The organism is Paragemmobacter straminiformis (genome assembly GCF_014243445.1).
Taxonomy (GTDB): domain Bacteria; phylum Pseudomonadota; class Alphaproteobacteria; order Rhodobacterales; family Rhodobacteraceae; genus Paragemmobacter; species Paragemmobacter straminiformis.
Genome location: NZ_JACLQD010000002.1, coordinates 1 through 229,918, shown reverse-complemented (window position 1 = coordinate 229,918; position 229,918 = coordinate 1). Strand labels below are relative to the sequence as shown.

The 229,918-nt window shown below is 62.7% G+C and carries 209 protein-coding genes, 2 tRNA genes and 2 pseudogenes (1 of these 213 cut by a window edge); 85 read left to right on the top strand and 128 right to left on the bottom strand.

From position 1 onward, the window contains the following. Positions 1-1,059, bottom strand: the 5' portion of a protein-coding gene (locus tag H7F16_RS06930) for a glycosyltransferase (protein ID WP_185796857.1). The gene continues 588 nt to the left of window position 1, outside the view; 1,059 of the gene's 1,647 nt are visible here — the first part of the coding sequence; its start codon is at positions 1,057-1,059; its stop codon lies beyond the left edge, outside the window. Further along, positions 1,056-1,847, bottom strand: a complete 792-nt coding sequence (locus H7F16_RS06925; RefSeq protein ID WP_185796856.1) for a hypothetical protein — start codon at positions 1,845-1,847, stop codon at positions 1,056-1,058. Before H7F16_RS06925 ends, H7F16_RS06930 begins: the two co-directional genes overlap by 4 nt. 126 nt (positions 1,848-1,973) lie before the next feature. Between H7F16_RS06925 and H7F16_RS06920 the strand changes: the two genes are divergently transcribed. The 3 genes from H7F16_RS06920 (at position 1,974) to H7F16_RS06910 (ending at position 5,536) form a co-directional block, all read left to right on the top strand. Beyond that, positions 1,974-3,899 carry a glycosyltransferase family 2 protein gene (locus H7F16_RS06920; protein ID WP_338401974.1) on the top strand — a complete coding sequence of 642 codons (1,926 nt, stop codon included), beginning with the start codon at positions 1,974-1,976 and terminating at the stop codon, positions 3,897-3,899. A gap of 108 nt (positions 3,900-4,007) precedes the next feature. Further along, positions 4,008-4,823, top strand: a complete 816-nt coding sequence (locus H7F16_RS06915) for a hypothetical protein (protein ID WP_185796855.1) — start codon at positions 4,008-4,010, stop codon at positions 4,821-4,823. 2 nt (positions 4,824-4,825) lie between these two features. After that, positions 4,826-5,536, top strand: a complete 711-nt coding sequence (locus tag H7F16_RS06910) for an FkbM family methyltransferase (RefSeq protein ID WP_338401973.1) — start codon at positions 4,826-4,828, stop codon at positions 5,534-5,536. Positions 5,537-5,551: 15 nt separating this feature from the next. On the opposite strand, the gene H7F16_RS06905 is transcribed toward H7F16_RS06910, so the two are convergent. From H7F16_RS06905 to H7F16_RS06875, 7 genes are all read right to left on the bottom strand, one after another. Next, on the bottom strand, positions 5,552-6,442 hold the full coding sequence (locus H7F16_RS06905) for a hypothetical protein (protein WP_185796854.1): 891 nt from the start codon (positions 6,440-6,442) through the stop codon (positions 5,552-5,554). After that, a complete protein-coding gene (locus H7F16_RS06900) occupies positions 6,439-8,520 on the bottom strand; it encodes a glycosyltransferase family 61 protein (RefSeq protein WP_185796853.1) in 2,082 nt (693 codons plus the stop codon). The genes H7F16_RS06905 and H7F16_RS06900 overlap by 4 nt, the downstream gene beginning before the upstream one ends. A gap of 165 nt (positions 8,521-8,685) precedes the next feature. Further along, positions 8,686-9,435: an ABC transporter ATP-binding protein gene (locus H7F16_RS06895; protein ID WP_185796852.1), complete on the bottom strand. Its 750-nt coding sequence runs from the start codon at positions 9,433-9,435 to the stop codon at positions 8,686-8,688. Further along, complete coding sequence (locus tag H7F16_RS06890; RefSeq protein ID WP_185796851.1) at positions 9,432-10,265, bottom strand: ABC transporter ATP-binding protein; 834 nt, start codon at positions 10,263-10,265, stop codon at positions 9,432-9,434. Before H7F16_RS06890 ends, H7F16_RS06895 begins: the two co-directional genes overlap by 4 nt. Then, positions 10,262-11,182 (bottom strand): nickel transporter permease, encoded by a 921-nt coding sequence (nikC, locus tag H7F16_RS06885; protein WP_185796850.1) that lies wholly within the window; start codon positions 11,180-11,182, stop codon positions 10,262-10,264. The genes H7F16_RS06890 and nikC overlap by 4 nt, the downstream gene beginning before the upstream one ends. After that, positions 11,182-12,222, bottom strand: coding sequence for an ABC transporter permease (locus H7F16_RS06880; RefSeq protein ID WP_241741334.1), 1,041 nt, complete (start codon positions 12,220-12,222; stop codon positions 11,182-11,184). Before H7F16_RS06880 ends, nikC begins: the two co-directional genes overlap by 1 nt. Before the next feature lie 54 nt (positions 12,223-12,276). After that, positions 12,277-13,875 (bottom strand): ABC transporter substrate-binding protein, encoded by a 1,599-nt coding sequence (locus H7F16_RS06875; protein WP_185796848.1) that lies wholly within the window; start codon positions 13,873-13,875, stop codon positions 12,277-12,279. Between the two features lie 493 nt (positions 13,876-14,368). Between H7F16_RS06875 and H7F16_RS06870 the strand changes: the two genes are divergently transcribed. The 3 genes from H7F16_RS06870 to H7F16_RS06860 all read left to right on the top strand — a co-directional run bounded on the left by H7F16_RS06870 (position 14,369) and on the right by H7F16_RS06860 (position 16,008). After that, positions 14,369-15,067: a sugar transferase gene (locus H7F16_RS06870; RefSeq protein ID WP_185796847.1), complete on the top strand. Its 699-nt coding sequence runs from the start codon at positions 14,369-14,371 to the stop codon at positions 15,065-15,067. Continuing rightward, entirely contained in the window at positions 15,064-15,867 is an 804-nt protein-coding gene (locus H7F16_RS06865; RefSeq protein WP_185796846.1) for a hypothetical protein, read from the top strand. The genes H7F16_RS06870 and H7F16_RS06865 overlap by 4 nt, the downstream gene beginning before the upstream one ends. A gap of 65 nt (positions 15,868-15,932) precedes the next feature. After that, positions 15,933-16,008, top strand: a tRNA-Thr gene (locus H7F16_RS06860). Positions 16,009-16,033: 25 nt separating this feature from the next. On the opposite strand, the gene H7F16_RS06855 is transcribed toward H7F16_RS06860, so the two are convergent. Continuing rightward, complete coding sequence (locus H7F16_RS06855) at positions 16,034-17,689, bottom strand: ABC transporter permease (protein WP_185796845.1); 1,656 nt, start codon at positions 17,687-17,689, stop codon at positions 16,034-16,036. Between the two features lie 93 nt (positions 17,690-17,782). Between H7F16_RS06855 and H7F16_RS06850 the strand changes: the two genes are divergently transcribed. Beyond that, complete coding sequence (locus H7F16_RS06850; RefSeq protein WP_185796844.1) at positions 17,783-18,658, top strand: hypothetical protein; 876 nt, start codon at positions 17,783-17,785, stop codon at positions 18,656-18,658. Between the two features lie 3 nt (positions 18,659-18,661). Here the strand turns inward: H7F16_RS06850 and H7F16_RS19980 are convergent, their stop codons facing one another. From H7F16_RS19980 to H7F16_RS06835, 3 genes are read right to left on the bottom strand one after another with little or no spacing between them, the layout of a single operon-like run. Beyond that, entirely contained in the window at positions 18,662-20,095 is a 1,434-nt protein-coding gene (locus tag H7F16_RS19980) for an O-antigen ligase family protein (protein ID WP_185796843.1), read from the bottom strand. Continuing rightward, positions 20,092-21,417, bottom strand: coding sequence for a GumC domain-containing protein (locus H7F16_RS06840; RefSeq protein WP_185796842.1), 1,326 nt, complete (start codon positions 21,415-21,417; stop codon positions 20,092-20,094). Before H7F16_RS06840 ends, H7F16_RS19980 begins: the two co-directional genes overlap by 4 nt. Continuing rightward, the gene (locus H7F16_RS06835) at positions 21,398-22,186 is read right to left on the bottom strand and encodes a right-handed parallel beta-helix repeat-containing protein (RefSeq protein ID WP_185796841.1); all 789 of its coding nucleotides are present in this window, start codon (positions 22,184-22,186) and stop codon (positions 21,398-21,400) included. Before H7F16_RS06835 ends, H7F16_RS06840 begins: the two co-directional genes overlap by 20 nt. Before the next feature lie 320 nt (positions 22,187-22,506). Between H7F16_RS06835 and H7F16_RS06830 the strand changes: the two genes are divergently transcribed. The 5 genes from H7F16_RS06830 to H7F16_RS06810 all read left to right on the top strand — a co-directional run bounded on the left by H7F16_RS06830 (position 22,507) and on the right by H7F16_RS06810 (position 28,854). Then, on the top strand, positions 22,507-24,033 hold the full coding sequence (locus H7F16_RS06830; protein WP_185796840.1) for an oligosaccharide flippase family protein: 1,527 nt from the start codon (positions 22,507-22,509) through the stop codon (positions 24,031-24,033). Positions 24,034-24,171: 138 nt separating this feature from the next. Next, entirely contained in the window at positions 24,172-25,332 is a 1,161-nt protein-coding gene (locus H7F16_RS06825) for a glycosyltransferase (protein WP_185796839.1), read from the top strand. After that, the gene (locus tag H7F16_RS06820; protein ID WP_185796838.1) at positions 25,329-26,534 is read left to right on the top strand and encodes a glycosyltransferase family 4 protein; all 1,206 of its coding nucleotides are present in this window, start codon (positions 25,329-25,331) and stop codon (positions 26,532-26,534) included. Before H7F16_RS06825 ends, H7F16_RS06820 begins: the two co-directional genes overlap by 4 nt. Then, entirely contained in the window at positions 26,531-27,676 is a 1,146-nt protein-coding gene (locus H7F16_RS06815) for a glycosyltransferase (protein ID WP_185796837.1), read from the top strand. The genes H7F16_RS06820 and H7F16_RS06815 overlap by 4 nt, the downstream gene beginning before the upstream one ends. A gap of 5 nt (positions 27,677-27,681) precedes the next feature. Then, complete coding sequence (locus tag H7F16_RS06810) at positions 27,682-28,854, top strand: glycosyltransferase family 4 protein (RefSeq protein ID WP_185796836.1); 1,173 nt, start codon at positions 27,682-27,684, stop codon at positions 28,852-28,854. A 62-nt stretch (positions 28,855-28,916) separates the two neighbouring features. Here the strand turns inward: H7F16_RS06810 and H7F16_RS06805 are convergent, their stop codons facing one another. Further along, on the bottom strand, positions 28,917-29,171 hold the full coding sequence (locus tag H7F16_RS06805; protein WP_185796835.1) for a DUF2312 domain-containing protein: 255 nt from the start codon (positions 29,169-29,171) through the stop codon (positions 28,917-28,919). A gap of 142 nt (positions 29,172-29,313) precedes the next feature. Here H7F16_RS06805 and H7F16_RS06800 point away from each other — a divergent pair, with 142 nt between their 5' ends. Then, positions 29,314-29,529 carry a hypothetical protein gene (locus H7F16_RS06800; protein WP_185796834.1) on the top strand — a complete coding sequence of 72 codons (216 nt, stop codon included), beginning with the start codon at positions 29,314-29,316 and terminating at the stop codon, positions 29,527-29,529. Here the strand turns inward: H7F16_RS06800 and H7F16_RS06795 are convergent. The 3 genes from H7F16_RS06795 to H7F16_RS06785 form a co-directional block, all read right to left on the bottom strand. Further along, positions 29,522-31,156, bottom strand: a complete 1,635-nt coding sequence (locus H7F16_RS06795; protein WP_185796833.1) for an enoyl-CoA hydratase-related protein — start codon at positions 31,154-31,156, stop codon at positions 29,522-29,524. The genes H7F16_RS06800 and H7F16_RS06795 overlap by 8 nt on opposite strands. A 167-nt stretch (positions 31,157-31,323) precedes the next feature. Beyond that, positions 31,324-31,524 carry a hypothetical protein gene (locus H7F16_RS06790; RefSeq protein WP_185796832.1) on the bottom strand — a complete coding sequence of 67 codons (201 nt, stop codon included), beginning with the start codon at positions 31,522-31,524 and terminating at the stop codon, positions 31,324-31,326. Further along, a complete protein-coding gene (locus H7F16_RS06785) occupies positions 31,521-31,838 on the bottom strand; it encodes a TraR/DksA family transcriptional regulator (protein ID WP_185796831.1) in 318 nt (105 codons plus the stop codon). Before H7F16_RS06785 ends, H7F16_RS06790 begins: the two co-directional genes overlap by 4 nt. Positions 31,839-32,021: 183 nt before the next feature. On the opposite strand from H7F16_RS06785, the gene H7F16_RS06780 reads away from it, so the two are divergent. From H7F16_RS06780 to H7F16_RS19970, 4 genes and pseudogenes are all read left to right on the top strand, one after another. Further along, positions 32,022-32,900, top strand: a complete 879-nt coding sequence (locus H7F16_RS06780) for an MBL fold metallo-hydrolase (RefSeq protein ID WP_185796830.1) — start codon at positions 32,022-32,024, stop codon at positions 32,898-32,900. Positions 32,901-32,954: 54 nt separating this feature from the next. After that, on the top strand, positions 32,955-33,380 hold the full coding sequence (locus H7F16_RS06775; RefSeq protein ID WP_185796829.1) for a YeeE/YedE family protein: 426 nt from the start codon (positions 32,955-32,957) through the stop codon (positions 33,378-33,380). Beyond that, positions 33,380-33,805: pseudogene (locus H7F16_RS19975) on the top strand (DUF6691 family protein); the annotation flags it as partial. The gene H7F16_RS06775 and the pseudogene H7F16_RS19975, both read left to right, overlap by 1 nt. Before the next feature lie 15 nt (positions 33,806-33,820). Next, positions 33,821-34,246 (top strand): TIGR01244 family sulfur transferase, encoded by a 426-nt coding sequence (locus H7F16_RS19970; RefSeq protein WP_185797518.1) that lies wholly within the window; start codon positions 33,821-33,823, stop codon positions 34,244-34,246. Between the two features lie 325 nt (positions 34,247-34,571). On the opposite strand, the gene H7F16_RS06760 is transcribed toward H7F16_RS19970, so the two are convergent. From H7F16_RS06760 to H7F16_RS06700, 13 genes are all read right to left on the bottom strand, one after another. After that, positions 34,572-35,450, bottom strand: a complete 879-nt coding sequence (locus tag H7F16_RS06760; protein ID WP_185796828.1) for a flagellar motor switch protein FliM — start codon at positions 35,448-35,450, stop codon at positions 34,572-34,574. Positions 35,451-35,498: 48 nt separating this feature from the next. Next, positions 35,499-38,186, bottom strand: a complete 2,688-nt coding sequence (locus H7F16_RS06755) for an ATP-binding protein (RefSeq protein ID WP_185796827.1) — start codon at positions 38,184-38,186, stop codon at positions 35,499-35,501. Further along, positions 38,186-38,482, bottom strand: a complete 297-nt coding sequence (locus H7F16_RS06750; RefSeq protein ID WP_185796826.1) for a hypothetical protein — start codon at positions 38,480-38,482, stop codon at positions 38,186-38,188. Before H7F16_RS06750 ends, H7F16_RS06755 begins: the two co-directional genes overlap by 1 nt. After that, the gene (locus tag H7F16_RS06745; RefSeq protein ID WP_185796825.1) at positions 38,482-38,904 is read right to left on the bottom strand and encodes a response regulator transcription factor; all 423 of its coding nucleotides are present in this window, start codon (positions 38,902-38,904) and stop codon (positions 38,482-38,484) included. Before H7F16_RS06745 ends, H7F16_RS06750 begins: the two co-directional genes overlap by 1 nt. A gap of 92 nt (positions 38,905-38,996) precedes the next feature. After that, complete coding sequence (locus H7F16_RS06740) at positions 38,997-40,304, bottom strand: helix-turn-helix transcriptional regulator (RefSeq protein ID WP_185796824.1); 1,308 nt, start codon at positions 40,302-40,304, stop codon at positions 38,997-38,999. Positions 40,305-40,630: 326 nt separating this feature from the next. Then, positions 40,631-41,602 (bottom strand): ABC transporter substrate-binding protein, encoded by a 972-nt coding sequence (locus tag H7F16_RS06735; protein WP_206682583.1) that lies wholly within the window; start codon positions 41,600-41,602, stop codon positions 40,631-40,633. Between the two features lie 49 nt (positions 41,603-41,651). Beyond that, complete coding sequence (locus H7F16_RS06730) at positions 41,652-42,497, bottom strand: ABC transporter permease (RefSeq protein ID WP_185796822.1); 846 nt, start codon at positions 42,495-42,497, stop codon at positions 41,652-41,654. Then, complete coding sequence (locus H7F16_RS06725) at positions 42,494-43,357, bottom strand: ABC transporter permease (RefSeq protein ID WP_185796821.1); 864 nt, start codon at positions 43,355-43,357, stop codon at positions 42,494-42,496. Before H7F16_RS06725 ends, H7F16_RS06730 begins: the two co-directional genes overlap by 4 nt. Beyond that, entirely contained in the window at positions 43,354-43,689 is a 336-nt protein-coding gene (locus tag H7F16_RS06720; protein WP_185796820.1) for a hypothetical protein, read from the bottom strand. Before H7F16_RS06720 ends, H7F16_RS06725 begins: the two co-directional genes overlap by 4 nt. Positions 43,690-43,917: 228 nt before the next feature. Then, positions 43,918-44,718 carry an ABC transporter ATP-binding protein gene (locus H7F16_RS06715; RefSeq protein WP_185796819.1) on the bottom strand — a complete coding sequence of 267 codons (801 nt, stop codon included), beginning with the start codon at positions 44,716-44,718 and terminating at the stop codon, positions 43,918-43,920. Between the two features lie 7 nt (positions 44,719-44,725). Beyond that, positions 44,726-45,070 (bottom strand): hypothetical protein, encoded by a 345-nt coding sequence (locus H7F16_RS06710; protein WP_185796818.1) that lies wholly within the window; start codon positions 45,068-45,070, stop codon positions 44,726-44,728. 8 nt (positions 45,071-45,078) lie between these two features. Beyond that, on the bottom strand, positions 45,079-46,533 hold the full coding sequence (gene hydA, locus H7F16_RS06705; protein WP_185796817.1) for a dihydropyrimidinase: 1,455 nt from the start codon (positions 46,531-46,533) through the stop codon (positions 45,079-45,081). A 93-nt stretch (positions 46,534-46,626) separates the two neighbouring features. Then, a complete protein-coding gene (locus H7F16_RS06700; protein WP_185796816.1) occupies positions 46,627-47,877 on the bottom strand; it encodes a Zn-dependent hydrolase in 1,251 nt (416 codons plus the stop codon). 150 nt (positions 47,878-48,027) lie between these two features. Here H7F16_RS06700 and H7F16_RS06695 point away from each other — a divergent pair, with 150 nt between their 5' ends. The 5 genes from H7F16_RS06695 (at position 48,028) to H7F16_RS19855 (ending at position 51,860) form a co-directional block, all read left to right on the top strand. Continuing rightward, positions 48,028-48,675 (top strand): TetR/AcrR family transcriptional regulator, encoded by a 648-nt coding sequence (locus H7F16_RS06695; protein ID WP_185796815.1) that lies wholly within the window; start codon positions 48,028-48,030, stop codon positions 48,673-48,675. A 14-nt stretch (positions 48,676-48,689) separates the two neighbouring features. Then, positions 48,690-49,142, top strand: coding sequence for a heme-degrading domain-containing protein (locus tag H7F16_RS06690; RefSeq protein ID WP_185796814.1), 453 nt, complete (start codon positions 48,690-48,692; stop codon positions 49,140-49,142). 411 nt (positions 49,143-49,553) lie between these two features. Beyond that, positions 49,554-50,873, top strand: coding sequence for an aspartate aminotransferase family protein (locus tag H7F16_RS06685; protein ID WP_185796813.1), 1,320 nt, complete (start codon positions 49,554-49,556; stop codon positions 50,871-50,873). A gap of 57 nt (positions 50,874-50,930) precedes the next feature. Then, the gene (locus H7F16_RS06680; protein WP_185796812.1) at positions 50,931-51,686 is read left to right on the top strand and encodes a pyrroline-5-carboxylate reductase dimerization domain-containing protein; all 756 of its coding nucleotides are present in this window, start codon (positions 50,931-50,933) and stop codon (positions 51,684-51,686) included. A 51-nt stretch (positions 51,687-51,737) separates the two neighbouring features. After that, a complete protein-coding gene (locus H7F16_RS19855; protein WP_277818362.1) occupies positions 51,738-51,860 on the top strand; it encodes a hypothetical protein in 123 nt (40 codons plus the stop codon). Position 51,861: 1 nt separating this feature from the next. Here the strand turns inward: H7F16_RS19855 and H7F16_RS06675 are convergent, their stop codons facing one another. Then, positions 51,862-52,245, bottom strand: a complete 384-nt coding sequence (locus H7F16_RS06675; RefSeq protein ID WP_185796811.1) for an ACT domain-containing protein — start codon at positions 52,243-52,245, stop codon at positions 51,862-51,864. A 109-nt stretch (positions 52,246-52,354) separates the two neighbouring features. Here H7F16_RS06675 and H7F16_RS06670 point away from each other — a divergent pair, with 109 nt between their 5' ends. Next, entirely contained in the window at positions 52,355-52,975 is a 621-nt protein-coding gene (locus tag H7F16_RS06670; RefSeq protein WP_185796810.1) for a TetR family transcriptional regulator C-terminal domain-containing protein, read from the top strand. A gap of 134 nt (positions 52,976-53,109) precedes the next feature. Here H7F16_RS06670 and H7F16_RS06665 read toward each other — a convergent pair whose 3' ends face one another. Beyond that, positions 53,110-54,114: an LLM class flavin-dependent oxidoreductase gene (locus H7F16_RS06665; RefSeq protein WP_185796809.1), complete on the bottom strand. Its 1,005-nt coding sequence runs from the start codon at positions 54,112-54,114 to the stop codon at positions 53,110-53,112. Between the two features lie 89 nt (positions 54,115-54,203). Here H7F16_RS06665 and H7F16_RS06660 point away from each other — a divergent pair, with 89 nt between their 5' ends. Beyond that, positions 54,204-54,437, top strand: a complete 234-nt coding sequence (locus H7F16_RS06660) for an N-(5'-phosphoribosyl)anthranilate isomerase (RefSeq protein WP_185796808.1) — start codon at positions 54,204-54,206, stop codon at positions 54,435-54,437. Positions 54,438-54,534: 97 nt separating this feature from the next. Here H7F16_RS06660 and preA read toward each other — a convergent pair whose 3' ends face one another. The 3 genes from preA to H7F16_RS06645 form a co-directional block, all read right to left on the bottom strand. Then, entirely contained in the window at positions 54,535-55,833 is a 1,299-nt protein-coding gene (preA, locus tag H7F16_RS06655; protein WP_185796807.1) for an NAD-dependent dihydropyrimidine dehydrogenase subunit PreA, read from the bottom strand. Positions 55,834-55,917: 84 nt separating this feature from the next. Continuing rightward, positions 55,918-56,451 carry a DedA family protein gene (locus H7F16_RS06650; RefSeq protein ID WP_194308440.1) on the bottom strand — a complete coding sequence of 178 codons (534 nt, stop codon included), beginning with the start codon at positions 56,449-56,451 and terminating at the stop codon, positions 55,918-55,920. A 70-nt stretch (positions 56,452-56,521) separates the two neighbouring features. Then, the gene (locus H7F16_RS06645) at positions 56,522-57,862 is read right to left on the bottom strand and encodes an NAD(P)-dependent oxidoreductase (RefSeq protein ID WP_185796805.1); all 1,341 of its coding nucleotides are present in this window, start codon (positions 57,860-57,862) and stop codon (positions 56,522-56,524) included. Between the two features lie 272 nt (positions 57,863-58,134). On the opposite strand from H7F16_RS06645, the gene accB reads away from it, so the two are divergent. Further along, a complete protein-coding gene (accB, locus tag H7F16_RS06640; protein ID WP_185796804.1) occupies positions 58,135-58,626 on the top strand; it encodes an acetyl-CoA carboxylase biotin carboxyl carrier protein in 492 nt (163 codons plus the stop codon). A 12-nt stretch (positions 58,627-58,638) separates the two neighbouring features. Then, positions 58,639-59,988, top strand: coding sequence for an acetyl-CoA carboxylase biotin carboxylase subunit (gene accC / locus H7F16_RS06635; protein ID WP_185796803.1), 1,350 nt, complete (start codon positions 58,639-58,641; stop codon positions 59,986-59,988). Positions 59,989-60,235: 247 nt separating this feature from the next. Here the strand turns inward: accC and H7F16_RS06630 are convergent, their stop codons facing one another. Next, positions 60,236-60,859: a DUF1345 domain-containing protein gene (locus tag H7F16_RS06630; RefSeq protein WP_185796802.1), complete on the bottom strand. Its 624-nt coding sequence runs from the start codon at positions 60,857-60,859 to the stop codon at positions 60,236-60,238. Between the two features lie 201 nt (positions 60,860-61,060). Here H7F16_RS06630 and H7F16_RS06625 point away from each other — a divergent pair, with 201 nt between their 5' ends. From H7F16_RS06625 to H7F16_RS06615, 3 genes are read left to right on the top strand one after another with little or no spacing between them, the layout of a single operon-like run. Then, the gene (locus H7F16_RS06625) at positions 61,061-61,435 is read left to right on the top strand and encodes an NADH:ubiquinone oxidoreductase subunit NDUFA12 (protein WP_185796801.1); all 375 of its coding nucleotides are present in this window, start codon (positions 61,061-61,063) and stop codon (positions 61,433-61,435) included. A 10-nt stretch (positions 61,436-61,445) separates the two neighbouring features. Then, complete coding sequence (gene mlaD / locus H7F16_RS06620; protein WP_185796800.1) at positions 61,446-61,949, top strand: outer membrane lipid asymmetry maintenance protein MlaD; 504 nt, start codon at positions 61,446-61,448, stop codon at positions 61,947-61,949. Further along, positions 61,946-62,374: a DUF2155 domain-containing protein gene (locus H7F16_RS06615; RefSeq protein WP_185796799.1), complete on the top strand. Its 429-nt coding sequence runs from the start codon at positions 61,946-61,948 to the stop codon at positions 62,372-62,374. Before mlaD ends, H7F16_RS06615 begins: the two co-directional genes overlap by 4 nt. Here the strand turns inward: H7F16_RS06615 and aat are convergent. The 4 genes from aat to H7F16_RS06595 form a co-directional block, all read right to left on the bottom strand. Continuing rightward, positions 62,329-62,967 (bottom strand): leucyl/phenylalanyl-tRNA--protein transferase, encoded by a 639-nt coding sequence (gene aat / locus H7F16_RS06610; protein WP_185796798.1) that lies wholly within the window; start codon positions 62,965-62,967, stop codon positions 62,329-62,331. The genes H7F16_RS06615 and aat overlap by 46 nt on opposite strands. A gap of 186 nt (positions 62,968-63,153) precedes the next feature. Further along, positions 63,154-64,422, bottom strand: coding sequence for an ATP-dependent Clp protease ATP-binding subunit ClpX (gene clpX / locus H7F16_RS06605; protein WP_185796797.1), 1,269 nt, complete (start codon positions 64,420-64,422; stop codon positions 63,154-63,156). 129 nt (positions 64,423-64,551) lie between these two features. Then, the gene (locus tag H7F16_RS06600; RefSeq protein ID WP_185796796.1) at positions 64,552-65,184 is read right to left on the bottom strand and encodes an ATP-dependent Clp protease proteolytic subunit; all 633 of its coding nucleotides are present in this window, start codon (positions 65,182-65,184) and stop codon (positions 64,552-64,554) included. 277 nt (positions 65,185-65,461) lie between these two features. Then, positions 65,462-66,112 (bottom strand): CDP-alcohol phosphatidyltransferase family protein, encoded by a 651-nt coding sequence (locus H7F16_RS06595; RefSeq protein WP_185796795.1) that lies wholly within the window; start codon positions 66,110-66,112, stop codon positions 65,462-65,464. Between the two features lie 98 nt (positions 66,113-66,210). On the opposite strand from H7F16_RS06595, the gene H7F16_RS06590 reads away from it, so the two are divergent. The 4 genes from H7F16_RS06590 to H7F16_RS06575 are packed head-to-tail and all read left to right on the top strand — an operon-like array spanning position 66,211 to position 70,199. Then, positions 66,211-67,422 carry an ABC transporter substrate-binding protein gene (locus H7F16_RS06590; protein WP_185796794.1) on the top strand — a complete coding sequence of 404 codons (1,212 nt, stop codon included), beginning with the start codon at positions 66,211-66,213 and terminating at the stop codon, positions 67,420-67,422. Continuing rightward, on the top strand, positions 67,419-69,074 hold the full coding sequence (locus tag H7F16_RS06585; RefSeq protein WP_185796793.1) for an ABC transporter permease: 1,656 nt from the start codon (positions 67,419-67,421) through the stop codon (positions 69,072-69,074). Before H7F16_RS06590 ends, H7F16_RS06585 begins: the two co-directional genes overlap by 4 nt. Further along, entirely contained in the window at positions 69,071-69,718 is a 648-nt protein-coding gene (locus tag H7F16_RS06580) for an ATP-binding cassette domain-containing protein (protein ID WP_185796792.1), read from the top strand. Before H7F16_RS06585 ends, H7F16_RS06580 begins: the two co-directional genes overlap by 4 nt. A 10-nt stretch (positions 69,719-69,728) precedes the next feature. Continuing rightward, on the top strand, positions 69,729-70,199 hold the full coding sequence (locus H7F16_RS06575) for a CAP domain-containing protein (protein ID WP_185796791.1): 471 nt from the start codon (positions 69,729-69,731) through the stop codon (positions 70,197-70,199). On the opposite strand, the gene H7F16_RS06570 is transcribed toward H7F16_RS06575, so the two are convergent. Then, entirely contained in the window at positions 70,196-71,509 is a 1,314-nt protein-coding gene (locus tag H7F16_RS06570; RefSeq protein WP_185796790.1) for an ATP-binding protein, read from the bottom strand. The two genes, H7F16_RS06575 and H7F16_RS06570, sit on opposite strands and share 4 nt — an antisense overlap. A 48-nt stretch (positions 71,510-71,557) precedes the next feature. Between H7F16_RS06570 and H7F16_RS06565 the strand changes: the two genes are divergently transcribed. The 5 genes from H7F16_RS06565 (at position 71,558) to H7F16_RS06545 (ending at position 83,644) form a co-directional block, all read left to right on the top strand. Continuing rightward, positions 71,558-72,418, top strand: coding sequence for an MBL fold metallo-hydrolase (locus tag H7F16_RS06565; RefSeq protein WP_241741332.1), 861 nt, complete (start codon positions 71,558-71,560; stop codon positions 72,416-72,418). Positions 72,419-72,486: 68 nt separating this feature from the next. Continuing rightward, a tRNA-Asn gene (locus H7F16_RS06560) sits at positions 72,487-72,561 on the top strand. A 152-nt stretch (positions 72,562-72,713) separates the two neighbouring features. Continuing rightward, entirely contained in the window at positions 72,714-75,086 is a 2,373-nt protein-coding gene (locus H7F16_RS06555) for a tyrosine-type recombinase/integrase (RefSeq protein WP_185796788.1), read from the top strand. A 388-nt stretch (positions 75,087-75,474) separates the two neighbouring features. Continuing rightward, positions 75,475-82,068: a P-loop NTPase family protein gene (locus H7F16_RS06550; RefSeq protein ID WP_206682582.1), complete on the top strand. Its 6,594-nt coding sequence runs from the start codon at positions 75,475-75,477 to the stop codon at positions 82,066-82,068. Between the two features lie 473 nt (positions 82,069-82,541). Beyond that, positions 82,542-83,644 (top strand): IS3 family transposase gene (locus H7F16_RS06545; RefSeq protein ID WP_185796787.1). Its coding sequence is split into 2 segments (ribosomal slippage): positions 82,542-82,803 and positions 82,803-83,644, totalling 1,104 coding nucleotides; the frame shifts between segments, so codons are not numbered across the junction. Between the two features lie 251 nt (positions 83,645-83,895). Here H7F16_RS06545 and H7F16_RS06540 read toward each other — a convergent pair. The 6 genes from H7F16_RS06540 to H7F16_RS06515 form a co-directional block, all read right to left on the bottom strand. Further along, entirely contained in the window at positions 83,896-84,306 is a 411-nt protein-coding gene (locus H7F16_RS06540; RefSeq protein ID WP_185796786.1) for a hypothetical protein, read from the bottom strand. A gap of 2 nt (positions 84,307-84,308) precedes the next feature. Beyond that, the gene (locus H7F16_RS06535) at positions 84,309-84,722 is read right to left on the bottom strand and encodes a hypothetical protein (protein WP_185796785.1); all 414 of its coding nucleotides are present in this window, start codon (positions 84,720-84,722) and stop codon (positions 84,309-84,311) included. 176 nt (positions 84,723-84,898) lie between these two features. Continuing rightward, a complete protein-coding gene (locus tag H7F16_RS06530; protein WP_185796784.1) occupies positions 84,899-86,284 on the bottom strand; it encodes a hypothetical protein in 1,386 nt (461 codons plus the stop codon). After that, on the bottom strand, positions 86,274-88,106 hold the full coding sequence (locus tag H7F16_RS06525; protein ID WP_185796783.1) for a site-specific integrase: 1,833 nt from the start codon (positions 88,104-88,106) through the stop codon (positions 86,274-86,276). Before H7F16_RS06525 ends, H7F16_RS06530 begins: the two co-directional genes overlap by 11 nt. A 42-nt stretch (positions 88,107-88,148) precedes the next feature. Then, positions 88,149-88,673, bottom strand: coding sequence for a helix-turn-helix transcriptional regulator (locus H7F16_RS06520; RefSeq protein WP_185796782.1), 525 nt, complete (start codon positions 88,671-88,673; stop codon positions 88,149-88,151). A gap of 88 nt (positions 88,674-88,761) precedes the next feature. Further along, on the bottom strand, positions 88,762-89,550 hold the full coding sequence (locus H7F16_RS06515; protein WP_185796781.1) for a hypothetical protein: 789 nt from the start codon (positions 89,548-89,550) through the stop codon (positions 88,762-88,764). Between the two features lie 476 nt (positions 89,551-90,026). Between H7F16_RS06515 and H7F16_RS06510 the strand changes: the two genes are divergently transcribed. From H7F16_RS06510 to H7F16_RS06500, 3 genes are all read left to right on the top strand, one after another. Then, entirely contained in the window at positions 90,027-91,580 is a 1,554-nt protein-coding gene (locus H7F16_RS06510) for a type I restriction-modification system subunit M (protein ID WP_185796780.1), read from the top strand. A gap of 107 nt (positions 91,581-91,687) precedes the next feature. Then, the gene (locus H7F16_RS06505; RefSeq protein ID WP_185796779.1) at positions 91,688-92,791 is read left to right on the top strand and encodes a restriction endonuclease subunit S; all 1,104 of its coding nucleotides are present in this window, start codon (positions 91,688-91,690) and stop codon (positions 92,789-92,791) included. A 9-nt stretch (positions 92,792-92,800) separates the two neighbouring features. Beyond that, complete coding sequence (locus tag H7F16_RS06500; protein WP_185796778.1) at positions 92,801-95,695, top strand: type I restriction endonuclease subunit R; 2,895 nt, start codon at positions 92,801-92,803, stop codon at positions 95,693-95,695. A gap of 173 nt (positions 95,696-95,868) precedes the next feature. Here H7F16_RS06500 and H7F16_RS06495 read toward each other — a convergent pair whose 3' ends face one another. From H7F16_RS06495 to H7F16_RS06475, 5 genes are all read right to left on the bottom strand, one after another. Next, positions 95,869-96,348: a hypothetical protein gene (locus H7F16_RS06495; protein WP_185796777.1), complete on the bottom strand. Its 480-nt coding sequence runs from the start codon at positions 96,346-96,348 to the stop codon at positions 95,869-95,871. A gap of 41 nt (positions 96,349-96,389) precedes the next feature. Next, the gene (locus tag H7F16_RS19965; protein ID WP_185796776.1) at positions 96,390-98,213 is read right to left on the bottom strand and encodes a GmrSD restriction endonuclease domain-containing protein; all 1,824 of its coding nucleotides are present in this window, start codon (positions 98,211-98,213) and stop codon (positions 96,390-96,392) included. A gap of 132 nt (positions 98,214-98,345) precedes the next feature. Beyond that, positions 98,346-101,795, bottom strand: a complete 3,450-nt coding sequence (locus tag H7F16_RS06485) for a hypothetical protein (RefSeq protein ID WP_185796775.1) — start codon at positions 101,793-101,795, stop codon at positions 98,346-98,348. 698 nt (positions 101,796-102,493) lie between these two features. Beyond that, on the bottom strand, positions 102,494-103,315 hold the full coding sequence (locus H7F16_RS06480) for a hypothetical protein (protein WP_185796774.1): 822 nt from the start codon (positions 103,313-103,315) through the stop codon (positions 102,494-102,496). Next, a complete protein-coding gene (locus tag H7F16_RS06475; protein ID WP_185796773.1) occupies positions 103,312-103,752 on the bottom strand; it encodes a hypothetical protein in 441 nt (146 codons plus the stop codon). The genes H7F16_RS06480 and H7F16_RS06475 overlap by 4 nt, the downstream gene beginning before the upstream one ends. Positions 103,753-104,089: 337 nt before the next feature. On the opposite strand from H7F16_RS06475, the gene H7F16_RS20035 reads away from it, so the two are divergent. The 3 genes from H7F16_RS20035 to H7F16_RS06460 all read left to right on the top strand — a co-directional run bounded on the left by H7F16_RS20035 (position 104,090) and on the right by H7F16_RS06460 (position 105,604). Beyond that, positions 104,090-104,287 (top strand): IS3 family transposase, encoded by a 198-nt coding sequence (locus H7F16_RS20035; protein WP_185796772.1) that lies wholly within the window; start codon positions 104,090-104,092, stop codon positions 104,285-104,287. Positions 104,288-104,305: 18 nt separating this feature from the next. Beyond that, positions 104,306-104,695, top strand: coding sequence for a DDE-type integrase/transposase/recombinase (locus tag H7F16_RS20030; RefSeq protein ID WP_185796771.1), 390 nt, complete (start codon positions 104,306-104,308; stop codon positions 104,693-104,695). A gap of 672 nt (positions 104,696-105,367) precedes the next feature. Then, positions 105,368-105,604 carry a hypothetical protein gene (locus H7F16_RS06460; RefSeq protein WP_185796770.1) on the top strand — a complete coding sequence of 79 codons (237 nt, stop codon included), beginning with the start codon at positions 105,368-105,370 and terminating at the stop codon, positions 105,602-105,604. Positions 105,605-106,064: 460 nt separating this feature from the next. On the opposite strand, the gene H7F16_RS06455 is transcribed toward H7F16_RS06460, so the two are convergent. The 7 genes from H7F16_RS06455 to H7F16_RS06425 all read right to left on the bottom strand — a co-directional run bounded on the left by H7F16_RS06455 (position 106,065) and on the right by H7F16_RS06425 (position 112,241). Beyond that, entirely contained in the window at positions 106,065-106,838 is a 774-nt protein-coding gene (locus tag H7F16_RS06455) for an ABC transporter ATP-binding protein (RefSeq protein WP_185796769.1), read from the bottom strand. Positions 106,839-106,850: 12 nt separating this feature from the next. After that, positions 106,851-107,828 carry an ABC transporter substrate-binding protein gene (locus H7F16_RS06450; RefSeq protein ID WP_185796768.1) on the bottom strand — a complete coding sequence of 326 codons (978 nt, stop codon included), beginning with the start codon at positions 107,826-107,828 and terminating at the stop codon, positions 106,851-106,853. 54 nt (positions 107,829-107,882) lie between these two features. Next, complete coding sequence (locus H7F16_RS06445) at positions 107,883-108,710, bottom strand: ABC transporter permease (protein ID WP_185796767.1); 828 nt, start codon at positions 108,708-108,710, stop codon at positions 107,883-107,885. A gap of 5 nt (positions 108,711-108,715) precedes the next feature. Beyond that, complete coding sequence (locus tag H7F16_RS06440; protein ID WP_185796766.1) at positions 108,716-110,068, bottom strand: LLM class flavin-dependent oxidoreductase; 1,353 nt, start codon at positions 110,066-110,068, stop codon at positions 108,716-108,718. Positions 110,069-110,766: 698 nt separating this feature from the next. Further along, complete coding sequence (locus tag H7F16_RS06435; protein WP_185796765.1) at positions 110,767-111,318, bottom strand: terminase small subunit; 552 nt, start codon at positions 111,316-111,318, stop codon at positions 110,767-110,769. After that, positions 111,315-111,701 carry a hypothetical protein gene (locus H7F16_RS06430; RefSeq protein ID WP_185796764.1) on the bottom strand — a complete coding sequence of 129 codons (387 nt, stop codon included), beginning with the start codon at positions 111,699-111,701 and terminating at the stop codon, positions 111,315-111,317. Before H7F16_RS06430 ends, H7F16_RS06435 begins: the two co-directional genes overlap by 4 nt. Continuing rightward, entirely contained in the window at positions 111,702-112,241 is a 540-nt protein-coding gene (locus tag H7F16_RS06425) for a hypothetical protein (RefSeq protein ID WP_185796763.1), read from the bottom strand. A 475-nt stretch (positions 112,242-112,716) separates the two neighbouring features. Between H7F16_RS06425 and H7F16_RS06420 the strand changes: the two genes are divergently transcribed. Then, entirely contained in the window at positions 112,717-113,637 is a 921-nt protein-coding gene (locus H7F16_RS06420; protein WP_185796762.1) for a tyrosine-type recombinase/integrase, read from the top strand. A 230-nt stretch (positions 113,638-113,867) separates the two neighbouring features. Further along, a complete protein-coding gene (locus tag H7F16_RS06415; RefSeq protein ID WP_185796761.1) occupies positions 113,868-115,814 on the top strand; it encodes an autotransporter family protein in 1,947 nt (648 codons plus the stop codon). 278 nt (positions 115,815-116,092) lie between these two features. On the opposite strand, the gene H7F16_RS06410 is transcribed toward H7F16_RS06415, so the two are convergent. Then, entirely contained in the window at positions 116,093-117,487 is a 1,395-nt protein-coding gene (locus H7F16_RS06410) for a peptidoglycan-binding domain-containing protein (protein ID WP_185796760.1), read from the bottom strand. Positions 117,488-117,592: 105 nt separating this feature from the next. Between H7F16_RS06410 and H7F16_RS06405 the strand changes: the two genes are divergently transcribed. From H7F16_RS06405 to H7F16_RS06385, 5 genes are all read left to right on the top strand, one after another. After that, the gene (locus H7F16_RS06405; protein ID WP_185796759.1) at positions 117,593-120,292 is read left to right on the top strand and encodes a tetratricopeptide repeat protein; all 2,700 of its coding nucleotides are present in this window, start codon (positions 117,593-117,595) and stop codon (positions 120,290-120,292) included. A gap of 283 nt (positions 120,293-120,575) precedes the next feature. Beyond that, entirely contained in the window at positions 120,576-122,000 is a 1,425-nt protein-coding gene (locus H7F16_RS06400) for a mannose-1-phosphate guanylyltransferase/mannose-6-phosphate isomerase (RefSeq protein WP_185797516.1), read from the top strand. A gap of 4 nt (positions 122,001-122,004) precedes the next feature. Beyond that, positions 122,005-123,399, top strand: coding sequence for a phosphohexomutase domain-containing protein (locus H7F16_RS06395; protein WP_185797515.1), 1,395 nt, complete (start codon positions 122,005-122,007; stop codon positions 123,397-123,399). Between the two features lie 301 nt (positions 123,400-123,700). Further along, entirely contained in the window at positions 123,701-124,621 is a 921-nt protein-coding gene (locus tag H7F16_RS06390) for a hypothetical protein (RefSeq protein WP_185796758.1), read from the top strand. A gap of 466 nt (positions 124,622-125,087) precedes the next feature. Next, complete coding sequence (locus H7F16_RS06385; RefSeq protein WP_185796757.1) at positions 125,088-125,492, top strand: nuclear transport factor 2 family protein; 405 nt, start codon at positions 125,088-125,090, stop codon at positions 125,490-125,492. A 68-nt stretch (positions 125,493-125,560) separates the two neighbouring features. On the opposite strand, the gene H7F16_RS06380 is transcribed toward H7F16_RS06385, so the two are convergent. Further along, positions 125,561-125,743, bottom strand: coding sequence for a DUF1330 domain-containing protein (locus H7F16_RS06380; RefSeq protein WP_241741358.1), 183 nt, complete (start codon positions 125,741-125,743; stop codon positions 125,561-125,563). A gap of 295 nt (positions 125,744-126,038) precedes the next feature. On the opposite strand from H7F16_RS06380, the gene H7F16_RS06375 reads away from it, so the two are divergent. After that, a complete protein-coding gene (locus tag H7F16_RS06375) occupies positions 126,039-126,521 on the top strand; it encodes a universal stress protein (RefSeq protein WP_185796755.1) in 483 nt (160 codons plus the stop codon). Between the two features lie 137 nt (positions 126,522-126,658). After that, positions 126,659-128,467 (top strand): response regulator, encoded by a 1,809-nt coding sequence (locus H7F16_RS06370; protein WP_185796754.1) that lies wholly within the window; start codon positions 126,659-126,661, stop codon positions 128,465-128,467. A gap of 337 nt (positions 128,468-128,804) precedes the next feature. On the opposite strand, the gene H7F16_RS06365 is transcribed toward H7F16_RS06370, so the two are convergent. From H7F16_RS06365 to H7F16_RS06285, 17 genes are all read right to left on the bottom strand, one after another. Continuing rightward, complete coding sequence (locus tag H7F16_RS06365) at positions 128,805-129,626, bottom strand: IS3 family transposase (RefSeq protein ID WP_185796753.1); 822 nt, start codon at positions 129,624-129,626, stop codon at positions 128,805-128,807. Then, entirely contained in the window at positions 129,623-129,940 is a 318-nt protein-coding gene (locus H7F16_RS06360) for a DUF1153 domain-containing protein (RefSeq protein WP_045982276.1), read from the bottom strand. The genes H7F16_RS06365 and H7F16_RS06360 overlap by 4 nt, the downstream gene beginning before the upstream one ends. A 272-nt stretch (positions 129,941-130,212) precedes the next feature. Then, positions 130,213-130,926 (bottom strand): class I SAM-dependent methyltransferase, encoded by a 714-nt coding sequence (locus tag H7F16_RS06355; RefSeq protein WP_185796752.1) that lies wholly within the window; start codon positions 130,924-130,926, stop codon positions 130,213-130,215. 439 nt (positions 130,927-131,365) lie between these two features. Then, the gene (locus H7F16_RS06350; RefSeq protein WP_185796751.1) at positions 131,366-132,667 is read right to left on the bottom strand and encodes an O-antigen ligase family protein; all 1,302 of its coding nucleotides are present in this window, start codon (positions 132,665-132,667) and stop codon (positions 131,366-131,368) included. Positions 132,668-133,238: 571 nt separating this feature from the next. Further along, positions 133,239-134,126 (bottom strand): glycosyltransferase family protein, encoded by an 888-nt coding sequence (locus tag H7F16_RS06345; protein WP_185796750.1) that lies wholly within the window; start codon positions 134,124-134,126, stop codon positions 133,239-133,241. Positions 134,127-134,141: 15 nt separating this feature from the next. After that, positions 134,142-135,008: a glycosyltransferase gene (locus H7F16_RS06340; protein ID WP_185796749.1), complete on the bottom strand. Its 867-nt coding sequence runs from the start codon at positions 135,006-135,008 to the stop codon at positions 134,142-134,144. A 65-nt stretch (positions 135,009-135,073) separates the two neighbouring features. After that, complete coding sequence (locus H7F16_RS06335) at positions 135,074-136,003, bottom strand: glycosyltransferase (protein WP_185796748.1); 930 nt, start codon at positions 136,001-136,003, stop codon at positions 135,074-135,076. Further along, a complete protein-coding gene (locus H7F16_RS06330; protein WP_185796747.1) occupies positions 136,000-136,812 on the bottom strand; it encodes a 6-hydroxymethylpterin diphosphokinase MptE-like protein in 813 nt (270 codons plus the stop codon). The genes H7F16_RS06335 and H7F16_RS06330 overlap by 4 nt, the downstream gene beginning before the upstream one ends. Positions 136,813-136,849: 37 nt before the next feature. Then, a complete protein-coding gene (locus H7F16_RS06325; RefSeq protein WP_185796746.1) occupies positions 136,850-137,803 on the bottom strand; it encodes a glycosyltransferase family 2 protein in 954 nt (317 codons plus the stop codon). A 19-nt stretch (positions 137,804-137,822) separates the two neighbouring features. Next, complete coding sequence (locus H7F16_RS06320) at positions 137,823-138,803, bottom strand: NAD(P)-dependent oxidoreductase (RefSeq protein ID WP_185796745.1); 981 nt, start codon at positions 138,801-138,803, stop codon at positions 137,823-137,825. Then, the gene (locus H7F16_RS06315) at positions 138,800-139,483 is read right to left on the bottom strand and encodes an acylneuraminate cytidylyltransferase family protein (RefSeq protein ID WP_185796744.1); all 684 of its coding nucleotides are present in this window, start codon (positions 139,481-139,483) and stop codon (positions 138,800-138,802) included. The genes H7F16_RS06320 and H7F16_RS06315 overlap by 4 nt, the downstream gene beginning before the upstream one ends. An 85-nt stretch (positions 139,484-139,568) precedes the next feature. Beyond that, the gene (locus H7F16_RS06310; RefSeq protein WP_185796743.1) at positions 139,569-141,008 is read right to left on the bottom strand and encodes a lipopolysaccharide biosynthesis protein; all 1,440 of its coding nucleotides are present in this window, start codon (positions 141,006-141,008) and stop codon (positions 139,569-139,571) included. 88 nt (positions 141,009-141,096) lie between these two features. Continuing rightward, positions 141,097-142,047 carry a GDP-L-fucose synthase gene (gene fcl / locus H7F16_RS06305; protein WP_185796742.1) on the bottom strand — a complete coding sequence of 317 codons (951 nt, stop codon included), beginning with the start codon at positions 142,045-142,047 and terminating at the stop codon, positions 141,097-141,099. A gap of 3 nt (positions 142,048-142,050) precedes the next feature. Beyond that, positions 142,051-143,169 carry a GDP-mannose 4,6-dehydratase gene (gene gmd / locus H7F16_RS06300; RefSeq protein ID WP_185796741.1) on the bottom strand — a complete coding sequence of 373 codons (1,119 nt, stop codon included), beginning with the start codon at positions 143,167-143,169 and terminating at the stop codon, positions 142,051-142,053. Then, the gene (locus H7F16_RS06295; RefSeq protein WP_206682581.1) at positions 143,166-144,434 is read right to left on the bottom strand and encodes a WcaI family glycosyltransferase; all 1,269 of its coding nucleotides are present in this window, start codon (positions 144,432-144,434) and stop codon (positions 143,166-143,168) included. Before H7F16_RS06295 ends, gmd begins: the two co-directional genes overlap by 4 nt. Positions 144,435-144,618: 184 nt before the next feature. Beyond that, on the bottom strand, positions 144,619-145,338 hold the full coding sequence (locus H7F16_RS06290) for a sugar transferase (RefSeq protein ID WP_241741331.1): 720 nt from the start codon (positions 145,336-145,338) through the stop codon (positions 144,619-144,621). A gap of 117 nt (positions 145,339-145,455) precedes the next feature. After that, positions 145,456-145,908, bottom strand: a complete 453-nt coding sequence (locus H7F16_RS06285; protein WP_185796740.1) for a hypothetical protein — start codon at positions 145,906-145,908, stop codon at positions 145,456-145,458. Positions 145,909-146,085: 177 nt separating this feature from the next. Here H7F16_RS06285 and H7F16_RS06280 point away from each other — a divergent pair, with 177 nt between their 5' ends. From H7F16_RS06280 to H7F16_RS06265, 4 genes are read left to right on the top strand one after another with little or no spacing between them, the layout of a single operon-like run. Continuing rightward, positions 146,086-146,754, top strand: coding sequence for a hypothetical protein (locus tag H7F16_RS06280; RefSeq protein ID WP_185796739.1), 669 nt, complete (start codon positions 146,086-146,088; stop codon positions 146,752-146,754). Further along, positions 146,751-148,223 carry an O-antigen ligase family protein gene (locus H7F16_RS06275; protein ID WP_185796738.1) on the top strand — a complete coding sequence of 491 codons (1,473 nt, stop codon included), beginning with the start codon at positions 146,751-146,753 and terminating at the stop codon, positions 148,221-148,223. The genes H7F16_RS06280 and H7F16_RS06275 overlap by 4 nt, the downstream gene beginning before the upstream one ends. Then, on the top strand, positions 148,220-149,008 hold the full coding sequence (locus tag H7F16_RS06270; RefSeq protein WP_185796737.1) for a metallophosphoesterase: 789 nt from the start codon (positions 148,220-148,222) through the stop codon (positions 149,006-149,008). Before H7F16_RS06275 ends, H7F16_RS06270 begins: the two co-directional genes overlap by 4 nt. 38 nt (positions 149,009-149,046) lie before the next feature. Beyond that, on the top strand, positions 149,047-151,242 hold the full coding sequence (locus H7F16_RS06265) for a GumC family protein (protein ID WP_185796736.1): 2,196 nt from the start codon (positions 149,047-149,049) through the stop codon (positions 151,240-151,242). A 3-nt stretch (positions 151,243-151,245) separates the two neighbouring features. Here H7F16_RS06265 and H7F16_RS06260 read toward each other — a convergent pair whose 3' ends face one another. The 3 genes from H7F16_RS06260 to H7F16_RS06250 form a co-directional block, all read right to left on the bottom strand. Beyond that, a complete protein-coding gene (locus H7F16_RS06260; RefSeq protein ID WP_185796735.1) occupies positions 151,246-151,692 on the bottom strand; it encodes a hypothetical protein in 447 nt (148 codons plus the stop codon). Between the two features lie 219 nt (positions 151,693-151,911). Continuing rightward, positions 151,912-152,073, bottom strand: a complete 162-nt coding sequence (locus H7F16_RS06255) for a hypothetical protein (RefSeq protein WP_185796734.1) — start codon at positions 152,071-152,073, stop codon at positions 151,912-151,914. A gap of 217 nt (positions 152,074-152,290) precedes the next feature. Continuing rightward, a complete protein-coding gene (locus tag H7F16_RS06250) occupies positions 152,291-152,881 on the bottom strand; it encodes a DUF1989 domain-containing protein (RefSeq protein WP_185796733.1) in 591 nt (196 codons plus the stop codon). 97 nt (positions 152,882-152,978) lie between these two features. On the opposite strand from H7F16_RS06250, the gene H7F16_RS06245 reads away from it, so the two are divergent. Continuing rightward, positions 152,979-153,275, top strand: a complete 297-nt coding sequence (locus H7F16_RS06245) for a hypothetical protein (protein ID WP_185796732.1) — start codon at positions 152,979-152,981, stop codon at positions 153,273-153,275. 75 nt (positions 153,276-153,350) lie between these two features. Continuing rightward, complete coding sequence (locus H7F16_RS06240; RefSeq protein WP_185796731.1) at positions 153,351-154,565, top strand: aminopeptidase P family protein; 1,215 nt, start codon at positions 153,351-153,353, stop codon at positions 154,563-154,565. 70 nt (positions 154,566-154,635) lie between these two features. On the opposite strand, the gene H7F16_RS06235 is transcribed toward H7F16_RS06240, so the two are convergent. Further along, entirely contained in the window at positions 154,636-155,463 is an 828-nt protein-coding gene (locus H7F16_RS06235) for a creatininase (RefSeq protein ID WP_185796730.1), read from the bottom strand. 100 nt (positions 155,464-155,563) lie between these two features. Between H7F16_RS06235 and H7F16_RS06230 the strand changes: the two genes are divergently transcribed. The 10 genes from H7F16_RS06230 to H7F16_RS06185 all read left to right on the top strand — a co-directional run bounded on the left by H7F16_RS06230 (position 155,564) and on the right by H7F16_RS06185 (position 165,533). Continuing rightward, positions 155,564-156,460: a LysR substrate-binding domain-containing protein gene (locus H7F16_RS06230; RefSeq protein ID WP_185796729.1), complete on the top strand. Its 897-nt coding sequence runs from the start codon at positions 155,564-155,566 to the stop codon at positions 156,458-156,460. A gap of 109 nt (positions 156,461-156,569) precedes the next feature. After that, complete coding sequence (locus H7F16_RS06225; protein WP_185796728.1) at positions 156,570-157,697, top strand: polyamine ABC transporter substrate-binding protein; 1,128 nt, start codon at positions 156,570-156,572, stop codon at positions 157,695-157,697. A gap of 69 nt (positions 157,698-157,766) precedes the next feature. After that, positions 157,767-158,624, top strand: coding sequence for an ABC transporter permease (locus H7F16_RS06220; protein WP_185796727.1), 858 nt, complete (start codon positions 157,767-157,769; stop codon positions 158,622-158,624). Further along, the gene (locus tag H7F16_RS06215) at positions 158,621-159,442 is read left to right on the top strand and encodes an ABC transporter permease (protein WP_185796726.1); all 822 of its coding nucleotides are present in this window, start codon (positions 158,621-158,623) and stop codon (positions 159,440-159,442) included. The genes H7F16_RS06220 and H7F16_RS06215 overlap by 4 nt, the downstream gene beginning before the upstream one ends. Before the next feature lie 3 nt (positions 159,443-159,445). Then, positions 159,446-160,543, top strand: coding sequence for an ABC transporter ATP-binding protein (locus H7F16_RS06210; RefSeq protein ID WP_185796725.1), 1,098 nt, complete (start codon positions 159,446-159,448; stop codon positions 160,541-160,543). A 379-nt stretch (positions 160,544-160,922) separates the two neighbouring features. Next, a complete protein-coding gene (locus H7F16_RS06205) occupies positions 160,923-162,155 on the top strand; it encodes an aminopeptidase P family protein (RefSeq protein WP_185796724.1) in 1,233 nt (410 codons plus the stop codon). A 94-nt stretch (positions 162,156-162,249) separates the two neighbouring features. Continuing rightward, the gene (locus H7F16_RS06200; RefSeq protein ID WP_185796723.1) at positions 162,250-163,269 is read left to right on the top strand and encodes a GlxA family transcriptional regulator; all 1,020 of its coding nucleotides are present in this window, start codon (positions 162,250-162,252) and stop codon (positions 163,267-163,269) included. Between the two features lie 131 nt (positions 163,270-163,400). Then, a complete protein-coding gene (locus tag H7F16_RS06195; RefSeq protein WP_185796722.1) occupies positions 163,401-164,435 on the top strand; it encodes a GlxA family transcriptional regulator in 1,035 nt (344 codons plus the stop codon). Between the two features lie 188 nt (positions 164,436-164,623). Next, entirely contained in the window at positions 164,624-165,124 is a 501-nt protein-coding gene (locus tag H7F16_RS06190; RefSeq protein ID WP_185796721.1) for a hypothetical protein, read from the top strand. 25 nt (positions 165,125-165,149) lie between these two features. Beyond that, positions 165,150-165,533, top strand: coding sequence for a c-type cytochrome (locus H7F16_RS06185; RefSeq protein ID WP_185796720.1), 384 nt, complete (start codon positions 165,150-165,152; stop codon positions 165,531-165,533). 32 nt (positions 165,534-165,565) lie between these two features. Here the strand turns inward: H7F16_RS06185 and H7F16_RS06180 are convergent, their stop codons facing one another. Continuing rightward, complete coding sequence (locus tag H7F16_RS06180) at positions 165,566-166,360, bottom strand: alpha/beta fold hydrolase (RefSeq protein ID WP_185796719.1); 795 nt, start codon at positions 166,358-166,360, stop codon at positions 165,566-165,568. A gap of 14 nt (positions 166,361-166,374) precedes the next feature. Continuing rightward, positions 166,375-167,304, bottom strand: coding sequence for a choline ABC transporter substrate-binding protein (gene choX / locus H7F16_RS06175; RefSeq protein ID WP_185796718.1), 930 nt, complete (start codon positions 167,302-167,304; stop codon positions 166,375-166,377). A 133-nt stretch (positions 167,305-167,437) separates the two neighbouring features. Here choX and betI point away from each other — a divergent pair, with 133 nt between their 5' ends. Next, positions 167,438-168,025 carry a choline-binding transcriptional repressor BetI gene (gene betI / locus H7F16_RS06170; RefSeq protein ID WP_206682580.1) on the top strand — a complete coding sequence of 196 codons (588 nt, stop codon included), beginning with the start codon at positions 167,438-167,440 and terminating at the stop codon, positions 168,023-168,025. A gap of 26 nt (positions 168,026-168,051) precedes the next feature. Here betI and H7F16_RS06165 read toward each other — a convergent pair whose 3' ends face one another. The 4 genes from H7F16_RS06165 to H7F16_RS06150 form a co-directional block, all read right to left on the bottom strand. After that, positions 168,052-168,681, bottom strand: coding sequence for a hypothetical protein (locus tag H7F16_RS06165; protein WP_185796716.1), 630 nt, complete (start codon positions 168,679-168,681; stop codon positions 168,052-168,054). A 108-nt stretch (positions 168,682-168,789) separates the two neighbouring features. Continuing rightward, positions 168,790-169,419, bottom strand: a complete 630-nt coding sequence (locus H7F16_RS06160; RefSeq protein ID WP_185796715.1) for an NrsF family protein — start codon at positions 169,417-169,419, stop codon at positions 168,790-168,792. After that, on the bottom strand, positions 169,416-169,961 hold the full coding sequence (locus tag H7F16_RS06155) for a sigma-70 family RNA polymerase sigma factor (protein ID WP_185796714.1): 546 nt from the start codon (positions 169,959-169,961) through the stop codon (positions 169,416-169,418). The genes H7F16_RS06160 and H7F16_RS06155 overlap by 4 nt, the downstream gene beginning before the upstream one ends. A 123-nt stretch (positions 169,962-170,084) precedes the next feature. After that, positions 170,085-170,831, bottom strand: a complete 747-nt coding sequence (locus H7F16_RS06150; protein WP_185796713.1) for a hypothetical protein — start codon at positions 170,829-170,831, stop codon at positions 170,085-170,087. An 87-nt stretch (positions 170,832-170,918) separates the two neighbouring features. Here H7F16_RS06150 and H7F16_RS06145 point away from each other — a divergent pair, with 87 nt between their 5' ends. Continuing rightward, positions 170,919-172,097: a multidrug effflux MFS transporter gene (locus H7F16_RS06145; protein ID WP_185796712.1), complete on the top strand. Its 1,179-nt coding sequence runs from the start codon at positions 170,919-170,921 to the stop codon at positions 172,095-172,097. On the opposite strand, the gene dusA is transcribed toward H7F16_RS06145, so the two are convergent. From dusA to iolG, 12 genes are all read right to left on the bottom strand, one after another. Then, positions 172,094-173,074 (bottom strand): tRNA dihydrouridine(20/20a) synthase DusA, encoded by a 981-nt coding sequence (gene dusA / locus H7F16_RS06140; RefSeq protein WP_277818361.1) that lies wholly within the window; start codon positions 173,072-173,074, stop codon positions 172,094-172,096. The genes H7F16_RS06145 and dusA overlap by 4 nt on opposite strands. Before the next feature lie 277 nt (positions 173,075-173,351). Next, positions 173,352-174,422: a Gfo/Idh/MocA family protein gene (locus H7F16_RS06135; RefSeq protein WP_185796711.1), complete on the bottom strand. Its 1,071-nt coding sequence runs from the start codon at positions 174,420-174,422 to the stop codon at positions 173,352-173,354. 49 nt (positions 174,423-174,471) lie between these two features. Beyond that, the gene (locus tag H7F16_RS06130; RefSeq protein ID WP_185796710.1) at positions 174,472-175,230 is read right to left on the bottom strand and encodes an ATP-binding cassette domain-containing protein; all 759 of its coding nucleotides are present in this window, start codon (positions 175,228-175,230) and stop codon (positions 174,472-174,474) included. Beyond that, positions 175,227-176,528, bottom strand: a complete 1,302-nt coding sequence (locus H7F16_RS06125) for a sugar ABC transporter permease (protein ID WP_185796709.1) — start codon at positions 176,526-176,528, stop codon at positions 175,227-175,229. Before H7F16_RS06125 ends, H7F16_RS06130 begins: the two co-directional genes overlap by 4 nt. A gap of 101 nt (positions 176,529-176,629) precedes the next feature. Continuing rightward, complete coding sequence (gene xylF / locus H7F16_RS06120; RefSeq protein ID WP_185796708.1) at positions 176,630-177,655, bottom strand: D-xylose ABC transporter substrate-binding protein; 1,026 nt, start codon at positions 177,653-177,655, stop codon at positions 176,630-176,632. Positions 177,656-177,842: 187 nt separating this feature from the next. After that, entirely contained in the window at positions 177,843-178,667 is an 825-nt protein-coding gene (locus H7F16_RS06115; RefSeq protein WP_185796707.1) for a TIM barrel protein, read from the bottom strand. 24 nt (positions 178,668-178,691) lie between these two features. Continuing rightward, positions 178,692-179,666 carry a Gfo/Idh/MocA family oxidoreductase gene (locus tag H7F16_RS06110; RefSeq protein ID WP_185796706.1) on the bottom strand — a complete coding sequence of 325 codons (975 nt, stop codon included), beginning with the start codon at positions 179,664-179,666 and terminating at the stop codon, positions 178,692-178,694. Further along, the gene (locus H7F16_RS06105; RefSeq protein ID WP_185796705.1) at positions 179,663-180,781 is read right to left on the bottom strand and encodes a Gfo/Idh/MocA family protein; all 1,119 of its coding nucleotides are present in this window, start codon (positions 180,779-180,781) and stop codon (positions 179,663-179,665) included. Before H7F16_RS06105 ends, H7F16_RS06110 begins: the two co-directional genes overlap by 4 nt. Continuing rightward, the gene (locus H7F16_RS06100) at positions 180,778-181,758 is read right to left on the bottom strand and encodes a hydroxyacid dehydrogenase (RefSeq protein ID WP_185796704.1); all 981 of its coding nucleotides are present in this window, start codon (positions 181,756-181,758) and stop codon (positions 180,778-180,780) included. Before H7F16_RS06100 ends, H7F16_RS06105 begins: the two co-directional genes overlap by 4 nt. After that, the gene (locus tag H7F16_RS06095; protein WP_185796703.1) at positions 181,758-182,567 is read right to left on the bottom strand and encodes an HpcH/HpaI aldolase family protein; all 810 of its coding nucleotides are present in this window, start codon (positions 182,565-182,567) and stop codon (positions 181,758-181,760) included. The genes H7F16_RS06100 and H7F16_RS06095 overlap by 1 nt, the downstream gene beginning before the upstream one ends. Next, entirely contained in the window at positions 182,564-184,003 is a 1,440-nt protein-coding gene (locus H7F16_RS06090; RefSeq protein WP_185796702.1) for an NAD-dependent succinate-semialdehyde dehydrogenase, read from the bottom strand. Before H7F16_RS06090 ends, H7F16_RS06095 begins: the two co-directional genes overlap by 4 nt. Then, positions 184,003-185,010: an inositol 2-dehydrogenase gene (gene iolG, locus H7F16_RS06085; protein WP_185796701.1), complete on the bottom strand. Its 1,008-nt coding sequence runs from the start codon at positions 185,008-185,010 to the stop codon at positions 184,003-184,005. Before iolG ends, H7F16_RS06090 begins: the two co-directional genes overlap by 1 nt. Positions 185,011-185,120: 110 nt before the next feature. On the opposite strand from iolG, the gene iolD reads away from it, so the two are divergent. From iolD to H7F16_RS06070, 3 genes are read left to right on the top strand one after another with little or no spacing between them, the layout of a single operon-like run. Next, positions 185,121-186,992 carry a 3D-(3,5/4)-trihydroxycyclohexane-1,2-dione acylhydrolase (decyclizing) gene (iolD, locus tag H7F16_RS06080; RefSeq protein WP_185796700.1) on the top strand — a complete coding sequence of 624 codons (1,872 nt, stop codon included), beginning with the start codon at positions 185,121-185,123 and terminating at the stop codon, positions 186,990-186,992. Between the two features lie 3 nt (positions 186,993-186,995). After that, positions 186,996-187,889, top strand: coding sequence for a myo-inosose-2 dehydratase (iolE, locus tag H7F16_RS06075; protein WP_185796699.1), 894 nt, complete (start codon positions 186,996-186,998; stop codon positions 187,887-187,889). A 5-nt stretch (positions 187,890-187,894) separates the two neighbouring features. Beyond that, positions 187,895-188,704: an SDR family oxidoreductase gene (locus H7F16_RS06070; protein ID WP_185796698.1), complete on the top strand. Its 810-nt coding sequence runs from the start codon at positions 187,895-187,897 to the stop codon at positions 188,702-188,704. 37 nt (positions 188,705-188,741) lie between these two features. Here H7F16_RS06070 and H7F16_RS06065 read toward each other — a convergent pair whose 3' ends face one another. Both H7F16_RS06065 and msuE read right to left on the bottom strand, forming a co-directional pair. Further along, positions 188,742-189,611, bottom strand: coding sequence for a MurR/RpiR family transcriptional regulator (locus H7F16_RS06065; RefSeq protein WP_185796697.1), 870 nt, complete (start codon positions 189,609-189,611; stop codon positions 188,742-188,744). Between the two features lie 169 nt (positions 189,612-189,780). Next, positions 189,781-190,344: an FMN reductase gene (msuE, locus tag H7F16_RS06060; protein ID WP_185796696.1), complete on the bottom strand. Its 564-nt coding sequence runs from the start codon at positions 190,342-190,344 to the stop codon at positions 189,781-189,783. 293 nt (positions 190,345-190,637) lie between these two features. Between msuE and H7F16_RS06055 the strand changes: the two genes are divergently transcribed. The 3 genes from H7F16_RS06055 to H7F16_RS06045 are packed head-to-tail and all read left to right on the top strand — an operon-like array spanning position 190,638 to position 191,507. After that, on the top strand, positions 190,638-191,204 hold the full coding sequence (locus H7F16_RS06055) for an RBBP9/YdeN family alpha/beta hydrolase (protein WP_185796695.1): 567 nt from the start codon (positions 190,638-190,640) through the stop codon (positions 191,202-191,204). Continuing rightward, the gene (locus H7F16_RS06050; protein ID WP_185796694.1) at positions 191,201-191,380 is read left to right on the top strand and encodes a hypothetical protein; all 180 of its coding nucleotides are present in this window, start codon (positions 191,201-191,203) and stop codon (positions 191,378-191,380) included. Before H7F16_RS06055 ends, H7F16_RS06050 begins: the two co-directional genes overlap by 4 nt. Beyond that, positions 191,364-191,507 (top strand): hypothetical protein, encoded by a 144-nt coding sequence (locus tag H7F16_RS06045; RefSeq protein WP_185796693.1) that lies wholly within the window; start codon positions 191,364-191,366, stop codon positions 191,505-191,507. Before H7F16_RS06050 ends, H7F16_RS06045 begins: the two co-directional genes overlap by 17 nt. Before the next feature lie 10 nt (positions 191,508-191,517). Here H7F16_RS06045 and H7F16_RS06040 read toward each other — a convergent pair whose 3' ends face one another. From H7F16_RS06040 to H7F16_RS06010, 7 genes are all read right to left on the bottom strand, one after another. Next, positions 191,518-192,384 (bottom strand): PfkB family carbohydrate kinase, encoded by an 867-nt coding sequence (locus tag H7F16_RS06040; protein WP_185796692.1) that lies wholly within the window; start codon positions 192,382-192,384, stop codon positions 191,518-191,520. Between the two features lie 3 nt (positions 192,385-192,387). After that, a complete protein-coding gene (locus H7F16_RS06035; RefSeq protein ID WP_185796691.1) occupies positions 192,388-193,242 on the bottom strand; it encodes a MurR/RpiR family transcriptional regulator in 855 nt (284 codons plus the stop codon). Then, positions 193,242-194,204, bottom strand: coding sequence for an ABC transporter permease (locus H7F16_RS06030; protein WP_185796690.1), 963 nt, complete (start codon positions 194,202-194,204; stop codon positions 193,242-193,244). Before H7F16_RS06030 ends, H7F16_RS06035 begins: the two co-directional genes overlap by 1 nt. Before the next feature lie 15 nt (positions 194,205-194,219). Further along, positions 194,220-195,707, bottom strand: a complete 1,488-nt coding sequence (locus H7F16_RS06025) for a sugar ABC transporter ATP-binding protein (protein WP_185796689.1) — start codon at positions 195,705-195,707, stop codon at positions 194,220-194,222. A gap of 77 nt (positions 195,708-195,784) precedes the next feature. Next, a complete protein-coding gene (locus H7F16_RS06020) occupies positions 195,785-196,834 on the bottom strand; it encodes a sugar ABC transporter substrate-binding protein (RefSeq protein WP_185796688.1) in 1,050 nt (349 codons plus the stop codon). Positions 196,835-196,877: 43 nt separating this feature from the next. Further along, the gene (locus H7F16_RS06015; RefSeq protein ID WP_185796687.1) at positions 196,878-197,873 is read right to left on the bottom strand and encodes a sugar phosphate isomerase/epimerase family protein; all 996 of its coding nucleotides are present in this window, start codon (positions 197,871-197,873) and stop codon (positions 196,878-196,880) included. Between the two features lie 176 nt (positions 197,874-198,049). After that, entirely contained in the window at positions 198,050-198,769 is a 720-nt protein-coding gene (locus H7F16_RS06010; protein ID WP_185796686.1) for a GntR family transcriptional regulator, read from the bottom strand. A gap of 155 nt (positions 198,770-198,924) precedes the next feature. Here H7F16_RS06010 and H7F16_RS06005 point away from each other — a divergent pair, with 155 nt between their 5' ends. Continuing rightward, positions 198,925-199,809, top strand: coding sequence for a dihydrodipicolinate synthase family protein (locus tag H7F16_RS06005; protein ID WP_206682579.1), 885 nt, complete (start codon positions 198,925-198,927; stop codon positions 199,807-199,809). Between the two features lie 457 nt (positions 199,810-200,266). Next, entirely contained in the window at positions 200,267-201,298 is a 1,032-nt protein-coding gene (locus H7F16_RS06000) for a proline racemase family protein (RefSeq protein ID WP_185796685.1), read from the top strand. A gap of 3 nt (positions 201,299-201,301) precedes the next feature. Here the strand turns inward: H7F16_RS06000 and H7F16_RS05995 are convergent, their stop codons facing one another. From H7F16_RS05995 to bcoG, 7 genes are all read right to left on the bottom strand, one after another. Further along, a complete protein-coding gene (locus tag H7F16_RS05995; protein WP_185796684.1) occupies positions 201,302-202,099 on the bottom strand; it encodes a carnitinyl-CoA dehydratase in 798 nt (265 codons plus the stop codon). After that, a complete protein-coding gene (locus H7F16_RS05990) occupies positions 202,096-204,087 on the bottom strand; it encodes an acetate--CoA ligase family protein (RefSeq protein WP_185796683.1) in 1,992 nt (663 codons plus the stop codon). The genes H7F16_RS05995 and H7F16_RS05990 overlap by 4 nt, the downstream gene beginning before the upstream one ends. A 354-nt stretch (positions 204,088-204,441) precedes the next feature. Next, positions 204,442-205,605 (bottom strand): acyl-CoA dehydrogenase family protein, encoded by a 1,164-nt coding sequence (locus H7F16_RS05985; protein WP_185796682.1) that lies wholly within the window; start codon positions 205,603-205,605, stop codon positions 204,442-204,444. 10 nt (positions 205,606-205,615) lie between these two features. Further along, complete coding sequence (locus H7F16_RS05980; RefSeq protein WP_185796681.1) at positions 205,616-206,368, bottom strand: SDR family oxidoreductase; 753 nt, start codon at positions 206,366-206,368, stop codon at positions 205,616-205,618. After that, complete coding sequence (locus H7F16_RS05975) at positions 206,365-207,819, bottom strand: carnitine 3-dehydrogenase (RefSeq protein WP_185796680.1); 1,455 nt, start codon at positions 207,817-207,819, stop codon at positions 206,365-206,367. The genes H7F16_RS05980 and H7F16_RS05975 overlap by 4 nt, the downstream gene beginning before the upstream one ends. A 10-nt stretch (positions 207,820-207,829) precedes the next feature. Then, positions 207,830-208,255: a hypothetical protein gene (locus H7F16_RS05970; RefSeq protein WP_185796679.1), complete on the bottom strand. Its 426-nt coding sequence runs from the start codon at positions 208,253-208,255 to the stop codon at positions 207,830-207,832. A 14-nt stretch (positions 208,256-208,269) separates the two neighbouring features. Beyond that, positions 208,270-209,184, bottom strand: coding sequence for a 3-dehydrocarnitine:acetyl-CoA trimethylamine transferase BcoG (gene bcoG, locus H7F16_RS05965; RefSeq protein WP_185796678.1), 915 nt, complete (start codon positions 209,182-209,184; stop codon positions 208,270-208,272). 86 nt (positions 209,185-209,270) lie between these two features. On the opposite strand from bcoG, the gene H7F16_RS05960 reads away from it, so the two are divergent. After that, on the top strand, positions 209,271-210,365 hold the full coding sequence (locus tag H7F16_RS05960; RefSeq protein ID WP_185796677.1) for a GlxA family transcriptional regulator: 1,095 nt from the start codon (positions 209,271-209,273) through the stop codon (positions 210,363-210,365). Here the strand turns inward: H7F16_RS05960 and H7F16_RS05955 are convergent. The 7 genes from H7F16_RS05955 to H7F16_RS05925 all read right to left on the bottom strand — a co-directional run bounded on the left by H7F16_RS05955 (position 210,284) and on the right by H7F16_RS05925 (position 217,923). Further along, a complete protein-coding gene (locus H7F16_RS05955; protein WP_185796676.1) occupies positions 210,284-211,057 on the bottom strand; it encodes an NYN domain-containing protein in 774 nt (257 codons plus the stop codon). The two genes, H7F16_RS05960 and H7F16_RS05955, sit on opposite strands and share 82 nt — an antisense overlap. Positions 211,058-211,136: 79 nt before the next feature. Further along, the gene (locus H7F16_RS05950) at positions 211,137-212,177 is read right to left on the bottom strand and encodes an ABC transporter ATP-binding protein (protein WP_185796675.1); all 1,041 of its coding nucleotides are present in this window, start codon (positions 212,175-212,177) and stop codon (positions 211,137-211,139) included. Then, positions 212,174-212,956: an ABC transporter permease gene (locus tag H7F16_RS05945; protein ID WP_185796674.1), complete on the bottom strand. Its 783-nt coding sequence runs from the start codon at positions 212,954-212,956 to the stop codon at positions 212,174-212,176. The genes H7F16_RS05950 and H7F16_RS05945 overlap by 4 nt, the downstream gene beginning before the upstream one ends. Further along, positions 212,953-213,825: an ABC transporter permease gene (locus tag H7F16_RS05940; RefSeq protein ID WP_185796673.1), complete on the bottom strand. Its 873-nt coding sequence runs from the start codon at positions 213,823-213,825 to the stop codon at positions 212,953-212,955. The genes H7F16_RS05945 and H7F16_RS05940 overlap by 4 nt, the downstream gene beginning before the upstream one ends. Before the next feature lie 57 nt (positions 213,826-213,882). Continuing rightward, positions 213,883-214,986: an ABC transporter substrate-binding protein gene (locus H7F16_RS05935; protein ID WP_185796672.1), complete on the bottom strand. Its 1,104-nt coding sequence runs from the start codon at positions 214,984-214,986 to the stop codon at positions 213,883-213,885. Between the two features lie 259 nt (positions 214,987-215,245). Then, entirely contained in the window at positions 215,246-216,802 is a 1,557-nt protein-coding gene (locus H7F16_RS05930; RefSeq protein ID WP_185796671.1) for a trimethylamine methyltransferase family protein, read from the bottom strand. A 104-nt stretch (positions 216,803-216,906) separates the two neighbouring features. After that, complete coding sequence (locus H7F16_RS05925) at positions 216,907-217,923, bottom strand: NAD(P)H-dependent flavin oxidoreductase (protein ID WP_185796670.1); 1,017 nt, start codon at positions 217,921-217,923, stop codon at positions 216,907-216,909. 197 nt (positions 217,924-218,120) lie between these two features. Here H7F16_RS05925 and H7F16_RS05920 point away from each other — a divergent pair, with 197 nt between their 5' ends. After that, positions 218,121-219,758: an MBL fold metallo-hydrolase RNA specificity domain-containing protein gene (locus tag H7F16_RS05920; protein ID WP_185796669.1), complete on the top strand. Its 1,638-nt coding sequence runs from the start codon at positions 218,121-218,123 to the stop codon at positions 219,756-219,758. A 150-nt stretch (positions 219,759-219,908) separates the two neighbouring features. Continuing rightward, on the top strand, positions 219,909-220,796 hold the full coding sequence (locus H7F16_RS05915) for a DMT family transporter (RefSeq protein WP_185796668.1): 888 nt from the start codon (positions 219,909-219,911) through the stop codon (positions 220,794-220,796). 3 nt (positions 220,797-220,799) lie between these two features. Here H7F16_RS05915 and H7F16_RS05910 read toward each other — a convergent pair whose 3' ends face one another. From H7F16_RS05910 to H7F16_RS05900, 3 genes are all read right to left on the bottom strand, one after another. Further along, complete coding sequence (locus tag H7F16_RS05910; protein WP_241741330.1) at positions 220,800-222,215, bottom strand: bifunctional serine/threonine-protein kinase/universal stress protein; 1,416 nt, start codon at positions 222,213-222,215, stop codon at positions 220,800-220,802. A gap of 4 nt (positions 222,216-222,219) precedes the next feature. Beyond that, on the bottom strand, positions 222,220-222,960 hold the full coding sequence (locus tag H7F16_RS05905; RefSeq protein WP_185796667.1) for a metallophosphoesterase family protein: 741 nt from the start codon (positions 222,958-222,960) through the stop codon (positions 222,220-222,222). A gap of 84 nt (positions 222,961-223,044) precedes the next feature. Beyond that, positions 223,045-225,000, bottom strand: coding sequence for a hypothetical protein (locus tag H7F16_RS05900; RefSeq protein ID WP_185796666.1), 1,956 nt, complete (start codon positions 224,998-225,000; stop codon positions 223,045-223,047). A gap of 234 nt (positions 225,001-225,234) precedes the next feature. Here H7F16_RS05900 and H7F16_RS05895 point away from each other — a divergent pair, with 234 nt between their 5' ends. From H7F16_RS05895 to H7F16_RS05885, 3 genes are read left to right on the top strand one after another with little or no spacing between them, the layout of a single operon-like run. Continuing rightward, entirely contained in the window at positions 225,235-226,458 is a 1,224-nt protein-coding gene (locus H7F16_RS05895) for a glycosyltransferase family 2 protein (protein ID WP_185796665.1), read from the top strand. Beyond that, positions 226,458-227,402 carry a glycosyltransferase family 2 protein gene (locus H7F16_RS05890; RefSeq protein WP_185796664.1) on the top strand — a complete coding sequence of 315 codons (945 nt, stop codon included), beginning with the start codon at positions 226,458-226,460 and terminating at the stop codon, positions 227,400-227,402. Before H7F16_RS05895 ends, H7F16_RS05890 begins: the two co-directional genes overlap by 1 nt. A gap of 2 nt (positions 227,403-227,404) precedes the next feature. After that, on the top strand, positions 227,405-227,794 hold the full coding sequence (locus H7F16_RS05885) for a GtrA family protein (RefSeq protein ID WP_185796663.1): 390 nt from the start codon (positions 227,405-227,407) through the stop codon (positions 227,792-227,794). 8 nt (positions 227,795-227,802) lie between these two features. Here the strand turns inward: H7F16_RS05885 and H7F16_RS05880 are convergent, their stop codons facing one another. Together H7F16_RS05880 and H7F16_RS19510 are read right to left on the bottom strand one after the other, a co-directional pair. Then, a complete protein-coding gene (locus H7F16_RS05880; RefSeq protein ID WP_185796662.1) occupies positions 227,803-229,524 on the bottom strand; it encodes a hypothetical protein in 1,722 nt (573 codons plus the stop codon). A gap of 152 nt (positions 229,525-229,676) precedes the next feature. Continuing rightward, positions 229,677-229,918, bottom strand: a pseudogene (locus H7F16_RS19510) (hypothetical protein); the annotation flags it as partial.

The window sequence follows — 229,918 nt, the reverse complement described above, 5'->3', positions numbered from 1 at the left end:
GTAAAGCGTGGTATGTTCCGCCCGCCCCCCCAGCGTCGGAATGCGAAAGCCCGAAGCCTCGTCCACCGTATCCCGGATCCCGTCCCAGTCCGAGGCGACGACCGGCAACCCCGCCGCCATCCCCTCGACCGGCGCAAGGCCAAAGCTTTCCTGCAAATTGTCGATGGGAAACAGGAACATCTGCCCCGCCGACAGCGCCGCCCGCCGCAGCGCGGCCCCCTCGTGCGGCAGATGGTGAAAGCCCACATCAGGCATCAGCTTCGGGGCGGCACTCTTGAACACCCGCTCGGAATAGCCGTCGGGGAAATTGCCGTAAAGCAGCAGATGCAGCCTTTGCCCCGTCCCTGCCTGCGCCTGCTGCAATGCCAGATAGACAGGCAGCGGGTCGAACTTCTCGTGCGGGCTCATCCGCGCCACGATGGTCGCGACGATATCCCCCTCGGCGATCCCCAGCCTTGCCCGCAGCGCCGCCCCTGCCGCGGGGTCGGGCGCGAAATCGTCGCAATCGATCCCCAGCGGCAGCACCGGCATTTGCGGGCGCGGCGGCACCCCGCCGAAACGGCGCTTCAGATGCGCGTCGATCAGGTCGAACTGCACCGACAGCGCCGAATGCACCGCGCGCGAGGTGCAGATCACCGCGTCCCATTCCGTCTGCGGCGCCGCCCGCAGATGCCAGAACCCCTCCATCACCGCCTTGGTCGAGATGGTATGGGTGATCCCGCAAATCGAATAGCGCGTGGCCCCCCACAGCTCGCGCCGCCATGTTTCCGGCGCGTAGTTGGGGCCCGAGAAATAGACCGTCCCCACCGGATCGATCGCGCGGGCATCATCCAGACGCACGGGGCGCACGGGGGCCGTGACCCCGCAATCCGCCGCCAGCCTGCCAAAGGCATCGGCATCGGTCGGCCCATAGGTCAGCCCGACGAATTCCTCGACCGCCGCATGGCGGAAGAACCCGCGGATGAAGCTCTCGCCCGCCATCCGCCGCCCGTTGACGCCCTTTTTCGGGTCGAACCCGTCCGGCGCGAACCAGATGGCCGCGTTGCGATCCCGGCTCATGCCCCGGCCCTCCGCCGCATCCACAGCCACGGGGTCGGCGTGGACCGCCACTCCCACATCAGCAGCAACCGGTCGAGATCGCCCAGCTCCTGCGTCCAGTCGGGCATTCCGCTGTCATCAAGCCTGCGGTCGATCCGCAGCACCTCATGCGTGGGCGAAAACCGCCCCGTCAATTGCGCCAGCAACCCCGGACGCATCCCCTCATGCACCTCGACCAGAATGTCGGCATGGCGCAGGTCGGGGGCAGCCACGGGGTCGAGCAACTCTCCCTCGGCCCCCTCGATATCGCAGACAACGACCGTCCTTTGCCCCGCGCAGATGGCGAAATCGGCATGGTTGAACGCGCCGCCGATCTCGACCCGCTCCGAAAGCCCGTTCGCCGCCGCCATCGCGGCACAGGCCTCGCGCGCCTTGGGGTCGACGTCGCGCGCCAGCACCCGCGCCGCAGGCATACGCATCGCAAGCCCCGTGGCGTAATAGCCCTCGGCGCTGCCGACATCGACGACCAGCCCGTAGCCGCCCGCCACGATCTCTTCGACCACCTTGTGCAAACCCGCCTCGTAACAGCCGATCAGCCGCGCGTTGCGCGACCCTTCCGATGCCCGCACCGCATAGCGCAACCCCTTGAACGGCCCCGAAAGCACCACCTCGCCCGAGCGTTTTACAAGCGTGTTCTCCAACACCTGCGCGCGCCATTTCGCCAGATGCCGCAGCGCCGCGTTCAGCGCCCCCATCGAAGGTTCGCCCTTCAGCAATTCGCCCAGACGGCGCGCGACCGCTTGGGTCATCGGGGTAGTCATCGCAAGACCTCACTCATAAAATCCGGCCCATGCTAGGGGCGGCCCCGCCGAAGGGCAAGCGTGCCAAGGCTTGACGCAGCGGCGCAGCCATGGGCATCAAAGGGCGGGCAGGAAGTGGATACCGGTTTGAACGCGGGCATGAAGGCGGAACGCAAGGCAAAACCCCCGCGCGGTGCATCGGCCCTGTTCGGAACCGTGCCTTTCGGCGTCAAACGCCACATCAGCCCGCACGGGCAGGTCACCGCCGTCTCGATGATGAAGGACGAAGGCCCCTACGTCATCGAATGGGTCGCCCATCACCTCGCCGTCGGCTTCACCGACCTTGTCGTCTATACCAACGACTGTTCGGACGGCACCGATGACATGCTGATCCGGCTGGAAGAGCTTGGCCTCGCGCATCACCGCCGCAACGTCATTCCCGAAGGCATCCGCCCGCAACCCTCGGCGCTCAACCACGCGCAGGAAGAACCGGTCGTGTGCGGCTCCGACTGGGTGATGGTCTTCGACGCAGACGAGTTTCTCTCGATCCGCCACGGCGACGGCACGCTCGACAGCCTGATCGCCTCGGCCCGCGCGCAGGACGCCAATGGCATCGTGGTGACATGGCGCATCTTCGGCTCGGGCGGGGTGGTCGACTGGTCGCGCGCCCCCGTCACCGAACAATACCTGCTTGCCGCGCCGCAGGACTGGAACAAGGGATGGGGCGTCAAGACCCTGTTCAAATTCGATCCCGATTACTGGAAACTCGGCATCCACCGCCCCAAGATGAAGAACCGCCACATCGACACGCCCTTTCCCGACACGGTGAAATGGCTCAACGGGTCGGGCCGCGTGATGGAGGATTACTTCAAATTCCGCGGCTGGCGCTCGATCACCCGCACCGTGGGATATGACTGGGTGCAGCTGAACCATTACGCGGTGAAATCGGTCGACAGCTACGCCATCCGCAAGCTGCGCGGCAACGTGAACAACAAGAAGGACAAGTACAATTCCGACTACTGGTCGCTGCAAGACCGCAACGAGGTGCGCGACGACACGATGCTGCGCTACACCGACCGCCGCAACGCCCTGATCGACGCGCTCTTGCAAGACCCGGTCCTGAACCGCCTGCACCACGCCGCCGTGGCGCGGGCCGAAGCGCGCCTTGCCGAGATCAAGGCCACCGAAGCCTATGCCGCCCTCGTGGCCGACCTTGCCCGCGCCTCGGCCGTGCCGATCAGCGAAATCACCGCCAAGCCCCCGCAGGCCCGCGACCCCGAAAAGATCGCGGCCCTGATGTCCGAGGTCGAAAAGCGCCGCAGCGCCAAGGCGAAAGAGGACCGCAAGGCCAACCCGCCCGAAAAGCCGCCCGCCCTGCCCTCGGGCCTTTACCGCGCCACGCCCGATGATCCGGCGGGTGACATCCCGCTCGACTGGGTCCGCAACCACAGCGTCGAGTTGCCCGCCGATCCGCGCGTCTTTACCGCCCCCGCCCTTGCCGCCATCGCGGCGGGCAAGTTCGAACGCGGCCTTGCCCGCCGGATGCCGCAGGTGCTGCCCAAAGGGGCGGTGGTGCTGGACCTTGGCGCGGGCTGCGGCTTTCTTGCCGCCCATCTTGCCAGCCTCCGCCCCGACCTGACGCTTCTGCTGCACGAGGATAGCCCCGCCCTGCGTCTGCTTTGCGGGCGCATCCTCGAACGGAACGGCCGCGCGCCGTCCGACCGCCTGCGCCTGATAGGCCCGTTCGGTGACCCGTCCAATGACCTGTCCAATGACACGTCCCCTGCCGACCGGCTGCGCGCGCTTGTGGCCGAACATCGTCCCGCGGCGCTGATCCTGTCAGACCCCGCGATAGGGCCCGACGCCCTTGCAAGGCTTCTGCCCGCCCTTTCCCCCCTGCCCGCGCAACTCTTCCTGTCGGGCCGCTGGATGGAGGCGTGGCACAAGGACACCCCCGCCGCCGAGGCCGCACTTGCCGCAAACGGCTGGCACGGCCCGCAATGGGGCTTTGACCCTGCGCTCACCCGTGGCTACGGGCGTGTCGCCGCTCCCACACCCTGACGCGCAACCCGCCTTGCGCCCTGCGAAAGGTTGGACAGCGCCCCGCCCTTCGGTCATTCTTCGCACCAACGATAAACCCCGCACGGGGCAAAAAACCACGAGGCTTCGATGTCAGTTCCCCAACGCCGCCCCGTCGCCTCCCTCTGGATCGGCACGCGGCTCCACTACCTCAACCAGATCTGCCTTCTGTCCCATGTCCGGCAGGGTCACCCCACCATCCTTTACTGCACCGACGAGGTGACGAATGTCCCCGAAGGGGTCGAGGTGCGCCGCGCCTCGGACATCATGGCCATCGACCGCGACATCGTCGCGCAAACCTCGGAATCCTTCCTGTCGAACGTCTTCCGCTACAAGATGATCAAGGCCATCGACGCCGTCTGGATCGACTGCGACGCCTATTGCCACAAGCCCTTCCCCGACGAGATGCAGAACATCTTCGCAGGCCACGGCTTCCGCGGCGCGCTCAATTGCGGCGTGGTCTATATCCCGCCCAAGGGCGAGCTGATCGACCGCCTGCTCGACTATTACGAAAACCTGCCCGAGGCTCCGGCATGGTTCAACAAGCAGCAGCGCAAGAAGATCGAAAAGCAGGACCGTTCGCTGCCGCAGGCCGTGCGCATCTACAACGCCGAACGCACCGCCTTTGGCCCGCAAGCCTTTACATGGTTCGCCCAGCAGACCGGCGACTATGACAAGGCGCTGTCGCCCGACGTGCTTTACCCCGTGCCCTTCCAGTTGAACGATGTGTTCTACGACCCCTATGGCCGCGTCGAGGGGCATTTCACCGACCAGACCCTCTCTGTCCACCTCTACACCAACGGCACCAAACCGTGGTGGCGCAAGAACCCGCCGCTTCCCAATTCCTACGCGGCGCGGATGTGCGCGATCGAGGGCGTCGACCCCTCCAAGGCGCTGGAGGAATAGGCGTGGACGCCGGTGACAGTGACCCGTCGGACGATACCGAAACCCCGAAATCCAAGGCCGAACTCCGCGCCGAGGCGCTGATCCGCCGCCAGAAGCGCAACCTGCGCAAGGCCCATGCCGAAGGCTACCTGTCAGGCGTCGCCGCCATGCTGCGCAAGGGGGATCTTGCGCTCGACCTTGGCGCGAACATGGGGGTCGTCACCGATATCCTCGCCCGCACGGGCGCCGATGTCGTGGCCTTCGAGCCCGACCCTTGGGCCTTTGCCAAGCTGACCGAACGCTTTGCCGACACCCCCAATGTCACGCTGGTCAACGCCGCCGTGGGTATCGGGTCCGGCACCGTCCGCCTGATGCGGGCGCAGAACTTCGGGGACAATCCGCTCGGCGCTTCGGTCAAATCCACCATCCTCGACGGCGGCCGCCAGATCGACGCGGAAAACGCGGTCGACGTGCCGCTGGTCGATTTTCCGGCCTACCTCACGGAACGTCTGGCCGAACGGCCCGAAATCGCCTTTGTCAAAATGGATATCGAAGGCGCCGAACTCGACATTCTCGAGGCGCTGGACGCGGGCGGCTTCTTCGACCGTATCCGCGTGCTGGTCGCCGAAACGCATGAACGCAAATTCCGCGACCTGCGCCCGCGCTTCCGCGCCCTGCGCCAAGGCTTCGCCGCGAAATACGATCCGAACCGCGTCAGCCTCGACTGGATCTGACCCGACCGGACCCGATCACTCCGCCGCCTCGGCCCCTTTGCCGATCTGCGCCATCCGCCGCACACCGGCATGGGCCTGAAGCATGTCCTTGGCCTGCCGCGACAGCCCGTATTCCTTGACGATGTCCCAGTTCCGGTAATGCACGGTGAAAATCTCGCGGTCCTTGGGCAAGGGCTGGCCCCGCTTCATCCCGCCCAGAATCCAGTGCTGCTCCTTGGGCAGGATGTTCCAGTCCAGCCCCGCCTTGCGGATCGCCAAAGGCAGCGTCATCTGGTCGAGGTAGGGGCGTTTGGCCGGAACATCCGGCGCGGCGTCAATCGCCGCCGCCACCTCCATCCACACCTCGGCAAAGCGCATCCCCCGCGCGTCGACATGGTTTTCGGGAAAGCAGAACAACCCGCTGCTGAAATAGGGCATCCGGTCCGCCCCCTTGCGCTGGTTCATCAGGCGGATGCGTTCGGCGGGCATCCCGAGCCCTGCTGCGGCATAGATCACGGGCCAGATATCCTGCCCCGCCCATCCCATCGACGCGGCGGGCGTCAGGCTCACCTTTCCGGCCGAAATCAGGTTCTCGACCGAATTGGGGCGCAGGAACAGGATGTCACTGTCAAGGAAGCAGGAATACTCCGTCTCGCGCCGCTCGAGCGCCGCCAGCATCTTGTTGCCGTGCGGATAGGGCGGATCGAAGCGCCCTTCGGTCTGCATCGGACGCAGCTCGCAGCCCATCCGGCCCAGAACCGAAACGGCATCGGGGGAAAGCTCGGCCATCCGATGCGCGGGGCAATAGCCCACCATCGCCACGCTGTCTCCAAAGTTGGCACGGATCGAGGCCGCCAGATGACAGGCCATCAGCTGGTATTTCGGCGGCTCCACGATAAAGAACATCGTCAGGCGGGGTTTGCTCATGCGCCCTCCTCGGCGTCGAGATGCAACTCTCCCGCCCCCAGCGTCCGCATCGCGCCGCGCTTCTCTTGAAAGCGGGCCAGCATCTCGGCCACGGTGGCGGCATCGGGCGTGTCGGGGCGGAAACTCTTGGGCAGGAAACCTTTGGCCTTCAACGCCCTGAACAGCGCGTCAAAGTCGATTTCCCCGACCGAACGGAAATCCACGCGCGAGGCGTCCGCGCCGATCCAGTCATGCCGGATCACGTCGATCACCTGCGGATCGACCCCGCAAAAAGACCGGAATTGCAGGATGTAATCCGCCGCATTCGCCCGTGACCGGCGCAGGACCATCGCAACCTCGGTCCCCGGTTCGGCCACATAAGCCGCCAGATGCAGCGCCGACCCGTCCAGCGCCACGATCCTGCGCGCCGCCCGATAGCGCGCGATCTGCACCTCGAGGCTGTGCTTTTCGGGGTGGAACACCTCGTATCCGGCGCGGGCAAGGTTCTCTTCGATCACCGTCTCACCCAGAATCCCGCCGCGCTGTGCGTTCAGCCGCGCGCGCGAGATGTAAAGCCGCTCGCCCCCTTCGGCCCGCACCGCCCCGCGCAGACGCCCCTGCATGAACGCGCGATAGGCGGGCGATCCGGCATAGCGCTCGTTCCAGCCGAACCCCAGTTCCGGCAGGACCAGCCGCTCGACCCGCAGCGCGGTCGGATGCGCGACCACCGGCACCTCGACCCCGAGCAGGCGGAAGAACGCATCCATCCCGTCCATCGCCCGCAGGTTCGCCCCCGTGGCCCCGCGATAGGGCAGGTAAAGGATGCTGTCGATCTTGCCATCCAGATGGTCCAGCGCCCAAAGCCGCGCCGTGGATTCCACCATGAAATGCCCGAAATGCCCGCGGAAATGCCCCGCGAACAGATGCCGCCCCGCAAGGTCGACCACCGGCTCGTCGGCGGAAAGCACAGGTTCGGGCGTGGGCTTGCGGGCACGGATCCACGCCTGCGACAGGGGCGCATAACGCCCCCCCGCGTAAAGCACGCCCGAGGCAAGGCTCCGGTCATGCGCGCGCTCGGGCACCACCAGCGCGCGCGAGATCTCTTCGATCGCGCCGCTGAACGGCGCCTGCGGGTTGCCCGCCGTCACATGGACCAGCTTCGGCGGCAGGTGCTGCATCGGCACCGCACCGGCCAGTCGCTTCGCCTCGCGGCGCGGAAAGCCCAGATCGGGATAGGCGCGGACCATCGCCGCCACCGCCCGCCGCAACAGCGGCTGGTGCCCGCGTTCGACCGCCTCGGCGCAAATCGCGCGCTGCCAGCCCACGTCGCCCCGCCGCGCCCTGAACCCGCGCCAGAACGCGACCGCATCGAAATCGCCGCGCATCGTCCCCTCGACCAGCCCGTCCAGAACGCCAAGCGACTTGAGCGAGCGGATCGCCCGATGCCCCGTGCGCGGCACCGGCAGATGCCTTACCCCTGCCCCGTCCAGCCGCATCGCATGGGCGCGGTCCTCGGGCACCTTGGGGTCGTAGACCAGCGTGATCTCGCGCCCGTCGGCCACCCCCGCCGCATCCGAGAAATCGCCCGTCCAGTCCCATTTCTTCGCGCCGTAGCGGTAGCGCTTCTCGAAGGGTGCGCGCTTGCGATCCAGCGTGCTTTGCGGGCTGAAAGCCAGCACCGCCGCATCCGGCACCAGCCGCGCATAGGCACAGGCCGCAAAACCGCCCATCGAAGCGCCGACAAAGACCACACGCCGGAACCGCGCGAACAGCCCCGCATCGCGCAAGGCGCAGATAAGCGCCGCCGTATCCGCGTTGCGATACCAGTCCTTGCGGCTTGCCATCAGCCCCAGCAAAGAAACGCCCGCCTTTTCCGCCCGCGCGTAAAGCCAGGGCTGGGCCGGCTCGTATTCCCCGACCGAGGCGAGGTTGTCGAAACTGACCACAAGCACATCCGACCGCCGCTCGAACCACGCGTCAACCAACCCGCCGCGCAGAAAGAAGCTGTCCTTGCCCGCAGCCTCGGCCGCAGTCGCAACCGGATCGGGCCGCTGCGCCCGCGACGGCTTCACCGCGACGATCTCTTCCGCATCCGTCATGATCGGAACGCCGCAACCAAGGCCAAGCCCACGCGCAAATCCATACCCCTGCCCCGCGCCCTCTCGCGGGGCTGTTGCCAAAAGGCTAGCGCGACCCGGCCCTTCGGGTCAAACCCGCAATCCCTTTGCGCGGCAGGCGCCCCGCCCCCTGTGGCACAGAGGGCGCTACCCCAGCATCCGGTCGGCGCTGGCCTCAAACAGGCTGCGGGCGTAATCGGTCTTCATCCGCGCCGCCGCCAGATCGGCGCGGCTCATCTCCTCGACCGCGCGGCCATGCTGCATGACCAGAACGCGGTCGCACATATGGTCGATCACGGCGAGGTCATGGGACACCATCAGAAAGGTCAGCCCCCGCTCGTCGCGCAAGCGTGACAAAAGGTTCAGCGTCTCGGCCTGCACGCTGGCATCCAGCGCGCTTGTCGGCTCGTCCAGCAGCAGGACCTGCGGCTGCAACATCAGGGCACGCGCAATCGCCACCCGCTGCCGTTGCCCGCCCGACAACTGGTGCGGATAGCGGAACCGGAACGAGGTCGGTAGCCCCACATCCGCCAGCGCCTGCATCACGCGCTGGTCGGTATCGCCCACAGCGTGAATCGCCAAAGGCTCCGACAGGGTCCGGTCGATCGTGTGGCGCGGGTGCAAACTGGCGTAGGGGTCCTGAAACACCATCTGCACCCGTTCGGCAAAGCCCTTGCCGCGCGGGGTCGGCACAGGCGCGCCGCCGATCTCGATCTCGCCCGCCGTGACCGGCGCCAAGCCGCAGATCGCCCGCAGGATCGTCGATTTCCCCGACCCGCTTTCCCCAACCAGCCCGAAGCTTTCGCCCTTGGCAACCGAAAGGCTCACATCCTCGACCGCCCGCACCTCGCGGCCCTTGCTCTGGAACGTGACCGAAAGACCCCGAACCCCGATCATGCCCGCGCCCAATCCGCCGTGCGGTCAAGCCCCGGCAAGGGGCCACGGTCGCCCCCGATCCGTGGCAGACAGTTGAGAAGCCCCTGCGTATAGGGATGTTTCGCCGCCAAGAGGTCACGCGCCGCCAGTTCCTCGACGATCTTGCCCTTGTACATCACCAGCACACGGTCGCAGAACCGCGCCACCAGCCGCAGATCGTGGCTGATGAAGATCAGCCCCATCCCCCGGTCGCGCACCAGCCCGTCAAGGATCGACAGAACCTCGGCCTGCACCGTCACATCAAGCGCGCTCGTCGGCTCGTCCGCGATCAGCAGGTCGGGATTGGGGATCAGCATCATGGCGATCATCACCCGCTGCCCCATCCCGCCCGAAAGTTCATGCGGATAGGCCGCCATCACCCGCTCGGGGTCGCGGATCTGCACGGCCTCCAGCGCGGCGATGGCCTTTTTCTTCGCCTCGGCCCCGCCCAGACGGTCGCGCTGGCGCAGGCCTTCCATCAACTGCGCCCCCACCTGCATCACGGGGTTCAGGCTGTATTTCGGGTCCTGCATCACCATCGCGATCCGCTGCCCGCGCAGGGCGCGCATCTCGCGCTCGCTCGCCTTCATCAGGTCTTGCCCGTCAAACACCATCTCGGCGGCGTCGATCCGCCCCGGAGGCCGGATCAACCGCAGCACCGACCGCCCCGTCATGGTCTTGCCGGAACCGCTTTCCCCAACGATTCCAAGCCGTTCCCGCCCAAGGCTAAAGCTCACGCCCCGCACCGCCTCGACCACGCCCGCCTCGGTGTCGAATGTCACGCGCAGGTCTTTCACCGACAGAAGCGTCATTTCCCTGCACTCCGCGGGTCCAGCACATCGCGCAACCCGTCGCCCAGCAGGTTGAACCCCAGCGCCACGATAAAGATCGCCAGCCCCGGCATGGTCGCAACCCACCACTGCTCGAACAGGTATTTCCGCCCCGCGCTGATCATCAGCCCCCATTCCGAAAGCGGCGGCTGCGCGCCAAGGCCCAGAAAACCAAGCCCCGCCGCCGTCAGGATCACACCCGCCATGTCCAGCGTCACGCGGATGATCACGCTCGGCAGGCACATCGGCACCACATGGCCCCAGATGATCCGCGCCGCCCCCGCCCCTTGCAGGCGCACGGCAGCGATATAGTCGGAATTCCTGACCGTCAGCGTCTCGGCCCGCGCCACGCGGGCATAGGGCGGCCAAGCGGTCAGGGCGATGGCCAGCACGGCATTCTCGATGCCGGGGCCAAGCACGGCAACCAGCGCCAGCGCAAGGATAAGCCGCGGAAAGGCAAGGAAGATGTCGGTCGTCCGCATCAACACCTCGTCCACCCAGCCGCCGAAATATCCGGCCACGGTGCCGATCATCAGGCCCACCACAGGCGCCGTCACCGTCACAAGGGCCACGATGTAAAGCGTGATCCGCGCGCCATAAAGGATGCGCGTCAGGATATCCCGCCCGAAATCGTCGGTGCCAAGCAGATGCCCGTCCGTCAGCGGCGGCAACAACCGCTCGCGCAGGTTCTGCGCAATGGGATCATGCGGCGCAAGCTGCGGCGCAAAGGCGGCAACCACCAGCAAGACAACGATGATCGCCAGCCCCACCATCGCCAGCGGATTGCGCTTCAGCCGCAGCCAGCCAAGGAACCATTGCCCCGCCCGCGCCTGCGCGCGGCTTGTCGGGTTCTGCTCGCGCAGCCATGCCATCACCCCCGCCATCACCGCGCCCCCCATTACCGCGCCCTCGGATCGACAAGGCGGTAAAGAAGGTCCGACACCATGTTCAGCGCGACAAAGGCCACACCCACCACGACCGTCCCGCCCAGCACGGCGGGCATATCGGCCACCATCAGCGCATCGGTGATATAGCTGCCAAGCCCGGGCCAGGCGAAAATCGTCTCGGTCAAGACCGACCCTTCCAGAAGATAGGCATAGGACAGCGCCACCACCGTAATCAGCGGCACAAGCACATTGCGCATCGCATGGACCCAGATCACCCGCCGCTCGGGCATCCCCTTGACGCGCGCGGTGGTGATATATTCCTGCCCCAGCTCGTTCATCATGAAAGACCGCGTCATCCGGCTGATATAGGCCATCGACACATAGCCCAGCAGCCCCGCGGGCAGGATGATATGGGAAATCGCATTGGCGAACATGTCCCAACGCCCGGCAAAGGCGGTGTCGAGCAGGATCATCCCCGTCCGCTGCGGCACCTCGAAATCATACATCATGTCATACATGGCGTCCAACCGCCCCGGACCGCCGACCCAGCCAAGCTGTCCGTAAAACACCAAAAGCCCGATCAGCCCCAGCCAGAACACCGGCATGGAATAACCCATAAGCCCCACCAGCCGCACCACATGGTCGGCCATGCTGCCCGGGCGGGTCGCGGCCAGAACCCCCGCAGGAACCCCCGCGATCACACCAAGGATCGTGGCGATGGTCGCAAGTTCAAGCGTGGCCGGGAAATGCCGCGTCACGGCGTCGATCACCGGCTCTCCGGTGCGGATCGACATGCCAAGATCGCCTTGGAACGCATTGAAAACGTAAATGAAAAACTGCTGCCACAGCGGCTTGTCCAGCCCCAGCGCCACTCGTGCCGCCTCGATCTGGGCCTGCGTCGCCCGTTCGCCCACGATGGACAGGATCGGGTCGATCGGCACCACGCGACCGATGATGAAGGTGACGAGCAAAAGCCCGAAAATCGTCACGACAAGCGAGACGACAAAGCCCAGCACCATGCGCAGGCGACCGTTCAGAAGGGATGTGTTCATTGCCATCGGGCAAGCCGCTCCCCCCGGCCCGTGCCGGGGGGGGTGGCCCACGCTTTACTTGGTGATCAGCCAATAGGCGGCCGAGTCGGTCGCCCCGCCGGTGAAGAAGTTGGACACGCTGGCCCGCATCCCCGTCTGGTAGCCGATCTGGAACATCACGATAAAGGGCGAGGTCTCGCGATGCTTCTGCTGGATTTCGGCATACATCGACGCGCGCTTGGCCCCGTCACGCTCCATCACCGCCGCTTCCGTCATCGCATGCAGCGGGCCGGGATCATAGGCGTTGCGCCATGCAAGGCCACCGGTCTGCGCATCGTCCGAGTTGTCGGCGTTCATCGAGAAGGCCGAGGCGTTGGTATGCGGGTCCGGATAATCCGGCCCCCAGCTTTGCAGCGTCGCGTCATGCTGGCGCGCACGGTAACGCTTGAGCTGCTCTGCCCCTTCCCCGATGTTCAGCTCGACCTCGATCCCCGCCTGACCAAAGGTGTTCTGGATCGACTGCGCCATTTCCATCCGGTCAGACGAGTTGCGCACATCCATCACCACCTTGGGCGGCGTGATGCCCGATTCCGCGATCAGCGCCTTGGCCTTTTCGATGTCGAGGCTGTAGGGCGTGTCGTCCAGCGCCCCGAGGTATCCTTTGGGCAGATAGGCCTGATGCACGACCATGTTGCCCTTCAGGAAGGTGTCGGCCATGCCCTGATAGTCGATGGCATAGCGCATCGCATCCAGCAGCTTCTCGTTCTTGTAGGCCTCGTTCTTCTGGTTGAACGACAGATAGAAGATCTGCCCGCCCACATCCTGCTGCACCTTCACATCGGCATTGCCCGACATGCCTTCGATATCCACGGGCGTCAGCTCGCGCGCGATGTCGATATCACCCTTTTCAAGCTGCAACCGCTGGGTCGCCGCTTCTGGGATATGGCGCATGAAGACGTTCTTGATCTTGGCATCGCCGCGCCAGTAGCCCGCGCGCGCCTCGAGCAGATAGCCCTCGTTCGGCTTGAACGACTTGAGGATATAGGCCCCCGTCCCTGCCGAGTTGTTGTGCAACCAGGCGTTGCCCATGTCGCCATCGACCTCGTTGGCCATGACCGTGGCCTTGTCGACGATCGACGCCACACCCGAGGTGAGGCAGTTGTAAAGGAAGGTCGGCGCATAGGCCTTGTCGGTCTTGAGCGTCACCGTATCGCCGCTCGCCGTGACCATCTGGTCCACGTTCTCGGCCGTCCAGCCGAACTGGTTCAAAATGAAGGCCGGCGACTTGTTCAGCTTGACCGCGCGCTGCAACGAGAATGCCGCATCTTCCGCCGTCACCGGATTGCCCGAGCTGAAGGTGACACCCGACTTCATCTTGAAGGTGAATGTGGTGCCCGCCTCGTCCACCGCCCAGCTTTCCGCCAGACCGGGCACCAGCTCGCCCACCTTGGTCGGGTCAAGCTCGATCAGCCCGTCATAGGTGTTGTTCACCACGTCGAGGCCCGAGAATTCATAGGCTTCGCCCGGGTCGAGCGACACGATGTCGTCGATGGCATCCGCAATCACCAGCGTATCGGCGGGCGTTTCGGCAAAAAGCGCCGCCGGCGCCGAGGTCGCCAGCAGGGCCACAAGCACGGCCGAGCCGAAGCGCGAAAGTTTCGGATCAAGATTCATGAATGACTCCCCGTCAGGATTTTGTCCGGCAGGCTGCATCGGCCCGACCATGATGTAGACCAATTGGTCAGTTTCGGATCGGGTCTGTCAAGTCCGCAAACACCCGAAAGATGGCCGGCCCGCCACCTTTCGAAAGCGCGGCGAATCAGTCCCGCCTTCCGCAGCCCCCTTGCGGCCCGAAGCCCGCAGATGGCGAAAAACGAGGCGGTTTGCGAACGGGCCGCGCGAATTATGGCAAAACAAAGGCAGATCGGACTCTCGCAAATAGGCCATTTTTGCCTGTGAACCTCACCAAAAGGTTGCAAAACGGTGGATAAGTCGTCCGGACCAAAAGAAATATGACCAAATTGTGTCGAAAGCGTAGACAAGTCTTTCGTTACGTTAATACGTATTAACTACGCCCAAAGGTATGGGTCCAAGGCTGCATTTCACCACCGCTCAAAGGCTCTGCCACAGCCTTGGAGCGCCACGTATCTATTGGCCGGAGTCTGCGATGGTCTATTTCCCGGGGGATCGTTTTCAAAGCAAGGGCGTAAGCCCCGGCCGTTCGGCAAGCGCCAAGCGAAGCCCGCCTGTGGGCCGCCCCGACACGGGCCTGTCGTTCAAGTACCGCGCCTTCGATCTGGCCATTGCCATCGTAGCGCTGCCCGCCATTGCCTTATTGGTAATCATTCTCTTTCTGGTTGTCAAACTCGACAATCCGCGTGCGCCCGCCTTCTTTCTGCAAACCCGCTACGGCAAGGACGGCAAGCCCTTCCGCATCGTCAAGATGCGCACGATGGTGCCGGATGCCGAAAGCCTGAAAGCCGACCTCTGCGGCCAGCCCCTCGCGCAGGCGGCGGGCTTCAAGATGAAGGACGACCCGCGCATCACCCGTCCGGGCCGCTGGATGCGCAAGACCTATCTCGACGAACTGCCCCAGATCTGGAACGTGATCTGCGGCCACATGTCCTTTGTCGGCCCTCGCGCCAATTCCTGCCCGCCCCAGCACCTCGAACCGTGGCAGCGCGCCCGTCTCGCCGTGCGTCCGGGCATAACCGGAACATGGCAGGTGATGCGCGACAAGCCGACCGATTTCGTCGAGCGCTGCAAGATCGATCTGGACTACATCGCCTCCAAATCCCTGCGCGGCGACATCCGGGTGCTGTTCGACACCGCCCTCGTCGCCCTCGTCCGCCGCACGGGAGTATGATCCGGCTCCGGCTCACGCCCGCCGGTGCGGCGGGCCGTGGCGAAGGGCATCGGATGCTCTCCTATTACAACGGGTTGAAATCGGAACTCGCGCAAATGCGCGCGCAATTGCGCAACGACCGTGCTTGCCGCAACGCTTTTCTGGTCATCATGGGGGCGGCGCTGCTGCTTCTGGGACTGACCGTCCTGCGCGACCTGTTCCGCGCCGAGGGTGTCCGCATGCCGGCAGACCACATGTTCTCTCTGACCGAGGACGGGGCGCTGCCCGAAATCTTCATGTATGTCGTCGAATTCATCTGTGCTGCGGCCTGCCTCTACTCGTTCGGCAAAACCGGAAAAAAGGCTTTCCTCTTCTTCGCATTGCTCTTCGGCTTCATCACCTTCGACGACTCCTTTTCGTATCACGAACGCCTCGGAGAGGTGATCGAACATAGCCTGCAAAGATATGGCCTGTCGAAGGGCGCAGAAGACATCGGCGAACTTGTCGCCTGGGGCATCGCCGGCATCCTGTTCCTGCCCCCTCTCGCATGGTGTCTGTTGCGCATGCAAAAGGACGAACTGGGCATCTACCTCGTCTTTGCCCTCGTCTTTGCGGGTCTGGTCTTCTTTGCCGTCGGCATGGACCTGATCCATTCCGTCACGAAGATCGTGTTCGACCGGAACGATCATCTTGTCAAACTGCTCCGGCAGGCGTTGGGGCGTATCGAGGACGGCGGCGAACTGCTGATGGTCTCACTCGCCGCTTGCACCGCCGTCCTCTATGCGCGCCGGGGTTCCCCGCAGGCCGATCCGAAAGTGTAACGTCGCCCCCCACCCCGCGCCTTCCTCTTGCAGGCTTGCCGCAATAGGGCTACATCCCTGCCCACGCCTCTATAGCTCAGCTGGTAGAGCACCTGATTTGTAATCAGGGGGTCGCGGGTTCAAGTCCTGCTGGGGGCACCATTTCCCTGATGTTCCGGCCTTTGGCCTAGCGGTTCGCCCGTGCCAGCAGTGCCACGGCGCACAGGCCCACGGCCATGACCATCAGCGCGGCGGGGGCCGCCTCGGACAGGCGCTCAAGACTGGCAAGCTCGAACACCCGTGTTGCCAGCGTGTTGTAGTTGAACGGCCGCAACAGCAGCGTCGCGGGCAATTCCTTTACGCAATCGACGAAAACGACCAGCAGCGCCGTCGCAACCGAGCCGCGCATCAACGGCAGGTAGACCGCCCGCAGCGCCCCTCCCGCCGACCGCCCCAAGGACCGCGCCGCCATCGGCAGCGACGGCGAGACCCGCCCGAAGGCCGCATCCACCGCCCCCTGCGCGATGCCGAAGAACCGCACCGCATAGGCAAGGATCAGCGCCCCCGAGGTGCCCGTCATGATCAACCCCGGATCATGCCCCGTCAGCGCCAGCACCGCATCGGCGACACGGTTGTCCAAAGCCGCCAGCGGAATGAGGATCCCCACCGCCAGCACCGCGCCCGGCGCCGCATAGCCCAGCGTCGTCAGCGGCAGCACCACCCGCGCCAGCCCGCGCCCCGCCATCCGCACCCCGTAGACAAGGAACACCGCCGCCCCCACCGTCACAAGGGCCGCGACCCCGCCCACGAAAAGCGTGTTGCCCAAGGCCTCGCCCAGCCCGGGCGCCAGCCACACGCCGGGTGCCGCAAAGGCATGCACCAGCATCACCGCCACAGGCAGGACGAACCCCAGACCAAAGGGCAGCAGGCACAACCCCGTGGCAAGCCACGCCTGCCCGCCCTCAAGCGCCAGCGGCGCCACAGGGCGCGAGGCGCGGCTTTGGCGGTGAAAGCGCGCGCGGCGGCGGCTGATGCGTTCGGTCGCGACCAGCAGGAAGATCAGCACCAGCATCACCCCCGCGATCTGTGCCGCCCCGCCCGCGTTGTTGCCGTTGAGCCAGGTCGAGAACACGCCCGTCGTCAGCGTCTGCACGCCGAAATAGGTGACCGTGCCGTAATCGGCCACCGTCTCCATCAGCACCAGCGCCACCCCCGTCGCCACCGCAGGCCGCGCAAGCGGCAGGCCCACGCGCAGGAACAGCCCCCAGGGGCCCGCACCCAGCGCCCGCGCCACCTCGTAGGAACAGCCCGATTGCTCGCGGAAGGCGGCACGGGCCAGCAGGTAGACATAGGGGTAAAAGGCAAAGGCCAGCACCAGAATGGCAAAGCCCTCGGACCGCACCTCGGGGAACCAGTAGTCCCGCGCCGTCTGCCAGCCCATCGCCGCGCGCAGCCCTGTCTGCACCGGCCCCGCATATTGCAGGAAATCCACCAGCGCAAAGGCCCCGACATAGGCCGGAATCGCCAGCGGAAACAGCAGCGCATGGTCCAGCCAGCCCCGCCCCGGAAAGCGGTACATCACCACCAGCCACGCCGCCCCCGTCCCGATCGCCGCCGTCAGCACCCCCACGCCCAGCATCATCGTCAGCGTCGTGGTGAAATAGCGCGGCAAGACCGTCGCCAGCAGATGCGGCCAGATGTTCTCGGTCGGATGAAAGGCGATCCAGACCACCGCCACCATCGGCGCCAGCACCACAATGGCAATCAGCGCAGCCCCGAGCGACCAGCCATCCAGCCGGACCCCCTGCCACGCGCCCCTAACTTGAGTGTTTTGGTCGGACATCATGTCAGGCGATCTAGCCGAAAGCGGTTTCCCTGTCCAGAAAAGCCCGTATAGTCAGGGCCAAGAAACGGGCAGACGGCAGAACAGTCATCCATGCGTATCGTGTATCACCTCGGCGCCCATTGCACAGATGAGGAACGTCTCATCCGCTGCCTGTGGAAGAACCGCGCCACGCTCGGCCATCAGGGCATCGTGGTCCCCGGCCCCACCCGCTACCGCGCGCTCCTGCGCGACACGGCGATCACGCTCAAGGGCCGCGCCGCATCGCGCGACACGCAGGCGCTTGTCCTTGACCAGATCATGGACGAGGACCGCGCCGACAGGCTGATCCTGTCATGGGACAATTTCCTCTCCTATCCGCAATGGGCGATCCGCGACCGCCGCCTTTACCCTGCCGCAGGCGAACGCATCCGCGCCTTTACCCAGATCTTCCCCGAGATCGAGGCCGAGTTCCACCTTGCCATCCGCAATCCGGCCAGCTTCCTGCCCGCCCTCTTTGCCAAGCAGCGCGGCAAACCCTACGAGGAATTCATCGGCACCGCCGACCCGCGCGCCCTCAGCTGGAGCCGCATGGTCGAAGAGATCCGCACCCTCAACCCCGACGCCCCGCTCACCATCTGGTGCGACGAGGACACCCCCCTGATATGGCCCGAGGTGTTGCAGAACGTCTCGGGCCACGCCCCCGACACCCAGCTTGCCGAAACCGACGAACTGCTGACCAGCATCATGTCGCCCGAGGGGCTGACGCGGATGAACGGCTATCTCTCCTCCAACCCGCCCAGCTCGGTCGCGCAGCGGCGGCGGATCGTCTCGGCCTTCCTCGACAAATTCGCCCTGCCCGACCAGATCGAAACCGAATTCGAACTTCCCGGCTGGGACGAATCCCTGCTCGATGATCTGAACAGCGGCTACCAGCGCGACATCACCCGCATCCGCCAGATGGAAGGCGTCACCTTCCTCGCGGCCTGACGCTCAGGGCTGCAACGCCCCGCCCGGCGGCCCGTGCTTGCGCATCAACCGCGCAAGGGCGATGGAAAAGCCGACCAGCAGCCACAGGCCAAGGAAGGATTTCGACGACAGCGCCAGAAGCAGCGCGCAGATCGAGATATGCGCAAGCAACAACCCCTCGGACTGTCCGGCGATCGTCTCCTCGCCGCTGCGCGTGCCCCGCAGCAGCGTTGCAGCGATGGCCCCCACCAGCCCGATGAAATAGCCGAAACCCAGAAGTCCGGTTTCGGTGGCATATTGCAGGTAGATGTTGTGCAACGGCCGCGCCTCGCTGCCGCGCCCCCCGACAAAGCGGTACTCGTCCGAGGCGAAATGGACCGCATAGTTGCCCGCCCCGATCCCGAGGAAGGGTGCCTGTCCGAACAGGTCGATCCCGATCTCCTGATAGCTCAGCCGACGTGCCACGGTCCGGTCCTCGGACGGCGCGGCGACCGCTCCGAACTTCGAGATGACAGGCTGCGCCAAGGTCAGCACCGCGACCAGAAGCGTCGCCAGCGACAGGCTCACGGCTTTCGCGAAATAGGCCTCGTGGCGGTGGCGATAGAGAAACAGCCCCGCCATGACCAGCAGCGCCGCAAAGGGCGCGCGGCTGATCGTGGCCAGAACCGCCGCCACCCCAAGGATCGCCGCCCCGATATGCAGCCAGCGCCCCCTTGCCTTGCGGGCGGCATTGGTTCCGGCAAGGATCGTCCCCATCAGGATCAGGGCCGCCACATCCGGCACGGATTCGGTCGAAGCCCCGCTCGACCTCAGCGCCCCTTGCCATGTCGCGATCTTGTCGCCGGGGAACAGCGGCGCACCCTGCATCGTGTCGTAAAGGATGATCACGGCGCAAAAGGCCGTCGAAAGGATCAGCCAGTCGATCAGCGCATCCAGATCCCGCCGCGTCCGGATCGAAAGCGCAAGCAGGATGGCAAGGGCGACATCCTTGCCAAAGATGGCACTCGTGGCAAGACTTTGCGCCCGGTCCACGGCATTGATCGACGACACCAGAAGCACCCCCGCCAGACCGGCCAGCAGAATAAGGAACAGCCGCCCCGCCAGAACCGTCTCGATCAGCTGGTCACGGCCAAGCCGGAACAGCAGCCACAGCGCAAGGGCTGCGGCCAGCGTATCGTTGGTGACCGTGCCGCCCACCGTTTCGGCAAGGGCATCGTTGACCTTGAAGAACACCAGAAGCCCCGGCAGCAGCATCGGCACGGCCCGATGCGGCCAGCGCAGGCTTGCCAGTCCGGCAAGGGCAAAGGGGGCCAGCACCACCGCAGGCGCGGCATCCGCACGCGCGATGCCCAGCACCGCCGAAACCGCTGCCGCAAGCCCCAGCCACAGACCGGCGAAAAGCGCCAGAACGACGGCCACCCCCGCCCCCGACTGTCCTTCCGCCCGCCCGCGCGTCACCGCTTCGCGCCCGCTTTCGTCATGCGCCGCGCCAGCGCCGACCCCGAAGATCCAAGCACAAGCACGCCGATCAGGAACAGGAAGAAGCCGACCGCATAGGCAAAGCCCGTCATCAGCGGCGTCGCCCCGTCCGGCACGACCGGGGGCACCGCCCTGCGCAGCACCGATGCATCGCCGCCAAGGTTGGTATTGTCGATCTCGCGCGTGACAAGCTCGCTTCGCAGCGCGCCGATCGACCGCACCAAGGCATCCTGATTCTGCAGGTTCGCCCGCAATTCGGCCACCGCCTTCACCGAAGGGGCAGCCGCAACTGCCGCCGCTGCCCCTGCCCCCGCCGCCGCAACCGGCGCGGCCGGCGCAACCTCGCGGTCCAGTTCGATCTCGCGCCGGATCAGCGCATCCAGTTCCTCGCGCGCATCCTCGATCTTGGCGGCATAGCTCGCGCGCAACGCCTCTCGTGCCTCGTCCCGCGCGGCCATGCGCCGCTCCGAATAGGCGGCATAGACCGCATTCGCCAGATCGGCGGCGCTTTGCGGATCACCCATCGACGCCGAAATCCGCATCACGAAAGAGCCGTCGATGGAATCGATCGTCAACGCCTCGCGATAGGGGGCCAGCGGATCAGCCGCCGCCTCGGGCAACTGCCCGTAGTTCAGCCATTCCGACCAGCGTGACAGCGGACCTTTGCGCTTGGCGGCAACCTCGGGCGCGGGCCGCTCCGCAAAGGCGATCTCGACGGCGCGGGCAAGCACGCCATCGCCGGTCAATTCCTCGGTCAGGCTGCGCACGACCGATGCCGTCTGCGCATCGCGCGACCCGCCCAGCGCCTTGCGCGCGAATTCCAGTTGCAGGTCACCGGGAAAGATCTGGATGTCCGTCGCACTCGTGAACACGGGGCTGCTTTGCATGTCCTGCCGCGCCATAAGAAATCCGGCAAGCCCGACGGCGGCGCAGGACAGCGCGATCCACAGCTTGGCACGGTTGAACCATGCCAGAAACCCGCCAAAGTCGAACAGCGGTTCGTCCCCGGCCCGGTCGTCGGGCGGGGCCAGCGGCGGAAAGCGGCCCGCTGCGGGGCTTGTCTCGCCCCCTGCGGGCGGGCGCAGGGCGACAGGCTCGGACGGACGGTTGGCAACAGGCTTGGGCGGGCGGTTGGCAACAGGCTGGGGCGCACGCAGCGGCACGGCCTCGGCGGCGCGGTTGGCTGCGGCATCCGGCGCGGGATAGGCACGCGCCGCCTGTATGCGCAACGCGGCCGCCTTGTCGGCAAGCGCTGCCGTTTCATTGGAACGGTCGAAGAGACTACTTCTGGATTTCTTCATTATTCTTCTGCAACAGCTTGATAAGTTTATTCTTCAGCCAAAAATGCGCGATGGTCAGGACGAAGCGTTCCGAACGGTTTCCGGTCACTTCGACCGACCGCACGATGTCATCCATCCGGTCCGCATTGCGCCCCGGCGGGTCCATGATGTCGATCCCGACCGACGACCCCGTCACCCTGTTGCCCCGGATGATCAGCGCCTTTGACGGCCCCGTCACATGGTCCGCGTAATAGCGGATGCCCGGCTTGTCATCGCGCGAGGTGCCCGACACCGTGTTGCAGGCCACAAGCGAGGAGCTGCGCACGGAAATGCCGTTGCCCTCGCGCGGGCCGCTGATCCTGTTCGACACGATCACCGCGTCCGAGGCTTGCGAATAGATCCCGTGCTGGCGTCCGTCATGGCCGCGCCGTCCGGTCGTGTCGATCCGGTTCCAGCCGATCACAAGGCCGGTATGGTCAACCCCGTCCTCGGCCCGCTGCGCGGCGGCGATCCCGTCGGAATCCGTGCCTTCGATCAGGTTGTCCACCAGCCACACACCCGAGGTGCCGCCCGTGGAGCGCAGCAATATCCCCACCCCCTTGATGTCGCTGATATGGCAGCCACGGATCGTCAGGTTGCGCACGTTGCGGATGCGGATACCGTCGCCCCGCACCTTGTGGACGTTGCAGCCCAGAACCAGCGTGTCGTTCCACTCCGGCCCCTCGATGTCGAGCGTGCGCGTCACGTCGAGATCACGCACCACCCGCTTGTAGGCAGGCACCCTCGGCATTGCGAGCTGCGCGCAGGATGCCCCGCCAAAACTGCCGAATGGCCCTGCCGTGGCACCGTCAGGCACGACTGTCCCCGCAAAAACGGATACCACAGCCGCGAAGGTCGCAAACCGCCGCATCCGGCCGCCTGCCACTTTGCCCAACACCTTCAACACCGCTACGATCCCCCTCGAAATCACCTGAAATATATCTATTAAACTTGCTTAACATACAAATTTAATCGAGGTGACTCCCTCGGTCTGTAACGCTGCCGAATTCGTGTCGGCATGGTCCAAAAGGCGCAAAAAGTGGCATCCGGTTGCAAACGGGGAACCCGGCCGTGAACGATGGAACGGCAGAGCGCCCCCTTGGCCGGGCGGTTGGCTGGCTTGTCGGCTCCCGCTGGGTCGCGCGCGCCCTCGGCGTGGGGCGGACGATGGTGCTTTCGGCCATCCTCCTGCCCGCCGACTTTGGCCATGCGGTCCTCGTGATGAGCATCGTCCTCTTCGTCGAGGCGATCACCGACATGAAGGTCAACTTCTCGCTCATCCGTTCGCGCGATCAGGACGACGGTCTTTACGACACGGCTTGGACGCTCCAGATCATCCGTGGCCTGCTCTGCGGGACGGGCCTTGCCCTTGGCGCGCCGTGGATCGGGGCTTTCTACGGCGATCCCAAGCTCATCGCCCCGCTTTACCTGCTGGCCCTGTCGCTTGCCATCGGCGGCTTCGTCAACGTCGGCATGGCGCAGTTCTTCAAAGAGATGGATTTCCGCAAGGTGTTCATCGCGAACGTGGCAAGCCGCCTCGTGGCGCTTGTCGTTTCGGTGGTCATAGCCATCCTGACGCAAAGCTTCTGGGCCGTGGTGATCGGCTATGTCGTGCAGCGGATGGTCGATGTGCTGGTCAGCTACATGATGCACCCGCGCCGCCCGCGGCTGGGCCTTACGACACTGGGCGACATCGGCCAGCATTCGGCATGGCTCATGGTGCAGAACGTCCTGTTCCAGATCCTGCTCAGGGCCGATGTCTTCCTGATCGGCAAATACGCCGGTGCGGCGGCGCTTGGCCCCTACTACCTCGCAAAGATGCTGGCCGAACTGATCGGGACCGAACTTGCCAGCGCCTTCCGTGTCGCGCTGTTCTCGAAATTCGTCAGCCACGACCACCGCCACGATGCAGGCGCGCGCGCCGTGCTGGCCTTTGCAACCCTGTCCTCGGCCACGCAGGCGGCACTTCTGATCGGCGCACCGGCAAGCCTGCTGCTCGCCCTCTGTGCCAAAGACCTCGTGTCCTTCGCCTTGGGTGCGGCATGGGCGCCGACGACCTTCTTCCTGCAACTCTTCAGCGCCAACGCCCTTTTCGGCATCGCCGCCGCCGCACCGGCAAGCTCGATCCTCGCGGCGGGCCACACCCGCCTCGTGGCCCTGCGTCAGGCCATCGGGCTGGCCGTGTTCATCCCCAGCGTCGCCTTCGCCGCGCAGACCTTCGGCCTTGGCGGTGTCGCCGTGGCGGTGGTCCTGACCACGGCCGTCTCCTGCGCCTATTCCTTCGTCGTCGCGGCCCGCGACGTGACCGGAAACTGGCGCGAGGTGGCCTCCGGCGTCCTGCGCATCGCGACAGCGACGGCAATGCTCGGCCTCGCCTCCGGCCTGATCCTTGCGGCCATGCCCGATATCGCGCAACGCTGGCACCCGCTTCATCTTCTGCGGCTTCTCGCTGCCGGATCCGGTGGCCTCGCCGCCTATTGCGGCACGCTCTGGCTGATCTGGCAGCTCAGGGGAAAGCCGGACGGCATCGAAACCATGGCCGCCCGCATGCTGCTCAAAATTGCGTCACGCCGGCGCAAGGAACGGGCAAAGCGATAAGGCGTCGTGCGGCATACCGCCCCGGCAACGGCACTTTCCAGCATCCGGCAGCAACACTCGGGCGCAAATCACCATCGGGATTTGTTAATTTACTTTAACACCACCCCCCTGTCGTTGCAGAAAAAGCATCGTAGTCTCGTGTCAGGACCCATCATGGCGGTGACGCCAAAGCTTTCCCTCGTGCTTCCCGATTTCGGAGGCGGCGGTGCCGAACGGATCATGGTCACCCTTGCCAACGCCTTTGCAGCGCGCGGCTTTGACACGACCATGATCGCAGGTCAGGCCAAAGGCCCCTGCCTTGCCGATCTTTCGGCCGGGGTCCGGCTTCTCGACCTCGACGTGCCGCGCTTCGGTCGCGCCATTCCGGCGCTGGTCCGCCATTTCCGCACCGATCGCCCCGATGCGGTCCTGTCGGCGCTGACCCATGCCAATCTGGCCACGCTCGTCGCGGCCCGTCTTGCGCGCGGCGCCCCGCGGATCGTCGTGGCCGAACACAACAGCATCACCATGATGCTCGCATCGGGCAGCCGCGCGAAGCGTGCGGCAAAGCGGGCGCTGGCGCGGCTGCTCTATCCGCGTGCGGCCTGCGTCACCTTTGTCTCGCGCGCCATGCAGGACGAATTCGCCGCCGCCCTTGCCCTGCCCGCCGACCGGCGCCGCACGATCTACAACCCGCTGCCGCTTGGCCATCTGCGCGACATGGCCGCAACCCCGCCCCGCCATCCGTGGCTGCGCGACAGGACAACCCCGGTCCTCGTGGCCGCAGGGCGCCTTGCACCGCAAAAGGATTTCCCCACCCTCCTGCGCGCCTTCGCCCTTCTCGCGCAGACCTCGCCCGCGCGGCTCGTCATCTTTGGCGAAGGCCCCGACCGCCCGGCGCTTCAGGCGCAGGTGAACGACCTTGGCCTTGGCGCGCGCGTCTCGCTTCCCGGTTTCGTCCCGTCGCTGCCCGTCGAACTCGCCGCCGCCGATCTTTTCGTCCTGTCCTCGCGCTGGGAGGGCCTGCCCGGCGTTCTGCTCGAATCGCTGGCGGTCGGCACGCCGGTCGTCGCCACCGATTGCCCGACCGGACCGGATGAAATCCTCGAACAGGGGCGCTGGGGCAGGCTCGTGCCCGTGGGGGACGCGCCCGCCCTTGCCGAGGCGATCCGCGAAAGCCTTGCCCGACCGCTGCCGCCCGCCTCCGATGCCATGCTGGCCCGCTTCGACACCGACCACATCATCGACCAATACCTTTCCGTCCTTCTTCCCCCCTCCCCCGCAACGGGACCAAGCCGCCTTGCCGGAGCGGACATATGAAAATCCTTGTCGTCGTCAGCGAGTTTCCCAAGATCACCGAAACCTTCGCCATCGCGAATGTGCTGCATTACCTGCGCCAAGGGCATGACGCGCGGGTGTTCCACCTCAAACCCTTCCGCCACGCCGAAATCGTCCATGACGAGGCGCGGCCCGTGGTCGAGCGCGGCTTCACCTTTCCCTGGCTGCCGCTTGGCCCCTTTCTGGCCGCCCTGCTGCGCCATCCGGTCAGAATGGCGACCATCACCGCCAAACTGGTCGCCGAGATGTGGCGCGAGCCGCGCCGCCTTGCCGAAAGCTTTGCCATCCTGCCCAAATCCGCAGCCCTCGCCGCCTATGCGCGGGCCGAAGGGATCGACCATATCCACGCCGAATTCGCCACCCATCCGGCAACGGCGGCATGGATTGCTGCGGAATTGTCCGGCCTGCCCTTCAGCTTTTCGGCCCATATGTACGACATCTTCGTGTCGCAAAGCCTGCTGGCCGAGAAATCCCGCAAGGCGCGCTTCGTGCGCACCATTTCCGACTTCAACCGCGATTTTCTCGCCCGCATCCCCGGCTTTGACAGCGCCAAGCTGCGCGTCATCCGCTGCGGCGTCGATCCTGCCCGCTTCCCTGCCCCCGAACGCCAGCCCAAGGCGGCGGACACGGATTTCAACATCACCTTCGTCGGCGCCCTTTTGCCGCGCAAGGGTGTCGACATCCTTCTGCACGCCCTCGCCCGTCTGGCCGCACGGCCCGACTGGCACCTGAACGTTCACGGCGGCGGCCCCGAAATGGCGCAGTTGCAACAGCTCGCCACCCGCACCCTGCCCGGCCGCGTCACCTTCCACGGCCCGGCCACGATGGCCGAGGTCAAGGCCGCCATGTATTCCGCCCACCTCGTCGTCATCCCCTCGATCACCGACAGCCTGAACCGCTCCGAAGGCATTCCGGTCGTCTCGATGGAAGCCCTCGCCGCCGAAGCGCCCGTCATCGCCTCGCGCCTGTCGGGCATTCCCGAACTGGTCCAGCACGGCAAGACCGGCTTTCTCTTCACCCCCGGCGATGCCGCCGACCTTGCCGCCCGCATCACGCAGGTCCTTGACGCCTACCCCGCGGCACAGGCGCTTGCCGCGCGCGGCAGGGCGCAAGTGCTTGACGAATACAACCTCGACAACAACGCCGCCGACCTGCTGCGGCTGATAGAAGAGAACAGCCGATGACCGCAGCCCTGTTCTGGATCAGCCTTGCCCTGCTCGTCTATGTCATCGCGGGCTATCCGCTGGCCCTGCTGGTGCTGGCCCGCCTCTTGGGTCGCGACGCGCAGCCGACCGGCCCGCGTCCGGCCTCGTTTTCCTTCCTCGTCGCCGCGCATAACGAGGAAGCCTGCATCCGCGACAAGGTGGCGAACTGCCTCGCCCTTGCCGACGAGGGCGGCTTTGACGTGCAGGTCGTCGTCGTCTCCGACGGCTCGACCGACCGCACGGTTGACGAGCTGCGCCGGATCACCGATCCCCGCGTCACGCTTGTCGTGCCCGAAGGCCGCAGCGGCAAGGCGCTCGCCCTCAACCGCATCCTGCCGCTCGCAACGGGCGAGATCGTCATCTTCACCGATGCCAACAGCCTTGTCGCGCCCGGCGCGCTTGCCGCGATGGCCGACTGCTTCTCCGATCCGGCCATCGGCGGCCTCTGCGGCGAAATCCGCGTCGATACCGCCAAGGCAGGCTCCATCGGCAAGGGCGAGGGCTTCTACTGGACCTATGACCAGGCCCTCAAACGCGCCGAAACGCGGCTTGGCGGGGCGGTCTCGGCCCAAGGCTCGTTCTACGCGATCCGCAAGGAGTTCGTGGCCCCCTTCCGCGACGATTGCGCCGACGATTTCTACAATTCCGTCCGCGTCGTGGCCTCGGGCAGCCGCCTCGCCTTCGATCCGCGCGTGATCGCGACCGAGCAGGTGACCGAACGCGCCCGCCGCGAGATGGGCCGCCGCATCCGCTCGACCGAACGCGGATGGCGCGCGCTGATGGCGCACCGGCAGTTGCTGAACCCGCTGAACCACGGCTTTTACGCCTGGCAGCTTTTCTCGCATAAATTCCTGCGCCGCCTGACACCCTTCCTGCTGCTGGTCTGCTGTCTTGCCAATCTCGCCCTTGCCGGACGGGGCGGGTTCTACGCCTTTGCCGCGACCCTCCAGCTTGCGGGCTACGCCGTGATCCTTGCGGCCGCCCTTTTCCTGCCGTTCCGCAAATTGCCGCTCGTCCGTCAGCTTTTCTTTTTCGCCATGTCCAACGCCGCAATGGCCGCCGGACTGGTCCGCTATGTCGCGGGCCATCGCAGCACCCTCTGGAATCCGGTCAGGAACTGAAGGCCATGTCGCAGCCCCCCGCCCTGCCCGATGGCGATCCTGCAACCGCGGCGCGGCGCGTGGTCGTGCTGGTGCAGGGCAGCTCCAAGGGTCTGCAAGGCGTCAAATACGGCTCGGCCTTCGCCGCCCTGCGCCGCCACCTGCCGCAGGTCGAGTTCTGGGATGTCGACATCTGGGGATGGCGGCGCGCGCTCTGCATGGCCCGCGCCTTCCGCCCCGACACCCGCATCTGGCGCGAGACCTTCTACAGCCATCCCGCCACCTTCGACGCCTATGGCAAAGCCTTCGCGGCAAAGGTCCGGCAGCAGGGCGCGCCGGTCGATTGCTTCGTGACCTTCGGGCTGAAATTCGATGCCGCACGCCATTCCGGCGGCGCGCCCGTCATCACCTACACCGACTACACCACAGCCCTGACCGCCCGTCTGGCCAACCGCCTGCGCCACCCGCTAGACGGTGCCTTGTCCGCGCGGCGCATCGCACAGGAACAGCGCGCGATGGAGGGGCTTGCCGCCATCTGCGTCCGCAGCCGCTTCGTCGCCGACGCCATCACCGGCGATTACGGCATCGCACCGGACCGGATCGAGGTGGTCGGCGGCGGCTCGAACCTGCCGCTTCCGCCCGCAGCGGCCGACCGTAACCCGCCCGACCGCCCTGTCCGCTTTCTCTTCGTCGGCAAATCCTTCCTGCGCAAGGGCGGGGATATCGTCCTCGATGCCTTCCGCCGCCTGCGCGCGCGCCAGCCTTTCGCGGAACTGGTCATGGTCACCGCAGATGCACCGCCCGACCTGCCACAGGGCGTCACCGTCCATGCGGCACCCGACCCCGCGCTCTTCGCCAGCCTGTTCCGCAGCTCGGACGCCTTCGTCATCGCCTCGCGCTTCGAGACATGGGGCGATGTGCTGATCGAGGCCATGTCGCAGGGCCTGCCCTGCCTCTGCCCCGACCAGCCCCCGCTTGACGAAATCGTCGAAGAGGGCGTGACAGGCCGGCTGTTTCCGCCGGGCGACAGCGCGGCCCTCGCCCGCGCGATGGAGGATCTTTGCACCGATGCGCCCCTTCGCCGCCGCTTGGGCGATGCAGGCCTTGCCCGCGCCACCACGCGGTTCGACTGGGATATCGTCGCAGGCAAGATCGCCCGCACCGTCGCCCGCACGATATCGGCGCGCGACACCGCCTAGGCCCACGCCCCCCGCGCCCCGCGCGGCAAGCACGGCAGGCGCGGCACAGGCGCGGCGCTCCGTCAGGTCATGCCAAGCGCCTGCTTGTACATCTCGAGAACCGCTTCTTCCTCGGCAATCTCGTCTGGCTTGCGCTTGCGCAGCGCCACGACCTTGCGCAGCACCTTGGTGTCATAGCCGCGCCCCTTGGCTTCGGCCATCAGCTCTTTCTGCTGCTCGGCCACGTCCTTCTTCTCGCTTTCAAGCTGCTCGTAGCGTTCGATGAACTGGCGCAGCTCGTCGGCGGTGACGTTATAGGCGTCGTTGGGGTCGCTCATCATGGCCTCATGGCAAAAGGGGAAAACGCGCGCCCCCTCCCTACCCCGCCTGCCCCGTCGGGTTCAAGCGGCAGCGGCTGCCATCTTGCCTCGCAAGGGCACCCGCGCTAGGTGCGGGGGCGGAAAAGCAGGGGCGCATGGCATGGACTATCTGATCTGGAGCGGCGCGGTCCTGTCGCTCGTCGGGGTGGCGGGTTTGGGCTGGTGCATCGCGCTGGCCTTCAAGGCCCGCAAATCGGGCCTGCCGGACGACGAAATCCGCAAGCGCCTGCAAAAGGTGGTCGCCATCAACCTCGGCGCGCTGGCGCTGTCGTTCTTCGGGCTGATGCTGGTGATCGTCGGCGTGATCCTCAAGTAAACCCGCGCCCCTCGGCGATCAGCGCGTCGATCAGCGGCGCGGGGGTCCACAGGGCCGCATCGTCAGCGGCCCAGCCCCGCAGGTCGCGCCGCAGCACCATCAGCCCGCGACGGTTGGCCTGATGCATCGGCCCGCCGGTCCAGCGCGCCATCAGCCCTGCGGCAATGGCCACCGCATCGACATGCGCGGCACTCGGCGCGATCCCCTCTCCGACCAGACGCGCCCCCTCGTTCGCAAGGGCCGCAAGACAGCGCAGCGCAATCCCGTCCGCCACTCCGGCCCGCGCGGCACCCTCGCCCGCGATGCCCTGCGCCGCCAGCGATTGCGCCAGTGCGGCCCGCCCGACTCCCCGCCCTGCGTCCTGTGCGGCCGCCTGCGCCTCGACCCAAGCGACGGCCTCGGCCAAGGCGGTCGCCAGACGCAACACCACCGGCCCCCCCTGCCGCGTGACGACCGGCACCCAGCCCAAAGCCCGCGCAAGGCCCGCGCCGCGCGCCACATGGTCGGGGGCCGCGCCATTGGCGGCAATCTCGGCAAGGCTTTCGAACCGCGTCAGCACCGGCACATCCGCCAGCGCCACGCCATAGGCGAGACGCGGCCCCGCCACGGCGCCCGCCTCGGTCATCACGGTCAGATCGACGCCCGCCAACCCTGCGGCCCCGACCTGCGGCAATAGCCGCGCCCATTCCGCCTCGCGCGCCTCGGGCAGCATCCGGCCCGCCTGAACCTCGGCCTCCTGCCGCTCGGCCACATCGGCAAGCGCCTTGACCACCGCCTCGCGGCTTTCGGCGGCAAGCTGCACTTCCAGCCCCGCCCGCAGCGCCGCCACCGCAAGGCCCACCGCAGGTGCCGCAGCCCCCCAGATGCCCAGCCGCGCCACCGGCACAGCCGCGTCCGCCGCCACGGCAAAGGCCCGCCGCGCATGAAGCAAACCCTGCGTTTCCGCACTGGCGCACAGGTCCTCGAAGGTCACCCGCTCAAAGGCCAGACCCGGCCCGTGCGGCAGCATCAACGCCGCCTCGACGCAATCGACGATGCGCGCCTGTGCCGGCGTTCTGGCCGCCCCCCGCGCCGCCGCGACCGTGGCCAGATAGGCCCGCCCGTCCCGAATGCCCTTGCGCAAAGGCAGCGCCCCCGCCAGCCGGACGGCATCCTGCACTCCGTCGCCTTCGGCCAGCGCATCGACCAATCCGGTCGCAAACGCCGTCACGGCATCGACCTCGGCCCCGTCCTGCAACATGCGCAAAGCCTCGGCCGCACCGACCAGCCGCGGCAGGCGCTGCGTCGCGCCGGCCCCCGGCACCAGCCCCAGCCCCGCGTCGGAAAATCCGAAGGCCGCGCCCTGTCGCGCAACCCGTGCCCCGGCGGCAAGGGCCAGCTCCAGCGCAGCCCCGCGCACCTGACCCGACAAAACGGCAACAACGGCAGCGGTGCGGTTTTCGATGGCCTCGCACAGCGCCGCCACCTCGGCAACGGCCGCAGCCACGCCCAATTCCGCCTCGGGCAGCCCGGCCGAGGCGATCCGCAGCAGCACCGCCCCACCCGCCTGCGCCAACTCCGCAGCAAGGGCCGACCGCCGCGCAGCGGTAAGGTCTCCCGAAACCTCGATCACGGTCAGAACGCCCATCGCGCCCCGCCCTTCGTCCCGCGCCTGCCCATCGTCCACCCTATCCGCACACAAGGCGCATTAAGGACGGCAGCAACGGGCTTGGCAATGCCATAGGCCCGGCCTTGACCGAAACCTGCCGAAACCCGCGGCAGCGCAGCCCTGCAAGGGCACGTTGCAAGGGCACATTAAAGGGGCATGTTCTCGAACATGTCTTCCGCTTGCGCCTCGGCCCGCGCCTCGGCTTGCGCCCCGTCCTCGGCCCCGATGTCCCGCGCGGGGGCAAAGGCTCCGGGCAAAAGCAGCGACAGCGCCTCCATCTCGGCGCGCAGCACCGCCAGCGCCAGCCCGTTCAATCCGGTTTCGACCGGATGCTCCTGCCCTCTCATGCCGCGCACTCCTTGCAAAACGGCGTATAGGGCAGCACATCCAGCCGCGCCTCGCCGATCTCGGCCCCGCATTTCGCGCAAAAGCCATACTCGCCCGCATCGATCCGCGCCAAGGCCGCCTCGATCATGCGGATTTCGGCCTGACCGCCCTGCCCCAATTGCTCGAGCACCTCGTCGCCCTCGCGTTCGGTGGCGATTTCTTCCCAATCCTTCTCGCCGTGGCTGTCGAGTTCTTCCTCGATCCGCCCGAGTCGCCCCTGCAACTGGGACAGCCGGTCCCGAAGTTCGGCCTTGCGAATGCTGGTCGGTTTCATGCGCGCTCCTGTCGTCTGTTCCCGAAAACCCTAACGCCCCCGCCCGCGCCACGCCTTGACCTGCGTCAATCCGGTGGCGATCCGGTGGCGATCGGGCGTCCCGCCCCCGCCGCACGACGCAAGGCTTTGAAACATTCGCCTTTCGTTATATGTTACCTCCTGACCGAACCAAGGGACACACCCATGCCCGAACCGACCCTCGCCCCCGACGTAAAGGCCTTTTTCGACACGGCCACCAACACCATCACCTATGTCGTGGCCGACCCGAAGGGCAGCGCCTGCGCGGTGATCGACTCGGTGCTCGACTTCGATCAGGCCTCGGGCCGCACCGACACGCGCTCAGCCGACGCCGTGGCCGAATACGTCCGCGCCAAGGGGCTTACGGTGGAATGGCTGCTCGAAACCCATGTCCACGCCGACCACCTCTCGGCCGCGCCCTACCTACAGGAGCGGCTCGGCGGCAAGATCGGCATCGGCGACCGCATCACGGTGGTGCAGGAAACCTTCGGCAAGATCTTCAACGAAGGCACCCGCTTCCAGCGTGACGGCTCGCAGTTCGACCGGCTCTTCCGGCAGGGCGACAGCCTGATGATCGGCCAGCTTTCGGGCCATGTGCTGCACACGCCGGGCCATACCCCCGCCTGCCTGACCTATGTCATCGGCGATGCGGCCTTTGTGGGCGACACGCTCTTCATGCCCGACTTCGGCACCGCCCGCTGCGATTTCCCCGGCGGCTCCGCCTCGACCATGTTCGACTCGGTGCAACGCATCCTCTCCCTGCCGGACGAGACGCGCATCTTCGTCGGCCACGACTACAAGGCCCCCGGCCGCGAGGATTTCGCATGGGAATCCACCGTGGCCGAGCAAAAGGCCCGCAACGTCCACATCGGCGCGGGCAAAAGCCGCGAGGATTTCGTGGCCCTGCGCGAGGCCCGCGACAAGACGCTGGGAATGCCAAGGCTGATCCTGCCCTCGATCCAGGTGAACATGCGCGCAGGCCACATGCCCGAGCCCGAGGAAAACGGCACCTCCTACCTCAAACTCCCGATCAACGGCCTTTGACGCCTTGACCCTGACCGCCGCAGCGGCCATTGCGCTTGCGAAAGGAGCCTTCCCATGCAGATCGACTGGCTTTACGGCCTTATCGGCGGGCTGTGCATCGGCACGGCAGCGGCGCTTTACCTTCTGGTCAACGGGCGCATCATGGGGGCTTCGGGCATCCTCGGCGACGTGGTCGACGGCTCGGCGGGGCGCAGCCTTGCCGAAAAGGCCAGCTTCCTCGCCGCGCTGATCGCCACCCCCGCCGCCCTCGTATGGGTGTTTGGCGGCGGCCAGACCCACGCGACCGGAAACTGGGCGGTTCTGGTGGTCGCAGGCGCCCTTGTCGGGCTTGGCACCCGCATGGCGAATGGCTGCACCTCGGGCCACGGCGTCTGCGGCATCTCGCGCCTGTCGCTGCGCGGCATCGTCGCCACCGTGTTCTACATCCTTGCCGGCGGCCTTGTGATGGCACTGGCCCGCCACGGACTGGGGCTGATCTGATGCGCAACCTCGCCGCCGCCCTTTCGGGGGCCCTCTTCGGCACGGGCCTTCTGCTTTCGGGCATGACCGACACGACCAAGGTGCAAGGCTGGCTCGACGTCTTCGGTGACTGGGATCCCACGCTTGCCTTCGTCATGGGCGGGGCCATGCTGCCGATGGCCATCGCATGGCGCTTCGCCGCGCGGCGCGAGGTCTCGGCCCTCGGCACGCCCTTTCCGCCAAGGAACCGCTCGGGCGTCACTGCAAAGCTGGTGACAGGCTCGGTCCTCTTCGGCGCGGGCTGGGCGCTGGCGGGTCTCTGCCCCGGCCCCGCGCTCGCCTCTCTCGGCTTCGGCGGGGTGAACGGTGCCGTCTTCCTTATCGCGATGCTCGCCGCTATGGTTGCCGCACCCAAGGCCAGCCGCTGGCTCGACCGATTGACCGCGCCCAAAGGAAGCACGATGGACATCCGCGCCCTGACCCCGACCTATGCCGTCTCGCCCCAGATCGACCCCGAGGACCTGCCCGCCATCAAGGCCGCAGGCTACACCACGGTCATCGACAACCGCCCCGACGGCGAGATCCCGCCCCACCTGCATACCGAGGTGATGGAAGACGCCGCCAAGGCGCTTGGCCTGACCTTCGTCGCCAATCCCGTGATCGGTGGCGCGATGACCCCCGAGAACGTCGCCACCCAGCGCGCCGCGATCGAGGCCGCCTCCGGCCCCGTCTTCGCCTATTGCGCCTCGGGCAACCGCTCGTCGGTCGTCTGGGCCGTCGCCCATGCGGGCCTGCGTCCGGCCGATGAACTCATCGGCATTCCCGCCCGCTTCGGCTACCAGCTCGAACACCTCCGCCCCCTGCTGGAAGCAGCACCCAAGGGCTGATCCCGCAACGCAGGGCGGGGGATTGCCTTGGCACCCGCCCGCCCGCAGCCTGCACGGGAACAGGGGGGCCAGCCCCCCATGCTCGCCCGCCGGGCGAGCCCCCCCGGAGTATTTGGTCAAGGCTGAAGGGGGGGGGCGCCGTTTCGCCCTTAGCGTCCGTCGGGCCGCGCGCCGGTGTCGCCCCGCAGGCCGCGACAGGATCGGGGCGCCATGTCGGGGGGCCGGATTGGCCGCAAGGTGCCGCGCGGCGCGTCGCCCCCATCCGGCGACAACCACGCGCCACGGGCTGCCGATGCGCCCGCGCCCACGGGGGCCACAGCGCGCCCTAGCCTGCCAGCCGCAACGCCTCGTCCTCGGCCACTGCCAGCGCCAGCCGCACGGCCCGCATCCCGCGCATCTGGCCAAGCTTGCCCTCGGCCAACACCTGCCCGTCGATCCCGCGCAAGACCAGCCGCCCGACCGTGGCCTCGCCCAGCGGCAAGACCTCGCCCACCTGCAGGCCAAGCGCCCGCGACAAGGGCAGCGTCAGCCGCACCAGTTCCGCCTCCATCCGGCAGGCGACCCCCTCGACCTGCCGTGCAAAGGCCGCGCGGAACGCGCCCTCGTCAACCACGGGGGCCGCGACCGGACGCGCCCGCTGCCCCGCAGGCAGGGCCAGAAGGATCGTTCCCGTCACCGCCCCCTGCATCAGGCCCACTTCGGCCCGCAGCACCCGATAGGTCGTGTCCTCGAGCAGCAGCGCCAGGGGGCGCGGCTCTTCCAGAAAGCTGGCATAGCGCCAGCCCTCGGCCCAGGCGGCATCATCCTGCCCGGCCAAGGCATCAAACAGGCCGGCAAGTGCCGCGTCGACCATCGGGGCCAGCATGGCGGCATCGGTCCGCGTCGGGCGGCGCGGCGCCTGCGCATCGGCGACCACCCGCCCCGTGGTCAGCATCGCCACCATCGCGGCCAGCAGCGCGGGGTCTACCGCGACCAGCCCCAACCCCTCGGCCGCAGCGTCGAGGACGGCCAGAAGCGACCGTTCGGCGGGCATCTCGATCAACTCGCCCAGCGACACCCGCTCGTCCCGCAGGGCCGAGACGTCAAGCGCCAGCCCCAAATGGTCGCGCGCCGCCCGCGCCAGCGCCAGCCGCCACGCGCGCTCCGCCCCCGGACCGCCCGCCGCAACCCCGGCCCCGCCCATCTTGCGCCGTAGAATCTCCATGCGTCCCTCCTGCGCGGCCAGCCTGCCACAGCAAGGGTTCACGAAACCTTAAGCCGCCTGCTGCCCGATGCGCAGCGGCAGGGTCACCCGGAACGCCGCCCCGCCGCGACCGGGCAGATAGGTGACCTGCCCGCCAAGGTTCGCCATGACCTCGCGGCAGATGGCAAGGCCCAGCCCCGCCCCGCCCGCGCGGCTCTGGTCGGTCAGGCGGGCGAATTTCTCGAAGATGATGCCCTGGCTCTGCTTGGCGATCCCCGTGCCGTTGTCGATGAAATCGACATGCACCCGCCCCGACCGCTGCCGGACCGAGATCTTCAGCTCGGGCGTGCCCGCATCGCAATATTTCCGCGCGTTCGAGATGAGGTTGATGAAGACCTGCACCAGCCTGTCACCATCGGTGCGCAGGAACAGGCTTTCCGTCGGCAGATCGCGCAGCACCGTGAAATCCCGCTCGGGCCGCGTGTGCTGCGCCGAGGCCAGCGCCCGGTCGATCAGGGGCTGCAAATTCACCAGCCCGATATTCAGCTGCACCGACCCGTTTTCCAGCACGCTCAGATCGAGCAGGTCGTCAAGCAGCCGCGTCAGCCGGATCGCCTCGTCATGGATGATCCGCCCGTAATTCGCCACCAGCTCGGGCGGCAGATCGCCCTCGGTCAGAATTTCGGAAAAGGCGCGGATCGAGGTCATGGGCGTGCGCAGCTCGTGGCTGATCTGGCTGAGAAAGGCATCCTTCTGCACCGAAAGCTGTTTCAGCTTCTCGTTCGCCTCGCGCAGCGCGCCCGCGGTGCGGGTCAACTCCTCGCGCTGCGCTTCAAGCTGCGCGGAATATTCCATGATCTGCGCGGTCTCGTTGGCCACGGCCATCAGGTCCTCGACCGACACGGTCGCGCGGCCCACGATCTGGCTGATCATCGCATGCGCCGTGGCCGCCCCGACCGATCCGGCAAGCCGCCGCTCCAGACCGGCGACGAAATCGGGGGTGGCATCGGGCAGATAGCCGCCCTTGCCCTGCGCCCGCGCCTCGGCCTCGAACAGCGCCAAAGCCTGATCCTCGCCCAGAATGCGCTGCGCCATCACCAGCAGCGCCTCGGGTTCCGCCCGCCCCCGCGCCCAGCCCTGCGGGCCTGCGGCATCGGCATCGAAGACGTTGACAAAGGCCGCCCCCTGCATCCGCTCGACCGGACCGGGAAAGGTCAGCAGCGAGACGATGCAGAAGGCCGCCGTATTCAGCGCCGCCGACCAGAACAGCGAATGGACCAGCGGGTCCATTCCCGTCACCCCGAACAGCGCCTGCGGCCGCAACCAGCCCGCCCCCATCAGCCCCTGGTCAAAGACCGCCTGGCTCAGCACCGCATCCGGCCCGAAGAACGGCAGGAACAGCGTAAAGGCCCAGACGCAGAACCCCGTCAGCAATCCGGCCACAGCACCCGATTTCGTGGCCCCGCGCCAGAAGATGCCCCCCAGCAGCACCGGCAGCACCTGCGCCACGCCGGCGAATGCGATCAGCCCCATCGCGGCCAGCGCCACCGACCCGCCCGACATGCGATAGTAAAGATACCCCAGCGCAAGCACCCCGATGATCGACAGCCGCCGCGCCAGCAGCACGATCCGCCGCACATCGCCCGACATCGCCGATTGCGGCGCCAGCCGCAGCCACAGCGGCATGACGACATGGTTCGACACCATCGTCGCAAGCGCGATCGATTCCACGATCACCATCGAGGTGGCCGACGAGAACCCGCCCAGAAACGCCAGCATCGCCAGCCCCGCCTGCCCCTCGGCCAGGGGCAGGGTCAGGACGAACATGTCGGGGTTCGCGCCCGCCGGCATCCGCTCCAGCCCGATCACGGCGATGGGCACGATGAACAGGCTCATCAGCATCAGATAGGCCGGAAAGGCCCAGCTTGCCAAAGCCATGTGCCGCTCGTCGCCATCCTCGACCACCATCACCTGGAACATGCGCGGCAGGCAGATGACGGCCGCCCCCGAAACGGCGATCATGCCGAACCAGCGGTCGGGCTTGATCACCCAGTCCGGAATGCTCGCCGCCCCGATCTTGGCAAAGACCGCGCCCAGCCCGCCGCCGATGCCCCAGACGACAAAGGCCCCCACCGCCAGCAGGGCCACCAGCTTCACCACCGCCTCGACCGCGATGGCCAGCACCACGCCGTGATGCTGCTCCTTGGCATCAAGGTTGCGCGTGCCGAACAGAATGGTGAACAGCGCCAGCCCCCCCGCCACCCAGACCGCCGTGGCATCGCGGTTGGGCAGCGCCCAGCCCTCGGGCGTGCCGCTGGCAAAGACGGCAAAGGACAGCGTGACCGACTGCAATTGCAACGCGATATAGGGCGTCGCCGCCACCACCGCGATCAGCGTCACCACCACGCCCAGCAGGTTCGACTTGCCGAACCGGCTGGAAATCAGGTCCGCGATGCTCGTCACCCGCTGCTGCCGCCCGATCTTGACCAGCTTGCGCAACACCCACCACCAGCCCACGAAAACCAGCGTCGGCCCGAGGTAGATGGTCACGAACTCAAGCCCCGACCGCGCCGCATAGCCGACCGCGCCGTAAAACGTCCAGGCCGTGCAATAGATCGACAGCGACAGCGTATAGATCACCGGCGAGCGCAGCCAGCCGATCCGCCCCACCGCCGCCCGCCGCTCGGCCAGAAAGGCCACAAGGAACAGCATGACGACATAGCACAGGCAGAACAGGACCAAGAGGTTGAAGGGCATCAGCGGAAATCCTCGCCCCGCGCCTGCGGCAACAGATCGGCCTCGTCACCCTCGGGGGCGTCATGCGCCAGTCCGGGGGCAAGTGCGGCCGCCAGAGCCACCAGCGCCAGCCAGACCGAGAACAGGTAGATCCCGTCCCATGCCGTATCGGCCCCGCTGCTGCCGCTCGGGCTCCACAGGATGGGCAGCAAGACCAGAAACCCGCCCAGAATCGGCAAAAGCCGCGCCGCATCGCGCAGCCGCCGCCGCCGGTAGCTCTTGCGTTTGAGGAACAGGGGCGCGCGGCGCTTCGCCATCACGGCCGCCCCCCGCCCTGCCCCTGATCGTGTCCCTGATCGTGTCCCCGCTCACGTCCTTGCCCGACAAGGTCGCGCACCGCGGCCAGCATCTCGGCATTGGCAAAAGGCTTGGTCATGAACCGGCTCACCCCCGCGCGTTCGGCGGCCTCGCGGTCGCGGCCCTGCCCCTTGGCGGTCAGCATCAGCACAGGCACGGCGGCAAGCCCGGCATCGGCCCGGATCGCGGCCAGCAGGTCCAGCCCCGACACCCCCGGCAACATCAGATCGAGGATCACGATATCCGGCCGCCCCGCCGCAATGGCCGCCACCCCGCCCAGCCCGTCGGGCAGCGCCAGCACCTCGCAGCCGTCGCGCACCAGCAGGAAGCGGATCGCCTCGGCGATGTTCGGCTCGTCCTCGATCAGCACGACGCGCGCCATCTTTCCCCCCGACAGTTCCCTTGCGGCGGGTCTTCGCGCCCGCCTGTGGCCGAACGATGCCCCATCCCGACCCGTCCTGTCAAAAGCGCCGTTCAGCCAAGGCTCACGATCGACGGCTCGCGCCGCGCGGGGCAACCGCTTTTCGGGCAGATCCGGCAGGTCGACCCGACAACCAGCGGCCCCGCCGGCCCCGTGGGCGCCGCCCCCCCGTCAACGGGCAAGACCAGCATATGCGCCTCGCGCAGCTCCACCCCGCCGAACCCCTCGGGATGGCGCAGGCCCGCATGGGCCAGCACGCGGAACCGCCGCGACCGCCGCCCCGCCACCGCCACCTCGGCCAGCACCGCGCGTCCCGGATGGCCAAGGGCTGCATAAAGCGGCCAGAGCGGACAGGCCGCGCCGAAGCGCGGCAGGGGAAACCCCTCGGTCGGCCTGCGGAAAAGCAGCGTCCCCGACCCGTCGCAACTGACCAGCCCATAGGCCCGCCCCGGCATCAGCGCAAGCCTGCGGAACACCACCTCCACCCCGACGGCAAAGCGCGCGGCCAGCCGCAACGGGTCGGGCAGCCCCCCCTCCAGCGCCGCCGCCAGATCGGCCATCGGCAGCACCACCGCATCCGCCGCCGCCTGCGCAAGCCACCCCGCCGCCAGTTCCCGCGCCGCCCCCGAGGCCAGCCGCCCCACCTCGGCGCCAAGCGTCTCGCCCCGCCCGTCCTCGAGTTCGGGCAGCGCCCAGCCCCGCCCCGAAAGCCAGGCCTCCATCTCCTCGAGCGGCGCCGCGATCCCCGCCTCGGCCGCCGCCTCCGACCCGTCGAGATAGGCAACCAGCGCCTCGGCCCCCGCCGCCATCCGCTCGCTGTCCTCGTGCATGTTGCGGTGGAAGCGCGCGCGCCACTCGGGCTCGATCTCCTCGGTCTCGGCCAGAATCGCCGCCGTCGACCGCACCGAGGACAGCGCCGACAACACCTCGTGCAGCGATTCCGACAGGTGCGGGTCATGCGTCATGCGGTCGTTCAGCGCCTCGACCGCCCGCTCGAGGCTCGACATCCGCGCATGCAGCGCCACCACGACCCCCGCCCATCCCGGAAAACGTCCCGCGAATTCCTCGACACGGTCCACCTCGGCCAGCTCTGCCCCCCCCGCGCCCGCAACCGCCGCCGCCGCCGCGCGCAGATCGTCGGCCAGCCCCCCCTCGGCCCCTTCGGCCAATTGCGCCGCAGGCACCCCGAGTGCTGCCGCAAGGGCCGCCAGCACATCGCCCCGCACCCGCCGCCGGTTATGCTCGATCAGGTTGAGATAGCTCGCCGAAATCCCCGCCGCCTCGGCGATTTCCGCCTGCCGCACCCCCAGCGCCAGACGCCGCTCGCGCAACCGCGTTCCGGTCAGGGCCTGCATCGGCATGGTTCGGGCCTCCCTCGTGTCGCGCCCGAATTTACAATCGCCTGCAAATATTTACAATTGCCGCAAACCCGCCCCCGCTTCCCGTGACGACCCGCGCAAAGGGGGCCTCCCGCCCCCTCGCCGCAAGCGGCTCCCCCCCCGGGAGTATTTGGGCAAAGGTGAAAGCAGGAAAGACCGCTGCGGCTTTCATACTCGCGCAAATATCCTCGGGGGGTGAGCGCCTGAAAGGCGCGAGGGGGGCAGACAGCCCCCCTCCCCCGCGCGCCCGAAGCAAAAGGGGCGCGGCCTGCGCCACGCCCCCCCGGCAACATTCCGTCAGACAAGGCTCAGTTCAGCGCCGCATCGGTGATCGCATGGGTCCAGGCGCCTTCCGGCTCCTTGGTGATCACCGGGTCCGACCCGCCCGACATCAGCGCGGCGACGGTGCGCTTGTAATCGGCCTCGTCCAGCGCGCCGTTCGATCCGGCGGTCAGCTTGGCAATCTCGCCCATCATCCGCTTCTGGTGGGTTTCGGTCTGCGCGCCGGTCTCGTCATTCTCCAGAACGATCATCGCCGCCTCGTCCGAATTCGCCTCGGCATATTTCCAGCCCTTCATCGAGGCGCGGACGAACTTGACCATCTTCTCGGCAAAGGCCGGATCGGCCAGCTTGTCCTCCATCACATAAAGCCCGTCCTCCAGCGTGGCCACGCCCTCGTCCTCGTACTTGAAGGTGATCAGGTCCTCGGGCTTCACGCCCGCGTCGATCACCTGCCAGTATTCGTTATAGGTCATGGTCGAGATGCAGGCCGCCTGCTTCTGAAGCAGCGGATCGACGTTGAAGCCCTGCTTCAGCACCGTCACATCCGTCCCGTCGGTCTTGAGCCCCAGCTTGTTCATCCAGTTCAGGAAGGGATATTCGTTCCCCCCGAACCACACGCCCAGCGTCTTGCCCTTGAAATCGGCGGGCGAGGTCACACCGGATTCCTTGAGGCAGGTTAGCATCATCCCCGAGGATTTGAACGGCTGCGCGATGTTGACCAGCGCCAGCCCCTTCTCGCGTGCCGCAAGGGCCGAAGGCATCCAGTCCACGACCACATCGGCCCCGCCACCCGCGATCACCTGCGTCGGCGCCACATCCGGCCCGCCCGGAAGGATGGTGACATTCAGCCCCTCTTCCTCGTAGAAGCCCTTGGCCTGCGCCACATAATAGCCCGCGAACTGCGCCTGCGTGACCCATTTCAACTGCAGCGTCACATCCTCGGCCTGCGCGGCCCCCGCCCCCAGCGCGAACAGCGCCGCCGTCAGCAATCTTTTCATTTCAACCTCCATGTTGCGCGGTCCGGTTGGTCCGGAGCCGTCCTTCTCTTCAAACCCTTTGCGACGGATGCCAAAAGGTCACCCGCCGTTCGATCAGCGCGACCAGCCCATAAAAGGCCGATCCCGCCAATGCCGCAACGGCAATCTCGGCCCAGACCATGTCCAGACCCAGCCGCCCCACCTCGGCGGTGATGCGGAACCCCATGCCGACGATGGGGCTGCCGAAGAACTCGGCCACGATGGCACCGATCAGCGCCAGGGTGGTGGCGATCTTCAACCCGTTGAACACGAAGGGCATGGCCGCAGGCAGGCGCAGCTTCAGCAAGGACTGCCAGTAACTCGCCCCCCAAGTGGCCATCAGGTCGCGCTGCATCCGCTCGGATGCCGCAAGCCCCGCGACCGTGTTCACCAGCACCGGAAAGAACACCATCACCACGACCACCGCCGCCTTCGACTGCCAGTCGAAACCGAACCACATCACCAGAATGGGGGCGATCCCCACGATCGGCAAGGCGGCGACGAAATTTCCCACAGGCAGCAGGCCGCGCTGCAAAAAGGGCGAACGGTCGATGGCAATCGCCGTCAGGAAGGCGGCACCGCAGCCGATGGCATATCCCGAAAGCGCGCCCTTGACGAAGGTCTGGCGGAAATCTGCCCAAAGCGTCGGCAACTCGGCCCCGAAGCGCGCCGCGATGGCGCTCGGCGGCGGCAGGATCACACCGGGCACGCCCAGCCCGCGCACCATGCCCTCCCAGACGACCAGAATGGTCACACCGAAAAGCGCGGGCACCGCCAGACGCCCCGCGCGGCTTTGGACCATTGCCGAATGCGACAGCCGCACATTCGCGGCCCAGGCCCCGGCCCAGAAGGCCAGCGACAGGATCACCCAGATCATCGCGCCATCCCCATCCGCCGCAGCACGCGGCCCTCGATCACGCCCACCAGCGCCACCAGCGCCGCCGCCACCAGCGCCGCCGCGAACAGCGCCGCCCAGATCTGCACGGTCTGCCCGTAATAGCTTCCCGACAGCAGCCGCGCACCCAGGCCCGCCACCGCCCCCGTCGGCAATTCCCCGACAATGGCCCCCACCAGCGATGCCGCGATGCCGACCTTCAGGCTCGTGAACAGGTAGGGCATCGACGACGGCAGGCGCAGCTTGGCAAAGGTCTCGGATCCGGTGGCATTATAGGTCCGCAACAGGTCAAGCTGCATCGCATCGGGCGAGCGCAGCCCCTTCACCATCCCCACGACCACCGGAAAGAACGACAGGTAGGCCGAGATGATCGCCTTCGGCAGCAAGCCCTGCACCCCGATCGAGTTCAGCACCACGATGATCATCGGCGCGATGGCAAGGATCGGGATCGTCTGCGAGGCGATGGCCCAAGGCATCACCGACAGGTCCATCGCGCGGTTGTGGATGATCCCCACGGCCAGCAACACCCCCGCCCCCGTGCCGATGGCAAAGCCCAGCAGCGTGGCCGACAGCGTCACCCAGCCGTGATAGACCAGCGATTTCTTCGACGTCACCTTCATGCCGAAGGTCGATTTCACCAGCTCCGTCACCACCTGATGCGGCGCGGGCAGCACGGGCCGCTCCTGATTCAGCGTGGCGGGCACCAGCTGGGCAAAGCTCACCTCCACCCCGTCGCGCGCGGCCTGGTCGTAAACCCATGTCCGGTTCATCCAGACCGTCGCGGCATACCAGACCGCCACGATCACCCCGATCACCGTCAGGACGGGCAGCACACGGTTCATGACGCGCCTCCCTGCGGCCATGCGATCAGCGCCACCGACACGATGCCCAGCACCACCCCCGCCATCTGCAAGGGCGTCAGCTTCTCGCCGAACCACAAGACCCCGATCAGGGCCAGCAGCACCAGCTGCACCACGCTCGAAATCGCCACGGCCAGCGCCAGCCCGCCCTCGCGCATCACCCGCACCATGATCAGGTTGCCGACAAGGAACAGCCCCAGCGCCCCCGCCAGCGTCAGCATCACGCCCGAATGGGCATAGGTCCGCAGCACCGAATTGGCCGCCACGAAAGCCGCCATCGCCGCACCCAGCCAGATCAACGCGCCCCCGCTCATGCCGCGCCCCCGCTGCGCGAAGACGCGATCCCGACCGCCGCCCCGCGCGCCACGGCACGGGACGCGCGCCCTCGCCCCGCCGCGCGGAAAAACCCTGCCCTTTCACCCTTGCCCAAATACTCAATTCCACCCGCAGCCACGAACGCGCCCTCGTCGCGCAAGCGCCCCGTTCTCCCCGCGCGGGCAGGGTCGGCAAGGCAAAGCCGCACGACCGTCATGCGCATCCCCTCAGACCTCATCGCCGTGCCCCGCCCGCAAGCCTTCGCGCACCCGATGGGCGATCTCGATGAATTCGCGGCTGTCGCGGATGTCCAGAGGCCGCTCCTTTGGCAAAGGCGAGTCGATGATATCCGTGATCCGCCCCGGACGCGGGCTCATCACCACGATCTTGGTCGACAGATAGACCGCCTCGGGGATCGAATGGGTGACGAAGCCGATGGTCTTTTCCGTCCGCGCCCACAGCTTCAGCACCTCCTCGTTCAGACGGTCCCGCACGATCTCGTCCAACGCGCCGAAGGGTTCGTCCATCAGCAGGATATCGGCGTCAAAGGCCAAGGCCCGCGCGATGCTGGCCCGCTGCTGCATCCCCCCCGACAACTGCCACGGAAACTTCTTGCCGAACCCCCCAAGCTCGACCAGCTCAAGCACCCGCTCGATCCGCTCTTCCTGCTCGGCCCGCGAAAACCCCATGATTTCAAGCGGCAGCCGGATGTTGCCCGCAATCGTCCGCCACGGATAGAGGCCCGCCGCCTGGAACACATAGCCGTAGGCCCGCGCCTGCCGCGCCTGATCGGGCGTCATGCCGTTGACGGTCAGACTGCCCCCCGTCGGATGCTCGAGCGCCGCCACGCAGCGCAGGAAGGTCGTCTTGCCGCAACCCGACGGCCCGATGAAGGACACGAACTCGCCCTTGCCCACCGTCAGGTTCACATCCTTCAGCGCATGCACCGGCCCGTCGGCGGTCTGGAACACCAGATTGAGCCCCTTCGCCTCGATCACCGGCGCGTCCTTGTTGAGTGTATCCTTCATGCCCGTTCTATCCGAAGGTAAAGGTGAACGGCGCACCACCGATCGTGCCTGTGCCGGTCCCTCGCGTTCCCGTCGAGACGAACTTGAACGGACCCGAACTGCCATCGCTGCAGGTAAACACACCTTCCCCGTTCCGGCCGGTCACATAGACGAAATTGCCGGTGCAGGTGCGGCCCTTGTTCGAAACAAGGCTCAGATTGCCACCGCCATCCATGTAACCTGTCGCGGTTCCGCTGAAGCTTTCCGTGCCGGACTCCATCTGTCCCGCAACAGGCAAAGTCATCGAACATCCGGCGATGAAACAGACCGAGGTTATCGCCCCGACAAAACAACGCATTCCCAATCGTTCCATTCCCTCTCTCACACCCCCGTCGCCGGAATTCCCGTCCGCACCACCGGACGCGGCGCGGTCAGGTCCTTCCACTTGGCCAGCGCACGGTTCACGCTCGGCCGCGCCTCGCGCGGCACAAAGCGGCCATGCCCCTCGCGGCTCGTCACCTTGCCCTCGGTCACGGCCACCTGACCGCGGCTCAGCACATAGCGCGGCAGGCCCTTGACCTCCTGCCCCTCGAACACGTTGTAATCGATGGCCGATTGCTGGCGCGCCGCCGTGATCGTCTTGCCCAGCGCGGGGTCCAGCACCACAAGGTCCGCATCCGCCCCGACCAGAACCGCACCCTTCCTCGGATACATGTTCAGGATCTTGGCGATATTGGTCGAGGTGACGGCGACGAATTCCTCGGGCGTCAGCCGCCCCGTCGCCACCCCATGCGTCCAAAGCATCGACAACCGGTCCTCGAGGCCGCCGGTCCCGTTCGGAATCTTCGAGAAATTGCCCACCCCGAACCGCTTCTGCGCGGTGGTAAAGGCGCAATGGTCGGTCGCCACGCAAGACAGGCTTCCCGATTGCAGCCCCGCCCACAGACTGTCCTGATGCTGCTTGTTGCGGAAGGGGGGCGACATCACGCGCCGCGCGGCGTGGTCCCAGTCGGGGTGGAAATACTCGCTCTCGTCCAGCGTCAGATGCTGGATCAAAGGCTCGCCCCAGACGCGCTTTCCCGCCTGCCGCGCCCGGCGGATCGCCTCGTGCGCCTCCTCGCAGCTCGTATGCACCACGTAAAGCGGCACCCCGGCCATGTCGGCGATCATGATGGCGCGGTTCGTGGCCTCGCCCTCCACCGCAGGCGGGCGCGAATAGGCATGCGCCTCGGGCCCCGTATTCCCCTCGGCCAGCAGTTTCGCGGTCAGCTCCGCCACCACATCGCCATTCTCGGCATGGACCAGCGCCACCCCGCCAAGGTCGCCCACCCGGCGGAAGGAATGGAACATCTCGTCATCGTTCACCATCAAGGCGCCCTTGTAGGCCATGAAGTGCTTGAAACTGGTGATACCGGCCTTGACCGTATCCTCCATCTCGTCCCAGACCTTCTGCCCCCACCACGTCACCGCCATGTGGTAGCTATAGTCGCAATGCGCGCGGCCCGACTTGTTGTGCCACATCTGCGCGGCATCGATCAGCCCCTGCCCCTGTCCGGGCAGCACGAAGTCGACGACCATCGTCGTCCCCCCCGACAGCGCCGCCCGCGTGCCGCTCTCGAAATCATCGGCCGAATAGGTGCCCATGAACGGCATCTCGAGATGCGTATGCGGGTCGATCCCGCCGGGCATGACATAGCACCCCGTGGCATCCAGCACCTCGCCCCCCGCAAGGTTCGGCCCGATTTCGGTGATCACGCCATTCTCGACGCGCACATCCGCCTTGTAGCTCAGATCCGCCGTGACAACGGTGCCGTTCCTGATGATCGTCGAAGCCATCTCGTCTCTCCCTGCACGGGCACGCAGCCCTTAGTCCCTGTCTGAAACCGTCCCCGGTCGGTGCGGCGGGCAGCAAGCCCCCCGCGTCCCGCCTCAGGACACAACCTCTGCCACTTCCAGCACCGCATGCAGCAGCACATCCGTCCCCGCCGCCGCCCATTCGGGGCTGATCTCCTCGGCCTCGTTGTGGCTCAACCCGTCCACGCAGGGGCACATGATCATGACCGTCGGCGCCACGCGGTTGATCCAGCAGGCGTCATGACCCGCGCCGGACACGATATCCATATGGGAATATCCAAGCTTTTCAGCCGATTGCCGGACGATCCTCACCAAACCCGCGTCAAAGGTCACGGGGTCGAAATGCCCGACCTCCTCGATCCCGCAGCCAAGCCCCAACTCTGCCGCCACCGCATGGGCGGCGCGCATCACCTCGGCCTTCATGGCGTCGAGCTTGGCCTGCTCGGGGCTGCGGATATCGACGGTAAAGACCACCTTGCCCGGAATCACGTTGCGGCTGTTGGGGAAAACCTTGACCTGCCCCACCGCCCCCACGGCATTGGGCAGATGGCTCATCGCGATCTGATGCACCCGCTCGGTGATCCGCGCCATGCCCAACCCCGCGTTGACACGCATGTTCATCGGCGTGCTGCCCGTATGCGCGTCCTTCCCCGTCAGGGTGATTTCCAGCCACCACAGCCCCTGCCCGTGCGTGACGACACCGATGGTCTTGCCCTCGGCCTCGAGGATCGGCCCCTGCTCGATATGCAACTCAAGCATCGCATGCATCTTGCGCGCGCCGACCACCTCGTCGCCCACCCAGCCGATCCGCGCCAGCTCCTCGCCGAACAGCTTGCCGTCCATATCGCGGCGGCTCTTGGCATAGTCCTCGCTGTGGATGCCCGCAAAGACGCCGCTTGCCAGCATCGCGGGCGCGAAACGCGCGCCCTCCTCGTTGGTCCAGTTCGTCACGACCACGGGGTGCCTGGTCCTGATGCCCATGTCATTCATCGACCGCACCACCTCGAGCGCGCCCAGAACCCCCAGCACCCCGTCATATTTTCCGCCCGTGGGCTGGGTGTCGAGATGGCTTCCCATATAGACCGGCAGCGCCGCGGGGTCGGTGCCCGCCCGCGTGGCGAACATGTTGCCCATGCTGTCCACGCCCATCGTCATCCCCGCCGCCTCGCACCAGCGCCGGAACAGATGCCGCCCCTCGCCATCGGCATCGGTCAGCGTCTGGCGGTTGCAGCCCCCCGCCACGCCGGGGCCCACAAGCGCCATCTCCATCAGGCTGTCCCAAAGACGCGCCGAATTGATCCGCAGGTTTTCCCCCGGTGCCGACATGATGATGCTCTCCCTGTGGTGGGGCGTCTGACGCGCCCGCATGCCACGCCTTCAAAGCTGACGTTGAACGACTCGTTTCCTGACCGTATGGTCAAAGGCCAGCGCAGCACAACCTGACCACTTGGTCAACGAAAATGTCCGGATGCCCCGATGCCCCCGCCTGCCCAGATCACGCGCATCAAAGCCCCGCGCCGCACAGAAATCAGGCGCGAGAATGAACGGCTGATCCTGAACGCCGCCGAGCGCGTCTTTGCCGAGGCAGGCTTCGGCGGCGCAACGATGCAACTCATCGCCGATCTGGCGGGCCTGCCCAAAGCCAACCTGCATTACTATTTCCCCACCAAAGAGGCACTCTACCGCCGCGTGGTGCAGGACATCTTCGAAATCTGGCTCGACGCCGCATCCAGCTTCGACGGCGCCGAAGACCCCGCCACCGGCATCGGCGGCTATATCGACGCCAAGATGGAAATCTCGCGCCGCCACCCGCACGGCTCCAAGGTCTGGGCCTCCGAAGTGATGCAGGGCGCGCCCGTCATCCAGGACTATCTCGAAACCACGCTGAAAGACTGGACCGACGGCCGCATCCGCGCCATCCAGACATGGATCGACGCCGGCAAGATGGCCCCCATCGACCCGCGCCACCTGCTCTACATGCTTTGGGCCACCACCCAGCACTACGCCGATTTCGGCCACCAGATCGAAACGCTGAACCACGGCAAACCCCTCACCGACCAGCAATGGCGCGATGCCAAGGCCAGCGTCAAATCCATCATCCTGCGCGGCATCGGTGCCGCCTGAGCCAAGGAATCCCGATGACCCCGCAAGATTTCGAAACCGAAGCCGCCAGCCTGTCCCTGCCCGAGTTCTCCGAGGAAACCGCCCTGCGGCTGGGCCTGACCGTGGTGAACATGGCCAAGCTGGACAAACTGCCCATCGTGGTGAACATCCGCACGCAGGACCGCACGCTGTTTCATGCGGCCCTCCCCGGCTCGGCGCCGCTCAACGACAACTGGGCACGGCGCAAGTCGAACACCGCCTTCGCCTTCCGCAAAGCCTCGTTCCACGCGCAGGCCGTGATGAAGGCCAAGGACGAAGACCTGTCGAAACACGGGCTGAACAGCACCGACTACGCCCCGCAGGGCGGCGCGGTGCCGATCTGCGTCAAGGGCGCGGGCATGGTCGCCTGCCTCACCGTCTCGGGCCTGCCGCAGGCCGATGATCACGCGCTTGCCGTGCGCGCCATCCGCACGCTGCTGCCAGACTAGGGGCAACACGATTTTTCTGCGAAAAATCCGCGCCCTTCCGTCCGGCGCAGCCCCCGCCGACCACCCGAAAAGTCGAGTATTTGGGCAAGGATGAACGCAGCTTTCGCCCTTCATCCTTGCCGGAAATACTCCGGGGGGAATCGGCCAGCGGCCGATGGGGGGCTGGCCCCCCTCCTTCCGCCAGCCCGTTTGCAAGGCCCAGGCACTGCACCTGCCACCGCCCCCGAATGCAGCCCCCGAATCCTGGCCCCGAATCCCGGCCCCGAATCCCGGCCCCGAATTTTCGCAGAAAATTCGTCCCGCCGGAAAATTCCACGCAAAGCGTCCCGCCCCGACATTCCCTGTCGGTTCCGGATTTGCGCCCCCCGTCCACGGCCCTACCCTTCCCGCAGACCGAAGCCGGAGGCCTCCATGTCCAACACCTCGCAATCCCTTTTCGACCGCGGCATGAAGGTGCTGGTCGAAGGCGTCTCCTCCGCCTCGCGCGGCCCCGCCACCTTCGGCGGCGCCCCCCGCTACATGAGCCACGGTCAGGGCGCGCGCCTCTATGATGTCGACGGGCGCGCGTACATCGACTGGATGATGGCCTTCGGCGCGCTTCCCCTGGGCCACGCCCATCCCCGCATCGTCGAGACCGTCACGCGCGAGGTCGCCCGCGGCACCCATTTCGCCACCGCCCTCGAGGTCGAGGTCGAGGTGGCCGAAATGCTCGTCTCCCTGCTTCCCCATGTCGACAAGGTCCGCTTCGCCAACACCGGAACCGAGGCCGCCATGGCCGCCTTCCGCCTCTGCCGCGGCCATACCGGACGGCGCAAGATCATCAAGTTCGAAGGCCATTACCACGGCTGGTGGGACGCGGTCCTCGTCAACACCAACCCGCTGCCGCCCACCATGTTCGGCCATCCGAACGATCCGATCCGCATCCCCGACTCCTCGGGCATCCCCGAAGAGGCGTGGAAGGACACGATCGTCGTCCGCTGGAACGATTTCGACGCGATCGAAACCGCGATGCGCCTGCACGGCGCCGAGGCCGCCTGCGTGGTGACAGAAGGCGTCATGTCCAACATGGGCGTGATCCCGCCGAAACCGGGCTACCTCAAACATATCGAGGACCTCTGCCGCAAATACGGCGCGCTCTTCTACCTTGACGAAACCGTCACCGGCTTCCGCCTCGCCGCGGGCGGCTGCGCCGAGCTTTACGGCCTGACCCCCGATATCGTGACCTATGGCAAGGCGCTTGGCGGCGGCCTGCCGATGGCGATGATCGGCGGGCGGGCTGATGTGATGGCCGGCCTCGAATGGGGCAAGGTGCTGCATTTCGGCACCCATAACGCGGGCCGCCTTGCGCTGCATGTGACCAAGACCATGCTCGAGACCATGCTCGAAAACGATCAGGCCGGTTTCAAGCGTATCAAGACCCTCGGCCAGTCGATGGCGGCCGAGCTGACCCGCGTGGCGAAAACCTCGAACCGGCACGGCATGGTGGTGCAATCGGTCAATTCGATGTTCCAGATCTTCTTCACCGACCAGCCCGAAATCAACGATTTCCGCGATTTCTGCACCCATGTCGACCGCGTCAAGTTCCGCAACTTCGTCCTGCGGCTTTTCGACAAGGGCATCTACATGAACCCTTCGGCCACGCTGCATTCCCTTTCGGCCATCGTCCACACCGAGGACGACATCAAAGCCACCGCCAAGGCCGTGGCCGAAGTGCTGGACGAAATGCCGTAACCCGCGCATGCCCCCCGGCCGCAACGCCCCTTTCCCCCTGAACGGACGGCCCCGCAAATGACCACCATCGGCATCCTCGGCACCGGCCACCTTGCCGAATTCCTGATCCGCGGCGCGGCGGGCAAGGGGTTCGGCTTCCTCGTCGCCCCCTCGCGCCGTGCCAAAACGCTTGGCGCCCGCCCCGATGTCACCCTTGCCGCCTCGAACCAGCAGGTGGTGGACGGGGCCGATCTGGTCCTGGTCTGCCTGCCCGCCCGCGACGGGTTGGCAATCCTGCAAACCCTGCGCTTCCACGCGGGCCAATCCGTCCTCTCGGCGATGGCAGGCACCCGCCTTGCGCCGCTTGCCGCCGCGGTCGGCCCCGCCGCCGCGCATTGCACGATGATGCCGGGCCATGCCAATGCCTATGGCGCGGGGCCCTGCCTGCTCTACCCCGCAGATCCCGCATGGCACGCTTTCCTTGCCACCCTCGGCCCTGTCCACGGCTTCACCGACGAAACCGCCTTCGTCACGGCCACCGCCTTCGGCGCGCTCTCGGGTGCCAGCTTCTTCCTGATGGACAGCCTGACCCGTTGGTTCGCCGCCAACGGCATGGACGGGTCCGACGCCCGCCGCCTGATCGCCGAAACCCTGATCGGCAACGCGACCGTTCTGTTGAACGAAACCGCCAGCCTTGCCGAAATCACCCCCGGCATCGCCACACCCGGCGGCATCACCGAAGCCCTCGTCCGCGCGCTCGGGGCGAAAGGCGCACTCGACGCATGGCACCCCGCGCTCGACATCGTGCTGACCCGCGTGCGTGGCGAAAGCTGACATCGTTCTGGCCGCCCCTCTTCCATCGGGCCGCGAAAGACCTATCTGCCTTTGTGCAAACGAACCGCAACCGGCAAAGGAAACCCGATGTTCAAAGGCCTCACCACCGCCATGCTTATCATCACCGCCATGCTGACGGCCCTGCCCTTCGGCATGATGGCCCTGATCGAGTGACCTAGCCCGCCGCGCGGGCCTGCAAGGCAAGCAGCACTTCGACCGCGCGCGCGGCGCTCTCCTCGGGCACGAAGACATGGTCGTGGTGATGCGCCGCGACCATGTTGCAGGCGATGCCCTCGGCGGCCAGCGCCGTCGCCACCGCCGCCGTCAGCCCCACCCCGTCAAGGGCCGACTGTACCTGAAGCGTGATGCAGCGCATCGCCACCGCCTCGGGCGCATGCGCCGCCGGCACGATCAGCGACATCCCCTCCGCCTCGCGGAACATCGCCAGCGCCACGGCCAGCAACCCGGGCGCGCCCGTGACAAAGGCAAAGCGCCCCTCGACCAGCAGGGGCGACATGCCCGCCACCATCGCCCGCCCGTCGCGCACCACGCCAGCCATGCATGCCCCCCCGTCTGCGCCGCATTCCACCGTTTGCATCCTGCGGGTTTTTCCGCCAGATTCAAAGCCATCCGAAGCCCCGCACCGCAGGGCGACCCAAAGGCAAGTCATGACCGGCGCATCCGACAGCAAGCCCCGCACCCGCATCCAGCAGAAGAACTCCGAGACCATCCTCGAAGCGGCGCTCGACGTTTTCTCGACCTATGGTTTCCGCGGCGCGACGCTCGACCAGATCGCCGAAGTGGCAGGCCTGTCCAAACCCAACCTGCTTTATTACTTCCCCTCGAAAGAGGCGATGCATCAGGCCCTGCTCACCCGCCTTCTGGCCACATGGCTCGACCCGCTGCGCGACCTCGACCCCAAGGGCGACCCCCTGGACGAAATCCTCGGCTACGTGAAACGCAAGGTGGAACTCTCGCGCGACTTTCCCCGCGAAAGCCGCCTTTTCGCCAATGAAATCCTGCAAGGCGCGCCCCGCATGCGCGACGCCATCGAGGGCGAGTTGAAAACGCTGGTCGATGAAAAGGCCAAGGTCCTGCAAGGCTGGATGGATCAGGGCCGCATCGCCCGCCTGCCGCCCGTGCATCTGGTGTTCTCGATCTGGGCCCTCACCCAGCATTACGCCGATTTCGACGCCCAGACCCGTGCCGTCCTCGGCGCGGGCCACGACCCTTTCGCCGAAGCGGGCGACTACCTCGACACGCTCTTTCGCAAATTGCTGGCCCCCTGAGGCCGCAGGCAAAGCCCCCCGCTCCGCCTTCAGCCTTGCGCAAATACTCATCTGCAACGCCCGACACGGTCGCAACCGGTGCGGGTCAGGCGCAGACCGCAGGCAAGCCGCCCGGATCGGCCGCAAGCGCCGCGTCAGGCCGCCGCCTTTGCCGAAACCAGCCCCGCCGCAACCTCTGCCGCGATCTCGAAAGACCGCAGCCTTGCCGCGTGGTCATGGATCATGCCGGTCAGCATCACCTCGTCGGGGCGGAACTTGTCGACCAGTGCCGCCATCTGCCGCCGCACCGTAGTGGCACTGCCCACCGCCGAACAGGACATCGCCCCCCGCACTTCGGCCATCGCCGCCTCTCCCACCTCGGACAGGTCGGACGTCGGGCGCGGCAGCAGGCCCGGCCGCCCCGTGCGCAACCGCGCAAAGGCAAGGATCTGCGACGATCGCAGCAATTCCGCCTCGGCATCCGTCCCGGCGGCGCAGACCCCCATCCCCATCATCGCATGGGGCTTGTCCAGCCATTGCGACGGGCGAAAAGTCGCGCGATAGGTCTCCAAAGCCGCCCCCAGAAGGGCAGGCGCGAAATGCGAGGCAAAGGCATAGGGCAGCCCCAGATAGGCCGCAAGCTGCGCGCCATAGAGCGACGATCCCAGAATCCACACCGGAACCTGCGTCCCCGTCGCAGGCACCGCGCGGATGCGCGCCCCGGCGTCGTCGGGCGCGAAATAGCCCAGCAGCTCCAGCACATCCTGCGGAAACTCGTCACCCGCCTCCATATGCCGCCGCAAGGCCCGCGCGGTCGCCATATCCGTCCCCGGCGCCCGTCCAAGGCCAAGCTCGATCCGCCCGGGAAACAACGTGGCCAGCGTGCCGAACTGCTCTGCCACGACCAGCGGCGCATGGTTCGGCAACATGATGCCCCCCGCCCCCACCCGGATCGTCCTCGTCGCCGCCGCGACATGGCCGATCACGACAGCGGTCGCCGCCGAGGCGATGCCCGGCATGTTGTGATGCTCGGCCAGCCAGTAGCGGTGATAGCCCCAAGCCTCGGCATGGCGCGCCAGATCGGCGGTATTGGCCAAAGCCTGCGCAGGCGTCGCCCCTTCGGGCACGGGACATAGATCAAGGAGGGAATAATTCTGCATCCCGCAAAGCTAGGCGCGAAAGCCCGACGCCGCAAGCGGGCTGCGTTAACCCGCCCTTAACCTTGTGCCGTCATACCGTCCCCATGAACATGTCGCACCGCCCTTCGCCCCCTGCCCGCAACGAACCGTGGATCCGGACGCTCTTTTCGGCACAAGCCGTCGCGCGGGGCGGAATCGTCCGCCGCTCGGTCGCCAGCATCGAGCGCGAAATGGGCCGCGCGGCCTTTGAGGCCGAAGTGCGACGCCGCAAATTCCACCTGATCGAAATCGGCGGCCAATACATCGTCCTGTGCAACACCGGCGAAATGCGCCTCGTCTGCTAGGCGAAGCGCGAAAAATCTTCCTCCGAAGATTTTTCCGCCCGAAGATTTTTCGTCCGAAAAATCTTCGCCCCCGCGCAACGCCCGCAGAACCGGCGCCTCACTCCGCCGCCTGGGCCGAGGGGTTGTTGGGATGCGTGGTCCAGTTTGCGTAGTCGCCAACGCTGCGCCCCGTGCGCGGATCGAGGGCGCCTTTGGGCATCTCGACCATGGTGATGCAATTCTCCACGGGGCAGACGTTGACGCAAAGGTTGCAGGCCACGCATTCCTCGTCCTTCACCGTGAACACCCGCTCGGGGCTCATGGCGATGGCCTGATGGCTGGTATCCTCGCAGGCGGCATAGCAGCGCCCGCAGGAAATGCAGGCATCCTGGTCGATCTTCGCCTTGGTGACGTAGTTCAGGTTCAGGTCCTGCCATTCCACGAAATTCGGCACGGCCCGTCCGACCAGCGCATCCAGCGTCATCGCCTTCTCGTCAAGGTATTGCGACAGGCCCGAGATCATCTCCTCGACGATCTTGAACCCGTAGGTCATGGCGGCGGTGCAGACCTGCACATTGCCCGCCCCCATCGCCATGAACTCGGCCGCGTCGCGCCAGGTTGTGACGCCGCCGATCCCCGAAATCGGCAGGCCCCGCGTGTCCTTGTGGCGGGCGATCTCGCCCACCATGTTCAGCGCGATGGGTTTGACCGCCGGTCCGCAATAGCCGCCGTGGCTGCCCTGCCCGTCGATCATCGGAAAGGGCGAGAAATGGTCGAGGTCGACATTGGTCACCGATTTGATCGTGTTGATCAGCGACACCGCATCCGCCCCGCCGCGCTTGGCCGCCATGGCAGGCGGCAGGATCGAGGTGACGTTGGGCGTCAGCTTCACGATGCAGGGCATCTTCGAATAGTGCTTCACCCATGCGGTGACCATCTCGATATATTCCGGCACCTGCCCGACGGCCGACCCCATGCCGCGTTCGGCCATGCCATGCGGGCAGCCGAAGTTCAGCTCGACGCCGTCGGCGCCGGTATCCTCGATCCGGTGCAGGATGTCTTTCCAGGACTCCTCGTCGCAGGGCACCATAAGCGAGATGACCAGCGCATGTTTGGGATAATCCCGCTTCACGCGGCGGATTTCATCAAGGTTCACCTGAAGCGGGCGATCGGTGATCAGTTCGATGTTGTTCAGCCCCAGAAGCCGCCGGTCCGCCCCCCAGATGGCCCCGTAGCGCGGGCCCGAGACGTTGACGATCGGCGGCCCCTCGGACCCCAGCGTTTTCCACACCACCCCGCCCCAGCCCGCATCAAAGGCGCGTCGGACGTTGTATTCCTTGTCCGTCGGCGGGGCCGAGGCCAGCCAGAACGGGTTGGGCGAGGGGATGCCGATGAAATTCGCGGAAAGGTCAGCCATGAGAACCTCCATGTTGAAGAGCCGCCGCGGTCCGTGCCGCGCGGTCCTGAGTGTGTGTGACAGGGCGGCACGGCAGGGCGCGGGTCAGACCCCGAACAGCCCCCAAAGCCAGCCGATGATCTCGCCGCCGATCTCGCCCGATTTCGGCACGAACCAAGCCCAGACCAGACAACCGGGCAGGTTCACCAGCTGAAACCGCCAAAAGGGAATCCGCGTCATTCCGGCAAACAGGAAGACGATGGCCCGAAGCGGTCCGAAGAAATGCCCGATAAAGACCGCAGGCAGCCCCCAGCGCCGGAAGGCCTCGGTCGCGCGCGCCACAAGCAACGGGTCGCGGTTCATCGGCCAGCGTTTCAGCAAGGCCTCGCCATAGCGGGCCCCCAGCCACCAGCTCACCGACGAGCCGATCACCGCCCCCGTCGCCGCCCCCGCCCAGATCGGCAGGAAGTCGAGCGCGCCCGTCGAAATCAGCGCGCCCACCCCGACAAGGATCGCGGTCGACGGCACCAGAAGCGACAGAAAGGCCAGCGTCTCGGCGAAAGCGAAGACGAGGGTGACCAGAAACGACCAATCCTGATGCCGCTCGAGGAATTGCAAAACCGCGTCGACCGACATCATCCCCCGCACAGGTTGCCCGCTCCCTAGATGGGAACGCGGACCCCCCCTGTGAAGTGCCGCCGCACATCGCCTATCCTTTCGCGGCCAGCGCGGCGTGGATATCCTCCGCCGCATCGCGCCCCTGCGCCACCGCCGTGACGGTCAGGTCCTCGCCGCCCCCCGCGCAATCGCCGCCCGCCCAGACGCCCGCCACACTCGTACGCCCCGCGCCCGTGGTGGCAATCTTGCCGCCCTGCACCATCAGCCCCTCGGGCGCGCCCGCCAGCGTCTGGCCGATGGCCTTGAACACCTGGTCCGCCTTCAGCCGGAAGGTCTCGGCCCCGATCTTCAGCCCCTCGGCCCTATCCTCGGTATAGGCGAATTCCACCTCGGCCACGGCCCCGTCGCCATGCACCGCCACGGGGGCCGCGTTGTGGATGATCCGCACCCCCGCCGCCGCCGCATGCTCCTGCTCATAGCCCGATGCGGCCATCTTCTCCTGCCCGCGCCGGTAGACGATGGTCACGCTTTCGGCCCCGAGCAGCTTCGACTGCACCGCCGCATCCACCGCCGTCATGCCGCCGCCGATCACCACGACATTGCGCCCCACCGGCACGGCCCCCTTGTCGCGCGCCTGCCGCAGACCGGCGATGAACTCCACCGCATCCGCCACACCCGCCAGATCCTCGCCCTTGGCCCGCAAGGCATTCACCCCCGCCAGGCCGAAGCCGAGGAACACCGCGTCATACCCGCGCTGCAGATCGGCCAGCATGACATCCCGCCCGAGGATCATGCCGTTCTTCACGGTGATCCCGCCGATCTTCAGCAGCCACGCCACCTCGGCCTGCGCGAAATCGTCCACCGCCTTGTAGCTGGCGATCCCGTATTCGTTCAGCCCCCCGGGCTTGCCGCGCCCGTCATAGATGACGACTTCATGCCCCTTCATCGCAAGGCGATGCGCACAGGCCAGACCGGCCGGCCCCGCCCCCACCACGGCCACGCGCCTGCCGGTCGCGGCGGCCCGCGCAAAGGGATGCACGCCCTTGGCCATCAGCGTATCGGTGGCAAAGCGCTGCAACCGCCCGATCTCGACGGGCTTGCCCTCGGCCACCTCGCGCACGCAGACCTCCTCGCACAGCGTCTCGGTCGGACAGACCCGCGCGCACATGCCGCCAAGGATGTTCTGCGACAGAATCGTCCGCGCCGCCGCATCGGGCGTTCCGGTCGCGATCTGGCGGATGAACAGCGGAATATCGATTCCCGTGGGACAGGCCGTCATGCAGGGCGCATCGTGGCAGAAATAGCACCGGTCCGCCGCAACCCGCGCCTCGTGCCGGTCGAGCGGAGCGATATGGTCCCCGAAATTCTGCGCCAGAGTGGCTTCGGGCAAACGGTTCGGCACGATGCCGGGGGTCAGCGGACTGTTGGACAAGGCATTGCTCCCTGTTGCTTTTCTCGTTGGGAAAAGGCTGGCACAGGCTTTGTTTTTTATCAAATGGTAAAATAACCCGCGCCGCAGATTCCGCGCAAATTCTCGCGTAAACCTTCCCCAACACGGTTTGAATGATGAATTTCGCGGCAAACATCGGCGCTTTTCACCCTGAACGGGGTGGCGTATAAGCGCCGGAACGTTCCGCGCCCCCGCTTGGCCCGCGCGGCACGACCCGATTAGAACCAATGGCGAAAACGCCAACAGAGGACGGCATGAGCAAACAGAACTCCGACGCGGACGTCGCCTTCATTTCGGCACTGGCCGAACTTCTGAACAAGAACGACCTGACCGAGCTTTCGGTCAAACGCGAATACGGCGAAGACGACAGCCTCGAAGTGCGCGTTGTGAAACAGGCCAACATCGTGACGACGCAAGTCGCGGCCCCCGCTCCGGTGGCCTATGCCGCAGCGCCCGCAGCCGCAGCCCCTGCCGCCGCCGCCCCCGCCGCGATCGAAGATCCCGCCCAGCATCCGGGCGCCGTGACCTCGCCGATGGTCGGCACCTGCTACATGGCCGCCGAACCCGGTGCCACGCCCTTCATCACCGTCGGCGCCACCGTGACCGAAGGCCAGACCGTCCTCATCATCGAGGCGATGAAGACGATGAACCACATCCCCGCCCCCAAATCCGGCACCGTCAAGCGCATCCTCGTCGACGACGGCACCCCCGTCGAATACGGCGCGCCGCTCCTCATCATCGAATAAGGGGCGCGCGCCATGTTCGAAAAGATCCTGATCGCCAACCGCGGCGAGATCGCGCTGCGCGTGATCCGCGCGGCAAGGGAAATGGGGATCAAGTCGGTCGCCGTTCATTCCACCGCAGACGCCGATGCCATGCATGTCCGCATGGCCGATGAATCGGTCTGCATCGGTCCCGCCTCCTCGACCAACTCCTATCTCAACAAGGCCGCGATCATCTCGGCCTGCGAGATCACGGGCGCGCAAGCGGTGCATCCGGGCTACGGCTTCCTGTCCGAGAACGCCGCCTTCGCGCAGGCGCTCGAAGACCACGGCATCACCTTCATCGGCCCCTCGGCGGAACATATCCGCATCATGGGCGACAAGATCACCGCCAAGGAAACCGCCGCCGCCCTCGGCATCCCCGTGGTGCCTGGCTCCGCAGGCGGCGTCGCCGACTTCGAGACGGCAATCGGCACCGCGGCGGCCATCGGCTTTCCGGTCATCATCAAGGCCACCGCCGGCGGCGGCGGGCGCGGCATGAAGGTGGCCCGGAACGCCGAGGAACTCGAAGTCGCCTTCCGCACCGCCCGGTCCGAGGCGAAGGCCGCCTTCGGCAACGACGAAGTCTATATCGAGAAATACCTCCAGAAGCCCCGCCACATCGAGATCCAGGTTTTCGGTGACGGCAAGGGCCGCGCGGTCCACTTGGGCGAACGCGACTGCTCGCTCCAGCGCCGCCACCAGAAGGTGTTCGAGGAAGCCCCCGGCCCCGCGATCACCCCCAAGATGCGCTCGGAAATCGGCACGATCTGCGCCGAGGCCGTGGCCAAAATCAACTACATCGGCGCGGGCACGGTCGAATTCCTCTATGAAGACGGCAAGTTCTATTTCATCGAAATGAACACCCGCCTTCAGGTCGAACACCCCGTGACCGAAGCGATTTTCGGCGTCGACCTCGTGCGCGAACAGATCCGCGTCGCGGCAGGCCTGCCGATGTCCTTCGAACAGTCCGACCTCGAGATCAACGGCCACGCCATCGAGGTGCGGATCAACGCCGAGAAGCTGCCCAACTTCGCCCCCTGCCCCGGCAAGGTGCGCGTGTTCCACGCCCCAGGCGGGCTTGGCGTGCGGATGGATTCGGCGCTTTACGGCGGCTATTCGATCCCGCCCTATTACGACAGCCTGATCGGCAAGCTGATCGTGCATGGCCGCGACCGCCCCGAGGCGCTCGCCCGCCTGAAACGCGCGCTTGGCGAACTCATCATCGACGGCATCGACACCTCGGTCCCGCTTTTCCACATGCTGCTTGCCGAACCCGATATCCAGAACGGCGATTACAACATCCACTGGCTGGAAAAATGGCTCGCCGCGCAATTCGCGGAGTGACGGCAAAGGGGGGCTTCGGCCCCCCTTCTGCATCTCCCCCACCCGCCCCCTGACGCTCCACCCGACCCGAACGCTCCACCCGCCCCGAACGCTCCGCCCGCCACGAACGCTCCACCCCGCCCGCTTCCTCTTGCCCCAAATATCCCGGGGGGAGTCCGGCCCAAGGCCGGACGGGGGGCTGGCCCCCCCCTCAAACGGCGCGCCGAACACGGCACACCCCAAAACGCCCCGCCGGAAAAGCGCCCCCCTACAGCGCCTGCGACAGCATGTTGATCGTTAGCGCCAGCACCCCGAGGTTGAAGAAGAACGCCTGCAACCCGTGCAGCGTCGCCAGCCTGCGCATCGGACGGCTTTCGATCGCCACATCCGACACCTGCGAGGTCATCCCGATCACAAAGGCAAAGTAGCAGAAATCCGCGAAAAGCGGCACCTCTCCGCCGGGAAAGCGCAATCCCCCCGGCTTCTGCCGCGCGGGCGGCGCGTGGTAAAGATTGGCGTAATGGAAGGCATGCACCAGATTGGCGCAAAGCCATGCCAGAACCAGCGTGCCAAGGATGATCGCCGCAACCTCGCCGCCGATGGCGTTGCGGGCGCGGATCATCAGGGCCAGCGCCAGCAGCACAGACGCCAGCACCATCAGCGCGACCAGCGCCAGAAGCACCCGCCCCCCGTCATCGCGGGCCTCGCGCAGCCGGATGGCATCGGGATGGTCCACCAGCCACAGTTGCAGGCAGCTGCCCAGAAAGACCAGCGCCCCCGCATCGAAGCCCAGAACCACCGCCTCCTCCAGCGGCACGACCGCCCGCGCCGCCGCCCCCGCGACAAGCGCCACGACCAGAAACAGCAGGAACCTCGGATGTTTGATACCCATCTTGCTGCACCCCTCTTGCCTGTCTGCCAAAGGGGGCCGACTTCCCCGCCTTTGTAAAGCCCGCACCTCCGCGAAGCCCCCTCCCCGCCCCGGATATCGCGCGGGCAGCCCCCGCTTCTTGCCACACCCCCCCCGCTAGCCTCTGGACCTCGCCCCGCCTTTCCGCCATATGGAAGGCGATTGTTTTCAAAGAGGCGGATCATGGATTTCCTCAAGCGGCTCGTGACGTGGTGGAACGGCCAGACCCTCGGAACCCAGCTTTTCACCGCCCGTCGCGGCGTCAAGGTGGGCGAGGATGCGCAGGGCAACATCTACTACGAAACCCGCGATGCCAAACGCCGCTGGGTGATCTTCAACGGCGAGGTCGAGGCAAGCCGCGTCTCGCCCGACTGGCACGGCTGGCTGCACCACACTTGGGACGCCCCGCCCACCACCTCGCCCCTGCCGCACAAGGCATGGGAAAAGCCGCATCAGGAAAACCTGACCGGCACGACAGCCGCCTATGCCCCCACCGGCTCGATCCGCCGCAGCGAACCCGTCGCGCGCAAGGATTACGAGGCGTGGCAGCCGGAATGAGGGCGCTCTGATGGCCGGATCAAAGGCAGAGGTCGCCGCAGGCGCCGCCGTTCTCGCCGCAGCCATCGGCTTTCTGGTCTATGCAGGCCAGCTTACCGGCACGGGGCAATCCTCCAGCGGCCAGTATGACCTGCGCGCCTCCTTCCGCTCGGTCGAAGGCGTGACCGTCGGCACCGACGTCCGCCTTGCCGGCGTCAAGGTCGGCACCGTCACGGCCCTCGCCCTCAACCCGCAGACCTTCTTCGCCGATGCCACGCTTTCGGTGCAGGGCAGCGTCCAGCTTCCCGACGATTCCGCAGCCCTCATCTCGTCCGAGGGGCTTCTGGGCGGCAATTTCGTCGAACTCGTCCCCGGCGGCTCGCCCGAGAACTACGCCGCGGGCGCCGAGATCGAAGACACCCAAGGTGCCGTCTCGGTCATTTCGCTGATGATGAAATTCGCGGGCGGCGGCGACAAATCCGCCGATCCCGCAGCCGATCCTGCCGCCGATCCTGCCGCCGGGGGCGCGCCATGAAACGCCTCGTCGCGGCGCTGGTCCTGCTGCCGCAGCTCGCTGCGGCGCAGGACTTTGCCGATGCCGACGCGGGCGTCCTGCGCTGGCTCGACAAGCTGACAGGCGAAACCGCCGATATCGAACTCACCCTCGGACAAGAGGCCGAAAGCGGCCGCCTGACCATCCGGCTCGATTCCTGCCGCTACCCAGCCGACAACCCCGCCTCGGATGCCGAAGCCCATCTGACCATCCTCGAGAAAGATGTGGCAAAGCCGGTGTTCGACGGCTGGATGATCGCCTCCTCCCCCGCCCTCTCGGCGCTGGACCATCCGCGCTACGATGTCTGGGTGCTGCGCTGCGTCACGCCCGAATTGCCGCCCCCCGTAGACCCGGCCGCCGATCAGCCCGCCGAAGACCCCGCCACATCCGAAGGCGACGGCCAGTAACCCTCGGGCGCAAAGCGGGCACGCGCCTCAAGCGCCTCGGCCAGCCGCCGCCTGTATTCGGCCCGCGCGATCTCGACCCCGCCAAGGCTGGCCAGATGCGGCGTGATGAATTGCGTGTCAAACAGCGTGAACCCGCCCGCCCGCAGGCGATGCACCGCATAGGCCAGCGCCAGTTTCGACGCATCGGTCCGGCGCGAGAACATGCTTTCCCCGAAGAACGCCGCCCCCAGCGTCACGCCGTAAACCCCGCCGACCAGCGCCTCGCCCTCCCATACCTCGACCGAATGGGCAAATCCCGCCTCGAACAGCGCGGTGTATAGCTGAAAGATCTCGGCGTTGATCCATGTCTCCTCGCGCTCGGCGCAGCCCTGCACCACCCCCGCGAAATCCGTGTCCACCCGCACATCCCAGCCGCAGGTCAGGATCCGCCGCCGCAGACTGCGCGAGATATGGAACCCGTCCAGAGGCAACACCCCCCTCCGGCGCGGATCGATCCAGTGGATTTCCGGATCGTCCCGCCCCTCGGCCATCGGAAAGATGCCCGCCGCATAGCCGCGCAGCAACAACTCCGGCGTGATCTGGGGGTCTGACATGGCGGGGCCTTCCGCGCCGCGCAAGAAACCTGTGGCGCTGCCCGAACCTACCCCCTCCGCGCGGGCAGGTTCAAGACCCGTCCGCCGTCCACCGCGCGGGGCCGGATTTTTCGCAGAAAAATCGTTGCCCTCAAAGCAAAAGGGCGGACCCTTAGGCCCGCCCCCTTGCGCCCGTGGCAACCGGCCTTAGCCGGCCGTCGCGGGCTCTTTCTTCTTGGCTTCGGTGTAGACAAGGATCGGCTTCGCCTCGGCCGCGTTCACGGCCTCGTCGTTCACCACGACCTCTTCCACCCCGTCCATGCCCGGCAATTCGAACATCGTATCAAGCAGGATATCTTCCATGATCGACCGCAGGCCCCGTGCGCCCGTCTTGCGCTTGATGGCCCGCTTGGCAATGGCGATCAGCGCATCGGGGGTAAAGGTCAGCTTCACGCCCTCGATATCGAACAGCCGCTGGTATTGCTTGACCAGCGCGTTCTTCGGCTCGGTCAGAATGGTGACCAGCGCCTCCTCGTCCAGATCGGTCAGCGTCGCGATCACCGGCAGACGGCCGACGAATTCGGGAATAAGCCCGAACTTCAGCAGGTCTTCCGGCTCCAGCTCCTTGAACAGCTCGCCCACGCCGCGCGCGTCGGGGTCCTTCACATCGGCCCCGAAACCGATGCCCGACCCTTTGTTGCGCTGCGCGATGATCTTTTCCAGCCCCGCGAAAGCGCCGCCACAGATGAACAGGATGTTCGTCGTATCCACCTGCAGGAACTCTTGCTGCGGATGCTTGCGGCCCCCCTGCGGCGGCACGCTTGCAACGGTGCCTTCCATGATCTTCAGAAGCGCCTGCTGCACCCCCTCGCCCGACACGTCGCGGGTGATGCTGGGGTTGTCCGACTTGCGGGTGATCTTGTCGACCTCGTCGATGTAGACGATGCCGCGCTGCGCCCGTTCGACGTTGTATTCCGACGCCTGCAACAGCTTGAGGATGATGTTCTCCACATCCTCGCCCACGTAACCGGCTTCGGTCAGCGTGGTCGCATCGGCCATGGTGAACGGCACGTCAAGGATGCGCGCCAGCGTCTGCGCGAGCAGCGTCTTGCCGCAGCCCGTCGGGCCGATCAGCAGGATGTTCGACTTCGACAGCTCGATATCGGTTTTCGACGAATGGTTCAGGCGCTTGTAGTGGTTATGCACCGCAACCGAAAGCACGCGCTTGGCGTGGATCTGCCCGATCACATAGTCATCCAGAACCTTGCAGATTTCCCGCGGGGTCGGCACGCCGTCGGATGATTTCAGCCCCGTGGACTTCGTCTCCTCGCGGATGATGTCCATGCACAGCTCGACGCATTCGTCGCAGATGAACACCGTCGGGCCCGCGATCAGCTTCCTGACCTCATGCTGGCTCTTGCCGCAGAACGAACAGTAGAGGGTGTTCTTGCTGTCGCTGCCAGAGTTGTTCGCCATCGTTTTCCTCTGCGTCCGCAACCCCGAAGGGCCGCTTTCAGGATCGTTACACGGAAAGTCTAGGCCAAGCCCTTTCCCCCCACAATGCCAAATCGCCCCCCGCCGCGCCCGTCGGCGGGGGGCGGTTTCTTACTTCGACGTATCGTCCGCCTTGCCACGGCTTTCGACGATCTCGTCGATCAGGCCCCAGGCTTTTGCATCCTCGGCCGACATGAAATTGTCCCGCTCGAGCGCCGCTTCGACCGTCGCAAGGTCGTTGCCGGTGTGCTTGACGTAAATCTCGTTCAGGCGGCGCTTCAGCTTTTCCGTCTCGCGGGCGTGGATCATGATATCCGTCGCCTGCCCCTGATAGCCGCCGCTGGGCTGGTGGACCATGACGCGGCTGTTGGGCAGGCTGAAACGCATGCCCTTCTGCCCCGCGGTCAGCAAAAGCGACCCCATCGACGCCGCCTGCCCGATCACAAGGGTCGAGACCTTGGGCTTGATGTATTGCATCGTGTCATAGATCGACAGCCCCGACGTCACCACGCCCCCGGGCGAGTTGATGTACATGCTGATTTCCTTCGACGGGTTCTCCGCCTCGAGGAACAAGAGCTGCGCGCAGATCAGCGACGACATGCCGTCATGCACGGGGCCGGACATGAAGATGATCCGCTCCTTCAGCATCCGGCTGAAAATGTCATAGGCACGTTCCCCGCGGCTCGTCTGTTCGACGACCATCGGGACGAGGGTGTTCATGTAGTGATCAACAGGATCGCGCATCTCGCTCCGGGCCTCTTCTCTGGTATGACATCGCTCAGTCGAGTGAGTCTTAGTGGTGGTCGCGGGGGGCTGCAAGGGCACCCCCGCCTAATCATGGTTCGCGCCGCGCCCGCTTCAAGCTGCAAGACGACCGTGCCGCGCAAAGGTTAAGCGCAAGGTGGTTAAGAATTTCCCTAGAAAACGCACCGCGAAAAGGGGCGTCTGCGAAAAAGCGTGCATCTCTCGTGCATCCCGCCCCCTTAACGCGCACTTACCGCAGCGGCGTTTTTGCCAACCTTTACAACGGTATCTGCGGGTCCGTCGCGGCAGGCGCGGCACCCGCCCGGAACACCCGCGCCGCCATCCCCACCCGGGCAAGCGCCGTCACCAGACACAAGGTCCCGAAGATCGCGGCCAAGGGCACGAAGCCATCGGCAAACAGACAAAGCAGCGCGAAAAAGACGATGGTCTCGGTTCCTTCCAGCAATCCGGCGGTGAAATACAGCGACTTCTCCCCCCTGCCGTCGGTCTGCATTCCCCGCTTCTCGGCCAGCACCGCATAGCCCAGAAACGTGGCACCGTTGATGTAGAAACTGGCCAGCAAAAAGGCGGCGGCTGCCCCGTTCTGGTCCGGATCGCGCAGGCCAAAGGCCAGCGGAATGGCGGCGTAAAAGGCAAAATCGCAAACGATATCAAGGTATCCGCCGAAATCGGTCTTGCCCCTTGCCCGCGCCACGGCCCCATCCAACCCGTCAAGCAACCGGCTTGCCAGCACCAGCGTCAGGGCCGCCCACCACGGCCCTGCGGCCCAGATCACCCCCGCCCCCGCCAGCCCGAGGGCCAGCCCCGCCAGTGTCACCGCATCCGCCCCCACGCCCCGCTTGGACAAGGCCCGCCCCGCCGCGTTCAGTCCGGGGTCGATCACCCGCCGCATCACCCCGTCCAGCATCGCTTCACCTTTCCGTAGGGCTTGCCACTTCCTTGTTGCCACGTCGGCCCCTGCTTGCATATCCAAGCCCAAGCACAGACCCAAGGAAAGCGAAAACCATGCAAAGACGGGACTTCGGACGCCTTCTCGCAGGCCTTGCCCTCTCGCCGGCGCTGGCTGGAAAAACCTTTGCAGCCGAATGGGATAGCCTTCTTTCCGCCGCGCGCGGGCAAACCGTCTACTGGCACGCATGGGGGGGTGATCCCAAGATCAACGCCTTCATCGCATGGGTCGGCGAACAGGCGCAAAGCCGCTACGGCGTCACCCTCGAACAGGTCAAACTTGCCGCCACCACCGATGCCGTCTCCCGCGTTCAGGCCGAAAAAGCCGCCGGACAAACCAGCGGCGGCGCCGTCGACCTCATCTGGATCAACGGCGAGAACTTTGCCGCGATGAAATCCGCAGGGCTTCTTTTCGGCCCCTTCGCGCAGGGCCTGCCCAACTGGCCGCTCGTCGACACCAAGGGCAAACCCGCCACAGTGACCGACTTCACCCTGCCGACCGATGGCTTCGAATCTCCCTGGGCCATGGCACAACTGGTGTTCGAATACGACAGCGCGCAGGTAAAGGACGCCCCGCAAACCCTTGATGCCCTTGGCGAATGGATCACCGCCAATCCGGGCCGTTTCACCTATCCGCAGCCGCCCGACTATCTTGGCACCACCTTTCTTAAGCAGGTGCTCTACGGCACCATGCCCGATCCGGCCTTGCTGCAAATGCCGGTTGACGATGCCGCCTACCCCGCACAGACGGCCCCCCTCTGGGCCTTTCTCGACCGCATCCACCCCGCCCTCTGGCGGCAGGGCCGCGCCTTTCCGGCCAATGAACCCGCGCTGGGGCAGCTTCTCGCCGATGGCGAGACCTTCCTGTCCTTCGCCTTCAACCCCGGTCGCGCCAGCGCCGAGATCGCGGCAGGCAACCTTGCCGACACGATCCGCACCTTCACGCTTCAGGGCGGCACCATCGGCAATGCCTCATTCGTCGCCATCCCCTTCAACGCCGCCCATCCCGAGGGCGCGCAGGTCATCGCCAACCTGCTGCTCGACCCCGAGGTGCAGGCCCGCGCCCAAGACCCGGGCGTGCTAGGGTTCCAGACCGTTCTCGACCTGCAAGCCCTTGCTCCCGAGGACAAATCCCGTTTCGACGCGCTTGACCTTGGCATTGCCACCCTGCCGCCCGAAGCGCTTGGCCCGGCCCTTCTCGAACCCCATTCAAGCTGGATGACACGCCTGTCCGCGGATTGGGTCACCCGCTACGGGGTCGCCCCATGAGCCTTCGCGCCCTGCCGCGCCTGACACTCGCCCTCATGGCGGTGCCGGTGCTGGCGGGGCTTGCGGGCACGCTCATGCCCGCCTTTGCCGATGGCGCGACAGCTTTTCGCGACCTCGCCGCATGGCCCGGCCTTCCCCGCGCCTCGGCCCTGTCGCTGGGCACCGGTCTTGCCTCGACCGCTGTCGCACTTGGCCTCTGCCTGGCCATCCTCGCCGCGCTCTATGGCAGCCCTGCCTTCGACCGCATCCGCCGCCTGCTCGCCCCGCTGCTTGCGGTGCCCCATGCCGCCGCAGCACTTGGACTTGCCTTCCTGATCGCCCCGTCGGGCTGGATCGCCCGCGCCCTCTCGCCTTGGGCAACGGGCTGGACCTCTCCGCCCGACCTCTTGATCCTGAATGACCCGTGGGGCCTTTCCCTGACAGCGGGTCTTATCGCAAAAGAGCTGCCTTTTCTGCTGCTTATGGCGCTTTCCTCACTTGCCGCGACAGATCCCGAGCGCAGGCTTACCACTGCGGCAAGCCTCGGTTACGGCCGTGCCAGCGGCTTCCTGCTGACCATTCTGCCCGCGCTCTACCGCCAACTCCGCCTGCCGGTCTATGCCGTGCTGACCTATGCGATGACCGTCGTCGACATGGCGCTGATCCTTGGCCCGACCCTGCCGCCCACCCTGTCGCAACAGGTCGTCAACTGGCAAATGGCACCCAGCCTGACCAGCCAGAACCTTGCGGCGGCGGGGGCGGTCCTGCAATTGGCGCTTGTCCTCTTTGCCCTGACACTCTGGCGCATGGCCGAAATCGCCGCGCGCGCCCTGTTGATCCGTTGGGCAATGTCGGGCCACCGCGCCGCCGCTCTCGACCGGCCGGTGCGCCGGTTTGCCCTGTTTGCCGCAACACTTCTGGCCGGTGCGCTTTTCGCGGGCCTCGCGGCGCAGGCCCTCTGGTCCGTCGCCGCCGACTGGCGCTTTTCCGATGCCCTGCCCGCCAGCCTGTCATTGGCGGCATGGCGGACCGCCCTTCCCGACCTTGCCCCTGCCACGGCGCGCACCATCGCCATCGCCGTTGCCGCCACCCTCGCCGCCCTCGCCCTCGCCCTCGGCTGTCTCGAGGCCGAGGCGCGCCACGGCCTTCGCGCGACGCCCCGCGCCATGATGCTGCTTTACCTGCCGCTGCTGGTGCCGCAGGTCGTCTTTCTTCCCGGTCTGCAAACCCTTGCGCTGGCAGCGAAACTTGAAGGCAACTGGATCGCCGTCGCCGCAGCGCATGTGGTCTTTGTGCTGCCCTATGTCTTTCTCTCGCTGTCGCAACCCTTCCGCAACCTCGACCCGCGCCTTGCCATCGCCGCACGCGCCCTTGGCGCGACCGAAGCGCGGATCTTCTGGCAGATGCGCCTGCCCCTGTTGCTGGCTCCGGTGCTGACAGCCTTTGCCGTGGGCATGGCGGTGTCGGTCGGCCTTTACCTTCCGACGCTCCTTCTTGGCGGCGGGCGCGTCACCACGCTCACGACCGAGGCCGTCGCCCTGTCCTCGGGGGGCAACCGCCGCATCATCGGCAGTTTCGCCTTGTTGCAACTTCTGCTTCCGGCGCTCTGCTTCTGGATCGCACTTGCCTTGCCGCGCATCGTCTGGCGGCATCGGCGGAGAATGCTGGCATGACCTTGCGCCTTGAAAACCTGACCGTCACCCTTGCCGGCCGCCGCCTCGTGGCGCTCGACCTGACGATCGGCCCCGGCGAGATCGTGACGCTTATGGCGCCTTCGGGTGCCGGCAAGTCGAGTGCGCTTGGCGCGATCATCGGCACCTTGCCGCCCGATTTTGCCGTGACGGGCCGCGTTTTGCTGGGCGGGCGCGACGTGACCGCCCTGCCCACCCGGCTGCGGCGGATCGGGCTTTTGTTTCAGGATGATCTGCTGTTTCCCCATCTTTCCGTCGCAGGCAACCTCGGCTTTGCGCTGCCCGCCCGCATGACGGACCGAAGCGCCAGAATCGACTCTGCCCTCGGCTCGGCCGGTCTTGCCGGATTCGGGCCGCGCGATCCTGCGACCCTGTCGGGAGGCGAACGCGCCCGTGTCGCGCTGCTGCGCTGCCTGCTCGCCGAACCGCAGGCCCTTCTGCTTGACGAGCCTTTCTCGCGGCTCGACACCGCCCTGCGCGACCAGATGCGCAGCCTCGTCTTCGACCGCGCCCGCAACCTCGGCCTTCCCGTCCTGCTCGTCACCCATGATATCGAGGACGCCCGCGCCGCCGCAGGGCCGGTTCTCGACCCGTTTGGCACCGCCACATCATCGCTTAGCCCGTGAAAGGTCACCCATGCGCCGGATCGCCCTTGCCCTTGCCCTTGCCCTGTGTCTGCCGGTTCCGGCCCTTGCCGCCCCGTGCGAGACCCCTGCCAATGCCGCATCCCTCAGATCCGAGGTGGTCGCCCTTGCCAATAACCAGCGCAAAGCCAAGGGCTTGCCGCCCCTTTCCGCGCATCCGGCCCTGACCGGGGCCGCACAGGACCATACCTGTGACAATGCCGCAAACATGCGGATGAGCCACGAAGGCTCGGACGGCTCGACCCTTCCCGCGCGCATGAAACGTGCCGGATACGGCTTTCGCGAAATCGCCGAGAACGTGGCGGCCGGATACTTCGACGCGCCTTCGGTCATGTCGGGCTGGATGAATTCCAAAGGCCACCGCCGCAACATCCTTGGCCGCAGCCTGCAAGATGTCGGCATCGGCGTGGCACGGGGTGCGGACGGCCAGCTTTACTGGACGATGGACCTCGGCCGCGACTAGCGTGCCAGCATCAGCTCGGCCCGCAAGCCGCCCAGAGTTTCGCTGCGACCCAGCCGCAGGCTTCCGCCGTGGCTGCGCGCGATATCCGAGGCGATGGACAGGCCAAGCCCCACCCCGCCCCCGCGGTTCGGGTCGCGCGCATCGTCCAGCCGCGCAAACGGGGACAGCGCCTCGTCGATCCGCGTCTCGGGGATACCGGGGCCATCATCCTCGACGACGTAGCGCAACGCCCGTTCATTGGCCAAAACCGTAATCACCGCCCGCGATCCGTAGCGCAGCGCGTTGCCGACAAGGTTCTCCAGCGCCCGCGTCACCGCCTGCGGTCGCAGACGCACCCTGATGTCGCCCGCCCCGCCATTGACCGCGACCTGCTGGCCCGAGCGTCCCGCATTCTCGGCCACCTTGCGGGCGATCGCCATCGGGTCGACCTCGGCGCTCTCCTCGGTGGCGTCGCCACGGGCAAAGGACAGGAACTCGCCCACCAGCCGTTCCATATCGGCCACATCGCCCAGCAAGGCCTGCGTCTCGTCATCCTCGGGCAACATCGACAGCCCTAGCCGCAGGCGCGTCAGCGGTGTGCGCAGATCATGGCTGACACCGGACAGCATCAGCGTGCGCTGTTCGATCTGCCGCTCGATCCGCGACCGCATGTCAAGAAAGGCGTTCCCCGCCGCCCGCACCTCGGTCGCGCCGCGGGGACGATAGGGAATGATCTGCCCCTTTCCGAAGGCCTCGGCCGCCTCGGCCAAAAGCTTGATGGGGCGCAACTGGTTGGACAGGAACATGAAGGCGATGATCGTCAGCAGCACAGAGGCCACGATCATCAGCACCAGCAGCTGGTGCGGATTGCTTGCCGAAAAACGCCCGCGGTCGAGCTGCAACCCGATTTGCCCCCAGCGCGACGGAAGTTGCAGGTTCACATCGCCATCGGTGATCAGGTCGACAGGACCGAGTTCGGGAAACCCGCCGCGCAGCGTGTCGATCACGACCCGTCCCGACAGGTCGTAGAACTCGCGCCGGTCGGCGGGCGGCAAGGGGTCGGGCGCGGGCAGAACGGCCTTGATCTGCAAGGTTCGGGCCAGTTCGGCCAGCCGCACCCGTGCCGCGTCGGGGGTCGAAGCGGCGTTGACCTCACCCTCGATCAACACCAGCTCGGCGATCACACCGCCGGTCAGCTGCCGCGTCACCTTTTCGAAATGGCGCTGTATGAAGGTTACGGATACCACCAACTGTATCGTGACGATGGGCACGATCAGAATCAGGGCGGCCCTGCCGTAAAGGCTGCGCGGCATGATGGATTTGAATGACATCACCTGACACAGTAACGCCCGATGCCCCATATGAAAAGACCAAGCCCCATGACCGAGATCCGCACCCTGCGCGCACCGAACCCCTCTGCGCTGACAGGCACCGGCACGAACACATATCTGCTCGGTCGGGGCGATGTCGCCGTGATCGATCCCGGCCCCGCCAGCGAGGCGCATCTTGCGGCGATCCTCGACTCGCTCGCAGCGGGCGAGCGCATCACCCATATTCTCGTCACCCATCCGCATCTTGACCATTCGGCGCTGGCGCCGCGCCTCTCGGCAGCCACGGGCGCGCCCGTCCTTGCCTTTGGCGGTGCGACGGCGGGGCGCAGCCCGCTCATGTCCAGCCTCGCCGCGGCCGGCATGGCCGGTGGGGGCGAAGGGCTCGACCATTCCTTCGCGCCCGACCGGCATCTGGCCGACGGCGAAACCGTCGCGGGCGCATCATGGAGCGTCACGGCGCTGCACACCCCCGGACACCTCGGGGCGCATCTGTGCTTTGCGGCAGAGGATGTCCTCTTCAGCGGCGATCATGTCATGGGATGGTCCACAAGCATCGTCTCGCCCCCCGATGGTGACATGACCGACTACATGAATTCCCTGCGCCGCCTTGCCAGCCAAGCCTGGCTGCGCCTGTTGCCCGGCCATGGCGAGCCGGTGGAAACCCCCGCAGAGCGCTTGCGCGCGCTGATCGACCACCGCCTGCAACGCGAAGCGCAGATCCTAGACGCCCTGACGCTGGGACCCGCCGACGCGACCACCCTCACGCAGCGCGTCTACACCGACATCGCCCCCGCGCTCCTTCCCGCCGCCCGCCGCAACGTCCTTGCCCATCTCATTGATTTGACGTCGAAAGGATCGGTCTCGACGCCGGACCTCCTTCGTCACGACACCGCATTCCACCTTTCCTGACGCCCCCGCTCTTTTCTGCGCTTTCCCCCTTTACGCCCCGCAAACCCGTTGCTATAGACCCCCCGTGTTCCGGCGTAGCTCAGCGGTAGAGCAGTTGACTGTTAATCAATTGGTCGTAGGTTCGATCCCTACCGCCGGAGCCAAATGAGCCCTTAAAGCTCTGATTTCAAAGGAAAAAGCCCCGCAAATCGCGGGGCTTTTCTTCTTTCCGCACCCGGCAGGGGCACACTCCAGGGCACATTCGGGGCACTTGCAGGGCACAGCCCGGGCACCGCGCTCCGACGGAGGAGCGACCATGAAGCCGGAGCAGACCATCCCCCATCTCGAACTCAGGCCCTCGGGCTACTTCTGGCGACGGAGGGCGCCGAGAAAATTAGGGATTCAAACCTCCATCTTTCATTTGTCTCTGCGAACCGGAGACCCGATGATAGCCATCCCTCTCGCTCTCCGGCTTACGGAGCTGTCGAGCCAACTGTTCGAAGCTGCCGGGTCCGTCGAGATGAACACGTCCGAAATTCACGCCCTGATCACCGAGACCCTCGCACGCGAAGTGCGCGAGGCTGATCGGCTGCGTGCCCTGGCGCCGGCACGGACGCGCAACGAAGCCCTTATCGAACAGGCGAAGCTCGACGCCCTGGTCGCCTCACTCAAAGAGGCCATCCTGCTTCGTGATTACAGCCTCGTTCACGACATCATGAGGGCTGCTGCCCGGAACCTCGGCCTCACGCCGGATGAGGACAGCAGTGAATGGCGAAGTGCAGCCCACCAGACTGTACGCGGTCTGCTCGATGCAACAAAAGAGCGCATAGCCCGCGACGGCGGCGAGTTCGACGAGCCGTCGGTCTTTTTCCGCTCCGCCCGACAGCAAGTCCGGAGCGAGAGTGAAGTTGTGTTTCTCGCTTCACGCCCGCCTGTCGCGCCGCCGGTTTTTGCCAGTCAATCCGCTTGCTTCACCGCAAGCGGGGCAACGTCAAACGTGCAGTCCGCACCTGTTGCAGGATGTTTCGCATCAGCCGTCCCGGTTGCCGCCGCACCCATAGTCACCGAAATCGCCAATCTTTCCGCGGCTCCGGCATCCAGCCCCGAGGTTGCAGATTCAGACCACGAAACGACAAGCCCACCGATGGAAGTACAACCGGCTACGACAGCGCAATCTTCTGAATGCGAGGTCACCCAGGAGTCGGATGAAGGTGCATCACAGGATGTTGGCTCCGGGACGCTCGATCCTTGGTCCTATACCTCCGCATTCACTAATGATCCGACCATCAATAATCGTGCGGCCGCCGCGCCAACGTCCATCGCTCGAACCTCCGAGACAATGGCGTTTGGGCAGAGCACCAGCGTAGTGCCGGCAAATGGTGAGGCATTTCAGGCAGGCGTCGCCAGGGCAGGCCATATCCCCTATCGAACCAGGACCCCTCTCCTGAGCGAGATGTCGGAACGCTATCTTGCGCACCTTAAAGCCGGTTACCCTTTCAACCGACCGGCCAAAGGGCAGGTCAGCACTGGAGAGAAGACCGACAAGCAGCTGGAAAACGCCGGTGCGACGATGCGCATCTTCCGTGCCGTGATGGAAGATACCGAGGTCGGAAAGATTACACCCGACATGTGCGCAAGCTTCTTCGAGAAACTCTGCAAGCTCCCGAACACCTTCTGCCGGTCGGGGACCAAGATGGAAGAGCTGGATTCGGGCCAACGCAGCATCGACGACATCATCGCAGAGGCCGACACGGAAGAAGCCGAACTGAAATCTCTTGTCGAGGCCCATTGGAAGGCAGAGAAACTTTCGGAAGGCAACATCCGCGATGCCGTTTTCGACGTCAGCATCGAGCGCCTGAGTGCCAACACGATCTATCGCAAGATGCAGGAGTTGCAGCGCTTCTTTACGTTTGTCTACGCCGAGGACCACATCGCAAAGAATCCGATGAGCAATGTCATCTGGACCTCGGCCCAGCTGGAAACCAAACAGAAGGCAGAAGGCGACCGCTCTCGCAAGGTGTGGGCGGATGATCTCATCAAGCTTCTGCGCACCCCGCTCTTCTCGAGTAGCCTCGACGACGTTGGTAACCCGATGTTCTGGTCGGTCATGATTGCCCTCTTCACGGGAATGCGCCTCGAAGAGACGCTTCAACTGCGCGTCGGCGACTTCAAGACCGAGCGCGGGATCTGGCTGGTCGATGTCACGGACGATTTCGGCCGTAGCCTGAAAAACAAGGCTGCACGCCGCAGGATTCCGCTTCATTCGTCACTGATCGAGCTCGGACTGCTGAAATTGGTCGACCTGCGTCGAACACAAGGTGAAGTCTGCCTCTTCCCGCATCTCGCGAAAGGCTCGCGCGACACCTTGGGAGCAGCGATCTCGAAGGAGTTCACGGAATATCGCCGCAAGCACGATGTGTACGTCAAACGGAAGGATTTCCACAGCTTCCGCAAATCGGTGAACCAACGCCTGATCGAACTGAATCTATCGCGGGAAATCCGCTACGCCCTTCTTGGTCACACGAACAACGACGTCAACGTGAAGCACTACTCGGACGGCTTCCCGATCGAGCAGCTGAAGGAAGGCATCGAGCAGATCGATTTCGACATCTCGATGGTGTTGAAGCCGTTTGGAACTCCGGAAGCCGGAAAAGTGGCCCAACTCTTCGCGCTGACCAGAGCGATGTAATCGGTAGCTTATGGAGCAGCGCCCGGGACCATCGAGCCGACGAACTGCTTGATGGCCCTGGACTGCCGTGAAACCACTGTCGGCATAGGTTTCGGTGGCGTTGAACCCACTACGGCAAAGTAGCCCAACCGCACTCAGCAACCCCTCAGCTTTGTGGCGGCCGCCTGTCCTATTCATTTGACCTCACGTTAGGCCGACGCCGAAGTTGCAAAGAAATCTGCTTCTAAGACCGGCATGGGCGGAGAGCCGCCTGACAGCGGTGCAGCATACTATGGATCTTAGGACGTAGAAGCGGACGTCCGTCGCCGGCGCAACACGGCCGGCGCCCGGTCTGTTACGGGCGGAAAGCCGAGAAATGCGGATGCAGCGGAATAGTTAAGGTATCCACTTGGAGCAGGCATTCGATCACCGCGCCACGAGCGCCAGCGGCGACGCGCTAAGGCTCATTATTGAATTGGTCTTTTGCAACAAACTCAGCCTACATTCTGTGCTGGCCTGTGATCTCTTGCCAATATACGGTTATATTACAACGCTCGAGGTTACAGTGCGCGAAGTCGGACGACGAATGGACACGGTCAGAGTATCACGAGCCGGGCACACCTTTCACGAACGGTGGGCGGCACGGCGCGCCCTCCAGCTTGTGTTTCCAAAGGACGATCTCTTTGCGATCGTCGTCGAAGGACTTTCTCCGCACGAAAGCCTCAAACTTGGCAAAGAGGCAGAAGATATCGCTGATCTCGTTCTCTACTATGGGAGCGGCGACACTTTCGCGACCTGCACGGCTCAGCAAATCTTGCAGTTCAAATACAAAGAGGCCGCCGAGCCCGTCACATCATCTTATCTCAAAAAAACGATCAAGAAGTTCGCCGCAACACTACGGGAATTTCGGGTGAGCGTGACGCAGGAGGAGATCGCGCAGAAACTCTCGTTTGGGTTCGTGACAAACGCTGAGTTCTCAGATGAACTTTGGGGCGCCATTTCTTGTGCAAAGTCGGGAGGTGCGCCTACAACGAGTAGCGCTCAGACACAACTTCAGTACCTTAAAACCTGGTGTCAGGAAGAAAAAATTGAGGCGGGGGACATATTTCCGCTGATCGAGTTCCGGGCCTCGACAAGCGATCTGCCTTCACAGAATCGATTCTTGCGAAGAACGGTCAGTGACTGGTCAGCTAATTCCGCCGGTCAGGCGGCGAAAAGGCTGTTCGCTCTTGTGGAGCTTGTCCGGGAGAAGGCGCAGATTGAGGGACAGGGCAATAACTCTATCAGGCGGGAGGACGTCCTCAATGCGCTTGAGTGTGATGAGGATCATCTTTTTCCGGCGGATACGCGGTTCGTTGATGTTGGTGACGTCGTTGAGCGGAGCGCCCAGCTAGATGTAAGAGACAGGGTCTTGACCTGCAATCTACCGGTGTTCCTCCATGCCGACGGCGGTGTTGGGAAAACTGTCTTCATCCAGAGCCTTGCGGCAAATCTGACGGATACGCTAGAGGTCGTCGTTTTCGATTGTTTCGGAGGCGGTTCGTATCGCTCCGAAGCTCAGGCCCGACACCTGCCTCGGATTGGATTGCTCCAAATCATCAATGAACTGGCGGCTCGCGGGCTATGCGATCCACTTCTTCCAAGCGACAGCGATCACTATGGATTGGTCGAAGTCGCCCGAAAGCGCCTCAAACAAGCGAGTGAGACCGTCAAGAAACAGTCCGCCATGCAAGGCGTACTGGTTATCTTGGACGCTGCAGACAATGCGCAGCTTGAAGCTGATGCACGCAATGAACCTGCCTTTCCGAGGCTTCTGCTTGCATCGCTCAGCGCAGAGCCTATCGAGGGCGTGAAGCTGTTGCTCACCGCACGTCCTCATAGGATGGATCGCGTCATCGGTAATAGCCAAACTAAGCGTCTTAAGCTCGAACCCTTCACTGAAATGGAAGCGCGGCGCTTTCTTGAGACAAGGCGCGAGAACATCACGGATGTAGAGTTCTCAACGGCTCTCGCGCGTTCCCGTGGAAATGCCCGTGTCCTCGAATACCTGGAAAAAAGCTGGGACACAAATGTTTCCGGTAACGCGCCCCAGACCGAAATATCTGTGGAGGAATTGATCGAACAAAAGTGTCGCAAGATAATTGGTGACTTGCACTCGGCAGGCTGGAGCGAAAATGACGTTCGAGAATTTTTCGCAGCTCTGTCACTTCTTCCGCCGCCTATCCCATTGACTGAACTTGCAGAGGCGTTGGGCTGGTCAGAATCCCAGGTCAATAGCGCCGCATCCGATCTCGCGCCCATGCTTGAGCTAGTCAAACACGGGGCAATAATCCGAGACGAGCCGACTGAGACCTATATCAAGGAACAGTACGCAAGCGAGGCCACAGCCCAACAGTCCATCGCCCAACGGCTTCAAGCGCGCCAGAAGGACTCGGTCTACGCTGCAGAGGCGCTGCCGCATTTCCTTGTGGTCATTGGCGACAGCAACCGGGCTTATCAGCTTGCAAGATCAGATAAATTTCCGGCTGTCGTTGAATCCGAATATGGACGTCGGAGGTTAAGGCTTGCGCGCCTATACGCGGCTTTCTCGCTTGCCACACGCGAGTATGACCTGGACCGTGTCTTGCGCCTCGCGATGGAACTCTCGCAAGTGGCTTCGGCAAACGTGAGGGGCGATCAGTTCATCCGGCGCTCTCCGGCATTGGCGACTGTCCTGGGAGACTCTGATGCATCACGCCGACTGTTCAACGATCGGTCCGGATGGCGCGGTGCTCGTGATGCGCGCCTCATCGTCGCGTACAGTTTTTCAGATGAGCTAGACGAAGCGCGCATTCATCAGAACAGGGCAATTGGCTGGATAAACTGGTATCTCCACAATGATGATGAGGCCAAAAGGATTCAGCGTTCGGGTCCGGAAGCATCCGATGTTGCTGCGGTGATGTTCCTGAGTGTGTTGAAGAATGAGTTCTCGTCATTTAATCGCAACATGCAAATTTGGCGCTTTAGGTTTGCTCTATCTGTCATCGAAGAGCTGATCACGCTGTGCGCGCAGCACGAAATAGCGAATGGAAGTGAGGCGTTGCAGACTCTTGCCAAGTTCGCTGCCTCCAAGAGGTGCCTGTCCCTCACCCTCCAGATCGGGCTTCTAGCGAATGACCGTGGCCTTTCGAAAAGCAGACTGAGAGCCGTTTCGCGAGCGGCCAGCGCTCTTACGGCGCGGTACAGGAAGACAGTGCCGGAGGACGATTCAGACTACGAGATGGAACTGCAAGGTGCGGTCTCCAGCGCGGCAATGGCCTCCATGATCGTGAACTCCAGGCGATCGGCAAGGCAGGTGCTCAAACTGTATCGCCACCGGAGGCCATCAAGCTATGACTACGGCGAGCGGTACGGCAGGAATAGTATATGGGTGCCGATTCAATCTGCATGCGTCGGAGCGTGGTCTGAAGGTAAGCCTTTGTCGTTTCGCCACCTGATACCAGAGGACGTAGAAGTAACTTCGACGACGAAACAAATCGGTTCAGCGGCAGATCTAAAAACCTTCCTCGATAGCCTCACAGTCGAGGATAAACATCGCAAGCAACGGAGGGGTAAACTAGCCGATAAGCGCAAGCAGTTCTCAGAACATGAGCAGGACAACATCGTCAAAGGCGCCACATGCATCCTGCAACTTGTTAAACCAATAGAGAGCGCTGTTCTTTCTGGACAGGTGATATCTAGCAGTGTTTTGGCGACTTACTTGGAGATTTGGAAGTCAGCACTGCGGCCGGATGTGCATTGGAACTCCCAGACCGGGAGAGATATTGTTGCCCGCCATGTCGGCTTTGGATTGGTTAAGGTATTGCTTGGGCATTGTGAGACCGTCGAGAAACGAGAAGCGGAAGATATTTTAGGGATTGTCGAAGCGAATCGGTTCTCCCTTAGCGAGAAGTTGAGCGTTTTCGCACTTATTGTCCGACGCCCGAACCTTTCTGATGTGGCAGGGGCCTTCGCAAGCTCCCTTTCCAGAGACATTGTGCAGGACGAATACATTGAGCAGCGCGGTGAGTCTTATCGGCAACTAGCCGGATCATTGGTGCCGATGAGCATTGCGGAGGCACAGGAGTATTACAGCCAAGGCTTGGCGCAGCTTGATCAGATGGGCGGAGATGATTTCGACTTGATCTATTCCGCCCTTCATTACGCGGCTGAGCAGCCTGGGGGATATATCAAGCCGGAGCTCTCGCACCGTCTCATGAATCTTTGTCACACAATCTTCCAACATGAACCGTCAAAGTTTGGATGGACTTTGTTCGGACGCGCTGCCTCTTCCTCCGTCGGCTTTCCCGCAATCTACAAGCTGATACGCTGGTCCGACCAGGACGTCGTGGATTATTCCTACGGCCTTCCCCAACTGGCCTGTTACCTTGCGAAGGCAGGGCGCCTGGACCCACGGCGCGCGGCTGTACTGCTTACGGTGTGTGAGGATCACGGTTGGCATGAGTGGCAAGTCGGAAAAGGCCTCGCTGATTTGCTTTCGGTCGCCAAGCCGGGAGATAGGCAAGCCATCTTCTCACTGGTGGCGGGAAAGCTGGATAGCGAACACAGTTTCGGAGGGTGGCCAACACTGTGGGAGAGCCTAATAGACTGTGTGGATACCTATCAAGAGATTGGCGATGAGGCATTGAGGGACCGCCTTCGGGACCTGCGAGCCGCAGCACGGCATAGGCGCGACCATGAGAGTGCGAGATTGAATCACAGCGGTACGGTCACTGATCAAAGTCTCCATGTAGGCACAAGAAAGCAGACCGAAAAGTCTCGCGAGGAAGCCTTTGCAGCTATCCTCGCAAGGTTTGATCCGACGTCCGCACACTCGCTGGATCAAGCGTTGCAGGAAATCCAAGTTAATGAATTATTGCAGTTCGACTACAGGAAGCGCCTGTTCGATGAGATACGTAAAACATGCCCGTATTCAAACAGACTGAACCTTATCGAGGCACTTTGTGAATCCGCTGAACTTGATTTTGATAACGCGCTGCGTCTGATTATCGAATATGTGGAGGAATGGGCTGGCACTACGGCGCATGTGAGGAACAATGTTTTTGGGGTGATCAAGAGGTTATTCGCATTCAAGGGCTCGGAGCTTTTCGAACTTCGCTACTCGAGCATTTCGAGGCAAATCTACCGCCTGACTGAGCTGTGCGGCGATCCGAAGTTTGTGCTGCAATCGGTCTTGGAAACTATAGCAAAAGAGCGCCTTGAACTCGGGGGTGACGAGTGGCTTCAGTTAGCCACCAGCCTGTGTGATCACACTGAGCCATCGACAGCTTTGGAGGCGTTTGAGAGTCTTCTGTCGAGCTCGGCTGCCAAGGTGGGCGATGAGATCGGCGAAGGATCGTATCGCAGTGCATTTGCGGGCAGGAGCAGCGAGAGCGAGGTTGTTGCTGACATCATCTGGCACTTACTCGGAGACAGTGATGCCTTCGTCAGATGGCGGGCGGCAAGAAGCCTGAAGGGTATGATTGATGTCGGGTTGACCGAGGACGTCAAGCAATTGCTTGGCCGTTTCGACGTGAATGAGAACGCATCACTGGCCTCCGACAGTCACCACTTTGCATTCATGAATTCACAGCAATGGCTCTTGATGGGGATAGCCCGTGCCTCCCTGCATCACGGCAAAGAACTGGAAGCCCTTAGGCCACAGCTTGAGGCACTCGCAAACCGAACCGATTTGCATGCGATTAACAGGCTTCATCTCGCTCGATCTTTGGCACACATAGAGGGCGATGGAGGCGCGAGCTCTCTGGGCACCAAACTATTGAGTGAAATTCAGACGCCTCCGCATGGTGTCATTGTGCGCAATGGTTGGCCAGGCAACCAGGATCGGCGGATCGATTTAGATTTCGACTACGACTTTGACAAATACAAGGTGTCAAATCTGGCGAGGCTCTTCTGGATGTCGGACAACGAAGCCCACGACTGCATTGCCGATGAAGTCATTCAACAGTGGCGCGGTGCAACGAGTATGTCAGACTTCCCCGGTGGCGTTCGTTACAGGCACGACGCAGACGATAGGTACGAGACGTATAGTGCTCACGTGCAAAAGCATGCGCTCCTCCATGCCGCAACGAAGCTGGTGAAATCACGTCCCGTCGTGCGCGCCAGCTATGACTCAAAAGACAAGAATCCCTGGAACGAGTGGCTAAGGGAAAACGACGTATCGTTTAGGGACGGATCGTGGTTGTTCGACCACAAGGATTCTGTTCCGGCGCAGGCGCGACAGAACCTCCTGGGTGAACGAAAAGGAAGCCAGGAAACACTCGTAGATGATGAAGCGCTGTTTCGGAAGGTTGGGTTCCCCGAGGGCCTTGGGGATGGCTTCTTGCCCCTCTGTGGAGATTGGAAGTCACCGGATGGCGTATTCGTCAGGTTCATGTCCGCTCTAATCCAGGAGAGGGGCGCGGTTGGGCAGTGTGCGAAGTTCTCCAAAACAACTGAGCACGATTTCTGGCTGCCAAGTTTCTGGTCAGATGGGCGTGTTGACCGACACGCAGGGGAGACGCCGTTCCGTCCGTTGATATGGGAGCCGGAGAAGTATCCCATTGGCATTGACGAGCGTGACGAGTGGGCCACCCGGCGAGCTATGGCCCGTCCAAGGCTGGGATTGGCGCTCAACAAGCTACTCGGGCTGACATCTGACGATGATGAACGCCATTGGCGTGACCGCGCAAACAGGCTCGTATTGAAGAGCGAAGTTTGGGGCGAGTGGCAGCCGGACCCCGATAGTCATAGGAGCAGATATCAGGATGAGGGTGCTATCCTGTGGGCGAAACACGGCTGGCTTGACGATGCGCTCAAATCCTACAGGCAAAGCCTCATCTTCAAGCTCAGTTTCTCGAAATATAAGTCAAGCAGGAGCTACAATGATTCAACCGGTGTCCGAGGACTGTATGTGGGTTTGAAGCGCAGCGGTGAGCCCCCTCGCTTCTGGTTCGCCAAAAAGGCGTCCGAAACAATCTATTAGATGTGGCGTTTGTGGCCCTAGCCGTTTGCTTATAGTTCGGTTTTTCGGTGGAGAAGCAGGTCTTTAAGTTTTGTAAGCAGAGTTCGGGTCTGCGATAGGCTTCGGAATGATCCATCTTCGGCGAGATGGCGAGTTTCAATCTGTGCGAGGCTGGTTACGGTTCCGAGGGGGTCGATGTGCCCACTACCGTTCAGCGAATGGCCGGTTTAGCGAAACTGCGCCGCAGCGACACAAATCTCGCCAAGGTCCGCTCTGGGCCGAGGCTGTGTGGAAACGCACTGACGATGCAGGTTTTGCGAGTGGAACAGGACGGTTCAGACGGCAACGCGCATCGGGGGCAAAAGTGCTTACGGCCACGCCTCCGGGTAATCGCTGACAGCTACGGTTCGTTCTGATCTGATCCCCCCAAACTGGACCGTTTGAAGCTGGAGTTTTCGGCTACGCTTTTCCGGCTGGGAGAGGAGCGGAATCGGATGAAGGCGAGCAATTTCTCGGACGCCCAGAAGGCGTTCATCATCAAGCAGGGCGAAGACGGCACGCCAGTTGCGGAGATCTGCCGCAAGGCGGGGATCAGCCAGGCGACCTACTTCAATTGGAAGAAGAAGTATGCCGGTTTGCTTCCGACCGAGATGAAGCGGCTCAAGCAGCTCGAGGACGAGAATGCGCGGCTGAAGAAGATCGTGGCGGACCTGACGCTGGACCGCGAGATGCTGCAGGACGTCATCCGCAGAAAGCTCTGAAGCCTGGTCGGATGCGCGAACTTGTTCGCGGGATGTGCAGCGATTGGGCGGTGTCGATCCGGCAGGCTTGTGGGGCCATCGGGTTTGACCGTTCGACGTTCCACTACCAATCCCGCCGCACCGATCAGGCTGCCGTGGCGAAGCGGATCAAGGAGATCTGTGAAACGCGGGTCCGGTATGGTTACCGGCGCGTTCACGTTCTGCTGGACCGCGAAGGCTGGGGCATCAACGTCAAGAAAGTCTATCGGATTTACAGGGAGTTGGGCATGCAGCTCAGGCACAAGACGCCCAAACGGCGGGTGAAGGCGAAGCTGCGCGATGACCGTGCCGTGGCTGTCGGACCGAATGATGTCTGGGCGATGGACTTCGTTCACGACCAGCTGGCGACGGGCAAAAAGTTGCGGGTTCTGACCGTCGTTGACACCTTCTCGCGCTACGTGCCGGTTCTGGACGTTCGCTACAGCTACCGCGGCGAGGATGTGGTCGCGACGCTCGACCGAGTGTGCCGCACAGCTGGCTATCCCAAGACGATCCGCGTCGATCAGGGCAGCGAGTTCGTCTCGCGCGACATGGACCTCTGGGCTTATCAGCGCGGGGTGGTCCTCGACTTCTCGCGCCCAGGCAAGCCAACAGACAACGCCTTCATCGAAGCCTTTAATGGACGCTTCCGGACCGAGTGCCTGAACCAGCATTGGTTCCTGACCCTTGCGGACGCGGCAGAAAAGTTGGAGGCTTGGCGTAGATACTACAACGAGGAACGGCCACACGGCGCGATCGGCAACAAGGTCCCGATCATGCTGACGAAATCAGGGGGCGTCACCAGCCCGTCACCCTGAGCGAAGCCTGAAAACTCTGCCTTCGGGCGGTCCAACGTTGGGGATCGGATCACAACCCCAAGGACTCTCGTTATGAACGAGGGACGACCAGGGGGCAGGTCAACAGTGTTGGCCGCTGGGATAGGGGCGGCCCTATGGCCGCCCCTTATGATTGATTGTACCGGCCAGAACGCATAACGCTGCCGCAACCACTCCATGTCAGCCGAAGAGTTTGCTTCAAAGAACCATTTTTTGGAAATCGAGTCTCTAACTCAGCTGGCTCGGCACGTGCATGGCAACGCCTCAAGCATTGAAATGTGGTCCTGTGCCGACCGACGGATCCGTTTGAAACGATCAACCGTGATCCATATCTGACGATGGGTGGCCAGTTCTGGATCAAGAAGCTCGCAGTCTTCGACCTGTTCGCTGTCAAAAACCTCTGCGTAGGCGGGCAGTTTCTGCAAGATTGCTAGCCGGCAGTGTGCCTTGATGCGGTCCAGTGTAGCATCATGTCGGTCGGTCCAAATGTCGCCAGATCTATAATCTTCGCGCATTTGCCGAACATCATCCCTGATCAACAGAACTGGATACCGAGCGACGACTTTGGCGACCTCGCGAGAGAGTTCCATCGTCCAGAGAATACTGCGCGATGCGATAGCGTAGTCCGAAACACCTCGCTGCATGATCACACCTCATTCGAAGCGTGTGCGACTACGCCCGACCGAACGGGAATGGCCTCGCACTTGGTTTCAATGGCATCGATGCGTTCAACCAGCCCTTCGGACAGCAAGCAGATTTCCGTGACATACGGGGCGTCGGGATTGATCGCAGCAAAGAAATCGGACTCTGGTCTATCAGGGTTACCGACATGTTCGAGCGTCAGCAGCTCCTTTAAAAACTGCAGTTCCCGTGTAAGTCGTCGAGAAAGTTCAGATGCCTCACCAAGGTCGCGGATGAGGGCGACAGTTCTTTGCTGACCAGCACGTCCACCAAGGAGCCCGGCGGCATGGGCAAAGGCGTCAAAATGATCTGAAAGATAGAGCTGCAGGTCCGCAAAGGCGGAACTTGAGTTCATCGACAGGTTTAGGTCATGAAACATCGATTATTCCTTCTGATGTTTTCCGACCGCACGAACGTGATTGCTCGCGGGGCGCACGACGCCGGAGATGGTCTCCTTTCCCTCCGGACAGCTTCTGCACCTATCTTTCAGTTTCACCCGTTCTCGTTTCGGGCTTCACAATGGAAAGCCTGAAACGAGAACGGGTGAACAGGACTTCATTCGAAATCAAAATTCTTGTCTGGAATTCCGGAGGCCAGATTAGCCAAGCCTCGCTGCATCTTCGCTAATCGATCCGTACGAATTCGGTGGCTGTGGTAATGCGAGGCAGACTGCGGTGAATGTTGAGCGCAGGCTGCAAGCGCTAGCTCGGTGCCAAGAGGTCCGCTGATGCCAGCGAAAGCTTCATGCATTTCAGTTCTTGCGATATGTTCGCCGGTCTTGAAGTACTTTCGCCAAACATCCGAAACATAGTTGTACCCAACGCCGTCCTGAGACCGAGTGATCAAGACTGGGCGTCTATCCCGAACTACCTCGGTTCGCGCCAATTCGAGATATGCTTCGCTTAACCCGTTCAATGCTAAAGCATCAATGAACGGATTAAGGTCTGGATTCATGCGCGTTGAGTAGTCATGACCGTTTTTGCTAGTCGTCAGTCCAAGGTGCCAGCATCCATTTTCCCATGTCAGTTCCTCTCCGAAGCGAAATCGGGTATCACTGAGCCGCAATGGCAGGAAGGTGAACACAGCCAGACAGTACGCCTCATTCCTGCACGTAAGGGCGCTTCTGAGATTTGTCGTTTGCGTAGACTTCGCTAGAAGCTCCTTTGCCTTCGACAAAACAGACCGAGCACTCACGTCGACTTCGTGCAAGATGACCTCTTTTCGCTTTACCTCTTTACTCGTGTTCGCGTCGTGCAAAGCTGTCAGCTCTCGAAGCTTGTCGCAGACCACCTTGGGTGCATTGATAAATTTCGCAAAGCGACCCAGGGCAGAACACGTGGCGCGTTTAGTGTAGCTTGAAAGACCGCGTGCGTTCATGTCGCGATGCAGTGCCGCAAGACTTTCCTCGCTCAGCTCTACCGACGCCCCTGCATCCAACGAAGACTTTGCGAGCTGGCGAAGCTTCATCGCAATGGTCTTGATGATAAGTGGTGCCGGAGGGCGCTCAGTTGCTGAACCGAGGCCAGACCGCATGTCGGCTAGAGCTAGCTGCCAAGCATGAGGCAACGCGCTTTCGGGAACGGTCTTGGTCGCCCCATAGTCGCGGCCCGTCCTCTGTTTTGGTCGAGACTGAACCCATGCTTGATGGCGTTGCCGTGCATTCTGCGCCGCCCGTTCCGCCAGTATTGTGCCGGGTAACAGGATCTGCAAAGCTTTAGCGAGGCGCCTCGGGAAGCAGGAGCTCACGCCGCCTTTATCTACGTCATTGATCAAATCTTCGGTTACATCATCGATGTGCTGGATCCCACGGTCGTCGCAGAGTTTAAACAAGCGGTCGACATCTCTCAGATAAGAGAGGCTCAAATACCCTGCCCGCTCCGTTAGACCCGCCCAGCGTGGCTCTCCGAGGATCTGTTCTGCCGTTCTCCAATCACGCCGCATTTGCCAGCTCCACGACGAGAGCTTGGGCCGCTTCGATCTGCAAACGACGATTTACCCATGCGTAGTATTTCCTGACAGTGCTCTCTGTGTCACCCAAGAGAACTGCAACCGCTTCATACTGTCCCGGAAACTGTTGAATCAGCAGTGACGCGAGGCCATGGCGGAAGTTGTGCGGACGCATCGGTAGGCCGAGGCTCCGACTGATCTTAATAAACCAGTTTCGAAAGAGCGTCTTCGACAACGGCCCATCTCCACGCACTGCGGGAAACAGATGGTCGTTCCCGTCGCTGCTAGGAAAAAGCGGGCGAACCTGACTCAGATACCAGCGCAAGGTATCCAAGCCGTTCCGGCGATCTTGTCGGAGTGCTGCATCAACGGGCTTCTGGTTCTTCACAACCTTCCCCGGAAGCATGATGCGCGCGAAAGGAGTTGCGGTAGTTGGCATGAGCAGATTGGCATCCGGCCCGCGGAAGGTCAGCCGCATGACGTTCTCGATCCGCAAAGGGACGGCGCAAGTTTCTATTGCGCAGAAGGCCGCAAAAGCACCCAGCTGTCGGACACGATAGAGTTCCATTCCGGATAGTTCGCGCTCATTTGCCTCTGCTCTGTCGAGCAGGGACTGTGCGAGACGGCGCGCTTGAACGTGAAGTGTTAACAGTTTGACTTGAAGACTTTTTGTGCCGAGTAACGTTTCACAGAACTTCCTTACACGTAACGACATGATATCACCGTCACGCCGTCCTTCGGTGAGGACCACGGTCGTCCGTTCAAGAACGCAGAACCCGGCCACATCGACCTGGTTATGCGCCGCAACGGTTTTGACTGCTTTGAAGTAGCTAGAGATAGTTCGATTGGAGAGTCTTTTCTTGTCTCCATGTTGGAGCCATCGGCGCAAGACTGCCGTTGCGATCTCAACGTTCATAAACTCCGCAAGGGTGCTGCAGTTGCGCGCCGGATCAACTTCAATGGCCGCTTCGCAAAACCGCCTAAGAGCAACGCTCTTCTTTGCGCGATCACTTTTAGATGTAGCGTTGATCAGCATATCAGCGACGAGGTCGAAACTGCCGCCACAAGAAACGTCAAGCCATTGTTCGATTTCGGACCTTAGCGCCTCGGGTAGTTCACCGATTGCGTGCCTTCGAGGCCATGGCGAGAGGGTGTAAGCTTCTGCTCCCAACAGAGCTTCAATCCTTGGAACCGACCGCAAGCGGTTCAGTATTCGAAGTGCCGCGATTACGGTCCGGCGGTCGTTCCCGTCAAGATCAGCACCAAGTCGGGTCAAAGTTTGTGCCGACAGGTCGGCAGGCGTGATGCCAAGTCGTACCGAATGCCGCGAAAGAAACTGAACTGGGAGCATTTGCTGCGGTTTGAGAGCAGGCTCGGCGCTGGACTCCACATGTTGAACAACGAGACCTAACAGCCGCTGCCAGACAAGTTGCACACCGTCTGTCTCAACCTGTTTTACCAAGGCCGACGAAGTGGTTTGCCTCGCCGCGAATGCCTTCAAGACAGAGACGACTTTGCGACGCCAAGCCTTGTATGCAAACTCTGACTTGTGCACAGCCGGATCAAAACCATGAAGGGGGAACTGCTTTTCGAATCCACCGAGATCTGCTGGGCGGCTAAAAAGAGGAACGTTCTCCCAGAGTTTCTCAACGCGAGCGACGGCGCGGAAGTCATCCAAACCGCGGTTCAATCTTGCCCATTCAACGACATCCGCGAAAGAACTTGCACGACCAGGAATAATATTCATCATGATAGAACTCCTCTGGATAAATGATACATTGGCTATAATTTCAAAATCAGAAGTGAAAAATGACATGCATATCAAATCTTTCCGCTCCCAAAAAAATTGGGATGTTTGTCATTTTTTCCGAACCCGTTTATTCTTTGGCGGACGAGGAATAAGCTCCTCAAGATTGAACTGGATAGTTGAAATATTTAACTCTGTAATGACGGATTCGGCTGGATCGTTAGGTGCATGCACAGGTGTAAAAGTAAAGTCCGATTGATTAGAAGTTCCAAATTCCATTTCTTGCAAATCGCTTTCGAAGAATAGCCTGACTTTCTCACTTATACGAATGGAGCGTGGAAATCCTTCAAGTCTGCGAGTTCCGCGCGCGTATGTGGAAACTGTTCGTGATGAGATACCAAGCCGCTGAGCTAACTCGCTTCCAGTCAGGAATATCCGCTTAAGATGGATAGATTGGACGACAACATCGCTTGGCACTCCAAGACACAGAAGCAAACCACCTAAATCGATGCATTCATCAACAACGCAGACCTCGTGATCTCGTATCAGCCGAAGGGTTGAACGATAGCTAAGGCCCAGAAGAAACGCAGCTTCTTCAATGCGGCGGTGACAAGTGATTGACGTTTCGATGTGCATTCCCAACCTCTATTGTGAGAAGTTGGGTTCGATTGCTGCAGATTAAAAAATACAATGCCAAAATGTTAATAAAACAATTATGGATGTGCTAAGTCTCGCCATCAAGCAAGCTGACTTCATCGGGTTCTTGCCCATCATGTACGAATACACTGCCAATCCTGCGTTCAATCAATTGCTGATTTGTAAGCTTTCTGCAAGCACCATCCTTGGCTTCGTATAGTTCGGTACATCCGGATGATGAATAAAAAGATTTTCTATACCAGATACAGCCTTGAGTCATTACCCGGACCTTAACACGGCGCAGTGTTCTGCTGAATTGCTGAATGTCAGGACAAAGTACCAAAGTATAGCCAAGGCGCTTCGAGATCCGTGCGGCCGCTAATTTCCATCTCTTTTGGCAGCTTCGATCGCCCCACTCATCAGCCCTTAATTCAAAATATGGGTACGTTTGTTTATGGCAACCCCAAACAAGCATTAAAAAATGGATCTCATGCGAAGTCCTGCACTCCCGTATTTCCTTGACATTCGCGACCACATATCTGGTCGGAACATCCCAGATTTTGTCGATGAATGCATCGCCAAATTGATATTCGATGAACTGGCTACAATTCGTGACATTCAACACTTTAAACAGGTCTGTTTTATGAAGCCGGTCGATGACACAGCGAAGCAGTCTGGTTCCCCGTTCCGGGGGTAAAGCCGACTTCCTCAGATCAGAGAGGTAAGCACGAATGGTTTCCCCTTCGTTGATGGATTGATTGCTTTCAATGCGCTGCATCACAAAGAAAAGTGCGTAAACCAGCCTGATCTCGGGAGCCCCGAGATCAAAGGTTCGTAAAAAGTCACGTGCGTTCGCGGAGATCTTGAATTTGTGCATCACAACATGGCCCTATCCGTCTCGTGTTGAACGAAATCTGGGTAGGCCGAGTGATTAATCGGAATCGGGTTTGAATCCGTGCTCTATCTGTCCGCCGTTGACTCCATTGGCTGTCGCCGCTTTTTCAACCCCGGGTGCCTCGTTCGTAGGTCGCAACTTCGTCAAATACATCGCCAAAGGCGCCTTGTGCGGCCTGAACACCGCTTTCATAGCGTGATTAACCCCATAAGCATCTGTTTTTTAAGGCATATCCCGCTATAGAATGTAATAGAACAGTATAGAACAAATAAGAAAACCGCCGAAGGCCCGCCGCAGGCGGAACGGCGCAGGCTCGGCCACCTGATGGGCTGCGAACGACGACCGATACCCGCCTCCTACAACAAGGGGTTGCAGCCACAGGTGAAAACCTGACAAAAATCTTCTGCGAACCGAGGCGCAGACCCATTTCCTTGGCAAGAGCAACATTGGGGACGGGCATGACCGACGAACAGAAGAAAAAACTTGAACAAAAACTGTGGGATATCGCCAATACCCTCCGCGGCAAAATGGATGCGGATGAGTTCCGCGACTACATTTTGGGCTTCATCTTTTACAAGTACCTTTCCGAGCGGATGCACGCCTACGCCACGCGCATCCTCGACAACGACAAGATCGACTTCACCGATATTGACGAAACGTCGGCCGAGGGTGCTGCCGTGCTCGACGCCGTCAAGGACGCCTCGGTCGAGGCGCTTGGTTACTTCCTCAAGCCGTCCGAACTCTTCTCGGCAGTCGCGAAGCGAGGGGAAGAAGGGGCTTTCATCTTAGGCGACCTGGCAACAATCCTGTCTAACATCGAACGTTCGACCATGGGCACTGCGTCCGAGGAAGACTTCGATCATCTCTTCGAAGACCTCGACCTGACATCCACCAAGCTTGGCCGCACCGAAGAAGCCAAGAATGCCCTCATTTCGCGTGTTCTGACCCACCTCGATGCCATCGATTTCCGGCTGGATGATGCCAAGGCCGATGTGCTGGGCGACGCCTATGAATACCTCATCGGCCAGTTCGCCAGCGGCGCTGGCAAGAAGGCGGGTGAGTTCTACACGCCCCAACAGGTTTCCACGATCCTCGCCCGCATTGTCACCACCGGCAAAACGCGGCTGAAATCGGTCTATGACCCGACCTGCGGGTCGGGGTCCCTGCTCCTGCGTGTGGCGCGCGAGGTAAGCGATGTGGGCGACTTCTTCGGGCAGGAGATGAACCGCACGACCTATAACCTCGCACGCATGAACATGATCTTGCACGGGGTGCATTACCGCAACTTCGACCTGAAGCAGGAAGACACGCTGGAACACCCCCAGCATGAGGGGATGCAGTTCGAGGCGATCGTCGCCAATCCGCCTTTCTCGGCCAAATGGTCGGCGCGGCCGCTGTTCCTGCAGGACGACCGCTTTGCCAAATATGGGAAGCTCGCTCCGTCGTCGAAGGCGGACTATGCCTTCGTCACCCATATGCTGGCCCATCTCGACGAGAATGGTGCGATGGCTGTGGTCCTGCCCCACGGTGCGCTGTTCCGTGGCGGCGCCGAAGGGGTGATCCGCGAATACATCATCCGGGAAAAGAACTGGCTCGATGCCGTCATCGGCCTGCCCGCCAACATCTTCTACGGCACCGGCATTCCGACTTGCATTATGGTCTTCAAGAAATGCCGCGAGACGGACGATGTGCTGTTCATCGACGCCTCTTCGTGTTTCGAGAAGGGCAAGAATGAAAACCGCCTGCGGGACGAGGATGTCGACCGTATCGTCACTGCATATCGCACTCGGAACGAGGAGGCAAAGTTTAGTCACCGCGCCAGTGTCGCCGAGATCGCTGGTAACGACTACAACCTGAACATTCCCCGCTATGTGGATACGTTCGAGGCAGAGGCCGAGATTGATCTTGCCGCCGTGGCGCAGGAACTGGATCAGGTCGAAAAGGACATGGCCCCGATCGACGCGCAAATCCGTGCCTTCTGCGCCGAGCTTGGGCTGGAGTCTCCGGTATGAGCGGGGCTATTCCGAAGCTGCGATTTCCAGAGTTTGCTGGGGAGTGGCGACTTACGAAAGCAGGAAGCGTCTATGAATTCCGAAATGGGCTAAACTTTACCCGAGACATGACAGGTGAGGAGGTCCGGATTCTGGGAGTTTCGGAGTTCCAGAGGAACGAGTATTTCGACGATGTTGAGAGCCTTCCCACGGTTCATATTTCTGAGAAGCTTACCGATCGAGACGTGCTGCAAGAGAACGACCTACTTTTTGTCCGCTCCAATGGAAACAAGGCGTTGATTGGACGGTGCCTCCACATCGGACGCATGCAGGCGGTGGCGTCCTTTTCTGGCTTTACCATTCGGGGACGACGCACCTCGAAAAGTGTTGATTCAATTTTTGGCGGCCGCCTTTTTAGAGGCCCAAAGTTTCGGCGCTATCTGGATGAAATGGGCGGCGGAACAAATATCAGCAACCTCAGCCAAGCTATCCTTTCGGATTTCACTGTCGCTCTTCCAACCCTCCCCGAACAGCAAAAAATCGCGTCTTTCCTCGGTGCGGTGGATGGCAAAATTTCGGGGCTGCGGCGGAAAGAAGCAGCGCTAACGCGGTTCAAGGCGGGGCTGATGCAGAAGCTCTTCTCGCAAAAAATTCGTTTCACCCGCGAAGATGGATCCGCTTTTCCAGACTGGGAAGAAAAACGCCTTGGAGCGGTGTTTGTCGAGCGCGCCCAACGGGGCGACATATTAGCCGAGTTGCTTTCGGTCACGATGAACAAAGGCGTAGTCCGCGCTGCTGAGATTGATCGAACAGATGGCGCTAGCGCAGATCTATCAAACTACAAATCCGTCCGAGCAGGAGATATTGCATACAACTCAATGCGCATGTGGCAGGGGGCCAGTGGAGTTTCAAAATACAACGGTATTGTCAGTCCGGCATATACAGTCATCTATGCTACGTCACCGCAGGTAATGGATTTTTGGGGTTACTACTTCAAACTTCCGTCTGTGATTTTTCTTTTCGAGCGTAGCTCACAGGGTCTGACGTCGGATACGTGGAATCTGAAGTATCCAGCTCTTGCTTCAATCAGACTGGCCGTCCCCTGCATAGACGAGCAACGCAAAATAGCCGACGCCATTTTAGCGATAGACGACAAGATTGCCGCCGTTCGTAGCCAGACCTCAAGAATGGAGGCCTTCAAGAAGGGCCTCCTGCAACAGATGTTCGTGTAACGGTGCCCGATGTCCATCCAGTCCGAAGCCCAGCTTGAAGCAATCCTGATCGAGCGGCTCAAAGCCAAAGGCTGGGCGCCGGTATCCTTGCCGACCGAGACGGCGCTTTGGGCCAACCTGCGGGCCGAACTGGGCGCGCAGAACGAAACCACCTATTCGGATGCCGAGTTCGGCAAAATCCGCAACCATCTGGAAAAGGGCAATGTCTTCGACAAGGCCCACACCCTGCGTGACCGGTTCCACCTGATCCGCGACGATGGCAGCAGCCATTACGTGCAGTTCATGAACCTCGAGCACTGGTGCCGCAACCGATACCAGGTCGCGACACAGATCGGCATACAGGGCCGCCGTGCCAACCGCTATGACGTGACCCTGCTGGTGAACGGACTGCCGCTCTGCCAGATCGAGTTAAAGCGGCGCGGGGTCGAGCTGAAGGCCGCCTTCGACCAGATCAACCGCTACCAGCGCGACAGCTTTGCCGCCGCCGGCGGCCTGTTCCAGTTCGTCCAGATCTTCGTCATCTCGAACGGCGTGAACACGCGCTACTACGCCAACAACCGGCACCAAAGCTTCAAGCAGACCTTCACCTGGTCGGACACCGACAACAAGGCGATGAACCGGCTGGAGCCGTTCGCAGACTTCTTCCTCGAAAAATGCCACCTGTCGAAGATGATCGCGAAATACGTGGTGCTGCACGAGAGCGACCAGATACTGATGGTCTTGCGGCCCTACCAATACTACGCGGTCGAGGCGATCACCGAACGGGTCAAGGCCGGACGCGAGAACGGCTATATCTGGCACACCACGGGCTCGGGTAAGACGCTCACCAGCTTCAAGGCAGCGCAGAACCTGTGCGAGAACCCCAAGGTCGAAAAGGTGCTCTTCGTCGTGGACCGCGCCGACCTCGACTACATGACCACGCAAGAATTCAACTTCTTCTCGCCGGGATCGGTCGACGGCACGGATGACACGGCGGCGCTGGTTAAACAGTTCCTCGAACCCGGACGCAAACTGATCATCACTACGATCCAGAAGCTGAACACCGCAATCTCGCGCGAAAGCTTCTCCCCTGCCCTACAGGCGCTCAAAGACAGCCGCGTCGTAATGATCTTCGACGAATGCCACCGCAGCCAGTTCGGCGATGCACATCGCAAGATCCGTGAATTCTTCACACGCGTGCAGATGTTTGGTTTTACCGGCACCCCAATCTTTGCCGACAATGCCGTGGGCCGCCGAACCACGGCCGACCTCTTCGGCCAACGATTGCACACCTATGTCATCACGGATGCCATCCGCGACGAGAACGTGCTTCGCTTCTCGGTCGAATACATGTCCACCACCGCCCCGATTGAGGGTGAGACGCCCGAGGCCAAGGCCGAACGCGAAAAGCAACTCGCGTCGCGCGAAGTGATGGAAGACCCGCGACGCGTCGAGGCGGTGGTGGATTGGGTCATCGACAACCACGACCGCAAGACCCGTGGCCGTCAGTTCGGGGCCATGATGTGCGTCGGGTCGGTCGACGGTCTGATAAAGTATTACGACCGCTTCGAGGAAAGAAGGAAGGCCGGGGCACACGACCTTAAGATTGCGACGATATTCACTTACGCTGCGAACGAAGAAGACACCGAGGCAGACGACCTGATCCCCGAGACAAACTTTCCGACCAATTCAGCGACCGGCGCCCAGATCCCACGCCGCGACAAGCTTGCCGGCTACGTCGCGGACTACAATGCTCGCTACGGCACGAATGAAAGCATCTTGGACGGTGGTGGGTTCTATACCTATTACCGCGCCCTCGCAAAGCGGGTCAAGTCACGGGATCGAAAGGGTTTTGTGCCGGATCAGGGTGTCGACATTCTGCTGGTCGTGAACATGTTTTTGACAGGCTTCGACGCGAAGACGGTGAACACGCTCTACGTCGACAAGAACTTGAAGTTCCACGGCCTGATCCAGGCGTTTTCTCGCACCAACCGCATTCTTGGTCAGGAGAAGAGCCAAGGGAACATCGTCTGTTTCCGCGATCTAAAGGAACGCACAGACGAAGCTATTGCCCTGTTCGCGGACAAGAATGCCCGGGAGACAATCCTTGTCGGAACGTATGAGGAGCAACTCGAAAAATTCGAGGAAGCAGTCCGGAACCTGCTTACGTTGACTCCGAACCCGGATGCTGTGGACGATCTGCCGGATGAAAATGCAGAGGCAGAATTTGTCACGCGGTTCCGCGAACTGATCCGCATCCGTAACGTCCTTGCAAGCTACAGCGAATTCAAACCGAACGACCTCGCCATGGCCCCGCAGGATTTCGAGGATTTTAAATCTAAGTACCTCGACCTGGCGCAGAAGACCAAGGAGCCGAAAGAGGATGACGAAACATCGCCGCTGGAAGAAATCGACTTTGAACTGGAACTGATCCGGCGCGACGAGATCAACGTCGCCTACATTGTTGCCTTGCTCGCTAACCTCAATGTGGCTGTACAAGAGGGAGAAATCTCTGTCGGTAAAGCTAAAGCGCAGCGGAAACGGATTTTCGACCTCTTGCTGTCAGAAACGCAACTGCGCGACAAACGTGACCTTATCAGCAGATTCATTGACGAAAAAATGCCGCTTCTGGGTCCGAACGACGACGTCCACGCTATTTTCGCTGCATATTGGGCTTCAGAACGAGATGCAGCCTTTTCGCGGTTCTGTTCTGAAGAGAAGCTTGACCCCACCGCATTCGGCATACTCTTCGGTCGTATGATATACACGGGTAAGGCCCCACTTGGTGATGAAGTCGTTGCCGCAATGCTCGAAGCACCGTCCATCCTAAAGCGGCGCGCCACCATTGAGCGCATCATCGCCGGCATGGACAGTATGCTGGCTACTTTCGACGACGCAATCGGCGATCTGACGGATGGAAAGTAACTCTACGGTTTCGGACTGCGTGACATTGGCCGTTGCATCCGCCTCACTTATTCCGGGTAGCTGGACCTGTGCGGCTGGAAAGGTCTACCCATCAGGGGTTATAATAGACCGGTCAAGCTCTGCCTGACTATAGCTGTCGCTAGCATCAAAGATCCTTGGGAGACGACATCTGATCAAGCACTTGCGCCCCATTCAATGCAGATTTTGCGATGCTCTTCATAAATCGCGCGAGGCTCACCTGAATACTTTATCCCAGCTGCATCCAAACCTTTCAAAAATCCATCACATACGGAGTCTCCAATCTTACCGCCAGCATTTCCCAGCATCGCCGTAAGCTGCGGCAAACCATGGTGAACACAGTAAATACACAAACGATCCAATTTAAGTGAGGTGGTTGCCCAGTTTCCCCAGACATGAATTTTTTCATCAAATACGCCTGAGGCAATTGCCAACTGTTTGAAATCTGTTGGCTTACCTGACCTTGCAGCATCAATAAGATGATCGATTGCGTGCGTGAGATTAAATCCCTTTACAACCCGCGTGGACAACTCAGCCATAGCTTGCTTACATAAATCAGCGCTCATTTTTCCCGCGTCTCTATGGCGAGAGATGATTCGCTCCAGCTGCTCCGGTGTCTTTTGCGCCAGATCCATTGATTAGCCTTTTCTTTACATTTCGCGAATAGAAACGCTTTTTACTTCGGCCAGATTATTTTTGCGTCCTCGAACAGCATCTTTGCACGCTGTTTTATTGTCTCGTCAGACCAATTTTCACCAAATTCATCGAGGAGCCTTCGGTTAATCTGCATCATCGCATACTTATGCAGCGCCTCACGCTTGCCGGGCTTTGTATCGCTTCCTATCCATGCGGCATTTGATAGCGTGGGATTGAGAGCCTGGCTTACCAGCGTAAGATTGCCAATCCCTTGAATATTGGCCTTTCGTTCTTCGGCTGTCACTTCGGGTGTCAACGGCCAATTGGGCTGCCAAGTCTGAGGCAGGATATGCTCGATCTGCAGTTTTGACCAATCAAAGGTCATGAGCGGTTCGGATTTTCCGTTCGATGACTGGTAATGGTGCTCCAAGGCTCGCAAGATCATCAAAACTCTTTCGCGACGGAAATAACCGTAGAACTGACGCCTCATCCACTCTCTTTCGAACGCTTCGTCCGATGGCCACTCATCCGTGCCGTCCAGCCCAAGAAGCTGTGCTTTGATCAAAGCGGGAACGTCCTGGCCGTCTGAATCGAGTACCGTTCGCAACAATTTCAAACTAAGCGTACCATAGCTACGGGTTTGCATGCCGCAAATCACACGCCTGACAAGATAGCTTTCCAGCAGAACGGCTACTTGTTCGAGTGCATTTGGCAGGTGTTGAAGCCGATCCATCAACCCAAATAGGAACGGGTGGAATACCACGAGATCCAAAGACTTCATCCGCTCAAGGAACAGATCGAAACGCCCATTACCACTCGGAATGTCTATCCGCAAAAAGCAATTCGCATCATTGCGAATGCTAGACATGATGTTCTGTGCAACTACCGACGCGTCACTGCTTGTCAAAGTGTTCGCTGCAGCAAACCGAAGAAATCTATCATAAATGTGCTTCGGGGAGACCGGCTCGACAGTTTCCTTGCTGAGCCAGTTCTGCAAGAAGGTGTCAACTCGCGGCCGGGCGGCATGACCCGTTCCGACTACACCGCGCCAGTATTGATGATCTCTGTCAAACGGTCGCCAATATGTCTCGTAGAGCCCCTGAACATCTTGTTTCTGGCGCGCAGCTTCCCAAAGCAGCCAGTTCTTAATCAGGTCGGCCGGCAGCAGCGGCGTTCCGTGCGCGTTCAATGTTTCAAAGATAGCCTGTGGTTCGTCGCTTTGATCGAGGTCGAGCACGATCAATTTCAGAAAGTCTCGCAGAGCTGTGACAATTCGCTGTGCCGAAATTAGCGGATGATCGGAGGAGAGATATTTGGATACTTCGGACCGAAAATACCGGTAAGCCTCGGCCATCCGTGTACTGCTTTCTTTGAGGCCATCTTCCGCTTTCGCCTCAAGAACCTGACGGAAAGGATCGCGGTCTTCGTTCGTCGGCCAAACCTTGAACCGCTCCTCTCCTGCGGAAAGGTTTTTCGTTAACCGAGCGATTTTGTCGCGCTCCATGGCCCAAGCTTCGGAGTCAGGATCTTCGGGACCCGGCATGATCACCTGAATGGCATGCTCAGTCGCCTTCAGCAGGATCTGCAGCGTAGTGAGCCGTTGCTGACCGTCGATGACTTCACGCCGCGTCAAACTGCCCGTTGGCGTCGGCTTTTGCTCAAGCACGATCGTACCAAGGAAGTGGCTTGCAACTGGCGCATCCCCTTTGCGCTGCTCAAGCCTATACAAAACACCTCTTACATCATCCCATAGTGGTTCCCACTGGGCCTCACGCGACCAGACATATGGGCGCTGGAACAAGGGCACGGTAAAGCGTTCATCATTCGAAAAAAGCTTTGATATTTCGATATAATTAGGTTGCACGAAAGATCCTCAGACATAAGTTACCGAAAAAATGACGGGAAATAAAACGCGGGTCAACACTTCCTGCACGCAGAAGTTGTCATTGTGAACCGTCATCGCAAGCAACCAGATTAAATCGTATCCCGATCTCGGTTACGAGCGCTGAACGCTGAAGATCACACCAACACGATCGAGTAGTGAAATTGTCTGTCCATCAGACGCTGCCCGGCACCCATCAAGGAGTTCCTGCATCGCATCGTGTGCGCTCTGTATGTAGGCTTCAGGCTCATCCAAGAAAACGCGCGTAATGGCCTCGATACCAAGATAATCCGGGATCTCGATGCCAGATTTGCTGCGCGAACTGATCTGCTGTTTGGCGCGGATCCAAGACGGGTCGAGGATTGCAGCCCAAGTCTCGGCCAATTTTTCCAAACAGGGTAGCGTGAGACTGCCAAGAAGGTCGTGACCATCATCCGACTTATCACTTCCAAGGAATTTGCTGAGAGACGAGAGCAAGGACACGGTCCTCGCTGGTCGGATGTCCCAGTGTGTGAGGCCACCGAAGGTTTCGAGAAGCCGCGACAGGGTGTCTTGTACATCCTGAAGGGTTGGGCGGACGTGATGGCGGCCTTGTGCTTCAGTGAGGGCGTAAGCGTCATCGAGCAATCGCGCCGTCTCTGACTGGTCGCCAGTCACGATCAGCTCAGATCCACTCTCGCGCACTGCAACGAGACGCGGAGGCAGCACGCAGCCGTCTCGGAGGCTTCCAGCTTCGCCATTCAGCACCAAAATTGTCGAAGGTTCCTTGCCTTTAAGGAGACAAAGGTCCGCGCCCCAGAGGCCGCGCGGTCTGTTCGAGCGCATATCTTCCACAAGAGACGCATTTAGCCGCCTCCCAAGACGCGTAAGCATATCAAATTTGTTGTTGGGTCGTAGTTCACGCGGCTTCCTAATTTGTCGAACAATCAACTCGGTCACATCGCCTGCCGCAAACTCGACAAGGGCTGAAGGCAGGTCTTTCGCCCCAACCCCGGAAAGAAGTGCTAAACTTTCGACCCTTTCGCGCGCCTTCTTGTCCGAGGAGAGAACGAGACCAGGAAGGTCGAACGTGAAGTAGTGAATCTTTGAATGTGGACTGTCGATCCGGTCAATTCGGCCAAGACCTTGGATCATGGCCTTGATGTCCGACGTAACCCCGATAATCCCTAGCGCAGAAGCGCGCTGCAAATTGATCCCTTCTGCCATTTGAAACGTCAGGAACATCGCCCGTTGCTTCAACGGATCTGCCTTCTTTCCATCGATTGCCAGGTAGTCCTGCGCGTCTGATCCACTCCGCAGGTGCTTGATCTTGCTTTGTCCGAATGTAGGCACACCTGGCGCAACCACGAAGATTTCCGCATCCTTTCGGGCATTACGAACCAGAAGATTTGCATAGACTTCGAGTACACCGATCCGTTCAGCGAGGAAGATCACTTGAACATGGCGGTTCAGAATATCCGCCATTTGTTTCGCCCGCTGTACGTCAATTTCCACCAAGGCAGGAACGTCGAGAAGCCGGCGAATTCGATCGCAAATTGGCGTCTTACTATCATCGTCGCCGCTGGGCCGCTCTTCCGGCAGCTCACCTGGAGGAACCTGAAGTGCTCGGCGGCTCTGCCGTTCAGCTCGTCGTAAGCTTTCCCCGATTGAAGCCCTGCCCCTCTGATCAGTCTCGCTGTCGCGCTCTTGCGTCCATTCTATCCGGGCAAAAGAAATAGAGGACCTCAGCACTGCCAAGAAGTTCCGAATATGGATCCGGGACTTGTCATGGAACCGAATTTCCGCTTGCCCCGCCCGTTTTGGATCCGCCGAAACAAGTGTTGTTCCGGTGGTTATGGCTTCCGCCAAATCCTTAATGCGGGCAATGACGCGCGCTTGCTGTTCGGTCAAATCGGCGTCTAGCCGTTCGAGCCTGATCGGGGGATAGGTGAAATGACTCTTGGACCGGTTAGGGCTCTCCCCGATACAGTCGCGCTGGCGCCGGACCACATAGGGGGCCAATGAGGCTGCAAGATCGGATTGGATTTGGCGGGGCTCAAGCCCGCCCTCTACAATTAGCGACTTTGTTCGCCGCAACTCCTCCGCAAGAACTTCAGGGCGCTCGAAAAGATCGCCTTGAACTTGGCGCGCTGCCATACGGTCCTCCAGTTCCTGCAAGTTTCGGATTAATTCCGATCTCCTGCGAACCTTTGCCATATGCTCGTTGATACGAGATGTGATCTGCGGCGGGACGTAGATCGAGCTGCGCTTTTCATGAAAGGCAAGAAGGCCATCGAGGCCTTGGTTGCCCATAAGAGTTGCCGAAAGACAGGCCGTCCATATGGCGGGGCTTTGTTCGAACACAATGGATCGCGCCGATGGGGCGAGATAGCGAGAGCTCATCCGGTGGCTCTCGTCAACAATCATTGACGCCGATGACTGGATCTTGCGGTTAATCTCATTCATCTCTGCCTCTTCCTCTCGCGCCTTCTTCGAAAGGTGACTGTGCTTGATCAGACTCAAGTTTGAGGACGAGTTTTTTTCCCAGTTTCCATGAACGCTTGCAGGCACCAAAGCGAGTGTGCCGAGCCGCCGCTGGTCTGCCCGCTCACCTGTGCTGAGAACCGTCTCTCCATGCGTCACAGGCAGGACAACGGCGAGATGTTTTCCAATATCGGTCTTTCCAGCCCCGGTCGGCGCTTCAACGAAAGCAAAGCCATGTTCGTAGATCGTGCCTGCGGCTTCGTAAACGAGTTCGGCTTGAAACGGCTGAGGTGGTCTACCAGCGCTCGTTAGCCCACCTACCATCCATGGTATGAAGCCGGTCATCTCCACGTAGGAGCGTGCTGCTGCCTCTTCGGCACTCACGAGGCGGATCAGGCCGCGCAGGATTTCGAGTGCAGTCTCAGTCCAGTCCTCGCCCATCTTCCAAAATGCCTCAGCACTTTCACGACGCGCTTTTGCCAAGTCCGGATAGTCGCTGACATCGTCGATGAACTCCAAGTTGGAGCGCATACCCGCATTAGAAAAGTTGGCAGAGCCGGAAAGGACCCGTTCTTTCGACACGTATAACTTGGCGTGCAGCATTGTGGGGCGCTTCCCAAGGGTTTCCGCGGCCTTGTTGGCATCGAAGGCGCGAAAGGAGATTGCGCCTCGTTCGATGGCTTCGAGGGCGAGTATCGCGCGCAGATCGGCAAGATCACTGACTGCGAGCCCACGAGCGCCCAGGAAATGCGAACGGGCCTCGTCAGATACCGACCGCCCTGCCCCACCAACCGTACGACTGCTGTCACTGTTGGTCCCGAAGACGATCCGAATGCTTCCCGGCGGGCGCGATGCGATGTCGGGAACGCTCTCGAGAATTATGGTCAGAGCCGAGAGAAAATCCTGATATCCCGTTACGATCAGGCACGCGGGTGACGACAGCACTTCGTGAACGAGTGTTCGGACGGTTTTGTGTCGATTGTCGGCCCAGTTTTCAGAGCCTCTTTCGGAACCGTTGACCTGCCCCTCTACACGGACGCTGGCGGATGAGCGGCGACTGAAAATTCTCGAAAGAAATCCATCCTTTAACAACTCATCCATAAACGATCCATCAATCTAGCGTTGTATAGTTCAAACTACTCATGACGATCCGAGGCTCGCAAGCTGTTATGCAAAAATTATCCTTCTGATTGTTAGGGGACGTGGTCACGGCAGATGGGTCGCGATGCAGCGTGCACAATTCAGCTGCATCCCGTAGCTCTCCGTGGCACTCCACTAGACACAACGGAGTGTTCTTTGCCGGCAACGTATGAAAAATTACCAATAAATAACAATGCGTTAACTAGCCCCCCCCCCCCCCCCCCCCCCCCCCCCCCTCCGTCGGGGCAAAAATTAGACCTGAAATCAGAAGATTAAGGCAAAGCCCTGCAAGGCGGCCTTTCCCGTTCGCGCATAAATGTCCACCGGGTCGCCACCGTGGCCCCTGTTTGTGTGAAGAGATGGCGATGCCTCGACGCGAACTCTTCAATCATGGTTCGCTGGCTTTGTAGAATCTTAGTCGACCTTTGCTTGACTTACTGCGCTAGTCGTACCATATCTACTACGTGACTACGCATCATGTCATGCGTTCAGATGAAACCTACCAGTGTGTGAGGTATCTGAGCGCCGGGGCGTGTGTCAGGCAGCTGGAACAGCGGGAAGCCGTGATCTAGCTTATCTGCAGCGGTGGCGTGAACAAACCTGTGTAGCCAATGGTTTCTTAAGCGGCGCTATCCTTTGGGTCAGCGCCGCTTACCATTTCAGGCTATGTGATCGTTTGGGAACAGGTTTATATGGGTGCGCGCCGGGACATTGAGCGTGCCCCCGTGACACGAGACAAAATCCCCTGAAATTGCTCCTTGGGCCGAGGAGACGTTGAAATGCAACCAATCCTCAAACCCAACTCCGAACCTGAATCGAGCGCCAGCTATGCACAAGAGTGAATGTGGTGGGCTTCCTGTTTCTGCCCGCGCATGTCTTTCGTGGCCGAGTTGATAGTGCCGCCCTCGGTCATCAATAAAATATGTATCCTGATACCCGGTGGAAGTCTTTGGCTTCTGCAATCCTCTCATTGAGGCAATAGCTCCATCAAGGGTATCCCCAAAACCTCTCGCACTAATCCCACCCAAGAAAATCGCCTTCAAATCGCTAAACTTTGAGGAAGTGAAATTCGAAAAAGGCAGCAGTAGAATTTTCTTATACTGAAGCTTTGTGAATCTCTCGAAGAACACCAGGAATGATTTTAGCCCGTTGTTGTAAGCAGACCTTAGCAAATTCTGATGATTGAAATTTTCGCTCTCATTTCCGAGCGGAACAACAAAAAAGAAGGGAGAAAGAGGCGCGCTGAAAGCATTCAACCTCGAGTCAAGGATAGTTATGATACCGTCCGCATCGCGCCCAAGATCAACAAGGTACTTTGTGAAATCATGAACCGAAGCTGGAACGGCAGACAAGACATTCACATTTACACCAAAACTCAGTGCTTTTCTTAGTGCGGCCGAGTCAATCAACGAGGTCTTTTTCTGACCAACTGTTTTCGCCAAGGCCCCGTCAGGCGTGGCCACAACAATTATCAACTTCATTTCGACCGTAACAATTTCGCCAAAACAAGGGCCGGTATGTGAAAATCCTTCAGATCATTATCATCCAAAGTCGACAAAAGTTGCATAAAATCAGCAATAACGCGCTGCGCGCCCGGTCGATAAATCCGCGAACGCGATTGTAACGCAGGTACAGCGACTTCAGTTGAAGCCTGCCCCTCCATTTCAGAAAACTCAAACGGAGATGATGCTGGAACGAGGCCAATTTTCGCTTTCTTGTGCGGGTGTCGAACCACACGAATACCCGGCACAGCTTCCGCAAATGTAGCCAACGTTTGTTCGCCTGTTGCTTCTCTGTAATTCTTCCCGGAGTCTCTTAATTCGGGCTGCACTCTTGCCAAGTAATAGGGTTGTTTCGAACTATCCCAAACCTCTGTTGTTCGCATTTGCAAAAACTCAAACAGTTCGGATTTGTTCATGACGGCCCCCTTCCTCTGTTGCCACCTCCATCAGGCATTGTCTCGCCCGCTAAGGTGCGCGTCACCTCGTTCACTCGCCTCAAGCTATCCTGCATTCGCTACATCGCCAAGACCCTGAGATCACCCAAAAACTAACGCGTCACAATGTCCGTTCGGATGCTTGGCGGAACTCGGCAATTAGAGGCTCACTCTCCACAAGGTGCACATTCTCATGCTTCATTTCGATGCGCAGAAGGTCAGCTTTCCGAGCAGCTGGATGTGCCGTGTCCTCGGTGTTAGCCAGAGCGGCTTCTTCGCCAGGCAGGAAAGGCCCGCCTGTCGCCGCTAGCAGAAGGACATGGTCTATCTGGCTCATATCCGCACGGTGTTCGCGTTGTCGAACGGCAGCCATGACAGCCCGTGCATGCACCGCGACCTCGTCGACGAGGGCCATGAGATTGGGCGGCAACGCACAGCACGTCTGATGCGGGAGAACCAGTTCATCACGCGACAGAAACGGCGGTTCAAGCGCACGACGGACAGCGAACATGCCTAGCCCGTCGCGTCGAACCTCGTGGCGCAGGACTTCACGGAAAATGGCTCGGACCGGAAGTGGGTGGCGGACATCTCCTACGTCTGGACGGCAGAGGGCTGGCACTACCTCGCTGTCGTCATGGTTCTCTTCTCGCGGCGCGTCGTCGGCTGGGCCACGAGTGACCGCCTGAAGCGCGATCTTGCCGTGAAAGCCCTGTGCCATGCTCTCGTGGCTCGCAACCCTGCGCCCAGGCCTCGCCATGGCCATTCGGACCAATGGCGTTTCCATTGCTCGAGGCGAAAAACGGAACGCAGTCCTGACTGTCCTTTGCCGTGTGACTCCACATACCAGCCTCCGGTCATCTACCGACTGAGTCCCGAGGCGGAGATCGCGTTTCAGGATCGAGGTCTGCTGGACGCCGCAGTCTGAACCGACACTGCAAGACCGGCTTTCCTCACCCGCGCGGGACGTTGGCCAAACCCGGAAAAAGGGGCACAATTCGGTTGCCTTCCGTACTTCTCCGTGGCACTGCGTAAGGCACAACGGAGCGTTCTTCGCCGTATACGGAGAGACATTTCCTTCGAAATCACAATGGCTTAGCTAGGTCACTCCCTACCGCCGGAGCCAAAATCTAAAATTCTATGGGAAACCAACAGGTTAAGGGAAAGCCCTTGCCTGTTCCCGCTCGTCTTGCCCTCTGTGCCCAAAGGCGCGGTTTTTGCTGCGCGCAAGGTGTCGGAGCCGAAGTGTGGGACGCATCGCTTACCTGACTTCGCCCGAAGCGGCGCTTGCATCCAAGGCTGGTTGCAAGCGATCAAAGAAGATAGCCGCGCGATCTTCCGGGCAGCCGGCGAAGCCCAAAACGCCACGGACTTCCTGTTGGCGTTGACCGAAGAAAAGATGGCTGTGGCGGCCGGGTAGTCCCCATCCATGCTGTTCCAGCGACAGAAGTTGCGGCGCCTCTACCCAGTCGCGGGATCTTCCTCGGCCAAGCGGCGCAGCCGGATTGTCCGTTGCTTGAACTCCACGAACACACGCGCCAAGGTAGCAAGCGAGACGCCTCTCGGAGTGTGCGAACTTATGTTCTTCACGCGAATCGGAATGGCCATCGCGCATTTGCTGTTCTGGTTTGGCATCATGCGGGTTTCGTTTGACATCTTGGTTGCGTTCCGCACCGATACCGCAGAAGCCAACCAAGCAGCCGCACAAGCCTACCTGACGGCAGCGACGACGGGCGAGGCGATCAACATCGGTATCCTCTATGTCCTGCTCGGGGTTGCACTCGGCGTCTTGTGCGAGATCAGTGGAAGAAGATCGAAGGCCGAAGACGTCGGGTGATTGACGATTCAAGCATTCGAAACGAAGTCGGATGACAATCTTGCAACGGGGATGATGGAGCCATTGGATTGCCCTGCACTTGACCGTGTCGCTGCGATGTTGACAAATGCAGGTCCGAGGGTCCCATCGCAGAGGGCAACACCTTGTTTTCATTATGTTTTGCCCTTTTCACCGCAGACCCTGCCGCAAGAGCCGAAATCCAGAAAACCACACAATAACAACGGTATAGCGCTTTCGTGCTAGCCGTTGGTCTTGTTCGTGTTTCCATGCACGGGCTATGCGGTGCTAAGCGCGGGGCACGGGGGCGGTAGGCGACCTTCAATCCTGCCCCTACGCCCTGTTTGCCTGCGGCTTTCGGCGGTGCGGGCGCCGGGCGGGGGGTGCCGGTCCGACCAGGTTTGCGAAAGGCCGCAGAGGCGCCATTTGCCGGTGGCACGGCAGCACTAGCTGTTTCCGTCGCTCAATGCAGCCCGAAACCGGCCATCAACGTCTTGCGCAGCTCGACGAAAGCCGGGGCGCTGCGGTCGCGCGGGCGGGGAAGGTCGATGTCGATCAGCCTTGGCGGGATCGCGCTGTCCTTCGACAGGACCAGAACGCGGTCGGCAAGGAAGATAGCCTCTTCCAGATCATGGGTCACAAGAACCATCGTCACGCTTTCTTCCTGCCAGATGCGGGCCAGCTCTTCCTGCATCGTCAGTTTGGTCATGGCATCGAGCGCACCCAGAGGTTCGTCAAGCAGCAGGATTTCGGGCTGCACGGTCAGGGCGCGGGCAATTCCGACACGCTGCGCCATGCCTCCCGACAACTGGCGCGGGAAGGCGGTTTCAAAGCCGGCCAGCCCGACCAGACGGATATAGCGCAGCGCCTTTTCCCGCGCGTCACGGCGGGGCGTGCCGCGCACTTCCAGACCGAAGGCCACATTGTCCAGCACCGTCAGCCACGGCAGAAGGCGCGGTTCCTGAAAGATCACCGCCCTTTGGTGACCGATGCCGTGAACGGGGCTTCCGTCGACCAGAACCTCGCCGGCATCCGGCTCTTCAAGTCCTGCCAGCACCCGCAAGAGCGTGGTTTTGCCGCAGCCCGAGGGACCGACGATGGCCAGCGACGACCCGCCGCCGACGGCCAGATCGATGCCGCGCAAGACATTCAGCCGCCGCCCGTTGAGGGTGAAGGATTTGGAGAGGTCACGTATCGTGACCTCTCCGCGGCGCAGGATGGGGTCTGCCACGCTCATCTGTGCCTGCCTTCAGTTGGTCGCCGGGCTGTCGCCCGTGGTGTAAAGGATGTTCTTCGCGACCAATTTGCCTTGCTCGACGCTGCCTTCGCGTTCCAGCACATCGATCCAGAACTGCACGTCGCGCTCGACCGGCAGGCCACCGGCCCGCACGCCGTAGCCTGCGAAATACTGTGCGACCTCGGGGTTCTCGCCACGTTCGGCAAGGACCTTGGCGAAGATGGCCTTGGTTTCCTCGGGGTGTTCACGGGCATAGTCGAGCGCCTTGGCCGAACCCTCGACAAAGGCCTTGGTTTCGGCAGGATGGGCCTCGATCCAGTCGCGGCGCAACACGACGAAGCCGCCCGCGATTTCACCAAGCACGTCGGTATCGTCGAACACGGCCCGCAAGCCGCCCGTCTTGCGCGCGGCCCCTTCGAAGGTGGTTTGCCAGTAGCCAAAGGCCGAGACATCCACCTGTTTCGAGCGCAGCACCTGTTCCAGTTGCGGGCCGGGAACGACGACCAGATTGGCCGCATCCTTGGGCAGACCCTTCTGGTGCAACGCCTCGCGCACGACATAGTCGAGGTGGGCGCCCAGCGTGTTCACGGCGATGGTCTTGCCTTGCAGGTCCTCGATCGTCTTGATCGGGCTGTCCTCGAGCACGTAAAAGATCGACTGCGCCTCATCGTTGATGCCGTTCGACGGGTAGACCGCCACGAAATCATTGCCTGCCGCGATGGAGTTCAGCACGGCGGCAGTCGCGGCCGAACCCAACTCGACGCTGCCACCTGCCAGCGCCACCAACGAGGCGGGGCCGCCCTGCGCATAGCCCACGTTTTCCAGCGTGATGCCGGTGCCGTCGAAATATCCAAGTTCGGCGGCCAGTTCATGGGCGTTCAGCCCACCCTGGCTTGAAAGATAGCGGATCGTCACATCGGCATGGGCAGCCTGCGAAAGGCCAAGGCCAAGCGCCGTCGTAAGGGCAAGGGTGCGGAAAGAGAAAGTCATGGTCGGTTTCCTTTGAAGGGTTTGGAGAGGAGGAGAGGAGGAGAGGAGGAGCAATCAGGCGGCGTCGGCCCAGCGGCACAGACGGCGCTGGAGCGTGACAAGGGCGTAATTCGCGCCAAGCCCAAGCAGGGCCAGCAGGAAGATCGCGGCGAACATCAGCGGGATCTGGAAATTGTACTGGGCATTCATCACCTGAAACCCCAGCCCCTTGTTCGCGCCGATCATCTCGGCCGCGATCAGCAACAGAAGCGCCGTTGTGGCAGACAGGCGCAGTCCGACAAAGATTTGCGGCACCGAAGCGGGCAGGATCACCCGCAGGAACACCGTGGCGCGGGTCGCACCATAGGTGCGGGCCATCTCGACCAGCTTGCGGTCGACCTCTTTCACGCCGCCGATCGTGGCGAGCAGGATGGGAAAGAGCGTGGCCCAGAAGATCACGAACACCTTCGACGCCTCGCCCAGCCCCATCAGCAGGATGAACACCGGATAAAGGGCCAGCGCCGAGGTCTGGCGGAAGAACTGCAGGATCGGATCAAGCGCCTGCTCGACCGCGCGGATCTGCCCCATGAACAGACCCAGCGGAATGCCCAGGACGATTGCGGCGGCATAGGCAAGGCCCGCGCGTTGCAGGCTTATGGCGATGTCATCGACCAGCGCTCCGCTGGCCAACCCGTCCCACAGCGCCGCGACGATCAGGTGCAGCGGCGGAAAGACCGTGGCGTTGAGCCAGCCGAGGCTGCTCGCGCCCTCCCAGAACACAAGGAAGGCGGCAAGCAGACCGTAGCGCGACAGGGCCGCCCGTGCCGTTGTCCGGCCGGCCTGCAACAGGGCCGCCCAGGAAATCGGCCGGAACACCACAGGGTCAAGCGATTGCAGCGTCATGGCCGTCACTCCGCGGCTTGCACGGCGGCACGGGCCGCGGCGTAGCGGTTGATCGGGAAAGGCAGGCCAAGGTTCTCGCGCAAGGTGGCCCCTTCGTATTCGGTGCGGAACAGACCGCGCCGCTGAAGCTCGGGGATCACCAGATCGACAAAGTCGGTCAGCCCCGTGGGAAGCCACGGCGGCAGGATGTTGAAGCCGTCCGCAGCCTCGTTCTCGAACCACTCCTGCAAGGTATCGACGATGGTTTCGGGCGTGCCGACAATCGTGAAATGCCCCCGTGCCGAAGCGACCCATTGGTATAGCTGGCGGATGGTGAAATTGTTGTCGTCGGCGATCTGGCGGATCAGCGCCTGCCGCGACTTCATCCCTTCGGTCGGCGGGGCCGGCGGCAGGGGGCCGTCGAGATCATAGCCCGACAGGTCCAGCGTCCCGCCGGTCAGACCGTTGAGCAGCGAAATCCCGTCCTCCGGCAGGATAAGGCTGGTGAGCCGGTCGTATTTCGCCCGCGCCTCTTCAAGCGTGCGCCCGACAAAGGGCGACACGCCGGGCATCACAAGGACATGCGCCGGATCACGCCCCAGCCCCCGCGCGCGCGCCTTGATGTCGCGGTAGAATTCCTGCGCCGTATCCAGCCTTTGATGCGCGGTAAAGATCACCTCGGCCGTGGCTGCCGCCAGCCCGCGCCCGTCCTCGGACTGGCCGGCCTGAACGATCACCGGATGGCCCTGCGCCGACCGCGACACGTTCAGCGGACCCTTCACCTTGAAATGCTCGCCCCGATGCCCGGCCAGATGCAGTTTGCCGGTCTCGAAGAACACGCCGCTGTCCTTGTCGCGGACAAAGGCATCATCCTCGAAACTGTCCCACAGCGTCTTGACCACATCGACATGCTCGGCAGCGCGGCGGTAGCGGAAGGCGTGGGGATGTTGCTGGTCGAGGTTGAAGTTCTGCGCCGCAGCTTCGGTGGCCGTGGTGACCACGTTCCACCCTGCCCTGCCCCCGGAAATCAGATCGAGCGAGGCGAACTTGCGCGCAAGGTTGTAGGGTTCCTCGTAGGTGGTCGACGCCGTGGCAATGAAGCCGATGTTCTTCGTCAGCGGGGCCAATGCCGCAAACAGCGTGACCGGCTCGAAACCAGCGACCTTGGCATTGCCCCCTTCCATCCCGCCGCCAAAACTGACGGCAAGGCCATCGGCAAGGAAATAGGCATCGAACAGGCCGCGCTCGGCTTCCTGTGCCAGCTCGACATGGAACCGGAAATTCGTGGCCCCGTCGGCGGGGCTGTCGGGATGACGCCACGCGGCGACATGCTGGCCACCACCGGGAAGGAAGGCACCAAGGCGGATCTTGCGGGTCATGGACGGGGTCCTTTCAAGGCATGGGGGATCGTTCGCCGCCAAGCGGCGGCGCGTTGGTAAAGGTCAGTCGGAACAGATCAGGCCGGGCAGCCGGGCCTTGCGGGTCGGCGGCAACACAGCCCTGCCCGCGCCGCGTCGGCATCCGGCGGGTCAAAGGCCGGCCCCAGCGCAACGAAGCGCGCGTCAGGCACAGCAACCGCACTCCGCAATGTCCGGCGCAGTCCGGCCGCAAGGTCGCGATTTACGGGTGATCCGGCTATCTTGCGGGGCATGGCGGCTTTATCTCGATTCCATTTATCGTGATTTAATCTGCCGCCATTCCGGACCTTTTTCCATTCTAAAGGTCGGCCGGATTTCGGAAGAATTTGCCTGCCGCCTTGGCGCAATGCCGCAGCTTTCTCCCGCCCCGCGCGCCCGCCCGACCAAGAAGCCGCCGCGCGCTGACCAGTCTTTCCTGCCCCGCAAGACCCTGCGCTGCCGCGAAAAGCGGCCCGTCCAAGCCCCCTCCCCCCCGCGCCGGGGCCTGGGCTAGCGGGGGGAACGGGGGGCTTCGGCGGGAAGCGCGGTTGGAGGTGTCGGTATGGGAGGCGTTATCGGGGGTTTGGGGACAAAGAACCAGCACCGCAGTCGAGATTGCAACCCTGAGGCGAGCTTAGTCTGTTTTGCATATGCGCGTCATTTCCTCTCTTCCTCGTCCATCACCCTCTCGCACGCGCAATCCGTTCGACCAAATCGGCATCGAGACCACGCTTTTCACGGTCAGATCCTCCCTTAGCCAAGAGGCCAAGTGACTTCGCAATTATCCCGAGATGAGCGCGCCCAGCCAGTATGACCACTTCCTCGCTGATTAGGTTGACGCCGCCGCGCGATGTGGACTTTGTCTTCCACGCAACCTGCCTCATCTGATTAGGCGTTGCTCTCGACATGACCGGAATGCGCTCTCCGGAAAACGGATTGGTAGCCCACAACTCGGAGGTGTCCGTGAATGCATCTTCTGCAAGTACCCTCAGGACCGCGTCCTTCTCGATGTTCGGGACCCCGTCGCCCCACTTGATCACCAGCATTCGTCTGGTGATTTGCGGAGCAGCAAGCAGGATTGGCCAAATCCTGCGCGCGACTTTGGGTGAGTAGCCTGCCTTCCGCGCAGCATGTTCACCGTCAAAACCGGTCATGTATTCGCGAATGAAGGTCTCGTGACGCTCGCGCCGAAGGGGCGCGTTCGTCTTCACTCTCTGGGTCCGTCCGGTCATTTGTCGTTCCGCTCTTCGACTGCCCCAGTCAGTTCGTCGAGTGCATCACGATGTCTTGTCTGAGCCTCCGCGAAGTACCGCTCTGCCGCACCCACGCTGAAACGGGGCCCCCGGCCCTCCAGAAAGCTGCGCGAAATCACCCGCTGCACGTGCTGGATGCGCAGTTCGGCATCGGCAAGACAGGTAGCCAAGGTGCGTCGTCCTTCATCCAATCCGAAATGCGCCATGACCGCTAACGAGAGTTCCCGAACCTGTTCAGGATCCGGCTCGAACCGCGTCAGGCCGTGCCTGCGCGCATTCCGGGCGCAGATCGCCTTGCCCGCAGCAGTCTTCGGCCCGGTCGATCGCCTACCATGCCGACCCAGGCCCCGATCTCCCGACATTCAGGATACCTCCACCTCGGCAACGGCCATGAAGTCCTGCTTCCGAGCATTTTTCTGGACGGAGCGGTAGTCGGACATAAGGGCAACTCTCCTTAACTCAAAGCGGTGCTGAACATGATCGACCTCGCGAAGCAGCGTCCAGTTGTCACGGTAGGCCTGTGCCTCGATGTCGCTCCTCGTCAGACCGTAACGGCCAAGCATTTCTTCTGCTATCGCCTCCCCCTGCACGAAAGCGGTCGCTGTTTGGCGTGCGATTTGTTCTGCATCTTGCAGCGGCACATCCGTCATCAGCCGCACCAGCTTCTCCCATACAATATCTCGTGCCGACGCTCTCAAGATGCCTTGGACGCGTTCCCGCGAAACGAGGTAGGAGAGTTCCAGCTCGATAATGTTCGAGGCGAGCAGTACCTCGTACTGGGTCGTGGGTGCCAATTCGTTCCACAGCAGCTCACGTAACGAAGCGCTATCGTTCTGCGCCGAGGTCAGCATGCCCTGTGCTTGCACGACCTTAGCGACGTCTGAAGAGACTTGCTGTTCCATGACCTGGCCTATGTAGCGTGGCCCAGTCGTCGGGCCCATGTGCGAGCCTTGGCCAACTTACGAGGAAAATCCAGCAATCCTGCCAAAATTGCGAACTTCGCAACAAATGGCTCCCTTTGTCCACCGTGCTGCTCCTCCGAACCGACCTCGTGCAAACAGAAGCATACAGAAAGTCTAGAATTATTTGATCTCTTGGGCCCCAGATGGACCTTTGCGAAGCAAGACCCCGAATGCCCCATCAGTCTCGAACACAAACTCAATACCATGCCCCTCAAGGGCACTAACCAGTTTCTCAAGCGTCGTGTCCCGCATCGCCACACCGGGCTCCTCACTCTCGAAATACTTTATTGTGCGGACCGACACCGAAGCAGCGTTGCTCAGTTCTGCAATGCTCCAATTCACGATTGCTCGTGCTGCGCGAATTTGGCTTGCGTGCACCCTTGCATTACGCATAAATTGCACCTAAAGTGCAATTATGAAAAGCAATGCAAACTGGAAAGATCATTTTGCCCGTCTAGATGGTGCCTTCGCTCCCTCCACCCTGCGTGCGTATTTCGCTGACGTCCAGCATTTTGAAACGTGGTGCAGTGCGATAGGGGTTTCCGCTTTTCCGGTGTCGACAGATGACCTCTGCGACTACCTCGAGGCTGATGGTCTCGCGTCATCGCCCGCGACCGTTCGGCGCAGACTCTATGCCATCCGAAAGGTCCACCGTTTACTGCGCCTTCCTGATCCGACCTTGGACGAGGCAGTGAACATCACCATCCGGCGGATAAAGCGCAGAACGCTGTGCCGGCCGAAACAGGCCAAAGGTCTGACATCAGAATTCCTCACGCAGTTCTTAGCGGTACAACCCGACACGCCTTGGGGCTGGCGAAACCGTGCAATGCTCTCGCTTGGTTATGACCTGCTCACGCGCCGTTCTGAACTCATCGCCCTGCAAACATCCGACCTGCAACCCCGCGGCGATGGCACCCTTCGGGTGACTATCCGACGGAGCAAGGCTGATCCCTTCGGCATGGGGCGGATCTCTTTCACCTCGCGCCGGACGGCCGACGAAATTGCGCGCTGGCTGGATTGGCGTGGTTCCGATATCGGTCCGCTATTCTGTGGCATCTATCAAGGGAAAGCCATCGACCGAGCCCTAGAAGCGACCTTTGTCAAACGTCTAATCAAGGACGCCGCACGGGATGCCGGGCTCGATCCAGATGTCGTTGATGCCTTCAGTGGGCATTCGATGCGGGTCGGTGCGGCTCAGGACCTTTTGGTAATGGGGCATGATGCGATCGCGATCATGCGGGCTGGTGGATGGAAGTCAGTGAACGTGCTTGCGCGGTATCTTGAACATTCCGAGCATAACGTCTGGGAAGCGGCACCACGGGCAACGCAGGTGTAACCACCCGCCACCCTTTACCGGAGTGATAGCCGCCATTGAGTGGAAATGGCCGGGACAAGGCGACTAAAACAAAGAGTTTTTCAGTGACCCGTTCAGGAAATCGCGGACGACCCGTTAACCAAGGTTGACCGCGCGCGCAGCGTAGGTGACAGCTTTGTTAACATACCACACCGAACGTCATCACTCCCGCCACCACCTCTGCCCCCACTCCCTTGATTGAAAGCACGTCCATGACTTTTGCGTCACTCCTGCGCGGCCTCCTCCTCGGCTCTACGGCCCTTGGCACGATCACTACTGCCGAAGCTCAGGATTGTCTGGATTTCGGGATCGACCAGACATGCATCAACTCTGGCAATCTGCCGGGCGGGATCATCGATGATGGGTCCATCGATCTGACCAACACTTCGACGGGCACCATATACGGCGCCTTTTCCGGTGTGCAGACTTGGCTCGACGGCAAGGTGGATAACCTCGGCAGCATCGGGTCCGATACATTCGGTGTCCTTGGTTTCACAGGAACGCTCGACGTCAGGAACCGAGGGTCGATCCACGGCGGCGCGATCGCTGTCTTCGGCATAGCGGGGGCGAAGGTCAGCAACTCTGGCGACTTGTCCGGGATTTTCGGCATCTTCAGCACCGGAGACGTAACGGCCCTCAACCTCGGTTCGATTGTCGGCAGCCAAGGGGTCGGCGACTCCTATGGTATCCTGGGCAACACCGTCGATATCGAAAACCGTGGCCTGATCTCGGGCGGCTTCAATGGCATTGGCGTCGGCACCTCGGGCCGTATCGTCAACTCCGGCAGCATTGTCGGCACAGCCGTCGGCCCCGCTTATTTCAGCTTCGGCATCATGGCGCGCGGTGACCTGCAACTGGCCAATTCCGGCACGATCCAGGGCGAATACGGCGTCTCGGTCAACAATTCCACGGGCGGGACGGTCATCGACAACGATGGCTGGATCATCGGGACCGATGGTATCGCCATCGACATGACCGGCCTCAGCGTCTCGGCCGCTACCACTGCGTCCTCGGGCAACAGCCTGATCCTGCGCGGCCGGTCAAAGATCGACGGCGCGATCCTGCTCGGCGATGGAGACACCGTCCGGATCGAGACAGACGGCGGCATGTCCCGTCTGGTCACATTTACCGGATGGGAAGGCGAACCGGCCGACGTAACGCAACTCGGCAAAGGCGTCTTCGTGCAAGACGGCGAGACCTATGCCACGCTCGACACCACAAGCTTCGCCCGGCAAGGTCAGGGTCTCCTCGCCCTGTCGCAGGGCATCGCCGCCGCAGCGCCCCAGCATGGCGCGCAAACCCCCGCCGGCGGCAGCCTCTCGACCAAAGGCACGGATGGCCCCACTGGCTGGGCAGGCGCCTTCGGTGCATCCTTGCAAGACGACGCCCGCGACCAGACAGTCGCCAGCACAGGGCGCACCGGCGGGATTGTCGGCGGCATGACCATCGGCACCCAAGGCGGCCTGACCTTTGGCCTTTTCGCAGGTCTGGGGAACGGGGTTTCGGATGTCGAAGGCTCGTCCAGCACCGAAACCGACTACCGCTTCGCGGGCCTTTCCGTGCAAGGGGGGGATGCCGCCTGGTTCGACGCCCGCCTGATCGCGGGTATGACTGACAGCGACAGCCGCCGCACCGTCGCCGACAATACCATCATTGGCGGCCTTGCAACCGGCACCGCAAGTTTCGCAGGGGATTTCGCGGCGCTCCACCTCGGAACAGGGCGTGATTTCCATATGGGGAACGTGGTCTGGACCCCCTCGCTGTCACTGGACGCAGCAACAGGACAGTTCGACGGCTACACCGAAACCGGCACCGCACAGGACCTGACCGTGGACAGCCGCGAAACCACCGCGCTGTCCCTCCGCCTCGGGGTCGAACGCAGCGAAAGCTTCGAACTGGCCGGCGGAACCCTCGGGACGGTGCTGTCTCTGGCGCTCGTCAGCACCAACGTGTCGAACGACGACATCGCAGGCACACTTCTGGGCCAATCCTTTGTCACGGGCTCCGGCGTCGGTGCGCAGTATACGGGCGTCGCCATCGGCTCGGGCCTCACCTTCGAAATGTCACCTTCGGCGTCGCTCTCCCTGCGTGGCGAAGGCGTATTCTCCGACGGCGGCTTGGGTGGCAGCGGCGCGTTGGCACTGAACGTAAAGTTCTGAGGTAAGGTTCTCTCCGACCCTCAGGTCGGAGACATACCGGGGGACAGGCGGAAGGCCACACGGCCTCGCCCCTCGAACCGGCGCCCATTTTGAAGCCGGAAATACCCTATATCTGATGTACTTCCGTGAGCTGAACCGCCGCGGACAATTCGATCACGCTGGAAAAAAGTCGGGGGCAACGTCATGATGCGCAGCTTGCCGGAAAAATACGAAGACGAAGCGCAGCAAAAAAGCACGGCCATCCTCAGAACAGCCGTGCCGACTGACTAGACAGCCTTTTAATTTGCAAACAAGACCTTCTGAGTAGGAAGATCCCAGACGTCATCATCTGCTAAACTTCCAACCGAAGCCTTGTATGAAGAAAGTGCTTTCGCCGAACCCTTGCCCCAAGCGCCGTCAACAGCCCCCTCGTAGAAGCCCTTCTCCTTTAATTTCCGCTGGATGCTCTTTGCGTCCTCTGTGTCTTTAACATCCAAAAGCGTCTCTTCGGCGTCACTGCCTGTTGGCACTTCGTCTTTCAAAATCGAAATTTTTGCGGCATTGTCGCCGAGTGATAAATCGAATGCGGGCTCGGAGTATCCAGCGCCTTCCATCATCGTCGCGAGTTTCTCCTCGATCTGCAGGATCGAATCTTCAGTCTGCACTGCAAAGGTACGATATGACCCTGATGACCCGCTAAGTGACACGCGCTCTTCCCCAAAGGTGTCAAGCACCAAAGCGGAAAGCTTACGAAGATCGGCCGATGTAAGGGCTTCCCCACCAATCTCTATCTGAAATGAAGACGATTTGCCTGCGCCGGGCGAACCTTCGACCAAATCAACGTTGAGGCCTTCCTTAGATAGCGATGTTTGCAGCCTAGTTCCGTCGAAACCAGCCTCGAGAAGAATTCCGGCTACGAGTTCCTCTAGATAGCCTACGTCTCGCACAGTAGTGACCGAATAGACCCGCCGCCCATCCTCGTCGGTGAGAACCTCACTGGCTAACACGTCCGGCGACGTCGCCAACTGTTTAGACAATTGAATGGTTGTCATGCGATCGAAGCCAGCCAGTGAAAGTTTGAGTACAGAATATGTCGACTGGTCAGCAGACAACTCGCTGAGTTTATTGAGGAGATCCATGGACAGTTGACTTGCAAGCAGCCTTGCTTGATCACCCACCGCGTCAGAAACACAAGCGTCATTACATATAGCCTTATCCATCGGTAGAATTTTCGGCTTAGAGCTCTCAACTTCGGTTGATCGCATCATCCTCAATGTCGCGAGGTCGTAAACCTCCCCCTTAATGCGGACCCGAAGCTGGCGTGTCATAGACATATCCTGCAAAATCGGGACGACACTAAAGACGAACGCGAGACGACTTTGAATGGTAGGATCATCAGTTGTGTTTGCCGCTTGGAGGGGCGCAATGAAGTCCTGACGCCTCACTCCCGTCACGAACTGCAGACCTAGTTTGGAGGACAATAGCTGTTCGTCGATGACAAGGTAGCCCGCCTCAGACAGCGAATTCTGAAGTACAGAAACCACCCTACCGTAAACCGGGTCGTCTCTCCGCACAGCCCCTTCATCACTGTCTTCACCGAGAACAACGAGATGGTCGTTGCTTGCCTGTGCCCACACGGCAGAAGCGGACACGCACAACAGCGATACAAGCACATAGACAAACCGGTTCAGCATCGAACCTCCTCCGTAAAGTGAATACTTTGATAAAGAAGCCTTGACAGCATAACCGAACCGAAACCCAATACAAGTAAACAAGAACTCGTACGAACGGAGTATCCAATGCATTTTCGAAAACTATACTTAAGTACAGCGCTGTTGCTTATTACGTCAGTTAGCACATCCGTATTCTCTCAGGAAGCCGCGCCCTCCCAACAGGAATCCAGCGTTAAATCTGCGTCTGACATACAAGATATCAATCTTGCTTTAGAAGACTTAAGCAAGGAACTCTTTTCCAATTTGGATCCGAAAGGAACCTATGCCCTAAAGAATGCCAATCCGGAAGATTCTGGCATTCCGGAGAACCTTTTAAAGCAACTCGCGGCATCACTTCAATCATCCCTAATGGTTGCTTCAGATTTTCAAATTAACATAATCGACCAAGGCCAACAGAACAGCGCTTGGGCAAATGCAGTAGAATTTAACGGCGCAGACTTTGAAGAAATGGTCAGCCAAGCAAATTTCTCAGCTCTTATAATATTGAACGCCCGAGCTACGAATTCCGGAATTGATCTGTCTTTACAAGCGATCGGCGCTACGGCAGAAAACGCTGGTCAAGTTGTTTCAAGCACAGCTATGAAATCTGTTTCTCTTGACTGGTCAAAATTTGTCAGTGCTGATCTGACAGACAAGACTTCAAAGAAGATCGATGATATTCAGGCAGAGCTTGAGAAACTGAAATCTCTCACTGAGCCCGTGGAGGCCCCAAAGAGTTTTGCGGACTTTCTTCACAACGCAAGGATCCACAAAAGTCGAGGTGAGATGGATACTACCATTTCGAGCCTCGAAAGTGCAGTAAAGCTTGAGCCAAAATTTGTCGATGTGCTTTCGGATCTTACTGAGCTTCTTGTGCAGAAGTATGGAGCACAAAACGCACAGCTTTATATAGACAAACGTCTTAAGGCAAATCTTGGCGACGAGATGTATACCGTTGCCTCACTAATTATCGATCCAAACAGCAGCCAAATTGGAATCGGCGACTTCATAGACCAAAAAATCAAGTCACCGCCGCTTGCAGCGCGCTGGCTCTGGGGGGCCGGACAACAAGTTCTGGATCGCCGCTCATCAAGTGATGGACCCTATCAATATGATTTTGCTGTACTTTCAGCGGCGCGTCTGGTCATTCGTTCATACGAAACTGGGCAGTTTCAGACTTACTTTGTTGACCCACTAGAAGCATCTAAATTCGCCAAACTGGACGAAGCAAAGGCAATTGAACAGAGGCTCAACCGCGTTGAATATTCCGTATTTACGACCAAGTACGAAAGAAACACTGGAAATAGCTACTATGATCTTCCAGGCGTGTGCAGGAGTTCAGCCCTGTTCTATCCTGACTCAATGCCAGATGAGCTTAAATTACGAAAGAAGACTGAATGTGAGAAATATTATGTGGCATCTCGTCGAATATCACAATCACTCATAGACTCTCTCCTTGAGCATGATGGCGAAATCGCGCCAAATAACGTTTCGACGCAAATTCAAGAAACGACAATAGAGCAAATTCCGCTAGATAGAATTTTTGTGTCAGGCGCTCCGGACTCGCCCTCAATCAGAATGCCATGCTATCAGGGTCCGGATTCCTCCGAGACTGCCACTACAGCGTCCCTTCCGAAAGGAAGCCTTGACAAATTTCTCGATAGTCGGGTTGAGCCGAGCCAGTATCGGGAACTCGGATTGCTCAACCCCGATCAACCAGTTTTCGAGCTTGAATTCCCAACTGTAGCTAATGATCGATTGAACTTTGCCGATTTCTGTCTTCCGAGAGGCCAAGATATTGGCAAAATAGTTGGGATATCCGAATTCATTATCACAGATGACGTTGACACAGAAAAGCCCATCCTGGTCAACGCCCTGGTACCAAGTAATTCCGACGAAATTCATTCCGTCACAGTGGATATTACTAAAGACGGCACGACATTTTCTGACTCCGGCCTACAGGTTCTCACAGAGAAGAGTGAAGGCAACCTTACGATCATTTCATCGCCAAAGAATTCTTGGCTTTGGGCACCCGGTGTAGTCCAAAGCCTTATTGGTCGAACCAACATAGTATCTGTTAGTTATACAGATATTTCTGGCGCAGAAAAAACAATCGGCAAACAAAAGATCTTCGTTCATGCTTCGGACGATTTTGTATCACGTCAATCTTTGGACGACGGATTTGTAGGAGATGATGGTCGTTTTAAGCCCACTTTAATTGATGGTTACACGCTACTAGGTTCAATTGATTGGAGCTTGGAACGTGGGGATGCCAAAGGGTTCGATGGGTCAGAAGGCCCATACGGGGCGCAGGAATCCTACGGCAGTACGGGTGGTGAGGGTGAGGACGGCTATGAAGGTGAAGGAAACCCCGACGGTGCTACCGAAATGGGGGGAACAAACCAATCGGATAGTGGAAGTTGGGTCAGCCTGGCAGAATTCGGCACGTGCTTTCCGGCGACAGAACTTCAATACCGTGCTGCAAACATCAATGAGTACGTAAGCATGCGAGAAACCTCATCAACAGATGCCCCATCGATTACCCGAATAATGAAAGACGAACAGCTGACACGTGCTGATGACACAGTGTACTTGGGTCTAAACAGCCGGTTGAGAGATGCCTGTTTTGTCCTGTGTGACAGCGAAGGAAAACTAGGCACTTCAAATCCGAGCGGCGTTGCAGAGTGCATTTCAGATAATGCTCTCTGGTTTAAAATGCGAGCTGCGTCCGGTCAGACAGGGTATATCAGCGCGAAGTTTCTTGCAGTGGAGGGCTACGGAGAATGAAACAAATTTGCCAAGATTTTCCTGTCCGCCTGCGCCCTCGCCGCAATCGTCATTTTCTGGCTTTGACGATCAATTGGGCTGGCACCTAACGACTGATCTGATCTGATCCGATCCCCAGAACACTCTGCCTTGAGACAGGCGCATGTGGGGATCGGGTCGAATCAAGAAACGGCGCTGGTAGCTGCCAGATGAAATTTCGCATGAAGATCAAAGCAATGCCCTTGATGCGCACTCACAACTCTTACATGTAGAAGTAGAATTGAATCATCTGGAGTGCCCCACGTTGATAACACCAGTCATTCTGTGTGGAGGCGCGGGAACCCGCCTTTGGCCCCTGTCCCGCAAGGGGTTTCCCAAGCAATTCACGCGATTGGTGGGAGAGAGGAGCCTCTTTTCCGCCTCGGCAGAGCGCCTTTCGGGGGCCGACTACAAGCCACCCGTCGTGGTGACCGGCTCCGATTTCCGCTTTATTGTCGTAGAACAACTCATGGAGGCTGGGATCGAGCCCGGCGTGGTTCTGATTGAACCCGAACCGCGCAACACCGCCCCCGCCGTTCTTGCGGCGGCGCTCCATCTCGCCACGGACGTTCCAGATGCACTGATGCTGGTCGCGCCATCCGATCATTCGATCTCGGACGCGGCAGCCTTTCGGCTCACAGTCCAGTCAGGGGTCGATGCGGCGCGTGACGGACGGATCGTAACCTTCGGCATCGCGCCGACACGCCCCGAAACCGGCTATGGATGGCTTGAGTTGGAGGGCGCGGCAACCCCGGTCGCACCACTGCGGCGCTTCGTCGAAAAGCCGGACGCCGCGCGCGCAGAGGCCATGCTTGCAGCGGGCAATTTCCTTTGGAATGCCGGTATTTTCCTGTTTACGGCGCGGACCATCATCGAAGCGTTCAAGGCCCATGCGCCCGGGTTGTTTGAACCTGTGCGCGCCGCAGTGGCAGGCGCAAAGCCCGACCTCGGCTTTCTGCGTCTGGCACCTGAACCTTGGGCGGGCGTTCCGTCGATTTCGGTCGATTACGCGGTGATGGAGCGCGCGGCGAATATGTCGGTGGTCCCGTTCTCGGGCAGTTGGACAGATCTTGGCGGCTGGGATGCCGTTGCCGATGAAATGGGTGTAGATGCCAGCGGCAACAGTCAGTCGGGCACTGCAACGGCACTCGATTGCAGGAATACTTTGCTGCGATCCGACAGCGATGGCCTCGAACTCGTCGGGATCGGTCTCGATGACATCTTTGCCATCGCGATGAAGGATGCCGTTCTCGTCGCACATCGCTCGCGCGCGCAAGATGTAAAGCTGGCGGTCGCTGCCCTGACGGCCAAGGGCGCCAAGCAGGCCGAAGCCTTTGCGACGGACCATCGCCCTTGGGGTTGGTTCGAGACGCTGGCCCTGTCCGACAGGTTTCAGGTCAAGAGGATCGTGGTCAAACCCGGCGCGACGCTGTCACTTCAAAGCCACATGCATCGCGCGGAACACTGGATCGTCGTCAGTGGCACAGCGCAGGTGACGATCGGTGAAGAGGTCCGCCTCGTCAGCGAGAACCAGTCGGTCTATGTTCCGCTTGGCTGCAAACACCGGTTGGGCAACCCGGGAAAACTTCCGATGGTGCTGATCGAGGTCCAGACCGGCGCTTATCTCGGCGAGGACGATATCATCCGCTATGAAGACGTCTATTCCCGCGGCCAAGGTGAAAAGGGCTGACGATATGTCGCCAAAATTTGGCACATCCGGTCTTCGCGGGCTGGTGACAGAGCTTACGGCAGACCTGTTGGCCGACCACATACGCGCATTTCTGGCTGCATGTCCGTTAGGAACGGGCCTTTACGTTGCGCGTGACTTGCGACCGTCCTCCCCTGCGATTGCCGAATTGGTTATTGCCGCAGCGCTGCAAGAAGGCGTGACGGTTACCGATTGCGGCGCCGTGCCCACGCCCGCACTGGCGCTTGCCGCGATGGGTGCGGGGGCCGCCGCCGTGATGGTCACAGGCAGCCACATTCCAGCCGACCGCAACGGCCTGAAATTTTACACCCCCGCCGGTGAAATCACGAAGCAGGACGAAGCCGCGATCCTCGCCGCGCTCGGACGTTCTTCGGGGCGTGCCAACGCTAGGCTTGCGACCGACACCAATGCCGGACAGGCTTGGGTCAACAGATATGTCACAGCCTTCGGCGGCGGCGCCTTGGCTGGCCGCAGGATAGGTGTGTGGTCGCACAGTGCTGTCAGCCGCGACTTGCTCCGCGATGCGCTCGCGGCACTCGGGGCTCTGACCGTCGAAGTAGGCCGATCCGACGAATTCATTCCCGTCGATACCGAGGCAGTCCCCGGCTGGGCGCGGCAAGCGATACGCCAATGGGTCGTGGACCACGGCCTTGATGCTCTGGTTTCAACCGACGGCGACGGCGACCGCCCCCTTCTCGCCGACGAGAGAGGCGAGGTCATCCCCGGCGACATTCTTGGACAAATCACGGCGCGCGTATTGACGGCTGACACTGTGGTCACGCCGTTGACGTCGAACACGGGGGCCGAGCTTTCCGGCCATTTCGCCCGTGTGATCCGGACGCGGATCGGGTCGCCCTTCGTCATCGCTGGCATGGCAGGCGCGGGCCTCGGCCGGCGCGTGGTGGGATACGAGGCGAACGGTGGCTTTCTTCTCGGCTTCGACGCTTGCCTGTCGGGACCGCTTCCTGCACTGGCGACACGCGACAGCCTCTTGCCGATCCTTGCAACCCTTGTCGCTGCGGGCAAAAGCAGCCTGTCCCGCCTCGTGAGCGCCGAACCGTCCAGGTTCACAGCCGCAGACAGGCTTGAGAATGTCGACCCGTCCGCATCAGGTGCATTGGTGCGCAGGATGGCCGAGGACGCGACCTTACTTGACAGCCTCCTCTCCTCGTTAGGCGAAGAAACCGACACGATCGATGTCACGGACGGCCTGCGGGTCCACCTCCACTCGGGGCGCATCCTGCACATCCGCCCCTCTGGCAACGCCCCGGAACTGCGCATCTATGTCGAGGCTGAAGATGCCCGAAGCGCCAATGAGGTGTTGGGAATTGCCTGCCAGAGAGTGGGAGAGATGATTTCGAGCGCGCATCGGGAGGACTGACCCGTCGAGGCCTTTCGGGGTCTCAGCGCCAATCGAAACGCTTCTCATAGGCGCGGATCGCTTCAGATCTGTTCCGTGCATGGCAGTTTAGCGCCACAAATCATGGCCGTCTGCCACCTCGCGACCTCGGAAGCATGTGGCACCATGCGCAAAAGGTGCAGCGCTAGGTGGCAGAAAGCCGCAACAACGCCGTTCCCGATGGCGGTCTAACGCTCTTCCGCGCCCCCTTGTCGGTCGGTCGTCATTGAACATTCCGCCCCAAAGACCTAGGAGGATCTCCCCACTCCATAAAGGTTACCCAATGCACGCCTCGCTGTCCCAACAAGAAGCCGCCCTGCTCGATACGCTGGCCGCTCTCCTGCCCGGTGACACCCGTATGGAAAAGGATGCCTTGCGTGTCCTCGTCGGCTCGAAAGGGTTCGAGATGGGGAGAAACTACCTGAATTTGCGCAGCTACGGCGTTGTGGAAGAACAAGAGACCGCTCCCGGTTTCTTTCGGCGGCTGATCGGCGCCCAGCCCAAGCACTATGTCGCCCTGACCCAGACAGGACGTGACCGGGCAAAGCCTTCTGAGAATGTCCCGACGGTCGAGGGTTCTGCCGCTGCCCCCGATCCCGAGCCTCGGCTTACAAGCCCCGCTCAATCCACGCTTGACGGTAAGGCCGAGGCAGCGAAGCGCACAAAGGCACCTGCCAAGGCGGGCAACAGGCAGCGCCCCCCTGCCCGGCCAAGGCTGGACGACTTTACCGAAACTCTTGGTGGCGCGCCCCGCCAAGAGGTCGCCCCCCTGCGGGACCCGATCCGGCTCGAGGGCCTTGCGGAAATGCTGGGTCTGACCGACTTTCAACTGACGCCCGCCGGACAGATGCTGGCCGAACGGCGTTGGGCCGAAGGACGCCGCGACAGCGAAGTCGCGCTGGAAATCCTTCTGGTCGCGGTCGCACATGCCGTGCGCCTCGACGATGTGGGGATGGCGCGTCTCGACAGGGATGTCGTCAAACTCTTCTTTGCCGAGGTCGAGAAGGATTTTGCCCATCTGGTGTCTGCTGGCGAGCTTTCCGGAACCTATCTGGCGCAAAGCGTAGGTAGCGCACTTGCAATGCTGGGGCCGGACAAAGCCGCGCAGGCCCAACTGTCGGCAATCCTTGAAGATCCCCTCCTCGGAGCAGCACCTCCGGCGACATGTCCGGACGAATTCTTCCTTCCCGAGGACCTGTCCTGATCAAGGACTTAGGGCGGAACGTCACAAGATCGGCGAGCGGCAGCGCGGGGCTTTGCCCCCTGCGCCAGTCTACGCCCGTCGACAGCAACGCGAACGCCAACAGGGTCGGCCCCACCCTTAACTAAGATAATGATTAACCGGCAGAAGTGCGGGCGACGCGTCCTGCCCCAGGTGTGGCGCGAGGCTGATCTCGGCGGCGCGGCATGTTTATCTGTCAATCGGCGTTGATGATGTGACAGCCCCCGACAGCATTGATGCGCCAAGATGGGTAAGCGCCCAGCTGGTGGCAGGCGTGGTCACCGGCCCCGCAAAGTGCGCGGCCCGGGCAGCGGAGAGTTGTTTCATGAGGAGAAACTCGCTCTAAAGTTGACAGCTGCAAGAATCCCGCGATCCTTTCGCTCGCAACGAGGCGCTACACGAGAGCGGGATTGGTGAGAACGAAGTATAAGGACGCAGGGGGCTGCCGATGAATTTTGGATCAGAACACGACGCGATCAGATCCGTCGTTGTCGACTACCTCGAGGGAATGGTTTGGGGCGATGAAGAACGGTTGCGGCGCGCCTTTCACCATGGCGCACTGCAAGTTGGCCACTTTGGCGATACTTACGAGTTCTTCCCGCTGCAGGAGTTCATCGACTGGCTGAAATCAGAAGAGACCCAGCCTGAGGGATCAACATATTCAGCCGAGATGATTTCCATTGAAGTGACTGGAACCGTTGCGATCGCGAAAGTCACAGACACTTGCTTCGGGACCGACTTCACCGACTACCTTGTCTTGGTGAAAAGCTCTCCCGGCGCAGCCGGCCGATGGCAAATCGTGACAAAGGCCTACCACGTCCATGCGGGGCGCGGCCTGCCGCCCAAAACATAAACAAAATTTTAAATAGTTCGAAACCGTTGGGCGGAAACTAAAGCAGGTCGGATTTCCGACAATCGCGGTTAAGCCGAGCCTTCGAGGATGGAGAGTTCGCGATCAAAGGCGCGGGCGGCAATCGGAAGCGATGCTTGATATTCCGGGTCAGCGTAGCAGGCCTTGGCCTGCTCGAAGCTTGCGAACCACACGATGAACTGGCGCGGCCGATGCTCCCCTTCAATGGTCACGATCTGACCCCGCCCTGCCAGAACCTCGGCACCTTAGCGTGGCGCCACCTTAGCCCAGACGTCGTTGTAAGCCTTCAGCGCGTCCTGGTCTTTGACCGCATCGGCTTTCACAATCCAATATCCCGCCATGCTCGTCTCCCTTTCCTGCGTTGCAGCTTGCCTATATGCCAAGGCACCGGGTTTGTCTGGAGCCGCCGATACCGTCCCATCGCGGACTGGCGGGCCGTAATGCCCTTAGATGCCGCGGTTGTTTTGAACCCCGATCGGGCGTATACTGTGTCAGATCTTGCCATGGAAACTCATTCGAGAGGCAGCCATGTATCGCACGATCGTTTTGGCATATGATGGGACCTTGGAAGGCCGGCTCGCACTTCGAGAAGGTGCCAGGCTCGCCCAGATCTGCAATGCCCGCGTCGTCCTGATGGCCGTGCTAGAGCCCGCCGGAGAAATGTATGTCGGCGATTTTGGGACAATCTACCCGCCCGAGGATCGTAGGCCGGACGTTCAGCGTATCCTTGACGAAGGCTTCGCGCGCTTGACCCGAATGGGACTGCGCCCCGAGGCACGGCTCGAAATCGGCGATGCCGCAGAGCGGATCACGAGCGTTGCACAACAGGTCAGCGCCGATCTGGTCGTTGTCGGTCATCACAAGCAAGGGGCGATTGCCAGATGGCTCCTTGGGTCGGTCACGAATTCGCTCAGCAACACGCTCGCATGCAGCCTGCTAGTTGCGCGGCACGAGATTTCGGACGACGTGCTCTTTTCATCTGACACGTCGCAGAGCGTTATACTGAGTTAGAAGTCTGGTCGATCGCTCCTTCACAGACCCGTTCGCCCGTTCACGTCTCCAGCAAAAAACTATCCATTTGATAACAATCCAACCTTGCGACATACTTTCTCAATTCCAACGCCATGCCGTCTAAACTCCACGGTCTGATGATGCAGATAAACTTTCCAGCGGATTATGATGGGTCCAGTTCGTTTTCCGGCGCAATGATGGAAGCGCACCGCAGCGTAGTGCTACGCCTTTTGTTAGAAGGGAAACCTCTACGCGTAATCCATACCGAAATTGTCGAGGGCATCGAACGTATCCTTCCAAAAACCAAGTGCTCGATCCTTTTGGTATCCGCTGACGGCAAACACCTAACGCTCGGAGCCGCACCCAGTTTCCCTGCAGCATACAACACGGCTGTCGATGGCATCGAGATACGACAGGGGGCTGGCTCTTGCGGCACAGCCGCATATCTGAACGAACGCGTCATCGTCACGGATATAACTACCGACCTGCGGTGGAAGGAATTCAAGGATGCGGCAAGTGCTGCAGGCCTCGCATCCTGTTGGTCGCAACCGGTGACGGACCCTAAGAACCGCGTGATCGGAACCTTTGCGATCTACAAAGGCCATTCAGGTGCTCCCGATCGGACGGACCTTCAGGTCATCGAGCACGCGTCAAGCTTGACCTCGATTGCGATCGAGCGGGACCGCGCAGATCATGAACTTAAGCGCTATCAGCATCACTTGGAAAAACTTGTCGAAGAACGGTCGCGCGAGATTTTACACCTGAACGAGGAGTTGCGCGCTGCAGCTGATGCCGCAGTAGCGGCGAACGCGGCCAAGGGAACTTTTCTGGCGAATATGAGTCATGAAATTCGGACGCCGATGAATGCCGTGTTGGGATTGTCGTTTCTGATCCGTGATGAAGCAACCGACCCGTTGCAGCGTCAACGGATCGAGAAGGTCATCACTGCAGGGCAGCACCTGCTTGGAACAATCGATGCAATCCTAGACCTGAGCAAGATCGACGCGGGCAAATTTACTCTCAATGAGGCTGCATTCCGGACGAGTGAGTTGGTTTCTAGCGTCGTCGAGATGATGAAGGAGCGTGCCAGTGCAAAAGGCTTACGGCTGAAAACCGACATTGTCGGCGTACCCCAAGCTTTGATCGGAGACGAGGTACGTCTGAAACAATCGCTGATCAACTACATCGGCAATGCCATCAAATTTTCGAACAGTGGAGACGTTGTCGTCCGCGCACGTGTAATCGAACGTCTGTCGGACAGGGTAACGGTTAAGTTCGAGATCGAAGATCAAGGCGAAGGGATTGAACCGGAGATACTCAGCAAATTGTTTTCCGCATTCGAGCAAGCTGGAACTTCATCCGCGCATCTGCAAGGCAGTACAGGGCTCGGGCTAGTGATCACGCGCCGGTTCGCACAGTTGATGGGCGGCGATGCAGGCGCAGAAAGTGTGCCAGGGCAAGGGAGCACCTTCTGGTTCACCGTTTGCCTGCATGTCGCAAAAGCTTCTCCGACGCCCCGAGACGATGCATCTATGTCAGCCAAGGACGTGCTGCGCGCGGAGTTTTCCGGACTGCGCGTTCTCTTGGTCGAGGACGAACCTCTCAATACTGAAATTTCGTCCGCCTTCCTCAAGGCCGCTGGATTTTTCGTGGATGCGGCCAGTGACGGTTTCGAAGCTTTGGAACTCGCAACGCTAAACCGATACGCGCTGATCCTGATGGATATGCAAATGCCGCGACTTGGCGGCCTCGCCGCGACAGAAGAGATCAGGCTGCTTCCGGCACATCATGAAACCCCAATCATCGCTATGACCGCGAATGCCTTTGTGGAGGATCAAAAGCGCTGCCTTGCCGCTGGTATGAACGGCTTCATCACCAAACCCGTGCTGCCGAACGTTCTCTACAGTCACATTCTTGAAACCCTCCGCGGGCGAGGCCAGCAATGATCTAATTAATTGAGCAACCCTGCGGCATGAAACTGGTGGAAAAATTCAGTCGGGAACGGGACCTTCGGAGGCATCCTGTGTTGATTTCTACACAGAACTGAGCCGGGTATGGAGTGAACCCATTGGACTGGACCACGGTGTCATACGATCTAAACCGCCTTTCGGGCGAGTTGGGTTTCGAACTCCTCTGGGGATTGGTATCCTAGGGAGGAGTGTAGTTTTTTTGGCTTTGTAGACCTGCTCGATGTATCGGGGCAACCGTACTGCGACATCGGCGAAGGTCTAGTATCCGGCGCGATAGACCTCTTCTGTATCGACCCAGCGGAATCTGCACAGGTTAAGCCGCTAATGCGAATGCCTCAGCGGGGGTTTTCATGTCCAGCGCCTGATGTGGGCGGCGATGGTTGTAGAAGCTGATCCAGTCACCGATGGCGCGGGTTGCATGTTGGATGCTGTCGAAGCGCTGGCGATGGATGCACTGCTCTTTCAGCGTTCGGATGACACGCTCAACCATGCCGTTCTGCTGCGGGCAGTGTGGCGTGATGAACTCCTGCTTCAGGCCGTAGCTCCTGACGAGGGCGGTGTAGCGGCGGCTGGTGAAGACCAGGCCGTTGTCGGACCTCAGAAGGAACTCACGCGTGACCTTGCCCAAGGTGCCGAACCGGCTGATGAGGGCATGCTCGAGGGCACTGGCAGCGGTCGTTGCCTTGCCGGATCGCGACAGATGCCAGCCCAGAAGCTCACGGGTGTGACAGTCGATGACGAGGGCCAAAGTTGTCCAGCCGTCGCGCCCCGCCCAAACCCGGCACAGGTCGGTGGACCAGCGTTCGTTCGGAGCCGTGGCCACCGAGGGCACGGCCTCAATGCGGGGCCGCATGCCGATCGGGCGCTTGCGCACCTGCCAGCCCTTGATCTGGAAGATGCGCTGAACCGTGTTCTTGTTGAAGCCCAGAAGCCACGCCACCGTGCGGTAGCCAAAGGACGGCTCCTTTTCGATCATGACCTTGATCGGATCGGCAAAGCGGGGATCGACCTTCGGCGCAGCCTTGGTCGGCTTGTAATAGACCGTCCGCCGCGACACCCCGAACCAGGCACAAAGCTTGGTCAGCGGCACCGCGATCCCATCGGCCAGAAGGCCCTCATGGAGCGTCCGGATCAATTGCCGTCCTCCCGCTCCATGAGGGCCGCCAGCTTTTTTCTGGCGCGCAGCTCCAACATGGCCTCGCCGTAGGCCTCCTGCAGGTCCTTCAGCTGCTTCTCATATTGCTCGCGGATCTCCAGCGGGTTCGCACGCAGGGCATTCTCCATGCCCCGCTTGGCATCATCGACCCAGCCCTCGATCTCGGACGGCGAAAGGTCATAAGCCCGACTGGCCTCCGCCACCGTCGTCTTGCCCTGAATGATTTCGACCACCAGCGCCGTCTTACGCTTCGCCGTCCACCGTTTGATGCTGTCGTCCATCGTCACACTCATCGCTACCGTCTCCTTTGTAGCATGAGCAGATTTTCACTGGGTCGATACAGATACCACAACGAGGAACGGCCACACGGCGCGATCGGCAACAAGGTCCCGATCATGCTCACGAGATCGGGGGGCGTCACCAGCCCGTCACCCTGAGCGAAGCCGGAAAACTCTGCCTTCGGGCGGTCCAACGTTGGGGGTCGGATCACTCAAACCCGGAGTCTCGCTCACGCTGGATAAAGGTTGGGGGCAACGTCACGAACCCCAATCGTACAATTGCAAACCTATTTGCGCAAAGTACAGGAAAAATACACTTGCGAGTTTAAGAATTCTCCAAAAATTGGGAAGGGCGAGAAGTACTTCTTTTCAATACTAAATCCGCTATCGATTAAAAGATATTCAATGTTCTTATGACAAAACCCAACATGAGATGGTATATAGCCCGTATTGCCTCTGAACTTAGGCTTAGAGAAAAGGGACCGGAAAATATCTCTGAAGCCAGTACCGCTATGCGCCTGACCGATTAGCATACGAAAAATATTCTTGAAAAATCCTGAAAATCCCGTCTCGATTGGAACGGAAATCAATAGCTTCCCGTTGGGAGAAAGCGCATTTTTAATCATGGTTAAGTGATTGACCGCTTCAATAGCGGTAAAATGCTCCAATACCTCCGCACAAATAATAACATCGAAGCAATAAAATTCCTCAAGCTCCTGTATCAAATTAACTTCTAAATCGAGCTTGCTTACAGTCTCGGTCAATTGAAGATATTGCGACTCAACAGGTTCATACGCCCACAATTCATATGAACCTATTTGTCTTCTGGCTATCTCTGCAAACAGATAACCGTCACCCGCGCCGTAATCCAATAATTTTAATTGTGTCCTACCTGCAGAAGCTTCCCCTATAAACTTACAATATCTATGAAATCTAGATTTATGTGAAAACCGTTTCAATCTCGACGGATTTTCATGTGTGAGTTCGGCATATGAAGTCATCTTGCGTCCTGTCGGTGTAGAGTGGAGACCATCATGTTGTGCGGGCTTCATAGTAGTACAACATATGCAGGCGAGTCGGGATTGGCGTTTTAGAAATTAAGAGTTGGGCGGTCCTTAAACAGCTCAAACAATAATTCCGGTAACGGGGTTTGATACTCGTGCGATGAACTGCCTTCCTAGCTGCAACAGAAATCTCCAACGACAAATTCCTCTTGGGAGTCTCATGCCCTTGCATGAAGTCAGGCCTGCAATACTGCAAGCGACAACCTCGATGCGCGGTAGTTTGCCACACTTGCAAACCTCAAAATCGCAAGACATTCTCTTACAAGACATTCTCTTAAATGTGCGCATGTCTAGGACCCGTAAGAGGGATAGTACACACATAGAATTCCTTTGCAAACGAGCTCGCGCTAGTATTTGCCAAGGCGGGAACATTGCTTCACTTGTGTTGGCGCATCTGCTTGCTTCGGGTGAAGTTTAAGTTCCCCGCGCCAAAACGAAGTTTGCGCGAGTCGGTCGAAGCAATTTCAGTGGTGGTTTTGACTTCATCAATGCGGCCAACACATTGTAAACCAATCAGCGCAATGAAAGGAATATAAGTGAAAGTTGAATAAACAGTGCCTGCTGCTTCGTTGAAGCCAGCCAGCAGTATAAAAAGAATCAAGGAATTTAATCTGGGATGATTTCTTCTGCTGGCCTCACTTGCACGGAGAGTGCACGAAACTAGCAAAAACAGACCAACTATCCCAGTGTCGAACAAGGTTTGCAGCGCTGAATTGTGTAACGAGTAGGTGCGCTGAAGTATCAAACCAACGTCACCTGAAGAGAGAATAGATCCAATCGCGCTAACAGCTGTTGTATTCAGAGCGCTGAGATATCCTGTGCCGAAAAAGTATGAAGGCAGGCTTCGATGAATTTCCTCAAAAACTCCAGTCCAAATCACGCTTCGGCCGGTGCCAACACCAAGCGATTCGGCCTCGGCTCGAGTGAGTAAGTCCCCAAATTGAGTCCCAGATATGGAAGAATAAATCAAGATCTGTAGCGGCGCGGAGAATACCCAGAGAAACACTAAAGTGCGCATGACTGCAACGCTTAAATATCGAGGCGCAATTATAAACAGTGTTGTAATGCATGTTGCTATGAAAGCACCCTGGCTGTCCGAAATAAATAGGTAGAAAGCGCCGCACAGACCACAAAAAACAAAGTACCATATTCTCATTTCCAAAATCAGCCAGAGTGATGAAATTGCACCAAAGGCACCAATGAGTGCATTTACGTTCGGACTTGAGATTAAGCCTGTATTGAGAACGCGAACACCAGAAATCCAAGACAAGATATACTGCTGCCCTCCCCCCGTTGTGAGATCATAAGATAACATCAACGCTGGCGTTAAAGCGGGGCCCGCAATCACCCAATAAATCAGTCGACTTTTGGTACGCAGATCACGTACCGACGCTGAAACAGCGGCCACGATGAAAATCACGGGAGAAGTCGAGATAAATGCCGCATGCGCAGATAGAAGCGCACTTTCGGAAAGTGCCGGAGTGCGTATTAGGCCAATCATAATGGCAACACCTAAGCCAAGAAACAGGCACGACCAAACTAAAGTTTTAATTTTTATTAGCGTAAAACTTGTTGAAAAAAAAGTATATACCGATAATATCCCGGCTGCAACAATGCCGACAGCCGCAATAATGAGAAATGGCCCACGACCGGCAACGGTTTCGACGACCAGTGCCATCGGCATCCCTGCAAAAGAAAATCCGACGCACGATATGAGAAGGGGGCGGAATCTAAGCGGCATTTGGTCGAGCCTCTTGCTCCGAATGCAATTTGATATCATTTATCTATGACGGTGTAGTGCAGTGAAGAGCAAGAAATATTTGGAACATAGCTCTACGTTCTGTGGCGATGTTGCGAAAATTCGCTCATCTACTGCATGGCTTGGTTGAATCCTGAGGGCTGTTGGTAGGGTCTGTTACACAGTTCGTTCTGAACAAAGCTCTCACGCTGCATCTCGTGCGTACCATAAGCAGACAGACTCTGCGGTCAGAAGCGGAAGAAACGGTTTCGCTCCGACGCGAGCCCAATGACATGGAAATTGTGCCGGGCGAACTACCTCGCAATCTGGAAGCTGGAACATTTTCGGCGATTTGAGACCGGCCGTTCCGTCTTTGCTCACCATGAAAATAGCGGACAATGGGGTTCACGCGATCCACACAATTCTTTTGCTGGATACCTTGGAACTTCACGCCTTTGTGAGATTGGAAGTCATACTGAGTATCCGGCGAAGATCGCAAACCTCATTTGTATCAAGCGATAAATGATCTAAATTGAAAAAAGTGAACGACCGCCTTTCTAGCTACAGCAAATGCCTTGGGCAAGGGATGCGATATGTATTCAGGCGGCGCCAGCACACCGATGTGGCTAGATACCCTTATAGTTCCGTTGGAAATGCGGTGCATGTTCGTGTGTAGAACTACGTGCTCACACTCGACGCCTGTGCCGATATAACTAGCGTCGTCAAAAAGCGCACGATGATAAATACATAACCCATTGAATGCACTGAAGAATTTTCTTCCAGAAGCTGTCCCGAGTCGGCGCTGCATACGTGAAACACTGATGGCTTTCAGAAATCTAGCAAATGGTCTCCAAGTAAAAGACCATAAATTGTGCTGATCTATCTTCAAACGATAAAAATCTAGTGCAGGGTTATTTGAATTTTCTGTTTCCCGTAGCGCCAAAATGTCATAGTGGAATGGGACCGAGTAACTGCAAACGCCTGATGTTAACGGTTTGTCAAGTTCTGCAAGCGCTTTAGACAGATTGTTGACGCTCAGTGGACATGCAAGCTCCAGATCAGTGTCCAGAACAATTACAACGTCGTCGGACTTCGCGTCAGGCAAGCTCTTTCTCAGTGCCTCCCGGCCAGCAGCCATGCGTGCCAACCGTTCGGAGATGGTCGCCATAAAACTTGTATCTACTACTGCCAGCCATGGTTTTTCTTGTGCCGCGCGTTCCAGCAGTTCCCTCGTCCCGTCTATGGAGCCATTTTCCCCGAAGATCACCTGAATGTCGAAACTTCCAGTAATTCGAAGCTCTGTTAAAATTTTAATAAGGGCGGGCAGACTGTTTGCACAATTGCGACACAATCCTAGCACGAAAATTCTACGAGTTAACCCATCCTTCATCGTTCCCACCCTGCGCTATCCTTTTCACAAATCCTGCATATCTTCAGCGGACTTCCGAGGTTGGTATCGGCGCTTTCGCCCTGTTGCAATGCGGTAAGCGTCGACCATACGATACAGCACACTTTCCGGTAGTACATAGGTGAGTAGGTTCAGCACCGTCGCTTTAATGAGAGGGAACGATGATTTTGGCTTAATATTGTGCTTCGCCATCACTGCGGACATCTCAAAGATGCTCATCAAACGTTTTTCCGGCACACTGCTAGTGCCCCCGTAGCGAAAATTAGCAACCGTCTGGGGAAAAAACACTGGCTCAAAAACGGCTGCTAGTCGCAAAATCATATCTCGATCACCAGCAATACGATACTGTGCATCGAAGAGCCCAAAACGCGTGAAGGTATCGGTTCGCTGAAAGGTAGCTTGATGCGGGAACAGTTCAAAACGACGAATGTGATTCAGCGCCTGCGACCAAGGTGCACCGCAGTCATACATTAAGTTCCCATTCTCGCCCAACACATCCACCCTACCATATGCCATTAGTACATTATCAGGTAAACGGGAGAGGAACTCTGCTGCGTCCTGTAATGTATTAGGACATTTGAAGGTATCTCCAGCGCCCATGAAAATAACCCAACGACCCCGCGCCTGCGGTAATACCCTGTTCCAAGCATCATAAATCCCGTAGTCTGTCTGAACTATATGAACAATGGGATACGGTCGAGCGGTAACGTATTGCGCAGGATCATCGGTAGAATTGCAGTCGGCGATCAGCACTTCAAAATTGACAAAGGTTTGTAAAGCGAAATTATCTAGAGTTTTCGATAGATCAACCGCAGCATTTCTGATTGATACTACAATGGTCACGAATATGTCGGCGCTCCTTTCGTTTTTCATCAAGGAAACATACTCCAGAGCAGTGGATAAAAGTGCGAGTCCGACAAGACCCTTGGGTCATACACTTAATATGGTTTTCGTGTCATCAGTCGAATGTCGGCAAGTTGCCCCAAAGTAAGACGAGACAGAGACCGCCGTCTCGTCACCATGTCCCACTGACGCGTATAATTGTTAAAAGTAATTACAGGTTGTCTAGCAGATATAGCCAAGCGCATGAGGCTTGAGCCGACACGTCCGTGTTGGGCGAGGCTGTTCCACAGTCGAGACGGCGATGGTTTCTGACTGCATAAGTTCATGACTTCTCGTTCATACTGATCTTGGTGTATCGACGATCGCTGGCGTCCTGGCTGTTCCCGAAACGCCGCGAGGGGGATATCGACTGGTATAAGATCTGAGTGCTGAGCAAAACGCATCCATAGATCAAAATCTGCTGCTAACGACAGCGAGACATCTAGGCCATCCACTTTTTCCCACAAACTGCGACGCCAAAACATACTTTCCTGCTGCAAGAAACCTCCAAATTTCGGTCGAAACCAGCCATTTCTAATAAAGTGCGTAGGATATGCCCCAGGCTTGTATTCGACACGCGTAAGATCACCTTCTTCCGAAAGAAAACTAGGTGCACCCGTTATCCAGTCAATATCCGGAAACTTTGCAAAAATTGCCGACACTACTTGGAAGGTCCATGGCATCAGAATGTCATCTGCGTTAATCCAAGCTAAAACATCACCATGCGCCTTCTTGAAACCCTTTGATATAGCGTGATATTGTCCAGCGTCAGGTTCGCTTATTAGCACATCAATTTTGTCTGCAAATTCTTTTGCAATTTCTGCTGTGCGATCAGTAGACGCTCCATCAATAAAAATATACTGATCATGTGATCGCTTTTGACTTGTTACAGATGAAATTGTTTTTGCTACCGTGGCTTCCATATTCCGAGCGGCCGTAACGATTGAAATACTTGGCATTGTCTTTTCTGAATTGCTGCCACTCACGTTTCAGCCTCGCTTTGGGATCTAAAATCTGGATTGGTGGCGAGGAATTCTATAAGGGGCATTCTCTGAAATACTTCTAAGTTACCTCCCTCCGTGCAGTTAAAGACAAGCCGTCCGTTTCGTTGGAAACGACCCCTTGCCAATTCGTAGGCGCGCTCACTATTTGTCAAGTCAGCCAATTGCCATGGGGTTCCATCCGCAAAATACCTTGGATCAAAGTGATTCTGATCTGGCCCACGAGACAATTGAAGCTCGTTTGGCTTGCCCACCTGACTAAAACTGTGATCAGCGCCCACTATAGCAACGCGCGCAAATCCCAAATGAAAGGCGATTTGCAGCGCTGAATATGTTACAGTTGCAAATTCGCAAGTGATGTGGCCGGGTCTTTCTGAAAAGAAAAGCGCTTGATCGTCAAAATTCAAAAAATTAACGTTACTACGTTTGGTGACGCACTCATTTCCAGCTCGGGATAAAATCAGCGGAATTTCTGTTTTATTGAAGAATTCTGAGTTTTGCTCAATGACATACTTGTTAATTGCAACGATCATATCTGGGCGCATCGTTGTCCGGTCAAACAGCAAGTTTATTTTGTTCAGCCCAATTATGTATCGGCCTTTGAGCTTATCAAAGGGAACTTTATTGAGGCTGGGCCCATTGCAGAGCAAAATACAGTCCTTGCCCCTTTGACTGTCCTTGAGCGCAGCAAATGCTGCAATTGTAGACCGGCCAGCTGGCGTTTTGCGCCAACGCAAGACCGAAATCTCTCGCCTTACCGCGTCTTTCAGTGGCCGCAATGCGCGTCTGATCATTGTATTTCCCATTCAAGTTCGACGGCTGTCGCGCGTTCTAACGTGTCGGCTTGTCGCCAGTCTGGCGATAGTCGATGTCTAGTGATGACTGCAAATTATGATCACGTCGGTACGTTGTCGGATAGTAAAACCTGCTTCGCAACTCTGCGTCGGCGTTGTCTGGGTCCCGATGTCCCAGCCATGTCCCCAGAAACTGATTTAAGCGGAATAGAACGATGCCCGCTGCTTCGTGGCGTAGGCGGCCCATTTGTGCGGCAGTTTTCATATCTGAGGCTACATTGCGTACAGTCAACGAGAGGAAATCTACAAAGCTAAAGCGGATGACTGGTTCGATCGTCCGCAGTGCGATTGCTTCGCGTCGATAGCGGTTGCGCACCCGTGACCAAGTTTCCTGATGCACATGAGCGATTACGGCTTCTGCAACATAGGCGATTTGACCGCCACGTGTACGAACTCCCTTGGCCCAAGCGAGATCCTCTAGTCCAGTTAGGGTTTCGTCATAATGCTGTTGTTCCCATAAACTACGGCGAACCGCGCAATTGGCGTTGTTGCAGAAATTGTGTGCCTGATGCCGCACGGATTGCGCCGGAAACCAGGATTTGAAGACTTCATGCTCCGAGAACCGTGTCACCTCGTTCCCAACCTGCCGACCGTAGCTAATGGCGATGCTGGAGTCCTCAAAGGGCGCGATAATACGTTCAAGCCAATCTCGGCGCAGGGGGTAAACATGCGCCGAAGCGAACAGTAGAAATTCCCCTTTTGCCACCGCGCATCCGAGGTTCAAGGCTCGTCCGAACGAGAACTCTGCTTTTGGGATTCGTACAATTTGTACACCGTAGCGCTCCGCAATCGGCACGGTACTGTCAGTTGATCCTGAGTCCACCAAGATAATTTCAAAATCGCGCATGTTTTGCATTTCGAGACCATGCAAAAGCCTGCCGATATGTTGTTCTTCGTTATAGCTTCGAATGATGATCGAAATCTTCGGCATGAGTACTCTTGTTAGGCTCTCAAGCAATGCGGTTGCAGCTGAGCAGATGATCTGGCTTCACGCCCAGCATGGCGAGCGCGATATCGACACTTGCTCGGTTGGTACGATGTATCGCTTCTGCAGTTGATGATCCGGAATGGGTGCCAAACAGGCAATTGTCGAAACATCGCAGGAGACTGCCTGCAGGCAGAGGCTCAACCTCGAACACGTCGAGACCGGCAGCGGCGACACGGCCTGAATCCAGAGCAGCTATCAGCGCAGTTTCGTCTATGATAGGACCACGGGCTACGTTGATAATGAGCACACCAGGTTTCATGCGTCCAAAAGCGGTAGCGTTCAAAAGATGATGGTTTTTGGCTGTGAGAGCACAGGCGAGAAAGATGACATCGGCTTGGTCAAGTATGTCTTCGAAGCTGACCTGGGTGGCACCGACGTCTTCCAGAGCTGACGTGGGGATGGTGACGACGTCACACCCGATTGCCTGCATGCCAAAGGCGCGCACCCGTCGGCAAATTTCGCGGCCGATACCACCCAACCCGATGATTCCAGAAACCTTCCCGTTTAGAGATGTCCCCTCAAACCGGGTCCATTTTCCTTGGCGGACGTCTCGGTCCATCTTGTGGATATGCCTGGACAGGTTTAGCAGGTGACCAAGAGCCAGATCTGCGACTTCGTGGTTGAACATTCCTGGTGTGTTGAACACCGGCAAGCCCAGCCGAGTTGCGGTCGGTTTGTCCACATTGTCGGTTCCGATGCCCCAACGCACGAGGCCGCGCAGACGGCCCGAGACGCCTGCTTCGAGGACATCCGCGCCCAGCGCATCATCACCAGCAATTGCTACGTCTGCGTCGCGCAGGAAATTTGCCATATCGTCTGCCCCGAATTGCTGGCCCGTCAGGGGGGGGACATTAACGTCAAAACCATGGGCGCGGATCTCGTCGCGATACAGCCCAATATGTCTTTGGAGATGGCCGCAGGTTACAAGGATGGTGGCTGTCATTGCTTCTTTTCCTTCGTCCCGTGATAAATTGCCTCGGCGACCCGAAAGTTGATCTCCTCGTCGATATCTACTGCTTCAAATGGGTCCATTTCGAACATGTAGGGACGCATTCCGATGCGGTTCTGGCGTACGACCAGATTGTCCTTAGAAAAGATGTAGATACAGGAATTTTCTTCGAACAGTGGCGGCAAGTCCTGCGTGCGTAACAAAATCGCCGGATTGTGGTTTACGGCCCGCGCCAAGGGATCCCATAGGCGAGTCTGGACCCGAGTCACAGAAAAGAGCGAGTCATAGATGGGGTAATTACTAAAGAATGTGTCCACTGCCGCGCGGACGGTTTCCTTCGAAAGCAGCGGATTCGTGGAATGCGTCTGAAGATAGAATTCACTATCGACGATCGAAATGTCATGCAAGAGCACGTTGTTCATCGGAGTGGTTCCCGCGCGCAGGTGGTCGGGCCTGTCGATCAATTGAACCTGAGGATAATCGCGTCTGCAAATTTCCTGCACGATTGTCGAGTCGGTGTCGATCACCACTTTGTCGATGCCTTCGGTCGCCGTGAGAACATCGAGCATGTGTTGGAACAGGGGGCGTCCGTTACCGAAGGGACGATAATTCTTTCCTTTCACCCGTTCGGACGAGTGACGCATCGGCATGAGCGCAACGAGTTTGTGTTTCATGAGCAAAAATCCAGTAATCGCAGAGGGAAGTTAACGTTAGTGGTTTGTCAGGGCTGTGCGTCCGTTTGCGGTGTGTATGGTGTCGCTACCTCCAAACACCCGCGGCAATGGTGAGGCTGGCCATAAGGCCTATCGCTGGGCCAAGGCTGGTCCGGCATTCAAAGTGTATCCGGCTTTGCTGCATGAAACTCAGCGCCAACCGTGATGTGACGGGGCAAAGGTAAAGACCATAACCTATGAGCAGTGCGAGCGGCACGGCAATAACGCCTGCTATCGGCCAAAGGAGGGCGAAGGCGGCTAGCACGATGAAGCAAGTCAGGCCATTCACGCGGTGCCAGACGACATGGTTGGACAAGGTGTAGATTTGCATATGCATCGCACCATAGCGCTCTGCGAAAAAGGCGACGGATAAGAGCAATGAAAGGTCATGGGGAACAGTCGCTATCGATCCGTTTATAAGCGACAGGACCGCAGGAAAAATGACGAGAACTGCAAAAACACCGACGACCATAGTCCAGAGCGACAGCATTAGACCCCGCTGGGCCAATTCAACCATGGCTGCGCGGTTCATTTCAGCATTGGCTTTGGCCATTGCAGGGAGGCGAGAATAGAACGGTGCTTGCGACATCTGGCTCGCGACGGTGATCAAGCGCAAAACAAGCAGATACCCGGCGGCGGCTTCGGGGCTTGCAAGTTGGGGCATCAACATGCCCGACCCTTGGATGATGCCAGTGCTGAGAAGCACACCGATACCGGAACGCCAAGCAGTAGCCCAAGCCACCTTAAACAGTTCGGGGTTCCATACCGCCTCGACGACGGGGACGATGGCAGTTTCGGCAATAAAAACCTGTCGTTGACGCCTGATCAGCGCATAACCCACAACTGTCCAGAAACTATAGCATGCTGCAAGCCATGCGATGTTTGATGTCAACCAAACTACAATTGCGGCACTCGTAATTTGGAACAGGCCAAGTACGGTTTCCAGACGCCGGAGTGTGGTGATCCGGTCGAGCCCCATTAGGATTGCATTATTTTTGCCGTTTATCAGGGCGAATGGCACCGAGATGGCGGTGAAGAGCCAAGCCAGCCACCCCTCGGAAGGCAGAGAAAGCGCGGTGATGGGAGCGGCCAGAACAGCAGTTCCAACTGTGGTCACGATGAACGTGCCAATTGCGGCCATGCCAAGATAGACCCGAGCGGAAGTGGTCACAATCTGCGCCACGTCAAGCCGCTGCCCGCTTTTGGGATGGCGCTCGTTATGGGACGCAATCTTTGCTGCAGGTTGGCGCAGGGCCTCCAGAGTGCCGCCTCCCCGTGCCACGGCAATAAACCGAGAAAAGGTTGGGGTCAGACCGAAGTCGATCCACATCATCATAGCGAGGATACTGCTCTGCAGTTGCCAGACGAGCACTTGGTGGACGTCAAGGTGCCGCAAGGCGACTGGCAAAAGCACGGCCAATCCACCCACTCGCACTACAATGCTCATCCAAGTGTTAATAGTGGCTGATTGTAGCAGGGCTTTCATGCCTGCAATCGCCCTGAAATGAGAAAGTCGGCAACGGTCAGTTGTCGGCGCGCGCAAATGCCTGCGCCACAATAAGATTTGGCCTTGGTCATGTGCGGAACTCGGATGTCTCGAGAAACCACTGGTATGTGTCGGCCAAGCCATCTCGGAGCCTAATGCCAGCCCTGCACCCCATCGCGGCCAGGCGGCTGACATCCATCAGCTTGCGAGGCGCCCCGTCCGGCTTCGTGCGGTCGAAAACGATGCGCCCACGGAACCCTGTCACCTCAGCCAGCAGGGTGGCAAGCTCAGCAATCGACACATCCTCGCCGGTGCCCACATTGATATGGCTGAGCATCGGCTGTGTGTTCGCACCGTAGGTTGCCGCGTTCAAATCCATGATGAATAGGCTTGCCTCCGCCATGTCGTCCACATGTAGAAATTCGCGTCGCGGGGTGCCGCTGCCCCAAACGACCACTTCGTCCTTTCCGTACCGTACCGCCTCGTGGAATCGGCGCAACATCGCGGGAATTACATGGCTGTTTTCCGGATGGAAATTGTCACCTGGACCATAAAGGTTCGTCGGCATAACCGATCGGTAGTCCGTGCCGTACTGCCGGTTGTAGCTTTCGCAGAGCTTGATACCGGCGATCTTGGCGATGGCGTAGGGCTCGTTCGTCGGCTCGAGCGGCCCTGTCAGCAGAGCCCCCTCCGCCATGGGCTGCGGCGCCTCGCGCGGGTAGATGCAGGACGATCCGAGGAACAGCAACCTTTCCACCCCTGCTCGGAAGGCCTGATGGATCACATTGGCCTCGATCATCAGGTTTTCGTAGATGAAGTCGGCGGGATAAGTGTTGTTGGCATGAATGCCCCCCACCTTTGCCGCAGCCAAGATCACCACATCCGGCCGCTCGGCCTGCATGAAGGACGCGACCGCCGACTGATCTGTCAGGTCCAGTTCTGCATGACTGCGCGTGATCGTTTCGACCCCGTCCGCAGCTAGCCGCCGCAGGATCGCACTTCCCACCATTCCACGATGGCCCGCTACATAGACGCGCATTGCTCAACCCTCCATCGCGACGGGCAATTCCAGCCCGTGCTCACGCAAAAGTCGGTGCCGCCGTGCGGTCTTGAGATCTGACGCGACCATCTCGGCGCACATCTCTTGTGCCGTGATTTCAGGCACCCAACCAAGTTTCTCGCGTGCCTTGGTCGGATCACCGAGCAATGTCTCCACCTCGGCAGGACGGAAGTAGCGCGGGTCGATCCGCATTACGATCTGTCCGGGCCGCACCGCAGGTGCCATATCTGAGGTCACCGCCTCGACGACCGCTACCTCGTCGACACCCGCCCCGTCGAACCGCAGCCGCAGACCCAGCTCCGCAGCAGTCCATTCGATGAACTCGCGCACCGAATACTGCACCCCCGTCGCGATTACGAAGTCGTCGGGCGCTTCCTGTTGCAGCATCATCCACTGCATCCGGACGTAATCCTTGGCATGTCCCCAGTCGCGCAGTGCGTCGATGTTGCCCATGTAGAGGCAATCCTCGAGCCCCTGCGCAATGTTAGCCATGCCACGCGTGATTTTGCGCGTCACGAAGGTCTCGCCCCGCCGCGGGCTCTCGTGGTTAAAGAGGATCCCGTTGCAGGCATAAAGACCATAGGCCTCGCGGTAGTTCACCGTTATCCAATAGGCGTACATCTTCGCCACGGCATAAGGGCTGCGCGGATGGAACGGCGTGGTCTCGCGCTGCGGCGTCTCTTGCACGAGGCCGTAAAGTTCGGAGGTGCTGGCCTGATAGAAGCGTGTCTTCTTCTCCAGCCCGAGGAAGCGGATCGCCTCCAAGAGGCGCAGCGTGCCCATTGCGTCGACATCCGCGGTGTATTCCGGCGCCTCGAAGCTTACCGCCACATGGCTCTGGGCGCCGAGGTTATACACCTCGTCCGGCTCAACTTCGCACAGGATCCGCGTCAGGTTCGAACTGTCAGTGAGATCGCCGTAATGCAGCTTGAAGCGGGCACCCGGCTTGTGGACATCCTCGAAAATGTGGTCGATCCGTCCGGTGTTGAAGAGCGACGACCGCCGCTTGATCCCGTGGACCTCGTAGCCTTTGGCCAGTAGGAGCTCCGCCAGGTACGATCCGTCCTGCCCCGTAACGCCGGTGATAAGTGCGCGCTTCATGCGGTCTTCTGGCCTCTTTCAAGCGTGGCAGTTTTTGTCAGGCTCGCAAGGTCGCCCTGCAGTCCTGAAAGTATATTGGCAATGTCCCAGCGCTCAATCGCCTTGGCTCTCGCCGCTTTGCCAAGCGTTTCCATCCGGATGGGGTCATCGATCAGGTCGCTGATCGCATGTGCCAGTGCTTCTGTGTCACCGGGAGGGACAACGACTCCGGCGCCTTGGACTTCTTCCCATATGCCGGTGTGAGGCATGGCGGTTGCGACAATCGGGCGGCCGGAAGCGAGCATGTTGATGAGCTTGGAAGGCAAGACCAGGTCAGCAGCATCTGCCATCTGAGGTAGGACATGAACCGATGCCATCCCGAGCAGGTCCGAGAGACGCCCGTAGGGCTGAAGCGGGATGAAGACGACATTGGACAATCCGGCAGCCAAGTGTTCAAGGTCGGAACGCAGCGGTCCGTCACCCGCAATTACAAACGCGATATCTCCCCGATCCTGAAGTCTTGCTGCTGCACCCACAACGGCTTCAAGCCCCTGCTTCTTTCCGAGGTTGCCCGAGTAAAGGACGAGCATCTTCTCGGTCAGTCCAAGTTCGGCCTTCAGAGGAGACGGTCGGTCGAGCGGCTTGATCGCTTCGATATCCGACCAGTTTCTGAATTCGACAGTCTCGTCCTGGGGGATACCCTTTTCAACAAGGCGCCGGCGCATTTGTGGAGAGATCGTACTCACGCGGTCAAACATGCGCATGGTCCAGCGCTCGAAACGGACAGCAAGCCGACCGATGAGGGATTGCTGCGATATGAGGCCGGTTGCGAAGGCAGCCTCGACTTCGAAATCCTGAATGTGCAGCCACGCCTTTGCTCCCGACAGCCGAGCAGCAAGCGCTCCAACCGGAGCCGCTACGAGGGACGGAGCCACGACGAAGACGACGTCATATTTGCCGCGGATCACCTTCAGCATCAGGACAGGGAGGGAGGAGAGGGCGAAGGAGGCGTGGTGCAGAATTCGTCTTACACCGGACGGGTTGCCGGGAATGTAGATCGGGCAATGTGTGACCTCCACGCCGCCCACATGCTCTTTAACCCAGCGCAAACCGCCCCAACCCTCACGTGCGCGCCACTCGGGAAAATAGGGATGTGCGGTTACGACCTCGACGGTGTGGCCTCGCTTGGCAAGGAACTCGGCCATGCCTGTCGAGTAGACGGCAATCGAGATGATTTCCGGCGAGTAGTTGATACCCACCAAAAGAATACGCAGCTGTCGCTCCATCAGACGTCTACCGTTTGGCGTCGGCACCAAGACAATTTGCAAAGTGTTTCGGAGGGAGATGACATCAGGTGTTCCAAATAATTGTCGACAACTTCAGTAGTCAAAACGCCATCAAATCAACCCAAACCCCCGATAACACCCACCCACCCACCCACTCCCCGGCGTCCGCCTGCCGTCCCCCCCATCATGTGCCTCTCGCGGCGAGGACGACGACGACGGTGCGGCAAATCAATGCAAGGTCGCCAGAAAGCGTTTGGTTCTGGTAGTAGGCCTCGTCGTAGCGAACGCGGTCGGCAAAGGTCGACTTGCTGCGGGCCTGGACTTGCCACACGCCTGTCACGCCGGGGCGCATGGAGTAGTAGGCGTTGCCCCGATAGAGCGGTGTTTGCTCGACCATGATCGGCCTCGGTCCCACAAGGCTCATGTCTCCGGTCAGGACATTCCACAGTTGCGGAAGTTCATCGAGAGATGTCTTGCGGATAAGACGCCCCACCGCAGTGATCCGCGGATCGCGCGACAGTTTCTGGTTTTCAGCCCATTCGGCTTTGGCCTTCGGATCGGCTGCCAGATGCCATGCAAGGCTCTCTTCCGCACCGACGACCATCGAGCGGAGTTTCCACATTTTGAAGATGCGGCCGCCCTGCCCCACCCTCAGCTGGGTATAGAAAGCCGGACCGCCGTCGAGCTTCACGATCAGGGCGGTCAGACAGACCAGCGCAGCCCAGAGCGGCGATGTTGCAAGGACGAGGGCGAAATCCAAAATCCGCTTCCCGCTCCGGCGATAGAAGCTGTCGGGACGGACCCGCGCAATGTCGCCAAAGGCTTCCGCCGTCCGCATCGGCTGCACCGGTTCCTCGTTCAGAAAGTCCGGTTCGTTTTTCAGGCGCCCACGCTCGAAGGTCATACGGTCCCCATTAGGCATGCTGCATCATTCGACCGAAAAAAGTCGTTGAAAATCAAATCGTCAGGCAAGTTCTTCAAGGAGGCCCGGGCGCGACAACCTGCGCCTGGACCGAAGGCCTCAGGCGGGGCTTCCGGATGCCTCGGCCACCGCTTCAAGGTCGATCGGATCGCCCGCAACGACCGTGGCAACGGCTTGTGTCGCAACGGCAGCAAGCGAGGTGAGACCGTTCGACGAGGCGATACCGCCTGCCGAAACAAGCGCCGCCTCGGCCACGGCTGCCGGAATTGTGCCGTTGTTATACCCTGCCGCAACCGCCGCGATCACCGATCCGATGATGAGCGCAAGGTCGGCACCCGGGTTCGCCGCCACCAGTTGGTCGATCAGCCCCTGCAAAGCCGCGTCGCAACTGGAAGGTGAGCTACATGCGGCAAGACTGACGCCAAGAGCCTGCGCAGGCACCTCGATCGCGACCTGTGCCGAAGCCGGAAAACCCGAAATTGATGCAAGTGCGGCAGCCGTGGAAAGCGCTGCCAAAACGGATCTGAAACTATGATTTTTCGTGAACTGCATGATTTTCACCGTCAGTCATTATTAACATGGAATTTGCTAACACGGTTGGTTAGTAAACGTAAAGACGTCCGAACGACGGAGACACAACTTAGGATATCATTGCACACCTTTTGCGCGAAAATGCGCTTATGCGGGCGGCACAAGCGGCAGTTGTGGGGGACCCACCGTGTCGGAGAGATGGAAGAGACCTTGACAAATCCGCGGACAGCATCTGTTTTCATCGCTATTTTTATCATATTTTTCATATCGTTACAGACTTTCATCGCAGAATACCGCGCCGTGCTTCTGACCACCGGAACGACGAATGACGTGATCTCGGCCCTTGCCGAAACAGGCGACGCATGGCCCCATCCGGCCAGTTCTCGCAGCGTTCGAGACATTCTTTCGATATGCGGCAGATTGTTGCTACTCTCTCCACGGTTGAAATCCGATCCCGCCCTTGCCGAGGCTGTCTCGACCAATTGCAATCATATTGCGAATGATTTTCTGGCCCGCTCACCGCGGAACGGGCGCGCGATGGCGGTCGCCCTGCTGACCTCGAAACGAATCGAGGCTGACCGTCTGGCCGCCGCACAGGTCGCCGCGCCCTATGAACCGTGGCCGCTGAACGTTCGCCTTCAGATTGTATCCGCTTCGGCAGATCTGACGCCCGAAGTGGCCGCCCTCGCCCGCGCCGATATCGGGCGCGCGATGCTGTCGCACTGGGGCCGCGAGGCCTTGGCCACCCTTTACATCACCCATGACCGGATGCGCCCGCTGATTGCCGGCGCAGCCGATGCTGCGGCCCCGGCGGACCAGCGCGCGTTCCTCGACCTGCTTCGGCGCGAAACGGGGGCGGGCTCGTGACACATTCCGCTTCGGGACAGCGCAACCGGATCAGCCGTCTGCATGACAGGCTTGGCATGTTGCTTGCGGTGATGGTGCCGCTGATGGCGCTGCCGCTGGCGTCGAACCGCGCGACATGGTGGCTGCTCTGGACAGCGGTTCTGGCCGCCATTGCCGGCATCGCGACCCTGCGGCTTGCCTCGGTCGAGGCGGGATACCGGCTGCGCAGTCTCGACCACAAGGGGCTGATCGCCTTTGTCCTGCTCTTGCCGCTTTGGGCTTACCTCCAAAGCCTGCCGATTGCCCCGCTTCTGCCCGGCTGGCTGGCCGCAGCCTTGCCGCTGCCCCCGCTGGCCGAGGGGCCGACCGTCTCGGTCCAGCCCGATGTGGCCATGTCGGGCGTGCTGCGCTTTTTGGGCTATATCCTGCTTGTCGCTCTTGTCCTCGAGGTGGCCTCGCGGCGCGAACGCGTGCTGCGCATGGCGCAGGTGGTCTATGGCGGCATCTGCCTGCAAGCGATCTGGGCTGTCGTCGCGCTCAAGTTGCTGGGCGATTTCTCGCCTTGGGGCAACAAGACCGCCTATCTGGGCAGTGCCACGGGCACCTTCGTCAACCGCAATTCCTTGGCCACCTATCTTGGCTTCGGCATCGTGCTGGGGATCGGCATCCTGTCGGAACGGTCGCGGCAACGCGGCATCCGCGCGACGCGCAAGGGAACGTGGCGGCAGCAGCTCGACTATGGCGACCTGACGGTGGCGGTCGGCCTGCTGTTTCTGCTGATCGGGCTGGTCTACACGCAATCGCGGCTTGGCCTTGCGGCAAGCATGACCGGAACCGCCGTGACGCTGGCGCTGTTGCGGCAGCGGGCGGGCGTGACCTCGGGGCGTCTGGCGGCCGAACTGCTGGCACTGGTTGCCGCCGTGCTGGTCGCCGTGTCCCTTGTCGCGGCGGGCGAAGGCGTGGCCGAGCGGGTTCTCTTTCTTGGCAATGAATCGGTCGACCGGCTGGCGATCTACGCACAGACGCTGCACATGCTGGCAGCCCGCCCCTTTACAGGCTTCGGGATGGATGCTTTCGGCATGGCCTTCGAGGCGTTCCGCGCCCCGCCCCTTCTGGCGCCGGTGACCTATGATCTGGCCCACAATTCCTACCTGATGCTCTGGGCCGAATTCGGGCTGGTCTTCGGATCGGTCCCGATGCTGGCGCTTGTCGCCATAGGCGCGCTGCTTTGGCGGCGCTTGCGGTCCGACGACGGGTTCAGGGGGATTGCGGCGGCCGGACTTGGGGCGCTTGCTCTGGGGGCGGTGCATTCGCTGGGGGATTTCAGCCTTGAGATCCCCGCGAACACCTATCTGCTGATGATGATCCTCGGGCTTGGCATCGGACGGCAATCGCGCCGGCGGGCAACGGGGTCGGGCCCCGCACAGGCCCAAGCGACACTTGCCCCTGTCGAGCCGTTCAGCCCCGCCCCTTCGGGGGCAAAGCCATGATCTTCTGGCAATCGCTTGTCGGGCGCATCTTGCGCAATCGCGCCCCCGGCCCTGTCCGCATCGTCGATCTGGGCCGCATTGACGGCCCGCTTTACGCCATAGGCGACGTGCATGGCTGCCGCGCCCTGCTGCGCGCGGCCTTGGCAGGCATCCGTGCCGATGCGGGGCCTGACGAACCCACCGTGATCGTGCTGGGCGATCTTGTCGACCGCGGGCCGGACAGCGCGGGCGTTCTGGACGATATGACCGCCGCCGCCACCGCGAACCCGCGGACGATGGCGCTGATGGGCAACCATGAACGCATGATGCTGAACTTCCTTGCCGACCCGCCGCGCGCCTGGGACTGGCTGCAACAGGGCGGGTTCGAAACCCTGCGATCCTACGGGCTCAGCCTGCCACCTTCGCAACGGCTCAACACCCGCCGCCTGCACCAGATGCTTGCCGCGCATATCCCCGACCACCACAGGGCGTGGCTCGAAGGTCTGGCGCAGGGCTATCGCGCAAGCATTGGCGGGAAGGATTACCTTTTCACCCATGCCGGCATGGACGGAACGCGCCCGATCGCGATGCAGCGCGAACAGGCGCTGCTCTGGGGGCGCGACGTATCGCCCGCGCCTGATGGCCTTTGCGTCGTGCAGGGCCATGTGATCGTAACGCATCCGCATCTTTCGGATGGCGCGATCCGCATCGACACGGGGGCTTTCGCGACCGGCGTCCTGACGGTGCTACGGCTTTCGTCTGGACAACCTCCAAAGGTCATGTCCTTTGGCTCACTGAACAACTGACGCCCCGATGCTGTAGCGGTCGTTGGAGGAAAAGAATTTTGGATAAAGCCGATCTGGATCTGAACACTGTCCTTGGCATCCTGCGTCGCCAGAAGCGGGGCGTGCTTGCAACCCTGCTCCTCGTGCTGGGCCTTGCACTCGCCTATCTGGTGGTTGCAACGCCGATCTACCGCGCCGGCGTCCTCATCCAGGTCGACGGGCGTTCGTCGAACCTGCTCGACCCCTCGTCGAACGGGCAGGAACAAAGCGCCATCCTGAATTCGCGCGTCGACAGCGAGGTGGAAATCCTGCGCTCGGAAGCGACGGCCCTTGCCGTGGTAAAGGCAACGAAGCTGATCGAGGACAAGGAGTTCGGCCCGCAACTCGGCTGGGTCGAGAAACTGGGCATCGCCCTTGGCGCCGAACTCGACGGAAACGCGCTGCGCCGTCTGGTCGGTCTTGCCCCGAGAACCGGCCAGGACAGCGGCAATCTGGTGAACCAGACCCTGCAAAAACTTCAGAACGCGGTCGATGTGCGGCGGCGCGGGCTGACCTATCTCATCGAAATTTCCGTGTCCTCGACCTCGCCGGAACGCGCGGCCGAAATCGCAAACGCCTATGCTGCCGTCTATATCGAGCGGCAGGTCGGGGCCAAGACGCAAGCCACGATTTCCGCGCGCGACGTTCTGCGCCGCCAGATCACCACCGCGCAGGAACAGCTCGCCCAGTCCGAAACCGCGATCAACAGCTTCATCGAAGCAAACCTGTCGCGTCTGGAAAGCGAGACGAAAGATCCCGCGATCGGCGCCCTGCGCAACCGCCTGAACGAGGCAAAGACCCAGCAGGCCGACCGCAAGGCCAAGGTCGCGCTGGCCGATGTCGCGATGTCCTCGGGCGACTGGGCAACGGTGGCGTCCACGCTTGGCGATCAGGCGATAAGCGAGCTGGCGCGCCAGCGGCAAGAGCTGGCAGACCGGTTGCAGCAGGCCGAACAAGGCAGCACCGAGGCCATCAACCTGCGCGACGAACTGGCCGCACTCGACAACGATCTGCAAACCCAGTCGAACGCCAGCATGCTTGTGATGCAGGAAGAGATGCGCAGCCTGACCGGACGCGAAGCCGAGGCGCGCGACCAGCTGCGCAATGTCCTGCTCGAATCCGATGTTTCGGCCGAGATGTTGGCCGATCTCTTCAACCTGCAACAAAGCGCCACCATCGCGCGCAGCCAGTACCAGACCCTGCTTGCCCGCGAACAGGATCTGGGCGCCCTTGCAAACCTGCAAATCGCCGACGCCCGCGTCGTCTCCGAGGCGCTGCCGCCGATTGCGGCGGCCTTTCCCAACAAGCGGCTGATCGCCGCCCTTGCACTGATCGGCGGCCTCGGGCTTGGCGTGATGCTGGCCTTCCTGCGCGAATTCTACGTGGGCGGGATTGTCGCTGCCAGCCAGTTAAGCAACATCATGCAGGCGCCGGTTCCGGTGACATTCGGGCTTCTCGATCAGGTGAAATCGGGGGCCGATCCCGCCGATGTGGTGCTGACCGCGCCGATGTCGCTTTATTCCGAAACCTTCCGCAAACTGCGCGCGGCCATCGACATCGGTTTCGAAAACGGCACCGGCAACCGCGTCGCACCTGCCACCGACCCCGGCCAGCAGGGGCGCATCATCCTTGTCTGTTCGGCCCTTCAGGCCGAGGGCAAATCGACCACCGCCATCGCCCTTGCCCGCACCTATGCGCTGGCCGGCGTCAAGACGCTGCTGATCGACGCGGACATGCGCAAGCCGACCGTCGGCAAGCGGCTTGGCCTTCCCGAAGAGGCGGGGCTGATCGACTTCGTGTCAGAAGGCAATCTCGACGACATGACCTATCTGAACCCGCGCCGCGATTCCAAATCGCCGCTGGTGGTGATCGCCGCGGGCGCGCGCAGTTCGCGGCCGACCGACCAGCTTCTTAACGGTGCGGCCTTTCAGGGCGTGATGGAAGCCGCGCGCGAACGGTTCGATATCGTCATCCTCGACAGCCCGCCGATCCTGCCGGTGGTCGATACGCGCTATCTGGCCCGTTACGCCGATGCCATCGTGCATGTGGTCCGCTATGCCACGACGACCCAAGGCGAGGTGCGCGAGGCCGCCGGCCAGATGCGCGAACACCAGCGCGAGAACACGCATTACATCGGCGTGCTCAGCCTCGAACAGATGGCGGATTCGCGCTACGGCTATTACGGCAACTACGGCTATTACGGCGAGGACAGCTGACCCTCAGTCGCAGGCGCGTGCGCCCATCGCAATGGCATCGCGGCCCGAAATCAGGATGTAATCGCCCGTCGTCTTGCGGGCGGTCGTCATGAACCAGCGTCGGATCTGCGGCGGATAGAGCGACGCCATCTCAGCCGAAACGCGCTCGTATTCGTCACGCGGCAGCGGCAATCCCCGCTTGCGCGTGCTTGGCCCGTGAAAGCCAAGCCGCGCCTGCGGCGCCACACAGGCGGTCGGCACACCCAGCAAAAGGGTGCAGGCCGATACACAGGTTCCTACGATCCGCACCTCGGTTCCGTTCGCGCTCAGGTCGTTGACCTGCGCAATCCGTTCACGCACCGACCCGCCCATGTCGCGTGTCACGATCATGGCCTTGGCCGATGCCGAAAAGGCAAGCACAAGGGCCAGCGCCGCAAGGCTGCGGCCAGCAATCGCCAAGGCGAAAGACACAGGTTTTTTGACACACGGAAACCGCATGTGGCATTGCTCCTCACTCGTCCCAAGACAACTCGTCACGCATCGGATCGATGCCGGGTCTCAACGGATGTGTTTCGTTACAGGGTCAAACGGCGGCCGTCTGTTCCGTTTTAGCCGCCCTCTTCAATCAATTCCGGCGTTTTGCGCGCGCGCGTCGCGGATCGTCGCTTCGGTCTGCCAAGTGCCGACGGATCAGCGGACCAGCATCACGATCAGGGCGATCCACATGCAGGCACCGGCAAGGACCAAAGGCAGCAACCAGACGCCCAGCCCCGGCCCCTCGACGCACTCGACCTGCGACACCGCAGCGATCGCGCGGTCATTGGCAGGAAAATCGTCCATTACATCGTCCATCGACCCATCCTTGAGCAGAGCCACCAGCGCGGATGAAAAACCATTCCGACCAGCGCACGCCGAACCTTGTTATGGGATATTACGTTCCGGCGCGCAAAGAACTACTGCCTAAGACTCAAAATATAGTCCCAAAGATCAACGAAACGCCCATTCGTATGGGTCTGGGCTAGGCCAAGGTCGGGGTTGCGGGGCGATAAGGGGCCGCAGGGCGCGGCGGTCAGCCCGTGACTTCGTAATGGACTTCGACGGGCAGGCAGTTGGCGCCGTTGATCGGAATCATGTCCTGCGGGCAGGTCGACATCACGACCACGCAGTCGATCATCGCCCGCAACAGCACATGGTCACCCGGTTTCGACAAGGGCTCGCCCCAGGTGATCTGCCCGTCGGGACCGACGGGAATGTTCATCCACAGGTTCAGCGGCGACGGCGTTTCCGTGCGCGGGAAGCCGATCATGGCAAGGGCCGCATGCAGGTTGTCGGTGCAATTGTCATGGTATTCGGTGCAACCGAGGCTGCGGTAACGATGCACGTCACAGGCCGCGATGACCGTGTCATGCCGCCCGGGCGAGGTATCTTCCTCAAGCGTCAGGATCGGGCGGCGGCGATTGGTGTAAAGCGCGTCACCCGTTTTCGGAAAGACCGAGCCGAGGCTCGCGTGCAGATGCTCCATCGACATGAATTCCGAAGGATCATCGGCATTGAACGCCCATGTGTCGACAACCTGCGAGCCATGCGTGTTGACGATCCGGATCGCCTGCCCCCTGGCCAGCCGCACCGCCCGCCCCCGCCGCGCCGGAACCACTTGCATGCCGTCTCTCCCATCCTGATTGCAGCGCCATTGGTGCCAACACCGACGCCCCCGTCAAGACCACCCGCACCGCCCCCGGCGCGGCGGGGTATTCGGGTTGGCCCTTGCCGACCTCGGGGCGCAAGGCACCTGCGGCCTATCCGTGGCCCGTCATGCCCATCTTGCGCAGCACCTTCGCCTCGCCCCCGGCACGCATGCCGCCACCTATGGCGCACTTTCCACGGAGACCACCCTGAACAGCCTGATCCGGATTCTCGCGGTCGCCTATACCCGACAGGCCCGCGAACCCGCCCGCCAGCGCCAGTCGGTGATCGGAAGGATCAACGGGGAAATCGGCCCGTTCGACGCCGCCGCACTCCGCCCGCGCGGCGGGCAGAGCGATCCAAATAGTTAGATTTCCACTACAAATTTCTGTCCGGCACGCCTGCACGGCTATCCTCGGACAGCGAAATTTGCCGGATTTTCAACCATGACGCAGGACATGCTGCACGTGATCGAGTGGCATAACGGCGAGAAGCATTTCTCGCCCTTTTCCGATGCGGAAATGACGCGCCGCCAGTCCGAAGCCCGCGCATGGATGGCCGCGAACGATGTCGATGCGGCGCTTTTCACCTCGTATCATTGCATCAACTACTATTCGGGCTGGCTCTACTGCGCCTTCGGGCGCAAATACGGCATGGTGCTGACGCAGGACGAAAGCACCACCATCTCGGCAGGGATCGACGGCGGGCAGGCATGGCGGCGCAGTTTCGGCAGGAATGTCACCTACACCGACTGGCGGCGTGACAATTTCTACCGCGCCCTGCGCCAGCTCACCGCCGGGGTGCAGCGGCTCGCGATCGAGTTCGACACCGTCTCGCTGGATTTCAGGCGCATGCTCGATGCCGCCCTTCCGGGGGTCGAGATGGTCGACATCGGCGCCGCCGCAATGTGGATGCGCACCGTCAAATCCGCCGAGGAACAGGCGCTCATCCGCAAAGGCGCGCGGATCGCCAGCCTAGCGGCCGCTGGCGCTGCGGCGCTGATCCGCGAAGGCCTGCCCGAGTTCGAGGTCGCCAGCGCCGCGACCGACCTGATGAACCGCGAGATCGCGGCCAGCTTTCCCCATGTCGACCTGATGGACAGCTGGACATGGTTCCAGTCCGGCGTGAACACCGACGGGGCGCACAATCCGGTCACCAACCGGCGGGTGCGGCGGGGCGACATCCTCTCGCTCAACTGCTTTCCGATGATCTTCGGCTATTACACCGCACTCGGGCGCACGCTTTTCTACGGCCATGTCGACGATGCAAGTCTGGGCATCTGGGAAAAGAACGTTGCGGTCCAGAAGCGCGGCGTCGAACTTGTCCGACCGGGCGCGAAATGCAACGAGATCGCCAGCGAACTGAACGAGATGTATCGCGGCTGGGGCCTGCTGAAACACCGCTCTTACGGCTACGGGCATTCCTTCGGCGTGCTAAGCCACTACTACGGCCGCGAGGCGGGCATCGAACTGCGCGAGGACGTGCAAACCGAACTCCGCCCCGGAATGGTGATTTCGATGGAGCCGATGGTCATGCTGCCGCAAGGCATGGCAGGGGCCGGGGGCTACCGCGAGCATGACATCCTGATCGTCACCGAAAGCGGCGCCGAGAAAATCACCGATTTCCCCTCGGGGCCCGAGCATAACATCATCCGCGCCTGACCGGACCGTCGCGGCACCCGCAAAAAAAGGGGCCCCGCAGGGCCCCGAGAGGGGAGCAAACCAGATCAGGTCACGACGCGCGGGCAATGGCGGGCGCGTCACCTTGCGCCCTGTTGCCTGCCGACAGGAACTCGTCACGCAGCGCCGCGACGATGCCCCTCGTGCAGACCTCGAGCAGGATATGCCCCTTCTCGACCGAAGCCTCCTTGGGCGAGGAAAGCGTGCCGGAACAGGGCGTCCATTCCGGCTTGACGGGATAGACGTCATAGGGCGGGAACTTGGCAGGCGCGACATCGACCGCGCGCTCGAGCTGCACAAGCTGCGGATAAAGCGCCAGCATGAGCGAGGTTTCCAGCACTCCGCCATGCTCGATATCCCATCCCGGAAAACCGTCGGGGTAAAGCTTGGCGATGGCCTCCTGATCCACGAAATCCCAGTAGGACAGGACAACGACCTTCACGGTGCCGATCCCGTCCCAGCGCAATTCGCGCAGGGCAAGGTCGATGGCCTCGATGATGAACCACGAGTTCTCGAAATGCCCGTTCACAAGGCAGATGTCGCGCGCGCCATGCCGCGCGAATTCCTTGATCACATCCTTCAGCGCCGCAACCAGCGTGGCACCGTCAAGGCTCGTCGTGCCCGGCATGTGGTTGCCGCCGCCCGATTTCTGGTGCGATTTGTACCCGTAGGTAAAGGGCGGCGCGACCAGCCCGCCGACCTCGACCGCCACGCGCCGCGCGAATTCGGTCGGCAGCAGCACATCGACATGCAGCGGCATGTGATGCCCGTGCTGCTCCATCGACCCGATGGGAATCAGGATCGGCGTTTTGCCCTTGCGGACGGCGGCGTCATAGTCGGGCCAGGTCAGTTCAGAGGCGAAGGCAGAGGCAAGCGGCATGGCGGTCTCGCGGGTTATTGGGGCTGGGACCCATATTCGTTGCGCGATCCGCATTTGGAAAATATATAGTATCAATCGTTTCATTGAGGGGGCAAATAGAATGGCAACTTTGGTCAATCTCCCGACCGACCTGCTGCGAACCTTCATCACGGTTGTCGAACTGGGCGGGCATTCAAAGGCGGGTGTCGCGCTCGGGCGCAGCCAGCCTGCGATCTCGCTCCAGATCGGGCGGCTCGAGGAACTGGTCAAGGCGCAACTGCTGACCCAAGAGGGCCGCACCATCCAGCCCACCCCTGCGGGCGAAGCCCTGCTCAGCTACGCCCGCGAGATGGTGCGCACCAATGACGAGGCGGTCAGCTACTTCCACCGCACCGACCGTTCCGGCGTGCTGCGGATCGGCCTTCCCACCGATTACGCCGTGGCCTTCCTGCAAAACACCCTGACCAGCTTCCTGCGCGAAAACCCCGCCGTCGATCTTGAAATCCACTGCGACCTGAGCCGCGAGCTGCACAAGATGCTCAGGGCCGAGGAACTCGACGTCATCATCGCGACCATGAACAGCCCGCGCATGCCCTATCTGTCGCGCGCATGGGTCGAACAGCCGATCTGGGCCGGAGCGGATGATTTCGTGCCCGACCCGACCCGCCCCCTGCCCCTCGGGGCGCATCTCGAAGGCTGCGACTACCGCTCCCGCATGATCGACGCGCTTGATGCCAGCGGGCGGCGCTGGCGGGTGGTCTATACCGGACCGGGCATCTCGGGCCTGCAAAACGCCGTGCAGAACGGTCTGTGCGTCACGGCGCTGACCAAGGCCACCTTGCTGCCGGGAATGCGCGAACTGACTGAAGAAGAAGGCTTTCCCAAGCTCGAACAGCTGCGCATCGGCCTGTTCTACAAGCATCCGCGCCTGACCCCTGCCGGCTTGCACCTTGTCAGCGAACTGGTGGCCAGCCTCGAAAGCGTCGGGTCAGGCGTTGTAAAAGTTATGCACACCTAGCGAAGCATTTTCAGTGCTTATGGATAAATTTCGATTACAGATTTGGATCGGCGACACCGGCCCCATAACGTCAGGACAATAAAAACGCCCACCCAACAGGACTGAAACCATGCAACAGACCCGCACTACGGCGCAGACTGTCAGCCGCCGCACGTTCCTGACCACCAGCGCCGCCGTGCTTGCAACGCCGATGCTGTCGCGCCGCGCCCTTGCGGCCGACCCGACCGAACTCACCATGCTTGCATGGTATGGCCATGCCGAGCCCGATATCGTCGCGGAATTCGAGGCCGAGAATAACGTCAAGTTCGTGCCGAAATACTACACCGGCGGCGACAACATGCTGGGCCTGATCTCGCAATCGCCCGCAGGCACCTTTGACGTGATCCTGTCCGACGCCGAATATGTGCAGGCGCTGAACGCCGCAGGCTATGTCGAGGAACTCGATCCCGCCGATTATGCGCTGGACGACTACTTCCCCGAATTCCAGCAATTCCCCGGCAACTGGCAGGACGGCAAGCTCTTCTCGCTCGTCACCCGCTTCGGCTTTCTTGGCGTGGCCTACAACACCGATGCCCTGACCGAGGCCGAAGCCGCCAGCTACGACGTGTTCTGGGATCCGAAACTGACCGGCAAGGTCGGCCATTTCGACTGGCACCTGCCCAACCTCGGCCAGATGAGCCTGCTGACCGGCAACAAGATCCCCTACGACATCGACGAGGCCGCATGGGAGGCCGTGAAGGAAAAGACCCTGACGCTGCGCCCGCAGATCGGCGGTTTCTTCGACTACGGCGGCACCTTCTCGTCGCTGAACGACGGGCAGATGCTGGCCTTCGCCGGCATCGGTGACTGGATCACCGGCGTTCTGGAAAAGAACGGCGCCAAGGTGAAATCGGTCATTCCCGAACAGGGCGGCCTGCAATGGTCGGAATGCTTCTCGATCGGCAAGGGCTCTGCCAAGGCGGATCTCGCCAAGAAGTGGATCCAGTACATCACCTCGGCCAAGGGTCAGGCGAAATCGGCCCAGATGGCCGCCTACCCTGCCCTGATCCCGAACCAGAAGGGCTGGGAGGTGCTTCAGGCCGAAAATCCGGCCGAAGCCAAGCGCCAGGGCATGACCAAGGACGCAGGCAACGCAATCGACATGATCCGCGCAGGCCGCATCCAGTACCGCCAGTGGCCGATCCAGCAGGATCTGGAAACCTGGAACGACTTCTGGTCGGAATACAAAGGCGCCTGATGGCGCGGGGGTCGGCGGCTCTGCCCGCCGGCCCCGATCTTTCCCCCTCCAGCCGGAGTGCAGCGCAGGATGCGACGCGCCATTTCCCTCTACGGTCTGACCTTCTCGCTGCCGCTGCTGGTCTGGCAGTTGCTCTTCTTCGTCTTTCCGCTCGCCTTCCTTGTGGCGCTAAGCTTCTGGACGGTGAAGAACTTCACCATGCGGCCCGACTTCGATCCGGTGAACTGGGTCACGATGTTCGGCAAACCGGTTTTCTGGCAGGCCTATGGCACCACGGTCGCGCTTGCAGCCTCGGCCTCGGCGCTGGCATCGGTTCTGGCCTTTCCCTGTTCCTACGCCATCACCTTCAAGCTGTCGGACAGCGCGCGCCGCTGGGCCATATTCCTCATGGTGATCCCGTTTTTCACCAGCTACCTCGTCCGCGTCTATTCGTGGCAGATCTTCCTGTCCGACGCCGGGATCGTGAACGTCATCCTCGGCTGGTTCGGGCTTGGCCCCTATTCCATGCTGAACACGCCGGGGGCGACGATGGTGGGCTACATGACGCTCTCGCTGCCGCTTGTCATCCTGCTGCAACTCTTCAGCCTCGTGTTCATCGACCGCACCCTGATCGAGGCCGCCCACAACATGCGCTGCGGCCGCCTGCGCACGGTGTTCGAGGTGGTCATCCCCTCGGCGCGCGTGGGTCTCGTGATCGCGGCGCTGTTCTGCTTCATCCTGACCTTCGGCGATTTCGTCAGCCCCGTCTATCTGGGCGGCGGCGACCCGACGACCCTGTCGATCCTCATCACCGACACCACGAAATCCGGCCAGCAATGGCCCCGCGCGGCGGTCATCGCGCTGACCATGATCGGCACGCTTCTGGCGGTGGCCTTCCTTGCGGTGCGCTTCGCCTATGCCGGACAGGCCAAGGGAGCGCGCAAATGAGCAGCGAAGCCATCAACCGCAACCGCGCCGTAGACTGGTCGCTGCGGGCCTATATCGTCCTTTCCTATGCCTTCGTCTTTGCCCCCATCGCGGCAAGCTTCGTCTTTTCGCTGAACTCGGACCGCTTCCCCTCGATCCCGCTCGGGCATTTCTCGCTCGAATGGTATCAGGCCGTGGCAAGCGACCCGCTGGTCTGGCAGGGCCTTGGCAATACGCTGGTCATCGGCGTGATCGTGGGCGTCATCTCGACCCTGCTGGGCTTCGGCGCGGCCTATACCGACTACCGCTACAACTTCTTCGGCAAGCAGGTCTATCTTGCCCTCGCCCTTCTGCCGCCGACGATCCCGGTGATCATCATGGGCCTTGCGATGCTCGCCTTCCTCAGCCGCATCGATCTTTCGGGCCGGGCCATTTCGGTCATCATCGCCCATGTGGTGATCTGCGCGCCCTTTGCGATGGCGATCATCCGCCTGCGCCTGTCGCAGATGGACCCGGCGCTCGAACCTGCGGCATGGAACCTCGGCGCGTCCGAATGGGCCACGATGCGCCATGTCATCGTGCCCTTCACCAAGCCCGCGATCTTCGGCGCGCTCTTCATCACGATGGCCGTCTCCTTCGACGAATTCGCCATCGCCTGGTTCGTCTCGGGCCTGAACGAAACCCTGCCCGTCAAGGTTCTGGGCTTCCTGCAAGGTCAGGTCTCGCCCCGCATCAACGCCATCGGCACCTTCGTCTTCGTCATCTCGATGACGCTGGTGATCCTTGCCCAAGTCCTTCTCTCGGGCCGCACCGGCCCCACCGCCGCCGACAAGGAGTAATCCATGCAACGCGATACGCTCGTTTCCTTCGAAGGCGTGATCAAACGCTTTGGCGGTTTCACCGCCGTGCAGAAGATGGACTTCGAAATCAAGAAGGGCGAATTCCTCGCCATCATGGGGTCAAGCGGCTGCGGCAAGACCACCACGCTGCGCATGCTGGCCGGTCTGGAAGCGCCGAGCGAAGGCACGATCCGCCTGTCGGGCAAGCCGATCAACCACCTGCCGACATGGCAGCGCGACACGCCGATGGTCTGGCAAAGCCTTGCGCTTTTCCCCTTTCTCAACGTGCGCGAGAACGTCGAGTTCGCACTGAAGATGCGCGGCATGGCCAAGGCCGAGCGTCGCCAGCGCGCCGAGCAATGGCTCGACCGGATGCAGATCCTCGAATTCGCCGACCGCAATGTCGCGCAACTTTCGGGCGGGCAGCGCCAGCGCGTGGCCCTCGCCCGGTCGCTGGTGGTCGAGCCCGAGATCCTGCTGCTCGACGAACCCCTGTCCGCACTGGACGCCGCCCTGAAGGTGCGGATGCAATCCGTGCTCAAGAACCTGCAACGCGAAACGGGGATCACCTTCGTCTATGTCACGCACAGCCAGTCAGAGGCCTTTTCGATGGCCGACCGCGTGGTCATCATGTCGCGCGGCGTGATCGAACAGATCGGCACGCCGCAGGAAATCTACGGCGCGCCGCGCACGCGCTTCGTGGCCGATTTCCTCGGCTCGTCGAACATCTTCACAGGCAAGGTCCTCGCCGCATCGCAATCGATGGTCGAGGTCGAAACCCCTGACGGCCGGCTCGCGCTTGGCGGGGGCAATCTGCCCATCCCGCCGCGTCAGGGCGACACCGCCACGCTGACCGTGCTCGACACCAAGACACATCTGAGCGTGTCGCGCCCGACGGGGGCCGCGAACATCGTTCCGGTGCGCGTCATCGGCGAGGAATTCGTGGGCGCGACCGCGACGGTCTATCTTGAAACCGCCAAGGGCCACGAAATCCGCGTGCAGAAAAGCCATGACGAACTTGCAGGCCTGCCGCTCGACATCGGGCAAGAGCTTTTCGTCCATTGGGCGCCGACCGACAGCCATCTGGTGGCCGAGGCGTGATGCAATGGAACGGTCCGGGGCGGCACGGCGCGAACTCGGGCTTTCGGTTTTGGGGTCGGGCAGACTGTTCGCCCCCGTGATGCAACTGACGATGGAGGAAACGGAAATGTCCCACACCTTCCTTCAGGGCGGCGGCCTTAGCCGCAAACAGATGGAAGGACCAAGACTCGACCGGCTCGCGGCCCTGCTCATGGGGATTTGGGGCAAGCTAAGGTCGGCAAGCGCCAAAAGACGCGCGTAACTATCTGAAAAAATTCAAATAATGCCAAAATCCGGATTTCCCGGACCGATATCCCTCATCCTGTTTCCGGGCCGCCAAATCGTCGGGCCGGACACAGGCGACATACCTGACACCCTACCCAACGAAGGAGTTTGCACCATGCAACGCGAAAGACTGCAGAACTACGTCGGCAACGGCACCCCGGTCACCCCGACCTTCTCGGCCACCGAGATGCAGCGGCGCCTCGATGCGATCCGTGGCGTCATGGCCAAGAACGGCATCGATGCGGCGCTGTTCACCTCGTACCACTGCATCAACTACTATTCCGACTTCATGTTCTGCTACTTCGGCCGCCGCTACGGCTTCCTTGTCGATCACAACGTCGCGACCTCGATCACCGCGGGCATCGACGGCGGCCAGCCGTGGCGCCGCACCTTCGGTGGCAAGAACGTCACCTATACCGACTGGCAGAAGGACAACTACTTCCACGCCATCCGGCAGCTCACCGGCGGCGTCAAACGCCTCGGCATCGAATTCGACCACATCACCATCGACACGCTGAACCTGCTGAAAGCCGAATTCCCCCATATGGAATTCGTCGACATCGCTGCCCATTCCATGCGCCTGCGCATGATCAAATCGGCCGAGGAAATCGCCCATATCGAAAAGATGACCCGCATCGCCGACATCGGCGGCGGGGCCGTGGTCGAAGCCATCGAGGTCGGCGCGCCCGAGCATGAGGTGGCGCTGCATTCCACCGCGACGATGGTGCGCGAAATCGCCCGCATCTGGCCCGATGGCGAGCTGCTCGACACCTGGACATGGTTCCAGTCGGGCATCAACACCGACGGCGCACACAACCCCGTCACCTCGCGCAAGATCGAGGCGGGCGACATCCTCTCGCTCAACTGCTTCCCGATGGTCGCGGGCTACTACGTGGCGCTGGAACGCACGCTGTTTGCCGAACATGCGAGCGACGAGCATATCCGCCTCTGGGACTTCAACTGCAAGGTCCATGACAAGGGCAAGGAGCTGCTGGTTCCCGGCAACAAGTGCAGCGACATCGCCAAGGAACTGAACGAGATGTATGCCGCCGAAAACCTGCTGCAATACCGCAGCTTCGGCTACGGCCATTCCTTCGGCGTGCTTTGCCACTACTACGGCCGCGAGGCGGGGCTGGAACTGCGCGAGGATTGCGACACCGTCCTGGAACCCGGCATGGTCGTGTCGATGGAGCCGATGATCACCATCCCCAACCACATGGCGGGCGCGGGCGGCTACCGCGAGCATGACATCCTCGTCATCACCGAAGGCGGCAACCGCAACATCACCGGCTTCCCCTACGGACCCGAACACCTCATCGTCAAAGGCAAGCGCAAGGCCGCCCAGTAAGGACGAACCTCGGGGTCTGACCATCCCGGCCGCCGGACAGCAGGTCTGGCGGCCGGGCACCCTCTCGCGACCGCAGCACCGGAAAGCCCGACCCATGACCGCAAATTTCGTCGCCAAAGGCGTCGCCCATGTTCCGGTGCCGCATCACGACCAGCCGATCCCCGTCACCTTCGTATTGTTGCACAATTTCAGCCTGATCGCCTTTTCATCGGCCATCGAACCCTTGCGGATCGCGAACCAGCTTGCGGGGCGGGTGCTTTTCGAATGGAGCATCCTGTCGGAAACCGGCGCGCCCGTCGCCTGTTCCAACGGTCTTGTCGTCGGCGTCGATGGCGCAATCGGCGACACCTCTGCCCGGGCGATGCTTTTCGTCTGCGGCGGGGTCGAGCCGGAAAAATCCGCCTCGCGCCGCGTTGCCGACTGGCTTCGCGCGCAATGGCGCAACGGCCGCAGCGTGGGCGGGCTTTGCACCGGGGCTTACGTTCTGGCCAAAGCGGGCCTGTTGCAGGGCCGCCGCTTCACCCTGCATTGGGAAAACCTGCCGCCCTTTGCCGCCACCTTCCCGAACCTCGCCCCGCTCGAGCAGCTTTACTGCATCGACGACCGCATCCTCACCTGTGCCGGAGGGGCCGCGGCCACCGATCTTTTCATCGAACTCGTCGCACGCCACCACGGCGCGCGGCTTGGCGATGCCGTTCTCAAGATGTGCCTGCACGGCCAGCAGCGCCCGGCCAACCTGCAACAGCGCCTGTCCCTCTCGTCGACCCTCGGCATCCGCAATCCGCTGCTCGTCTCGGTGATCCGCCAGTTCGAGGGCAGCATCGAAGCCGACGTCGATCTTGGCGACATTGCCGACCGGCTTGGCACCTCGCGCCGCCATATCGAACGGATGTTCGAACGCCATGTCGGAACCTCGCCCAAGCGCTACCTCAAGGAATTGCGGCTCGAAAGGGCGCGGGCCTTGCTGACCGAAACCGACAAATCGGTGCGCGACGTGGCCGAAGCCTGCGGTTTCAACAGCGCGAACGCCTTTGCGAAATCCTTCCGCCAGAAATACGGCGTTGCACCGCGCCATGTGACGAACATGGTCCAACCCCTGCCCGCCTGCGCCTGAACGGCGCACTCCCCCGACAGGGATCACCCCGCGCCCCTTGCACGATCCGACGGCGCTGGACCGGAGCGGGGCCGCTTGCTATCGTTCACAAAGCCTAAGCGCCGTGACATCTGCCAAAGCGGAGTGCGCCGATGAAGGGAACGGGGGACCGGATCAACGTGGCCCTGCTGGCCATGCCCGAGGTGACCGCCTCGGCCCTGTTCGGGATGTTCGACCTTTTCTCCGCGCCGGGCCGCGACTGGCCCTTCATCCTGTCGGGCGAACCCGGATCGCAGCGCATGAACCCCTTCATCGTCGCGCGCGAAAAAACCGAATTCATGGCCGCCAACGGAATCGTCATCCGCCCCGACCACGCGCTCGACGACTGCCCCACCCCCCACATCGTCTGCATTCCGGATTTCTTCGTGAACCCCGGCGAAATCCTGTCGGGCCGCTACGACCCCGAAGCCGCATGGCTCAGGCAGATGCACGGCGGCGGCAGCTTTCTTTGCAGCGCCTGCTCGGGTGCCGTCCTTCTGGGCGAGGCCGGATTTCTCGACGGCGCCGAAGCGACGATCCATTGGGGCTATGTGCGCACGCTTCTGAACAATTACGCCAATGTCCGCGTGAATCTCGACCGCTCGCTTGTCATGTCGGGCGAGGCGCAACGCATCGTGATGGCAGGCGGCGGCACCAGCTGGCAAGATCTCGCGCTCTGGCTCATCGCCCGTTTCGTCGGCCCCGAAGAGGCGATGCGCGTTGCCCGCATCTACATGCTGCAATGGCACGATCTGGGCCAGACGCCCTTTGCCTCGCTTCTAGGCCGCGCGCAGGCCGATGATGCGACGATCCGCGACTGTCAGGATTGGCTGGCCGACAATTACGGCACGGCCTCGCCCGTGGCCGCGATGGTCGCGCGCTCGGGTCTGGCCGAGCGGACTTTCGTGCGGCGGTTCACCCGCGCCACGGGTCTGGCCCCGCTCGACTATGTCCACGCCCTCCGGCTCGAGGAAGCAAAGCAGATGCTCGAGACCGGCGCCCAGCCCGTCGACGCCATCGCCGAAGAGGTGGGATACGAGGATTCGAGCTTCTTCCGCCGCCTGTTCCGCCGCAAGGTCGGGCTGACACCCGCCCAATACCGCCGCCGCTTCGCAGGCTTCCGGCAGGCCGTCGGATCCCCCGTCTAGGCCGCACGCGACCGCCCCGCCCCCCGAATACCCGCACCCGGCTTGCGCCCCTTGGCCGAAATGCCCCCGTTTTGGCCCTTTCGGCTTTGGTGCCGGCCGCCCGCCTTGGCTAGGCTTCGGCAGGGGGGCGCCGCGCGAACCCGCCCCCTGCACAGCAGCAACCGAAGCCCCCTTGCTCAGGACAGGTCATGACACATCGCATTCCGAACGTCCTTTCCCGAACCCTCGTCCTTGCCGCGTCCCTTGCTCTGGCCGCAGCAAGCCCCGGCTTTTCCGCCAACGCAACGGTCAGCGTATCGGGCGACAGCACCCCCTCGGACTGCGGGGCCGCCAAGAAGGCCGATTATGCAATCGAACTCGCAGGCAGCCTATCAGGCTGCTGGGCCACTTTCATAAGCCATTACAACTGTCAGGAAATGAACGGTTTTTCGCTTTACACCGAAATCGGCCGCGAGGAATTCGAAGGCAAGCTCGAAGGCGAGGCCGTCACCTTCGACACGACCTATACCTTTACCGGACTATTCCCGACTGGCTCCTGCCCCGCTCCGGCGGCCGAAAAGGAAATCGTCGGCGGATGCATCCATTATCTGTCGGGCACCGGCCTGACCGGATTGATGCGCTTTTACGATGTGATGTCGGGCGACGCTGCGCCGCATTACTTCTACGAAGGCCACATCACGCGCAACTGACATCCCCCGAGAGACCGAGGTTCCGATGCATCTCCTTGTCGTCATCCTGCCCGCGCTTCTCTTTGTTGCACTCCGCCCCCTTCCTGTCTTGGCAGGGGGCGATGCCGCCAAGGGCGAAGGCATCTTCACCAACCGCTGCTCCGACTGCCACATGGTCCGGGGCGACACGGTCAAGAAAGCCCCGCCGCTCACAGGCCTGTTCGAGCGCGTGTCCGGCACATGGGCGGGCTTCGACTATTCCGACGCGATGAAATCGGCGGCCATCGTCTGGGACGAAGATACCCTGACGCAATTCCTGAAGAACCCGCGCGGCTATGTTCCCAAGACCAAGATGCCCTTCAACGGCCTGAAACGCGCCGGAGAAGCCGAAGACCTGATCGCCTACCTGCGGGACGCCACCGCAGACTAGGCCAAAGGGGCCGCGCCAGCGGGGCGCGCCCCTCACCCTGCCGCGACTGAGCCGACGAAATCGCGGACCAGTGCTGCGATTTGCGCGGGCTTTTCCCAATGCGGGTTGTGCCCCACACCCTCCAGCACCAGATCCCGCTCGGGGCGCAAGGCGCGCGCCAGATGCCGGTGGTGTCCGGCGGGAAAGATCATGTCCTCGGCTCCGCTGATCGCGAGAACCGGCAGGCGGACGGCCCCGGCCTCGGCGGTCAGATCGGCGCGCGCCAGCATCGCCAGACAGTCCCGCCAATCCTCGCGCCGCATCGCCACGCAGTTCCGGCGCAAGCCTTCCAGAAACGCGGGCGCGACGGGGCGGCTGCACGCATACCATTCGTCCAGAAACGGATGATCCATCGCCAGCGGCGAGGGCAGGCCCGCGAATTGCGCCGCAAGCGCCTGCAAGGCCGGACCATCCGGCCGCAGGCTGCCCGAAAGTGTCACAAGCCGCAGCAGATCAACCTTGCCCCGCGCCGCCAGCGTCACCGCCACAAGCGCCCCCATCGAATGGCCCGTAACCACCGGACGCCGCAAGCCCAGCGCCGCGACCAGCGCCTCGATATCCCCGGCCAATGTGGCAAGCGACGGGATCGGCCCGCGGAACGACCCGCCATGCCCGCGCAGATCGGGCAGCACCACATGGCACCCCGCCAGATGCGGCAACATCAGCCGGAAACTTTCGGCGCAATCGGTGAACCCGTGCAGAAAAAGCAGCGTCGGCCCTTCTCCGGCCTGTTCGTGCAGGTTCAGCCAACCGCCCCCCGGCAAGGCGACGCGCCGGGCGGGGGGCATGGGCGCAAGCGGCGTCATAGGCCAAGCGCTGCCTTCACGGCGGCAAGGCCGGGCTGACCGTCGCGCGTGGTCACATCCTTCAGCCATCCGTCCAGAACCTCGGGACGGGCCGCCAGTATCTTCTGCCCCGCCTCGCGCGGGTCCATCGACTCGTTGATCAGATAGCCCATCCCCTCGTTCTCGAAGGCGATGTCGAAGGACAGGTTCTGCAGGAACTTGCCCACGTTCGGACAGTCGGCCAGATAGCCCTTGCGCACCTGCGTGCTGACCGTCGCCGCGCCGAAGTTCGGCCCGTAATGCGCATCGCCCCCCGTCAGGTAGACCAGATCGAAGGCATTGTTCATCGGATGCGGTGCCCAGGCCTGGAACACGACGAATTCCTTGCGGTCAACCTTGCGCTGCACTTCCAGCAGCATCGCCGTCTCCGAGCTTTCCACCACGTTCCACCCTTCCAGCCCAAAGGCGGGATCGGCGATCACGTCGAACATCAACTGGTTCGATCCGGGTTCTATGCCATGCATCTCCTTGCCGAATTCCGCGCCGAAGCGGGCCAGATCCTTGAAATCCCGCACCCCCGCCTCGGCCACATAGGACGGCACGGCAAAGGTGTATTTCGCCTCGTCCAGATTGACGCGCACCCGCTCGACCGATCCATCCGCCTCGTAGGGGGCGGCATAGGTCTGCATCGCGGGGTCCCAATAGCCAAGGAACGCGTCCAGCTCGTTTTCCTTGAGCGACTGGTAGATCACCTCGATGCCCAAAAGGTCGGATTTCACCGTATAGCCCAACCCCTCAAGCACGACCGAGGCCGCCCCCGTGGTCAACGCAAGGTCGTTCCACCCCGGTTCGGCCAGCCGGACCGTGGCACAACTGTCGGCTTCGGCGGCGAAAACGGGGGTGCAAAGGCAAAAAAGCAGACTGGTGGCAACTGTGGTTCGGATCATGGCGCTCTCCCTGTGCGATGCGATTTCGCCCAACTGGACGGTGGATTGACCGATGGGACAATAAACAATCCACAAAGTCAAATCTTGTGTTTCCACGCCGGATGATTGACCAACGAACAAACGGAGAATGCCCTTGGCCTTGCGTTCCATCAGCGACATCCGGCGTCAGGAATTGCGCGCGGCAGCCTTTCGCGTCTTGCAGCGCGAAGGGGTGCAAGGCACGACCCTCGAGAAGGTCGCCGCCGAGGCGGGGGCCTCGAAGGGCATCGTGCTGCACTACTTCCGCTCGAAAGCCGAACTTTTCGAACAGGTGATGCGCGAGGCGAATCTGGTGCTGCGCGACCGCGTCAACGCGCGTCTCGCCCGCGCGGACAGCCCGCAGGCGCGGCTGATCGCCATCGTCGAGGGGAATTTCGAGCCCGACATGTTCATAGCGCCCGTCTGTCACGCATGGCTGTCGCTTTGCGCGCAGGTGCCGCGCGACGCGGCCTTGGCGCGCATCCAGCGGGTGATCCATGCCCGCATGCAGTCCAACCTGATGTCCGGCCTGCGCCCGCTTCTGCCCGTGGCCGAGGCCGAAGCCAAAGCCCTGCAAATCAGCGCCCTGATCGACGGCCTCTGGCTGCGGCTGGGGCTGGCTCCGGGATCGATGACACCCGACGAAGCCATCGCAATCGTCCGCCAGACGCTTGGCCCGTCCCTCTTGCCCCCGCCGCACTAGGGGCGGCGGCGAAAGGGGCGCGTGGCTTACCCCTCGTCGCGGGCGACAGGCTCCAGCCCCGAAAAATCAAGCTCGACCCCGGCCTGCCTGAAACGCGGCGTCAGGGCGTGGAAGCGGCGGAAATCGCTCGCGGCGCGCAGGGGCAGTTCCAGCGCCTCCATCTCGCTGCGCCCCTCTTGCAGACAGACCGCGCAGCGCGCGCCTTCTGGCTGGCCTTCGCCCGCGGGCAAGGCGTGGACCAGCACAGACAGACTGCCCAATACCGTCATATCGACCTGCCCCGCCGCACCAAGGCCAAGCGCATCGGGCGGCATCCAGCCCACAAGCGGCGTCACACCGTCCGCCACCATGCGCAGCGTCTGGAACAGCACCGCCTCGGCGGGTGTCCCCTTGATCCGGTCAAACAGCTCCGAAGGGCGCCACAGCGCCTCGCCCTGCCCCTCGACCAGAAACCTGACCGCAGACCCCGCCGCAAGGCCCGCGTCGCGCCGCGCCAGATCGAACACCACCCCGATCACGATGATCGGGTTCCCCCCCTCGCCCAGCACATCGGCGCGCGCGGTCTCTTGCCGCAACTTGGCGACAAGGTCGTGCAGCGACCGCGGAACGATCTGATGGATGAAGCAGACGGGATCGTCGATGTCGGGGGCGACCATTTCATGCCTTTCGCTCGATGTGCCGACTGTCGCAAGGATTTCGGGCAGGTCAATGGTGCGAAGATGGCAGGGCAAGGCAAGAACGGGGCACAGCCGCCCCCCGCCCTGTCACCAGCGCAGCAGCCGCACGCCGGCAAGGGCGGTGCCGGCCGCCGCCAGCAGGATCGCAAGGCCATACCATGTCACGTAGAACAACGGGTTGTCCTGAACGCAAAAGAACGAATAGCCGGCAGCGGCCCCCGATCCGGCCGCCAGCCCCGCCAGAAAGGCCGACTGCCACGGCCTGACCGAAGCGCCCTCGCGCAGCGTGAGCAGCGCGACCACCGCCGGAACCACCGACAGGCAGAGGATCAGCCCGATGCATTCCGACAGCGACAGCACCCCCACCTCGGAAAACCGCTGGCCCGCAGGCAGGCTTGCGAACGCCCGCAGCCACAAAAGCGCCGCCACGACCGCCGGACCCCACAGCCAGCCCGCGCCCGCCTTCGCCCCGGGGCGGGCTAGCCGCAGCGCCCCGCGCAGTGCCACCGCGCAGACCAGCGCAGGCAAAAGCGTCTTGGCGGCAATCGCGGGCTCCAGAACCTTGTGCCACAGATCGGCACGCACCCCCGCCAGCGCCAGAAACAGCGCCGAACACAGCACCACCGCCGCCAGCACGGCCGCAGCGATGCGGCGCGGCCGGAACAACGGCCAGACCGCATCCCGCGACAAAAGCTCGATCAGGGCATCCGTCCTCATGGTTTCGTCCCCTGCGCCAGCACCGACAGCCGCCGCATCGCCCGATGCAGCGCCACCCGCACAGCACCCTCGGACATGCCCAAGCGCAGCCCCACCGATGCCGTCGCCTCGTCCTCAAGCCCGACCGCCCGCACGATCTGGGCCGAGCGGCGGTCGAGCTGCCCGATCAGCCCCGCCACATCCCGCGCGGCCAAGCCGTCGGGCGGATCGTCGGCCACCAGCGCGTTCTCGAAGTCCTCGATCGGCAGGCTGATCGCCCCGACACGGGCGCGGAAGGCGTCGATCACCTTGTGCCGCGCAATGGTGTAAAGCCAGGGGCGCACCGGCAGATCGGGCTGCCATGTGTGGCGCTTGCGATGGATCGCCATCAGAACCTCCTGCACGATGTCCTCCTGACGGTCACGCGCCAGATTGCGCCCCCTGGCGCTGACGATCCCCCGCAAGACCGGCGTCACCTCGCGCAGCAGGCGCGCATAGGCCCGCGCATCCCCGCCAAGGGCAGAGCGCATCAGGACAGACCAGTCGTCATCAGGTAACGGCATCACATCCGTGCAATTCGTTCGGGACAGGCGGACGTTACAGCGAAATCGCCGCGCCGTGCGAAAAAGCGCGCCACGGCGCCCGGTTGCGGGCCTTGCCCGAACGCCCCCCGCCGCGCGGACAGGTCACTCTGCCAGCAGCCACTCGGCCACGCTGCCCATCAGCGGCCGGAAATAGGCGACCATCCGCCCCGGCGCCGCGGCCCCCGCCCCCACAGCCCAGGGCGCCACGCCATGCACGACAAGGCGGTGCAGCACCACGGCCTCGCCCCTCCGCTGCGGCAGCACAAGACGCGGACATTCCGCAAAGACCCGCTTGCGCGCGGCCTGATAGGCTTCGGTGATGTCCGCCTTACCCCAATCGGCCTCGGGCAGGCCGCGCAGGGCGGCAAGCAGGGCGTCGCGCATGATGCGGTGGCTTCCCTCCCACAGGACAAGGGGCGAGGCCCCCTCGTCGGCATCGTTCAGCGCCATCCCGACGATCCAGCGATGCGGCTCAACCACGCGCCGCCGCTTTTCGGGGCCTTCCGCGATCAACCCGTCCAGATGCGCGGCATCGCGGTTCAGCCGGAAGCGGAAGGCCGCCTCGGTCTCGGCCTCCGACGGCTGCGGATAGCCTGCCCGCACGACCGAAAGCTGTCCGCGATGCAAAGCCACCGGCGCAAGGCCAAGCTCGGACCACGGGAACACCCTGCCGCCCACCGCGCCCGAGGCATCGTTGGCCAAGGCGTCCAGCCCGACGAACCATGTCCCGCCGCAGCGCCATGCCTCGGTGCTGTCGGCCACGGCCCGCGCCGCAATCGGCCCCGCCGCCGCAGCCCAAGCCGCGATCCCCTGCCCCGTCACCCGCCGCCATCCTGTCCGGTCGAACATCCGCTTTTCCCCAAGGCCCCGTTTTATCTGGCACAGCACGCCGAAAAGGCGTATCCCGCGCACTTCATTTTGCCGAAGGCCCGACCCATGACAGACCGCATCGCCCGCCCCGCCCTCGTCCTGGGCCTTTTGTCCTGCATCGGCCCCTTCGCCATCGACATGTATCTGCCCGCCATGCCTGCCATCGGCGCAAGCCTCGGTGCAAGCATTCAGGACATGCAGACGACGATCACCGCCTATTTCATCGCCTTCGGCCTTGCCCAACTGGTCTATGGCCCCTGGGCCGACCGGTCTGGCCGCAAACCGCCGCTTTACGCCGGAATCGCGATCTTCATCGCAGGCTCGGTCCTGTGCACCTTTGCCCCTTCGGTCGAATGGCTCATTGCAGGGCGCGCGGTGCAGGGCCTTGGCGGGGCGGCGCTGATGGTCGTGCCCCGTGCCATCATCCGCGACATGTATACCGGCCCCGCCGCCACCCGCCTGATGGCGGCCGTCATGCTGGTCATCTCGGTCTCGCCGATGCTTGCCCCGCTTGCCGGATCGGGCGTGATGGCACTGACCGGATGGCGCGGCATCTTCGGTGTGCTTCTCCTTGCAAGCCTTGTCAGCCTTGCCATCCTGACCTTCGCGCAAGGTGAAACGCTGCCCCCCGACCAACGCCAACCCTTTGACGCCGCCGACACGCTGCGCGGTGCGAAACGGCTGCTGACCAACCGCAGCTTCATGGGGCTGACCTTCCTCGGAGGCTTCGGCATGGCCAGCTTCTTCGTCTTCATCGCCACAGCCAGCTTTGTCTATACGGGGGCTTTCGGCCTGTCGCCCACCGGCTTTTCCCTTGCCTTCGCGGTCAATGCCATCGGCTTTTTCGCCGCCTCGCAAATGGCCGGCCCCTTCGGCCTGCGCTTTGGCGCGCGTGCCGTGCTGACCGTCGCCAGCATCGGCTTTGCCACCACGACGATCCTGCTTTTCGCCTTGTCCCTCGCCGGTCTCACGCCGCTTTTCGTCTGCATCGGCGGCCTGTTCCTTGCCAATGCCTTCCTCGGCCTCGTGATCCCGACGACGATGGTCATGGCACTCGACGATCACGGCGACATCGCGGGCCTTGCCTCGTCGCTGGGGGGCACGCTGCAAATGCTGGCCGGAGGGGCGATGATCGCGGCCTCGGGGCCATTCTTCGACGGAAGCGCCACGCCGATGCTGGGGGCGATCGCGCTTTGCGGCGTGCTGTCTTTCGGCTTCGGGCGTTTCGCCCTCGCCCGCCGCTAGGCAGCCGCGCGGCTGACCTCGTCCAGCGCCAGATCAAGAAGGCCAAGCCCCGCCCCGGGCTTGGCGACCCCTTCCGACAGAACCCGCCGCCAGCCCCGCGCCCCCGGCCGTCCGTGAAACAGCCCCAGCATGTGCCGCGTGATCTGGTGCAAACGTCCGCCCCCCTCGAGATGGGCGGCAATATAGGGCTTTATCGCCTCGACCACGCCAAAAGCATCCAGCCCGTCGCCATCGCCCCACAAGGCATCCGCCCCGATCAGCACCGATCCCGGATCGTGATAGGCCGCGCGCCCCAGCATCACCCCGTCCAGCCCCGCCGCCAGCAAGTCGCGCACCTGCGCAAGCGAGGTCACGCCACCGTTGATGCAGATGGTCAGCTGCGGATAGGCCGCCTTCATCCGCTTGACCAGATCATAGTCGAGCGGCGGCACCTCGCGGTTTTCCTTGGGGCTCAGCCCCTGCAACCACGCCTTGCGCGCATGGATCACGAAATGCGTCACCCCTGCCGCGCTGACGCGTTCGAGGAAATCGGGAAGCACCTCCTCGGGGTTCTGGTCATCGACCCCGATGCGGCATTTCACCGTCACCGGCACGTCGGATGCGTCCCGCATCGCCGCCACGCAATCGGCCACCAGCGCGGGGCGCTCCATCAGCACCGCGCCGAAACAGCCCGATTGCACCCGATCCGACGGGCAGCCGACATTCAGGTTGATCTCGTCATAGCCGAAAGGCACCGCAAGCCGAACCGCCGCCGCCAGTTCCGCCGGATCGGACCCGCCCAATTGCAGCGCGACGGGATGCTCGGCCCCCGAATAGCCCAAAAGCCGGTCCTTCGGCCCATGCACCACCGCAGGGGCCGTCACCATTTCGGTATAAAGCATCGCCCGCCGCGTCATCAGCCGGTGAAAGAACCGGCAATGACGGTCGGTCCAATCCATCATCGGCGCGACCGACAGAAGATGTGGCCTGTTGTTCAAAACCTGTCCTTCAACTGCATGGCGAATGGCGACACAGCACCATGACCCGACGCGTCCGTCCGCCCATGATCTGGCGACAGACGGACATTTCGCCTGCGCTCATACAGGGCCGCGGCAAGGCCGTCGATACCCCCGATATGCGCCCAGCCCGCACAGGCGGCCTGTCACGCCCGGCCTGAACAAGGCTAAAGGCGCTTGGCGCCCGCCACCCCGTCGCCCTGACAGGGCGCGGTTGGCGGCTGCCCCGCCCGGTTCCCCGCGCCTTAGGTCGCGCGGGTCACAGCAGCAAACGCCGGTCCGTCACCGGCAAGCGCCGCACCATCCCCGCGTCGATCCCGCGGCCAAAGTCCATAGGTGCCAGCCGCACGGTCTCGCCGGTTCTCGCCGCCTCGTCTATCGCCAGAAGCGCGCGCATGTCGGCCAGCCCTTCGGCGCCATCCGCCTCGGGTGCCACGCCCTGCGCGATGCAATCCGAGAAATAGGCGATCTGCCCCGCAAAATGGTCAACCTGCCGGAATGTCCGGCGCTGTTCGTGGCCCGGCGTGCGGATGGTCATCTGCAGGACCGAGTCGAACTTGAACGCGGGGTCAAGGATCAGCTCGGCCTCCGATCCCACGATGCGGATGGTCTCCGTCTCGGCCGAACCGAAAGAGCAGAAGAACTGCGCCAGACGGTCACCGGGAAAGCGCAGCGTGACGGCAAGGCTTGCATCGATCTCGGCAAAGCGCGGGTCGGCGGCGGGGCGGCTGGCCATCGCCTGCACGGCCACGGGTTCGGCGGCAAAGACATGGCGCGCCGCGTTCAGGCAATAAACCCCGACATCGGGCAGCGCCCCGCCCCAATGGCCCGCCTTCAGGCGGTGGTTGCCCAGTTGCGTCTGAAAGCCGAAGGTCGCGGCGAAATAGACCGCATCCCCGATCGCACCGCCCCGCACCGCCTCGATCATCGCATGGGTGCCGGGTTCGTTGTGCAGCCGGTAGGCTGTCATCAGGAAGGCCCCGCTGTCGCGCGCGGCGGCCACCATCGCCTCGCTTTCCGCCATGCTGGTCGCAAGCGGCTTTTCCACCATCACATGCTTGCCCGCCCGAAGCGCGCGGATCGTGTAATCGGCATGCATTGAATTGGGCAGCGCGATGTAGACCGCGTCGATCCGGTCGCTGGCCAGCAGCGCATCATATCCCGCATAGTCCACAACCTCGGGCGCGCCGTGGAAATCGACCAGCTTGCGCGCGGCTTCGGCGCTGCCCGAAACGATGGCCTGCAGGCGCGAGTTTCCGGTCGTGGCGACTGCGGGCAGAAAGGCTTCTTGCGAAATCCATCCCGCACCGACAACGGCGTATCTGATCATATTCAGCCTTTGGGAAAATTGGGGATGGGCGCGCCTTGCGGCGCACCCGTCAGGCCGCTTTGGCCGGCTTCTTGCCCATGATGATCATGCCAAGAATGTCGTCATCGGTGACCTCGTCGACCTTGACGGTCCCGACCAGTTGCCCGTTCTTCATCACGCAGGCACGGTCGCACAGCTTCATGACGTTGTGGATGTCATGCTCGATCAGGAAAATGCCAAGGCCCTGCGCCTTCAGCTCCTGGATCAGTTCGGCCACCATCTGCGTCTCGTGCGGGCCAAGGGCTGCGGTCGGCTCGTCCATGATCAGGATCTTGGCGTTGAAATAGACCGCCCGCGCAATGGCGACCGACTGGCGCTGCCCGCCCGACAGGGCCGAAACCGGCACGCTGAACTTGCGGAAATTGGGGTTCAGACGCCCCATGATCTTGCGCGTCTCGGCCTCCATCTTGGCGTCGTTCATCAGCCCGTTGGACATGATCTCGCGGCCAAGGAACAGGTTCGACGCCGCATCGAGGTTGTCGGCCAGCGCAAGCGTCTGGTAGATCGTCTCGATGTTCTGCGCCCTTGCGTCGCGCGGGTTGCGGATCTCGACCTTTTCGCCATTGATCAGGATCTCGCCGTGGTCGGCCTGATAGGCACCGGCCAGAATCTTGATCAGCGTCGATTTGCCCGCGCCGTTGTGGCCCAGAAGCCCCACGACCTCGCCGGGGTAAAGGTCGATCGACACGTGGTCCACGGCCTTGACGCCACCGAAGGCGATCGAGATGTCGCGCATCTCGACAAGCGGAGTGCGTGCGGTGTTGCTCATTTCGTCAGCCCCATGCGCTTGCGATAGATGATGTCGACCCAGACGGCGATCACAAGGACAAGCCCCACGACGACGTTCTGGAAGGGCGTGTCCACGCCCACCATGGCCATGCCCGATTGCAGCGATTGCATGATCAGCGCGCCAAGCACCGCGCCGTAGATCGTGCCGACACCACCGGCAAGGGCCGTGCCGCCGATGACTGCAGCGGCGATCACGCGCAGTTCTTCCAGCATCCCGATGTCATTGCCGTGGCTTTGCAGGCGGGCCTGCGCGATCAGCGCCGCCAACCCGCACAAAAACCCCATCAGCGCGAAGATCTTGACGGTCAGCGCACGGGTGTTGATGCCCGACAGCTCCGCCGCATCGGGGTTGCCCCCCATGGCAAAGATATAGCGGCCAAGGCGCGTCTTGCGGGCGGTGATCGTCATGCCCACCGCGACGACGATCAGGATGATGACCGAAATCGGCAGACCGTGCATGGCCGAATAGCCTTCGGGCATCACCTCGCCCCGCGCCTCGAACAGGCGCTTGAGCTTGGCCTCCGGCACCGGATAGCGCGACAGCCATGTGACGAAAAGCATGATCGCCCCCACGACAAGCGCCATCATCACGCCCTCGGCCCAGGCGGGCTTCACGACGAAGCCGTGGCTTTGCTTGTTGCGCCGTGCCGACATCAGCCCCAGCACCGCCGCGACCGAGGCGATAACCCCCAGCACCATGCTGATCGGCGCGCCCAGCACGCCTTCGGTGCCGCCGAACATCAGCAGATGCGGGTCGGTCAGCGAAACCGACTGGCCGTTGGTCGTATACCAGTTGACGTTGCGCCAGACGAACAGACCGCCCAGCGTGACGATAAAGGACGGGATGCGCTGGTAGCCGACCAGCCAGCCGGTGATCGCCCCCATGCCCGTCCCCACCGCAAAGCCAAGCAGGATGGTGATCACGAGGATATAGGGATTGCCGTATTCCAGCCCCATCGCCTGCGGCAACCATGTGGCCTGGCTCATCGCCATGACGGCGGAGCACATGGCCAGCATCGAGCCGACCGACAGGTCGATCTGGCGCGCGACGATCACGAAGACCATCCCGCAAGCCATGATCGCCACCGGCACGGCCTGAACCGAAATGTTGAAGACGTTGCGCGGACTGACAAAGGTGCCGCCCGTCCAGATTGTGAAAACAAGCGCAATCGCCGCGAAAGCCACCAGCATCCCGAGCAGCCGGACATCAAGTTCCAGCGTGTCGATGATGCCACGCTTCGGCGCGGGCGCAGTGGCAACCTGCCCGGTGTCAGTCATGTCAGTCTCTCCTCCCCTCGGGCCACCCTGCAGGGGGTCCCGCCCGTTAAGCGCGGCGTCCCGTTGTTGCACGGGACGCCGCAATCTTTCAGCCTGTCAGCTTATTTGCAGACAGCGACGTCGCCCGTCACCCCGGCGCAAAGCACGTCCTTGGTGATCCAGCCCGCGTCGAGAACGACATTCAGGTTGTCCTTGGTGATCGGAACCGGCTTCAGCAGGACCGAGGTCAGGTCCTTGCCGCCCGGCGATTTGAACATGGCCGCACCTTCGACCTTGTCCATCGCGGTGCCGCCGGCCAGCGCCACGGCGATCTCGCCCGCGGCCTTGCCCAGCGCGCGGCTGTCTTTCCACACCGAAACGGTCTGGGTGCCAAGCGCCACGCGGTTCAGCGCGGCCATGTCGCCGTCCTGACCCGAAACCGGAATGCCGGCCATGCCCTGCGCGGTCAGCGCCGCGACCACGCCACCGGCGGTGCCGTCGTTCGAAGCGACCACGGCGTCAACGCCGTTGTTCGTCTCGGTCAGGATCTGTTCCATGTTCTTCTGGGCGTTGGCGGGCTGCCAGTCCTCGGTATAGGCTTCGCCGACGATGGTGATGTCGCCCGCGTCAAGCGCCGCTTGCAGCACTTCCTGCTGGCCGCCCCGCAGGAAATCCGCGTTCGGGTCGACGGGCGAGCCCTTGATCATGACATAGCGGCCCTTGGGGGCGGCTTCCAGAACGGCGCGGGCCTGCATCCGGCCCACTTCGACGTTGTCGAAGGTCAGGTAGAAGGCGCGCGGGTCGTCGATCATGCGGTCATAGCCGACAACCGGAATGCCGGCGTCCTGCGCGGCATCGAGGGCCGGCCCGATGGAAGCCGAGTCCTGCGCGAGGATGATCAGCGCCGAGCAGCCTTGGGTGATCATGCCTTCGATGTCGGCAAGCTGCTTGGTGGCCGAGGTCTGGGCGTCGGCCGAGATGTATTCCGCACCGGCGGCATCAAGCGCGCCCTTGATCGCGGCTTCGTCGGTTTTCCAGCGCTCTTCGCGGAAGTTCGACCAGCTCACGCAGACCTTGAGGTCGGCCGCCGAGGCCATCGAGGTCAGGCTCGCAATCGCAACGGATGCAAGCAGCAGAGTCTTTTTCATTCGTATTCCTCCCTTGGAATCACCGGCTCCCTTGGCCGGATGGCGACTTTCGCCTGCGAGTATCAAATGCGGTTCCAATTGTTTTGTCAATTTTTGTTTTTGGCAATTTTTCTTGCATAGCAATATTCACTGCATTGCAAGATGCGCCAGACCCGAACCGCAGGGGCCTGACGCGCTGCATCGTCCCTCAGGCCGCTTTCGGCAGCAGCGCACCCACATATTCAAGGCTCGCCCGCAACCGCGACATCAGGTCGGGGTCTTGCTGGACGGCGGGGCTGAATGGCTCCATCGACACGAAACCCTTGTATCCGGCGGCAAACAGACTGCGCAGTTGCGCCACATTGCCAACGCGGTCGTCGATGAAGATCAGCCCGCGATCGGGTTCGGTCAGCTCGGCAGGGCCAAGATCGCCACGCGAGATGCCCGACATATGCGCAAGGCCGATCCGCTCGGGGAACAGCTGCGTGTCACCGCAGCGGAAGAACTGGAACGTGTCGTAGCACAGCTCGTAAGCGTCCCAGCCGTCGATATCGGTCACGGCCGCAACGGCCATGTCCTGCCGTTTCATGGTCGAGCCCTTCATCCCGAGCGGTTCGACATAGCCCGTCACGCCATGCGCCTGCAAAATCGGGCGCAACTGGCGCAACCCGTCGCGCAGGTTGCGCTCGGCCTCGGCCCCGGTCCAGCCGTGGTCCTCGTTATGCACGGGGCACAGCACCACACCCGGCGCACCAAGGGCCGCGGCATAGGCGATGATCGCCTCGGCCTCTTTCGCGCGCTCGGGCGTCCATTCGTTGAAGCGTTGCAGCGCGTTGACCGAAGCCACCGCCAGCCCCGCCGCATCGAGCCGCGCCTTCACCTCGGCCGCAGGCGTGCCATCGGCAAATTCGCGCCCTTCGATATCGTTGCGGATTTCCACCGCATGGACCCCCGCCGCCATGGCAATCTGGATAAACTCGTCCAGCGCCAGTTGCGGCGCGCAGGTGCGGTTAAGGGCGAAACGGATCGGCATGGGGCTGGCTTTCTGTTCTTGGTGTCAGGTGTAAAGAGCGGGCCGCGACCCGAGGAAAAGCTGCGCCTTGGCCCCGGTCTGCAATGCGGTGACGACCTGCTCGGCAACAGCCGTTGCAACATAGCCGTCCCAGGCCGAAGCCCCGACCGGTTGGTCCGTGGCGACCGCATTCACCCATGCCCGCATCTGGATGCGATAGGCATCGGCAAAGCGCGGCACCCAGTTGGCGGGAAAGCCGTGGCCATGCTGTCGCGCGCGGTTGGCCAGCGTGACCGCAGGCGCTGCCATCTCGACCGTGCCTTCGCGCCCGACCATCTGGGCATGCACGTGATAGCCGTAATGGGCATTCATGAAGACCTCGGTCGAGACGATCTCGCCCTTGTCGGTCTCCATCGTGACCATCAACGGATCGCCCCCGGGCGCGGCATGGACGATGGCCGAAGCGAGTTCGGACCCCAGAAGCCAGCGGCTGATGTCGATTTCATGCACAAAGGAATTGGTCACCGCCATCGGCCCCGTGAACCAGTCGGGTGCTGCCGCGTTGCGGTGGATGTTGTGCAGCAGCACCGGCGCGCCGATCCCGCCCGCCTGCCGTACGGCCAGCATCTCGGCATAGGCGGGGTCGAACCGGCGCATATAGCCGATCTGCAACAGCCGCCTGCCGCCCGCCACTTCGGCATCGACGATCCGCAGCGCCTCGGCGGCGGTCGCGGCCAAGGGCTTTTCGCACAGCGCAGGCTTGCCCGCCGCGATACAGGCCAAGGCCAGCCCCGCATGGGTCGCATCGGGCGAGGCGATCACGACCGCCCCGACCCCCTGCGCCGCGATCAGGGCCATCGGGTCGGAAAAGACCTGCGCGCCCTGTGCCAGCGCCTGCGCCCGATCCGCATCGGCATCGCAAACCGCCACGACACGCGCGCCGCCCGTTTCCTCGCGCAGCAGGCGCAGATGCTCTGCCCCCATCACGCCCAGACCGATGACCCCGACCGACAGCGTCATTTCACGTCAAGCCACTCTTGCGCGGCCGACGACCGCTGGATGGTCTCGACCAGCGTCTGGATGCGAAGCCCCGCGCGGAAGTTGAACGGCTCGGGGGCCTTGCCCGCGATGGCGTTGATGTAGCCTGCCACTTCGATGGCCTTCAGATCGTTGAACCCGATCTGGTGGCCCGCCGCGACACAGAACAGGCCATAGGGCGCATGGTCGGGGCTTGCCTCGATCCGGCGAAAGCCCTGACGGCCCTTGGCATCGGCGGTCGAGAAGAAGTGCAGCTCGTTGAACCGCTCCTGACTGAAGGCCAAGGCGCCCTTGGTGCCGTAAATCTCGAAGTCATGCTGCATCTTGCGGCCCGTGGCGATCCAGTTGCCCTCGATGCTGCCCGTGGCCCCGTTGGCAAAGCGCAGGAAGGCGCGGCCCACGTCATCGACGGTCACCGCCTTGCGCCCGCCACGCCCGTCGGGGCGCTCGGCGATCATGGTCACGCAATCGCCCATCACGCGGGTGACCGGACCGCACAGGAATTCGGCGGTCGCCAGCGCGTGGCTGCCGATATCGGCCAGCGCCCCGCCGCCCGCCGGATCGTGGCGGAACGTGTAATTGCCTGCCGGATCGGCCATATAATCTTCGCAGTGGATGCCGCGATAGCCGCGGATCTCGCCCAGCTCGCCCGCCGCGATCATATCCCGCGCCAATCCCAGCATCGGGTTGCACAGGTAGTTGAAACCCACCTGCGTCTTCACGCCCCTGGCTTCCGCCGCGAGCGTCATCTCGAGCGCGTCGGCGGCCAGCGGCGCAAGCGGCTTTTCGCAATAGACATGCTTGCCCGCCGCGATGGCCGCCAGCGACATTTCCTTGTGCAGCGCATTGGGCGCGGTGATCGACACAAGGTCTATCTCGGGGTTGGCCATGATCGTCCGCCAGTCGCTTGTCGCATGGGCAAAGCCCAGCGTCTGGCGGGCGCGTTCGGCGGCGGCATCGGTGATGTCGGCCACGGTATGCAGTTCCAGATCGAACGGCAGTTCGAACACGCGCGGCGCCGAGGTGAAGCCGAAGACATGGGCCTTGCCCATGAAGCCCGTTCCGATCAGGCCGATACGCAGTTTGGGTTTGGTCATTTCACAAGTTCCTTCGCGCCCCTCAGGGCCGCAGCATTGACGACAAGCGCCGGATCAAGCTTTCCGGCAAAGAAATCGAGCACATTCTGCACCGATGACACGGCCATCCGCTCGGCAGCCTCGGCGGTAAGGCCGGCGGTGTGGGGTGTCAGGATCACCTGGTCAAAGGCCAGAAGCGGATGGTCCGCGCTCGGCGGCTCCGCATCGAAGACGTCGAGTGCGGCCGCCGCGATCTGGCCCGACCGCAACGCATCGCACAGCGCCGCCTCGTCCACGATCCCGCCGCGTGCCGTGTTGACGATGATCGCCCCGCGCTTCATCGACGCGATCTCGGCGGCCCCGATGATCGGCCTGTCGGCTTTCGGGATATGGACCGAAACGAAATCGGCCACCGCCAACGCGGCAGACAGATCGTCGGCGCAGGCGACCGGCCCCTCGGGCCAGCCCTTCGCCGCAAGATAGGGGTCATGCGCCACGATCTTCATGCCGAAGGCCGCGGCCATCACCGCCAGATGCCGCCCGATCCGGCCGTATCCGATGATGAGCAGCGCCTTGCCCGACACCTCGCCCTGTTCCAGCCTGTTGCGCCAGCCCCAGGGCCCGTTCCGAACAGCGCGGTCCGACCGGATCAACTGCTTGGCACAGGCAAGGATCTGCATCATCGCATGTTCCGCGACCGAGACGGAATTCACATCGCCCACGATGCACAGGGGAATGCCGCGCGCGTTCAGCGCAGCCACATCCACCGCGTCATAGCCCACCCCGTGGCGCGACACGATCTTCACCCGCGCGGCCTTGGCCACGCTGGCCGCCGTCATCGGCTGGGTGCGGATCACCATGCCGTCGGCCTGCTCCAGATAGGGCTGGTAGCTGTCCTCGCTGATCTCCTCGACATGGGTATAGGTCACCCCCGCCGTGGCATCCAAAAGCGCCAGCCCAGCCGGATGCAGCTTTCCGGCGATCAGGATATGCGGCATCAGTAAGCCCCCTTTTCCGTCTTTCCGGTCGCGCCATCCGTCAGCTTGCGAAAGCCCGCGACGGCGGCGCCTGCGGCAGCGGCAAGAAAGCGGCTGTCGCCGCCCACGGTTGTCATATTGAAACCCCAGCCGATGGCGCGGGCGGCATAGTCCGGCGTGCCGCAATGCAGGGCGGCGCGGATGCCGTTCCTCTTGCAGGCCGCGACGATGGTTTGCAGCGCCGTGATCATCTCGGGTTCCTCGCGGTCGAAACCGGGGGCAAGGCGGCCTTGCGTCAGCGACAGCGTCAGATCGGCGGGGCCGACATAGATGCCATCCAGCCCCGGCGTCGCGGCGATGGCGTCAAGGTTCGCCATGCCCTCGGCCGTTTCGATCATGGCAAAGGCAAGCATGTTGTCATTCGCCTCGCCCGCGTAATTCGCCCCCGCCGCGAACGAGACGCGGGTCGGGCCAAAGCTGCGCTGCCCGTGGGGCGGATAGCGCATGTAGCTGACGAAGCGCGCGGCCTCCTCGGCGCTGTTCACCATCGGGCAGATGATGCCATAGGCCCCCGCATCCAGCGCCTTCATGATGATGCCGGGTTCCAGCCACGGCACGCGGGCCATCAGCGTGGCCCCGCTTGCCCGCATCGCCTGAAACATCGGCAAGACGCTGGAATAGTCCAAAGCCCCGTGCTGCATGTCGATGGTGATGCTGTCAAACCCCTGCGCCGCCATGATCTCGGCGGTAAAGGGGTTGCCGATGCTGCACCACCCGTTGATCGTGGGCTTTCCTTCCGCCCAGAGCGCCTTCAGCTTGTTCGGTATCATGCCCACACCATCTGGCTTGATTTCACGTCAAGGTAATCGCGGATGCCTTCGATCCCGCCTTCGCGGCCCATGCCCGAATGGTTGGTCCCGCCAAAGGGCGCTTCCGAAGCCGCCATCGCGAACGAGTTGATCCCGACCATCCCCGCCTTGAGCGTCTGCACCGTCCGCCGCGCGCGGGCGGGGTTGGTGGTAAAGGCATAGGCCGACAGGCCCATGTCGCAGGCATTGGCCCGCGCCAGCACCTCGTCCTCCGAGGAAAAGCGGGTGATCGCGGCGATGGGGCCAAAGTTTTCCTCGGCCATCACGCCCATTTCGTCGGTGCAACCGGTCAGCACCGTGGGTTCAAAGAAATGCCCCGCGTTGAAGCCCGAAGCCCGCGCCCCGCCGGTCGCAACCTTCGCCCCTGCCGCAACGGCACCGGCGACGATCTTCTCCATCTCGGCCAGACGGCCCGCGTTGATCAGCGGCCCCATGCCCACGCTCGCATCCAGCCCGTCGCCCAGCTTGATCGCGCGGGCGCGGGTCACGAAACCGTCGACAAAGGCATCGTGCAGGCTTTCATGCACATAGAAGCGGTCACCCGTGACGCAGACCTGCCCCGCATTGGCGAACTTGGTCGGCACGGCAAGGTTCAGCGCGCCTTCCAGATCGGCATCGTCATAGACGATCACGGGGGCATTCCCGCCCAGCTCCATCGACACCTTCTTCAGCGTCGCCGCCGCGTCGCGGATCATCTGCTGGCCCACGCGGGTCGATCCGGTCAAGGACACCTTGCGCACCGATTTCGCCGCCATGATCGGCGCATAGGTGGCACCCGTCGGCCCGACAACCAGATTGACTGCGCCGGCGGGCAAGCCCCCCGCACGGCAGCAGTCAACCATGACCATCGCCACACCCGGAGTCTGGGAGGAGGGGCGCAGGATGGTCGCACAGCCTGCGGCAAGGGCGGGAGCCACCTTCCTTGCGATCAGGGCTGCGGGAAAGTTCCACGCGGTAAAGGCCGCGACGATGCCGACCGGCTCATGGTGCACCTCGAAGCGGCCATTCGGCACGCGGCTTTCGATGATGCGCCCATAGATGCGGCGGGCCTCTTCGGCATACCAGCGGAACTGGTCGATGCTAAGGCCCCATTCGCGGCCCGACTGGGCAATCGGCTTGCCGGTTTCAAGGCTGATCATCCGCGCCGCCTCGTCGGTGCGGCGGATCATCTCGTCCGCGATGCGGTGCAGCGCATCGGCACGGTCAAAGGCGGGGGTGGCGGCCCATGCCTTCAACCCCTGCCCCGCCGCGGCAATCGCCGCCTCGGTGTCTGCGACCGATGCTACGGGGCATTCGCCCAGCGACTGTTCGGTGACAGGGCTGAACACGGGTGCGGTCGCGCCCGTGACGCTGGCACGCCACGCACCTGCGATGAAAAGACCGAAGCGGGAATACATCAGTTCAGCTCCTTGACGGCGACGACACGCCCTTCGGCGATCGATTTCAAAGCGGCTTCCGCCAGAACGAGGGCCAGACGCCCGTCCTCGAACCCGACCGAAGGGGCGCGGCCCGTCTCGACCGCATCGACGAATTCCGAGATTTCGGCGTCGAAAGCCTCGCGGTAGCGTTCGATGAAGAAATTGAGCAGCGGTTCGGCGCGGTCGGTGAATTCGGCCTTGTGCAGCGTCATCCCGTGCGCGCGGCGGTTTTCCGACAGGGCCATCCCCTTGGTGCCAAGGGCTTCAACTCGCTGGTCATAGCCGTAAACCGCCTGACGCGAGTTGTTGATGATCGCCTGCTTGCCGCTTGCGGTTTTCAGCACCACCGTCACCGTGTCGTAATCGCCCAAGCGGTCCATCAGCGCAGGGTCCACCAGACGCGAGCCCGTGGCGAAAACCTCGGTCACCTCCTCGCCCAGGATGAACCGCGCCATATCCAGATCGTGGATCGTCATGTCGCGCAGAATCCCCCCCGAAACGGCGGTATAGGCCGGCGGCGGCATTCCCGGATCGCGCGAGGTGATGACGACCTGATGCAACTCGCCGATCTCGCCCGTCTCGATGGCGCGGCGCACGGCGGCATGGCCGGGGTCGAACCGGCGCACGAACCCGAGCTGGATCGCCACCTTGGCGCCCGCAATGGTCGTTGCACAGCGGTTCACGCGCGCAAGGCTCAGGTCGATGGGCTTCTCGCACAGCACGGGCTTGCCCGCCGCAACGGCCAGTTCCAGCAGGTCGGCATGGGTATCGGTCGCCGTGGCGATCAGCACCGCATCCACGTCCTTCGACGCAAAGACCGCTTCGGCCGAGGCAAAGACCGGCGCGCCCGTCTTGGCCGCAACGGCCTGCGCCGCAGGGGCGTGAATGTCGAACACACCCGCAAGCACCGCACGCGGATGGGCCGCGATGTTTGCGGCGTGCATCACGCCGATGCGCCCGCAGCCGAGCACAGCGATCCGGATCATGTTTTTTCCTCCCGATTCAGTCTTTGCAATATTCATTGCGTTAAACACCTATTGTCAACACGCAATGCGCGATATTATGGTCACGACCAAGATTGAGGGAGGAATGCTCTATGGAACACTCGACGATTCGCCTGACCATGGCACAGGCCGTGGTGCGTTGGCTGACGGCGCAGGTCACGGAAATCGATGGCCAGCGCGTGCCTTTGTTTGCGGGTGTCTTCGGCATATTCGGCCACGGCAACGTCACCTGCCTGTCCGAGGCGCTCGAATCGGTGCAGGACAAGCTTCCCACATGGCGCGGCCAGAACGAACAGTCGATGGCCCTTGCCGCCGTGGGCTTTGCCAAGGCCAAACGCCGCCGCCAGATCATGATCGCCACCTCCTCCATCGGGCCGGGCGCGCTGAACATGGTCACCGCCGCGGGCACGGCCCACGCCAACCGCCTGCCGATCCTGCTGATCGCGGGCGACACCTTCAACAACCGCCTGCCCGATCCGGTGCTGCAACAGGTCGAACATTTCAACAACCCGACCGTGACGGTGAATGACGCCTTCAAATCCGTGACCCGCTACTGGGACCGCATCACCCACCCCGCGCAGATCATCTCGTCCCTGCCGCAGGCCGTGGCCGCCATGCTCGACCCGGCCGATTGCGGCCCCGCCTTCATCGGCCTGCCGCAGGACACGCAGGAAATCGCCTTCGACTATCCCGCCGTCTTCTTCGAGGAGCGTCTGTGGTCGATCCCGCGCCCGCGCCCCGACCGCCGCGCCATCGCCGATGCGGCAGCCCTGCTCAAGACCGCGAAGAAACCGCTGATCATCGCAGGCGGAGGCGTGCGCTATTCGGGCGCCGAAACCGTGGTCGCCCGCTTTGCCGCCGAACGCGGCATCCCGGTTGTCGAAACCCTCGCCGGCAAGGGCGGGCTGACCCATTACCACCCCGTCCACGCTGGCCCCCTCGGCATCATCGGGTCGACCTCGGCCAATGCACTCGCCGCCGAGGCCGATGTCATCATCGCCATCGGCACCCGCCTGCAAGATTTCACCACCGGCTCCTGGACAGCCTTCTCCAAGGACGCGCGCTTCATCTCGATCAACGCCGCCCGCTTCGACGCGGTCAAGCACCGCGCCCTCGCCATCGTGGGCGATGCGCTGGAAAGCGTCGAGGAACTCGACGCGGCACTTGCGGCATGGAAAGCCCCGGCCGACCACATGCCCCGCGCCAAGGCGCTTTTCGCCGAATGGGACGCCCTTCTCGACAGCCATCAGGCCCCGACCAACACCGCCATCCCGACCTATGCGCAGGTGGTCAATGTCGTGAACCGCGCGGCGGGCGAGAAAGACACCCTGATCGCCGCCGCAGGCGGCATCCCCGGCGAGGTTGCCAAGGGCTGGCGCGTCAAGGCCCCGAACAGCTTCGACCTCGAATTCGGCTTTTCCTGCATGGGCTACGAAATCGCCGCGGGCTGGGGCTGCGCGATGGCGCAATCCGGCCCCGGCGCGGTCGGCGGCACGCCCATCGTGATGCTGGGCGACGGCACCTACATGATGATGAACTCCGACATCTACTCTGCCGTGCTGTCGGGCCATAAGATGATCGTCATCGTCTGCGACAACGGCGGCTACGCCGTCATCAGCCGCCTGCAACAGTTCAAGGGCGTGCCCGGCTTCAACAACCTGCTGAAAGACTGCCGCATCCAGAACGCCGATTCCCCGCTGCACGTCGATTTCGCGGCCCATGCCGCGGCGATGGGGGCGGCAACGCGCCATGTCGAAAGCCTGACCGATCTCGAAGCCGCCATGACCTGGGCCAAATCCAACGACCGGACCACCGTCATCTCGATCACCACCGATGCCTATTCATGGGTTCCCGGAGATGCCGATTGGGATGTAGGTGTGCCCGAAGTATCCACCCGCGAGAGCGTGCAGAAAGCCCGCGACAGCCAAATCGCCATCCGCGCCAAACAGCGCATTGGAGTCTGACCTATGAAAGCCAAACTTGGTATCGCCCCCATCGCATGGTGGAACGACGATCTTGCCGAACTCTCCGACGATGTGAGCCTCGAGGAATGCCTCCGGCAAGCCTCGGTCGCGGGCTTCACCGGCATGGAGACCGGACGCCGCTTCCCGATGGACATGGCCGAACTGGGCCCGATCCTCAAGAAATACGGCATCAGCGTCTGCGGCGGCTGGTTCTCGGGCCTGTTGCTCGACGGGGATATCGAGGTCGAGAAAGACCGCATCGCCGCGCAGCACGCCTTCTTCAAGGCGGCGGGCGCCCCCTGCATCGTCTACGGTGAAACCGCCCGCTCGATCCAGGGCGTCAAATCCGCGCCCCTCGCCACCAAGCCGAAACTGGCCGAGGCCGAGGTCGCCGCCTATGGCCGCAAGATCAGCGACTTTGCCGACTGGTGCGCTGCCAACGGCATGCCGATCAGCTACCACCACCACATGGCCGCCGCGATCGAGACCGAAGCCGAACTCGACCTGTTCATGAAACACTCCACCGTGCCGCTGCTGTTCGACGCGGGCCATATGGCATTCGCGGGCGGCAACAACCTGCGCGTCATCGAAAACCACTGGAAACGCATCACCCATGTCCACACCAAGGACATCCGCCGTTCGGTCGTCGACGGTCTGGACCGCTCGAAAGAGTCCTTCCTCGATGCGGTGGTAAAAGGGGCCTTCACCGTTCCGGGCGACGGCTCGCTCGATTTCGAAGCCATCGTCAAGGCGCTGGCGGGCAAGGGCTACGAAGGCTGGTTCGTCGTCGAAGCCGAACAGGACCCCAAGGTCTCGCCCCCGCTCGAAATGGCGATCAAGGGCCATAAAGAGTTGATGCGCGTCATGGCCGCCGCCGGATACGAGGTGGTGCAGTGAACCGCATGGACGGGAAAGTCTGCGTCGTCACGGGGGCGACGCAGGGTCTCGGGGCCGCCATTGCCCGCCGCCTTGCCGCGGCGGGTGCGGCAGGCATCGTCATCACCGGCCGCAATGCCGAACGCGGCGCCCATGTCGCCCGCGAGATCGCCGAGGCGCATGGCATCTGGGCGCATTTCCTGCAAGCCGACTTCGGCCGGATCGAAGATTGCCGCAGGGTCATCGCCGAAACCGACCGCCTCTTCGGCCGTATCGACGTGCTGGTAAACGCCGGAGCCTCGACCGCGCGCGGCACCATCGTCGACACCACGCCCGAAACCTTTGACGAGCTGTTCTCGACCAACGTGCGCGGCCCCTATTTCCTGATGCAGGAAGCGATCAAGCTGATGATCGCCAAGGGGATCGAAGGCGCGATCTGTAACATCGGCTCGATCTCGGCCCTCGCGGGCCAGCCCTTCATCAACGCCTATTGCGCCTCCAAAGGGGCGCTGACGACGCTGACCTCCAACACCGCCTTTTCGGTGATGGCCAACCGCATCCGCGTCAACCAGCTCAACGTCGGCTGGATGGCATCCGACCACGAACGCGAGATTCAGGCAGCCGGCGGCGATGCCGACTGGGAGGCCAAGGCCGCCGCCGCCCTGCCCTTCGGTCGCCTCGTCGATCCGGCCGAGACAGCGCGCGCCGTCAACTTCCTCGTCTCGGACGACGCGGGCCTGATGACGGGCGCAATCGTCAATTTCGACCAGTCGGTCTGGGGCGCGGTCGCGGGCGGAATGCCCGTGCCGGACGGGCCGATGCAACTGCCAGCCTGAACCGGTCGGGGCGCGGCCCGAACCGCGCCCTGTTCCCTTACGGCCCCGTCACCACCGGAATACGCGGGTCGTCGCTGTTCTTTTGCAACCGCGAGGCCAGCGCCACGCACAACGCCTGCGCCAGACACATGGGCGCGGCAAGGCTGCGCGAGAAGGTGTATTCATGTTCCGGCACCGCGAACATGATCTTGGCCATCTTGGCATAGGGCGACAGCGTGCTGTCGGTGATGGCGATGATCGGCACGCCCCGTCCGGCGGTTTCCTCGGCCACGTTCACCACCTCGGTCGCATAGAACCGGAAGGACACCACGAAAAGCATGTCCGTGGGCCGCGCAACCTTGGCCATATGCGTGGCCAGCCCCCCGCCCGCATCCAGAAGCACCGTGCGCTTGCCCAGCATCGTCAGCACATAGCGCAGCAACTCGACCACAGGGGCCGAACGCAATTGCCCCAGCAGATAGATCGTATCCGACGCCTCCATCAGCGCCGCCGCCTCGGCCAGCTGGCCTGCATCCATGTTCGACAGCAAATCCTGCAAGGACGCGACATCCCGCGTCACCAGATCGGCAAGGAAACCCAACTCCCCTTCCCGCGCCCCGCCAAGTTCGGCCTCGAGCGCACGCACCCGCGCATCGAAGCCCGGCGCTGCGGTCGACAGACGCCGCTGGAACACGGCCTGCAACTCCTTGAACCCCTTGTAGCCCAGCGACTGCGCATAGCGCACGAAGCTCGACGCATGGATCCCGCATTTCTGCCCGATGGCATTGACCGACAGCACAGCCACATCGTTGGGGTTCTGCGTCAGGTAAAGCGCGATCCGCTGGTAGGACTTGCTCATGTCCTCGTAACGGTCGTGGATCAGCTTTATCAGTTCTTCATAGGATTCGGGCGGGCGGTAAGAGACCATGTGTCACATCCAGACGTAAGGGCAAAAGCTGCCCGCGCCCCGCAGTCCACCACCCGCAGCAAAACTTGTCAAACGGATTGCAATGCATTTATCGCTGCATTGCAGACCCTGTTGCAAGACCCGGCCCGCAGGCGGGACAGGTCCGCAAAACCGGGGCCGCCCCTGCGGATCATGCGCTCAGTACGAACACCTCGGGCTGGGTCCGGCGGGTGAAGTAGGGCGACAATTGGCCCACCGCCCGCTCCAGCCGGTCGGTCAAAGCGGACGAGGCGGGCTGGCCCGAAACGAAATCACGCTCCGACGCATAGACGCCGGTTTGCAGCGTGCGCGCCTCGAAGAAGCCGAACAGCGGGCGCAGCTGATGCTCGATCACCAGCGCATGGCGGTCGCCGCCCCCCGTCGCCGCGAGCAACACCGGCTTGTCGCGCAGCGCCTCGGGGTCGATCAGGTCGAACAGGTGCTTGAACAGGCCCGTATAGCTGCCCTTGTAGACAGGGCTTGCCACCACCAGCGCATCTGCCGACAGGATCACATCCAACGCCGACCGCGCGGGCGGGGCCAGATCGGCGGCCCGCCGCGCCGTGCCAAGCGACGGCCCGAAATCCGCAAGATCGAAGACCGCCCCCAAGGCTTCGAACCGGCTTGCCGCGGTGGCAACCGCGGTCTGGACCAGCGCGCGGGTCTTGGACGGGCGGTCAAGGTTTCCGGAAACTCCGATGATGGTGCTTGTCATGGTCGGGCCTTATCTCGATATGATCTGTCGTGATTAAGATGCCCGCAATTCCGCCCTCCGGCCATTCCAAACCTTGGCCCGAAACAGAAGGAAACCCCTGCCGCGCGCGACAGCCGGGAAAGGATAATTCCCCGCCCCACCCTTTCCCCGCGCGCACGGAATACACGGCCGCGACCCGCGCGCCCGTCCGCCCCGCCCTGCGGCGCAATAGGCATTTTCTCTTTTGCACCCCAAGTTTGGAATCCCAATCACGACAAACGTGGTAGTCTTTTCCTGCAACCAAGGAGCATGCCATGCCCAAAACCCTGATTCTGCCCGGCCTCGACGGCTCGCCCGCCCCGCACTGGCAGCATTGGTGGGCCACGATCGACCCCTCGGCGCTGACCGTCGAGCAGTATGACTGGTCCAACCCGACCCCCGAGGCATGGGAAACCGAACTCGCAGGCGCCATCCTGAACCATCCCGGATGCATCCTGGTCGGCCACAGCCTCGGCGCGATCCTCGCCGCGCGAATCCTGACACGCTGGCCGCAACTCAGGGTGTCGGCGGCCCTCCTCGTCGCCCCCGCCAACCCCGAAACCAGCCAGCGCCTCGCCGCCTTTGCCGGCTTGCCCGACTGCCCGCTCGGCGTGCCCGCAACCGTCGTGGCCAGCCGCAACGACCCGTGGATGGGCTTTGCCCAAAGCAGCGCATTGGCCACGACGTGGCGGGCCGACCTCGTCGACCTCGGCTTTGCGGGCCACATCAATTCCGCCAGCGGCTACGGGCCTTGGCCTGCCGCCCTCGCCCTGCGCGACGCCCTTGCCGCGCGGGCGCAACAGCACCGCCCCTCTCGTGACCTGCAAAGGGCCATCGCATGACCCCGACCATCCGCACCGCCCGACGCACCAGCTATCCGGCGCTGATGCTTTTCGGCCTTGTCTACATCGCGGCCCTTGCCATCGTCATTGCCCCCGAAAGCCTGCGCGGCGCTTCCGGCGGCGGGGCCGCCCCGATCTTCGCCCCGAAAGGAGATGCCGATGTTCTGCGCCCATGATCCCGGCTTGGCCGTATTCCTTGCGGAAACCGCACCCGATGACAGCCGCGCCCCCGGCCGTCTGGAATGGGCCGCGTTTTCGGTGACGGCGCTCTTGGCGCTGCTCGTTCTCTGCGTGCCGTCCTGATCCGCGCCCGCTAGCGGCGCGACACATGCGCCGCGGCGGCCTCCGATGCGATCCGGCAGGCCGTGGCTAGGCTCTCGCCCCGCGCGATGGCAGCGGCAAGCGCGCCCGTGAAGCAATCGCCCGCCCCGTGGGTGCTGGTGACCGTGACGGGCTTTGCCGCAATGGCGATCTCTTCATCCTCGAGGGTCCAGACCGCCAGCCCCTTGCCGCCTGCCGTGACGACCACGCTCTCGTAGCGCGCCGCCAGATGCCGCGCCGCCGCAAGCGCCGAGGTCAGGTCCCCGACAGGCTCCGCCCCGAACATCTCGGCCTCGACCGCGTTGACGATCAGAACATCGACCATCTCGCGCAACTCTGTGGGCACCTCGCGCGCGGGTGCGGCGTTCAGCACGACACGCAGCTTGCGCGCCTTGGCCGCCCGCGCGGCGGCGATATTCACCTCGACCGGAATCTCGTTCTGCAACACCAGCACCGCCACCCCGTCCCACAGCGCGGCATCCCCGAGCCATGCGGGATCCAGCGCCAGATTGGCCCCCGAGACGATGGTCGCGGCATAATCACCCGCCGCATCCTGTATCGCCACGCTCATCCCCGTGCCGATGCCCTCGATCACGCGCAGGAAGCGGCGGTCCACATCGCCCCGGTCCAGCGCCGCCAGCATGAAATCACCGAACCCGTCCTTGCCGACAGCGCCGAACATCCGCGCCCCCGCCCCCGCCGCACGGGCCGCAACCGCCTGATTGCCCCCCTTGCCGCCGAATTTCGGATACCAGCGGCTCCCCACCGCCGTTTCATCCCGCCGTGGCAGGTGGTCGGCCTCGACCATGATGTCATGGTGCAAGGAACCGACGACAAGAACGACCGGCGGGTTCGGCATGGATCAGCCCCTTCGTTTCGACTGTACGGCCCGCATCGTGCGGGACAGGTTGGCATCGGCCGTCTTGCGGTCGCGCTGCGCGGTCGCGACGAACAGCGCGTCGAGCAGGTTCAGCTGCGCGATCCGCGCCGTGGCATTCTCGCCCAGAAGCGGCGAGTTCTGCGCCGTGGAACACAGCACCACATCCGCCATGCGGGCCAGCGGGCTGTCGGCGTAATTCGTCACCGCGATCGTCCGCGCCCCGTTCTTGCGCGCCAGCTCCAGCGCCTCGATCACCGCGCTTGTGGTGCCCGAATGCGAATAGGCCACCGCGACATCATCGGGCGTCAGCAGCGCCGCCGACATCATCATCATATGCGCGTCGTCAAAAACCGAAGTGCGTATGCCGATCCGCAGGAACTTGTGGCTCACATCGCGGGCGATCTGCGCCGATCCGCCCAGCCCGTAGAAATCGCGCTGCCTTGCGCGGTGCAGATAATCCGCCGCCCGTTCAAAGGCTTCGAGGTCGAGGATGGCAAAGGTCTCTTCCAGCGCCTGCATCGCGGTGCGGAACACTTTCTGCACCACCTCGCCCGCCGTATCCTCGGCCGAGATCTCGGAATGCAGGCTGGCACTTTCCGATCCGTAATACTCGATCAATCCGGCGCGGAAATCGCGGAACCCCGCGAAGCCCAGCTTCTTTGCGACCTTGACCACCATCGCTTCCGACACGCCCGACCCTTCGGCCACCTCGCGCAGCGCCGTGTCCTCGGTGATGTCGCGCCGGGCAAGGATATCGGCGGCAACCTTGCCTTCCAGCGGCGTAAGGCTCGGCAGCCTCATCCGTATCTGCGGCCCCACGGCCCTAGGATCGTTCATCAGCCCCCCTGCTTGCCACTTGTCGCCCGGTCGATCAGCATCGCGACGATGATGATGATACCTGTGGCAAGCAATTGGTAGAAGGCTTGCACGTTCATAAGCGTAAGACCGTTGCGCAAAGCGCCTAGGATGACGCATCCGATCAAGGTTCCCATGATCGACCCGCGCCCCCCCATCAGCGACGCCCCCCCGATGGCGGCGGCGGCGATGGCGTCAAGCTCCCACAGCGTGCCAAGCGTCGGCTCGGCCGCCCCCAGCCGACCGATCAGGATCATCGCCGCGACCGAGGCCATCAGCCCCGAGATCATATAGGCCGCAAGCTTCGTCAGCCGCACCGGAACGCCCGAGATCCGCGCCGCTTCCTCGTTTCCGCCCACCGCCATCATGTATTCGCCCAGCGGCGTGCGGTTCAGGATGATCCATGCCGCCAGGGCCAGCACGATCACGATCACCACGGGGTTCGGCACCCCCAGCACGGTGCCGTTGGTAAAGGCGCGAAAACCGTCGGGAATGCCGAAGATCGGGGTGCCGCCCGTATAGATCAGCGCAAAGGCCCGGAACAGCGACAACCCCCCCAGCGTGACGATGAACGGCTGCAAGCCCCCCCAGGTGATCAGCACCCCGTTGAACAGCCCACAGGCCATGCCCACCGCCAGCGCCACCATCACGGAAAGGGGTGCGGGCACCCCCGCCACCATCATCGCAGCCCCCAGCACCGCCGACAGCGCGGCCACGGGGCCGACCGACAGGTCGATCCCACCCGAGATGATGACCAGCGTCATCCCCAGCGCGATACAGGCGTTGATGGCCGATTGCTGCAAGATGTTCATCAGGTTCGGCGTGGTCAGGAACACCGGCGTCAGCGCCGAGAACACCACGCCGATCAGCACAAGGCCAAGCAGCGTTCCCGCATCCCGAAAGCGGATGCGCGACAGAAAGGCGGGGCGGGTGGGGGCGGTCATCTTGGGCGTCCTCGATCAGGCGGCGGGAATGGCGTGGCGGGCGATGTTCTCTTCGGTGATCTCGCCGGGGCCGAGTTCGGCGGCAATCCGCCCCTCGCGCATCACCAGAACGCGGTCGGCAAGGCGGATCACCTCGGGCAGTTCGGACGAGACGACAAGGATCGACCGCCCCTCCTTGGCCAGCCGCTCGATCAGCGCGTAGATCTCGGCCTTGGCCCCGACATCGATGCCCCGTGTCGGTTCGTCGAACAGGAAAATCCGCGTGTCGGCGGCCAGCCAGCGCCCGATGATCGCCTTTTGCTGGTTCCCGCCCGAGAAACTCCCGATGGGGCGCGCGACGTCCAGCGGGCGCAACTGCACATCGCGCATCAGTTCCTCGGACCGCGCCGTCAAGGCGGCACGGCGGATGATGCCAAAGCGGGAAAACCTTCGCATCGCCGGAAGGGCGATGTTCGTCGTCACCGGACGGTGCCGGATGATCCCGTCGCGCTTGCGCTCTTCGGGCAACAGCCCCAGCCCCGCACGGATACGGCGGCGCGGATCGCCTCCGGCAATCACCTTGCCATCGACCAGAACCTCGCCCGCATCGGCGGCATCGACACCCGCGATCAGGCGCAAAAGCTCGGTCCGCCCCGATCCGACCAGCCCCGCGATGCACAGCACCTCGCCCTCGCGCAGCGAAAGCGAGGCATCGACCACCGCCCTGCCCCGCGTCAGGCCACGCGCCTCGAGGACCACGCGCTCGCGCGCAAAGCCGTGATGCACCCCATGCGCCAATTCGCGCCCGACCATCCGCTCGATCACCGTGGCAACCGGCGTCTGCGGCAACTCGACCCGCCCGATCAGGCGCCCGTCCCGCAGGATCGTGGCGCTTTGGCAGACGCGGTAAACCTCGTCCATCTTGTGCGAGACATAAATGACCGACACCCCCTGCGCCTGAAGGCCACGGATCACCTCGACCAAGCGGTCGAATTCCTTTGGCGTCAGGCTCGAGGTCGGCTCGTCCATCGCGATGATCCGCGCGCGGGCGCGCAACGCCTTGGCGATCTCAACGATCTGGCGCTGCGCCACGCGCAGGGTGCGGATCGGCGCTGTCACATCGATCAACGGATCGAGCGGCGCAAGCAGTCGCCGCGCCTCGGCCTCTTGCGCGGCGCGGTCGACGAACAGCCCCCCCAGATGGCGCAGCGACGCGCCAAGGAACATGTTCTGCGCCACCGTCAGTTCCGGCACCTGCTGCAATTCCTGATGGATCATCGCGATCCCCGCATCCGACGCATCGCGCGGCGAGGTGATCGTGCGGGCCTGCCCGTCGATCTCGACCCGCCCCGCATCGGCGCGAAACACGCCCGAAAGAATGTTCAGAAGCGTCGATTTTCCCGCGCCATTCTCGCCCAGCAGGCCATGCACCTCGCCCGCGCCGACCGTCAGCGTCACGCCATGCAGCACCTGCAACGGCCCGAAGGATTTGTCGATCTGCGAAAGCACAAGGCGCGGCGTCATGGGGTGCGACTCTGGGAAAGGACGTGAAAAGGGTCGTCCCGCCCGCGAAAGCGGCGGGCGGGACGATGGTTTGGCCGTTATTGGGCCAGCAAAGCGGCGCGCAGCGCGGCCATGTCCGATGTGGCAAAGGTTTCCACATTGTCCTTGGTGATCAGCGCCTGCGGCGTTGCGACCACACGCGGCAGGGCTTGGCCCGCCATCAGACGCAGCGCCACTTCCATCGCCACCTCGCCCGTCAGCACGGGGAAGCTGTCGACCGTTCCCGTCAGATCACCCGCCCGCACGGCGGCGTAGGCGTCCGAGATGCCGTCGGTTCCGAAAACCGCGACCTGCTCCTGCTTGCCAGCGGCCTTGACCGCCTCGACCACACCCAGCGCCATGCCGTCGTTGTTGGCATAGAAACCGATCAGGTCGGGGTATTGCTGCAAGATCGTCGCCGCCGCGTTGAACGCCTCTTCACGGCTCCAGTTCGCGGGAACCGAGGCGACGACCTCGAACTTGCCCGCCGCCGTGATGGTTTCGGTAAAGCCCGCCGTGCGCTGGCCTGCGGCGTAAACACCGGGCTGGCCCTCGATCACCGCGACCTTGCCGCCATCGGGGCGGTTGGCGATGAACCAGTTGGCGACGTTCACGCCATTGCCCTTTTGCACGTTGCCCACGTAATGCGCGGCCGAAGGGATCACCGCGTCATTGACGTTTAGCACCGGAACCCCGGCGGCCGTGGCCTTTTCCATCGCAGGGATCAGGTTGGCGTCGGTCTGGGGCGAGAACAAGAGCGCGTTGAACCCCTGGCTGATCAGGTTTTCCGCAATCGCAAGCTGGCCCAACTGGTCGCCTTCGGACTGCGCCGCCTGATAGACGAATTCGATGCCCAGCTTGTCGGCCACGTTCTGGTAACCCTGCCCGAGCGAGCGCCAGTATTCGTTGGTCAGCGTTTTCGACACGCCGCCGACCTTGGTCCCTGCCGGAACGGCGGGCAAGGCGCCGAACTTGGCGTCCAGCTCGGACCAGTCCATCCGGTCAGGCTCCGAGTCGGAATTCAGCGGTGCAAGGTCTTGCGCCTGCACCATCCCGACGGTCAGGGCAAGGGCTGCGGCAGCAAGGCCGCCTTTCAGAATCTGTTGCATGGTTTCCTCCCTATCAACACGATTTCATGTAGTTTCGTAAAGTTCAGGCTGCCAAGACACCTCCGGAAAGGGCCAGCTGCGCGATCTCTTGCGCCGTCACCGGATCGTGGCGCGCCTTGGCATCGGCCATCCGGTTATCGCCCTCCATCCGTTCCACTGCCGCCAGCATCCGGCGCACGGTGCGGATGTTCGCCGCGCATTCCGCCACCGGATCAAGACCCGAGGCATCGGGGAACGTGTCGAAATAGACCGCCCCGTCAAAGCCGCCGCGCTTCACCTCGGCCAGCAGTTCCAGCGTCGCCTGCATATGCACGGCCCCCACCATCAGCCCGTCATCGCGCTTGGCGTAGCCGTCGTTCAGGTGCAGCCCCAACAGCCGCGACCGGCGCATCACCATCGCCGCCGCATTGGCGGGCTGCTCGTCGGCGTAAAGCGCATGGGCGAAATCGATCGTCACGCCCAGGTTGTCTGCCCCCGCCTCGTCGATGGCGAGCAGCGTCGTCGCGGCATCGCGCAAAAGGCTGTAGGACCGGGGTTCGTTGGGCTTGTATTCGATGGAAATCAGGCAATCGGGGTCATGCGCGGCAACTTCCGCAATCCCCTCGACCTCATCCGCCCACAACCTTTGATAGTCGCACTGAAAGGCGTAATCAAAGCCGTCCTGCCCCAGCCACAGCGTCATCATCGGCGCGCCCATGGCGCGGGCGGCATCGATCCCGCGCTTGGTCAGATCAATCGCCTCGCGCCGCACGGCACGGTCGGGGTTGGTAAAGGCCCCGCGCTTGAAGGCCGGATTGGTATAGTATCGCATCGCCAGACCGCTGATCTGCAACCCGCAATCCCGCACCATCGCCGCCACGGCGGCAGGGTCGCCGCCCACGTGGTCGGGATAGTTCAGGTCCAGCTCCGTCAACCCCGGAACAGTGGCGGCACGCCGGATCATCTGCTCGAGCGACGGCTTCGCCTGCTGGCCGGCCCAATAGTCATGGGCCGCCGAGGCAAAGGAATTGATGCGGGTGGCAAAGCGGTTTCCAAGCATGCGATTCTCCTTGCAACACAACTTTGCATAATTTTGTGAAGTTACAAGAAGTTTCTCGCGGCACGCCAAAGCCCCGCCCGGTCAGACGGTGCTGCCCCTGCCCCGCAGGCAGATACGGCCCCGACGCCGCGCGCCCCGCCGCCCGAAAGCGGCAGGGCCCGCAGCGCAGGCCACGCTCACGTCAAAGGCGCGGGCGCCTCGAGCGACATGCCTTGCGCGTGGTTTTCCTTCATGAAGTCGAAGAAATTGTCGCGGAACTGCCGCGTATGGGCATGGGCCAGCGCATCGGCCCGCGCCACATCCCGCTTGCGGATCGCCTCGAGCATCTCGCCATGCTCGTCGGTCAGTAAAGAACCGTTCCGCGTCCGCTCCAGATAGTCGAAATGCAGGTGCAGGATGCGCCGCCCCTGATCGAGCAACCGCTCGTAGAACGAGGCGAGAAACGCATTCCGCCCCGCCTCGGCAATGGCCATGTGAAAGCGTTTGTTCGCCTCGGACATCGCAAGATGCTTGCCCGACTTCACCGCCATCTCGAATTCCCGCTGCCGCGCCGCGATCGCCCGCAAATCGGCATCGCTGCGCAATTCGGCCGCAAGCCGCGTGTTCACCCGCTGCGCCAGATCCAGCGCCTCGACATATTTCGGAAAGGCCTGCACATCGATCGGCGCCACGATGGTTGACCGGTTGGGCAGCATCACCACCAGCTCCTCGCCCGCCAGCCGGATCAACGCCTCGCGCACGGGCGAGCGTGACATGCCGAACCTTTCGGCAAGCGAGGTCTCGTCCAGCAACTGCCCCGGCCCCAGCGTCAGGGCAAGAATCTCGTCGCGGATCGTCTCGTAGGCAAAGCGCGCGCCGGTTCCCTTGGCGCGACGGGTCTCGCTTTCCTCTTCCATCGGCACTCCTGCATCGCCCCCGGCAAGGCTAGCCCCATCGGCGCATCGTGTCGACACAGATTATTTTTGTGTTGACGGACCCCTGCCCCGCAGGCAGAAATACGTCGACAGCGTGGCGACACGATCACGCACTTCCCCCGCAAAGGACCCTCGCCATGCTGAAACTCTCGGGCGTGCTGCCCGCTCTCGTCACCCCCTTCGATGCAGCGGGCCAGATCGATTTCGCAGCCTTCGGCGCCCATCTCGCGGCCCTGCGCGCGGCAGGTGTCGCAGGCTGGGTGCCCTGCGGATCGTCGGGCGAATACAACCTGATGACCGATGCCGAACGCGACAGCGTGCTGCGCTTCGTCAAGGATTTCGCCCTTCCCTCGGAAACCCTGATCGCCGGCACCAACGCCCCCTCGACCGCGGGCGTCATCGCCAACACGCTGCGGGCCAGGGACATGGGCTACCACGCCGTCCTTCTGGCCGTGCCCTTCTACACCAAACCGTCTCAGGCAGAAATCGTCAACCATTTCAACGCGGTGACCAGTGCTACCGGCATGGACATCGTGCTTTACTCCTACCCCGGCAAAGACGGGGTCGAAATCGGATACGAGGCGCTCGACGCGCTGGCCGACAATCCGCATATCATCGGCATCAAGGAATCCTCGGGCGTGCTGCAACGCGCCATCGGCATTTCTACCCGCTACGCGGAACGCATCCAGCTTGTTTCAGGCTCTGACGACATCGCTTGGGATTTCATGCAATGGGGCGCCGACTCGTGGATCTGCGGCCCGGCCAATTGCATGGCCAAACCCGTCTGCGACATGGACGCGGCCTTCCGCGCGGGAAACCATGCCCGTGCCAAAGAGATCATGCAGGCGCTCTGGCCCGCGATGAACGTGCTTGAATCGGGCAAGTTCGTGCAAAAGCTGAAATACGGCTGCGAATTGCAGGGCACTCCCGTCGGCGAATGCCGCCTGCCCTTCGGCCCCCTGACCGATGCGGAAAAGGCCGAATTCGCCGCCGCGATGCAAGGGATCATCACCTGGAAATGACGGCCTTTGGCAGCGGGGGGCCAGCCCCCCGCACCCCCCGGAGTATTTGAACAAGGATGAACAGGCAAAGCCGCAGACGCGGGTCAGGATCGCGCGGCGCGGGGTGGCGGCCTTTGGAGAGACGCATGGTTACGGTCGTCACCGGGGCGGGCATCAGCCTGAACCGTCCGATTACACGCCCCGCCCTGCCCGATACCGTGCCGGTCTTTCCGGCATCGGAAAGAAAGGGCCTGCCCTGCGCCACGGGCCACCGCCACCTTGGCCCGACCCGTGCCGCGAGCACGGCGCGGCTGACGGGCCAACGGATCACGGGCGAGCGGATCACGGGGGCCAAGCCTTCGCTTGACCTGAAGCCCTGTCGCATCGACCCTTGCCCAACCCACCCTCGGCACTTGGGCCGAGGTCGAAACCACAGCGGCCACGGGGCCGGAACTGCAACGCGGGGCTTGGCCATCACATGAAATTCGAACGCTCCCTCGACCTGCTTCAAGTCCATTGCCAGGGCGAGATCGGCCGCGTCATCATCGGCGGCGCCCCCGATATCCCCGGCGCGACGATCCTTGAGAAGATGAACCATATCAATCAGGTAGACGACAGCCTTCGCCGCTTTGTCACCTTCGAGCCGCGCGCCCATGTGGCGATGACGACGAACCTTCTGCTGCCACCCTGCCGTGCGGACGCCGACGCCGCCTTCATCGTCCTGCAACCCGACCGCGCCCATCCGATGAGCGGGTCGAACTGCATCTGCGTCGTCACCGCCCTGCTGGAATCGGGCCGCGTCAGGATGGTCGAACCCGAAACCACGCTGCGCCTCGACACGGCCGCAGGCCTTGTCATCGCCCGCGCGCGCTGCAAGAACGGGCGCTGCCTTTCGGTCAGCCTCGACAATGTCCCCGCCTTTGCCCTTGCCCTCGACGCCCCCGTCCGCACCACCGCCTTCGGCACGATCCGCGCCGACATAGCCTTTGGCGGCGTGTTCTACGCCCTTGTCGATGTAGACCAGATCGGCCTGACCATCGAACCCGCCAACGCCCGCGCCCTGGCCGAAGCGGGCATCGCCATCAAATCCGACCTGCGCGGCCAGATCGACATCCACCACCCCGGGATCGCGGGTCTCGACGAGGTCGCCTATGTCATGTTCCGCGCGCGCGAAGGGGGCGGCACCATCCGCACCTGCACCACGCTGAAACCCGGCCGTGTCGACCGCTCGCCCTGCGGCACGGGATCATCGGCCAACCTCGCCTGCATGTTCGCGCGCGGCGAAATCGCCTTGGGCGGTTTGCGCACCTCGTGCAGCATCATCGGCGGCACCTTCACGGCCGAGGCCATCGGCGAAACCTCCGTCGGCCCCTACCGCGCCGTCCTGCCCCGCATCACTGGCAGCGCATGGGTCTATGGCCGCGAGGAATTGCGCCTATCCCCCGACGACCCCTTCGCCACGGGCTTCGCCCTGTCAGACACATGGGGCCCGCAGGTGGGCGACCTCTGACGCCTATTTCCCCTTCCACACCGGATCGCGCTTTTCGGCAAAGGCCCGCGCCCCCTCAAGCTGGTCCTCGCTGGAATAAAGCCGGTCCACCGTCGGCATCTGCCGCTTGGTGATACGGTTGAGCGCGTCCTGAAACCGCATGGCTTCCGCCTCTCGCACGACCTCTTTGATCGCGGCGTAAACCAGCGGCGGCCCGCTTTCCAGAAGCCGCGCCAGATCCCATGCCTTGGGCAGCAGATCGGCGGGGGTGGTGATCTCTTTCAGCAGCCCCCAGCGCAGCGCCTCGTCGGCATCGAACCAGCGCCCCGTCAGCAAAAGGTCCATCGCCACGTGATAGGGTATCCGCTTCGGCAGCCTGATGCTCGCCGCATCCGCAACCGTCCCCGACCGGATCTCCGGCAGCGCAAAGGTCGCGTTCCCGCTGGCAAGGATCAGATCGCAAGACAGCGCAAGCTCCAGCCCTCCCCCGCAGCAAATGCCGTTCACGGCGGCAATCACCGGCTTGTTCAGGTTCGGCAATTCCTGCAAGCCGCCGAAACCGCCCACCCCGTAATCGCCATCGACCGCATCCCCCGCCGCCGCGGCCTTGAGGTCCCATCCGGGGCAGAAGAACTTTTCCCCCTCGGCCCGCAGGATCGCCACGCGCAGGCTATCATCGTCGCGGAAGTCGCGGAAAACATGGCCCATGATCCGGCTTGTCACCAGATCGATGGCATTGGCCTTGGGCCGGTCCAGCGTGACCTCAAGAATGGCCCCCTCGCGCCGCGTCCTGATCGGCCCGTCCGTGCGCATCTGCATCATCTCGCCTCCTCCCAGATCACCGCATCCACCGCCACGGCACCCGCCTCGCGCAGCATCAGCGGGTTGATTTCAATCTCGTCCAAAGCCGGGCTTGCGGCCATCAACGCCTGCAACGCCATCACGGCCCGCACCAGCGCCGCAACATCCGCCCGCGCCCGCCCGCGATAGCCGTCCAGCAGCGGCCACAGCCGCAATCCGCGCAGCGCCGCCACCACCGCGTCTTCGGTCACGGGCAGCACCAGCGTCACCGTATCGGCCAGCACTTCCGCCGTCACCCCGCCGAAGCCCAGCGTCAGCGTGGCCCCGTAAACCGGATCGCGCCGCAGCCCGACCAGCATTTCGGCCACAACCCCCGTGACCATCTCTTCGACAAGATATCCCGTGGCCCCCGCCATCGCGGCTTGCCCGTCAAGCGAGGCAAGCCCCAGCCGCACGGCCCCGGCTTCCGTCTTATGCGCGAAGCCCAGCCCCTTCAGCACGAAAGGCGCCTCCAGCCCCGCCACATCCAGCCCCGCAAGCGTGGCCGAGGTCCCCCCCTTCGGCACGGCCACCCCGCTTGCCGCCAAAAGCGCCTTGGCCGAAGCCTCGTCGCGCATCCGCAAGGGCCGGGCAGGCACCACGGCCCAAGGCCGCCAGCCGCCACGGTTCGGCCCCGTCTGCGCCGCCCGTATCGCGCCCAATGCCGTCTCGAGGCCCATCATCGGCACGACATTGCGCTCCATCATCGCAATCGCCCGATCCTCGTCGAAATTCTCAGGGAGCGACCCCACGGCGAAAGCGGGCTTTCCCGTGCTGCGCGCGGCCGAGACGATGGCATCCAGCGCGGGCTGGAAACTCGACGGATCGCAGCGGTCCGGTCGCGGCGGGTCGATGATGAAGATACCCGCGTCATACCCCGCAAGCATCGTGGTAAAGACATCCGTCGTGCGCGGCCCGTCGCCCCAGATGAACGTATGGTAATCCAACGGGTTGGCGATGGCGACGATAGGGCCAAGGATGTCCCCCAGCCGCTGCCGCTGCGCCTCGGACGGCGGCGGGAAGTCCAACCCGAAGGGCGCGGCAAGGTCCGCCACCAACCCCGCCTCGCCGCCCGAACAGGACAGCGAACACAAGCGGCCCCCGATCTGCGGCCCGCACAGGTGGAATATCTTCAACGTCTCGATCAATTCGGCAGGCGTGCTGACCTCTGCCACCCCGCATGCCCGCAGAAAGGCCGAAGACGCCGCCCCCCCTCCGGCAAGCGAGGCCGTGTGCGACGCCGCCGCCGTGCGGCTCAACTCCGTCTTGCCCGATTTGATGCAGACAATCCCCTTGCCCGCAGCCCGCGCCGCGTCGGCCAGCGCCGCAAAGCCCGCCGCGTCGTCGATCCCTTCGACATACATGCCAAGCGCCGTCACCCGATCATCCGCCAGCAACGCCCCGGCAAGTTCTGCCAGCCCGACCTGCGCCGCATTGCCAAGGCAGGCGACATAGGCGACCGGCAAACCCCGCGCCTGCATGGTCAGGTTGATCACGATGTTCGAGGATTGCGACAGCAGCGCCACCCCCCGCTCCACCCGCCGCCCGCCATGCTGGTCGGGCCAAAGCAAAGCCCCGTCGAGGTAGTTGATCACCCCGTAGCAATTCGGCCCGAGGATCGGCATATCCCCCGCCGCCGCCACGAGCTGCGCCTGCAAATCCGCCTCGCCCGCCTCTTCCCATCCGCTCGCAAAACAGGTGGCCCCCCCCGCCCCCATCGCCGCAAGCTCCGCCACGACATCCAGCGTGGCATGCCGGTTCACCCCGATAAAGGTCGCATCCGGCGGTGCCGGAAGGTCGGACAGCGCGCGGTAGCACCGCACCCCTGCAATCTCCTCGCGCGAGGGGTGGACGGGCCAGACCGGACCCTGAAACCCCATCTTCTGGCATTGCTCGATCACATTCTTCGCCCAGCCCGAGCCAAGCACCGCAATCGACTTCGGCCGCAGCAGCCGCGAAAGATCACGCATGGCGCCGCTCCAACCCGAAAGCCTGCGCGTTCCGCGCAGACGCCCTTGCTGTCGCCTGCACGGCGCAAGGCGCCGTTTGTCTCCGAAGGGGGGCTTTCCGCCCCCCACGGGGCGCGTGCCGCACCCCTCCCCCCGAGGATATTTGGAAAAAGAAGAAGGGCAAGGAAACACCCTGCCCTGCGGGGCAGGACAGGGTGCCTTCTCCTTTTACGGTCATCGGCGTCCCCGCCTGTACCGTGCCTCCAGAGTCGCAGCCAAAAGTTAACATCCGGTTTCTTCTTTTCTCAAATATCCTCGGGGGGTGAGGGGCAAAGCCCCGAGGGGGGCGGAAAGCCCCCCTTGCTGCGCCGGACGTCACGCGCCATAGGCCCGCAGCATCTGGCGGCTGATGATATGGCGCTGGATCTCGCTCGTGCCTTCCCAGATCCGCTCGACACGCGCATCGCGCCAGATGCGTTCCAGGGGCAGGTCATCCATCAGCCCCATGCCGCCGTGGATCTGGATCGCCTCGTCCGCGACAAAGGCCAGCACCTCGGTCGCCTTCAGCTTGGCCATCGACATGTCGGCTTCCGTGACCGACCCCTCGTCAAAGCGCCACGCCGCCTCCCATGTCAGCAGCTCCGCCGCCTTCAGCTCCATCGCCATATCGGCAAGCTTGAAGCTGACGCCCTGGAACTTGCCGATGCTCTGCCCGAATTGCTGGCGTTCGGCGGCGTATTGCACCGCATGGCCCAGCGCACGGTCCGCGCGGCCAAGACAGGTGGCCGCGACCTGCAACCGCGTGGCCCCGAGCCATGTGTTGGCCACCTCGAAGCCCTTGTGCACCTCGCCCAGCACCTGATCGGCGGGGATGCGGCAATTGTCGAACTCCAGCACCGCGTTGGTATAGCCGCGATGGCTCACGTTGCGGTATCCGTCCCGCACGGTGAAGCCGGGGGTGCCCTTGTCGACGAAAAAGGCCGTGATCAGCTTCTTCTTGCCGCGCGGCGTGTCCTCTTCCCCGCTCGCCATGAAGACGATGGCGAAATCGGCAAGGTCGGCGTGGCTGATGAAATGCTTGGTGCCGTTCAGCACCCAATCGCTGCCCTCTTGCCGCGCGCTGGCCTTCATCCCCCGCAGATCCGACCCCGCCCCCGGTTCGGTCATGGCAAGGCAGTCCCATTTCTCGCCCCGGATGCAGGGGTAAAGATACTTCTCCCGCTGCGCCCCGGTTCCGGCGAGCAGGATGTTCGACGGCCGCGCCACGCAGGTCCAGTGCAGCGCATAGTTCGCCCGCCCCAGCTCGCGCTCGTAAAGCAGCCACGACAGCGTATCGAGCCCCGCGCCCCCCACCTCGGCGGGCATGTTGGCGGCATAAAGCCCCGCCGCGATGGCCTTGGCCTGCAACTCGCGGATCAGCTCCATCCGCAGATGGCCCGTGCGTTCCACCTCGATCTCGTGCGGGTAAAGCTCGTTCTCGACGAAGGCGCGCGTCGTCTCGACGATCATCTTCTGTTCATCGGTCAAACCGAAATGCATCGCCAATCCCCTATGGGTCCACGTTATATGTCATGCCGTCGACAGCCAGCGCCTGTCCCGACACCATCTTCGCCCCGTCCGAGGCGAGGAAAAGCGCCATCGCCGCCACATCCCCCGCATCGGTCAGCCGCTTCATCGCCGTGCCGCTGGCATAGCCCTGCCGCACGGCGTCGGGCGTCATGCCCTTGGCCGCGGCCTCGGCTTCGATCACGCGGTCGATGCGCGGGCCATTCACCGAACCGGGGCAGATCGCATTGGCGCGGATGCCGTGCGGCCCAAGCTCCATCGCCACCGTCTTCATCAACCCGATCACGCCCCATTTCGCCGCCACATAGGGCGCACGGAACGGCGTTCCGTAAAGACCGCTGGTCGACGAGGTGAAGATCATCACCCCCGCCCCCGCCGGTTTCATCAGCCTTGCGCCGTATTTCGCGGCCAGCATCGCCCCGTCGAGGTTGACGCCAAGGCACTGGTGCCAGTCCTCCAGCGGCATATCCTCGATCGCCGCCGTCGGCCCCTTGATCCCGGCATTGGCGCAAAGCACATCCAGCCCGCCCCAATCCGCCGCGATGGCCGAAAACAGACGCGCCATCGCGCCCTCGTCCCCCGCGTCGCACAGCGTGGCGCGGATGCCTGCGGGCACCCGCTCCACCGCCGCCGCATCGACATCGGTCACCCAGACGCGACAGCCCGCGCCGGCAAAGGCCTGCGCCATCACCAGCCCGATGCCATTCGCCCCCGCCGTGACCAGAACGCGTTTCACTTGCGCTGCCCCACGGCCCGCCCCGCAGCCTCGGGACGCGGCAGACCGGCATGGGCTGCGGCAATCGGCATCAGACGGTCGCGGATCGCCTGCGGCGCGGCGCAGGTCTTGCCCGCCTTCATATCCACATGCAGCAGCATCTGCTCCAGCGTGGCCACCGCCTCTCCGTCCTTGAGGATGCGGATAAAGATGTGCAGCCGCTTCTCATCGGCGGCCAGCACCTGCACCGTGCCTGTCAGCGCATCGCCCAACCGCGCCTCGCCCAGATGCATGATATGCGTCTCGGCGGTGTAATAGCTGTAGCCCGTCCCGACATAGGCGATATCCGCCCCGATATGCCGCAAGAACGCGTCCGAGGTTTCCGAGGCCGCAAAGAGGTAGCGGCTTTCGGTCATATGCCCGTTGTAATCGATCCAGCCGGGCAGCACGGTCATCCGCGCCGTCTCCATCGGCCCGTCCCCCGCCGCAGGCGCGGGAAGCGCCGCCTTGCGGCGCGCGTCATGCTCAAGCAGCACCTTGCCCGCACCCCAGTTGCGCTCTTTCAGCACGCGCAGAAAGCCGATCAGGTTCTGGTCGCGGATGCGCTCAAGCTCGCGGATCGTATACATCCCCGATTGCGCATCGGACTGCCCCGCGATCAGGTCGACCAGTTCGTCGTTGAACTCGGGCACATCCATCAGCTTGGTCCAGGGCCATGTCAGGCAGGGCCCGAACTGCGCCATGAAATGCTTCATCCCCGCCTCGCCGCCCGCCACGCGATAGGTCTCGAACAGGCCCATCTGGCCCCAGCGCAGGCCAAAGCCCATGCGGATCGCCTCGTCGATTTCCTCGGTCGTGGCGATACCGTCCTTGACCAGCCACAGCGCCTCGCGCCAGACAGCCTCGAGGAAGCGGTCCGCGATATGCGCGTCGATCTCTTTCCTGACATGCAGCGGGAACATCCCGATCTCGCGCAGCGTCTCTTTCGCCGCCTCGATCAGCGCAGGGTCTGACTTGGCCGAAGGCACGACCTCGGCCAGCGGCAGCAGGTAGACGGGGTTGAACGGATGGGCGACAAAGATCGTCGCGGGGTTGGCGGCGTTCTGCTGCAACTCGCTCGGCTTGAAACCGCTGGTCGATGACCCGATCGGCGTGTCGGGGGCCACCTGCTGGATCTGCGCGAAAACGCGGTGCTTCAGGTCAAGCCGCTCGGACACGCTTTCCTGAATGTAATCCGCCCCTTCGACCGCTTCGGTGATGGTCCCGGCAAAGGACAGCCGCCCCTCGGCGGGCATCGGCCCGTCCGACAGCGCGGGCAGCGCCTTGCGGGCATTGGCGATCACTTCGCCCACCTTGCGCGGGGCTTCGGGGTCGGGGTCAAAGACCACCACATCCCACCCGTTCAGCAGGAAGCGCGCGGCCCAACCGCCGCCGATCACACCACCGCCGATAATCCCTGCCTTGCGTGCCATCTTCTTCTCCTCACATGGCCCAGATCAGGACCAGAACCAGCAGGGCGGCCAGCGCCACCCCGATCCATTCCATCCGCCAGCGCCCGCCTTGCGCGGGCGGCGGCGCTTCGGCCCCTGCCTTGGCCCGTGCCTTGGCCCTTGGCCCCGTCTGGCCCGAAAGCCGCATCGCCTCGGCCGAAAAGGCCACTGTCACCGCACCCGCTGCCGGTTGGTGATGCGCCCCGCCGAAGCGGGCGGCCAGCGCCTCGGGCGTGATCTCGCCCTTGCGCAGGGCCTCGGCCTCTTCGGGTCGCAGGCGCTGCTCCACGCCTTCGGCGGTGTTGCGCAACGCAAACCCCGTCTCGAGCGCCAGCAGCATCCATCCCCGCCCCAGCGGCATCACCTTGGCCACCGCTTGCGGCGGCACGGGCGCGGCCGTGGGGCGGATCGGGTCCATCGGCGCGGCCCCGGTCAGCGCGGCAACGGCGGCCGCTTCTCGAGCTTCAGCCGCGCGCGCACCTCGGCGGGGGTAATGACCCGCGCGCCCATGTTCTCGATGATGCTTGCCGCCCGCTCGACCAGTTGCGCGTTGGTGGCAAGCACGCCCTTCTCAAGCCAGAGGTTGTCTTCCAGACCCACACGCACATTGCCCCCCGCCAGCACGGCGGCGGCGACATAGGCCATCTGGTTCCGCCCGATGGAAAAGGCCGAATAATGCCAGCCCGCAGGCACGTTGTTGACCATCGCCATAAAGGTGTTCAGGTCGTCGGGCGCGCCCCACGGCACGCCCATGCACAGCTGCACCAGCACAGGCTCGGGGATCGCGCCTTCCTTCACCAGTTCCTTGGCCAGCCACAGATGGCCGGTATCAAAGGCCTCGATCTCGATCCGCACGCCCGCCGCCGTCATCCGCCGCGCCATGTCGCGCAGCAGGCCGGGGGTATTGACCATGACGTAATCGGCCTCGTTGAAGTTCATCGTCCCGCAATCGAGCGTGCAGATCTCGGGACGGCAATCGACCACATGCGCCACACGCTCGGTCGCCCCCGCCATGTCGCTGCGCGGCCCCATCCGGCCCATGTCCTCGGAGCCTTCGAAATAGATGTCGCCCCCCATGCCCGCCGTCAGGTTCAGCACCACATCGGTCGCGCTGTCGCGGATGCGTTCGGTCACTTCGCGGTAAAGTGCCGGATCGCGCGAGGGCTTGCCCGTTTCAGGGTCGCGCACATGGCAATGCACCACCGCCGCCCCGGCCTTGGCCGCCGCAATCGCGCTGTCGGCGATCTGCTGGGGCGAACGCGGCACATGCGGGCTTCGGTCCTGCGTGCCACCCGATCCTGTCACGGCACAGGTGATGAAAACCTCGCGGTTCATGGCTAGCGGCATCGCGTCCTCCCTCATTGCCATCCCTTGATAAACCGCTAAAACGGGGTCTGCTTTGCATTTTGCGCAATGAAACGGGCAAATTCGTCATGACCCCGACCAAACCGCCGAACCCCTTCCGCGTGGGCTTCCTTGTGCTGCCCCATGCCTCGCTCTTGACCGTCGCCTCGACGCTCGACCCGCTGCGTTCGGCAAACCGCCATCTGGGATACGAGGCGTTCCAATGGCTCGTCATCTCGCCCGGCGCCGAGTCTGTGGCCCTGACCTGCGGGCTCGACCTGCCGGGCGGGCCGGACCTGACGGCGGTGCGCGGCTTCGACATGCTGATCGTCATCGCAGGCTTCCGCGTGGCCGAGGTGACGACCGCCCCCCTCCTGCGCGACATCCGCAAGGCCGCCGCCTCGGTTCCCGTCATCGGGGCCATCGACACCGGCACATGGATCCTTGCCAAGGCAGGGCTGCTCAAAGGCGCGCGCGTCACCGTGCATTGGGAGGATATCGAGGCCCTCGCCCTCGAATACCCCGACCTCGACGTGCTGCCCGACCGCTACGTGACAGGCGAGCGGGTCATCACCGCGGGCGGTGCCGGCCCCGCCTTCGACATGATGGTCGACCTGATCCGCAACCGCTTCGGCGCGCAACTCGCGCATGAGGTGGCGTCAAGCTTCATCACCTCGACCATCGACCACGCCACCCCGCAACGCCGCTCGCAATACGGCGGTATCGCCGTGCATGACAAGGTCGCCGCCGCCATCCGCCTGATGGAGGCGACCATCGCCACCCCCCTTGCCACCGCCGCCCTTGCCAAACGCGTGCAGCTTTCGGTCCGGCGGCTGGAAACCCTGTTCCAGTCCAGCCTCGGCTACAGTCCCGGCGCCTTCTACTCCGAACTGCGCCTGCAAGCCGCCCGCCGCATCCTCGCCACCGGCAGCGCCCCCATGACCGACATCGCCATCCGCACCGGCTTCAGCTCGGCCAGCGTGCTATCGCGCGCCTTCACCCGCCGCTTCGGCGAAAGCGCCCTCGCCTTCCGCCGCAAGAACGGCAAATACGCCGGAAACGGCCTGCTGCGCCCCGCGACGGCAAGAGCCGCCCCGCCCGATCAGCCCGCCGCCTCCCAGGGGCCGAACCCCGCCGGACGAAAGCGCACCATCGCCTCGGCCCCGCGCGGATCGACCTCGTAAAGATTGGGCCGTTTGATCAGATAGGCCCGCCAGGTCCGCTCCGGATAGGTGCTGATCATGACCCGATGCGTCTGATGCATCTTCGGGGCAAGTTCGGTCAACTTTATGCCTTTGCCGCCCGTGCTGTACTTCGCGATCATATCCCGGATCTTCAAATCCAGATCACCCGCCGCCGGTCCGGCCACAGGTGCAGCGACAGCCTTTGGTGGTGCAACCTTCGGCGGCGCGGGCTTGGGCGCGGGCTTCGGCACAACCGGCACCACCGCCACAGGCGCATCCGCCCTGACCGGCGCCTCATCGGGAAACACCACGAACCGGCTGCAAGCGGCCCGGAAATCGGCCGTGGCCTTGGCCTCGCCGATGCCAAGCACATGGCACCCCCGCTCGCGCAGCCGCAAAGCCAGATGCGAAAGATCCCTGTCCGAGGTCGCCAGCACGAAATCCTCGAACCCGCCCAGCAGCGCCAGTTCCATCGCGTCGATGGTCAACAAAAGGTCAGCGCCGTTCTTGCCCGCCCCCGCATGCATCATGCGAAACCCCGCCGCGGCGTCCCAACCGGGGGTGCGGCTCACCGCGCCGTAAACCCGCGACACGTCGATACGGCCGATCCTCTCGGCCTCGGCCACGATCCGCGCGGCCTTCGACGGGGGCACGTTGTCACCATCCACCAACACCGCAACACGTCGCGTCATAATGAACTCCGCTAAAATCACCCCTCGTTAATACTTGAAAACAGGCCCCATCGCGGCAAAATACGCGCGGAAAGACGCCTCAGCCGTTCAGCACCACCAGATCGCGGGCCGAAAACCCGACCTCGACAGCACGTCCCAAGGCAGGCGGCGGCGCATCGGCGCGGTTGAACGTGTCCAGCGCCACCAGAACCCCCGCCACCCGCAACCGCAACCGCAGGATCGAGCCGAGGAACTCCACCGCCTCGACCGTGGCGGGCAAGGTCACCTCGCCCCCGCCCAGATGCAGCGATTCCGGCCGCAAGGCCACACTCAGCCGCCCGCCCCGCGCGGCCTCGACCGCCTCGGGCAGCCGCACGGGCACGCCCGCGATGCGCAAACCCTGTCCATCCGCTTCCGCCTCGAACAGGTTCAGCGTGCCGACAAAGGTGGCGACGAAACGCGTCGTCGGCCGGTTATACACCTCGAAGGGCGTGCCCACCTGTTCCGCGATCCCGCCATTCATCACCACCACGCGGTCCGACATGGACAGCGCCTCTTCCTGGTCATGGGTCACGAAAACCGTGGTGATCCCCAATTCGCGCTGGATCTCCCTGATCTCCGACCGCAACGAGACGCGTATCTTCGCGTCCAGCGCCGACAGCGGCTCGTCCAGAAGCAGCACCCTTGGCCGCACCGCCAGCGCCCGCGCCAGCGCCACCCTCTGCTGTTGCCCCCCCGAAAGCTGATAGGGGTAGCGCCCGCCAAGATCGGGCAGGCCGATCAGCCGCAGCATCTCGGCCACCCGCGCCTCGGCCTCGGCCTTTGCCACGCCCTTGACCTTCAGGCCAAAGGCGACGTTCTGCGCCACGGTCAGGTTGGGAAACAGCGCATAGGCCTGAAACACCATCCCGATGTTGCGGTCATTGGGGCGCAACCCCGTCACATCCTGCCCGTCGATGGTCACCGACCCCGAGCTGGGGCTCTCGAACCCCGCCACGATCCGCAACACCGTCGTCTTGCCGCAGCCTGACGGGCCAAGCAGCGACACGAACTCGCCCTTCTCGATCGGCAGGTTGAAATCCTTGACCACCCTGTTGGCCCCGAAGGATTTTTCCAGATGCGAAATCGACAGAAAGGTCATGCGTTCACTCGCGTATGATTGGAAAATCGGGTGACCAGCTGGATCAACCCCATGCAGGCCCATGTGATGGCAAAGGCGATCACCGCCAAGGCCGCCGGCTCATATGCCTTGTTCGCCCCCAGAAGCTGCATGTAGGGGCCAAAGGCAGGCCGGTTCAAAAGCGCCGCAAGGGTGAATTCCCCGATCACGATGGCAAAGGTCAGAAACGCCCCCGACAGCACCGCGACCAGCACGTTGGGCAGGATGATCCGCCCCAGAATGGTGACCCACCCCGCGCCAAGGCTTTGCGCGGCCTCGGTCAGCGTGCCGATGTCGATGGTCCGCAACCCCGTATCCACCGCGCGGTACATGTAGGGCAGCGCAAGCGTGGCATAGCCGAACATCAACAGCAGATTGGTCCCCGAGGCGCTTCCCGTCAGCGGCAGAAAGCTGGATGTGTTGTAAAGCCGGATATAGCCGAAAACGATCACGATGGCCGGAATGACCAGCGGCAGAAGCGTGATGAACTCGACCCAAGGGCGCAGACGCGGCAACTTCAACCGCACCCAGTAAGCCGTTGGCACGACAAGAAGAACGCCGAACACGATGGTCAACAGCGCCATTCCCACCGAATAGCCCAACGTGGCGCGGAAGGCGGGGTCGGCAAAGACCGCCGTATAGGCGTCAAGCGAATATTCCCCCTTCCGCTTGCGCAACGAGAATTCCAGCGTCCCGAGCAGCGGCAGGAAGAAATACAAAAGCCCCACGCCCAGCGCGAGCCATGACCAGACGCGGTTCATTTCATCCACCTCTCGCTGCGTGCCCGAAGCCAGACATAGACCGCATTGGCCACACCTGTGACCACGATCATCCCGAAGGCCAGCGCATAGCCAAGACCGGGGTCCCCCAGCACATCGCCCCTGATCTGCGCGAACAGAAGGATCGGCACGATCGACAGCGACGATCCTGTCAGCGCGATCGCCGTGGCCACCGCGCCGAAGGCATTGGCAAACAGCAGCGCGAATGTCCCGAGCAGCGCCGGAAACAGGATCGGCAGCGCGATCATCCGCCAGTATTGCGGCCCCGTCGCGCCAAGGATCAGCGCGGCCTCCTTCCATTCCCGCTTCAACCCGTCGAGCGCGGGCGTGATGATCAGGATCATCAGCGGAATCTGGAAGAACAGGTAAACCAGCGTCAGCCCCCAGAAGGACAGGATATTGAACCCCGTGGCGTAAAGGTTCACCCCGAACCAGTCGCGCAGCACGATGGTCACCAACCCCAACCGCCCCAGCGTGGCCAGAAAGGCAAAAGCCAGCGGCACGCCCGCGAAATTCGACGCCACCCCCGAAAAGGTCAGCAGCGGCCCCCGTATCCAGCGCGGCAGCCCCCCCAGCGTGACGGCGGCGGCGATGCAAAAGCCGATCACGCACCCCATGATCGCCGAAGCCAATGAAATCTTTATCGAAATCATGTATGACGCCATGATGTTCGGCGTGAACAGCCCGCGCAGGTTCGCCAGCGTCAAGCCCCCGTCGGGGCTGCGGAACGCGCCCAGCACGATCTGCATCGTCGGCAATATCAGGAACAGCGCCGCGAACAGGAAAAACGGCACCACGCCCAGCCAGTTCCACAGATGGGCCGGTCGGCGCGGCGCTTTGGTCGGCTGCATCTGGCGTCCCTCGCAAGAAAAGCGGCCCGCCCCGCGCAGGGGGCGGGCCTTGTCACATCACTGCACGTTCGCGCCGACGACCGTATCCCAACCGGCCTTCACCGCATCGGCATTGGCGGTCAGCTGGTCCAGCGTCGGGAAGACGGCTTTCGCATAGCCTTCGGCGGGCGGCAGCGCGTCGAGCATCTCTTGCGGCACAACCCCGCGCGCGACCATGTCGTTGAAGCGGATCGGGTGGCAGTAGCCCTTCAGCCAGCCAAGCTGCCCCTCGTCGCTGTAAAGATATTCCATCCACAGCTTGGCGGCATTGGGCTGGGGCGCATAGGCGCTGATCGCCTGCAGGTAGACCCCCGCCAGCACGCCCGACTTCGGCACCACGACTTCAAGGTCGGGGTTCCCCGCCAGCTCGTCACGCCACGACAAGCCGTTGTAGTCCCAGGCGATCACGATGGGCGTCGCCCCCTGCGCGATGGTCCCCGCCTTGCCGATCACCGGAACGAAATTCCCCGCGTCGTTCATCTGCTTGAAAAAGTTCAGCCCCGCCTCCGCAGCCGCCGCACCGGGTTCCGCGCCGGTCGACAGGCCCGCCGCCATCACCCCCAGAATCGCCTGGTTCGACGCTCGCGGGTCGCCCGCCAGCGCCACCGAGGCCGCATATTCGGGCTTGAGCAGATCAGCCCAGTCCTGCGGCACGTTCTGCACAAGCTCCTTGTTCACCACAAAGGCCAGCACGCCGTAATAGTCGCCATACCAATGCCCGTCGGGGTCTTTCACATCGGCGGGGATCGTGTCCCAAGTTGCAACCTTGTGCGGCTGCAACAGCCCCTCGGCCTGCGCCGAAGCCCCGAACGAGAAGCCCACGTCGATCACATCGGGCGCCTGCGGTCCCTTGTTGTCCTTGTTGGCGCGGATCGCCTCCACCTCGTCGGCCGATCCGGCATCGGGGTTCAGCTCGTTCACCGAAATCTCGGGGTATTTCGCCTTGAACCCCTCGATCACCCCGCCGTAATTGCACCAGCTGTGCGGCAGGGCGATGGTGGTCAGCGTGCCCTCGGCCTTTGCCGCAGCCTCGATCTCTTCCAGCGACTGCGCCGAAGCCACCGGCGCGACCAGCAATCCGGCGATCCCCGCCGTTGCCATCAGCGTTTTGCGAAGCGTCATTTCTCTCTCTCCCTGGGTCAAATTCCCGTCCGGCTTTCCCGCAGCCAAGCCGCCCTGCGACCAAAGTCACGCAGCCCGGACCGTATCGGAAAGCTAGGAGAGGATGCCCCCGCTCGGCAAGCATGGATTGCGGCTTGCGCAATCATTTCGGGAGTTTTTTCAAACCCGCCATGACCCGCCCGACAGCGCCGCCCGCCCGTCGCACGGGGCCAGATCAGGCATCGGCTGCGGGGTGGCGACCCGCCTGCGCGGTGGCCTCTCAATACCAGGCGTCCTGCATGCCGGCCTTCCGCCGCTCGATAAAGTCGCGCAGGGCCTCGTCCGTGCCCTCGTCCAGCGGCGGCGCCTCGTATTCGGCAAGCACCTTCTTCCACCGCGCATTGGCCCGCGTCGCGGCATCGACCGACCCTGCCGCCTCCCATTTCTCGAAGGGCTCGTTATCGGCGGTCTGGCTGTCCCAGAAAGCGGTCTCGTAATTGGCCATCGTATGGGCGCAACCGAAGAAATGGTTCCCCGGCCCGACCTCGCGGAACGCGTCCAGCGCCAATTCGTTGTCGTCGATCTTCACCCCGTCCATATAGGAATGCAACGCCCCGCAAAGGTCTGTATCCATTACGAATTTCTCGTAAGACATCGACAGCAGCCCGTCGAGGAACCCCGCCGAATGCAACAGGAAATTCGCCCCGCAATGCACGGCGGCCAGCATCGACATGGTGCTTTCCGTCATCGCCTGCGCATCGGGCAGTTTCGAGGTGGTGAAATTCCCCGAACAGCGCAGCGGCAGGTTCAGCCGCCGCGCAAGCTGCCCGATCACCATCGACCCGATGGCAGGCTCGGGCGTGCCAAAGGTCGGGCTGCCCGACCGCAGCGACATCGACGACAGGAAGTTGCCGAAAATCACCGGCGCGCCGGGCCGTTCCAACTGCGTCAGCGCGCATCCCGCCATCGTTTCGGCAAGCGATTGTGCAATCGCCCCCGCATTGGTCACCGGCCCCATCGCCCCGCCCAGAATGAACGGCACGATGACCGACGCCTGATTGGCCCGCGCATAGGCACGGAACACCGTGGTCATCGTGCCATCCCAGACCAGCGGCGAATTGACGTTGACGTTTCCCATGATGACACAGTTCCGGTCCACGAAATCGGCGCCGAAGACCAGCCGCGCCATGTCGATGGAATCCTCGGCCCGGCTTTGCGCCGTGACCGATCCAAGAAAGGGCCGGTCCGAATAGCGCAGATGCGCGTAGACCATGTCGAAGTGCCGCTTGTTCACCGCAACATCCGTCGGCTCGCACACCGTCCCGCCCGAATGGTGCAACCACGGCGAGGCCTGCGCCAGCTTCACGAAATTCTCGAAATCCTGAAGCGTCCCGTAGCGCCGCCCCTTGTCGAGGTCCATCACGAAGGGAGAGCCATAGGCCGGCGCGAACACCACGTTCCTGCCGCCGATCCGCACCGAACGGGCAGGATTGCGGGCGTGCTGGGTGAATTCGGCAGGCGCGGTCTTCAGCACCTCGCGCAGCATCCCCGGCTCGAACTTGACCAGAAGCCCGTCGATCTGCGCCCCCGCCTTGCGCCACAGCTCCAGCGCCTCGGGATCGTCGCGGAATTCGATGCCCACCTCGGCCAGAATACGGTCGGCGGTGGTTTCGATGCGGATCAGGTTTTCTTCCGACAGGATGTCATAGGTCGGGATGTTGCGGACGATATAGGGTCGCCCCACGCCCTCGGTCCCGTGCATCCGGCTCTCGCGCCGCTGCGTCCGCCCGCTGCGCTGGCGCTTCGTCTCTTGCCCGTCCGGCTGTCCATCGGCCATCGTCGCGCCCTCCCTGCCCTGGTCCAAGGCTAGGACCGCCGCCCGCCCCGTGTATGTCCGGCAGCGACCCCTGACGGTCGGATCGGGACGGTTGCACGCCCCGTTCAGCCGCCCGCGACCATCCGCGCCCCGCCGCGCAGGCAGTCTTGCGCCTCGGCCACCAGACGCGCCAGACGTTCGCCTGCCGGAACCACGGCCTCGATCGCCCCGGCACCCTGCCCGGCATAAAGCGCCATCGCTTCCAGATCGCCGGTCGTCCCGCGCTGCGGCGAATCCGTGCCATAGCGCAGCAGGCGCTGCCCCTCGAAGGTCGCAACCGTCTCGCGCGGCAGATCGGCGGGGTCATGCCCCAGCAGATCAAGGCCAAGGGGCTTGGTCACGCTGTTGGCAAGCACCCGCACCGCAGCATGGGCGGGCCAGTTCAGCACGTAGATATCGGTCAGCACGGTATCGCCCGCCCCCGCTTCGACGATGCGCTGTTTGTGGTAGTCATGCGCGAATGACTCGGGCGTCGCCAGAAAGGCCGTGCCGCATTGCACCCCCTGCGCGCCCATCACCAGCGCCGCAGCCACCGCCCGCCCGCTTGCGATCCCGCCCGAGGCGACGACCGGCACCCCTGCCCCTCGCAACACCTCCTCGAGCAGCGCGAAAGTGCCGACCCGCCCATGCACATGGCCCCCCGCCTCGACCCCTTGGGCAATCAGCACATCGGCCCCCGCGCCCTCGGCCCGCCGCGCGCTTTCGCTGTCGCCCACCTGATGCAGCACCGTGCAGCCCGCCGCCTTCACCCGCCCGATCACCTCGGGCATCACATCCCAGAAAAAAGTGAAGCGCGACACGCCAAGCTCGAGGCATCGCCCGATCTGCCGGTCGAGCAACCCCGCCTCGGTCGCCGACGGAATCACGTTGACCGCGAAACCCCGGTTCGTCGCCGCCCGCAGCGCCGTCACCTCGGCCTCGATCAGGTCGGGGCTTTCGCGCACCATGCCAAGCATCGCAAAGCCGCCCGCATTGGCCACCGCCGCCGCCAGCTCCCACCGCGCGACCCCGCCCATGCCGGCCAAAAGGATCGGAACGTCGCAGCCCAAAAGGTCGCAAAGCGGTGTGTGCAACCGGTTCATGGATGGTCCCTCCGTCAAACGGGCAGTTTTGCCCGACATGCAAAAAAGCGTGCATCAACTGTGCATCGCGTCACCAAGGGTATTGTCGCAGGCTAGCCCGCTTGCCCGCATCTGTAAATCATGCGCCCGGCCCCGAAACTCGCGCTCGCGCCCGGCGCGAATGCTGTTAATCTTTCCCAAAGCAAGGAAGGTTTCCCATGTCCGACCCTAGGCTCAGCTTCCACGGTGCCGCACGCGGCGTCACCGGCTCCTGCTTCCGGCTCCAGACGGCTTCGGGCGAAATCCTCATAGATTGCGGCATGTTCCAGGGGCCAAAGACCGAAAAGGAACTGAACTACCGCCCCTTCCCCTTTGACGCCCGCCGCATCAGGGCGGTGGTGCTGACCCATGCCCATATCGACCACTCGGGCCTCTTGCCCAAACTGGTCCGCGACGGCTTTTCCGGCCCGATCCACGCCACCCCCGCCACCGCCGACCTGTGCGAGGTGATGCTGCCCGACAGCGCCCATATCCAGTCCTCCGAGGTCGAACACCTCAACCGCCGCAAGGTCGAACGCCACAGCCCGCAGGTCCAGCCGATCTATGACCAGGCCGACGCGATGACCTGCCTTGGCCTTTTCGACCACCATCCCTATGGCGACTGGTTCACGGTCCTACCGGATTTGCGCGCGCGCTTCTGGAATGCGGGCCACCTCCTCGGTTCGGCCTCGGTCGAAATCGAACTCGCGGTCGACGGCACAACCCGCCGCCTGCTCTTTTCCGGCGACATCGGCCCCAACAGCAAACTGATGGAACCCGACCCCACCGGACCGGCCGGCGTCGATTACATCATCTGCGAGTCGACCTATGGCGACACCGACCGCGACGACACCACCGCCCCCGCCCGCCGCGCCCTGCTGCGCGACGAGGTTCTGGCCGCCATGAACCCCGAAGGCGTGCTGCTCATCCCCTCATTCGCGGTGGAGCGCGCGCAGGAACTGCTGTCCGACCTGCGCCTCTTGATGGCGCAAGGCGACCTGCCGCGCATTCCGATCTACATCGACAGCCCGATGGCCACCGCCGCCACCCGGGTCTTTGCCCGCCATGCGAAATCACTCGAAGGCGGCAAGACCTTTCTCGAAGGACTGCGCGCCACCGATGTGCATTTCACCGAAAGCGTCGAGCAAAGCATGGCGCTTGACAGGCTTCAGGGCTTTCACATCGTCATCGCGGCCTCGGGCATGTGCGAGGCCGGGCGCATCCGTCACCGGCTCAGGAACTGGCTCTGGCGCGATGCGGCCACGGTGCTTCTGGTCGGCTTTCAGGCCGCAGGCACGCTGGGCCGCATCCTGCAAGACGGCGCCCCCGAGGTGCGGATCCAAGGGCGCGACTATGCCGTGCGCGCGCGCATCCGCTCGATCGACCTTTACTCGGGCCATGCCGACGGGCCTGAATTGCAGGCCTGGATCGAAGCCCGCAAACCCTTGGCCGCGCAGATCTTTCTGGTCCACGGCGAACCCGCCGCGATCGAGGGTCTGGCCGACCGCCTGCGCCCGTCGCTTGGTCCCGATGCCGTCGTCATCCCCGCACTGGACGCGACCTACGCCCTTGGCCCGACCCGCGCCCGCCTGACCGAAGGTGCCGCACCGCGCGTGAACCCGGCCTGCATCGCCTGTGACGACTGGCACAATGACGCCTCGCGCCTGTCCCTCGCCCTGTCCGAGGCGCTGGCCCGCTGCCCGGACGATGCGGCCCGCGCCGAGCTGATCGCCCGCATGGCGGCGGCCCTGCACCCGCAGGCCCCCGACCGGCGTCACAAGCCACGCCCCGAACATCGGCACCGGCACCACCACTAGGGCGCGCCGCTGGAAAAGACCGCAGGCGTCGCGTTGGCGGCGCAGGGTGCCGCTGCTGGCCCAGCCTTTCCTGACGCGACGCGATCCTATCGCCCCGGCCACCAAGGCCCGGCCCCGTCGGGCCGAAACCGCCCCGCAGGTTGACCGACCATGACCACCGCCCCCTCTGCGCCCGTGCTGCGCCGGCTTTTGTGGCCGCTGCTCGCGGCGGCGCTGGTCACAAGCTGGGCTTCGGGCTTCATAGGCATACGCTATGCCAGCGACCATGCGACGGTGTTTCAGGTGCTGTTCTGGCGCAATCTTCTGGCGGGCGCGCTGCTGCTTCTGCCCGCGCTGATGATCGGCCCGCGCATCGGCCTGCGCGCCCTTTTGCAGCAAATGGGGTTCGGCTGCGCCATCATGTTCCTGTACCTTGGCGGTTTCGCCCTTGCCATCGGGCAGCGCGTGCCGACCGGCCTTGTCGCGCTGATCTCGGACCTTGTTCCCCTTGCCATCGCGGTTCTGTCCGCGCCGGTGCTGCGCCAGCCGCTGAAGGGGCGGCAATGGCTCGGAACCGCGCTTGGCGCCGCAGGCGTGGTCATCGCCTCGGCGGGCGGGCTGCGCCTCGGGACCGCGCCGTTTTGGGCCTATCTGCTGACGGTCGCCGCCATGCTGGTCTTTGCCGTGGCGAGCGTGCTGCAAAAGAAGATCGGCGCGGTGCATATGCCTGTGCATCAAAGCCTTGCGATCCAATGCCTGACGGCGGCGGGGCTTTTCGGCATCTGCCTGCATGTCTCGGGCGGACTGGCCCCGCCGTCCGATCCGCATTTCTGGTTCGGCGTCGGCTGGCTGGTGCTTTTCGCCACCTTCTTTTGCTACAGCACCTATTTCATCGCCCTGCGCATCTATCCCGCAGCGCAGGTCAGCAGCGCGATCTACCTCAGCCCGCCGGTGACCATGATCTGGGCCTGGGCACTGTTCGCGGAACCTCTCACCCTGCCCATGGGGCTTGGCCTTGCCGTCACCCTTGCCGGTGTCCGGCTCAGCACGGTGCGGTAGCGCCTAGGCCGCCTCGGCCGCCGCAACGGCCGGCAGACGGATCACCGTGACGCTGCACGACGATTCCGCAACCACCTGCGAGGAAACCGACCCCAAATAGCGGCGCGAGGCGGAATGGCTGCGCGCACCCATCACGATATGGTCCATCTGGTTCTTGGCCGCATGTTCCACGATCGCCTGCGCGGGGTTGGAATGCTCGAGGATGGTAAAGGTCAGCCGCTCGTCAGGCAGGTCGAGGTCTTGCGCCCAGGCCCGCAGCGCGATCAGCCGCGAGACATGCAGATGGTCGCCATCCTCGGTCGTGGTCGGGTCGATCCCGATCCGCGCCGTCTTGATGACATTGACACAAGCCACCCGCGCATCCGGCTGGCTCGACAGCATCCGTTTCACCTGCAACAGCAAAAGCAGGCTCAGCCCCTCCATCTCGGGCGACAGGTCCACCGCGACCATCATGACCGGCGCCTTGCTGATCTGCGCACTCATCCCCGCGGGCGGGGCAAAGCCGCGCAGCTTGCGCATCGCCCGCCAGCGCCGCCAAACGGCAAGGGCACCGTCCTGCTTCATCTTGCGCCCGCGTTCGGTCAGCCGCACCTGCGAGGGATGCTGCAAATCGAACAACATCTGCGCCGCCGACTGGTAGCGTCTGGCGGGGTCCACCTCGAGAGCGCGCAGGATGATCTCTTGCAACCATTCCGGAATGCGCGGGTCGATGGCGCGCGGCGGCACCGGATCGCGCCACAACCGCTTGCGCACGGCCCGCAGCCGCTCGGGCTTGCCAAAGGGCATCTTGCCCGTCGCCCCTTCGTAGATGATCGCGCCCAGCGCGAAGATGTCGCTGCGCAGATCGTCGCGCTGCCGCAGATACTGCTCGGGCGCGATATAGGGAAACGTCCCCATCGGAATGGTGAATTCCTCGTCCAGCAGATCGGGCAACTGGTCGTGCCGCGACAGGCCGAAATCGATGCAGACCATCTCGCCCGTTGGCCGTTGCAGGAAATTCGCGGGCTTCAGGTCCAGATGCACCACATGCTGCTTGTGCAACTCGTGGACGGCCTCGGTCATCCGCGCCGCCGTCTCGATCAGTTCCGACAGCGGCAAAGGTGCCGCATCGAACAGCGCAAGAAGCGAATTGCCCTCGATCTCTTCGGTCACCACATAGGGCATGACCCGAAAATCGCCCACCGCGATCAGCTTGGGCACATAGGGGCCCGACAGGCGCGGCAGGATCATCTGCTCCACCTCGAACCCCACGATGGTCGGCGCGTCATAGCCGTCAAGGATCGTCGGCACCTTCATCACCATCGCCTGTGCGTGGTCGGGATGCGTCACCTTCCAGATCGTGGCGAACCCGCCCTTGTGCAGGCAGGCCCCCAGCGCGAAGCCGTCGATCTCGAGACCCTCGCTCGGGCGTATCATCATGGCGTCACGTCCCCCAGTTCAACCGCATGGCAAGGGACTCGGGCAGACCCGCCGCCCGCAGCTTTCCCACGGTCCTTTGCACGTCATAGGGTACACGGCGGAATGAAAGTTCGTTCTGCGCCAGATCAAGTATCGCGTAATTCGCCTGCGCCACCCCGTCGCGCGGCTGGCCCACCGAACCGACAACCCCCAGCCAGCGGCGCGACCGGATCAGCGGCATCGCCATCCCCGCCACCACCCGCTGGCCCTTGACCCGCCCGCCCATGTCGCAGCTGTAAAGCGCCGGAACATGGCGGTGCCCGACAAGGATCACCCGCGCCTCGGACACGCGGAACGATCCCATCGCGCTGCTTTCGTTGGTGACATAGATCCAGTCCGCCGGATCATTGGCACTGGCATGCACGCACAGAAGCTCGCCCTCCTCGTGCCGCATCGGCAGCCCGGCCAGAAAGGTCTTGTGGTCCTCCGACAGCAGGGGCCGCGTCCAGTTGATCGCCCGCAACGCCGTGACATTCAGATGCTCGTCGCTTCGCCCCACCGCGCTGTCATGGTTGCCCTTGATGCAAAAGGCCCCCTCATCGACCAGCCGCATCACCCGTTCGACACACCAGACAGGGTCCGGCCCGTAGCCGACGATATCGCCAAGGCAGATGATCCGGTCGAGCTTGCGCGCCGCGACATCGGACAGAACGGCTTCGAACGCCTCGCGGTTGGCATGAATATCCGTCAGGATCGCGATCCGCATTGCACCCCCGCCCCCTCGCTTTGGCCGAAAGCCTAGAAGCGACCCCACCCCGGCACAAGTGCGCGCCCTGTCGCAACCGCCCCCTCAGCGCAGGTCGGCGCAGCGGTAAAGGTTGTAGAACCCCCTTGGCTTGCCCGGCACATAGACGGGCCGCGCATCCTTGGGCGGCACCGGCATACCCGAGGCGGGCACATCGAACCCCGGTTGCCAGCGCAGATGCGGCACATCGGGCAGATCGGCCCGCAGGACAAGCACGTCAAGCTCGGGCAAGGCGCGGCAGACATCGGCAAGCTGCGCCCCTCTGGCCGGCCCCTCGAACAGCGGGTCGGCACGTTGCGGGCAAAAGGCGTCCGGCTCGAGCGCGAAATCCGAGGTGTTCAGCCGCCGCAGCACCGCAGCACGCCGCGCATGTTCGATCGCCGTTCCCCGAAAGAACATCGACCCCGCCGCCTGATAGCATGAAAAATAGCTGGGCTGCCGCAGCCGGAACCACAGGAATTCAAGCCCCCCCTCCCAATAGACGGTCTTGCCTTCGGTGGCCGCCACAAAGGCCGGATCGACCGGCGCCGCTCCCGTCAGAAAGGCCATGCGATTGGTGCGCTGGTCCGCCAGCAAGCCCGCCCAGACCGCCACGCCCAAGGCCAGAACCGGCAGCACGACACCGATCTGCCGCCCGCGCCGCGCGGCCAGCACCAACAGCGCCCCCCCCGCCAGCACAAGCGCCACGCGCTGCAACACGTCAAGCACGGTCAGAAGCCTTGGCTGCAAGGCGACGGCGGCGACCTCTCCAAGAAACAGCAAGGTCGCAACCGCCGCAAAGGCGGAGCCGCCGATCCGCGCCGCCGAATGGAACCACCGCCCCCCCCCTGTCGCGGCCAGCGTGCAAGCCGATGCCAGCGCAAAACCGGCCGAGGCAAAGGGCATCACCGCAATGCCGAAGCGCGCCTCGCACAGGTTCACGACCACCGCCGCCAGAAAAAGCCCGCGGCTGCCCCCTTCGCGCGGCAACAGCGCATAGGCGGCCGGAACCAGACAGTTTCCCGCCAGCGTCAACAGCCAGAGGCCCCGCCAGAGTTGCAGGTTCAGGAAAAGAAGGTTCATCAGAACTTCGCCCGCAAGCCAGCTCGTCAGCACCAGCGCGGGGCAAAGCAGCAGCACCGCCCGCGCCAGACGCGCCTGCATCGGCGTGCCGCGCAGCGCGACCAGCCCGCACGAGACCACCGGAAACACCAGAAGCAGGCAGGCAGGCAGAATCCAGTTCTGCACCAGCGCCGCAGGGGTCCGCACCTGCACCACGCCGAACCATTCGGCATCCATCCGTTGCAGGATGCGCACAAAAGGATCGATGCCGGCAAAGGCCAGCGCCAGCACCGCGCCCAGACCAGCCGCCGCAACGGCCAGCAAGACGGTCAGACGAAAGCGCAGCACCGCCACCAGTGCCAGCGTCGGCAGCGTCATGATCGGGTGCAACGCAAAGGCGCAGACCAGCAGCACCCCGGCCGCAAGGTTGCGACCCAGACAGATGGCCGCAATGGCAAAGAAGCTGGTCGCCTCGACGTAAAGCCTTGGGCTTACGCTGGATTCCCCGTAGTGCAAGGCGCCCGGATTGTAGATCGGCACAAGCGCTATGACCGCAAGAACCGCCGCCGCCGCCGCGCTTCCGCTTGCAAAGATCGTCCGCGCCAGAACCCACAGCCCCGAAAGCCACAGGGCATAGCCGACGACCAGCGCCACCAGATGCGCCCGGCTTTCTCCCAATGCCGCGACAAGGGGCGCATAAAGCGCCGAGGACACCGAATACCCGTCCTGCGAGCCATAGGCAAAGAACAGGTCGGCCGCATAGCGCGCAGGCTCCAGCCGGTGCAGGGCCTGCACCAGATAAAGCTGCGCGTCATGGACATAGCCTTCATAGGGGCGCGTCACGGCCCAAAGTGCCACGACCAGAAGCGCGCAGACCGCAGCCCGCACGACACCGCCCCCCATGTCCGGCGCAGGCGGTTCGCCCCGGGCCGGTCCGATGCTTTGTGCAGGATGTGCCAAGGCGCCACCGCCCCTTCATGAACCTTAACGCAGCGGACGCTATCCGCAGGCCACAGCGCCCGCCAGTGCTTTCCGCCCCGCCCTGCCACGCCTGTCGCGCGACCTGAGTCCCTATTGCCACGCCCGCCGCCCGGCCGACTTGCCCGACTTGAAAACGCCGCAACGAAGCGCGTAACCTTTCGATGCATCCGAAAGACGGGCGCTGCAAGAGTTTCCCGCGAAAGGCTTCAGTCGATGAACACCAATCCGGCCTGGCCCCTCGATGTGTCCATCGTCATGCCCTGCCTCAACGAAGAGCTTTCGCTTCCCCATTGCATCGCCAATGCCACCGAGGCGCTTGACCGGATCAAGGCGGAATACGGCCTTTCGGGCGAGATCGTGATCGCCGACAACGGCTCGACCGATGGCAGTCAGGCGCTTGCGGCATCCTTGGGCGCGCGCGTCGTCGATGTGGCCGAAAAGGGATACGGGGCCGCCATCATCGGCGGCTTCACCCAGGCGCAGGGGCGCTTTCTTGTCATGGGCGATGCCGATGGCAGCTACGATTTCCGCGACAGCGTGGCGATGATCGGCAAACTCCTCGACGGGGCCGAGCTGTGCATGGGATCGCGCTTCAAGGGTGGCATCAAACCGGGCGCCATGCCGTGGAAGAACCGCTATATCGGCAATCCGGTCCTGACCGGCATCCTGAACCTGTTCTTCCGCAGTGGCGTCGATGATGCCCATTGCGGCCTGCGCGCCATCCGCAAAGACACCTTCCTGAACCTTGGCCTGTCCGGCACGGGGATGGAATTCGCCAGCGAAATGCTGATCAAGGCCAGCCTGCGCGGCGTGCGGATCGACGAGGTTCCCGCCACCCTGTCGCCCGACCTGCGCGACCGCCCGCCGCATCTGCGCCCGTGGCGCGACGGCTGGCGGCATCTGCGCTACCTGCTGATGCTCAGCCCGACCTGGCTTTTCGGCCTGCCAGCGATGATGTCGATGGCGGCGGGCCTTGCGCTTCTGGCTGTCGCATTGCTGCAATACCTCGTTCCGGGCACGGCGCCGCAGATCGGGTCTTACTGGACCCTGCTCGGCTCGGCGCTCGTCTCGATCGGGCATCTCTCGTTCCTGCTGGCGCTTTCGGCGCATCTTTACGGCATCCGCGCGGGATACCGCGCCCCGACAGGTGTGACGCGCCTCGCCGCACGGGTCGCCAATCTGGAAACCATGCTGCTTTCGGGGCTTGGCCTCTTCGGCCTCGGGGCGGTGATCCTCGGCTTTGTCTATCTGCAATGGATCAATCGCGATTACCAAAGCCTCGCCAACGTGCTTTTGCCCACGCTCGGCACGCTGTGCCTGACGCTCGGGATGCAGAACATGCTGGGCGGCTTCCTTCTCGCCATCATCGGCGGGCACAAGGCCAGCTTCTTCGAACGCGCCCCCGACACGGCCGGACCCGGCAAGGGCCGCGCCTGATGACCCCTTGGCTCAGTGTCGCGATGCCGCTGCACAACGGCGCAAGCCTTTTGCCCGCGACACTGGAAAGCGCCGCCCGCGAAAGGCCCGAAGGCGTGGAATTCATCCTGTTCGATTCCAGCCCCGACCCCGGGCCGACATGCCGCATCGCCGAAAGCTATTCGGGCCGTCTGGCCTTGCGCTGGGTCGCAACACCAGAGATCGTTTCCTGGACGGCCAAGACCAACCGTGCCGTCACCGAAGCCCGCGCCCCCCATGTCTGCATGCTGCATCAGGATGATCTCTGGCTTCCGGGCCATCTCGCCTCGGTCCGCGATGCGATGGGCCGCGCCCCCGATGCCAGCCTGTCGGTCGGGCCGTCGCAGTTCATCGACGATGCGGGCCGCGCGATCGGGGCATGGAACCTGCCTTTCGCCACGGGTTCCCAGACGCCCGATACTGTGCTTTCGGCGCTGATCGTGCAGAACTCCATCGCGATCCCCTCTCCGGTGATCCGCCGCGACCACTGGATCGCCTGCGGCGGGCTGGATGACGCGCTCTGGTATACGGCGGATTGGGATCTTTACCTGAAGATCGCCCGCCAAGGGCCTTTCTTCATTCGGGAAAAAGCAACCACGGCCTTCCGGCTGCACGGCGCGTCGCTGACGGTCAAGGGGGCCAAAGATGCCGCCGCCTTCCGCGACCAACTCGAACGCGTGCTGGCGCGGCACCTGCCCCATCTGCCCGCAGCGCAGGCGCGGCGCGACACACGCCTTGCCCGTGCCTCGGTCGAGGTGAACTGTTTTCTCGCCGCCGCCCTGCACAAGGCCGAAAGGCATCCGCTGCGGCTTGTGGCGATGCTGCTCGGCCTTGGCCCTGCCGGCCTTGCGCGCTACCTGCACCGCTCGCGGCTGGTCGACAGGGCGCTGCCGCGCCTGCGTCTCAAGCGGCTCGGCGGGATCTGACCATGCAGGCGCTCGACAACCGCAAACTCCGCTACCTGCTCGGCGCGGGTCTTTGCGCCGCGATCAACAACGTCATCCTGATCGGCGGCGATGCCTTGGGCTTCGGCTATGTCGGGCTTTCGGTCACCTGCTTTCTGGTCACAGGCACCTTCGCCTATGCCTTCCACGCCCGCTTCACCTTCCGGCAGGACCTGCGCTGGAAATCCTATCTGCTCTACATGTTCGGCATCTTCTTCGGCCTGCCCGTCTCGGTCGCGCTGATGCACGTGCTTTACGACATGGTCGGTCTGCCGATGTGGATCGCCGCGCCGACGCTGACGGTTCTGATGGTCGTCTACAATTACGCCGTCACGAAACTCGCCACCACCTTCAACCGTGGCGCCCGTCGCTGAGGCCCGCGTCAGGGCAAGATCCAGCACCCTTCCGCTTCCAGCAGGCGCGCCGCTTCCACGTTCTTCGCTTCGGTCCCGGGCCGGGGCGCGACACCGTAATAGGCCGCGATCCCGCCCAGCATCGCCGCACCGGCAAAGGCAACCGTCGGGCCTGATGCGCAAATCGCCGCGCGCCCCTCGGGCTTCAGCCCTTCGCGCAGCAAAAGCACGGGGCGATGGTCAAGCGCGGGCGGATTGAACACCAGATCAGCTGAAAAGGGCACATCGGCCACCCCCACCACGACGTAATCGGCATCGGTCGCCAGCAGCGCCGCCCGCGTCTGGGCATAGGGGGCATAGAACCGGTGCGCCATCCACGCCTGCAAGGGCAAAAGGACGACCGCCGTCAAAACGGTGGCCGACCGGACATAGCCGCGCCACGCCACGCCATCGCCCCGCACCTGCCGCCATCCGTAAACGGCAAGCAGAACCATATTGCCGATCAGCCCGTGCAGATAGCGATAACCGAAGCCATGCCCCTGATAGGGCAGGATCACCGCCATCGCGAACACCGTCAGACCGACCCCGCCCGCCAGCGCCAGCGCCATCGGCTCCTTGCGGATCAGCGGCAGGGCCAGACAGCACAGCGGCACCAGCAGCACATGCTGCCATGCCACGAAGCGCAAAAGGTTCGCCCCCATCTCGGACAGGCCAAGCCCGTCGCGTTGCGCGAAAAGTCCGGCAAGGCGCGACAGGAAGCCAAGGCCCGCTTGCGGCGCTGCCGCAGCGCCCTCTGTGACCATCGGCCCGACCAGATGCGGCCACCAGAGCCAGAAGCCGCAGATGCCGCAATAGGCGACGAAAAAGACCGCGCCACGCCGCCAATCCCTGCGCGCCACCAAAAGCAGCACCGGCAGCGCGAAAAGCGGATGCGGCAAGGGCTGGTGCAGGCCGGTCGCCACGAAAGCCGCAAGGATGGCCCCCAGATCGCCCCGCGCATCGCCGCGCAGCAAAAGCGCCAGCCAGACCAGATTCAGCGCCAGATGCGCGGTCGTGGCATAGCTCGTCATCGCATTCACAAGAACCGCGCCCGAGGTGCAGTAAAGCACAAGCGCGATTGCCAAAGCCCCGCTGTCTTGCGGCCACAGACGCCGGACGCAGCGCCACAGCGCAACCAGCCCGACAGCCGAAAGCACCGGGCTTGCAAGCGCCTGCATATCGAACACCGCAAAGACGGCGCGTATCGCCGAATTCATCGGCAGATAGCTGGAAATCCACGCAACACGCTCTTGCGCCGTATACATGAACAACAGGTTCAGCGCGGCGGCATTCTCGCGCCACATCGCGGCCAGCGGCTCGACCAACCGGCCTTGCGCGAAAACCACGGCGTCAAAGGTCGCCATCTGCTCGTCGCGGCTCATGTCATAGCCCATCAGCAGGAAGCGGTGGCCCAGCCACCCGCCCAGCACCAGCAGCGCGGCCAGCGACAGAACCAGCCCGCCGCCGACCGGCACAGGTGGCCCGCCCCCGTCGCGCAAACGCACCGCGGCGAAACGGGCGATGACAAGCCCCAGCGTCAGCAAGGGAATATCCTGCCGCAGCAGGAACCATTGCGTCAGGAACGACAGCCCCCCCAGCCGCAACAGCACCACCCCCACCAGCAATAGCCCGAGGCCCAGCCCCATGGTCAGTTTGAGATAGCCGCGCTTCGCCTCAGGCAGGCCCGCCGCCGCCCCACTCGTCCTGACCATGCAACCTGCCCGCCTTTGCCACCTTCATCCCGCGGCAAATCATTCCCGATCCGCGCGCGGCTTTCCAGCGCCATATGCACCGACCCTAGCCGATGGCATCCGTAAAGGCCCGGGCGGCGGGGCGCGGGCGGCCCGTCAACCGCCCGCTTTCGTCACGCGCAGGACGCCCGCCCCTGCGGTGCCTGCATCCATCCCCACAGGGCCTTCGCCTCTCTCGCGGTAAGGCTTCTGCGTGCGGCGGGTCCGTAGGCTTGGAAGTTTGCGTCCGCGAGCATGGGGAAGAGGGTCAGGATTTCGTCTTTTGCCTCTTCGGCGAGGGCGCCCCAGCCTTGCTGTCCGGGGTGGAAGGATTCCGACGGTGCGCCTTCGGCATAGACGATCTCGTGCGTGTCGA

Excerpts from the sequence above, each read along its gene's own strand:
- H7F16_RS06925 (WP_185796856.1), bottom strand. The coding sequence starts at position 1,847 with ATGACCCAAGCGGTCGCGCGCCGTCTGGGCGAATTGCTGAAGGGCGAA.
- H7F16_RS06915 (WP_185796855.1), top strand. The coding sequence starts at position 4,008 with ATGTCAGTTCCCCAACGCCGCCCCGTCGCCTCCCTCTGGATCGGCACG.
- H7F16_RS06905 (WP_185796854.1), bottom strand. The coding sequence starts at position 6,442 with ATGAGCAAACCCCGCCTGACGATGTTCTTTATCGTGGAGCCGCCGAAA.
- H7F16_RS06900 (WP_185796853.1), bottom strand. The coding sequence starts at position 8,520 with ATGACGGATGCGGAAGAGATCGTCGCGGTGAAGCCGTCGCGGGCGCAG.
- H7F16_RS06895 (WP_185796852.1), bottom strand. The coding sequence starts at position 9,435 with ATGATCGGGGTTCGGGGTCTTTCGGTCACGTTCCAGAGCAAGGGCCGC.
- H7F16_RS06890 (WP_185796851.1), bottom strand. The coding sequence starts at position 10,265 with ATGACGCTTCTGTCGGTGAAAGACCTGCGCGTGACATTCGACACCGAG.
- nikC (WP_185796850.1), bottom strand. The coding sequence starts at position 11,182 with ATGGGGGGCGCGGTGATGGCGGGGGTGATGGCATGGCTGCGCGAGCAG.
- H7F16_RS06880 (WP_241741334.1), bottom strand. The coding sequence starts at position 12,222 with ATGAACACATCCCTTCTGAACGGTCGCCTGCGCATGGTGCTGGGCTTT.
- H7F16_RS06875 (WP_185796848.1), bottom strand. The coding sequence starts at position 13,875 with ATGAATCTTGATCCGAAACTTTCGCGCTTCGGCTCGGCCGTGCTTGTG.
- H7F16_RS06870 (WP_185796847.1), top strand. The coding sequence starts at position 14,369 with ATGGTCTATTTCCCGGGGGATCGTTTTCAAAGCAAGGGCGTAAGCCCC.
- H7F16_RS06865 (WP_185796846.1), top strand. The coding sequence starts at position 15,064 with ATGATCCGGCTCCGGCTCACGCCCGCCGGTGCGGCGGGCCGTGGCGAA.
- H7F16_RS06855 (WP_185796845.1), bottom strand. The coding sequence starts at position 17,689 with ATGTCCGACCAAAACACTCAAGTTAGGGGCGCGTGGCAGGGGGTCCGG.
- H7F16_RS06850 (WP_185796844.1), top strand. The coding sequence starts at position 17,783 with ATGCGTATCGTGTATCACCTCGGCGCCCATTGCACAGATGAGGAACGT.
- H7F16_RS06840 (WP_185796842.1), bottom strand. The coding sequence starts at position 21,417 with ATGAAGAAATCCAGAAGTAGTCTCTTCGACCGTTCCAATGAAACGGCA.
- H7F16_RS06835 (WP_185796841.1), bottom strand. The coding sequence starts at position 22,186 with ATGCCGAGGGTGCCTGCCTACAAGCGGGTGGTGCGTGATCTCGACGTG.
- H7F16_RS06820 (WP_185796838.1), top strand. The coding sequence starts at position 25,329 with ATGAAAATCCTTGTCGTCGTCAGCGAGTTTCCCAAGATCACCGAAACC.
- H7F16_RS06815 (WP_185796837.1), top strand. The coding sequence starts at position 26,531 with ATGACCGCAGCCCTGTTCTGGATCAGCCTTGCCCTGCTCGTCTATGTC.
- H7F16_RS06810 (WP_185796836.1), top strand. The coding sequence starts at position 27,682 with ATGTCGCAGCCCCCCGCCCTGCCCGATGGCGATCCTGCAACCGCGGCG.
- H7F16_RS06805 (WP_185796835.1), bottom strand. The coding sequence starts at position 29,171 with ATGAGCGACCCCAACGACGCCTATAACGTCACCGCCGACGAGCTGCGC.
- H7F16_RS06800 (WP_185796834.1), top strand. The coding sequence starts at position 29,314 with ATGGACTATCTGATCTGGAGCGGCGCGGTCCTGTCGCTCGTCGGGGTG.
- H7F16_RS06795 (WP_185796833.1), bottom strand. The coding sequence starts at position 31,156 with ATGGGCGTTCTGACCGTGATCGAGGTTTCGGGAGACCTTACCGCTGCG.
- H7F16_RS06790 (WP_185796832.1), bottom strand. The coding sequence starts at position 31,524 with ATGAGAGGGCAGGAGCATCCGGTCGAAACCGGATTGAACGGGCTGGCG.
- H7F16_RS06785 (WP_185796831.1), bottom strand. The coding sequence starts at position 31,838 with ATGAAACCGACCAGCATTCGCAAGGCCGAACTTCGGGACCGGCTGTCC.
- H7F16_RS06780 (WP_185796830.1), top strand. The coding sequence starts at position 32,022 with ATGCCCGAACCGACCCTCGCCCCCGACGTAAAGGCCTTTTTCGACACG.
- H7F16_RS06775 (WP_185796829.1), top strand. The coding sequence starts at position 32,955 with ATGCAGATCGACTGGCTTTACGGCCTTATCGGCGGGCTGTGCATCGGC.
- H7F16_RS19970 (WP_185797518.1), top strand. The coding sequence starts at position 33,821 with ATGGACATCCGCGCCCTGACCCCGACCTATGCCGTCTCGCCCCAGATC.
- H7F16_RS06760 (WP_185796828.1), bottom strand. The coding sequence starts at position 35,450 with ATGGAGATTCTACGGCGCAAGATGGGCGGGGCCGGGGTTGCGGCGGGC.
- H7F16_RS06755 (WP_185796827.1), bottom strand. The coding sequence starts at position 38,186 with ATGCCCTTCAACCTCTTGGTCCTGTTCTGCCTGTGCTATGTCGTCATG.
- H7F16_RS06750 (WP_185796826.1), bottom strand. The coding sequence starts at position 38,482 with ATGGCGAAGCGCCGCGCGCCCCTGTTCCTCAAACGCAAGAGCTACCGG.
- H7F16_RS06745 (WP_185796825.1), bottom strand. The coding sequence starts at position 38,904 with ATGGCGCGCGTCGTGCTGATCGAGGACGAGCCGAACATCGCCGAGGCG.
- H7F16_RS06740 (WP_185796824.1), bottom strand. The coding sequence starts at position 40,304 with ATGCCGATGCAGGCCCTGACCGGAACGCGGTTGCGCGAGCGGCGTCTG.
- H7F16_RS06735 (WP_206682583.1), bottom strand. The coding sequence starts at position 41,602 with ATGAAAAGATTGCTGACGGCGGCGCTGTTCGCGCTGGGGGCGGGGGCC.
- H7F16_RS06730 (WP_185796822.1), bottom strand. The coding sequence starts at position 42,497 with ATGATCTGGGTGATCCTGTCGCTGGCCTTCTGGGCCGGGGCCTGGGCC.
- H7F16_RS06725 (WP_185796821.1), bottom strand. The coding sequence starts at position 43,357 with ATGAACCGTGTGCTGCCCGTCCTGACGGTGATCGGGGTGATCGTGGCG.
- H7F16_RS06720 (WP_185796820.1), bottom strand. The coding sequence starts at position 43,689 with ATGAGCGGGGGCGCGTTGATCTGGCTGGGTGCGGCGATGGCGGCTTTC.
- H7F16_RS06715 (WP_185796819.1), bottom strand. The coding sequence starts at position 44,718 with ATGAAGGATACACTCAACAAGGACGCGCCGGTGATCGAGGCGAAGGGG.
- H7F16_RS06710 (WP_185796818.1), bottom strand. The coding sequence starts at position 45,070 with ATGGAACGATTGGGAATGCGTTGTTTTGTCGGGGCGATAACCTCGGTC.
- hydA (WP_185796817.1), bottom strand. The coding sequence starts at position 46,533 with ATGGCTTCGACGATCATCAGGAACGGCACCGTTGTCACGGCGGATCTG.
- H7F16_RS06700 (WP_185796816.1), bottom strand. The coding sequence starts at position 47,877 with ATGTCGGCACCGGGGGAAAACCTGCGGATCAATTCGGCGCGTCTTTGG.
- H7F16_RS06695 (WP_185796815.1), top strand. The coding sequence starts at position 48,028 with ATGCCCCCGCCTGCCCAGATCACGCGCATCAAAGCCCCGCGCCGCACA.
- H7F16_RS06690 (WP_185796814.1), top strand. The coding sequence starts at position 48,690 with ATGACCCCGCAAGATTTCGAAACCGAAGCCGCCAGCCTGTCCCTGCCC.
- H7F16_RS06685 (WP_185796813.1), top strand. The coding sequence starts at position 49,554 with ATGTCCAACACCTCGCAATCCCTTTTCGACCGCGGCATGAAGGTGCTG.
- H7F16_RS06680 (WP_185796812.1), top strand. The coding sequence starts at position 50,931 with ATGACCACCATCGGCATCCTCGGCACCGGCCACCTTGCCGAATTCCTG.
- H7F16_RS06675 (WP_185796811.1), bottom strand. The coding sequence starts at position 52,245 with ATGGCTGGCGTGGTGCGCGACGGGCGGGCGATGGTGGCGGGCATGTCG.
- H7F16_RS06670 (WP_185796810.1), top strand. The coding sequence starts at position 52,355 with ATGACCGGCGCATCCGACAGCAAGCCCCGCACCCGCATCCAGCAGAAG.
- H7F16_RS06665 (WP_185796809.1), bottom strand. The coding sequence starts at position 54,114 with ATGCAGAATTATTCCCTCCTTGATCTATGTCCCGTGCCCGAAGGGGCG.
- H7F16_RS06660 (WP_185796808.1), top strand. The coding sequence starts at position 54,204 with ATGTCGCACCGCCCTTCGCCCCCTGCCCGCAACGAACCGTGGATCCGG.
- preA (WP_185796807.1), bottom strand. The coding sequence starts at position 55,833 with ATGGCTGACCTTTCCGCGAATTTCATCGGCATCCCCTCGCCCAACCCG.
- H7F16_RS06650 (WP_194308440.1), bottom strand. The coding sequence starts at position 56,451 with ATGATGTCGGTCGACGCGGTTTTGCAATTCCTCGAGCGGCATCAGGAT.
- accB (WP_185796804.1), top strand. The coding sequence starts at position 58,135 with ATGAGCAAACAGAACTCCGACGCGGACGTCGCCTTCATTTCGGCACTG.
- accC (WP_185796803.1), top strand. The coding sequence starts at position 58,639 with ATGTTCGAAAAGATCCTGATCGCCAACCGCGGCGAGATCGCGCTGCGC.
- H7F16_RS06630 (WP_185796802.1), bottom strand. The coding sequence starts at position 60,859 with ATGGGTATCAAACATCCGAGGTTCCTGCTGTTTCTGGTCGTGGCGCTT.
- H7F16_RS06625 (WP_185796801.1), top strand. The coding sequence starts at position 61,061 with ATGGATTTCCTCAAGCGGCTCGTGACGTGGTGGAACGGCCAGACCCTC.
- mlaD (WP_185796800.1), top strand. The coding sequence starts at position 61,446 with ATGGCCGGATCAAAGGCAGAGGTCGCCGCAGGCGCCGCCGTTCTCGCC.
- H7F16_RS06615 (WP_185796799.1), top strand. The coding sequence starts at position 61,946 with ATGAAACGCCTCGTCGCGGCGCTGGTCCTGCTGCCGCAGCTCGCTGCG.
- aat (WP_185796798.1), bottom strand. The coding sequence starts at position 62,967 with ATGTCAGACCCCCAGATCACGCCGGAGTTGTTGCTGCGCGGCTATGCG.
- clpX (WP_185796797.1), bottom strand. The coding sequence starts at position 64,422 with ATGGCGAACAACTCTGGCAGCGACAGCAAGAACACCCTCTACTGTTCG.
- H7F16_RS06600 (WP_185796796.1), bottom strand. The coding sequence starts at position 65,184 with ATGCGCGATCCTGTTGATCACTACATGAACACCCTCGTCCCGATGGTC.
- H7F16_RS06595 (WP_185796795.1), bottom strand. The coding sequence starts at position 66,112 with ATGCTGGACGGGGTGATGCGGCGGGTGATCGACCCCGGACTGAACGCG.
- H7F16_RS06590 (WP_185796794.1), top strand. The coding sequence starts at position 66,211 with ATGCAAAGACGGGACTTCGGACGCCTTCTCGCAGGCCTTGCCCTCTCG.
- H7F16_RS06585 (WP_185796793.1), top strand. The coding sequence starts at position 67,419 with ATGAGCCTTCGCGCCCTGCCGCGCCTGACACTCGCCCTCATGGCGGTG.
- H7F16_RS06580 (WP_185796792.1), top strand. The coding sequence starts at position 69,071 with ATGACCTTGCGCCTTGAAAACCTGACCGTCACCCTTGCCGGCCGCCGC.
- H7F16_RS06575 (WP_185796791.1), top strand. The coding sequence starts at position 69,729 with ATGCGCCGGATCGCCCTTGCCCTTGCCCTTGCCCTGTGTCTGCCGGTT.
- H7F16_RS06570 (WP_185796790.1), bottom strand. The coding sequence starts at position 71,509 with ATGTCATTCAAATCCATCATGCCGCGCAGCCTTTACGGCAGGGCCGCC.
- H7F16_RS06565 (WP_241741332.1), top strand. The coding sequence starts at position 71,558 with ATGACCGAGATCCGCACCCTGCGCGCACCGAACCCCTCTGCGCTGACA.
- H7F16_RS06555 (WP_185796788.1), top strand. The coding sequence starts at position 72,714 with ATGAAGCCGGAGCAGACCATCCCCCATCTCGAACTCAGGCCCTCGGGC.
- H7F16_RS06540 (WP_185796786.1), bottom strand. The coding sequence starts at position 84,306 with ATGCAGCGAGGTGTTTCGGACTACGCTATCGCATCGCGCAGTATTCTC.
- H7F16_RS06535 (WP_185796785.1), bottom strand. The coding sequence starts at position 84,722 with ATGTTTCATGACCTAAACCTGTCGATGAACTCAAGTTCCGCCTTTGCG.
- H7F16_RS06530 (WP_185796784.1), bottom strand. The coding sequence starts at position 86,284 with ATGCGGCGTGATTGGAGAACGGCAGAACAGATCCTCGGAGAGCCACGC.
- H7F16_RS06525 (WP_185796783.1), bottom strand. The coding sequence starts at position 88,106 with ATGTCATTTTTCACTTCTGATTTTGAAATTATAGCCAATGTATCATTT.
- H7F16_RS06520 (WP_185796782.1), bottom strand. The coding sequence starts at position 88,673 with ATGCACATCGAAACGTCAATCACTTGTCACCGCCGCATTGAAGAAGCT.
- H7F16_RS06515 (WP_185796781.1), bottom strand. The coding sequence starts at position 89,550 with ATGCACAAATTCAAGATCTCCGCGAACGCACGTGACTTTTTACGAACC.
- H7F16_RS06510 (WP_185796780.1), top strand. The coding sequence starts at position 90,027 with ATGACCGACGAACAGAAGAAAAAACTTGAACAAAAACTGTGGGATATC.
- H7F16_RS06505 (WP_185796779.1), top strand. The coding sequence starts at position 91,688 with ATGACAGGTGAGGAGGTCCGGATTCTGGGAGTTTCGGAGTTCCAGAGG.
- H7F16_RS06500 (WP_185796778.1), top strand. The coding sequence starts at position 92,801 with ATGTCCATCCAGTCCGAAGCCCAGCTTGAAGCAATCCTGATCGAGCGG.
- H7F16_RS06495 (WP_185796777.1), bottom strand. The coding sequence starts at position 96,348 with ATGGATCTGGCGCAAAAGACACCGGAGCAGCTGGAGCGAATCATCTCT.
- H7F16_RS06485 (WP_185796775.1), bottom strand. The coding sequence starts at position 101,795 with ATGGATGAGTTGTTAAAGGATGGATTTCTTTCGAGAATTTTCAGTCGC.
- H7F16_RS06480 (WP_185796774.1), bottom strand. The coding sequence starts at position 103,315 with ATGAAGTTGATAATTGTTGTGGCCACGCCTGACGGGGCCTTGGCGAAA.
- H7F16_RS06475 (WP_185796773.1), bottom strand. The coding sequence starts at position 103,752 with ATGAACAAATCCGAACTGTTTGAGTTTTTGCAAATGCGAACAACAGAG.
- H7F16_RS20035 (WP_185796772.1), top strand. The coding sequence starts at position 104,090 with ATGGTCTATCTGGCTCATATCCGCACGGTGTTCGCGTTGTCGAACGGC.
- H7F16_RS06460 (WP_185796770.1), top strand. The coding sequence starts at position 105,368 with ATGGCCATCGCGCATTTGCTGTTCTGGTTTGGCATCATGCGGGTTTCG.
- H7F16_RS06455 (WP_185796769.1), bottom strand. The coding sequence starts at position 106,838 with ATGAGCGTGGCAGACCCCATCCTGCGCCGCGGAGAGGTCACGATACGT.
- H7F16_RS06450 (WP_185796768.1), bottom strand. The coding sequence starts at position 107,828 with ATGACTTTCTCTTTCCGCACCCTTGCCCTTACGACGGCGCTTGGCCTT.
- H7F16_RS06445 (WP_185796767.1), bottom strand. The coding sequence starts at position 108,710 with ATGACGCTGCAATCGCTTGACCCTGTGGTGTTCCGGCCGATTTCCTGG.
- H7F16_RS06440 (WP_185796766.1), bottom strand. The coding sequence starts at position 110,068 with ATGACCCGCAAGATCCGCCTTGGTGCCTTCCTTCCCGGTGGTGGCCAG.
- H7F16_RS06435 (WP_185796765.1), bottom strand. The coding sequence starts at position 111,318 with ATGACCGGACGGACCCAGAGAGTGAAGACGAACGCGCCCCTTCGGCGC.
- H7F16_RS06430 (WP_185796764.1), bottom strand. The coding sequence starts at position 111,701 with ATGTCGGGAGATCGGGGCCTGGGTCGGCATGGTAGGCGATCGACCGGG.
- H7F16_RS06425 (WP_185796763.1), bottom strand. The coding sequence starts at position 112,241 with ATGGAACAGCAAGTCTCTTCAGACGTCGCTAAGGTCGTGCAAGCACAG.
- H7F16_RS06420 (WP_185796762.1), top strand. The coding sequence starts at position 112,717 with ATGAAAAGCAATGCAAACTGGAAAGATCATTTTGCCCGTCTAGATGGT.
- H7F16_RS06415 (WP_185796761.1), top strand. The coding sequence starts at position 113,868 with ATGACTTTTGCGTCACTCCTGCGCGGCCTCCTCCTCGGCTCTACGGCC.
- H7F16_RS06410 (WP_185796760.1), bottom strand. The coding sequence starts at position 117,487 with ATGCTGAACCGGTTTGTCTATGTGCTTGTATCGCTGTTGTGCGTGTCC.
- H7F16_RS06405 (WP_185796759.1), top strand. The coding sequence starts at position 117,593 with ATGCATTTTCGAAAACTATACTTAAGTACAGCGCTGTTGCTTATTACG.
- H7F16_RS06395 (WP_185797515.1), top strand. The coding sequence starts at position 122,005 with ATGTCGCCAAAATTTGGCACATCCGGTCTTCGCGGGCTGGTGACAGAG.
- H7F16_RS06390 (WP_185796758.1), top strand. The coding sequence starts at position 123,701 with ATGCACGCCTCGCTGTCCCAACAAGAAGCCGCCCTGCTCGATACGCTG.
- H7F16_RS06385 (WP_185796757.1), top strand. The coding sequence starts at position 125,088 with ATGAATTTTGGATCAGAACACGACGCGATCAGATCCGTCGTTGTCGAC.
- H7F16_RS06375 (WP_185796755.1), top strand. The coding sequence starts at position 126,039 with ATGTATCGCACGATCGTTTTGGCATATGATGGGACCTTGGAAGGCCGG.
- H7F16_RS06370 (WP_185796754.1), top strand. The coding sequence starts at position 126,659 with ATGATGCAGATAAACTTTCCAGCGGATTATGATGGGTCCAGTTCGTTT.
- H7F16_RS06360 (WP_045982276.1), bottom strand. The coding sequence starts at position 129,940 with ATGAGTGTGACGATGGACGACAGCATCAAACGGTGGACGGCGAAGCGT.
- H7F16_RS06355 (WP_185796752.1), bottom strand. The coding sequence starts at position 130,926 with ATGACTTCATATGCCGAACTCACACATGAAAATCCGTCGAGATTGAAA.
- H7F16_RS06350 (WP_185796751.1), bottom strand. The coding sequence starts at position 132,667 with ATGGCACTGGTCGTCGAAACCGTTGCCGGTCGTGGGCCATTTCTCATT.
- H7F16_RS06340 (WP_185796749.1), bottom strand. The coding sequence starts at position 135,008 with ATGAAAAACGAAAGGAGCGCCGACATATTCGTGACCATTGTAGTATCA.
- H7F16_RS06330 (WP_185796747.1), bottom strand. The coding sequence starts at position 136,812 with ATGATCAGACGCGCATTGCGGCCACTGAAAGACGCGGTAAGGCGAGAG.
- H7F16_RS06325 (WP_185796746.1), bottom strand. The coding sequence starts at position 137,803 with ATGCCGAAGATTTCGATCATCATTCGAAGCTATAACGAAGAACAACAT.
- H7F16_RS06320 (WP_185796745.1), bottom strand. The coding sequence starts at position 138,803 with ATGACAGCCACCATCCTTGTAACCTGCGGCCATCTCCAAAGACATATT.
- H7F16_RS06315 (WP_185796744.1), bottom strand. The coding sequence starts at position 139,483 with ATGAAACACAAACTCGTTGCGCTCATGCCGATGCGTCACTCGTCCGAA.
- H7F16_RS06310 (WP_185796743.1), bottom strand. The coding sequence starts at position 141,008 with ATGAAAGCCCTGCTACAATCAGCCACTATTAACACTTGGATGAGCATT.
- fcl (WP_185796742.1), bottom strand. The coding sequence starts at position 142,047 with ATGCGCGTCTATGTAGCGGGCCATCGTGGAATGGTGGGAAGTGCGATC.
- gmd (WP_185796741.1), bottom strand. The coding sequence starts at position 143,169 with ATGAAGCGCGCACTTATCACCGGCGTTACGGGGCAGGACGGATCGTAC.
- H7F16_RS06295 (WP_206682581.1), bottom strand. The coding sequence starts at position 144,434 with ATGGAGCGACAGCTGCGTATTCTTTTGGTGGGTATCAACTACTCGCCG.
- H7F16_RS06290 (WP_241741331.1), bottom strand. The coding sequence starts at position 145,338 with ATGACCTTCGAGCGTGGGCGCCTGAAAAACGAACCGGACTTTCTGAAC.
- H7F16_RS06285 (WP_185796740.1), bottom strand. The coding sequence starts at position 145,908 with ATGCAGTTCACGAAAAATCATAGTTTCAGATCCGTTTTGGCAGCGCTT.
- H7F16_RS06280 (WP_185796739.1), top strand. The coding sequence starts at position 146,086 with ATGGAAGAGACCTTGACAAATCCGCGGACAGCATCTGTTTTCATCGCT.
- H7F16_RS06270 (WP_185796737.1), top strand. The coding sequence starts at position 148,220 with ATGATCTTCTGGCAATCGCTTGTCGGGCGCATCTTGCGCAATCGCGCC.
- H7F16_RS06255 (WP_185796734.1), bottom strand. The coding sequence starts at position 152,073 with ATGGACGATGTAATGGACGATTTTCCTGCCAATGACCGCGCGATCGCT.
- H7F16_RS06250 (WP_185796733.1), bottom strand. The coding sequence starts at position 152,881 with ATGCAAGTGGTTCCGGCGCGGCGGGGGCGGGCGGTGCGGCTGGCCAGG.
- H7F16_RS06240 (WP_185796731.1), top strand. The coding sequence starts at position 153,351 with ATGACGCAGGACATGCTGCACGTGATCGAGTGGCATAACGGCGAGAAG.
- H7F16_RS06235 (WP_185796730.1), bottom strand. The coding sequence starts at position 155,463 with ATGCCGCTTGCCTCTGCCTTCGCCTCTGAACTGACCTGGCCCGACTAT.
- H7F16_RS06230 (WP_185796729.1), top strand. The coding sequence starts at position 155,564 with ATGGCAACTTTGGTCAATCTCCCGACCGACCTGCTGCGAACCTTCATC.
- H7F16_RS06225 (WP_185796728.1), top strand. The coding sequence starts at position 156,570 with ATGCAACAGACCCGCACTACGGCGCAGACTGTCAGCCGCCGCACGTTC.
- H7F16_RS06220 (WP_185796727.1), top strand. The coding sequence starts at position 157,767 with ATGCGACGCGCCATTTCCCTCTACGGTCTGACCTTCTCGCTGCCGCTG.
- H7F16_RS06215 (WP_185796726.1), top strand. The coding sequence starts at position 158,621 with ATGAGCAGCGAAGCCATCAACCGCAACCGCGCCGTAGACTGGTCGCTG.
- H7F16_RS06210 (WP_185796725.1), top strand. The coding sequence starts at position 159,446 with ATGCAACGCGATACGCTCGTTTCCTTCGAAGGCGTGATCAAACGCTTT.
- H7F16_RS06205 (WP_185796724.1), top strand. The coding sequence starts at position 160,923 with ATGCAACGCGAAAGACTGCAGAACTACGTCGGCAACGGCACCCCGGTC.
- H7F16_RS06200 (WP_185796723.1), top strand. The coding sequence starts at position 162,250 with ATGACCGCAAATTTCGTCGCCAAAGGCGTCGCCCATGTTCCGGTGCCG.
- H7F16_RS06195 (WP_185796722.1), top strand. The coding sequence starts at position 163,401 with ATGAAGGGAACGGGGGACCGGATCAACGTGGCCCTGCTGGCCATGCCC.
- H7F16_RS06190 (WP_185796721.1), top strand. The coding sequence starts at position 164,624 with ATGACACATCGCATTCCGAACGTCCTTTCCCGAACCCTCGTCCTTGCC.
- H7F16_RS06185 (WP_185796720.1), top strand. The coding sequence starts at position 165,150 with ATGCATCTCCTTGTCGTCATCCTGCCCGCGCTTCTCTTTGTTGCACTC.
- H7F16_RS06180 (WP_185796719.1), bottom strand. The coding sequence starts at position 166,360 with ATGCCCCCCGCCCGGCGCGTCGCCTTGCCGGGGGGCGGTTGGCTGAAC.
- choX (WP_185796718.1), bottom strand. The coding sequence starts at position 167,304 with ATGATCCGAACCACAGTTGCCACCAGTCTGCTTTTTTGCCTTTGCACC.
- H7F16_RS06165 (WP_185796716.1), bottom strand. The coding sequence starts at position 168,681 with ATGGTCGCCCCCGACATCGACGATCCCGTCTGCTTCATCCATCAGATC.
- H7F16_RS06160 (WP_185796715.1), bottom strand. The coding sequence starts at position 169,419 with ATGAGGACGGATGCCCTGATCGAGCTTTTGTCGCGGGATGCGGTCTGG.
- H7F16_RS06155 (WP_185796714.1), bottom strand. The coding sequence starts at position 169,961 with ATGCCGTTACCTGATGACGACTGGTCTGTCCTGATGCGCTCTGCCCTT.
- H7F16_RS06150 (WP_185796713.1), bottom strand. The coding sequence starts at position 170,831 with ATGTTCGACCGGACAGGATGGCGGCGGGTGACGGGGCAGGGGATCGCG.
- H7F16_RS06145 (WP_185796712.1), top strand. The coding sequence starts at position 170,919 with ATGACAGACCGCATCGCCCGCCCCGCCCTCGTCCTGGGCCTTTTGTCC.
- H7F16_RS06135 (WP_185796711.1), bottom strand. The coding sequence starts at position 174,422 with ATGATCAGATACGCCGTTGTCGGTGCGGGATGGATTTCGCAAGAAGCC.
- H7F16_RS06130 (WP_185796710.1), bottom strand. The coding sequence starts at position 175,230 with ATGAGCAACACCGCACGCACTCCGCTTGTCGAGATGCGCGACATCTCG.
- H7F16_RS06125 (WP_185796709.1), bottom strand. The coding sequence starts at position 176,528 with ATGACTGACACCGGGCAGGTTGCCACTGCGCCCGCGCCGAAGCGTGGC.
- xylF (WP_185796708.1), bottom strand. The coding sequence starts at position 177,655 with ATGAAAAAGACTCTGCTGCTTGCATCCGTTGCGATTGCGAGCCTGACC.
- H7F16_RS06115 (WP_185796707.1), bottom strand. The coding sequence starts at position 178,667 with ATGCCGATCCGTTTCGCCCTTAACCGCACCTGCGCGCCGCAACTGGCG.
- H7F16_RS06110 (WP_185796706.1), bottom strand. The coding sequence starts at position 179,666 with ATGACGCTGTCGGTCGGGGTCATCGGTCTGGGCGTGATGGGGGCAGAG.
- H7F16_RS06105 (WP_185796705.1), bottom strand. The coding sequence starts at position 180,781 with ATGACCAAACCCAAACTGCGTATCGGCCTGATCGGAACGGGCTTCATG.
- H7F16_RS06100 (WP_185796704.1), bottom strand. The coding sequence starts at position 181,758 with ATGCCGCATATCCTGATCGCCGGAAAGCTGCATCCGGCTGGGCTGGCG.
- H7F16_RS06095 (WP_185796703.1), bottom strand. The coding sequence starts at position 182,567 with ATGATACCGAACAAGCTGAAGGCGCTCTGGGCGGAAGGAAAGCCCACG.
- H7F16_RS06090 (WP_185796702.1), bottom strand. The coding sequence starts at position 184,003 with ATGTATTCCCGCTTCGGTCTTTTCATCGCAGGTGCGTGGCGTGCCAGC.
- iolG (WP_185796701.1), bottom strand. The coding sequence starts at position 185,010 with ATGATCCGGATCGCTGTGCTCGGCTGCGGGCGCATCGGCGTGATGCAC.
- iolD (WP_185796700.1), top strand. The coding sequence starts at position 185,121 with ATGGAACACTCGACGATTCGCCTGACCATGGCACAGGCCGTGGTGCGT.
- iolE (WP_185796699.1), top strand. The coding sequence starts at position 186,996 with ATGAAAGCCAAACTTGGTATCGCCCCCATCGCATGGTGGAACGACGAT.
- H7F16_RS06070 (WP_185796698.1), top strand. The coding sequence starts at position 187,895 with ATGGACGGGAAAGTCTGCGTCGTCACGGGGGCGACGCAGGGTCTCGGG.
- H7F16_RS06065 (WP_185796697.1), bottom strand. The coding sequence starts at position 189,611 with ATGGTCTCTTACCGCCCGCCCGAATCCTATGAAGAACTGATAAAGCTG.
- msuE (WP_185796696.1), bottom strand. The coding sequence starts at position 190,344 with ATGACAAGCACCATCATCGGAGTTTCCGGAAACCTTGACCGCCCGTCC.
- H7F16_RS06055 (WP_185796695.1), top strand. The coding sequence starts at position 190,638 with ATGCCCAAAACCCTGATTCTGCCCGGCCTCGACGGCTCGCCCGCCCCG.
- H7F16_RS06050 (WP_185796694.1), top strand. The coding sequence starts at position 191,201 with ATGACCCCGACCATCCGCACCGCCCGACGCACCAGCTATCCGGCGCTG.
- H7F16_RS06045 (WP_185796693.1), top strand. The coding sequence starts at position 191,364 with ATGTTCTGCGCCCATGATCCCGGCTTGGCCGTATTCCTTGCGGAAACC.
- H7F16_RS06040 (WP_185796692.1), bottom strand. The coding sequence starts at position 192,384 with ATGCCGAACCCGCCGGTCGTTCTTGTCGTCGGTTCCTTGCACCATGAC.
- H7F16_RS06035 (WP_185796691.1), bottom strand. The coding sequence starts at position 193,242 with ATGAACGATCCTAGGGCCGTGGGGCCGCAGATACGGATGAGGCTGCCG.
- H7F16_RS06030 (WP_185796690.1), bottom strand. The coding sequence starts at position 194,204 with ATGACCGCCCCCACCCGCCCCGCCTTTCTGTCGCGCATCCGCTTTCGG.
- H7F16_RS06025 (WP_185796689.1), bottom strand. The coding sequence starts at position 195,707 with ATGACGCCGCGCCTTGTGCTTTCGCAGATCGACAAATCCTTCGGGCCG.
- H7F16_RS06020 (WP_185796688.1), bottom strand. The coding sequence starts at position 196,834 with ATGCAACAGATTCTGAAAGGCGGCCTTGCTGCCGCAGCCCTTGCCCTG.
- H7F16_RS06015 (WP_185796687.1), bottom strand. The coding sequence starts at position 197,873 with ATGCTTGGAAACCGCTTTGCCACCCGCATCAATTCCTTTGCCTCGGCG.
- H7F16_RS06010 (WP_185796686.1), bottom strand. The coding sequence starts at position 198,769 with ATGGAAGAGGAAAGCGAGACCCGTCGCGCCAAGGGAACCGGCGCGCGC.
- H7F16_RS06005 (WP_206682579.1), top strand. The coding sequence starts at position 198,925 with ATGCTGAAACTCTCGGGCGTGCTGCCCGCTCTCGTCACCCCCTTCGAT.
- H7F16_RS06000 (WP_185796685.1), top strand. The coding sequence starts at position 200,267 with ATGAAATTCGAACGCTCCCTCGACCTGCTTCAAGTCCATTGCCAGGGC.
- H7F16_RS05995 (WP_185796684.1), bottom strand. The coding sequence starts at position 202,099 with ATGATGCAGATGCGCACGGACGGGCCGATCAGGACGCGGCGCGAGGGG.
- H7F16_RS05990 (WP_185796683.1), bottom strand. The coding sequence starts at position 204,087 with ATGCGTGATCTTTCGCGGCTGCTGCGGCCGAAGTCGATTGCGGTGCTT.
- H7F16_RS05985 (WP_185796682.1), bottom strand. The coding sequence starts at position 205,605 with ATGCATTTCGGTTTGACCGATGAACAGAAGATGATCGTCGAGACGACG.
- H7F16_RS05975 (WP_185796680.1), bottom strand. The coding sequence starts at position 207,819 with ATGGCACGCAAGGCAGGGATTATCGGCGGTGGTGTGATCGGCGGCGGT.
- H7F16_RS05970 (WP_185796679.1), bottom strand. The coding sequence starts at position 208,255 with ATGGACCCGATCCGCCCCACGGCCGCGCCCGTGCCGCCGCAAGCGGTG.
- bcoG (WP_185796678.1), bottom strand. The coding sequence starts at position 209,184 with ATGCCGCTAGCCATGAACCGCGAGGTTTTCATCACCTGTGCCGTGACA.
- H7F16_RS05960 (WP_185796677.1), top strand. The coding sequence starts at position 209,271 with ATGACCCCGACCAAACCGCCGAACCCCTTCCGCGTGGGCTTCCTTGTG.
- H7F16_RS05955 (WP_185796676.1), bottom strand. The coding sequence starts at position 211,057 with ATGACGCGACGTGTTGCGGTGTTGGTGGATGGTGACAACGTGCCCCCG.
- H7F16_RS05950 (WP_185796675.1), bottom strand. The coding sequence starts at position 212,177 with ATGACCTTTCTGTCGATTTCGCATCTGGAAAAATCCTTCGGGGCCAAC.
- H7F16_RS05945 (WP_185796674.1), bottom strand. The coding sequence starts at position 212,956 with ATGAACCGCGTCTGGTCATGGCTCGCGCTGGGCGTGGGGCTTTTGTAT.
- H7F16_RS05940 (WP_185796673.1), bottom strand. The coding sequence starts at position 213,825 with ATGCAGCCGACCAAAGCGCCGCGCCGACCGGCCCATCTGTGGAACTGG.
- H7F16_RS05935 (WP_185796672.1), bottom strand. The coding sequence starts at position 214,986 with ATGACGCTTCGCAAAACGCTGATGGCAACGGCGGGGATCGCCGGATTG.
- H7F16_RS05930 (WP_185796671.1), bottom strand. The coding sequence starts at position 216,802 with ATGGCCGATGGACAGCCGGACGGGCAAGAGACGAAGCGCCAGCGCAGC.
- H7F16_RS05925 (WP_185796670.1), bottom strand. The coding sequence starts at position 217,923 with ATGAACCGGTTGCACACACCGCTTTGCGACCTTTTGGGCTGCGACGTT.
- H7F16_RS05920 (WP_185796669.1), top strand. The coding sequence starts at position 218,121 with ATGTCCGACCCTAGGCTCAGCTTCCACGGTGCCGCACGCGGCGTCACC.
- H7F16_RS05915 (WP_185796668.1), top strand. The coding sequence starts at position 219,909 with ATGACCACCGCCCCCTCTGCGCCCGTGCTGCGCCGGCTTTTGTGGCCG.
- H7F16_RS05910 (WP_241741330.1), bottom strand. The coding sequence starts at position 222,215 with ATGATGATACGCCCGAGCGAGGGTCTCGAGATCGACGGCTTCGCGCTG.
- H7F16_RS05905 (WP_185796667.1), bottom strand. The coding sequence starts at position 222,960 with ATGCGGATCGCGATCCTGACGGATATTCATGCCAACCGCGAGGCGTTC.
- H7F16_RS05895 (WP_185796665.1), top strand. The coding sequence starts at position 225,235 with ATGAACACCAATCCGGCCTGGCCCCTCGATGTGTCCATCGTCATGCCC.
- H7F16_RS05890 (WP_185796664.1), top strand. The coding sequence starts at position 226,458 with ATGACCCCTTGGCTCAGTGTCGCGATGCCGCTGCACAACGGCGCAAGC.
- H7F16_RS05885 (WP_185796663.1), top strand. The coding sequence starts at position 227,405 with ATGCAGGCGCTCGACAACCGCAAACTCCGCTACCTGCTCGGCGCGGGT.
- H7F16_RS05880 (WP_185796662.1), bottom strand. The coding sequence starts at position 229,524 with ATGGTCAGGACGAGTGGGGCGGCGGCGGGCCTGCCTGAGGCGAAGCGC.